The organism is Acidovorax sp. M2(2025), from assembly GCF_049330835.1.
GTDB lineage: Bacteria > Pseudomonadota > Gammaproteobacteria > Burkholderiales > Burkholderiaceae_C > Acidovorax.
Genome location: NZ_CP186262.1, coordinates 1,231,929 through 1,456,666, shown reverse-complemented (window position 1 = coordinate 1,456,666; position 224,738 = coordinate 1,231,929). Strand labels below are relative to the sequence as shown.

The 224,738-nt window shown below is 66.2% G+C and carries 215 protein-coding genes and 5 tRNA genes (2 of these 220 cut by a window edge); 87 read left to right on the top strand and 133 right to left on the bottom strand.

The window, feature by feature from the left end; genetic code table 11:
* Positions 1–263, bottom strand: the 5' portion of a protein-coding gene (locus ACOYR3_RS06750; RefSeq protein ID WP_422845696.1) for an isopenicillin N synthase family dioxygenase. The gene continues 739 nt to the left of window position 1, outside the view; only the first 263 of its 1,002 coding nucleotides appear in the window; its start codon is at positions 261–263; the stop codon falls past the left edge of the window.
* Positions 264–625: 362 nt separating this feature from the next.
* Here ACOYR3_RS06750 and ACOYR3_RS06745 point away from each other — a divergent pair, with 362 nt between their 5' ends.
* From ACOYR3_RS06745 to ACOYR3_RS06690, 12 genes are all read left to right on the top strand, one after another.
* Positions 626–1,165 carry a nucleoside deaminase gene (locus tag ACOYR3_RS06745; protein ID WP_422845695.1) on the top strand — a complete coding sequence of 180 codons (540 nt, stop codon included), beginning with the start codon at positions 626–628 and terminating at the stop codon, positions 1,163–1,165.
* Positions 1,166–1,220: 55 nt separating this feature from the next.
* Entirely contained in the window at positions 1,221–1,877 is a 657-nt protein-coding gene (locus ACOYR3_RS06740) for a TetR/AcrR family transcriptional regulator (RefSeq protein WP_422845694.1), read from the top strand.
* 202 nt (positions 1,878–2,079) lie between these two features.
* Entirely contained in the window at positions 2,080–2,382 is a 303-nt protein-coding gene (locus ACOYR3_RS06735; protein WP_422845693.1) for a 2Fe-2S iron-sulfur cluster-binding protein, read from the top strand.
* Between the two features lie 19 nt (positions 2,383–2,401).
* Positions 2,402–2,989: an NAD(P)H-dependent oxidoreductase gene (locus ACOYR3_RS06730; protein ID WP_422845692.1), complete on the top strand. Its 588-nt coding sequence runs from the start codon at positions 2,402–2,404 to the stop codon at positions 2,987–2,989.
* An 11-nt stretch (positions 2,990–3,000) separates the two neighbouring features.
* Positions 3,001–4,323 (top strand): amidohydrolase family protein, encoded by a 1,323-nt coding sequence (locus tag ACOYR3_RS06725; protein WP_422845691.1) that lies wholly within the window; start codon positions 3,001–3,003, stop codon positions 4,321–4,323.
* Complete coding sequence (locus ACOYR3_RS06720; RefSeq protein WP_422845690.1) at positions 4,320–4,784, top strand: RidA family protein; 465 nt, start codon at positions 4,320–4,322, stop codon at positions 4,782–4,784. Before ACOYR3_RS06725 ends, ACOYR3_RS06720 begins: the two co-directional genes overlap by 4 nt.
* A gap of 30 nt (positions 4,785–4,814) precedes the next feature.
* Positions 4,815–5,678, top strand: coding sequence for a creatininase family protein (locus ACOYR3_RS06715; RefSeq protein ID WP_422845689.1), 864 nt, complete (start codon positions 4,815–4,817; stop codon positions 5,676–5,678).
* A gap of 74 nt (positions 5,679–5,752) precedes the next feature.
* Positions 5,753–6,748 (top strand): ABC transporter substrate-binding protein, encoded by a 996-nt coding sequence (locus ACOYR3_RS06710; RefSeq protein ID WP_422845688.1) that lies wholly within the window; start codon positions 5,753–5,755, stop codon positions 6,746–6,748.
* 188 nt (positions 6,749–6,936) lie between these two features.
* Entirely contained in the window at positions 6,937–7,776 is an 840-nt protein-coding gene (locus ACOYR3_RS06705) for an ABC transporter ATP-binding protein (RefSeq protein ID WP_422845687.1), read from the top strand.
* Positions 7,777–7,892: 116 nt separating this feature from the next.
* Positions 7,893–8,678, top strand: a complete 786-nt coding sequence (locus ACOYR3_RS06700) for an ABC transporter permease (protein ID WP_422846535.1) — start codon at positions 7,893–7,895, stop codon at positions 8,676–8,678.
* Positions 8,679–8,779: 101 nt separating this feature from the next.
* Positions 8,780–10,171, top strand: coding sequence for an FAD-binding oxidoreductase (locus tag ACOYR3_RS06695; protein ID WP_422845686.1), 1,392 nt, complete (start codon positions 8,780–8,782; stop codon positions 10,169–10,171).
* 195 nt (positions 10,172–10,366) lie between these two features.
* The gene (locus tag ACOYR3_RS06690; RefSeq protein WP_422845685.1) at positions 10,367–11,206 is read left to right on the top strand and encodes an urease accessory protein UreD; all 840 of its coding nucleotides are present in this window, start codon (positions 10,367–10,369) and stop codon (positions 11,204–11,206) included.
* A gap of 404 nt (positions 11,207–11,610) precedes the next feature.
* Here ACOYR3_RS06690 and ACOYR3_RS06685 read toward each other — a convergent pair whose 3' ends face one another.
* On the bottom strand, positions 11,611–13,437 hold the full coding sequence (locus tag ACOYR3_RS06685; protein ID WP_422845684.1) for an ATP-binding protein: 1,827 nt from the start codon (positions 13,435–13,437) through the stop codon (positions 11,611–11,613).
* A gap of 202 nt (positions 13,438–13,639) precedes the next feature.
* Between ACOYR3_RS06685 and ACOYR3_RS06680 the strand changes: the two genes are divergently transcribed.
* On the top strand, positions 13,640–14,767 hold the full coding sequence (locus tag ACOYR3_RS06680; RefSeq protein WP_422845683.1) for an SH3 domain-containing protein: 1,128 nt from the start codon (positions 13,640–13,642) through the stop codon (positions 14,765–14,767).
* Between the two features lie 237 nt (positions 14,768–15,004).
* Here the strand turns inward: ACOYR3_RS06680 and alaC are convergent, their stop codons facing one another.
* Positions 15,005–16,228, bottom strand: coding sequence for an alanine transaminase (gene alaC, locus ACOYR3_RS06675; protein ID WP_422845682.1), 1,224 nt, complete (start codon positions 16,226–16,228; stop codon positions 15,005–15,007).
* A gap of 159 nt (positions 16,229–16,387) precedes the next feature.
* Positions 16,388–17,611 (bottom strand): MFS transporter, encoded by a 1,224-nt coding sequence (locus ACOYR3_RS06670; protein ID WP_422845681.1) that lies wholly within the window; start codon positions 17,609–17,611, stop codon positions 16,388–16,390.
* A 243-nt stretch (positions 17,612–17,854) separates the two neighbouring features.
* On the opposite strand from ACOYR3_RS06670, the gene ACOYR3_RS06665 reads away from it, so the two are divergent.
* Positions 17,855–18,583: a haloacid dehalogenase type II gene (locus ACOYR3_RS06665; protein ID WP_422845680.1), complete on the top strand. Its 729-nt coding sequence runs from the start codon at positions 17,855–17,857 to the stop codon at positions 18,581–18,583.
* A 289-nt stretch (positions 18,584–18,872) separates the two neighbouring features.
* Here the strand turns inward: ACOYR3_RS06665 and ACOYR3_RS06660 are convergent, their stop codons facing one another.
* Both ACOYR3_RS06660 and ACOYR3_RS06655 read right to left on the bottom strand, forming a co-directional pair.
* On the bottom strand, positions 18,873–19,667 hold the full coding sequence (locus ACOYR3_RS06660; RefSeq protein WP_422845679.1) for a metallophosphoesterase family protein: 795 nt from the start codon (positions 19,665–19,667) through the stop codon (positions 18,873–18,875).
* A gap of 21 nt (positions 19,668–19,688) precedes the next feature.
* A complete protein-coding gene (locus ACOYR3_RS06655; protein ID WP_422845678.1) occupies positions 19,689–20,783 on the bottom strand; it encodes a diacylglycerol/lipid kinase family protein in 1,095 nt (364 codons plus the stop codon).
* 316 nt (positions 20,784–21,099) lie between these two features.
* On the opposite strand from ACOYR3_RS06655, the gene ACOYR3_RS06650 reads away from it, so the two are divergent.
* Positions 21,100–21,936 (top strand): phosphatase PAP2 family protein, encoded by an 837-nt coding sequence (locus tag ACOYR3_RS06650; protein WP_422845677.1) that lies wholly within the window; start codon positions 21,100–21,102, stop codon positions 21,934–21,936.
* Positions 21,937–21,964: 28 nt separating this feature from the next.
* Here ACOYR3_RS06650 and urtE read toward each other — a convergent pair whose 3' ends face one another.
* From urtE to ACOYR3_RS06620, 6 genes are all read right to left on the bottom strand, one after another.
* Positions 21,965–22,669: an urea ABC transporter ATP-binding subunit UrtE gene (urtE, locus tag ACOYR3_RS06645; protein ID WP_422845676.1), complete on the bottom strand. Its 705-nt coding sequence runs from the start codon at positions 22,667–22,669 to the stop codon at positions 21,965–21,967.
* Positions 22,670–22,759: 90 nt separating this feature from the next.
* Positions 22,760–23,635: an urea ABC transporter ATP-binding protein UrtD gene (urtD, locus tag ACOYR3_RS06640; RefSeq protein WP_422845675.1), complete on the bottom strand. Its 876-nt coding sequence runs from the start codon at positions 23,633–23,635 to the stop codon at positions 22,760–22,762.
* Positions 23,632–24,771 (bottom strand): urea ABC transporter permease subunit UrtC, encoded by a 1,140-nt coding sequence (gene urtC, locus ACOYR3_RS06635; protein WP_422845674.1) that lies wholly within the window; start codon positions 24,769–24,771, stop codon positions 23,632–23,634. The genes urtD and urtC overlap by 4 nt, the downstream gene beginning before the upstream one ends.
* A gap of 20 nt (positions 24,772–24,791) precedes the next feature.
* A complete protein-coding gene (gene urtB / locus ACOYR3_RS06630) occupies positions 24,792–26,372 on the bottom strand; it encodes an urea ABC transporter permease subunit UrtB (RefSeq protein ID WP_422845673.1) in 1,581 nt (526 codons plus the stop codon).
* Positions 26,373–26,536: 164 nt separating this feature from the next.
* Positions 26,537–27,808, bottom strand: a complete 1,272-nt coding sequence (gene urtA / locus ACOYR3_RS06625) for an urea ABC transporter substrate-binding protein (RefSeq protein WP_422845672.1) — start codon at positions 27,806–27,808, stop codon at positions 26,537–26,539.
* Positions 27,809–27,955: 147 nt separating this feature from the next.
* On the bottom strand, positions 27,956–28,396 hold the full coding sequence (locus tag ACOYR3_RS06620) for an Lrp/AsnC family transcriptional regulator (RefSeq protein WP_422845671.1): 441 nt from the start codon (positions 28,394–28,396) through the stop codon (positions 27,956–27,958).
* A 158-nt stretch (positions 28,397–28,554) separates the two neighbouring features.
* On the opposite strand from ACOYR3_RS06620, the gene ACOYR3_RS06615 reads away from it, so the two are divergent.
* A complete protein-coding gene (locus tag ACOYR3_RS06615) occupies positions 28,555–29,166 on the top strand; it encodes a glutathione S-transferase (protein ID WP_422845670.1) in 612 nt (203 codons plus the stop codon).
* 158 nt (positions 29,167–29,324) lie between these two features.
* Complete coding sequence (locus ACOYR3_RS06610) at positions 29,325–30,629, top strand: UDP-N-acetylglucosamine 1-carboxyvinyltransferase (protein ID WP_422845669.1); 1,305 nt, start codon at positions 29,325–29,327, stop codon at positions 30,627–30,629.
* A 48-nt stretch (positions 30,630–30,677) separates the two neighbouring features.
* On the opposite strand, the gene ACOYR3_RS06605 is transcribed toward ACOYR3_RS06610, so the two are convergent.
* The gene (locus ACOYR3_RS06605; protein ID WP_422845668.1) at positions 30,678–31,721 is read right to left on the bottom strand and encodes a sensor domain-containing diguanylate cyclase; all 1,044 of its coding nucleotides are present in this window, start codon (positions 31,719–31,721) and stop codon (positions 30,678–30,680) included.
* Between the two features lie 36 nt (positions 31,722–31,757).
* Positions 31,758–32,945 carry a DUF917 family protein gene (locus tag ACOYR3_RS06600; protein ID WP_422845667.1) on the bottom strand — a complete coding sequence of 396 codons (1,188 nt, stop codon included), beginning with the start codon at positions 32,943–32,945 and terminating at the stop codon, positions 31,758–31,760.
* Between the two features lie 246 nt (positions 32,946–33,191).
* On the opposite strand from ACOYR3_RS06600, the gene ACOYR3_RS06595 reads away from it, so the two are divergent.
* Together ACOYR3_RS06595 and ACOYR3_RS06590 are read left to right on the top strand one after the other, a co-directional pair.
* Positions 33,192–33,884 (top strand): DUF3334 family protein, encoded by a 693-nt coding sequence (locus tag ACOYR3_RS06595; protein ID WP_422845666.1) that lies wholly within the window; start codon positions 33,192–33,194, stop codon positions 33,882–33,884.
* Positions 33,885–34,050: 166 nt separating this feature from the next.
* On the top strand, positions 34,051–34,377 hold the full coding sequence (locus ACOYR3_RS06590) for a plasmid stabilization protein (RefSeq protein WP_422845665.1): 327 nt from the start codon (positions 34,051–34,053) through the stop codon (positions 34,375–34,377).
* Between the two features lie 221 nt (positions 34,378–34,598).
* Here ACOYR3_RS06590 and ACOYR3_RS06585 read toward each other — a convergent pair whose 3' ends face one another.
* Positions 34,599–35,666 carry a response regulator gene (locus ACOYR3_RS06585; protein WP_422845664.1) on the bottom strand — a complete coding sequence of 356 codons (1,068 nt, stop codon included), beginning with the start codon at positions 35,664–35,666 and terminating at the stop codon, positions 34,599–34,601.
* A complete protein-coding gene (locus ACOYR3_RS06580; protein WP_422845663.1) occupies positions 35,663–39,325 on the bottom strand; it encodes an ATP-binding protein in 3,663 nt (1,220 codons plus the stop codon). The genes ACOYR3_RS06585 and ACOYR3_RS06580 overlap by 4 nt, the downstream gene beginning before the upstream one ends.
* A gap of 160 nt (positions 39,326–39,485) precedes the next feature.
* On the opposite strand from ACOYR3_RS06580, the gene ACOYR3_RS06575 reads away from it, so the two are divergent.
* The 10 genes from ACOYR3_RS06575 to ACOYR3_RS06530 all read left to right on the top strand — a co-directional run bounded on the left by ACOYR3_RS06575 (position 39,486) and on the right by ACOYR3_RS06530 (position 46,397).
* Positions 39,486–39,788, top strand: coding sequence for an urease subunit gamma (locus ACOYR3_RS06575; protein WP_291487966.1), 303 nt, complete (start codon positions 39,486–39,488; stop codon positions 39,786–39,788).
* A gap of 43 nt (positions 39,789–39,831) precedes the next feature.
* Positions 39,832–40,446: a HupE/UreJ family protein gene (locus ACOYR3_RS06570; protein ID WP_422845662.1), complete on the top strand. Its 615-nt coding sequence runs from the start codon at positions 39,832–39,834 to the stop codon at positions 40,444–40,446.
* Positions 40,447–40,622: 176 nt separating this feature from the next.
* Complete coding sequence (locus ACOYR3_RS06565; RefSeq protein ID WP_422845661.1) at positions 40,623–40,928, top strand: urease subunit beta; 306 nt, start codon at positions 40,623–40,625, stop codon at positions 40,926–40,928.
* A gap of 95 nt (positions 40,929–41,023) precedes the next feature.
* The gene (ureC, locus tag ACOYR3_RS06560; protein ID WP_422845660.1) at positions 41,024–42,742 is read left to right on the top strand and encodes an urease subunit alpha; all 1,719 of its coding nucleotides are present in this window, start codon (positions 41,024–41,026) and stop codon (positions 42,740–42,742) included.
* A gap of 10 nt (positions 42,743–42,752) precedes the next feature.
* A complete protein-coding gene (locus tag ACOYR3_RS06555) occupies positions 42,753–43,250 on the top strand; it encodes a GNAT family N-acetyltransferase (protein ID WP_422845659.1) in 498 nt (165 codons plus the stop codon).
* 80 nt (positions 43,251–43,330) lie between these two features.
* Complete coding sequence (gene ureE, locus ACOYR3_RS06550) at positions 43,331–44,011, top strand: urease accessory protein UreE (RefSeq protein ID WP_422845658.1); 681 nt, start codon at positions 43,331–43,333, stop codon at positions 44,009–44,011.
* 175 nt (positions 44,012–44,186) lie between these two features.
* Positions 44,187–44,846 carry an urease accessory protein UreF gene (locus ACOYR3_RS06545; protein ID WP_422846534.1) on the top strand — a complete coding sequence of 220 codons (660 nt, stop codon included), beginning with the start codon at positions 44,187–44,189 and terminating at the stop codon, positions 44,844–44,846.
* Positions 44,847–44,896: 50 nt separating this feature from the next.
* On the top strand, positions 44,897–45,580 hold the full coding sequence (ureG, locus tag ACOYR3_RS06540) for an urease accessory protein UreG (protein WP_422845657.1): 684 nt from the start codon (positions 44,897–44,899) through the stop codon (positions 45,578–45,580).
* Positions 45,581–45,600: 20 nt separating this feature from the next.
* Positions 45,601–45,688, top strand: a tRNA-Ser gene (locus ACOYR3_RS06535).
* Between the two features lie 376 nt (positions 45,689–46,064).
* Positions 46,065–46,397, top strand: a complete 333-nt coding sequence (locus ACOYR3_RS06530; protein ID WP_422845656.1) for an I78 family peptidase inhibitor — start codon at positions 46,065–46,067, stop codon at positions 46,395–46,397.
* A 36-nt stretch (positions 46,398–46,433) separates the two neighbouring features.
* Here ACOYR3_RS06530 and hemW read toward each other — a convergent pair whose 3' ends face one another.
* From hemW to ACOYR3_RS06505, 5 genes are all read right to left on the bottom strand, one after another.
* Positions 46,434–47,702: a radical SAM family heme chaperone HemW gene (gene hemW, locus ACOYR3_RS06525; RefSeq protein WP_422845655.1), complete on the bottom strand. Its 1,269-nt coding sequence runs from the start codon at positions 47,700–47,702 to the stop codon at positions 46,434–46,436.
* A 115-nt stretch (positions 47,703–47,817) separates the two neighbouring features.
* Positions 47,818–48,417 carry an RdgB/HAM1 family non-canonical purine NTP pyrophosphatase gene (gene rdgB, locus ACOYR3_RS06520; protein WP_422845654.1) on the bottom strand — a complete coding sequence of 200 codons (600 nt, stop codon included), beginning with the start codon at positions 48,415–48,417 and terminating at the stop codon, positions 47,818–47,820.
* 70 nt (positions 48,418–48,487) lie between these two features.
* Positions 48,488–49,216 (bottom strand): ribonuclease PH, encoded by a 729-nt coding sequence (gene rph / locus ACOYR3_RS06515; RefSeq protein WP_422845653.1) that lies wholly within the window; start codon positions 49,214–49,216, stop codon positions 48,488–48,490.
* A 179-nt stretch (positions 49,217–49,395) separates the two neighbouring features.
* Entirely contained in the window at positions 49,396–50,298 is a 903-nt protein-coding gene (locus tag ACOYR3_RS06510) for a PP2C family protein-serine/threonine phosphatase (protein ID WP_422845652.1), read from the bottom strand.
* 28 nt (positions 50,299–50,326) lie between these two features.
* Entirely contained in the window at positions 50,327–51,343 is a 1,017-nt protein-coding gene (locus tag ACOYR3_RS06505; RefSeq protein WP_291488056.1) for a serine/threonine protein kinase, read from the bottom strand.
* Between the two features lie 75 nt (positions 51,344–51,418).
* Between ACOYR3_RS06505 and ACOYR3_RS06500 the strand changes: the two genes are divergently transcribed.
* The 4 genes from ACOYR3_RS06500 (at position 51,419) to ACOYR3_RS06485 (ending at position 55,596) form a co-directional block, all read left to right on the top strand.
* Positions 51,419–52,339, top strand: coding sequence for a YicC/YloC family endoribonuclease (locus ACOYR3_RS06500; protein WP_422845651.1), 921 nt, complete (start codon positions 51,419–51,421; stop codon positions 52,337–52,339).
* A gap of 36 nt (positions 52,340–52,375) precedes the next feature.
* Positions 52,376–52,996, top strand: coding sequence for a guanylate kinase (gmk, locus tag ACOYR3_RS06495; protein ID WP_291488060.1), 621 nt, complete (start codon positions 52,376–52,378; stop codon positions 52,994–52,996).
* Positions 52,997–53,017: 21 nt separating this feature from the next.
* Positions 53,018–53,221 carry a DNA-directed RNA polymerase subunit omega gene (gene rpoZ, locus ACOYR3_RS06490; protein WP_005794722.1) on the top strand — a complete coding sequence of 68 codons (204 nt, stop codon included), beginning with the start codon at positions 53,018–53,020 and terminating at the stop codon, positions 53,219–53,221.
* A gap of 95 nt (positions 53,222–53,316) precedes the next feature.
* The gene (locus ACOYR3_RS06485; RefSeq protein WP_422845650.1) at positions 53,317–55,596 is read left to right on the top strand and encodes a RelA/SpoT family protein; all 2,280 of its coding nucleotides are present in this window, start codon (positions 53,317–53,319) and stop codon (positions 55,594–55,596) included.
* A gap of 53 nt (positions 55,597–55,649) precedes the next feature.
* On the opposite strand, the gene greB is transcribed toward ACOYR3_RS06485, so the two are convergent.
* Both greB and ACOYR3_RS06475 read right to left on the bottom strand, forming a co-directional pair.
* Positions 55,650–56,210, bottom strand: coding sequence for a transcription elongation factor GreB (greB, locus tag ACOYR3_RS06480; protein ID WP_422845649.1), 561 nt, complete (start codon positions 56,208–56,210; stop codon positions 55,650–55,652).
* Between the two features lie 80 nt (positions 56,211–56,290).
* Positions 56,291–56,367: transfer RNA gene (locus ACOYR3_RS06475), tRNA-Arg, on the bottom strand.
* A 438-nt stretch (positions 56,368–56,805) separates the two neighbouring features.
* On the opposite strand from ACOYR3_RS06475, the gene ACOYR3_RS06470 reads away from it, so the two are divergent.
* The 3 genes from ACOYR3_RS06470 (at position 56,806) to ACOYR3_RS06460 (ending at position 59,726) form a co-directional block, all read left to right on the top strand.
* A complete protein-coding gene (locus ACOYR3_RS06470) occupies positions 56,806–58,155 on the top strand; it encodes a tyrosine-type recombinase/integrase (RefSeq protein WP_422845648.1) in 1,350 nt (449 codons plus the stop codon).
* Between the two features lie 72 nt (positions 58,156–58,227).
* The gene (locus ACOYR3_RS06465; RefSeq protein WP_422845647.1) at positions 58,228–58,827 is read left to right on the top strand and encodes a type IV toxin-antitoxin system AbiEi family antitoxin domain-containing protein; all 600 of its coding nucleotides are present in this window, start codon (positions 58,228–58,230) and stop codon (positions 58,825–58,827) included.
* Positions 58,824–59,726, top strand: coding sequence for a nucleotidyl transferase AbiEii/AbiGii toxin family protein (locus tag ACOYR3_RS06460; RefSeq protein WP_422845646.1), 903 nt, complete (start codon positions 58,824–58,826; stop codon positions 59,724–59,726). Before ACOYR3_RS06465 ends, ACOYR3_RS06460 begins: the two co-directional genes overlap by 4 nt.
* A 28-nt stretch (positions 59,727–59,754) precedes the next feature.
* Here ACOYR3_RS06460 and ACOYR3_RS06455 read toward each other — a convergent pair whose 3' ends face one another.
* From ACOYR3_RS06455 to ACOYR3_RS06440, 4 genes are all read right to left on the bottom strand, one after another.
* Positions 59,755–61,026 carry a hypothetical protein gene (locus ACOYR3_RS06455; RefSeq protein WP_422845645.1) on the bottom strand — a complete coding sequence of 424 codons (1,272 nt, stop codon included), beginning with the start codon at positions 61,024–61,026 and terminating at the stop codon, positions 59,755–59,757.
* 42 nt (positions 61,027–61,068) lie between these two features.
* Complete coding sequence (locus tag ACOYR3_RS06450; protein ID WP_422845644.1) at positions 61,069–62,061, bottom strand: site-specific integrase; 993 nt, start codon at positions 62,059–62,061, stop codon at positions 61,069–61,071.
* A gap of 127 nt (positions 62,062–62,188) precedes the next feature.
* Positions 62,189–62,551, bottom strand: coding sequence for a hypothetical protein (locus ACOYR3_RS06445; protein WP_422845643.1), 363 nt, complete (start codon positions 62,549–62,551; stop codon positions 62,189–62,191).
* Positions 62,552–62,771: 220 nt separating this feature from the next.
* Positions 62,772–63,011 (bottom strand): AbrB/MazE/SpoVT family DNA-binding domain-containing protein, encoded by a 240-nt coding sequence (locus tag ACOYR3_RS06440; protein WP_422845642.1) that lies wholly within the window; start codon positions 63,009–63,011, stop codon positions 62,772–62,774.
* Positions 63,012–63,153: 142 nt separating this feature from the next.
* Here ACOYR3_RS06440 and ACOYR3_RS06435 point away from each other — a divergent pair, with 142 nt between their 5' ends.
* Positions 63,154–63,399, top strand: coding sequence for a hypothetical protein (locus ACOYR3_RS06435; RefSeq protein ID WP_422845641.1), 246 nt, complete (start codon positions 63,154–63,156; stop codon positions 63,397–63,399).
* Positions 63,400–63,520: 121 nt separating this feature from the next.
* On the opposite strand, the gene ACOYR3_RS06430 is transcribed toward ACOYR3_RS06435, so the two are convergent.
* From ACOYR3_RS06430 to ACOYR3_RS06400, 7 genes are all read right to left on the bottom strand, one after another.
* Positions 63,521–64,771 (bottom strand): hypothetical protein, encoded by a 1,251-nt coding sequence (locus ACOYR3_RS06430; RefSeq protein ID WP_422845640.1) that lies wholly within the window; start codon positions 64,769–64,771, stop codon positions 63,521–63,523.
* Between the two features lie 126 nt (positions 64,772–64,897).
* A complete protein-coding gene (locus tag ACOYR3_RS06425) occupies positions 64,898–66,463 on the bottom strand; it encodes a type I restriction enzyme subunit R domain-containing protein (protein WP_422845639.1) in 1,566 nt (521 codons plus the stop codon).
* The gene (locus tag ACOYR3_RS06420) at positions 66,403–68,745 is read right to left on the bottom strand and encodes a type I restriction-modification system subunit M (protein ID WP_422845638.1); all 2,343 of its coding nucleotides are present in this window, start codon (positions 68,743–68,745) and stop codon (positions 66,403–66,405) included. The genes ACOYR3_RS06425 and ACOYR3_RS06420 overlap by 61 nt, the downstream gene beginning before the upstream one ends.
* 11 nt (positions 68,746–68,756) lie before the next feature.
* The gene (locus tag ACOYR3_RS06415) at positions 68,757–70,487 is read right to left on the bottom strand and encodes a DUF262 domain-containing protein (RefSeq protein ID WP_422845637.1); all 1,731 of its coding nucleotides are present in this window, start codon (positions 70,485–70,487) and stop codon (positions 68,757–68,759) included.
* 15 nt (positions 70,488–70,502) lie between these two features.
* A complete protein-coding gene (locus tag ACOYR3_RS06410; RefSeq protein ID WP_422845636.1) occupies positions 70,503–71,420 on the bottom strand; it encodes a helix-turn-helix transcriptional regulator in 918 nt (305 codons plus the stop codon).
* Between the two features lie 144 nt (positions 71,421–71,564).
* Positions 71,565–72,368: a hypothetical protein gene (locus tag ACOYR3_RS06405; protein WP_422845635.1), complete on the bottom strand. Its 804-nt coding sequence runs from the start codon at positions 72,366–72,368 to the stop codon at positions 71,565–71,567.
* A 4-nt stretch (positions 72,369–72,372) separates the two neighbouring features.
* Positions 72,373–73,080 (bottom strand): hypothetical protein, encoded by a 708-nt coding sequence (locus tag ACOYR3_RS06400; protein ID WP_422845634.1) that lies wholly within the window; start codon positions 73,078–73,080, stop codon positions 72,373–72,375.
* 379 nt (positions 73,081–73,459) lie between these two features.
* Here ACOYR3_RS06400 and ACOYR3_RS06395 point away from each other — a divergent pair, with 379 nt between their 5' ends.
* Together ACOYR3_RS06395 and ACOYR3_RS06390 are read left to right on the top strand one after the other, a co-directional pair.
* The gene (locus ACOYR3_RS06395; RefSeq protein ID WP_422845633.1) at positions 73,460–73,681 is read left to right on the top strand and encodes a helix-turn-helix domain-containing protein; all 222 of its coding nucleotides are present in this window, start codon (positions 73,460–73,462) and stop codon (positions 73,679–73,681) included.
* A gap of 175 nt (positions 73,682–73,856) precedes the next feature.
* Positions 73,857–74,888 (top strand): phage/plasmid replication protein, II/X family, encoded by a 1,032-nt coding sequence (locus ACOYR3_RS06390; RefSeq protein WP_422845632.1) that lies wholly within the window; start codon positions 73,857–73,859, stop codon positions 74,886–74,888.
* Positions 74,889–74,939: 51 nt separating this feature from the next.
* Here the strand turns inward: ACOYR3_RS06390 and ACOYR3_RS06385 are convergent, their stop codons facing one another.
* Entirely contained in the window at positions 74,940–76,115 is a 1,176-nt protein-coding gene (locus ACOYR3_RS06385) for a hypothetical protein (RefSeq protein ID WP_422845631.1), read from the bottom strand.
* A gap of 674 nt (positions 76,116–76,789) precedes the next feature.
* Positions 76,790–77,794 (bottom strand): heat-inducible transcriptional repressor HrcA, encoded by a 1,005-nt coding sequence (gene hrcA / locus ACOYR3_RS06380; RefSeq protein WP_422845630.1) that lies wholly within the window; start codon positions 77,792–77,794, stop codon positions 76,790–76,792.
* Between the two features lie 28 nt (positions 77,795–77,822).
* On the opposite strand from hrcA, the gene ACOYR3_RS06375 reads away from it, so the two are divergent.
* Genes ACOYR3_RS06375 through rapZ form a run of 3 tightly spaced genes read left to right on the top strand, consistent with a single transcriptional unit; the run spans position 77,823 to position 81,255 of the window.
* Positions 77,823–78,719, top strand: a complete 897-nt coding sequence (locus ACOYR3_RS06375) for an NAD kinase (RefSeq protein WP_422845629.1) — start codon at positions 77,823–77,825, stop codon at positions 78,717–78,719.
* Positions 78,720–78,721: 2 nt separating this feature from the next.
* On the top strand, positions 78,722–80,392 hold the full coding sequence (recN, locus tag ACOYR3_RS06370) for a DNA repair protein RecN (protein WP_422845628.1): 1,671 nt from the start codon (positions 78,722–78,724) through the stop codon (positions 80,390–80,392).
* Entirely contained in the window at positions 80,392–81,255 is an 864-nt protein-coding gene (gene rapZ, locus ACOYR3_RS06365) for an RNase adapter RapZ (RefSeq protein WP_422845627.1), read from the top strand. Before recN ends, rapZ begins: the two co-directional genes overlap by 1 nt.
* 37 nt (positions 81,256–81,292) lie before the next feature.
* Here rapZ and mutY read toward each other — a convergent pair whose 3' ends face one another.
* From mutY to mutM, 3 genes are all read right to left on the bottom strand, one after another.
* Positions 81,293–82,366 (bottom strand): A/G-specific adenine glycosylase, encoded by a 1,074-nt coding sequence (gene mutY, locus ACOYR3_RS06360; protein ID WP_422845626.1) that lies wholly within the window; start codon positions 82,364–82,366, stop codon positions 81,293–81,295.
* Positions 82,363–84,327, bottom strand: coding sequence for a dynamin family protein (locus tag ACOYR3_RS06355; protein WP_422845625.1), 1,965 nt, complete (start codon positions 84,325–84,327; stop codon positions 82,363–82,365). Before ACOYR3_RS06355 ends, mutY begins: the two co-directional genes overlap by 4 nt.
* A 116-nt stretch (positions 84,328–84,443) precedes the next feature.
* On the bottom strand, positions 84,444–85,259 hold the full coding sequence (mutM, locus tag ACOYR3_RS06350; protein ID WP_422845624.1) for a bifunctional DNA-formamidopyrimidine glycosylase/DNA-(apurinic or apyrimidinic site) lyase: 816 nt from the start codon (positions 85,257–85,259) through the stop codon (positions 84,444–84,446).
* Between the two features lie 29 nt (positions 85,260–85,288).
* Between mutM and ACOYR3_RS06345 the strand changes: the two genes are divergently transcribed.
* The 7 genes from ACOYR3_RS06345 to pth all read left to right on the top strand — a co-directional run bounded on the left by ACOYR3_RS06345 (position 85,289) and on the right by pth (position 91,300).
* Complete coding sequence (locus ACOYR3_RS06345; RefSeq protein ID WP_422845623.1) at positions 85,289–87,064, top strand: tetratricopeptide repeat protein; 1,776 nt, start codon at positions 85,289–85,291, stop codon at positions 87,062–87,064.
* Positions 87,065–87,105: 41 nt separating this feature from the next.
* Complete coding sequence (locus ACOYR3_RS06340; RefSeq protein WP_422845622.1) at positions 87,106–87,609, top strand: lipoprotein insertase outer membrane protein LolB; 504 nt, start codon at positions 87,106–87,108, stop codon at positions 87,607–87,609.
* Positions 87,610–87,662: 53 nt separating this feature from the next.
* Positions 87,663–88,520: a 4-(cytidine 5'-diphospho)-2-C-methyl-D-erythritol kinase gene (gene ispE, locus ACOYR3_RS06335; protein WP_422845621.1), complete on the top strand. Its 858-nt coding sequence runs from the start codon at positions 87,663–87,665 to the stop codon at positions 88,518–88,520.
* Positions 88,521–88,550: 30 nt separating this feature from the next.
* Positions 88,551–88,627, top strand: a tRNA-Gln gene (locus ACOYR3_RS06330).
* Between the two features lie 46 nt (positions 88,628–88,673).
* Positions 88,674–89,648, top strand: coding sequence for a ribose-phosphate pyrophosphokinase (locus tag ACOYR3_RS06325; RefSeq protein WP_422845620.1), 975 nt, complete (start codon positions 88,674–88,676; stop codon positions 89,646–89,648).
* Between the two features lie 162 nt (positions 89,649–89,810).
* Positions 89,811–90,449, top strand: coding sequence for a 50S ribosomal protein L25/general stress protein Ctc (locus tag ACOYR3_RS06320; RefSeq protein ID WP_422845619.1), 639 nt, complete (start codon positions 89,811–89,813; stop codon positions 90,447–90,449).
* A 242-nt stretch (positions 90,450–90,691) separates the two neighbouring features.
* The gene (gene pth, locus ACOYR3_RS06315) at positions 90,692–91,300 is read left to right on the top strand and encodes an aminoacyl-tRNA hydrolase (protein ID WP_422845618.1); all 609 of its coding nucleotides are present in this window, start codon (positions 90,692–90,694) and stop codon (positions 91,298–91,300) included.
* A gap of 83 nt (positions 91,301–91,383) precedes the next feature.
* On the opposite strand, the gene ACOYR3_RS06310 is transcribed toward pth, so the two are convergent.
* Entirely contained in the window at positions 91,384–91,641 is a 258-nt protein-coding gene (locus ACOYR3_RS06310) for a YfhL family 4Fe-4S dicluster ferredoxin (RefSeq protein WP_291489190.1), read from the bottom strand.
* Positions 91,642–91,852: 211 nt separating this feature from the next.
* Here ACOYR3_RS06310 and ACOYR3_RS06305 point away from each other — a divergent pair, with 211 nt between their 5' ends.
* The 8 genes from ACOYR3_RS06305 to ACOYR3_RS06270 all read left to right on the top strand — a co-directional run bounded on the left by ACOYR3_RS06305 (position 91,853) and on the right by ACOYR3_RS06270 (position 101,074).
* Entirely contained in the window at positions 91,853–92,815 is a 963-nt protein-coding gene (locus ACOYR3_RS06305) for an ABC transporter permease (RefSeq protein ID WP_422845617.1), read from the top strand.
* 8 nt (positions 92,816–92,823) lie between these two features.
* Positions 92,824–93,696, top strand: a complete 873-nt coding sequence (locus ACOYR3_RS06300; RefSeq protein ID WP_422845616.1) for an ABC transporter permease — start codon at positions 92,824–92,826, stop codon at positions 93,694–93,696.
* A 30-nt stretch (positions 93,697–93,726) separates the two neighbouring features.
* On the top strand, positions 93,727–94,767 hold the full coding sequence (locus ACOYR3_RS06295; protein WP_422845615.1) for an ABC transporter ATP-binding protein: 1,041 nt from the start codon (positions 93,727–93,729) through the stop codon (positions 94,765–94,767).
* Positions 94,764–95,639, top strand: coding sequence for an ATP-binding cassette domain-containing protein (locus tag ACOYR3_RS06290; protein ID WP_422845614.1), 876 nt, complete (start codon positions 94,764–94,766; stop codon positions 95,637–95,639). Before ACOYR3_RS06295 ends, ACOYR3_RS06290 begins: the two co-directional genes overlap by 4 nt.
* A gap of 106 nt (positions 95,640–95,745) precedes the next feature.
* On the top strand, positions 95,746–97,236 hold the full coding sequence (locus tag ACOYR3_RS06285; RefSeq protein WP_422845613.1) for an ABC transporter substrate-binding protein: 1,491 nt from the start codon (positions 95,746–95,748) through the stop codon (positions 97,234–97,236).
* Between the two features lie 258 nt (positions 97,237–97,494).
* Positions 97,495–98,898, top strand: a complete 1,404-nt coding sequence (locus ACOYR3_RS06280) for an amidase (protein ID WP_422845612.1) — start codon at positions 97,495–97,497, stop codon at positions 98,896–98,898.
* Positions 98,899–98,991: 93 nt separating this feature from the next.
* A complete protein-coding gene (locus ACOYR3_RS06275; RefSeq protein WP_422845611.1) occupies positions 98,992–99,600 on the top strand; it encodes a hypothetical protein in 609 nt (202 codons plus the stop codon).
* 136 nt (positions 99,601–99,736) lie between these two features.
* Positions 99,737–101,074: a tetratricopeptide repeat protein gene (locus ACOYR3_RS06270; RefSeq protein WP_422845610.1), complete on the top strand. Its 1,338-nt coding sequence runs from the start codon at positions 99,737–99,739 to the stop codon at positions 101,072–101,074.
* A gap of 179 nt (positions 101,075–101,253) precedes the next feature.
* Here ACOYR3_RS06270 and ACOYR3_RS06265 read toward each other — a convergent pair whose 3' ends face one another.
* From ACOYR3_RS06265 to ACOYR3_RS06220, 10 genes are all read right to left on the bottom strand, one after another.
* Positions 101,254–102,651 (bottom strand): nitrate/sulfonate/bicarbonate ABC transporter ATP-binding protein, encoded by a 1,398-nt coding sequence (locus ACOYR3_RS06265; protein ID WP_422845609.1) that lies wholly within the window; start codon positions 102,649–102,651, stop codon positions 101,254–101,256.
* Positions 102,652–102,667: 16 nt separating this feature from the next.
* Positions 102,668–104,416, bottom strand: a complete 1,749-nt coding sequence (locus ACOYR3_RS06260; RefSeq protein ID WP_422846533.1) for an ABC transporter permease — start codon at positions 104,414–104,416, stop codon at positions 102,668–102,670.
* Positions 104,417–104,768: 352 nt separating this feature from the next.
* Positions 104,769–105,440, bottom strand: coding sequence for a histidine phosphatase family protein (locus ACOYR3_RS06255; RefSeq protein ID WP_422845608.1), 672 nt, complete (start codon positions 105,438–105,440; stop codon positions 104,769–104,771).
* A 168-nt stretch (positions 105,441–105,608) separates the two neighbouring features.
* Entirely contained in the window at positions 105,609–105,836 is a 228-nt protein-coding gene (locus ACOYR3_RS06250; RefSeq protein ID WP_422845607.1) for a hypothetical protein, read from the bottom strand.
* Positions 105,837–105,846: 10 nt separating this feature from the next.
* Positions 105,847–106,731, bottom strand: a complete 885-nt coding sequence (locus ACOYR3_RS06245; RefSeq protein WP_422845606.1) for a DUF429 domain-containing protein — start codon at positions 106,729–106,731, stop codon at positions 105,847–105,849.
* Positions 106,728–107,609, bottom strand: a complete 882-nt coding sequence (locus tag ACOYR3_RS06240; RefSeq protein ID WP_422845605.1) for an EamA family transporter — start codon at positions 107,607–107,609, stop codon at positions 106,728–106,730. The genes ACOYR3_RS06245 and ACOYR3_RS06240 overlap by 4 nt, the downstream gene beginning before the upstream one ends.
* 208 nt (positions 107,610–107,817) lie before the next feature.
* Positions 107,818–108,240: a BLUF domain-containing protein gene (locus ACOYR3_RS06235; RefSeq protein ID WP_422845604.1), complete on the bottom strand. Its 423-nt coding sequence runs from the start codon at positions 108,238–108,240 to the stop codon at positions 107,818–107,820.
* Between the two features lie 3 nt (positions 108,241–108,243).
* Positions 108,244–108,972, bottom strand: a complete 729-nt coding sequence (folE, locus tag ACOYR3_RS06230; RefSeq protein ID WP_422845603.1) for a GTP cyclohydrolase I — start codon at positions 108,970–108,972, stop codon at positions 108,244–108,246.
* Between the two features lie 256 nt (positions 108,973–109,228).
* A complete protein-coding gene (gene clsB, locus ACOYR3_RS06225; RefSeq protein ID WP_422845602.1) occupies positions 109,229–110,473 on the bottom strand; it encodes a cardiolipin synthase ClsB in 1,245 nt (414 codons plus the stop codon).
* A 217-nt stretch (positions 110,474–110,690) separates the two neighbouring features.
* A complete protein-coding gene (locus ACOYR3_RS06220; protein WP_422845601.1) occupies positions 110,691–111,428 on the bottom strand; it encodes an endonuclease/exonuclease/phosphatase family protein in 738 nt (245 codons plus the stop codon).
* 330 nt (positions 111,429–111,758) lie between these two features.
* Between ACOYR3_RS06220 and ACOYR3_RS06215 the strand changes: the two genes are divergently transcribed.
* Positions 111,759–113,507, top strand: a complete 1,749-nt coding sequence (locus tag ACOYR3_RS06215; protein ID WP_422845600.1) for a response regulator — start codon at positions 111,759–111,761, stop codon at positions 113,505–113,507.
* A 21-nt stretch (positions 113,508–113,528) separates the two neighbouring features.
* Here ACOYR3_RS06215 and nudB read toward each other — a convergent pair whose 3' ends face one another.
* From nudB to serA, 14 genes are all read right to left on the bottom strand, one after another.
* Positions 113,529–114,008: a dihydroneopterin triphosphate diphosphatase gene (gene nudB / locus ACOYR3_RS06210; RefSeq protein ID WP_422845599.1), complete on the bottom strand. Its 480-nt coding sequence runs from the start codon at positions 114,006–114,008 to the stop codon at positions 113,529–113,531.
* Positions 114,009–114,024: 16 nt separating this feature from the next.
* Entirely contained in the window at positions 114,025–114,882 is an 858-nt protein-coding gene (locus tag ACOYR3_RS06205; protein WP_422845598.1) for a CsgG/HfaB family protein, read from the bottom strand.
* 133 nt (positions 114,883–115,015) lie between these two features.
* Complete coding sequence (gene aspS, locus ACOYR3_RS06200) at positions 115,016–116,830, bottom strand: aspartate--tRNA ligase (RefSeq protein WP_422845597.1); 1,815 nt, start codon at positions 116,828–116,830, stop codon at positions 115,016–115,018.
* A gap of 49 nt (positions 116,831–116,879) precedes the next feature.
* Entirely contained in the window at positions 116,880–117,515 is a 636-nt protein-coding gene (locus ACOYR3_RS06195; RefSeq protein WP_422845596.1) for a DUF502 domain-containing protein, read from the bottom strand.
* Between the two features lie 10 nt (positions 117,516–117,525).
* Complete coding sequence (locus ACOYR3_RS06190; protein WP_422845595.1) at positions 117,526–117,852, bottom strand: FmdB family zinc ribbon protein; 327 nt, start codon at positions 117,850–117,852, stop codon at positions 117,526–117,528.
* A gap of 79 nt (positions 117,853–117,931) precedes the next feature.
* Positions 117,932–119,383 (bottom strand): sodium:solute symporter family protein, encoded by a 1,452-nt coding sequence (locus ACOYR3_RS06185; RefSeq protein ID WP_422845594.1) that lies wholly within the window; start codon positions 119,381–119,383, stop codon positions 117,932–117,934.
* Positions 119,384–119,570: 187 nt separating this feature from the next.
* Entirely contained in the window at positions 119,571–121,139 is a 1,569-nt protein-coding gene (ubiB, locus tag ACOYR3_RS06180) for a ubiquinone biosynthesis regulatory protein kinase UbiB (RefSeq protein WP_422845593.1), read from the bottom strand.
* Entirely contained in the window at positions 121,136–121,744 is a 609-nt protein-coding gene (locus ACOYR3_RS06175; protein WP_422845592.1) for a hypothetical protein, read from the bottom strand. Before ACOYR3_RS06175 ends, ubiB begins: the two co-directional genes overlap by 4 nt.
* Positions 121,745–121,831: 87 nt before the next feature.
* Positions 121,832–122,851 carry a Tim44 domain-containing protein gene (locus ACOYR3_RS06170; protein WP_422845591.1) on the bottom strand — a complete coding sequence of 340 codons (1,020 nt, stop codon included), beginning with the start codon at positions 122,849–122,851 and terminating at the stop codon, positions 121,832–121,834.
* Positions 122,852–122,887: 36 nt separating this feature from the next.
* The gene (gene ubiE, locus ACOYR3_RS06165) at positions 122,888–123,619 is read right to left on the bottom strand and encodes a bifunctional demethylmenaquinone methyltransferase/2-methoxy-6-polyprenyl-1,4-benzoquinol methylase UbiE (protein WP_422845590.1); all 732 of its coding nucleotides are present in this window, start codon (positions 123,617–123,619) and stop codon (positions 122,888–122,890) included.
* A 171-nt stretch (positions 123,620–123,790) separates the two neighbouring features.
* Entirely contained in the window at positions 123,791–124,210 is a 420-nt protein-coding gene (locus tag ACOYR3_RS06160; RefSeq protein WP_422845589.1) for a gamma-butyrobetaine hydroxylase-like domain-containing protein, read from the bottom strand.
* A gap of 72 nt (positions 124,211–124,282) precedes the next feature.
* Entirely contained in the window at positions 124,283–124,726 is a 444-nt protein-coding gene (locus tag ACOYR3_RS06155) for an HIT family protein (protein WP_422845588.1), read from the bottom strand.
* Positions 124,727–128,644 (bottom strand): DUF3683 domain-containing protein, encoded by a 3,918-nt coding sequence (locus ACOYR3_RS06150; RefSeq protein ID WP_422845587.1) that lies wholly within the window; start codon positions 128,642–128,644, stop codon positions 124,727–124,729.
* Between the two features lie 172 nt (positions 128,645–128,816).
* Positions 128,817–130,046, bottom strand: coding sequence for a phosphoglycerate dehydrogenase (gene serA, locus ACOYR3_RS06145; RefSeq protein ID WP_422845586.1), 1,230 nt, complete (start codon positions 130,044–130,046; stop codon positions 128,817–128,819).
* Between the two features lie 287 nt (positions 130,047–130,333).
* On the opposite strand from serA, the gene ugpB reads away from it, so the two are divergent.
* The 7 genes from ugpB to ACOYR3_RS06110 all read left to right on the top strand — a co-directional run bounded on the left by ugpB (position 130,334) and on the right by ACOYR3_RS06110 (position 138,539).
* Positions 130,334–131,644 carry a sn-glycerol-3-phosphate ABC transporter substrate-binding protein UgpB gene (gene ugpB, locus ACOYR3_RS06140; protein ID WP_422845585.1) on the top strand — a complete coding sequence of 437 codons (1,311 nt, stop codon included), beginning with the start codon at positions 130,334–130,336 and terminating at the stop codon, positions 131,642–131,644.
* A gap of 126 nt (positions 131,645–131,770) precedes the next feature.
* Positions 131,771–132,652 carry a sn-glycerol-3-phosphate ABC transporter permease UgpA gene (ugpA, locus tag ACOYR3_RS06135; RefSeq protein WP_422845584.1) on the top strand — a complete coding sequence of 294 codons (882 nt, stop codon included), beginning with the start codon at positions 131,771–131,773 and terminating at the stop codon, positions 132,650–132,652.
* Position 132,653: 1 nt separating this feature from the next.
* Complete coding sequence (gene ugpE, locus ACOYR3_RS06130; protein ID WP_422845583.1) at positions 132,654–133,505, top strand: sn-glycerol-3-phosphate ABC transporter permease UgpE; 852 nt, start codon at positions 132,654–132,656, stop codon at positions 133,503–133,505.
* Between the two features lie 70 nt (positions 133,506–133,575).
* Positions 133,576–134,589 (top strand): sn-glycerol-3-phosphate ABC transporter ATP-binding protein UgpC, encoded by a 1,014-nt coding sequence (ugpC, locus tag ACOYR3_RS06125; RefSeq protein ID WP_422845582.1) that lies wholly within the window; start codon positions 133,576–133,578, stop codon positions 134,587–134,589.
* Between the two features lie 4 nt (positions 134,590–134,593).
* Complete coding sequence (locus tag ACOYR3_RS06120) at positions 134,594–134,962, top strand: bleomycin resistance protein (protein ID WP_422845581.1); 369 nt, start codon at positions 134,594–134,596, stop codon at positions 134,960–134,962.
* A complete protein-coding gene (gene ugpQ, locus ACOYR3_RS06115; protein WP_422845580.1) occupies positions 134,959–135,723 on the top strand; it encodes a glycerophosphodiester phosphodiesterase in 765 nt (254 codons plus the stop codon). The genes ACOYR3_RS06120 and ugpQ overlap by 4 nt, the downstream gene beginning before the upstream one ends.
* Before the next feature lie 233 nt (positions 135,724–135,956).
* A complete protein-coding gene (locus ACOYR3_RS06110) occupies positions 135,957–138,539 on the top strand; it encodes a DUF3772 domain-containing protein (RefSeq protein WP_422845579.1) in 2,583 nt (860 codons plus the stop codon).
* 180 nt (positions 138,540–138,719) lie between these two features.
* On the opposite strand, the gene ACOYR3_RS06105 is transcribed toward ACOYR3_RS06110, so the two are convergent.
* Together ACOYR3_RS06105 and ACOYR3_RS06100 are read right to left on the bottom strand one after the other, a co-directional pair.
* Entirely contained in the window at positions 138,720–139,709 is a 990-nt protein-coding gene (locus tag ACOYR3_RS06105; RefSeq protein ID WP_422845578.1) for a Bug family tripartite tricarboxylate transporter substrate binding protein, read from the bottom strand.
* Positions 139,710–139,875: 166 nt separating this feature from the next.
* The gene (locus ACOYR3_RS06100) at positions 139,876–140,151 is read right to left on the bottom strand and encodes a hypothetical protein (protein WP_422845577.1); all 276 of its coding nucleotides are present in this window, start codon (positions 140,149–140,151) and stop codon (positions 139,876–139,878) included.
* Between the two features lie 72 nt (positions 140,152–140,223).
* Here ACOYR3_RS06100 and hemA point away from each other — a divergent pair, with 72 nt between their 5' ends.
* The 6 genes from hemA (at position 140,224) to ACOYR3_RS06070 (ending at position 146,824) form a co-directional block, all read left to right on the top strand.
* Positions 140,224–141,543, top strand: a complete 1,320-nt coding sequence (gene hemA / locus ACOYR3_RS06095; protein ID WP_422845576.1) for a glutamyl-tRNA reductase — start codon at positions 140,224–140,226, stop codon at positions 141,541–141,543.
* Positions 141,544–141,659: 116 nt separating this feature from the next.
* Positions 141,660–142,745 carry a peptide chain release factor 1 gene (gene prfA, locus ACOYR3_RS06090; RefSeq protein ID WP_422845575.1) on the top strand — a complete coding sequence of 362 codons (1,086 nt, stop codon included), beginning with the start codon at positions 141,660–141,662 and terminating at the stop codon, positions 142,743–142,745.
* 63 nt (positions 142,746–142,808) lie between these two features.
* A complete protein-coding gene (prmC, locus tag ACOYR3_RS06085) occupies positions 142,809–143,681 on the top strand; it encodes a peptide chain release factor N(5)-glutamine methyltransferase (RefSeq protein WP_422846532.1) in 873 nt (290 codons plus the stop codon).
* Positions 143,682–143,739: 58 nt separating this feature from the next.
* The gene (gene grxD / locus ACOYR3_RS06080; protein ID WP_422845574.1) at positions 143,740–144,063 is read left to right on the top strand and encodes a Grx4 family monothiol glutaredoxin; all 324 of its coding nucleotides are present in this window, start codon (positions 143,740–143,742) and stop codon (positions 144,061–144,063) included.
* A gap of 206 nt (positions 144,064–144,269) precedes the next feature.
* Positions 144,270–145,277, top strand: a complete 1,008-nt coding sequence (locus tag ACOYR3_RS06075) for an AAA family ATPase (protein ID WP_422845573.1) — start codon at positions 144,270–144,272, stop codon at positions 145,275–145,277.
* Between the two features lie 185 nt (positions 145,278–145,462).
* Positions 145,463–146,824, top strand: a complete 1,362-nt coding sequence (locus tag ACOYR3_RS06070) for a hemolysin family protein (RefSeq protein ID WP_422845572.1) — start codon at positions 145,463–145,465, stop codon at positions 146,822–146,824.
* Positions 146,825–146,877: 53 nt separating this feature from the next.
* Here ACOYR3_RS06070 and ACOYR3_RS06065 read toward each other — a convergent pair whose 3' ends face one another.
* Entirely contained in the window at positions 146,878–147,564 is a 687-nt protein-coding gene (locus tag ACOYR3_RS06065) for a lytic transglycosylase domain-containing protein (protein WP_422845571.1), read from the bottom strand.
* On the bottom strand, positions 147,561–149,306 hold the full coding sequence (locus ACOYR3_RS06060) for a proline--tRNA ligase (RefSeq protein ID WP_422845570.1): 1,746 nt from the start codon (positions 149,304–149,306) through the stop codon (positions 147,561–147,563). The genes ACOYR3_RS06065 and ACOYR3_RS06060 overlap by 4 nt, the downstream gene beginning before the upstream one ends.
* A 91-nt stretch (positions 149,307–149,397) precedes the next feature.
* Between ACOYR3_RS06060 and ACOYR3_RS06055 the strand changes: the two genes are divergently transcribed.
* The gene (locus tag ACOYR3_RS06055) at positions 149,398–150,066 is read left to right on the top strand and encodes an RNA pyrophosphohydrolase (RefSeq protein ID WP_422845569.1); all 669 of its coding nucleotides are present in this window, start codon (positions 149,398–149,400) and stop codon (positions 150,064–150,066) included.
* A gap of 110 nt (positions 150,067–150,176) precedes the next feature.
* On the opposite strand, the gene proB is transcribed toward ACOYR3_RS06055, so the two are convergent.
* From proB to rplU, 4 genes are all read right to left on the bottom strand, one after another.
* Positions 150,177–151,316 (bottom strand): glutamate 5-kinase, encoded by a 1,140-nt coding sequence (gene proB, locus ACOYR3_RS06050; protein ID WP_422845568.1) that lies wholly within the window; start codon positions 151,314–151,316, stop codon positions 150,177–150,179.
* Positions 151,317–151,404: 88 nt separating this feature from the next.
* Positions 151,405–152,475 (bottom strand): Obg family GTPase CgtA, encoded by a 1,071-nt coding sequence (gene cgtA / locus ACOYR3_RS06045; protein WP_422845567.1) that lies wholly within the window; start codon positions 152,473–152,475, stop codon positions 151,405–151,407.
* Between the two features lie 159 nt (positions 152,476–152,634).
* Positions 152,635–152,892 (bottom strand): 50S ribosomal protein L27, encoded by a 258-nt coding sequence (gene rpmA, locus ACOYR3_RS06040; protein ID WP_422845566.1) that lies wholly within the window; start codon positions 152,890–152,892, stop codon positions 152,635–152,637.
* Between the two features lie 15 nt (positions 152,893–152,907).
* Entirely contained in the window at positions 152,908–153,219 is a 312-nt protein-coding gene (gene rplU / locus ACOYR3_RS06035) for a 50S ribosomal protein L21 (RefSeq protein ID WP_005794184.1), read from the bottom strand.
* 225 nt (positions 153,220–153,444) lie between these two features.
* Between rplU and ACOYR3_RS06030 the strand changes: the two genes are divergently transcribed.
* The 8 genes from ACOYR3_RS06030 to ACOYR3_RS05995 all read left to right on the top strand — a co-directional run bounded on the left by ACOYR3_RS06030 (position 153,445) and on the right by ACOYR3_RS05995 (position 160,266).
* Positions 153,445–154,374: a polyprenyl synthetase family protein gene (locus ACOYR3_RS06030; protein ID WP_422846531.1), complete on the top strand. Its 930-nt coding sequence runs from the start codon at positions 153,445–153,447 to the stop codon at positions 154,372–154,374.
* 42 nt (positions 154,375–154,416) lie between these two features.
* Positions 154,417–154,493: transfer RNA gene (locus ACOYR3_RS06025), tRNA-Pro, on the top strand.
* A gap of 160 nt (positions 154,494–154,653) precedes the next feature.
* Positions 154,654–156,393: a type IV-A pilus assembly ATPase PilB gene (gene pilB / locus ACOYR3_RS06020; RefSeq protein WP_422845565.1), complete on the top strand. Its 1,740-nt coding sequence runs from the start codon at positions 154,654–154,656 to the stop codon at positions 156,391–156,393.
* A gap of 26 nt (positions 156,394–156,419) precedes the next feature.
* Positions 156,420–157,637, top strand: a complete 1,218-nt coding sequence (locus ACOYR3_RS06015) for a type II secretion system F family protein (RefSeq protein WP_422845564.1) — start codon at positions 156,420–156,422, stop codon at positions 157,635–157,637.
* A complete protein-coding gene (locus ACOYR3_RS06010; RefSeq protein WP_422845563.1) occupies positions 157,637–158,518 on the top strand; it encodes a prepilin peptidase in 882 nt (293 codons plus the stop codon). Before ACOYR3_RS06015 ends, ACOYR3_RS06010 begins: the two co-directional genes overlap by 1 nt.
* A gap of 3 nt (positions 158,519–158,521) precedes the next feature.
* Positions 158,522–159,145 carry a dephospho-CoA kinase gene (gene coaE, locus ACOYR3_RS06005; RefSeq protein ID WP_422845562.1) on the top strand — a complete coding sequence of 208 codons (624 nt, stop codon included), beginning with the start codon at positions 158,522–158,524 and terminating at the stop codon, positions 159,143–159,145.
* A gap of 88 nt (positions 159,146–159,233) precedes the next feature.
* On the top strand, positions 159,234–159,989 hold the full coding sequence (gene zapD, locus ACOYR3_RS06000) for a cell division protein ZapD (protein WP_422845561.1): 756 nt from the start codon (positions 159,234–159,236) through the stop codon (positions 159,987–159,989).
* A gap of 55 nt (positions 159,990–160,044) precedes the next feature.
* Positions 160,045–160,266 (top strand): DNA gyrase inhibitor YacG, encoded by a 222-nt coding sequence (locus ACOYR3_RS05995; protein WP_422845560.1) that lies wholly within the window; start codon positions 160,045–160,047, stop codon positions 160,264–160,266.
* A 55-nt stretch (positions 160,267–160,321) separates the two neighbouring features.
* Here the strand turns inward: ACOYR3_RS05995 and ACOYR3_RS05990 are convergent, their stop codons facing one another.
* From ACOYR3_RS05990 to ACOYR3_RS05970, 5 genes are all read right to left on the bottom strand, one after another.
* On the bottom strand, positions 160,322–160,759 hold the full coding sequence (locus ACOYR3_RS05990) for an NUDIX domain-containing protein (protein WP_422845559.1): 438 nt from the start codon (positions 160,757–160,759) through the stop codon (positions 160,322–160,324).
* Complete coding sequence (locus tag ACOYR3_RS05985; protein ID WP_422845558.1) at positions 160,756–161,622, bottom strand: ATP-binding protein; 867 nt, start codon at positions 161,620–161,622, stop codon at positions 160,756–160,758. The genes ACOYR3_RS05990 and ACOYR3_RS05985 overlap by 4 nt, the downstream gene beginning before the upstream one ends.
* Before the next feature lie 55 nt (positions 161,623–161,677).
* Entirely contained in the window at positions 161,678–162,907 is a 1,230-nt protein-coding gene (gene argJ, locus ACOYR3_RS05980; protein ID WP_422845557.1) for a bifunctional glutamate N-acetyltransferase/amino-acid acetyltransferase ArgJ, read from the bottom strand.
* A 175-nt stretch (positions 162,908–163,082) separates the two neighbouring features.
* On the bottom strand, positions 163,083–165,848 hold the full coding sequence (gene secA / locus ACOYR3_RS05975) for a preprotein translocase subunit SecA (RefSeq protein WP_422845556.1): 2,766 nt from the start codon (positions 165,846–165,848) through the stop codon (positions 163,083–163,085).
* A 134-nt stretch (positions 165,849–165,982) separates the two neighbouring features.
* Positions 165,983–166,978, bottom strand: a complete 996-nt coding sequence (locus ACOYR3_RS05970) for a M23 family metallopeptidase (RefSeq protein ID WP_422845555.1) — start codon at positions 166,976–166,978, stop codon at positions 165,983–165,985.
* A 32-nt stretch (positions 166,979–167,010) separates the two neighbouring features.
* Here ACOYR3_RS05970 and ACOYR3_RS05965 point away from each other — a divergent pair, with 32 nt between their 5' ends.
* Positions 167,011–167,310, top strand: a complete 300-nt coding sequence (locus ACOYR3_RS05965; RefSeq protein ID WP_422845554.1) for a hypothetical protein — start codon at positions 167,011–167,013, stop codon at positions 167,308–167,310.
* 56 nt (positions 167,311–167,366) lie between these two features.
* Here the strand turns inward: ACOYR3_RS05965 and ACOYR3_RS05960 are convergent.
* The 6 genes from ACOYR3_RS05960 to petA all read right to left on the bottom strand — a co-directional run bounded on the left by ACOYR3_RS05960 (position 167,367) and on the right by petA (position 171,637).
* Positions 167,367–167,442, bottom strand: a tRNA-Thr gene (locus tag ACOYR3_RS05960).
* A gap of 49 nt (positions 167,443–167,491) precedes the next feature.
* The gene (locus ACOYR3_RS05955; RefSeq protein WP_422845553.1) at positions 167,492–168,058 is read right to left on the bottom strand and encodes a ClpXP protease specificity-enhancing factor; all 567 of its coding nucleotides are present in this window, start codon (positions 168,056–168,058) and stop codon (positions 167,492–167,494) included.
* Positions 168,059–168,106: 48 nt separating this feature from the next.
* The gene (locus ACOYR3_RS05950; protein ID WP_005794209.1) at positions 168,107–168,718 is read right to left on the bottom strand and encodes a glutathione S-transferase N-terminal domain-containing protein; all 612 of its coding nucleotides are present in this window, start codon (positions 168,716–168,718) and stop codon (positions 168,107–168,109) included.
* 121 nt (positions 168,719–168,839) lie between these two features.
* A complete protein-coding gene (locus ACOYR3_RS05945) occupies positions 168,840–169,598 on the bottom strand; it encodes a cytochrome c1 (RefSeq protein WP_422845552.1) in 759 nt (252 codons plus the stop codon).
* An 18-nt stretch (positions 169,599–169,616) separates the two neighbouring features.
* Positions 169,617–171,035, bottom strand: coding sequence for a cytochrome b (locus ACOYR3_RS05940; protein WP_422845551.1), 1,419 nt, complete (start codon positions 171,033–171,035; stop codon positions 169,617–169,619).
* 5 nt (positions 171,036–171,040) lie between these two features.
* Complete coding sequence (gene petA / locus ACOYR3_RS05935) at positions 171,041–171,637, bottom strand: ubiquinol-cytochrome c reductase iron-sulfur subunit (protein WP_291489117.1); 597 nt, start codon at positions 171,635–171,637, stop codon at positions 171,041–171,043.
* 145 nt (positions 171,638–171,782) lie between these two features.
* Here petA and mscL point away from each other — a divergent pair, with 145 nt between their 5' ends.
* Complete coding sequence (gene mscL, locus ACOYR3_RS05930) at positions 171,783–172,214, top strand: large conductance mechanosensitive channel protein MscL (protein WP_422845550.1); 432 nt, start codon at positions 171,783–171,785, stop codon at positions 172,212–172,214.
* 52 nt (positions 172,215–172,266) lie between these two features.
* Here mscL and pdxA read toward each other — a convergent pair whose 3' ends face one another.
* Entirely contained in the window at positions 172,267–173,301 is a 1,035-nt protein-coding gene (gene pdxA, locus ACOYR3_RS05925) for a 4-hydroxythreonine-4-phosphate dehydrogenase PdxA (RefSeq protein WP_422845549.1), read from the bottom strand.
* Between the two features lie 85 nt (positions 173,302–173,386).
* Complete coding sequence (locus tag ACOYR3_RS05920) at positions 173,387–174,145, bottom strand: Nif3-like dinuclear metal center hexameric protein (RefSeq protein WP_422845548.1); 759 nt, start codon at positions 174,143–174,145, stop codon at positions 173,387–173,389.
* Positions 174,146–174,262: 117 nt separating this feature from the next.
* Between ACOYR3_RS05920 and ACOYR3_RS05915 the strand changes: the two genes are divergently transcribed.
* Complete coding sequence (locus ACOYR3_RS05915) at positions 174,263–175,414, top strand: trypsin-like peptidase domain-containing protein (RefSeq protein WP_422845547.1); 1,152 nt, start codon at positions 174,263–174,265, stop codon at positions 175,412–175,414.
* Between the two features lie 233 nt (positions 175,415–175,647).
* Here ACOYR3_RS05915 and tatC read toward each other — a convergent pair whose 3' ends face one another.
* From tatC to ACOYR3_RS05825, 18 genes are all read right to left on the bottom strand, one after another.
* Positions 175,648–176,442: a twin-arginine translocase subunit TatC gene (tatC, locus tag ACOYR3_RS05910; RefSeq protein WP_422845546.1), complete on the bottom strand. Its 795-nt coding sequence runs from the start codon at positions 176,440–176,442 to the stop codon at positions 175,648–175,650.
* A gap of 71 nt (positions 176,443–176,513) precedes the next feature.
* Positions 176,514–176,975 (bottom strand): Sec-independent protein translocase protein TatB, encoded by a 462-nt coding sequence (gene tatB / locus ACOYR3_RS05905; RefSeq protein WP_422845545.1) that lies wholly within the window; start codon positions 176,973–176,975, stop codon positions 176,514–176,516.
* A 25-nt stretch (positions 176,976–177,000) separates the two neighbouring features.
* A complete protein-coding gene (tatA, locus tag ACOYR3_RS05900; RefSeq protein WP_291489110.1) occupies positions 177,001–177,252 on the bottom strand; it encodes a Sec-independent protein translocase subunit TatA in 252 nt (83 codons plus the stop codon).
* Between the two features lie 91 nt (positions 177,253–177,343).
* Positions 177,344–177,700 (bottom strand): histidine triad nucleotide-binding protein, encoded by a 357-nt coding sequence (locus ACOYR3_RS05895; RefSeq protein WP_422845544.1) that lies wholly within the window; start codon positions 177,698–177,700, stop codon positions 177,344–177,346.
* A gap of 79 nt (positions 177,701–177,779) precedes the next feature.
* On the bottom strand, positions 177,780–178,832 hold the full coding sequence (locus tag ACOYR3_RS05890; protein ID WP_422845543.1) for a patatin-like phospholipase family protein: 1,053 nt from the start codon (positions 178,830–178,832) through the stop codon (positions 177,780–177,782).
* Entirely contained in the window at positions 178,825–179,211 is a 387-nt protein-coding gene (locus ACOYR3_RS05885) for a DUF4870 family protein (protein ID WP_422845542.1), read from the bottom strand. Before ACOYR3_RS05885 ends, ACOYR3_RS05890 begins: the two co-directional genes overlap by 8 nt.
* Complete coding sequence (locus tag ACOYR3_RS05880; protein WP_422845541.1) at positions 179,208–179,582, bottom strand: phosphoribosyl-ATP diphosphatase; 375 nt, start codon at positions 179,580–179,582, stop codon at positions 179,208–179,210. The genes ACOYR3_RS05885 and ACOYR3_RS05880 overlap by 4 nt, the downstream gene beginning before the upstream one ends.
* A gap of 4 nt (positions 179,583–179,586) precedes the next feature.
* Positions 179,587–179,985, bottom strand: coding sequence for a phosphoribosyl-AMP cyclohydrolase (hisI, locus tag ACOYR3_RS05875; RefSeq protein ID WP_422846530.1), 399 nt, complete (start codon positions 179,983–179,985; stop codon positions 179,587–179,589).
* 134 nt (positions 179,986–180,119) lie between these two features.
* Positions 180,120–180,695, bottom strand: coding sequence for a hypothetical protein (locus tag ACOYR3_RS05870; RefSeq protein WP_422845540.1), 576 nt, complete (start codon positions 180,693–180,695; stop codon positions 180,120–180,122).
* A complete protein-coding gene (gene hisF, locus ACOYR3_RS05865) occupies positions 180,695–181,474 on the bottom strand; it encodes an imidazole glycerol phosphate synthase subunit HisF (RefSeq protein ID WP_422845539.1) in 780 nt (259 codons plus the stop codon). The genes ACOYR3_RS05870 and hisF overlap by 1 nt, the downstream gene beginning before the upstream one ends.
* Positions 181,475–181,520: 46 nt before the next feature.
* Positions 181,521–182,414 (bottom strand): D-hexose-6-phosphate mutarotase, encoded by an 894-nt coding sequence (locus ACOYR3_RS05860; RefSeq protein WP_422845538.1) that lies wholly within the window; start codon positions 182,412–182,414, stop codon positions 181,521–181,523.
* Positions 182,404–183,150 (bottom strand): 1-(5-phosphoribosyl)-5-[(5-phosphoribosylamino)methylideneamino]imidazole-4-carboxamide isomerase, encoded by a 747-nt coding sequence (gene hisA / locus ACOYR3_RS05855; protein WP_422845537.1) that lies wholly within the window; start codon positions 183,148–183,150, stop codon positions 182,404–182,406. Before hisA ends, ACOYR3_RS05860 begins: the two co-directional genes overlap by 11 nt.
* Before the next feature lie 64 nt (positions 183,151–183,214).
* Positions 183,215–183,883 carry an imidazole glycerol phosphate synthase subunit HisH gene (hisH, locus tag ACOYR3_RS05850; RefSeq protein ID WP_422845536.1) on the bottom strand — a complete coding sequence of 223 codons (669 nt, stop codon included), beginning with the start codon at positions 183,881–183,883 and terminating at the stop codon, positions 183,215–183,217.
* A 61-nt stretch (positions 183,884–183,944) separates the two neighbouring features.
* A complete protein-coding gene (hisB, locus tag ACOYR3_RS05845) occupies positions 183,945–184,583 on the bottom strand; it encodes an imidazoleglycerol-phosphate dehydratase HisB (RefSeq protein WP_422845535.1) in 639 nt (212 codons plus the stop codon).
* The gene (gene hisC, locus ACOYR3_RS05840; protein WP_422845534.1) at positions 184,580–185,701 is read right to left on the bottom strand and encodes a histidinol-phosphate transaminase; all 1,122 of its coding nucleotides are present in this window, start codon (positions 185,699–185,701) and stop codon (positions 184,580–184,582) included. Before hisC ends, hisB begins: the two co-directional genes overlap by 4 nt.
* Complete coding sequence (locus tag ACOYR3_RS05835; RefSeq protein WP_422845533.1) at positions 185,698–186,150, bottom strand: PIN domain-containing protein; 453 nt, start codon at positions 186,148–186,150, stop codon at positions 185,698–185,700. Before ACOYR3_RS05835 ends, hisC begins: the two co-directional genes overlap by 4 nt.
* 7 nt (positions 186,151–186,157) lie before the next feature.
* Positions 186,158–186,382, bottom strand: coding sequence for a CopG family transcriptional regulator (locus ACOYR3_RS05830; protein WP_422845532.1), 225 nt, complete (start codon positions 186,380–186,382; stop codon positions 186,158–186,160).
* A gap of 80 nt (positions 186,383–186,462) precedes the next feature.
* Positions 186,463–187,920 (bottom strand): PLP-dependent aminotransferase family protein, encoded by a 1,458-nt coding sequence (locus tag ACOYR3_RS05825; RefSeq protein ID WP_422845531.1) that lies wholly within the window; start codon positions 187,918–187,920, stop codon positions 186,463–186,465.
* Between the two features lie 152 nt (positions 187,921–188,072).
* Here ACOYR3_RS05825 and ACOYR3_RS05820 point away from each other — a divergent pair, with 152 nt between their 5' ends.
* Positions 188,073–188,522, top strand: a complete 450-nt coding sequence (locus ACOYR3_RS05820) for a DUF2917 domain-containing protein (RefSeq protein ID WP_422845530.1) — start codon at positions 188,073–188,075, stop codon at positions 188,520–188,522.
* Here ACOYR3_RS05820 and hisD read toward each other — a convergent pair.
* From hisD to ACOYR3_RS05675, 29 genes are all read right to left on the bottom strand, one after another.
* Positions 188,509–189,843: a histidinol dehydrogenase gene (hisD, locus tag ACOYR3_RS05815; protein ID WP_422845529.1), complete on the bottom strand. Its 1,335-nt coding sequence runs from the start codon at positions 189,841–189,843 to the stop codon at positions 188,509–188,511. The two genes, ACOYR3_RS05820 and hisD, sit on opposite strands and share 14 nt — an antisense overlap.
* 24 nt (positions 189,844–189,867) lie before the next feature.
* Positions 189,868–190,527: an ATP phosphoribosyltransferase gene (gene hisG / locus ACOYR3_RS05810; protein ID WP_422845528.1), complete on the bottom strand. Its 660-nt coding sequence runs from the start codon at positions 190,525–190,527 to the stop codon at positions 189,868–189,870.
* Positions 190,524–191,804, bottom strand: coding sequence for a UDP-N-acetylglucosamine 1-carboxyvinyltransferase (gene murA, locus ACOYR3_RS05805; protein ID WP_422845527.1), 1,281 nt, complete (start codon positions 191,802–191,804; stop codon positions 190,524–190,526). Before murA ends, hisG begins: the two co-directional genes overlap by 4 nt.
* Positions 191,805–191,888: 84 nt before the next feature.
* Positions 191,889–192,131 (bottom strand): BolA family protein, encoded by a 243-nt coding sequence (locus ACOYR3_RS05800; protein ID WP_422845526.1) that lies wholly within the window; start codon positions 192,129–192,131, stop codon positions 191,889–191,891.
* An 87-nt stretch (positions 192,132–192,218) separates the two neighbouring features.
* Positions 192,219–192,974, bottom strand: a complete 756-nt coding sequence (locus ACOYR3_RS05795) for an ABC transporter permease (RefSeq protein WP_422845525.1) — start codon at positions 192,972–192,974, stop codon at positions 192,219–192,221.
* Positions 192,971–193,966, bottom strand: a complete 996-nt coding sequence (locus ACOYR3_RS05790) for an ABC transporter ATP-binding protein (protein WP_422845524.1) — start codon at positions 193,964–193,966, stop codon at positions 192,971–192,973. Before ACOYR3_RS05790 ends, ACOYR3_RS05795 begins: the two co-directional genes overlap by 4 nt.
* Positions 193,967–194,028: 62 nt before the next feature.
* On the bottom strand, positions 194,029–194,301 hold the full coding sequence (locus ACOYR3_RS05785; protein WP_422845523.1) for an STAS domain-containing protein: 273 nt from the start codon (positions 194,299–194,301) through the stop codon (positions 194,029–194,031).
* Positions 194,302–194,381: 80 nt separating this feature from the next.
* A complete protein-coding gene (locus ACOYR3_RS05780; RefSeq protein WP_422845522.1) occupies positions 194,382–195,026 on the bottom strand; it encodes an MlaC/ttg2D family ABC transporter substrate-binding protein in 645 nt (214 codons plus the stop codon).
* 184 nt (positions 195,027–195,210) lie between these two features.
* Entirely contained in the window at positions 195,211–196,017 is an 807-nt protein-coding gene (locus ACOYR3_RS05775) for an MlaA family lipoprotein (protein ID WP_422845521.1), read from the bottom strand.
* Positions 196,014–196,502 carry an outer membrane lipid asymmetry maintenance protein MlaD gene (gene mlaD / locus ACOYR3_RS05770; RefSeq protein ID WP_422845520.1) on the bottom strand — a complete coding sequence of 163 codons (489 nt, stop codon included), beginning with the start codon at positions 196,500–196,502 and terminating at the stop codon, positions 196,014–196,016. The genes ACOYR3_RS05775 and mlaD overlap by 4 nt, the downstream gene beginning before the upstream one ends.
* Positions 196,503–196,538: 36 nt before the next feature.
* A complete protein-coding gene (gene mlaE, locus ACOYR3_RS05765) occupies positions 196,539–197,321 on the bottom strand; it encodes a lipid asymmetry maintenance ABC transporter permease subunit MlaE (RefSeq protein WP_422845519.1) in 783 nt (260 codons plus the stop codon).
* Positions 197,318–198,133, bottom strand: a complete 816-nt coding sequence (locus ACOYR3_RS05760; RefSeq protein WP_291488167.1) for an ABC transporter ATP-binding protein — start codon at positions 198,131–198,133, stop codon at positions 197,318–197,320. The genes mlaE and ACOYR3_RS05760 overlap by 4 nt, the downstream gene beginning before the upstream one ends.
* A 439-nt stretch (positions 198,134–198,572) precedes the next feature.
* On the bottom strand, positions 198,573–199,355 hold the full coding sequence (locus ACOYR3_RS05755; protein ID WP_422845518.1) for an amino acid ABC transporter ATP-binding protein: 783 nt from the start codon (positions 199,353–199,355) through the stop codon (positions 198,573–198,575).
* A complete protein-coding gene (locus ACOYR3_RS05750; RefSeq protein WP_422845517.1) occupies positions 199,336–199,989 on the bottom strand; it encodes an amino acid ABC transporter permease in 654 nt (217 codons plus the stop codon). Before ACOYR3_RS05750 ends, ACOYR3_RS05755 begins: the two co-directional genes overlap by 20 nt.
* Positions 199,990–200,168: 179 nt before the next feature.
* Positions 200,169–200,966 (bottom strand): amino acid ABC transporter substrate-binding protein, encoded by a 798-nt coding sequence (locus tag ACOYR3_RS05745; RefSeq protein ID WP_422845516.1) that lies wholly within the window; start codon positions 200,964–200,966, stop codon positions 200,169–200,171.
* A 197-nt stretch (positions 200,967–201,163) separates the two neighbouring features.
* Positions 201,164–202,486: an IPTL-CTERM sorting domain-containing protein gene (locus ACOYR3_RS05740; RefSeq protein ID WP_422846529.1), complete on the bottom strand. Its 1,323-nt coding sequence runs from the start codon at positions 202,484–202,486 to the stop codon at positions 201,164–201,166.
* Between the two features lie 403 nt (positions 202,487–202,889).
* The gene (locus tag ACOYR3_RS05735) at positions 202,890–204,368 is read right to left on the bottom strand and encodes a glutamate synthase subunit beta (RefSeq protein ID WP_422845515.1); all 1,479 of its coding nucleotides are present in this window, start codon (positions 204,366–204,368) and stop codon (positions 202,890–202,892) included.
* Positions 204,369–204,416: 48 nt separating this feature from the next.
* Positions 204,417–209,150, bottom strand: coding sequence for a glutamate synthase-related protein (locus ACOYR3_RS05730; RefSeq protein ID WP_422845514.1), 4,734 nt, complete (start codon positions 209,148–209,150; stop codon positions 204,417–204,419).
* A 177-nt stretch (positions 209,151–209,327) separates the two neighbouring features.
* The gene (locus tag ACOYR3_RS05725) at positions 209,328–210,026 is read right to left on the bottom strand and encodes a transposase (RefSeq protein ID WP_422845513.1); all 699 of its coding nucleotides are present in this window, start codon (positions 210,024–210,026) and stop codon (positions 209,328–209,330) included.
* 3 nt (positions 210,027–210,029) lie between these two features.
* Positions 210,030–210,968 (bottom strand): class I SAM-dependent methyltransferase, encoded by a 939-nt coding sequence (locus ACOYR3_RS05720; RefSeq protein ID WP_422845512.1) that lies wholly within the window; start codon positions 210,966–210,968, stop codon positions 210,030–210,032.
* Positions 210,968–211,594 (bottom strand): DUF1415 domain-containing protein, encoded by a 627-nt coding sequence (locus tag ACOYR3_RS05715; protein WP_422845511.1) that lies wholly within the window; start codon positions 211,592–211,594, stop codon positions 210,968–210,970. The genes ACOYR3_RS05720 and ACOYR3_RS05715 overlap by 1 nt, the downstream gene beginning before the upstream one ends.
* Before the next feature lie 64 nt (positions 211,595–211,658).
* A complete protein-coding gene (locus ACOYR3_RS05710) occupies positions 211,659–212,831 on the bottom strand; it encodes a deoxyguanosinetriphosphate triphosphohydrolase (RefSeq protein ID WP_422845510.1) in 1,173 nt (390 codons plus the stop codon).
* A 65-nt stretch (positions 212,832–212,896) separates the two neighbouring features.
* Positions 212,897–214,033, bottom strand: coding sequence for a 3-dehydroquinate synthase (gene aroB, locus ACOYR3_RS05705; protein WP_422845509.1), 1,137 nt, complete (start codon positions 214,031–214,033; stop codon positions 212,897–212,899).
* Positions 214,034–214,368: 335 nt separating this feature from the next.
* A complete protein-coding gene (locus tag ACOYR3_RS05700; RefSeq protein ID WP_422845508.1) occupies positions 214,369–215,880 on the bottom strand; it encodes an Ig domain-containing protein in 1,512 nt (503 codons plus the stop codon).
* A 23-nt stretch (positions 215,881–215,903) separates the two neighbouring features.
* Entirely contained in the window at positions 215,904–218,045 is a 2,142-nt protein-coding gene (gene pilQ, locus ACOYR3_RS05695; RefSeq protein ID WP_422845507.1) for a type IV pilus secretin PilQ, read from the bottom strand.
* Entirely contained in the window at positions 218,042–218,584 is a 543-nt protein-coding gene (locus ACOYR3_RS05690; protein ID WP_422845506.1) for a pilus assembly protein PilP, read from the bottom strand. Before ACOYR3_RS05690 ends, pilQ begins: the two co-directional genes overlap by 4 nt.
* Positions 218,581–219,261, bottom strand: coding sequence for a type 4a pilus biogenesis protein PilO (locus tag ACOYR3_RS05685; RefSeq protein ID WP_422845505.1), 681 nt, complete (start codon positions 219,259–219,261; stop codon positions 218,581–218,583). Before ACOYR3_RS05685 ends, ACOYR3_RS05690 begins: the two co-directional genes overlap by 4 nt.
* Before the next feature lies 1 nt (position 219,262).
* Complete coding sequence (locus ACOYR3_RS05680; RefSeq protein ID WP_422845504.1) at positions 219,263–219,871, bottom strand: PilN domain-containing protein; 609 nt, start codon at positions 219,869–219,871, stop codon at positions 219,263–219,265.
* Complete coding sequence (locus ACOYR3_RS05675) at positions 219,868–220,947, bottom strand: pilus assembly protein PilM (RefSeq protein WP_291484573.1); 1,080 nt, start codon at positions 220,945–220,947, stop codon at positions 219,868–219,870. The genes ACOYR3_RS05680 and ACOYR3_RS05675 overlap by 4 nt, the downstream gene beginning before the upstream one ends.
* A 270-nt stretch (positions 220,948–221,217) precedes the next feature.
* On the opposite strand from ACOYR3_RS05675, the gene ACOYR3_RS05670 reads away from it, so the two are divergent.
* Positions 221,218–223,623, top strand: a complete 2,406-nt coding sequence (locus ACOYR3_RS05670) for a penicillin-binding protein 1A (protein WP_422845503.1) — start codon at positions 221,218–221,220, stop codon at positions 223,621–223,623.
* 69 nt (positions 223,624–223,692) lie between these two features.
* On the opposite strand, the gene cyaY is transcribed toward ACOYR3_RS05670, so the two are convergent.
* Positions 223,693–224,022, bottom strand: a complete 330-nt coding sequence (gene cyaY / locus ACOYR3_RS05665) for an iron donor protein CyaY (RefSeq protein WP_422845502.1) — start codon at positions 224,020–224,022, stop codon at positions 223,693–223,695.
* 12 nt (positions 224,023–224,034) lie between these two features.
* Between cyaY and lptM the strand changes: the two genes are divergently transcribed.
* The gene (lptM, locus tag ACOYR3_RS05660) at positions 224,035–224,247 is read left to right on the top strand and encodes an LPS translocon maturation chaperone LptM (protein ID WP_422845501.1); all 213 of its coding nucleotides are present in this window, start codon (positions 224,035–224,037) and stop codon (positions 224,245–224,247) included.
* A gap of 105 nt (positions 224,248–224,352) precedes the next feature.
* Positions 224,353–224,738 carry the beginning of an MBL fold metallo-hydrolase gene (locus ACOYR3_RS05655; protein ID WP_422845500.1) on the top strand. 433 nt of this gene lie beyond the right edge of the window, so only the first 386 of its 819 coding nucleotides appear in the window; it begins with the start codon at positions 224,353–224,355; its stop codon lies beyond the right edge, outside the window.

Here is a 224,738-nt window from a genome sequence, read left to right as displayed (position 1 = left end):
TCCGGCAGCGCAAAGAAGCGCTCGGTCATGGCAAAGGCCTGGCGCACCTCCACCAGGTCAATACCGTGGTTCACCAGCTGGAAGAATCCCACGTCCACGGCCGCATCCCACAGCTGCTGGGCAATCTCGGGCTTGCGCTGGTCGAAGCGGGAAAGGTCGATACGGCGGATCTCGCGGGTGCCGGTCTCTGAGCCCAGGGCGCCCATGCGGGCTTCCTTTCGCAGTTCGGCAAGGTCGTAGTGGGGGGCGGTGGCAGCGGTCATGGTGGTGCTCCGGAACAAAGGACAACAAGGAACAGAGGAACAACCTCTTCGTCCCACACCAGGAGCTTGCGGCGCGCCGGCCCACAGAGCAGCGCGGTCCTGAAGCCCGCGCAGGCCCTTGGGTGGCAGGCGCGTGGGGAGAAGAGGGCTTCAAGAGCAATTTCCGGCCGGTGCCTTGGGTGGGGCACCGCTGGCGGTGGCCGCTCCGAGGCAGCGCAGTGAACGCTTCTACTCTTGCCTGCACCTTTGCAAGAACGGTGCCCGCCACAGCCCAACGGGGCCGCGGGGATGTCACCGATTGTTCTTGGCATGCCAAATGCAATACGCGCCACAACGCACTCGCACAACCCTTGGAGACACCCATGCATGCCCTGTTGCCCACGCGCACCTCCCACGGTCCAGTCCTGCTGGACGAGCCCACGCCCCTGAACGAAACCGACGGCCTGTACCTGCGCCAGGCGATCGCCTGGTCCTGCACGGCACGGGCGCGAGGCAACCGGCCCTTCGGCGCCGTGGTCATCAGTGCTGACGGCCAGTTGCTGGCCGAGGCCTATTGCAATACGACCGAGACCGGCGACTGCACCGGCCATGCGGAAACCAACGCCGTGCGCCAGCTGAGCCCGCGCGTGGGCCGCGACGCCCTGGCCAAGGCCACGCTGTACTCCTCGGCCGAGCCGTGCGTGATGTGTGCGGGCGCCATCTTCTGGTCCGGCATCGGCCGCGTGGTGTTCGGCATCGATGCGGTGCGGCTGCGCGAGTTTCGCGGGGGCCGCGCGGAGCAGCGCGACGCCGAGCTGTCGTGCCGCGACGTGTTCGATGCCTCCCCCCACGCCATTGAGTGCATCGGCCCCGCACTGATCGACGAAGCCAGCGAGCCGCATGTCGGCTTCTGGCGGTCGTGAAGCGCAGGCACAATCAGGCAGCCCGTCCAGGGCCGCTTCTCCCGCACCATTTGCCATGACTGAACTTGATGCCGAGGCCGCCTCCGGCGCCCTGCTGAACCGTACCAAGCAAGGGCGCGAGCGCATCCTTTGCGCCATCCGCGAGGCCGCCATTGCGGAGTTCAGCCGCCATGGGTTCAAGGGCGCATCCACCAAGGCCATAGCCGAGCGCGCGGGGCTGACCAAGCCCCAGCTGCACTACTACATCAGCAGCAAGGAAGAGCTGTACGAAGAGCTGCTCTACTCGGTCCTCAACGGGTGGTCGGACGCCTTCACCTTCGATGCCGACAGCGACGACCCGAAAACCGTGCTGTCCAACTACGTGCGCAAGAAGCTCGACTACGCGCTGGACAACCCCGGCCTGTCGCGCATCTTCACCACCGAGGTGCTCGGCGGCGGCCGCAGCCTGGGCAAGTACTGGCCCGTGGCGGTCAAGTCCACGCAGCAGAAGGTGGACCTGATCAACCGGTGGATCGCCGAAGGGCGCATGCGCCAGGTCGACGCCAAGCTGCTGCTCATGCAGATCTGGGGCATGACGCAGCACTACGCAGACTACGGCGTGCAGGTGCACATCATGCTCGGCCTGGCGCCCGACGAACCCATCGACCGCGCGCCCATCGTGCGCGAGCTCACCAGCTTTGTGCTGCTGGGCTGCGGCCTCGCACCAGATTAGGGCCGGGCCTCCGCGGCCCAGCACCCAGCGCCGGTCCCGGCGCGCAGACAACCCAGCGGCACCGCCACGCGGCCGCCCCCCCCGGCACGTGCCAGTCGGGCTTGTCGCCCTGTTGATCCACCACAAAGACAACCAACAGGACTTGTGGCTGGCACAGCCTTTGCAAGAGTTTGACCAATCGATCAAATCACCTGGTCAAACGATGCAAACCCTCCCCACGACAGCGCAGGCCGCCCCGGCAGAGCACGGGTTCGATCTGGTCCTGGAGCGCAGCCAGATGCGCCTGCCGGTGGCACCCGGCGAGAGCATCGCCGACGTGCTGCTGCTGGCCGGCGTACCCGTGCAGACGCTGTGCGAACAAGGCGTGTGCGGCACCTGCGTGACGCGGTGGACCGCTGGCGAGCCCGACCACCGCGACAGCTGCCTGAGCGCCGAAGAACAGCGCACCCACGTCGCCGTGTGCTGCGCCCGCTGCCACAGCCCCACGCTCACGCTGGATCTCTGACACCCCCGAAGGACACCCCATGCGCATCCTCGTCATCTATTGCCATCCCGTGGAAACCAGCTACAACGCGGCCCTGCATGCGGAGGTCGTGCAGCAGCTGCGCGGCGCCGGCCATGAAGTCGACGACTGCGACCTGTACGCCGAAGGCTTCAACCCCGTGATGACCCGCGAGGAGCGGCTGGGCTACCACGAGGTGCCCAGCAACCGGCTGCCCGTGCAGGGCTATGTGGACCGGCTGCTCTGGGCCGAAGCGGTGGTGTTCTGCTTTCCCACCTGGTGCTTCGGCATGCCGGCCATGCTCAAGGGATTTTTCGACCGCGTGCTCATGCCCGGCGTGGCGTTCGACATCAGCGATCCGCACAACGTCAAGCCCTCGCTCACGCACATCAAGCGCATTGCCGCCGTAGTGACCTACGGCCGCCCGCGCTGGACGGCCCTGTTCATGGGCGACCCGCCGCGCAAGTCCATCACGCGCTACATGCGCCTGCTCACGGGCGGCAAGGCGCGCGTGGACTACCACGCCTACTACCACATGAACGTGGCCACGCCGCCGCGCCTGGCGGCCTTCAAGGCCCGCGTGGGGCAGGCCATGGCGCGCTTTGCGTAACGGAGCGCGACATGCACGCATCCAACACGCCCGACCACCTCCTGCGCGCCCGCCTGCCGCGCTGGCTGCTGCCCGCACAGTGGCCGCAGCAGGGCCACCAGCCTGCGCTGGCCGACCTGCACCTGGCCCAGGGCCGCGTGGTGCAGGTGCAGCCCCACGGCACCCAGCCCCACCCGCAAGGCGCGGTGTGGGACCTGGCCGGCGCCCTGGTGCTGCCCGGCCTGGTCGATGCGCACACCCACCTGGACAAGGCCTTCACCCTGCCGCGCATGGGCGTGGTCCAACCCGGCCTGCTGGGGGCCATCGACGCCATGATGGCGGACCGCCAGGGCTGGACCGAGGCCGACATCCACGCCCGCGCCAGCCGTGCCCTGCAATGGGCCTGCGATGCGGGCACCGTGCACCTGCGCACCCACTGCGACTGGTGGGAGCCCGACGCCCAGCCGCTGGCCTGGAACGTACTGCGCGACCTGGCGCACGACTGGGCCGACCGCGTCACGCTGGAACGCGTGAGCCTGATTCCCCTGCACCTGTACGCCGACCGCAACACGGCCCTGCGGCTGGCCGCCACGGTGGCCGCCAGCGGCCCCGGCGCGCTGCTGGGTGGCTTCGTGCACTCCACCAACTGGGATCCGCAGGCCCTGCGCCACCTGCTCGAAGCGGCGCAGCACCACGGACTGGACGTGGACCTGCATGTGGACGAAGAGCTGCACCCCGGTGCGCAGGGCCTGGCCACCACGGCCGCGCTGCTGCGCGAACTGCGGTTTGAAGGCCACGTGGTCTGCGGCCACACCTGCGCCCTGGCGGCCCAGGACGAGGCCACCGCCCTCGCCACGCTGGATGCCGTGGCGCAAAGCCCCATCACCCTGGTGACGCTGCCCATCACCAACCTTCTGCTGCAGGATGCCACCACCGGCCGCACGCCGCGCCAGCGGGGCCTCACGCTGGTGAAGGAAGCCCGCGCGCGCGACATTCCGGTGCTGGTGGCCAGCGACAACCTGCAAGACCCGTTCTGCCCCGTGGGCAGCCTGGACCCGCTGGAAGCCCTGGCCGCCGGCGTGCTGGCCGGGCAGCTCGATGCGCCCTTCGACCGCTGGAGCGAATCGCTGTGCCGCGCCGACTGGCTGCGCACCGGCCCCGCCGCCCTGCCCCTGCAGCCCGGCAGCGCTGCCGACCTGCTGGTCTTCACCCAGGCCGACCACTGGGGCTTTCCGTCCCGCACACAAGGCGCGCAAGGCCGCGTGGTGCTGCGCCAGGGCCGCGTGGCCAGCGGCCATGCGCCCGCAGCCTGGCACGTGCCGGCAGCAACCCAACCCGCAAGGAGCCTCGCATGAGCCCGACCTCTGCGCCCGGGATCGCCCAGCCCCTGGCCCGCTACGCCGCCTGGCGCCGCGCCGGCGACTTCATCTTCCTGAGCGGCATCATCGCCGTGGACCCTGCGGCCAGCCGCATCGTGCGCGGCTATGCCGACATCCCGGAGGAAGCCGCCACGCTGATCGGCCGCACCGGCGAGTTCAGCAGCGACATCAAGGAAGGCCCCATCCTCGCGCAGAGCTGGTACGTGCTCGACCGAATCCGCCAGACCGTCGAGGCCGCGGGCGGGCAGATGTCCGACGTGTTCAAGCTGGTGCAGTACTTCAAGCACCTGGACCACTTTCCGCAGTACAGCCGCGTGCGCCGGCTGTTCTTTCCGGGCGAACCACCGGCATCCACCGTGGTGGAAGTGAGCGGCATGCTGCCCACGCCGGACATCCTCATCGAGGTGGAGGCCACGGCCTACCTGCCCCTGCGCTAACACCGCCTTCCTTCACGAAAGAACCCGCCCATGCTGCACGGCTACAACCCGCCCCACCGCTACCTGCCCTACCTGAGCTGGACCGAGATCGCCAGCCTGCCGGACAAGGAGAACACCGTCATCGTGCTGCCCACCGGCGCCACCGAGCAGCACGGCCCGCACCTGCCCTGCGCGGTGGACACCGTGATCAGCGCCGGGGTGGTGGGCCACGCGCTGGCCCGCCTGCCGGCCGACGTGCCCGCGTTTGCCATGGCGCCCATCACCTACGGCAAGTCCGAGGAGCACCTGCACTTCCCGGGCACCGTCACGCTGAGTGGCGAGACCCTGCTGGCCACCATGAACGAGGTGGGCGAGTCGGTCTACCGCGCGGGTTTTCGCAAGCTCTTGTTCGTCAACGGCCACGGCGGCCAGCCGCAGGTGATGGAGATGTGCGCCCGTGAACTGCGCCTGCGCCATGGCGACTTCATCGTGGTGCCCAGCTTCACCTGGCGCGTACCGCACGTGGCGGGCAAATACCTGTCCGACACCGAGAAGAAGCTGGCCATGCACGCAGGCCATGCCGAGACCGCGCTCATGCTGGCCCTGGCGCCCGACACCGTGCACATGGAGCGCGCGGTCGTGAACTACCCGCCCGTGTTCGATTCGCCCCTGCTGTCGCCCGACGGCCGCCCGGCCTGCGCCTGGAGCGCCCGCGACTTCGGCCCCAGCGGAATCATTGGCGACCCCCTGCCCGCCACTGCCGAGCAGGGCCACGCCATCCTGGCGTCGCTGGCCGTGAGCTGGGCCGCCGCCATCACCGAGCTGCACCGCCTTCAGTGGGCCCCGCGCGCCGAGCCCACCTGGGGCCGCGCCCAGCACACCGGGCATGTGGAGCGCTCCGGCGCACTGGCCTGAAACCTGCGAAGGCGCAGCCGCACACCCCATCCCCGTCCCGTCGTTTCCTTCCACACACCCCACGGAGCCCTGCCATGATCCAGAAGACCGCCTCTCGCCTTTTCAAAATTGGTGCAGCTGCACTGCTCGCCGCTGGTGCTGCCGGCACCACGCAGGCGCAGGAAAAGTTCACCTACATGACCAACTGGTATGCGCAGGCCGAGCACGGCGGCTTCTACCAGGCGCTGGCCACCGGGCTGTACAAGAAGCACGGGCTGGACGTGACCATCAAGATGGGCGGCCCCCAGGTCAACATCGTGCAGATGATGGCGGCAGGCCAGGCCGAATGCGTGATGGGCTCCAGCGACCTGCAGATGATCCAGATGCGTGAAGGCGGCGTGCCCGTGGTCAACGTGGCCGCCGTGTTCCAGAAAGACCCGCAGGTGCTGATTGCCCACGAGGACGTGAAGAAGTTCGAAGACCTCAAGGGCAAGACCATCCTGATCGCCTCGTCCGCGCAGCGCGGCTACTGGCCGTGGCTGAAGGCCAAGTACGGCTTCACCGATGCGCAGACGCGCCCCTACACCTTCAACATCCAGCCCTTCGTGGCGGACAAGAATTCCGCCCAGCAGGGCTACCTGACCTCCGAGCCGTTTGCGATTGCCAAGGCCGGGGTGAAGGCCAACACCCTCATGTTCAGCGACCACGGCTACCCGGCCTACGCCACCACCATTTCCTGCATGGACAAGACGGTGAAGGAGCGCAGCGCCGCCGTGGCCGCGTTCGTGAAAGCCTCCATGGAAGGCTGGAAGAGCTACCTGGCCGACCCCGCCCCCGCCAACGCCCTCATCAAGAAGGACAACCCCAACATGACCGACGAGCAGCTCGCCTACAGCGTGGCCAAGCTCAAGGAGATGGGCATGGCAACGGGTGGCGATGCAGCCACCCTGGGCATCGGCATCATCACCGACGCACGCGCCAAGGCCAGCTACGACTTCCTGGCCAGCGCCAAGCTGATCGACCCGGCCAAGGTGAAGCTGGCAGAGACCTACACCACCGCGTTCGTGAAGGACCTCAAGGTCCTTCCCTGATGCGATTCACGGGCTTCCCTCCACCTTTAACCGTTCACGCTGAGCCGTTCAAAGCGCCGCGCAATGCGCAGGCAGGCTCAGCCCGAACGGTGGATGGGGTGAATCCCGGCGGATCACCCGCGCCCCCGCGGCCACACCTGCCCTGACACAGCCGCCGTCCCTGCGGCCGCATCCATCGAAAGGCGACCATGACATCCTCTCCTGATTCCCCGCCGCTGCCGCACGCCACCGCAAAGGCCTTTACTACGCCCGCCGTGGAAGTGCTGTCGGCTGAAAAGACCTATCCCAATGGCACCCAGGCCCTGCTGCCGGTGGACCTGACCATCGAGGAAGGCGAGTTCGTCACGCTGCTGGGCCCCTCGGGCTGCGGCAAGAGCACGCTGCTGAAGATGGTGGCCGGGCTGCTGGAACCCTCCGACGGCCGCCTGCACCTGTGGCGCAAACCCGTGGCGCAGCTGGAGGACAGCGGCAAGAAGATGGCGTTTGTCTTCCAGTCGCCCACGCTCATGCCCTGGGCCAGCGTGCAGACCAATGTGCGCCTGCCGCTGGACCTGGCGGGTGTGCCCCGCGCCGACGCCGATGCCCGCGTGGCCGAGGCCCTGGCGCTGGTAGGGCTGGCGAAATTTGCCAACGCCCTGCCCCGCGCCCTGTCGGGCGGCATGCAGATGCGCGTGTCGATTGCGCGCGGCCTGGTCACCCAGCCCGACCTGCTGCTCATGGACGAGCCCTTCGGCGCGCTCGACGAGATCACGCGCCACAAGCTTGACGCCGACCTGCTCCATCTATGGCGCAAGAAGAAGCTCACCGTGATCTTCGTGACCCATTCGATCCATGAGGCGGTGTTCCTCTCCAGCCGCGTGGTCATGATGGCGGCGCGGCCCGGCCGCGTGGTCGAGGAGTTCCGCATCGACGCCCCCTACCCCCGCACGGCCGACTTCATGGTGTCGGCCGAATTCAGCCGCTACGCCAAGCTGCTGCAGGACAGCCTGCTGCGCGCCAGCGTGGACACCGAGGAGGCCATGGCATGAGCACCCCCTTTCCCTCCGCGCCCATGGCGCCGCCCGCAGCCCCGGCCCGCGCGGTGCCCGTGCCGTCCGCCACGGCCCGGCCCGCCGCCAAGGCCCCGCCAAAGCGTCCGCCCCTGATGGCCCGGCCCCGCGTGCAGCGCGTGGTGTACCCCGTGCTCGTGGGCCTGGTGCTGGTGGCGCTGTGGCAGGGCCTGGTCACGGCGATGGAGCTGCCGCCCTATCTGGTGCCCTCGCCCCTGCTGATGGTGAAGACGCTGTTCACCGACTGGGCCGCCTTGGGCGGGTCGCTGTGGGTCACCGTCAAGATCACGGTGCTGGCTTTTGCGGCGGCCACCGTGGCGGGGGTGCTGATCTCGTTCCTGTTCGTGCAGAGCCAACGCATCGAGACCGCGCTGTTCCCCTACGCGGTGCTGCTGCAGGTGACCCCCATCGTGGCCGTGGCACCGCTCATCATCATCTGGGTGAAGGACCCGACAGCCTCCATGGTGATCTGCGCCGCGCTGGTGGCGCTGTTCCCCATCATCAGCAACACCACGCTGGGCCTGCGCAGCGTGGAGCCTGATCTGCAAAACTACTTCCGCCTCAACCGCGCCACGCGGCTGCAGACCCTGGTGCGCCTGCGCATCCCCAGCGCGCTGCCCTACTTCTTTGGCGGGCTGCGCATCTCCAGCGGCCTCGCGCTCATCGGCGCCGTGGTGGCGGAGTTCGTGGCCGGCACGGGCGGCCAGGGCGCCGGGCTGGCGTACCAGATCCTGCAGGCGGGCTTTCAGCTCAACATCCCGCGCATGTTTGCGGCGCTGCTGCTGATCTCGCTCACGGGCGTCGCGCTCTTCGTGCTGATGGCGTGGCTCACGCGCCTGGCGCTGGGCGGCTGGCACGCCTCCGAGAACTCGCAGGACTGAACCCCACACCTCCGTCACCCCACCGCGCGCGCCCCGGATGGCGCGGTGCAGGCCCCCTTTTGCCCCCAAACGCCCTTCACCGGCCCCCAGGAGATACCCCCATGACGACCGCCACCACCGCCCACCAACTGCCCGACCTGCTGCCCGCACTGGACTGGATCGCCGACCCGCTGCGCGTGGGCCGTCTCTCGCAAGACTTTGCCTGGTTCAGCCCCGTGCTCAAGCGCGAGCTGGCGGGCAAGCGCGGCGACATCGCCGTGCGCCCGCGGACCGAAGAGGAAATCCGCCAGGTGGTGGCCGCATGCGCCACGGCGGGCATCCCCCTCACCGTGCGCGGCAGCGGCACCGGCAACTACGGCCAGAGTACACCGCTGCAAGGCGGCGTGATCCTGGACCTGTCGGGCTACAACGCGTTCGGCGGGGTGCGTGGGGGTGTGGGCCGTGCGCAGGCAGGCATCCGCCTGGCCGACTTTGATGCGCAGGCCCGCGCCCACGGCCAGGAATTGCGCTGGCTGCCCAGCACCTACCGCAGCGCCACGCTGGGCGGGCTGTTTGGCGGCGGCTTTGGCGGGGCAGGTTCCATCAACCACGGCCCGCTGGCCGCGCCCGGCAACGTGCTGGCCGTGCGCGCAATGACCGTGGAGCCCGAGCCGCAAATCATCGAACTGCGCGGCCCCGAGGCCATGCAGCTGCACCACACCTACGGCACCAACGGCATCGTGCTGGAGCTGGAAGTGGCGCTGACCCCCGCGGTGGCCTGGACCGAGTGCATCGCCACTTTCGCGCAGTTCGACGCTGCGCTGGAATTTGCCGACCGCTTTGGCAGCGCCCCCGGGCTGGAGAAGAAGGAGGTGTGCTTCCTGGCAGCGCCCATTCCGCAGTACTTCACCAGCCTGGCCGAGCACCTGCCCACCGGCCACCACGCGGTGCTGATGCTGGTGGCCCCGCACTCCGAGGCCGGCCTGTGCGACATGGTGGCGCAGCACGGCGGCCAGGTCACCTACCGCAAGACCGCCGACGAGGTGGCCAGCAGCCACAAGACGCTGCTGGAGTACACCTGGAACCACACCACCCTGCACGCGCTGAAGGTGGACAAGAACCTCACCTACATCCAGAGCGGCTTCACCCCCCAGCACCGCCTGAAGCAGGTGCGCGCACTGGAAGCCGCCCTCAAGGGCGAAGTGATGATGCACCTGGAATTCCTGCGCACCAAGGAGGGCGCGTTCAACTGCAGCGGGCTGCAGATCATCCGCTACACCACCGAAGAGCGCCTGAACCAGATCATGCAGATCTACCGCGACCACGGTGTGCAGATCAACAACCCGCACGTGTACATCGTGGAAGATGGCAAGCAGAACCACTTGGACCCGGCCGTGGTGGGCATGAAGCGCCGGTTCGACCCGCAGGGCCTGCTCAACCCTGGCAAGCTGCGCAGCTGGTATGCGGCCGAGCCCAAGGCTCCCACACCCACGCCAGTTCTCCGGACTGCCTGACTCGTCGCAGCCACACACCACGCCCCGGTTGTTCCTCCCTCTCCCCTCGCGGGAGAGGGCCGGGGAGAGGGGGCAGCCTCAGCAAGCAGCACCCCAGCCCTTCTCCGGCCCGGCGAAGCGTCCAGCCCAAAAGCCCCCTTGCGCCCATCCACAGGGCATAATCAGCTACTCATTTAATAGCAAACCGCCCACCCCATGCCCTGGCACGCCCGCCTGCAGCTCGACTACACCACCGACAGCCGCAATGCCCGCACGGTGGCCCGCCACGAGCACCACGGCCCGCTGCGCATCCTGCAAAGCCTGTACCCCGAGGGCGACGCGATCTGCCACAACGTGCTGGTGCACCCGCCCGGCGGCCTCGTGGGCGGCGACACGCTGGACATCACCACCACCGTGGGCCCCGGCGCGCACGGCCTGGTCACCACGCCCGGGGCTACGCGTTTCTACCGCTCCACCGGCCCGCTGGCGCTGCAGCGCAGCCACCTCACCCTGGCCGAAGGCGCGCGCCTGGAATGGCTGCCGCTGGAAGCCCTGTGCTACAGCGCCTGCCACGCCGAAAACCACCTCACGCTGAACCTGGCGCCCGGCGCGGAGTGCATCGCCTGGGACGTAACCGCGCTGGGCCTGCCCCACGCGGGCCAGCCGTTTGAACAAGGCCGCTTCACCCAACACCTGGAAGTGCCCGGCCTGTGGCTGGAGCGCGGCGTGATCGACGCCGCCGACGACCGGCTGCTGAGCAGTCCCTTGGGTTTAGCGGGCCACCGTTGCATGGCCAGCATGTTCTTTGCCGCGGGCACGCCACTCGACCGCACACGCCGCGATGCGGCGCTGGACGCCGCCCGCGCAGTGATGGACCAGCACCCTCAAGTGAATGCCACCGCAGGCGTCACCAGCCCCAACGACCGCATGGTGGTGGTGCGCGTGCTGGCACCGCAGGTGGAGCCCGCGATGAAACTGCTCAAGGCGGTGCGGGTGGCGTGGCGGGAGGTGTTGTGGGGGTTGAAGGGGGAAGCGCCGAGGATTTGGGCGATGTAAGGAAGCGGAGGCACGGGAGCGCCAGACCGTAAGCGTGGGAATGGGGCGGCTGCTTCAGGCTGGTTGCGGTCGCATGAGATTCGACACCGAACGTCGGCGCCCACCTAAAGCTGACATTGATGGTTTCCACTGGCAAAAGCCAGGTCCAATCTGAAACATGACATTGACTGATGGTGATCAAATCCCTATGCGTTGCGGTTCTCAATGTCCGCATCTGAAAATCGCGAACTGGAACTGCCGACCCGCCTCGGGCAATGCCAGCGTCGAATCCAGCACTGGCACGCAGTAGTTCAATGCTTGAGTTCAACCGGTTGCAGAGGCCAATCCTCTACGAGTTAGGCCAGCACTAAAGACAACCGACTGCCCCCTGGTAGCAGTCGCGAGGGCGCGCGTCAGCAACGAGGCTAGAGCATGGCCAACAGGCGTACCATCCAGTCTCTGACCTCGCCATTCGGATCTCGCTCGGCGAGTCTGTCGGCGGTCATGCAAGGAAATGCCTTGCTCGCCAATAGCTTTTTGACGGTGCTGTCCTTCATTGGGGCGCCAACCGGGTTCGCTGCGTGCAGTCCCAAAGCGACAGCCTTCGGCACAGCATGCCCGTCGGCATTCAGGTGATCGGCTACGTCAATGACAACCCCGAGCGCGTCTTTGATGGCGTCAGGGTGGAGGTAGCTTTCGATTTCGTGCTTCAACGTTTGGGTAGCCCACGAACCATCTTGGCGGGCGTTAACAGCAGCAACCGCGGCGCCATAGTCTGGAACGTCGCTATCGTAGATGTGCATCTCCTTGCGGCCGAGATCTGCCAGGTAACGCCCGGCAACCCAATGCTGCAGAGTTGACCCGCCGGAGGGTACGAATGCAAAACGACGATCACTCGAAAGATCGGGCAGTTTTGGATCCGCGATATGCAGCGCGCGGCTCAGGCATTTCAGCGCATCGATGTCCGTCGGACCTTCAACGCATATGAGGACTTTCACTCGGCTGTCCGCCACAATGCCGAGTGCGGCAGCAACGTTCTCGAAAACATCGACGCCTGACTCAACGCAAGGCTTCTTCGCCAAGTCACGCGTGACGTAACGAATACTTTCTGTAGGCAGTTCGGCCGCGAAGCCTGGGCTGTGCGTGGTCAGGATGACTTGGCAACCATCATCCCCGGCCAGCGCCTTGAAGGATTCGATCAGAATCTTTTGGTTGTTGGGGTGCTGGGCGGTCTCGGGTTCTTCGATTGCGTAGATGATGCTGCGTGCTTTATCGCCGCTGGCGAGGCGCCGTTCGGCCGCAGCTTTGAAGAAGCTGACGAGGATCAGCCGGCGGATGCCGCTGCCGCGTTTGTTCAGCGGAATGCCGTCGTCGGTTTCCATGTTGACCGAGAAGAGGCCCTTCCACTTTGCCTGCGTGGGCGGGGTGAACTGAGGAGTCAGTTCCTTGGCCAAGTTCGGATCGATGGTCTTCAATGCGTCGTGCGTCAGGCTGGCGATCTCCTCGGTCTTTTGCCGAACCTTGGCCTGGATCGCGTTTATCTCCGCTTGTAGTTCAGCCAGCGCTTGGGTCACGGCGGCCATCATTGGAGCCTGAACTTCGCCGTCAGAGTCCTTGCTGTTGCGGTCGCTCTGAAACAGCGCAAACAACGGCAGGTGCGCTTGCAACTGATCCCAGATCTTCTTGCCGTCCTCCTTACCCTTGCTCAGAGGTACTGCTACCTCAGCAAGCTGCAGGTCGGGTTCGCTGAGCCAAAGAGCCTGCCGCATGCCGGGATTACCCTTCAATGGAACGTCTAGCCCCTTCTTTTTGACGAGGACCTGCAGTTCCCTCTCTTTGAGGTCGAGTAAGTTTTCAACACTAGGCGCCGTGGGATGGTGAGCCAACAGGCTGATCTCCTCTGTCGGCTTTGCGGTCTTGCAGTCGAATACCTTGCGGATCTTGAGGGTGCCAGCGGCCGTCAACAGGTACTCGGCAGCGAGCGTGGTTGCTGCGCCCGAGTCGAGTGTCAAGCTGGGCGGCAATTCGGAAAACTCGCAGGTGATGGACACCTTCGTGTCACCGCTGTAAACGTTTGCGTCGCCCGACTCGATCTTGACGGTCTCGTTGTTGAAGAATATCTCCAGCGCTTCAAGGACAGACGACTTGCCAATGTCGTTCTTGCCGATGAAGGTTGTCAGGTCATTGAACCAGACGGTGACTTCCTGTTGGTAGCACCTAAAGTTCGCAATCGAAACGCTTTCTAGTCGCACGCACAACCTCCCTGAAGCGGCGGTGAGTCCGCCATTTTTTGTAGGTCGCCGGATGATAGGACAGCCAACTACACGAATGGAAGAGGTCGCTGTCTTGTGGGGCCCCGTGCATGAGAAAAACGTTGTCAATGTTTGCGCCCGGGCCAGGCCTTCGCCTCGGCACCTTGGATTTCACGAGCCGAATCGCGGTCAAAATGCTTGGATGAACATCACGCATGACGAACCGCCAGGCAGGCCCAAGAAGACCGCGCTCCAGCAGATTCAGGAGCAGTTCGAGCGTCAGATGCGCCCCCTGCGCCAAATCCAAGAGATGCCGGACCTCGTGAAGCGTTACCAGCTGGAGGGGTTGACGCGACAGTTCGAGCCGCACCGCCAGATTCAGGAAATGCTGGAGCGCTCGGTGGTCCCCAAGCATGTCCAAGAAATCATCGATGGGTCGTCCATCGCTGCGCAGGCGAAGCGCATGATGGAACAGTACTTCCCAAAAGACACGTTCGCCAGCCTCGGTATGTACAACGACACCATTCGGCGAGCGGCTGGCCTGACTATCAAGAACGAGGCAATGCGCAGGGCGGCAGGCCTCGACTCAATCAACGATATCGCCAAGCACTATGCGCGGAACCTGAAGCCGATATCTGAGCATCAAGAGATGCTGGAGAAGCTTCGGCGCCAAGCCTTTGGCGGACTCTCGGCTGTCGACTTTGCGCGCCAACTGGAGGAGGCAAACCCCGCGATACGGGCATTGGAGGAGGCCAAGAAGTCGTTGGACCACTTTTGGCCGACGTTCCGCGAGATCGACTTCAGCCAGTTCGAGGCTAGTGAGATAGACGAGCAGGAGACCAAGCAGGCCGCGGAGTCCATAACTCAGGTGGCCGCTGAGCAGGAGTCGTTCCAGGAGGCGGTCGCGAGCATCGTCCTCGCCATCCAGGCGCAGCAGAAGCCCACAGTGCAGCTTATGCTATGGCTGTTTTTCCGCAAGGTAATGGACTGGTTGATTGCCGGTGCCATAGGGGCGGCCATGGGGCACTACGCGCCGGTGGTGCTGGGCGAGAGCCCGCAGGCAGCCAAGAAGGCGGTGCAGGAGAACGCACGCACCGTAGTGGGGTCACCGCAACTGCTGGTGGAGTACCGCTACGTCTCGGCCAAGGTGCTCATTGTTCGGCAGAACCCTAGAGCCCGCTCGCCGGAGGTCGGCCGCCTGTCTTTCGGCAAGGCGGTGAAACTGCTGAAGAAGGAGAAAGACTTCGCCTTGGTCCTATGGACCGACAAGGAGAGCGGTGCCGAGATTCAAGGCTGGGTGTTCTCCCGCCATCTTTGCAAGTTCAACTGAAACGTCCTGAGCGAGGGGCGTGCGCGTACAGGGTTAGCCCGTCTGTCTGAGGTGAGCAAGACTTGGGCGAGCTGTGCAGCTGTACGTCGAACAGCTGACACCTGAGGCGCTGCCGGCCTCCTGGGCGAGCGTCGGCTTGATGGCGCTTACCGGAAGTTCGTGTGCTGCCGACGACAGACGGCACCCGCTGCTAAGCAGCCCTCACTTCTCCGCCATGGTCGATCCCCCAATCCGGACTCACACCGCAGGCGGCACCTTCAACAGCCCATCCGCCTTAAACATGGCACGGATGCCCCGCACCGCCTGCCGAATCCGCGCCTCGTTCTCGATCAGCGCAAAGCGCACGTACTCGTCCCCCTGGTCGCCAAAGCCGATGCCCGGCGACACGCACACCTTGGCCTTGTCCAGCAGCTGCCGCGCGAACTCCAGCGAGCCCAGGGCGCGATACGGTTCGGGGATGCGGGCCCAGATGTACATGCTGGCCTTGGGGCAGTCCACGGCCCAGCCGGCTTCGGTGAGGCCCTTGTAGAGCACGTCGCGGCGGCGCTGGTACTGGGCGGCGATGTCTTTCACGCACTGCTGGTCGCCCTCCAGCGCGGCAATGGCGGCCACTTGCAGGGGCGTGAAGGTGCCGTAGTCGTGGTAGCTCTTGATGCGCGCCAGGGCCGCCACCAGGTCGGGGTTGCCCACCATGAAGCCGATGCGCCAGCCGGCCATGTTGTAGCTCTTGGAGAGGGTGAAGAACTCCACCGCCACGTCCTTGGCGCCGGGCACTTCCATGATGCTGGGGGCGCGGTAGCCGTCGTACACGATGTCAGCGTAGGCCAGGTCGTGCACCACCAGGATGTCGTGCTTCTTGGCCAGCGCGATCACGCGTTCAAAGAAGCCCAGGTCCACGCACTGCGCCGTGGGGTTGCTGGGGAAGCCGAAGATCATCATCTTGGGCTTGGGGTAGCTGCCGCGGATGGCCTTTTCCAGCTCGGCAAAGAAGTCCACGTCGGGCGCCACGGGCACGCTGCGGATGTCGGCCCCCGCAATCACCGCGCCGTAGATGTGGATGGGGTAGCTCGGGTCGGGCACCAGCACGGTGTCGCCCCGGTCCAGCGTGGCCAGCATCAGGTGGGCCAGGCCTTCCTTGGAGCCGATGGTGACGATGGCCTCGGTGTCGGGGTTGATGTCCACCGCGTAGCGGTTCTTGTACCAGTGGCTGATGGCGCGGCGCAGGCGCGGAATGCCCTTGCTGGCGCTGTAGCCGTGGGTGTCGGGCCGCTGGGCCACTTCGGTGAGCTTGGCGACGATGTGCGGCGGCGTGGCCCCGTCGGGGTTGCCCATGCTCATGTCGATGATGTCTTCGCCGCGGCGGCGGGCGGCGAGCTTGAGCTCGGCCGTGATGTTGAAGACGTAGGGGGGAAGGCGGTCAATGCGCGCAAAACGGCGCTTGCCCTGCGATGCAGCAGACATGCGGTGTGACTTTCACGTAAGCGCCCGGAACCGTCCGAGCGACGTGGCCGGCAGAAAGGCCGGCCCGCAGGCAATGTAACGCACAACGCAGCGCGCATGCCACCCGCGATGAATGCGGGTGTCGCGAAGCTGCGACGTTGCAGCTACGCGGGGCGGCTGCTACGCCGTGGCCGCCGCGCGGGCGGCCGTCGCCCTTTCGCTGCCCAGCGACCACGCAAAGATCGCCACGCCGCCCAGGCCCAGGACCACGCCCACCCAGCCGGTGGAGGTCCAGCCCAACCCTGCCGCGACGCCCACACCGCCCAGCCAAGCGCCCAGCGCGTTGGCGGCATTGAAAGCCGAGTGGTTGAGCGCGGCGGCCAGCGTTTGCGCGTCGCCCGCCACGTCCATCAGGCGGATCTGCAGTGCGGGGCCGATGGCCACCAAGGTGCCCAGGAAGAACGTGGCCAACGCCGCGCTGGCAGGGTGGTGCGCGGCGGGCACAAACAGCGCCAGCACCAGAATGGACCACACCAGCACCTTGCCCACCGCGGGCATGAGCGCCTTGTCGGCCATGCGCGAGCCCACCAGGTTGCCCGCCACCATGCCCAGGCCGAACAGCGACAGCACGAACGGCATGAGCGCGGGCGGCATGCCGGCCACCTCCAGCAACGTCGGCTTGATGTAGCTGAACACGGCAAACATGCCGCCAAAGCCGATGGCGCCAATGCCCAGGGTGAACCACACCTGCTTGCGCGCCAGCGCGCCCAGTTCGCGCAACGGACTGGCGCCGTGCGGCGCGGGCATGTCGGGCACCCACAGCCGCACCATGGCGACCGCGGCCACCGCGATCAAGCCCACGAACACAAAGGCCGCACGCCAGCCAAAAGCCTCGCCCAGCGCGGCGGCGATGGGCACGCCCACCAGCGTGGCGCTGGTCAGCCCCAGCATGACCCACCCCACCGCCCGGGCACGCCGCCCCGGCGGCGCCAGGGCCGCCGCCACCAGCGCGGCCACGCCGAAGTAGGTGCCGTGCGGCAGGCCCGTGAACAAGCGCAGCGCGCTGAGCGATGCGTACCCGGGCGCCAGCGCCGAGGCAAAGTTGCCCAGCGCATACACCGCCATCAGCGCCATCAGCAGCGCGCGCCGCCCCCAGTGCGCGCACAGCACGGCCAGCACGGGCGCGCCGACCACCACGCCCAGGGCATAGGCGCTGATGACGTGGCCGGCCTGCGGAATGCTCACCCCGATATCGCGCGCCACCTCGGGCAGCAGGCCCATGATGACGAACTCCCCCGTGCCGATGGAAAACCCGCCCACGCCCAGGGCCAGGACCGCGCGCACCAGGGTGCGGTCGTCGGCGGGCAGGGTTGCGGTGGGTTGGGACGGGACAGGCGCGGTCATGGCAGCAATGGAATTCGGCAACCCCGCCGCCTGGCGAATGCCCTCCGGCAAGCCGGCAGGGTGGGAGGCGGCGAGGAAAGGAAAAGACGGGGAAGGCGAAGCGGAAAGAAACGCAGTTACAGGGGTAAACCCTGCTTTTGTAACCATACCACGCACCCCGGCGCCTTGCTGGCGCGGGGGTATCGCCGGCCCTGCCGCGCTGCTAAGCTGCCCGGTCTCCCAACAACCCCTCCGCAGGATCCCATGCACCCCACACCACGCACCGACGACACCCTGGCCCCCGCCGTGCAGGTGCTGGCCTTTGACATCTTCGGCACCGTGGTGGACTGGCACGGCAGCATCGTGCGCGAAATGCGGGCGCTGTACCCCGCGGTGGACGGCGACGCGTTCGCCCTGGCCTGGCGCGCGGGCTACCAGCCGGCCATGGCGCGGGTGATGCAGGGCGGCCAGCCCTGGACGCTGATCGACGACCTGCACCGCGCCATCCTGGACGAGATCCTGCCGCGCTTCGGGCTGGCGCACCTCGGCGCAGCCGAGCGCGCGCACCTCAACCGCGTGTGGCACCGCCTGGATGCCTGGCCCGACAGCGTGCAAGGGCTGACGCGCCTGAAAAAGCGCTACACGATCACGAGCCTGTCGAACGGCAACATCGGCCTGCTCACCCACATGGCCAAGCGCGCCGGCCTGCCCTGGGATTGCGTGCTGAGCGCCGAGGTGTTCAAGGCCTACAAGCCCAGTGCGGAGGTGTACCTGGGCGCGGCGCGCATCTTCGACCTGGCGCCGGCCCAGGTGATGCTGGTGGCCGCCCACCACGACGACCTGGCCGGCGCCCGCACCTGCGGCCTGCGCACGGCCTATATCGAGCGGCCGCACGAGTTTGGCGCCGCCCGGCCCAAGGACGTTTCCCCGCAGCCCGGCAACGACCTGCACGCGCGGGACCTGAACCACTTGGCCGACCTGCTGGGCTGTTGAGGTCAATGGGGCGGTGAGACCTGCCCCGCGGGGGAACGGCACCGGGGCTGGAACCACAAATTTTTGGTGTTTTCGCCTGATTAGCGACCTACCTCCAGACGCTTTCTCTCCCCCACCCGTTCGGGCTGAGCCTGTCGAAGCCTTGCACGCGCTGCAAGCCCTGGCTTCGACAGGCTCAGCCCGAACGGATGGAGCGGTATCTGAGACAAGTAACTAATCAGGTGTTTTCGACCTCTTGGGCTCTTGAATAAAGCGCAAGCAGCTATCAATTAGATAGCAATCCGCGCCATCAACCCGTCCCCACAGGCTGCCGCAGCACGCACGTGAATTCGCCGATGGCTGCGTCGTAGTCCCAGCGCGCCGCGGTGCGCGCCTGCCCGCCGGGTGCGGCACCCGTGGTCTCCACGCTCAGCACCACCAGGCTGTTCGGTGCCCCGTGCCGCAGCCGGTGCGAGACCGCCGTGCCCGCGCTGCTGACCCACAGGCCGCCGCCCGCCGACAGCAGCGCCGGGTGGTGGGCATGGCCCGACAGCAGCATCTGCGCGCCCGCCGTGCGCCAGCGTTGCACGGCCTCGTCAGCGCGCTGGGGGCGGTGCGCGCGGTCGAGGGCGTCGCGGGCGACCAGCGGGTGGTGGCTGGCGACGATGCGCCACGCGTCCGGCGGCGCACGCGCCAGCAGCCGGGCCACATGCTCGATCTGGGCGGACGACAGGCTGCCCCGCTCGTGCCGCCACGCGCGGGTGGTGTTGACGCCGACCACGTAGAACGCCCCCATGTGGCGCACGGGCTCCTGGTCCATGCCGAACTGCTCGGCGAAGCGCTCGTACGCGCGGCCCCACCGCATCCACCAGGCAAACAGCGGCAGATCATGGTTGCCCGCCAGCACCAGCGTGGAGCGCGCGTGCAGCCCCTGCACAAAGCGTGCGGCCTGCTCGAACTGCGGCGCCGTGGCGCGCTGCGTGAGATCGCCCGACACCACCGCCATCGCCACCCCCAGGCGCTGGGCCAGCCGCTGGGCCGCAGCGCAGACCGCAGGGTCATGGGCGCCAAAGTGCAGGTCCGACAAATGCATCAGGACGGTCATGGTGGTGCCAGGGTCTGCCGCTCAGGCCGGCAGCAATCCGCCGCCGCCCGCTGGCGAAGGATCCACCGGGACCGGCGCCGGCGGCGCGGTGGCCGTCTCGGCCGCGGCGGGATCCGTGCGGGGCGGCCCGTCGCGCAGCGGCGCGCCCGGCGCGACCAGCCACAAGGGGCGCTCGGCCAGGCGGAAATGCAGGGGCGGCGCCATCCATTCGCGCTCCCCGTCAAACGCCACCTTCACGCGCGGGGGGCGCCAGCTGGCAGGCTCCACGGAGAGCTCCGAACATGCCATGCTGATCACCGCGCTGTCCTTATCCAGCTGGCCCGTGGCCGCGTTCCACACGGTGCGCGCCACGGCCCAGCGGCCCTGGGGCTGCAGCATCACCACTGCGAGCCGGCTCCCGTGGGCCACCAGGTCCGCCTGCGGCAGGCCGATGCGGTCCAGCTGCAAGGGGTTGTTGCCCACGAACAGGGTGGTGACGCGGTGCTCCTCCTGCCGCACCTGGGCGTTCTCGTGCATCTTCATGACCACGCGCCAGCGGCGCCCCCAGGCGGGGCGAAACATGCTCCACACCGCCGCGGCCACTGCCACCAGGCGGGACCGGCCGAAGCGCCGGGACGCCCGCTCGCGCTCGGCCAGCAGCTTGGGGTACAGGCCCACGCTGGCGTTGACGATGAAGAGGCGGCGGTTCACGTACCCGACCTGCACGGGATGCATGTCGCCCGCCTCCAGCGCGCGCATCAGGTCCTGCACGGCGGCCTCGGCGTCCAGCGCCAGGCCCTGCTCGCGGGCGAAGTAGTTGAAGGTGCCCATGGGCACCACGCCCATGGGCAGGCCGGCGGCCAGCACGGCCGCGGCCACGGCGTTGATGGTGCCGTCGCCGCCCGCGGCCACCACCAGCCCGCCGTCCCGGCGGGCAGCAGCCGCGGCATCGTGCGCCAGCTGCACGATGCCGGAGCGCTCGCGCGGCACGTGCCAGACGACATCGCGCGGGTGCAGCGCCAGCACGCCCTCCAGCTTGGCACGCAGCAGGTCCAGGTCCGCGCCGGGCCGCAGCGGTATCACCAGGTGGAGGGGCCCGCGGGGAAACGCGGGGGCTGCGGTCTCGGAAACAGTCATTGCAGGAAGGAGGGGGCAGAAGGCAAACGGGCGCCGCGGGGGCACGGAACAGGGCGAATGGGTTGAGGAACAAGCCGCGGCAGCGCCACCCGCCCATGGTGCGGGCAGCGGCGGCCGGGCGCAGCCGGTGCCCATGCCTTGGCGCTGTCAGCGGGCACCGACAGCGGCACGGCCGCGCCGCCCGCCGGCAGCTTTGGCCCCAGAAGGCCCACGCCCTTGGCGCGCGGGGGCGCCGAACTCCGGTACAAACGAAGGCTCGCCGGCTGCGGCCCCGCCGCCGGCCCCCCTGAGAACCCGCAAGAAAGCACGGAAGAGAATGACCGAGATCGATGCACACGCCCTGGGCACCCTGCTGGCCAGCCACCCGCTGGGATGGTGGCTGGCGGGCGTGGCAGCCGGCGCGCTGGCGGGCGGCGCCTGCCTGGCTGCCCTGCGCGCGCTGCGGCGGGCCAGCCCACCCCTGCGCCGCTTTGTGCCCGCACAGGCGCGCTGGACCATGCTGGCCGCCATGGGCACCGCGGCTTTTGTGCTGGTGCTGGCCGGCGCCACGATGGCGGAGCTGGCCGAAAGCGGGCGCGACGGCGGGGCCTGGGGCGTGCTGGACGATGCCCTGGCCGGCGGGCTGCGGAGCCAGGCGGACACGGCCGTGCTGCGCTGGTTCGCCATGCTCACCCACCTGGGGGATTCCTGGGCGCTGACGGGGCTGACCCTGGTGGTGGCGGTGGCGCTGTGGTCAGCCCGCCACCGGCTGCTGGCAACCACCTGGCTGGTTGCCATGGCCGGCAACGGGGCACTGACCAAGGTGCTCAAGGACGTGTTCGAGCGCGTGCGGCCCGACCACGACCACGGCATTGCGCAGGCCAGCGGCTACAGCTTTCCCAGCGGCCACAGCAGCGCCTCGCTGGTGGCCTACGTGCTGCTGGCCTACCTGGCCACGCGCCTGCTGCCCCGCGCCTGGCACCTGCCGGCAGCCCTGGCAGCGGGCGCCCTGGTCTTCACCACCGGCTGGAGCCGCGTGGTGCTGCATGTGCACTACGCCAGCGACGTGCTGGCCGGCTGGCTGCTGGGCGGCAGCTGGCTGCTGTGCACCGTGCTGATCCTGGAGAGCGTCTCGCACGGGCAGCGCCACCGGCCGGCGACGGAGCCTGTTTGAACCGGCCGCGTGCGGGGTGGCAGGAATCTCAGATCGCCACCAGCTGCCGAATGCCCTTGGCCTCCATCTCGCTGCCCGGCCCGCGGGCGATGACCTCGCCGCGCTCCATCACCAGGTACTCGTCGGCCAGCTCCTGCGCAAAGTCGTAGTACTGCTCGCACAGCAGGATGGCCACCTTCTCCCCGTTCAGGCCCTGGTCGGCCAGCATGCGGATGACGCGGCCAATGTCCTTGATGATGCTGGGCTGGATGCCTTCGGTGGGCTCGTCCAGGATCAGCAGGCGCGGCCCGGGCGCCAGGGCCCGCGCAATCGCCAGCTGCTGCTGCTGCCCGCCCGACAGGTCCCCGCCCCGGCGCTTGAGCATTTGCTTGAGCACGGGGAACAGCTCGTACAGGTGCGCCGGCACGGGCGTGGAGGCACTGCGGTAGGCCAGGCCCATGCGCAGGTTTTCCTCCACCGTGAGGCGGCCGAAGATCTCTCGGCCCTGCGGCACGAAGCCCATGCCCGCGCGGGCGCGGTCGTAGGGCGCGGCCTTGTCGATGGGCTGGCCGTCGAAGGTGATGGACCCGCTCTTGATGGGCACCAGGCCCATCAGGCTCTTGAGCAGCGTGGTCTTTCCCACGCCGTTGCGGCCCAGCAGCACGGTGACCTTGCCGGGTTCGGCGCTAAGGCTCACGTCGCGCAGGATGTGGGAGCCGCCGTAGTACTGGTTGATGTTTTGGACGGTGAGCATAATTTTTGAAGCTTTTTGGCTGCTAGCGCTTTACTGGCAAGCGCCAGCAGCTATCGATTTGATAGTTCTTTGCACGGACTCTCGCCACCCTCACCGCCCCAGATACACCTCGATCACCCGCTCGTCCGCCTGCACCTGGTCCAGCGTGCCCTGGGCCAGCACAGACCCATCGCAGAGCACCGTCACGATGTCCGAAATGGTGCGGATGAACGACATGTCGTGCTCCACCACCATCAGCGAATGCTTGCCCTTGAGCGTCAAAAACAGCTCCGCCGTGCGCGCCGTCTCCTCGTCCGTCATGCCCGCCACCGGCTCGTCCAGCAGCAGCAGCTTGGGGTCCTGCATCAGCAGCATGCCGATCTCCAGCCACTGCTTCTGGCCGTGGCTCAAGTTGCCGGCGCTGCGTGTCACGCTGCCCGCCAGGTGGATGGTGTGCAGCACCTCGGCCAGGCGGTCCGACTGCGCGGAGTCGAGCCGGAAGAACATGCTCGACCGGACGCCCTTGTGCGTCTTGAGCGCCAGCTCCAGGTTTTCGAATACCGTGAGCTGCTCGAACACCGTGGGCTTCTGGAACTTGCGGCCTATCCCCAAGCTCGCGATCTCGGGCTCGTTGTGGCGCAGCAGGTCGATGGTGGAGCCGAAGAACACCGTGCCGCTGTCGGGCCGGGTCTTGCCGGTGATGATGTCCATCATCGTGGTCTTGCCCGCGCCGTTGGGGCCGATGATGCAGCGCAGCTCGCCGGGCGCTATGTCCAGGCTCAGGTGGTTGATGGCCTTGAAGCCATCGAAGCTCACGTTCACGTCTTCCAGGTACAGGATGCGGCCGTGGGTGACGTCCACCTCGCCCGGCACGGCAATGCGCGAGAAGCCCGCGGCGCGCCCGCCCGACTCGGTCTGCCCCGCCGGTGCGGGCGCCTGCGTTTTCGCCAGGCGCCGTGCGCCCTCTTCCATCAGGTCGGGCGTCATTGCGCGGCCCCCTTCTCGTTCTCTTTTTTCGCCATCCACTTCTTCGCCAGCCCCACCACACCGTCGGGCAGGAACAGCGTGACGGCAATGAACAGCGCGCCCAGGAAGTACAGCCAGAACTCCGGCGCCGTCACCGTGAGCCAGCTCTTGGCGCCGTTGACGATGAACGCGCCCGCGATGGGGCCGATCAGCGTGGCGCGCCCGCCCACGGCCGCCCACACCGCGATCTCGATGGAGTTGGCGGCGCTCATCTCGCCCGGGTTGATGATGCCGACCTGCGGCACATACAGCGCGCCCGCCACGCCGCACATCATGGCGCTGATGGTCCAGATGGTGAGCTTGTAGGGCAGCGGTGCATAGCCCGAGAACATGACGCGGCTCTCGGCATCGCGCACGGCCTGGAGCACGCGGCCAAACTTGCTGCGCACCAGCCAGCGCGCCAGCAAAAAGAAGCCCAGCAACGTGACGCCGGTCATCACGAAGAGCAGCATCCGCATGTTCTGCGTGGCGATGGGGGTGCCCAAAATGCGCTTGAAGTCGGTGAACCCGTTGTTGCCGCCAAAGCCCGTCTCATTGCGGAAGAACAGCAGCATGGCCGCATACGTCATGGCCTGGGTGATGATGGAAAAGTACACGCCCTTGATGCGCGAGCGGAAGGCAAAGTAGCCAAACACGAAGGCGATGAGCCCCGGCACCGCCACGACGAGGACCAGCGTGGCGATGAAGCTGTCGGACAGCGCCCAGTGCCAGGGCAGCTCCTTCCAGTCCAGGAACACCATGAAGTCGGGCAGGTCGCTGTGGTAGTTGCCGTCGCGGCCGATCTGGCGCATGAGGTACATGCCCATCACGTAGCCGCCCAGCGCAAAGAACAGGCCATGGCCCAGGCTCAGGATGCCGGTGTAGCCCCAGATCAGGTCCATGGCCAGCGCGCAGATGGCGTAGCACATGATCTTGCCCAGCAGCGCCACGGCGTAGTCGGACAGGTGCAGCGCACTGCCGGCCGGCACCCACAGGTTGAGCACCGGCGCCACGGCGCACACCACGATGAGCGCCACGATGAAGGCCGACCAGCCGCTGCGGGTGAGCAGCGGTGCGGGCGCGGGCAGTTGGATAGGGGTAGGAGATGGAGTCGTCATGATGGTTGTCGCGTGGCCACTCAATCTGCCGTGCGGCCCTTGACCGCGAAGATGCCCTGCGGCCGCTTCTGGATGAAGACGATGATGAACACCAGCACGGTGATCTTGGCCAGCACGGCCCCCGTCCAGCCTTCGAGGAACTTGTTGAGGATCCCCAGGCCCAGCGCGGCATACACGGTGCCTGCCAGCTGGCCCACGCCGCCCAGCACCACCACCATGAACGAGTCCACGATGTAGCCCTGGCCCAGGTCGGGCCCCACGTTGCCCACCTGGCTGAGCGCGCAGCCGGCCAACCCGGCGATGCCCGAGCCCAGCGCAAAGGCATACGTGTCCACCCGGGCCGTGTTCACGCCCATGCACGACGCAATGGGGCGGTTTTGCGTGACGCCGCGCACGAACAAGCCCAGGCGCGTCTTGCCGATGAGGAAGGCCACGCCGCCCAGCACCGCCAGCGCGAAGGCCACGATGACGAGCCGGTTCCAGGGCAGCTGCAGGTTGTCCATCAGCTGCACGCCGCCGCTCATCCACGCGGGGTTTTCCACGCCCACGTTCTGCGCGCCGAACAGGCTGCGCACCAGCTGCTGCAGCACCAGGCTGATGCCCCAGGTGGCCAGCAGGGTCTCCAGCGGCCGGCCGTAGAGGAAGCGGATCACGCCGCGCTCCAGCACCGCGCCCATCAGCGCCGAGGCGAGGAACGCAGCGGGCACGGCGGCCACCAGGTACCAGTCGAACGCGCCTGGAAAGTACTTCTGGAAGACGCCCTGCATGACATAGGTGGCGTAGGCGCCGATCATCATCAGCTCGCCATGCGCCATGTTGATCACGCCCATCAGGCCGTAGGTGATGGCCAGGCCCAGCGCCACCAGCAGCAGGATGGAGCCCAGGCTGATGCCCGAGAAGATGGCGGCCAGGCGCTCGCCCCACCGCAGGCGCTCTTCCACGGTCTTGAGCGCGGCCTGCAAGGCGGCCTTGACCTTGGGGTCTTCTTCATTGCGCAGCTGCTCGAGCAGCACGGTGCGCGTGGCGGGGTTGCCGCTGGCAGCCAGGTGCTGCGCGGCGGAAAGGCGCTTGGCCGCATCGCTGCTGCCGATGAGGATGCGCGCACGGATGCTTTCCAGGCGCGCCTGGAGCGTGGCGTCCTGCTCGGCGGCCAGGGCCTTCTCGATCAGCGGCAGGCGGGCCTCGTCGGTTTCTTCGCGCAGCGCGTCGACGGCCTTGCGGCGCTCTGCGACATCGGCGGCCATGAGCTGCAGCGAGGCCAGCGCGGTGTCGAACTCGCCACGCATGCGGTTGTTGTTGACGATGTCTTCGGCGTCGTCGGGCACGGGCACCTCGGCACCCGTCACGGGGTCCAGGCCCTTGCCGTCCTGGATGACGATGGCCTTGCCGCCCGCGATCTTCACGGCATCGTCGCCCATGGCGCGGATGAAGGCCACGGTGGCAGCGTCGGGCGTGGCGATGGCGGCCTGCAGCGCGGCGATCCGGTCATCGGTATCGCCCGCCGCCATGGCCCGCGCCGCCTCGGCCGTGAGCGCGTGCGCCTGCACGGCCGCGCACAGCAGCAGGCAGGCGATCAGGCGTTGAAAAAGTGTGGCAAACATGAGGGGGAGCCGGTAGGTCAAATGAAAACAGGCCTGTGCAGCGCGCGGGGCCCAGACCAGGGCCCCCGCGCAAGGGCCGCCCCGCCGCGCCGGGGGCGTCCCCCTGCCCGCATCGCTCAGCGATGCGAGAGCGGGGGGAAGGCGCGAAGCGCCTCAGGGGGGTGTCACAGCTTCGACTTACCGTCCGGCTCGTCCTTCTTCTTGTCGTTGCCTTCGATGTACGGGCTCCAGGGCTTGGCCTTGACCGGACCCGGCGTCTTCCACACCACGTTGAACTGGCCATCGGCCTTGATCTCGCCGATGAACACGCTCTTGTGCAGGTGGTGGTTCTTCTCGTCCATCTTGCTGACGATGCCGCTGGGCGCCTTGAAGGTCTGGCCGGCCATGGCGGCGATCACCTTGTCCACGTCGGTGCTCTTGGCCTTCTCCACGGCCTGCTTCCACATGTTGATGCCGATGTAGGTGGCTTCCATCGGGTCGTTGGTGAGCGGCTTGTCCTTGTGGCCCGCGATGTTCTTGGCCTTGGCGTAGTCGCTCCACTTCTTAATGAAGGCGGTGTTTTCGGGGTTCTTGATGGACTGGAAGTAGTTCCAGGCGGCCAGGTGGCCCACCAGCGGCTTGGTGTCCACGCCGCGCAGCTCTTCCTCACCCACCGAGAAGGCCACCACCGGCACGTCCTTGGCCTTCAGGCCCGCATTGCCCAGTTCCTTGTAGAAGGGCACGTTGGAGTCGCCGTTGATGGTCGAGACCACGGCCGTCTTGCCGCCCTGGCTGAACTTCTTGATGTCGGCCACGATGGTCTGGTAGTCGCTGTGGCCAAACGGCGTGTACTTCTCGTCGATGTCCGACTCCTTCACGCCCTTGCTCTTGAGGTAGGCGCGCAGGATCTTGTTGGTGGTGCGGGGGTACACATAGTCGGTGCCCAGCAGCACCCAGCGCTTGGCGCTGCCGCCGTCCTTGCTCATCAGGTAGTCCACCGCGGGGATGGCCTGCTGGTTGGGCGCGGCGCCGGTGTAGAACACGTTCTTGGACAGCTCTTCGCCCTCGTACTGCACGGGGTAGAACAGCAGGCCGTTCATTTCCTCGACGACGGGCAGCACCGACTTGCGGCTCACGCTGGTCCAGCAGCCGAAGATCACCGCGACCTTGTCCTGGCCCAGCAGCTGCTTGGTCTTCTCGGCGAACAGAGGCCAGTTGGAGGCGGGGTCCACCACCACGGGCTCCAGCTTCTTGCCCAGCACGCCACCCTTGGCGTTGATCTCGTCGATGGCCATGAGCACGGTGTCCTTGAGCACCGTTTCCGAGATGGCCATGGTGCCCGACAGGCTGTGCAGGACGCCGACCTTGATGGTGTCCTGCGCATGGGCTGGCAGGGCGGACAGGCCGGCGAGCGTGGCGACGGCCGCAAGGGCCTTGAGGGAATAACGACGTTGCATGAGGTGCTTCTCCAGTGGGGTACAGGTTCCAACCGCTTTGCCCCTGCCGCCCGCTCGGTGCGGGAAAGGCGGGGCATGGGTTGGATTCTGGAGAGCACGGCGCTTGCCGGAAATACGCCGGGTGGCGTACATGTGCCTTCGCCAGGGTTACAGCGGCACCGTCACGGCCTTGCGCACCGGGCTGGAGAGCACCAGCGAGGTGGTCACGGCGCCGTGCACGGCCAGCGCGTCCACCACCCGCTCCAGGTCGGACGGCTGGGCGATGGCGCAGCGCACGATGAAGCAGTCCTCGCCGGTCACGCGGTCGGCCTCCAGCACCTCCGGCATCTGCTGGAACAGCTGCACATACGGCGCGATGCCTGCGTGCGTGGTCTGGATGCGGATGATGGCCTGCAGGCCCACGCCGATGGCGCGCAGGTTGACCCGCGCTCCGTACCCCTCGATCACGCCGGCCGCCTCCAGCTTGCGCACCCGTTCGCTCATGGCCGGCTGGGACAGCCCGATGCGCTTGCCCAGCGCCGCCAGGCTCTGGCGCGCGTCGGCCTGCAGCGCCTGCAGGATCTGCCGGTCCTTCTTGTCCAGTTCCATGCGCCCTCTTCCTTCCTTTCGTGGGTCGTGCAGCACTTCCGCCGGCCGGCAGGCCGATGAACCATCGGCCGGCGGGCCCGATTTCCGATGATTGCCCCTGGCCGCCGCCGTGGCTGCAGGGCTATCGTAGGGCCCTTTCAACACCTGATCTCCTCGCCATGCAACTCATTGGAATGCTCGACTCCCCGTATGTTCGCCGCGTCGCGGTCTCGCTGCACGTGCTGGGGCAGCCCTTTGCGCACCAGCCGCTGTCGGTCTTCAGCACCTTCGGGCAGTTCCAGCAGATCAACCCGGTGGTGAAGGCGCCCACGCTGATCGCGGACGACGGCACGGTGCTGATGGATTCGACGCTGATCCTGCAGTGGATCGAGGCGCAGGCGCCCGGGTCGCGGCTGACCCCTGCCGATGCGGCACAGCACCTGCACGACCTGCGGCTCACCGGCCTGGCGCTGGCGGCCTGCGAGAAGGCCGTGCAGACGGTCTACGAACACCGGCTGCGGCCCGCGGAGAAGCAGCACGCGCCCTGGCTGGACCGCGTGGGCGGCCAGCTGGACGCGGCGTTCGCCGCGCTGGAGGCCGAGCTGGCGCGCGTGCCCCTGGCCGCCGTGCAGGAGGCGCTGACGCACGGCGGCATTGCGACCGCCGTGGCCTGGAGCTTCACGCACCTGCTACTGCCGGGCCGTGTGGATGCGGCCGCCCACCCGTGCCTGGAGGCCTTCACGAAAGCGGCCGAGCAATTGCCCGCCTTTCGGGCCTGCCCCCAGACCTGAGCAGGTGTTCACGATGAGGGGACGGCAGCGCCGCAGCGGCTGCGCGCTGGCAAGGGGGTAGAGTAGCGCCCTGTGCGGCCCGGCCGGTGCGAACAGCCGGATGGGCCTGCCACTTCACCCGACCACGCTCCGCGCCTCTCCCTCCGCTGTTCCCTGTCATGTCCAATCTCATCGTTCACGGCGGCACGCCGCTGCGCGGCCGCATCACGCCGTCTGCCAACAAGAACGCCGTGCTCCCGGTGCTGTGCGCCACGCTGCTCACCCACGAACCGCTGCGCCTGCTGGGCGTGCCCGACATCACCGACGTGCGCAAGATCCTGGAGATCTTCCGCACCCTGGGCAGCGAGGTGCGCATGGACCACGCCAGCGGCACGCTGGAGCTGCACCACCACGCCACCGTCTTCGACGCGGCGCGGCACCGGCTGCCGGAGGAGATGCGCTCCTCCATCATGCTGGTGCCGCCGCTGCTGGCGCGCTTTGGCGTGGCGCGGCTGGAGGACAACGTCAAGGGCTGCACGCTGGGCGTGCGCGAGATCGACCCGCATGTGGAGGTGTTCCGCCGCTTCGGCGCCACGGTGGAGCGCGCCGAGGGCTCGCTGCTGGTACGCCGCGGCGCCGCGGCGCTGCAGGCCAACCAGCACTGGCTGGACTATGCCTCTGTCACCACCACCGAGAACTTCGTGCTCTGCGCCGCCGCGGCCCAGGGCACGTCGGTGCTGACCAATGCGGCCTCGGAGCCGCACGTGCAGGAGTTCTGCCGCTTCATGGGCATGATCGGCGTGGACATCGAAGGCATCGGCACCTCGCGGCTCACGGTGCGCGGCGGTGCGGCGCTCAAGGGCGGCGAGTTCCGCTTTGACGAGGACTTCCACGAGATCACGACCTTCCTCGCGCTGGGCGCGATCACCGGGGGCGACGTGGTGGTGCGCAACAGCGCGCCCGAGAACTTTCCGCTCATCGACCGCACGTTCGCCAAGTTCGGCGTGGCCATCACCCACGAGGACGGCTGGTCGCGCGCACGCTGCGACGGCCCGCTGAAGGTGCAGACGCCCTTCACCAGCAACGTGCTGACCAAGGTGGAGGCCGCGCCCTGGCCGTACTTCCCGGTGGACCTGCTGCCCATCTTCATCGCGCTGGGGGTGCGGGCGCAGGGCAACGCGCTGTTCTGGAACAAGGTGTACGACGGCGCCCTGGGCTGGGCGGGCGAGCTGTCCAAGTTCGGCGCGCACGTGTTCCAGTCCGACCCGCACCGGCTCGTGACCTTTGGCGGCAACCCGCTCACCCCGGCGGTGGTGGAAAGCCCTTACATCATCCGCGTGGCCATTGCGCTGCTGATGGTGGCGGCCAGCACGCCCGGCCGCTCGGAGATCCGCAACGCCACGCCCATCCGGCGCGCGCACCCGCGCTTTGCCGAAAACCTGCGCAGCCTGGGCGTGCAGGTGGAGTGGACCAGCGAGGAGTGAGCCCGGCAGGTGGCGCCGAAGGCTGCGACCGGGCCGGGCGGCGGTGGCTCAGCCTCCGGCCCCGTCCTCTTCCGGGGCGGGCAGCACGTACATGGGCGCGCTCGCAGGCACGGCCTCGGCACAGCACACCACGTTGCGCCCGGCGCCCTTGGCGCGGTACAGCGCCTTGTCCGCCCGGTTGACCAGGGCCTCGAAATCCGGGTCCAGCCCCTGCTGCAGCGTCGCCGCGCCCACGCTCACGGTGACGGAGAGAAACGTGCTGTCCCCGTCAATGACCACCTGCATGGACTGCACTTCGCGGCGCAGCGAATCGGCCATGTGCAGGGCGCTCGGGCTGTCCGTCTCGGGCAGCACCAGGACGAACTCCTCCCCGCCAAAGCGGGCAACGATGTCCACCCCGCTGCGCTTGCGCGCCGCGCACGCCTGCGCCACGGCGCAGATCACCCGGTCGCCTGCCAGGTGGCCCCACACATCGTTGACGTCCTTGAACCGGTCGATGTCCACCACCAGCACCGACAGCGGGTGGCCGAACCGCTGGGTGCGCTTGTACTCGTTGGCCCCCATGGCCATCAGGGTGCGCCGGTTGGCCAGGCCGGTGAGGGAGTCGTTGGCCGCCAGCAGCTCCAGCGTGGCGTTGAACTGCTGCAGCAGGCGGTTTTGCTCCACAAGCTGGCGGTTGATCTGCGCGATCTCGTCCTCGCGCCGCTTGCGGTCGTCGATGTTGAACGTCACGCCGATCAGGCGCTTGCCCGGCGTGTCGCTGCGGCCGTCCATGATGCGGCCGTAGTTGGCGTACCAGACCCATTCGCCGGTCTTGGCGCGCAGGCGGAACTCGCAGCGGTACTGGGGCGTGGCGCCCGACAGGTGGTCCGCCACCGCCTTGCGCACCATGTCCACGTCGTCGGGGTGGAACAGCCCGTAGATGTCCTGCACGCCCGAGACGATCTCCTCCTCGGTGAAGCCCAGCTCCAGGAAGGTCTTGGTGGCCTTGCGGGTGACATTGCCCGTTGCCAGGTCGTTCTCCCACAGGTCCAGCCCCGCGGCTTCCAGGGCCAGCTCCAGCCGCTCCTTGTTCAGATCTGCTTCACCCATGGCGGCGCACCGTCTTGCGGATCGGTTCGGAACACCTCAGCCCGGCGGCATGCCGCCGGCATAGCCCATGTTGCGCAGCAGGCCCGCAAAGGAGGCCACCACGCCCGGGGTGTTGTACAGCTGGGGCGCCGTCTGCACCGAAATCACGCTCACCTGCCGGCCCGTGCTGCGGCCTGCGGCCGCGTCGAAATACACCGCCAGATCGTCGGTGGCGTTGGAGAATCCCCGCCCCGTGCTCTCGGAGTAATAGCAGATCGAGTCCGGCGCGACGATGTCGGGGGAGGTGCTCGACGCCGAATACATGATCAGGTTCTCGTTGAGGTTGTAGAGGTAGTGCGTCTCGGTGCTCTGGCCGGGGTCCTGCGCATTGTCCAGGCGGATGATTCCCGAGTCCAGCGACGAAGCGCTGGAGGTGGACTGGCTGACCGCCGTGATGAAGAAGTTGGTGACCACTGCGCGGGCCGCGCGGCCCGTGAGGGCCTGGATGCTCCCGGCCACCGCCGCGGTGGACAGCGGCGTGACCGCCTGCAGCAGCTGCAAGCCCAGCAGGCGGGCCTGCTCCAGCGTGCCGGGAAGGTAGCCGCCGGACAGGGCGAACTGGTTGCCGGCGTTGGACGGCCACATGGCGATGCCCGAATACCCGCCAAACTCGCCCAGCACCCCGCCCGCCAGGGTCTCGATACCCGCGGCGGTGGCCGCGCCCAGCACGGCATACTGGGCCGCTGCCGGGTTCGCAGCGTCGCTGGCCAGCACCGCCGGGCTGGGGGCGAGCGCCGCCGTGCCGGCAAAGGTGGTCTGCGGCAGCTCGGGCACCGCCCGCCCCGCGCCATCGCCATTCACCACCCAGACCGACCCACCCGACATGGCCGCGCCGATGAGCGGCACCAGCGAGTTGATGGGACCGATCTCCACCGGGATCAGCGCCCCCACCTGCAGGCCGGTATAGGCCTGCTGCACCGCCAAGGTGTTGCTGATGGCGTTCTGAACGGCCGCGAGATCCAGGCTGGAGGCCGCGTCGGGCGACCCCATGATGGCCAGCACGCAGGCGGGCGTGGCGCCGTCGTAGTCCTGCACGGTGACCTGGCCGCTGAAGCCCTGGCCCGCCAACTCCTGCACAAGGGCGCAGGCGTCGGAGTAGCTGCCCCCGCCGCCGCTGGCCAGCACCGCAGCGCCGGTGGCGATGGCCTGGAAGTCGCTCAGTCCGTAGGAATAGACATTGCCCATCTGTGCACCCCTCTCGCCCGTGTTTTTTCCCCCCAGAGCCCCTGGCGGCTCCAAGAATGTGTTCCCAGCCCCGCTGCAGGGCACGATACGCGAGCCGGGTGGGTTGTCAATCAGCGCCTTCCCCCGAGACGCTGGTGCCCCTGTCCTGCAGCCCAGGCGCCAGGGGTCCTCTGGCCTCCTGCCCCGCCATCGCCTATGCTCTGCCCTGCATTCTCCGTATTTGCGGCCGCCGCCTCCTTCACCACCATGAGCCTTCCTGAAAATTCCACCACCTACGGCACCGAAGACCTGCTGATCAGCCTGTGCAACTCCGTCACCCGCGTGCTGGGCGTGGCCACGCACAGCCAGATCCACTACTCCGGCATGGTGCAGCGCATCAGCAAGACCTGCCTCAAGCCCGACATCGGCTGCTTCGTGCTGTTCGACGGGGGCTTCTCGGGGCTGGTGATCATCAACTTCACGGCCCCGGCGGCCATGGAGCTGTATGCCAACTACCTGCTGAACATGGGCATGTCCAAGGACGACCTGGTCAGCTCCTACACCTCGGACGAGGTCAGCAACGTGATGGGCGAGCTGATGAACCAGGTGGTGGGTGACTTCACCGGCAAGGTGCGGCGCGAGCTGCAGACCCACATCACGCAGAATCAGCCCAAGATGCTGGTGCTGAACAAGCAGGTGCAGCTGTCGGTGGACGCCAACCTGGACAAGCCCGAGGCGCGGCGCGTGACCTTCTACACCAGCGCCAACCACATCTTCTACCTGGAGCTGGCCATCGACCGCACCGAGTTCATCAAGCTCTACGACTTCGAGGCCCAGGAAGCCCCCGATCCCGACGCGCTGATGGCCCAGTCGCAGGAAGCCCCCGTGGTGTCCGAAAGCCCGGCGGCAGCGGCAGGCCAGGACGATACGGACGCACTGCTGAAGTCGCTGGGCATGTAATACTTCAAAAATGATAGCTGTTGGCGCTTACTGGGCGGGCGCCAGGCTGGTTTTTGCATCCAGACGCAGCCGCGCTTGTCCTACGTGGGCTGGCGCGCTGCGCCGACCCGCCGGGCGCTGCGGGCGCCTAACCTGACGGCTTGTGATTCCCCTTGAAGGAGCCCCCATGCCCCAGGCCCAATGGAGCGCCAAGCGCGAGCGCCAGTACGAGCACATCAAGTCCAGCCTGAAGCAGCGCGGCAAGAGCACCGGCACGGCCGAGGAGATTGCCGCGCGCACCGTGAACAAGGAACGCGCCCAGCACGGCGAGAGCAAGACCGCCAACCCCAAGACCGTGCGCGACACGCCCGCCCCCGTGCGCGGCGGCCAGCGCTCCCACACGGGCGCCCAGGGGCGCACGCGCGAGCAGCTGTACGAGGAAGCGCGGCGCAAGGGCATTGCCGGACGCTCGAAGATGAACAAGGCGCAGCTGGAGCGGGCGGTGGGGCGCTGAGCAACGGCGCCCCTTTGCTCTCAAAAAAATAGCTGCCCGCGCTTGCTGTGAAAGCGCTACAGGCCGGCTGCGCCAAAACTTCACGTCACGGATCGCCCCACCCCTACCCGCTCACGCTGAGCCTGTCGAAGCGCCGCGCAGGGCTTCGACAGGCTCAGCCTGAACGGGCGGGTGGCATGCACAGACGGCGACTTGCCACGTTGGCGATAGCAGCCATGGCCTTACCCCTCGAACTGCGGGTGCAGCTGCCGGATGCGGTTCATCGCCATGGCCGCGGCGGCGGTGCGCGTCTCCACCCCCAGCTTGGCAAACACCCGCTCCAGGTGCTTCTTCACCGTGGCCGGGCTGGCGCCCAGGATGTCGCCGATGTCGCGGTTGATCTTGCCCTTGACCACCCAGTACAGCACCTCGGCCTCGCGCGCGGTGAGCTTGAACGCCAGGCTCATGGTCTCGATGATCTTGGCGTCGGACACCTCGCGCATCACCACCAGCCAGTCGCCGCCGCCCTCGCTGTCGCCCACCTGCTGGTGCAGGCGGAAGGTGAGGCGCCGAGCGCCCTGCTCCACCGCCAGGCGCGGCGGCTCGGCGCCGCTCTGGGCCAGCGTTTCGGCCGCGTTGTCGGCCAGCACATGGCGGCGCAGCCAGGCCTGCACCGCCGCGGGCGCCCACGGGCCGAAGGCGGCCGGGGTGCCGTCCGGCCCGGCCTCGCCAAAGTAGGCTTGCAGCAGTTCGCGCGCCAGGGGCGTCTGCCACACGATGCGCCCGTCGGACGCGCGCACGGTGATGCTGGCGTAGCCGAACGCATCCAGCGCATTGCGCGCCTCGCGGGCCTGCAGCGCATCCTGCCGGGCCTTGCGGGCCGCACCCAGGTGCACCTGCATGCGCGCCATCACCTCGCGCGGCTTGATGGGCTTGGTCACGTAGTCGATGCCCCCGGCTTCCAGCGCGGCCACCAGGTGCTCGGTCTCCGTCAGGCCCGTCATGAAAATGATGGGGATGTGCGCCGTGGCCGGCGTGGCCTTCAGGCGCCGCGCCACCTCGAAACCGTCCATGCCCGGCATCATGGCGTCGAGCAGCACGATGTCGGGCAGGGCCTGCGCGGCGCGCTGCAGGGCGGCCTCGCCGTGGGTGGCCACCAGCACGGTGTAGCCGGATTCGTCCAGCGCGTCGTGCAGCACGGCCAGGTTGTCGGGCACGTCGTCCACGACCAGCACCACGTCGGTGCTGCCGCGGTCCAGCAGGGCGGCCGCGGGGGGGGCGAAGGGGGCGGCGGGCGGCACAACCGTCATGGCGTGGCTTGCTCCAGGATCTCGCCCATGGCGTCGAAGGCGAACTGCTGCGCCAGCGGCCGCAGGCGCGCCACGAAGGCGGCGTGCTCGGGGTGCTGGCGTTCGATGTCTGCCAGGCTGTTGAGGACGCCGCGGTAGTAGCCCAGCGCCACGGACTGCGCAAGGTCCGCGACGACGGCGGCAGGCGGGCAGCCCCCGGCAGGTGCGGCCGACCCCGTGGCTGCGGTCCGCTGCGGCGCGGTGGAAGGCGGCGGCGCCGCCGCGCCTGCGGCGGCGGGTGCATCGACCCACACCAGCTCCAGCCGCCGCTCCAGCCAGTCCAGCAGCTCGCTGTGGCGCACGGGCTTGACGATGAAGTCCTCGGGGCGGATGCCCGCGTCGTTCTCCAGGGTCTTGTCAAACGCGTTGGCCGACACCACGGCGATGCAGGCGCCGGGCGTGCTGGGTGCCCCTGCCGCACCGCCGCCAGCGTCCTCGCGTGCCGCCCAGCCCTGCGCGCGGATACGGCGGATGGTTTCCCACCCGTCGATGCCGGGCATGGCCAGGTCCATGAAGATGGCGTGGGGGCGGTAGCCGGCGGCCAGCAGGTCCAGCGCATCGTGGCCGCTGGCGGCCTGGCGCAGCTCGAAGCCCAGCGGCTCCAGCAGCTGGCGCAGCAGCTCCCGGTCGGGTTCTTCGTTGTCCACCACGAGGATGCGGCGGCGCTCGCCCGCGTAGCCGGACCGCGCCCGGGCGGGGCGCACGGCGGGCGCGGCGGCGGTCTTGCCCAGCGCCTCGGCGTGCACCTCGGGCAGGAAGAGCTTGACGTGGAACACCGCGCCCGCGCCGGGCGTGCTGGTCACCGTGAGCTCGCCGCCCATCAGCGCCGTGAGCATCTTGGCAATGGTGAGCCCCAGGCCCGCGCCCGGCGCAGCGCTGCCGCCCGTCGCGCTGTGGGCACCCCCGCGGGCAAAGGGCTCGAAGATGCGTTCGATCTCGTCCTGCCGGAGGCCCGGGCCCGTGTCCTGCACGTCGATGCGCGCCATCTCGCGCGCATAGCGCACGCGCAGCGTGACGGTGCCCTGCGCGGTGAACTTGATGGCGTTGCCCAGCAGGTTGATGAGAATCTGCCGCAGCCGCTGCTCGTCGGCGCGCACCACCTCGGGGATCACGCCCTGCACGTCGAACTGGAAGGCCAGGCCCTTGGCGGCGGCCTGCAGCTCGAACAGGCCTGCGATCTCGTGCAGGCCGTCGGCAAAGCGCATGGGCGCCACGTCGAGCGTGAGCTTGCCGGATTCGATGCGGGCGATGTCCAGCGTGCCCTCGATGAGCGAGAGCAGGTGCTCGCCGCCACGGCGGATCACGTGCACGGCCTGCTTGCGGTGGGCGGGGACCTGGGGGTCCTCGCCCATGAGCTGCGCGTAGCCCAGGATGGAGTTCAGCGGCGTGCGGATCTCATGGCTGATGGCGCTGATGTAGCGGCTTTTGGCCTGGTTGGCCTGCTCGGCCGCCTGCTGGGCCTGCTCGGCCACGCGGCGCGCGGTCTGCAGGGCCTCGTCGGTCTGGCGGTGCAGCTCGATCTCGCGCATGAGCAGGCCCGTCTGGCGGTTGGACTCCTCCTGCGCCACCTGGCGGCTCTTGTGCGCCAGCACCAGCCACCAGGCCACGATGCCCGAGATGACCAGAAGCGCCAGGTAGGCCTTGAGCAGGCCCGAGCGCAGCGCCACCTCGGGCGCGGCCAGCACGTCGGTGTCCGTCATCGCCTGGGCGATGGTGTTCAGCTCCTGGTGGTACAGCAGGCCCATCACGGCGGCCAGCAGTGGGGCGATCACCAGCATCAGCAGCAGGAAGTGGCCCAGCCCCGTGTCCAGGTAGCGCCACACCGCCCGCGGCAGCACCCAGCGCAGCGCGGCGGACCACTGCACCGCCATGCTCGCGTGCGGCTTGCACAGGTCGCCGCAGCGGGCGTCCAGCGTGCAGCACAGCGAGCAGATGGCGCCGCGGTAGGCGGGGCACTGGGCCATGTCGGGCGCCTCGTACTCGCGCTCGCAGATCACGCAACGCTGCACGGCCAGGCGCTGGGTGCTGCCCAGGTCGGCCGCGCGCGCGCCGGGCACCGGGCCGTGCATGGGCACCGCCACGGGATCGCTGTGCCGGGCGATGTAGTACTTGCCGCCGGTGGCCCACGCAATCAGCGGCGCGGCCACAAAGGCCACGGCCATCGCAATCACCGCAGAGAACGCCTGCGGCAGCGGCCCGAACAGGCCCAGGTGTGCGCTGATGGAGACGACGGAGGCCAGCGCCATGGCGCCCACGCCCACGGGGTTGATGTCGTACAGGTGCGCGCGCTTGAACTCGATGCCTTTGGGCGACAGGCCCAGCGGCTTGTTGACCACCAGGTCGGCCACCACGGCCATGATCCAGGCGATGGCGATGTTGGAGTACAGCCCCAGAACCTCGCCCATGGCGCGAAAGACGTTCATCTCCATCAGCATGAAGGCGATGAGCGTGTTGAACACCACCCACACCACCCGCCCCGGGTGGCTGTGCGTGAGGCGCGAGAAGAAGTTGGACCACGCCAGCGACCCGGCGTAGGCATTGGTCACGTTGATCTTGAGCTGCGACACCACCACGAACAGCGCCGTGGCCGCCACCGCCCAGCCTACGTTCCGGAAGACGTATTCATACGCCGCCAGGTACATCTGGTTCGGGTCCACCGCCCGCTCCACCGGCACCATGTGGGTGAGCGCCAGCCAGGCCAGCAGCGCCCCGCCCAGCATCTTGAGCACGCCCAGCACCACCCAGCCCGGCCCGCCCGCCAGCACCCCCAGCCACCACCGCGCGGCGTGCCCCGGCGCGGGGGCGGGCATGAAGCGCAGGTAGTCGGCCTGCTCCCCCATTTGGGTGATGAGCGCAATGCCGACGGTGAGCGCCGCACCAAACAAGGGCAATTGAAAGCCCGCCCCGCGCATCGATTCACCGCCGTAGTGCAGCACCCCCGCAAACGCACCAGGATCGTGCGCCAGCACCGTGGCAAACGGCACCAGCAGCATCACCAGCCACAGCGGCTGCGTCCACACCTGCAGCCGGCTGATGGCCGACACCCCGTGCGTGACCAGCGGAATCACCACGAGCGCGCAGACCAGGTAGCCCCAGCGGGGCGGAATGTCCAGCGCCAGCTCCAGCGCATAGGCCATCACGGCGGCTTCGAGCGCGAAGAAGATGAAGGTGAAGCTGGCGTAGATCAGCGAGGTGAGCGTGGAGCCGATGTAGCCAAAGCCCGCCCCGCGCGTGAGCAGGTCCATGTCCACCCCGTAGCGCGCCGCGTACACGCTGATGGGCAGTCCCGCCAGGAAGATGATGAGCCCCGTGGCCACGATGGCCCAGAAGGCGTTGATGAAGCCGTACTGCACCAGCAGCGTGGCGCCCACGGCTTCGAGGATCAGGAAGGATGCGGCGCCGAACGCGGTGTTGGCCACGCGCCATTCAGACCACTTGCGAAAGCGCTGGGGCGTGTAGCGCAGCGCGTAGTCCTCCATGGTCTCGGTGGCCACCCAGCTGTTGTAGTCGCGCCGCACCTTGACGACCTGCTGCGGCGGCTGGGGGTCGCCCGGCGCCGCAGCCGGCAGCGCCGCGGCGTCGGGCAGGACAGGGGCAGCAGCGGCGGTGGGGACGGACATGGGCGGGCGGGTCGGCGGCAAGCCTGTTCAGTGCAGTTTCCATGCCACGGCCCGGCCGGCTGCGCCGTCCGGCGTATGGCGGGCACGGGGCTTGCTGCCTATGATGAATCCGCGTTCACACAGATTTTCCCGACACACCCCGCACATCAAGTGAAACGACATGGAACTGACCCCGCGTGAGAAAGACAAGCTCCTGATCTTCACCGCCGCCCTGCTGGCCGAGCGCCGCAAGGCCCGGGGGCTGAAGCTCAACTACCCCGAGGCCGTGGCCCTGATCAGCGCGGCCGTGATGGAGGGCGCGCGCGACGGCAAGACCGTGGCCCAGCTCATGAGCGAAGGCCGCACGGTGCTCACGCGCGACGACGTGATGGAGGGCATCCCCGAGATGATTCCGGACATCCAGGTCGAAGCGACCTTCCCCGATGGGACCAAGCTCGTCACCGTGCACCAGCCGATCGTCTGACCCCCGTTCTCCCCCCCCCCCCTCTTCTCTTCGTGGAGCCCCCATGCGCATCGCCCTCTCGCACCGCCACACAGCCGCTCTTCTTTTCATAGCTGCCAGCGCAATCAGCACGAGCGCCAGCGCTCACACAGGCGCTGAATCCCACATCCACAACAGCTTTCTGAGCGGCTTGGCCCACCCCTTCTTCGGGCTGGACCACCTGGCCGCCATGGTGGCCGTGGGGCTGTGGAGCGCGTTGGCCGCCCGCAGCGCCGGGCGGGATCTGCTGTGGGGCCCCGTGGGCTTTGCGGCGATGCTGCTGGTGGGCGCGGTGCTGGGCTTGCAGGGCGTGGCGCTGCCGGCGGTGGAGCCGATGATTGCCGCATCGCTGCTCGTCACCGGGCTGCTGGTGGTGTCGCGCCTGCGCGTGCCCGGGCTGCTGGCGGCGCTGGGCGTGGGCGTGTTTGCCGTCTTCCACGGCGTGGCCCATGGCTACGAACTGGCCGGCAGCGCCAGCGCCTGGCAGACCCTGGCAGGCATGCTGGCGGCCACCGTGTTGCTGCACACCGCAGGCCTGGCAACGGGCTGGGCGCTGCGCCACCGCCATGTGTGGCTGGCGCGCGCTGCAGGTGCTGGCGTGGCTGCGTTCGGCGGCGCTCTGCTGGCGCAGATGGCGTGATGGCTACCGCCCGCACCCTGTTTGACACGCACGCAAGCCCCTCTCCCCTCGCGGGAGAGGGGTTGGGGAGAGGGGGCGGCGCAGGCGCAGTGCCCATCCCGATCACCCCTCTCCCCGGCCCTCTCCCGCGAGGGGAGAGGGAGTCCCCCCAACCTGCCAACCGTGGATGACCAACCATGATCCCAGGTGAACTCTTTACCGACCCCGGCGACCACCCGCTCAACACCGGCCGCCGCACCCTCACGCTGGTGGTGCGCAACACGGGCGACCGGCCCATCCAGGTCGGCTCGCACTACCACTTTGCCGAGACCAACAATGCCCTGGGCTTTGACCGCGCCGCCGCGCGCGGCATGCGGCTGAACATCGCCTCGGGCACCGCCGTGCGCTTCGAGCCGGGCCAGGAGCGCACCGTGGAGCTGGTGGACTACGCGGGCGAGCGCCGGGTGTACGGCTTCCAGGGCCTCACCCAGGGCGCGCTGTAGATCGGTTTCTAGATCAAATCGGCTTCTAGCGCTTACTGGGAAGGCGCTAGAAGCTATCAAAACAATAGTACTCAGTTCTTGCGGAGCACCCCACCATGGCAACGATTGGACGACGCGCCTATGCCGAGATGTTCGGCCCCACCGTGGGCGACCGGCTGCGCCTGGCCGACACCGAACTGATCCTTGAAGTCGAGGCCGACCACACGCTGCGCGCAGGCAGCTACGGCGAAGAGGTGAAGTTTGGCGGCGGCAAGACCATCCGCGACGGCATGGCGCAAAGCCAGCGCAGCAATGCGCAAGGGGCCGTGGACACGGTGCTGACCAATGCGCTCGTCGTCGACCACACCGGCATCTTCAAGGCCGACATCGGCCTGCGCGCGGGCCGCATCGCCGCCATCGGCAAAGCAGGCAACCCCGACACGCAGCCGGGCGTGGACATCATCATCGGCCCGGGCACCGAGGTCATCAGCTGCGAAGGCAACATCGTCACCGCGGGCGGCATCGACAGCCACATCCACTTCATCTGCCCCCAGCAAGTGGAAGAGGCCCTGGCCAGCGGCGTGACGACCATGCTGGGCGGCGGCACCGGCCCCGCCACCGGCACGCTGGCCACCACCTGCACTTCGGGCCCCTTCAACCTAGAGCGCATGCTGCAGGCGGCCGATGCCTTCCCCATGAACCTGGGCTTCCTCGGCAAGGGCAACGCCAGCCTGCCCGACGCGCTGCACGAGCAGATCAACGCCGGGGCCATCGGCCTCAAGCTGCACGAAGACTGGGGCACCACGCCTTCGGCCATCAGCAACTGCCTGGACGTGGCGGAAGAGACGGACACGCAGGTCGCCATCCACAGCGACACGCTCAACGAATCGGGCTTTGTGGAGAACACCATCGCCGCCGTGGGCGGGCGCGGCATCTGCGCCTTCCACACCGAAGGCGCGGGCGGCGGGCACGCCCCCGACATCCTGCGCGTGGTGGGCGAGGCCAACTTCCTGCCGTCGTCCACCAACCCTACCATGCCCTACACCCAGAACACGCTGGACGAGCACGTGGACATGCTCATGGTGTGCCACCACCTGGACGCGAGCATTGCCGAAGACCTGGCCTTTGCCGAAAGCCGCATCCGCAAGGAGACCATCGCGGCCGAGGACATCCTGCACGACCTGGGCGCCATCAGCATGATGAGCAGCGACAGCCAGGCCATGGGCCGCGTGGGCGAGGTCATCCTGCGCACCTGGCAGACGGCGCACAAGATGAAGGTGCAGCGCGGCAGCCTGCAAGGTGACAGCGCCCGCAACGACAACACGCGCATCAAGCGCTATGTGGCCAAATACACCATCAACCCCGCCATTGCCCACGGCATCAGCCACGAGGTGGGCTCGCTCGAAGTGGGCAAGTGGGCCGACATCGTGATCTGGAAGCCCGCCTTCTTCGGCGTGAAGCCCGCGCTCATCCTGAAGGGCGGCCTGATCGCCATGGCCGCCATGGGCGACCCCAATGCCTCCATCCCCACGCCCCAGCCCGTGCACTACCGCCCCATGTTCGGCGCGTTCGGCGGGGCCATTGCCAAGACCTCGCTCACCTTTGTGTCGCAAGCGGGCCTGAACGCGGGCATCGGCGAGCGCTTCGGCCTCGCCAAGCAGCTCAGCGCCGTGCGCAACATCCGCGGCGTGCGCAAGCAGCACATGGTGCACAACAGCTACACCCCCAAGATGGAGGTGGACGCGCAGACCTACACCGTGCGCGCCGACGGCCAGCTGCTCACCTGCGAGCCCGCCACCGTGCTGCCGATGGCGCAGCGGTACTTTCTGTTCTGAGCCGCCGCCGATGAGCCCCCTGCTGGACCGCCTGACGATCCGCCTGGACGACCTGAGCGACCCGCGCATTGCCGCTTTCATGGAAGAGCACCTGCAGGACATGCGCGCCACCTCGCCCCCCGAGAGCGTGCACGCGCTGGACATGAGCCAGCTGCGCCGCCCCGAGATCCGCTTCTGGACGGCCTGGCTGCCGGACGAGAAAGAGCCCGCGCCCGGCCGGCTGGTGGGCACGGGCGCCCTCAAGCACCTGAGCGCCGAGCATGCCGAACTGAAATCCATGCGCTCGGCCGAGGCGCTGCGCGGCCTGGGCGTGGGCCGCGCCGTGCTGGAACACATTCTGGGCCAGGCCGTGGACCTGGGCTACCAGCGCGTGAGCCTGGAGACGGGCAGCCAGCCGTTTTTTGAGCCGGCCTACCAGTTGTACCGCCGCTATGGCTTTACCGACTGCGACCCCTTCGGCAGCTATGGGCCCGACCCGAACAGCCGCTTCATGACGCGGGAGCTTTGATCGCTGCGCGAGCCGCTTCGCACCACGGGCGGACAATGCCGCTTTCGCGCCCCGCGGCGCTTCGTCCAAACGCCATTTCCATGATCCAAGTCTCCAAACTCCTCCCCCAAGGCCAGGGCCTGGCCCCCGTGCTGCTCAAGCGCGCCCACACGGTCGAACTCGACTGGGACGTGCGCCAGAAAAGCCGCTTCGCCGCCATCGACTCGGCCGGGCGCGAACTGGGCATCTTTCTGCCGCGCGGCACCCTGGTGCGCGGCGGCGACGTGCTGGTGGCCGAAGACGGCTCGCTGGTGCGCGTGCAGGCCGCCCCGCAGCCCGTGCTGGTCATCACCCCCTGCGCCACGCATGGCAACGCGTTCGACCTGACCCGCGCCGCCTACCACCTGGGCAACCGCCATGTGCCCATCGAGCTGCAGCCCGACCACCTCAAGATCGAGCCCGACCACGTGCTGGCCGACATGCTGCGCGCCATGCACCTCACCGTGACGGAGCAGAACCTACCGTTCGAGCCCGAAGGCGGGGCCTATGCGGCCGGGCATGGCGGCGGGCACCACCACCATGGCGGGCAGGGGCACAGCCACGGCCATGGCCATGACCACGCGCACAATCACGGCCACGATCACAACCACGAACACGGCCACGCGCATGCGCATGCGCCAGCGGCGTCCGCTGCGGCAGCGCCCGCGCGCGGCCGCACCGTCGCCATCCCCGTGGTCGCACAGGGCCACGTGCACGGCCCGCACTGCAACCACGACCACTGAGGCCCCATGTCCACGCCGCAGCGCCCTCCCCATCCGTTCGGGCTGAGCCTGTCGAAGCCAGGGCGCGCAGCATGAACAGCCCATTCCTCTGCCCGGCCCCTACCGCCTGACAACACCCCCCACCGTGCGCAACTCCCACCCCACGCCCCTGCCCGCCGCCAGCTTCTTGCAGCTGATGTGGCTGGCCTCCCCCGCGCTGCCCGTGGGGGGGTTCTCCTATTCCGAGGGGTTGGAAAGCGCCATCGAGAACGCCGGCCTCGCCACCGAGACTGCCGTGGGCGACTGGCTGCTGGACCAGCTGCACATCACCCAGGCCCGCGGCGACATGGCCCTCATCGCCAAGGCCGTGGGCGCCTGGCGCCGTGCCGACTGGGCGCATGTGCGCGAGCTCAACGACTGGGTGCTGCACACCCGCGAGACCAGCGAACTGCGCCTGCAGGCCGAGCAGATGGGCCGCTCGATGGCCGAGTGGCTGCGCAACCAGTACCAGAGCGACGAGGCGCTGCTGCCCGCCGTGCGCCACCTGGCCGCACTGCCGCCCACCTACCCGGTGGCGTTTGCCCTGGCCGCATCCACCACCCAGGCCCCCGTGCGCGACGTGCTGCTGGCCTATGCCTTCGGCTGGGCCGAGAACATGGTGCAGGCCGCGCTCAAGTCCATGCAGCTCGGCCAGAGCGCGGGCCAGCGCATCCTGGCGCGGCTGGCCGACGCCATCCCGGCCGCCGCCGACCATGCCGCCGGCTTGAGGGACAGCGAGCGCCAGGCCTTCTCGCCCATGCTCGCCATCCTGAGCGCCCGGCACGAAGTGCAATATTCAAGACTTTTCCGCTCCTAGCGCCCGCCCCACTTGCGCAAGCAGCTATTAATTTGATAGTAAACAACGCCATGACCAACGCACTGCACCATATCCCCCACCGCACCAAGCCCCTGCCCCCGCTGCGCGTGGGCATCGGCGGCCCCGTCGGCTCCGGCAAGACCACGCTGCTGGAAATGCTGTGCAAGGCCATGCGCGAGGACTACGACCTCGTCGCCATCACCAACGACATCTACACCAAGGAAGACCAGCGCCTGCTGACGGTGAGCGGCGCCCTGCCGCCCGAGCGCATCCTGGGCGTGGAAACCGGCGGCTGCCCCCACACCGCCATCCGCGAGGACTGCTCCATCAACCTCGAAGCCATCGACCGCATGCTGTGCGAGTTCCCCAACGCCGACATCGTCTTCGTGGAAAGCGGCGGCGACAACCTGGCCGCCACCTTCAGCCCCGAACTCAGCGACCTCACCCTCTACGTCATCGACGTGGCCGCGGGCGAGAAGATCCCCCGCAAGGGCGGCCCCGGCATCACCAAGAGCGACCTGTTCGTCATCAACAAGACCGACCTCGCCCCCCACGTGGGCGCCAACCTGGAGGTGATGCACGCCGACACTACCCGCATGCGCACCAACGCCCAGGGCCAGCTCAAGCCGTTCGTGATGACCAACCTGAAGACCCAGAGCGGCCTGGCAGAGGTGATCCGCTTCATCGAGACCCGCGGCATGCTGCAAAAAAAGAGCGCCCCTGCCCTGGGCTAGAATCCGCAGCTTCCGTACCCGGAGACGTGGGTGAGCGGTTTAAACCAGCAGTCTTGAAAACTGCCGACGGGCAACCGTCCGTGAGTTCGAATCTCACCGTCTCCGCCACCTCGGAACTGACGACAGCGCCCTTCAGGGCGCTTTTTTTTGCGCTGCGCGGAGCCTGCGCGAGAGGCAAAAAAAAAAGCCCGCAAGTTGCGGGCTTGAACACTTGCTTGCTGCAAGCGGGAGGGATGTCGATGGGGGGATCGACGGAAGCGATGGTAGGCCCCAGGCGGCCGGGCGGCGTGTAGGACAGCGCCGCATGATCCATAAAAATTACCGGCGGATGGCCGCAGCCCGCGCTGCATCCGGGCCTTCGTGCGCGTCGCGTTCCGGCCCTTGTTACGCACCGACACCCGCCCCCGGCCGGCCTTCCGCTATGGTGCGGGGAGCGTTCGAAAAAGATCCTTCCACACCGCACCACCTTTTTGCAGAGTTGCCCATGAAGACCTCTCCCTTGCTTGTCAGCCTTCCCCTCCTGGCCTCGGCGTTGATGTCGGGCTGCGCCAACCAGGCCACGCCGTCGGCCGGCGCCGCGTCCGCACCGGCCGCGCCCCCGGCGCCGCCCGCCGCCCTGTGCGACGCGGCCCCCGCGCAGTCGGCCGTGGGCCAGATGGCGACGGCTTCGGTCATGGAATCGGCCCGGGTGCGTTCGGGCGCGCAGATGGCGCGGGTGCTGCGGCCGGGGCAGATCATCACCAAGGAGTTCAACGCGCAGCGCCTGAACCTGGAGGTGGACGCGAACGGCCGCATCTTGGCCGTGCGCTGCGGCTGACGGGCGTCGGCCAGGCCGGGCCGCCCCACGCCCCGGTCAGTCGGCCAGGAACAGTTCCTGCAGGTCGCTCAGGAAGTCGAAGCCCCGCTCGGTGGGCCGCACGCGGCCCAGGTCGCGCTCGATCAGGCCTTTGCGCTCGGCCTCTTGCAGGCCGGGCTCGATGGTGGTGAGCGGCAGGCCGGTGCGCACCAGGAAGTCCTGCAGCGCGAAGCCTTCGCGCAGGCGCAGGGCGTTCAGCATGAATTCGAACGGCAAATCGGCGCGGCGCACGTCCGCGTCCTGCGCTACGGCACGCCCGGCCAGGGCCTGGTCCATGTACCGGCCCGGCTCCCGAAAGCGCACCTGCCGCACCACGCGGTGGGCAAAGCTGAGCTTGCTGTGCGCGCCCGCGCCAATGCCGAGGTAGTCGCCAAACTGCCAGTAGTTGGTGTTGTGCACGCACGCGTGGCCCGGCCGCGCGTAGGCCGAGATTTCATAGCGCTGCATGCCGGCCTGCCCGGTGAGCTCGGTGATGCGGTCGAGCATGGCCCAGGCCTGGTCTTCCTCGGGCAGCGCGGGGGGGTACTTGGCGAAGTAGGTGTTCGGCTCGATGGTGAGGTGGTAGATGGAGATGTGCGGCGGCGCAAAGGCCAGCGCGGTCTGCAGGTCCTGCTCGAGCTGCGCCAGGTTCTGGCCGGGCAGCGCGTACATGATGTCCAGGTTGAAGGTGTCGAACGCCTGCGCGGCCTCTTGCACCGCGGCCAGGGCCTGGGCGCGGTCGTGCACGCGGCCCAGGGCCTTCAGGTGCGCGTCGTTGAAGCTCTGCACACCCACCGACAGGCGCGTGACGCCCGCCGCGCGGTACGCCCGGAAGCGGTCTTTTTCAAAGGTGCCGGGGTTGGCTTCGAGCGTGATCTCGCAGTCGGCCTCCAGGCGCAGGCGGGCGCGCAGGTCGCCCAGCAGCCGGTCGATGGCGGCGGGCGAGAACAGGCTGGGCGTGCCGCCGCCGATGAAGATGCTGTGCACGGTGCGCCCCCAGATGAGGGGGAGCGCTGCTTCCAGGTCGGCCATCAGCGCGTCGATGTAGCGCTGCTCGGGAACGCCGCCTCCGCCCGCCCCTTCTCCTGCCCCTGCGCCCGGACGGCTTTCATGCGAATTGAAGTCGCAGTAAGGGCACTTCTTCAGGCACCACGGCAGGTGCACGTACAGCGACAGCGGCGGCAGTGCGCTGAGCTGCAGCGTGCCGGGCCGCATGTAGTGCTGCACGTCGCGCACCGGGGCGGCCGTGCCGTCGGGGGCCGGCGTGGGGTGGATGGGAATGGTCATGCGGGGTGGCGCGGTGCGCTCTCAAAATCCATAGCTGCTGGCGCTTGCTGCGCAAGGATTGCAGTAATAAAACGATCTGGAATCCGCTGGCAGCAAGCGCAAGGCGCTCCTATTTTCATAGCCACCGGCTGCGGATCAGCTCCAGCATCTGCTGGGCGGCACGGCCGCGGTGGCTGTGTGCGTTCTTCACGTCCACGGGCAGCTCGGCAAAGGTCTTTCCGAATTCGGGGATGTACATCACGGGGTCGAAGCCGAAGCCGTTGGTGCCACGGGGTTCGCGCGTGATCTCGCCCACCACCCGGCCCACGGCGATCAGCGGCTCGGGGTCTTGCGGGCTGCGCACGGCCACCAGGGTGCTGACCATGGCGGCGCGGCGCTGGTCCTGGCCCTGCAGCTGTTCCAGCACGGCGCGCACGTTGTTGGCATCGCTTTTTTCGTAGCCGAACTGGGTGCAGTAGTACGCGGTGTCCACGCCCGGCAGGCCGCCAAAGGCGTCCACGCACAGGCCGGCGTCGTCGGCCAGCGCGGGCAGGCCGGTGTGCGCGGCGGCAAAGCGCGCCTTGGCCAGCGCGTTCTCGACAAAGGTGCGGAAGGGCTCTTCCGCCTCGCCCACACCCAGGTCGGCCTGGCGCACCAGCTCGACGCCCAGGGGCGCGAACATGGCTTGCAGCTCGGCCAGCTTGCCGCGGTTGTTGGAAGCCAGAACAATTTTCATGGTCAAAATGGCCTGGAGCGCTTTTCCAGCAAGCGCTGACAGCTATCGATTAGTGAGTGAGTGAGTGAATTCAGCCCGCCGCCAGTGCCTGCTGCTGCAGCGCCACCAGTTCGGCAATGCCTTTTTCGGCCAGGGCGAGCAGTGCGTCCATTTCGGCCCGGGTAAAGGCCACGCCTTCGGCGGTGCCCTGCACTTCCACGTAGTGTCCGGCACCGGTCATCACCACGTTCATGTCGGTGTCGCAATCCACGTCCTCGACATATTCCAGGTCCAGCAGCGGCGTGCCCTGCACGATGCCCACGGAGATGGCGGCCACGGGCTGCAGCAGGGGCGACTGGGTGATCTTTCCGCTGGCCAGCAGCTGGTTCACCGCGTCCTGCGCGGCTACCCAGGCGCCGGTGATGGCGGCGGTGCGGGTGCCGCCGTCGGCCTGGATCACGTCGCAGTCGAGCTGGATGGTGCGCTCGCCCAGCCGCTTCAGGTCGAACACCGCCCGCAGGCTGCGGCCGATGAGGCGCTGGATCTCCTGCGTGCGGCCGCTTTGCTTGCCGCGCGCGGCCTCGCGGTCGCTGCGGGTGTGGGTGGCGCGAGGCAGCATGCCGTATTCGGCCGTCACCCAGCCTTCGCCGCTGCCGCGCTTGTGGGGCGGCACGCGCTCTTCCACGGACGCGGTGCACAGCACCTTGGTGTTGCCAAACTCGATGAGCACCGAGCCTTCGGCGTGCATGGTGTAGTGGCGGGTGATGCGCACGGGGCGCAATTGGTTGGCGGCGCGGTGGCCGGTGCGTTCAAAGGTCATGGTTTCATTTTCCACAGGGGTGGGCGCAGGGCTTGCAACGCACGCGCTCCCGGCCCGGGCCACCGTGCAAGGGCCGTCCCGGCGACATCGCTGTGCGCCTGCTTGCCTGCGCCGCTTGCTGCGCCCGCCCCGGCAAAGCCGAAGAAAGCGGGGAACGCGCGCAGCGGCTCAGGGGGTTGTCACGCCTTCCGCGCGGCGGACCGGCGAATGGCTTCGTTGATCTCGGCAATGGAGCGTTCGATGGCCGCGTCGTCCAGGTCGTCCACCAGCCCGTCGAGCGGCCCGGCCTGGATGGTGGAGGCGAACACGTCGTCGCTGATGCTGTCGGTGGAGACGCCCTGGGTGGATTCGAACGCATCGGGCGTTTCCCACTCCAGCGCCAGCACGGTCACGTTGTCGCTGCCGCTGCCCGCCTGGCGCAGGGCCTCTTCCACCAGCTCGGGCACCGCGTGCGACACGGTGTTGCGGGCCAGCTGCCGGGCAATGTCGTCATCGCCAAGCGTGCCCCACAGGCCGTCCGAGCACAGGAGGATGCGGTCGCCCTGCTCCAGGTACACCGGGCCGGTGATGTCATAGATGGGCTTGGTGGGCGAGCCCAGGCAGGTGAACAGCACGTTGCGGTTGATGCGCTCCAGCCCCGGGGGCGGCGCGTTGCGCAGCTCCATGTACGAATGGTCGCGCGTGCGGGTCAGCAGGCCGCCATCGCGCACCATGTACAGGCGTGAATCGCCGCAGTGGATCCAGGTGGCCGTGCCCGCCTGCAGCACCGCAGCCACCAGCGTGGTGCGCGGCGTGTCCAGCATGCCCTTGTCGGTGGCGTAGCGCAGGATCTGGTGGTGGGCCGCCAGCAGGGCGCCGGAGAGAAACTCCTGAACATCCTTGAGCTGCGGCTTGGCCTGGCGCTGGAACAGCGCCGAGATGGTCTGCAGCGCAATTTGCGCAGCCACCTCGCCCTCGGGGTGGCCGCCCATGCCATCGGCCAGCACGAACAGCCCCGACTCGCGCGTGTAGCAATAGCCCATGCGGTCTTCGTTCTTCTCGCGGCCGCCGCGGCGGCTGATCTGGAATACGGAGAACTTCATGGCAACTCACGCAAAAAGGGCGATGCGTTCATTTGGGCTTGACTCCGATCCCGGTGGCTTCGCCCACCTTCTGCACATTCTTCTTGGTGTCCGACACCAGGGTGTCGAGCTGCAGGCGCATCTTCTCGGCCACCGTGAGCTTGGTGTAGCGGCGCTCGCCTTCTCGGCTGAGCTCCTTTTGCAGCGCAAACACGGACTGCGGGCGCGACAGCGGGTCCAGCGCCATGCACCACTCGACCACCTCGATCAGGTTGTCGGAGTACACGCCGCGCAGCTTGGTCAGCGCCAGCGACAGGCGGTCTTTCTCGATGCGCTGCGGCGCCTCGTTGGGCGGAAAGCCCTGCATGCACGCGTAGATGCAGGCGCCGATGGCGTAAATGTCCGTCCACGGGCCCATCTGCGAATCGCGCCGGTACATCTCGGGCGCGGCAAAGCCGGGCGTGTACATGGGGCGGATGAAGTTGCCCTCCTTGGACAGCACTTCGCGTGCCGCGCCAAAGTCGATCATCACGGCCTTGTTGTCGTCGGTGATGAAAATGTTGGCGGGCTTGATGTCCAGGTGCAGCATCTTGTGCTGGTGCACGATGCGCAGGCCCCGCAGGACCTCGTCGAACAGCGAGCGGATGGTGGACTCGCGGAACACCTTCTGCGTCTTCAGGTCGCGGGCGGTGATGATGAAGTCCTGCAGGGTCGCGCCCTCCAGGTAGTTCATCACCATGTAGACGGTTTCGTTCTCGCGGAAGAAGTTGAGCACGCTCACCACCGACGCGTGCGAGATCTGCGCCAGCGCGCGCCCTTCCTCAAAGAAACTCTTGAGCCCCAGCCGGTACAGCGAGAGCTTCTCGGGCGGCACCTTTGGCAGCAACTCGCCCGGCGCACGGGTGGCCAGCGAGGACGGCAGGTATTCCTTGATGGCGACCTGCTGGCCCTCGGCGTCCAGCGCCAGATAGACCACGCCAAAGCCGCCTGAAGACAACCGGCGCACCACGCGGTAGCCGCCAATCGCGGTATCGGGCGGCAAAGGAGCCGGCTTGATTTTTGACATATTTTGCGAAGATGACTCGGGGGTGGAGCGGAACCCGGATAATCGCCGGATCGCAAGCAACCATCAAAAAGTCCAATGCCAGTTTACAGCATGACCGGATACGCCAGCGTACAGCACGGCGCGTCCGCCACTGGCGCTGAAACCGATGCCCGCGCGCCCCAGACACGCCGGCTGGGGCTGGAAATCCGCTCCGTCAACAGCCGTTTTCTGGACCTTTCCTTTCGCCTGCCCGACGAGCTGCGCGCCACCGAACCGGCCCTGCGCGCCCTGCTCACCGCCCGCCTGAAGCGCGGCAAGGTGGAATTGCGCGCCGCGCTGGACAACGAGGACAGCAGCGCCCTGCAAGACCCGCCCGCGCGGCTCCTGCAGCGGCTGAACTCCCTGCAGGATTCCGTGCGCGCCTGGCTGCCCCAGGCCGCCCCGCTCACCGTGGCCGACGCGCTGCGGCTGTGCGCCAACGCGCCTTCGGGTTCCGAGGACTGGGGCGACGTCCTGCCTGCCCTGGCCGAAGAGGCTCTCACTGCCCTCATGGGCGCCCGCGAACGCGAAGGCAAGCGCCTGGCCGCCATGCTGCTGGACCGTGTGAAGCAACTGCGCGCACTGGCGCAGCAGGCCGGTCCCCTGGTGCCGGCGCTGGTCGAACAGCAGCGCCAGCGGTTCATGGAGCGGTGGAAGGAAGCCATGGCGCTGACGGACGGGAACGCCGCCCTGCCCGAGGCAGCCCGCGACCGCGCCCTGACCGAGGCCACGGCTTTCGCCATCCGCATCGACGTGGCGGAAGAGATCACGCGGCTGGACTCGCACCTGGACGAGATCGAACGCCTGCTCAAGAAGGGGGGCGAAGTCGGCAAGCGGCTGGACTTTCTCATCCAGGAGCTGCACCGCGAAGCCAACACGATGGGCTCCAAATCGGCGGCGCTCGAGCTGACGCGCATCAGCGTGGACATGAAGGTGCTGATCGAACAGATGCGCGAGCAGGTGCAAAATCTCGAATGACACTCATTTTTTGATAGCGCCAGGCGCACATCAACTATGGATTACCCCGGAAATCTCTTCGTAGTGGCGGCGCCCAGCGGCGCCGGCAAGTCCAGCCTGGTCAAGGCCCTGCTGGAACTCGACTCCCACGTTCACCTCTCCATCTCCCACACCACCCGCCCCCCGCGGGGCCAGGAAAAGCACGGCCGCGACTACTATTTCGCCTCGCAGTCCGAGTTCGACGCCATGGTGGAGGCCAACGCCTTCGTGGAATGGGCCCACGTGCACGGCAACCGCTACGGCACCTCCAAGAAGGCCATCGAGGAACGCATCGCCCAGGGCACGGACGTCATCCTGGAAATCGACTTCCAGGGCGCCTTGCAGATCCGGCAGGCGTTTGCCAACGCCATCCTGGTGTTCATCCTGCCCCCCAGTTGGGAAGAACTGCGCTCGCGCCTGGAACGGCGGGGCGAAGACTCGCCGGAAGTCATCGAGGTCCGCCTCAAGAACGCCGCCACGGAGATGGCCCAGGTCAGCAAATTCGACTTCGTTATAATTAACGAATTGTTTGAACGCGCGCTATTCGACCTGAAAGCCGTGGTTCATGCCCAGCGACTGAAGTACGCCGCACAACGACGTGCCCGCGCCGACACGTTCCAGTCGCTCAACATCACCTGAAGAATCCCGGAGTACACCACGATGGCCCGCATCACTGTAGAAGACTGCCTGGAAAAGATCCCCAACCGCTTCCAGCTCGTGCTGGCCGCCACCTACCGCGCCCGCATGCTGAGCCAGGGCCATGCCCCTCGCATCGAAAGCCGCAACAAGCCTGCGGTCACCGCCCTGCGCGAAATCGCCGAAGGCAAGGTCGGCCTGGAGATGCTGAAGAAGGTTCCAGGTTGATATTTCCAAGGGCCCAGGCCCGCAAGAGCACCGCGCCAGCGGTGCTTTTTTTTGCCCTGCCGCTCCCTGGCGCGCTCCCGCGCTACATTTAAGGCATGAACGCGGTGCTTAAATCACCTTCTGCAACGCAACCCACCGGGGGCGACCCGGCCTCGGCAGGCGGCCTCTCGGCCGCTGCGGCGGCGGCCAATGCGGCCGCGGCCAGCTTTGCAGCCCTCACCGACAGTCTCGACTACCTGGACGCCGCAAGCATCGAGCAGGTGCGCCAGGCCTACCGCTTCGCCGATGAGGCCCACCTGGGCCAATTGCGCAACAGCGGCGAGCCTTACATCACCCACCCCATCGCCGTGGCCGCCCAGTGCGCCATGTGGAAGCTGGACGCCCAGGCGCTGATGGCGGCCCTGCTGCACGACGCCATGGAAGACTGCGGCGTGACCAAGGCCGACCTGATCGACCGGTTTGGCGCGCCCGTGGCCGAACTGGTCGACGGGCTGACCAAGCTGGACAAGCTGCAGTTCAACACCCGCGAAGAGAACCAGGCGGAGTCCTTCCGCAAGATGCTGCTGGCCATGGCCCGCGATGTGCGCGTGATCCTGATCAAGCTGGCAGACCGCACGCACAACATGCGCACGCTGTCGGACATGCCGCGCAGCAAGTGGGGGCGCATTGCCTCGGAAACGCTGGACATCTACGCTCCCATCGCGCACCGGCTGGGCCTGAACCAGACATACCGCGAACTGCAGGACCTCGCATTCAGGCATCTGCACCCCTGGCGCTACGCCACGCTGTCCAAAGCGGTCAACAAATCGCGCAACCGCCGGCGCGACCTGGTGCAGAAGGTGCAGAACGAAGTCGACGCGGCGTTCGCCAAGATCGGCATGAAGGTGCGGCTGGCAGGCCGCGAAAAGACGCTGTACGCCATTTACCAGAAGATGCACCTCAAGCACCTGAGCTTTGCCCAGGTGACCGACATCTACGGATTCCGGGTGATTGTCCCCACCGTCACGGACTGCTACACGGCGCTGGGTGTGCTGCACCAGATGTACAAGCCCGTGCCCGGCAAGTTCAAGGACCATATCGCCATCGCCAAGCTCAACGGCTACCAGTCACTGCACACGACGCTGGTGGGCCCCTCGGGCGTGAACATCGAGTTCCAGATGCGCACGGACGAGATGCACGTGATCGCCGAGGCCGGTGTGGCCGCGCACTGGCTCTACAAGGCCCAGGATGGCGAAGGCACCGCCGCTGAACGGCTGGGCACCAAGTGGCTGCAGTCGCTGCTGGACATCCAGAACGAAACCCGCGATGCAGCCGAGTTCTGGGACCACGTCAAGGTCGACCTGTTCCCGGACGCCGTCTATGTGTTCACCCCCAAGAGCCAGATCATGGCACTGCCCCGCGGCGCGACGGTGGTGGACTTTGCGTACGCCATCCACAGCAACGTGGGCGATCGCACGACCGCGGGCAAGATCAACAACGAGCAGGTTCCCCTGCGGACCGAACTCAAGAACGGCGACGTGGTGGAGATCATCACGGAAGCCGCCTCCACGCCCAACCCGGCGTGGCTGGGCTTTGTGCGCACGGGCCGCGCACGCTCCAAGATCCGGCACTACCTGAAAACACTGGCCCAGACGGAATCGGAAGGACTGGGAGAAAAGCTGCTCACCCAGGCCCTGCGTGCCGAAGGCCTGGAGCAGCTGCCGCCCCTGAATGCAGAAACCCAGGCCCTGTGGGACAAGCTGCTGCGCTTTACCGGCAACCGCTCTCGCAGCGAACTGATGACGGACCTGGGCCTGGGCAAGCGTATCGCCAGCATTGTGGCCAAGCGCCTCATGGTGCTGATGTCCGAGCACGGCCACCGGCCGGATGCGCTGCTGATGTCCCGCGAGCGCTACACCTCCCACGAAACCCTGTCCCAGGGCGCCGTGACGCTGGACGGCAGCGAGAACGCCTCGGTGCAGTACGCGCACTGCTGCCGCCCCGTTCCGGGCGACAGCATCGTGGGCTACCTGGGGCGCGGCGAAGGTCTGGTCGTGCACAACGCGCACTGCACCGTGGCCAAGCGGCTGCAGCACAAGGACAGCGAGCGCTTCATCGCCGTGGACTGGGCCGACGAGCCCACGCGCCTGTTTGAAACCGGCGTGGTGGTCACGGTGAACAACGGCAAAGGCGTGCTCGCCCGGGTGGCGGCGGAACTGGCCAATTCCGAGGCGGACATCACGCACGTCGACATGGACGACGACGCCGCACTGGACACCGTCGACCTGAGGTTCGTCGTCGCAGTGCGCGACCAGGCCCACCTGGAATCCGCGCTGCGCAACCTGCGCCGCACCCAGGCCGTCATCCGCGCGGTGCGGATCACCCCGCAAGCCTGAGCCTCCAACGGCCAAGGGCCGGCGCTGCGACAGAAGGCTGGCCGCAGCGCCGCTCAGCCGGCGCTGCGCTGGGGGTATTGCACCTCGACGACTTCCAGGCTTCGCGTTCCGCCCGGTGTGGGCAACTGCACCTCGTCGCCCACGCGCGCCTTGAGCAAGGCGCGGGCCACCGGGGAAACCCAGCTCACCTGCGACTCACGGCTGTCGGCCTCGTCAATGCCCAGGATGGTGATGGTGCGCTCCACATCCTCGTCGTCCACATAGGTCACCGTCGCGCCGAAGAAGACCTGGTCGCTGCCCGCATGCAGGCTGGGATCCACCACTTCGGCAATCTCCAGGCGCTTGGTCAGGAAGCGGATGCGCCGGTCAATTTCACGCAACCGCTTTTTGCCGTACAGGTAGTCGCCGTTTTCCGAACGGTCGCCATTGCTGGCCGCCCAGTGCACCGCATCCACCACCTTGGGGCGCTCGTTGTCCATGAGGTCCAGCAGCTCATCCCGCAAACGGGCATAGCCCGCAGGCGTGATGTAGTTCTTGCCGCCGGCAGGAATGGGCGGCAGCGCCAGTTCCTCGTCGTCCGCCCCGTCGGTTTCCTTGGTAAAAGCCTTGCTCATCGCCAATCTCCCGATCGATAAGCGCAAAGCGCTGAACAAATGAAAAAGCCTGCAATCTTTCGATTGCAGGCTTTCAACATTGGTGCGGCTGGCAGGAATCGAACCCACGACCCCTTGGTTCGTAGCCAAGTACTCTATCCAGCTGAGCTACAGCCGCTAAGCCTTGAATTATAGCATGATTTTTCAGCTGCCTGCAAAATCTTTGTTTTTACTGCTGCGAAGCGGTATCAACAACTGCTCAACTCAACGCAAGCCAGGATTGTAATGCACTTCAGGGCCCTCAAAGGAGAAAAGAGGCCTTAATGCAAAAAAACCTTCCGACGTGCGGCGCCTGAACGGAACCGGTGGTGGTAGGGCGTGGCGGACTTGAACCGACGACCAAAGGATTATGAGCATGGTTACGGCTAATGTTGTTTTTCGCCACTCGTCGCCATCTGCAGACAACGGACGTTAACAACATCAACAGCCCTGCGGGTCGAACGGCAAGTCTCGGTAAACCGTGACCGGCCTCGATCAACGCTCGGCGTAGCAAGCGTGCGATCTATCTCTGCAAAAGGCACGGGGCTCGTAGCCACCGCGTAGCAAGATTTCCCGCATGCACAAAGACCAACCAACCCCCAGCAACCGCCTTAATTTCACCAAGCGAGTCCTCGACAGGCTGACGCTGCCGCGCGAAGGCGTGGCCTACTTCTACGACACGGACACCAAAGGACTCGCGATCAGCGTCGGCAAGACCGGCCGAAAGAGTTTCTTGCTCTACCGACGCATCCAAGGCCGGCCGGAGCGTATCAAGATCGGGCGCTACCCGGATGTGAGCATTGAGCAAGCTCGCAAGACGGTCGCGGCGCTGAATGCAGACATCGCGCAGGACCTCAACCCTGCCGAGTCGATGCGCGAACGACGCAGCGAGATAACGCTGGCCGACTTCTTCAAGGTCTACTACGAGCGGCACTCGTCCGTCCGCAAGGTGTCCCACAAGGAAGACATCGAGAAATTCGACCGCCACATCGACACGAACAGGTACGGCGTCAACCTTGCAAAGCTGCGGCTGTCGGACATAACGCGCGCTCAGCTGATCTCCCATCACGCAAAGATGGGCCACATCCCGACGACGGCCAACCGCGTGATCGCTCTCATCAGCTCGATGTACAGCCGTGCCATCCAGTGGGGCTACTTCGACGGCAATCATCCCTGCCGGGGAATGGACAAGTACAGGGAGAAGTCCCGCTCAAGATTCGTACTCCCCGATGAGATGCCCCGCCTCATGCTGGCCATGGAGCATGAAACGAACGAGCTGGTGCGTGACTTCGTGAAACTCGCTCTGTACACGGGTGCACGCCGCAGCAACGTCATGTCGATGCAATGGCCGGATGTTCACCTTGAACGAAAGGAATGGACCATCGAGAGAACCAAAAATGGCGAGCCACAGACCGTGCTGCTGACTCCCGAGGCCATCGAGGTTCTGGAACGAAGAAAGAAGGCCGCGGAAGGCAGCAAGTCACTTTTCGTGTTCCCTGGTTCCGGCGAATGCGGTCATTTGGTGGAGCCACGAGGGGCTTGGGAGCGCATGCTGGCGCGCGGCACGGCGTTGGGTTTGGTTGAGGCGTTGGCGGAGAAGGCAACGGCCAAGACCTTCGACTACCAACTGGCCTTGGAAGAGGCCATCGACTTCCCGGTCCAGACCATCGAACGCTACACGCCATTGGCGGAGAAGCACGGGCTGCACTTACAGCACTACGAGATGCGTGACCTGCACATTCATGACCTGCGCCGTACGCTGGGCTCTTGGCTTGCCAGCAGCGGCACCAGCCTGCCCATCATCGGCAGGGTTCTGAACCACAAGACCCCGGAAGCCACCAAGGTCTACGCTCGATTGATCGTCGCCCCGGTTCGCAACGCCATGGAAGAAGCCACGGCGGCCATGCGCAAGATCGGCGAGCAGTAGAACCACGGCGCGGGGCTGATTGAATTTCGCATCACTTGAACAAAAGTAGTGCGGATATTAAACTCACTCCTCATGAACCAGTCTGACCACATCCTCGAACTGGCCCGGCACCGACGCGTGCTGCGGGCGGCGGATGTGCGCGAGCACGGCTGGTCACCGCAGATGCTGATCCGGCTGCACCAGGCCGGCAAGCTGCAACGGCTGGGCCGAGGTCTGTATGGACTACCCAATGCTGAAGTCACCGAGCACCAGACGCTGATCGAGGTCTGCCAACGCGTGCCCAAGGCCGTGCTGTGCCTGCTGAGCGCGCTGCAATTCCATGAGATCGGCACGCAGCTGCCACACGAAGTGTGGATCGCGCTGCCGGAAGGCAGTCAGACCCCGGCGCTGAGCTACCCCACGCTGCGCATCACACGCCTACGCGGCACCGCCTACAGCGATGGCATTCAGACCGTGACCGATCACGGCGCACCCATCCGCGTGTACAGCGCCGCCAAGACGGTGACCGACTGCTTCAAATTCCGCAACAAGATTGGCCTGGACGTGGCGCTGGAGGCGCTGAAAGATGCCTGGCGCAGCCGCAAGGTCACCATGGCCGAGCTGAGCCACTTCGCCAAGATCAACCGGGTCGAACATGTCATGCAGCCCTACCTGGAGGCGGTGACGCAATGACCGGCAACCTCTCCGCGTCGATCCTGGCCCGACTGCTGACCCTCGCCAAGCAACGCGGCGACGACTACAACCTGCTGCTCAACCGCTTCGGCATGGAGCGCCTGTTGGCCCGCGTCAGCGCCTCACCGCACTCCGACCGGTTTTTGCTGAAAGGCGCACTGCTCTTTGCACTCTGGTACGACACGCCACACCGACCAACCAAGGACGCCGACTTGCTAGGCTTCGGCCCCGACGATGAGGCGAACCTGATCGCAACCTTCCGCGAAATCGCCGCCATGAACCTGGGCGACGGCATCGTGTTCGACCCCGACTCCGTGCAGGCCGACGCCATTCGCGAGGACAACACCTACGGCGGCACCCGCATCACGCTGGTGGCACGCATCGGCTCCGCACGCTGCGCCCTGCAGATCGACGTGGGCTTCGGTGATGCCGTCACGCCAGGACCACAGACGGTGGCCTACCCCACCTTGCTGGGCGACTTCCCAGCCCCTACGCTGCGGGTCTATCCGGTCTACACCGTGATCGCCGAGAAATACCAGGCCATGGTCATGCTGGGGCAGGCGAACAGCCGCATGAAGGATTTCTTCGACCTGGCGGTGATCGCACGGCGCACGGAACTGGACGGCGCCACGCTGGCCGCAGCCATCGCCGCCACCTTTGCCCGGCGTCAGACCGCCCTGCCCACCGACCGGCCCTTGGCACTGACCACGCAGTTCAGCGAAGACGCCGCAAAGCTACGCCAGTGGCAAGCCTTCCTGAACAAGAACCGCATCGAAGCCGCGAGCCTGGGTGACACCGTGGCGTTGCTGGATGACCTGCTATGGCCACCAACCCAGGTCGCAGCAGCCGGCAGTCAGGCAACGGCCACTTGGCGCCCTGAAGCCCTGCGCTGGGTCTAAGCGCCAAATGGCGGACGCGCCAAGCCGCTCATGACCTCTCGGCGAACAGCCCAGAGAAATCGTCATGCCACAAGCGACTTTCGCGCTTCGGGAAAACGTACGCGGACCCCCCACTGTCAGTCACGCCGCCAGCAGCAGGCCGTAGTCCTCCTTTGCTGATAAACCCAACCCCAACGACATGGTCCCGGCCTTGGCTTGCCAGGAACTCACTCACTCGGACACGAAGGGCCGTGGGTTGCTGATCGCCCGCTCCATCCTGCTGAGCCAGATCCATCAACGATTCCGCTTCCAGCCCGTCGAGCCCCACCAGGAACATCCCGGCTCGTTGTCCAGACAGCTGCCTGTTGGCCGACCTGGACAGGGTGTCAAACGTGTAGGTGAGCAGCGAGTCGTCTTGCGCGCTCTGAAGCACTAGGACGATAGCTCCTCCGCTCTTTCGACCAACGATCAGAGCCTGCCTGTTTGTCGTCCCGGTAATCGCATCCACTCGGTCTCTTGAGATCACGGGCCGCCCGTCGTCTCCGACATCTCCAAGCAGATGGGGATCGAATTCGTGAATTCGCAGATTCGCTCCATCCAACTGGCAGTTGCTAGCACCAGACAGCACATGACGAACCAATGATTCCGCCAACTTCCGGCGTTCCAAGAATCTCCCTGGCATGCGCCCATCAAGGGTCAGCACTGCCGCGACACCAACCCTCAGCCCCTTCCCAAGAGCATCCAGCTTGGGCGCCACAAGTGCGCAGAAATCCAACGCGTCACGCTTTGGGATTTTGCGCCCTTTGTCATCGGAGATAGATTTGCACTCGATTTCAAGCCCTTGTGGTCCGAGAGCCGGGATCAAGAGATCCATCGTGCCTCCCCCGGTCACTTCGGGCCATTGAACTTCGAGACCGCGCCGAAGGAAGTGAGTCGCGGCCGTCAACTCCAGGCGCATCCCGCGCAAGTCATCCGGGTTCTTCAGCGCACCGTGAACACGGCGCACGAGCTGGGCTCGCTGAGGCCCGGCGGAGGATTCAGCAATCGACAGTATCTGAGCGGCAAAGGCCATGCACGGATACAGCGGGCTGATATCCATCTGGTGCACGGGCAACCGGCCATACTTCTTGGTGAGTTCGGTCGCCGCCTGCAGGCCGAAAGCAAACTCATTCTCTTGGAGCAGGTGCTCCCTCAGCAGCTTGTTGCCTTTAATATCGATCTTGAGAAGGTCAACCCGCTTCTTCCAGTGCTGCGCACCGATCAAGTCACTGAACCGCTCGAAAACTGACGGGATATCCCCGGTATATAGCTCGATCTGCAAATTCCCCTCCCTTGTTCGCAGGCTTACATTCTGCGGGCACCTTCAAAGCAGCGACGGAATCTTTCGCTTCTCGACCGGCCGGATGTAGCGGGCCAGCACGGCATCGCTGCGGTGACCGGTCTGTTCCCGGATGAGCCAGGTGGGCAGCGATGCCATCGCCGCTGTGGTCACGTAGCCTGCGCGAAGGCTGTGGCCCGAGAACTCCTCCGGCTCACGCCCCATGGCCTTGGCCGCGCGCTTCACGATCAAGGCCACCGACTGCGCCGTCAGCGGGTCATCTGACACCACACCACCCTTGGTTACCGAGCGGAACAGCCAACCGGTTTCGATGCCTGCCACCGCCAGCCACGCCTTGAGGCTCTGGATGGGGCACCGCTCGCCGCTGGCCTGCGGCAGGAACACAGAACGCCCTTTGCCGAACTGATCGGTCTTGGAAAACCGAAGCAACACCTCGGCATGCGTCTCATGGAAAGTCACGTCTTCCACCCGCAAGGCCACCAGCTCAGCGCGACGAAACGCACCGGCGAAGCCGACCAGCAGCAAGGCCCTGTCACGGGCTGCCTTGGTGGGGTGTGACTTCTGCTGGTCGAGCACGGCCAGCATCTCCAGCAGCACATCGCGGGTGATCGGCTTCACCGCTCGCTGGCGGGTGCCATGCTGGCGGCGGATGCCTTTCATGGTCGCCACAACCACATCGGCCCGCGTCGGTGACTTCAGCCCTTGGTCACGGTGGGCCTGAGCGATGGACACGCAGCGCCGCTCCAGCGTCGCCACTTTCATGATCGGGGCCAACTTCGCCAAGTACTCCGCCACCATGGCCGGAGTTGCCGGTATGGCCCCGCCGTGCTGGATGAAATGGCGCACGTCGCTAGCATAGGCCTGCTTGGTGGCTTTCGAGCTGGCGGAGGCGACATAGGCAGCCACGGAGCCGGTCGGCGGCTTCTCTGCCGTTTTGGCGGCGGTACTGGCGGTGGATTCTTCGCTCGACGCTGGCGATTTGGCGCCAGCCGATGCGTGCGGCTTTTTGGTGGTCATTTTGGTAGTGATAAGTGCGTGCTATCGCTACGAACGCAGCGACAAAAAAGCCGTGCGGCGCGAACGCGGCACGGCGGAATGAAGCGGCCGCAACTTTGCGCTGCGGCCTATGGACGGCGATTTGGGGCTAGTAGCAGCTGGGCAGCAGCACCGTGGTGACCGACCGGTCCCACTCCGTGATGACCCACACGACCGCCGGTGTACCCTCCTTGCCGATGTCAAACGACGAGAAGATGCGTGACTCGCCGGACAAAACGGCCTGCCAGTTGGCATTGCGATCCTCGGCACACATGGCATCCCACTCGCACCGCTGGTGACGGCGCAGCAGGTCGAGTACGTTTGCGCCGCGCTTTTCGATCAACCGCAGCGCGGGCGGCGTGGCGACGACATCGCCCAACTCGAAGAGCACGGGCGGGTGAATGGCGATGGGCAACGGATCGTTGGGCGATGCTGGTCCTGCCTTGGGCGGCATAGTGGGTTCTTGAGACATGGGGGTTTCCTTCGTAAGAGGTCGCGCCAACTTGCCCGCCAGAAACGACAAAGGGCTGAGACAAAACGTCTCAGCCCTTGGTGTTGACCGGCAGCGGTCGGCAGATTTGCTTGTGCGGTGTGGTCAGCCAGTTGATGCCAGCCGCCACCGCCCCATCACAGTAACTCGGGGCAAAACCGGCCGCAATCTCGGTGTGACTTCGCTTCAGACGAACCAGAAATCACCACACATCCCAGCTGCCATCATCGGACGATTTGGCAACAGGGGTCGGCGCGCTGCCATTCGGGACGGCATAGCCCGGGGGACTCGCCCCCGGACGAACCGCCCTCACCAGAATGTCGCCCGAATCGAGCAAACGGATGTAGAGCTCGTCGCCGCATTGCAGACCGGCCCGCTCGGCAATATGGCTCGGTACTCGAACACCGAGCGAATTACCCCATTTCGATAGCTTGCTTGGCATGGTGTTGCACTCACTTCATTGATACACATTGGCTATCGCAAATTGGCAGCAGGTGCCCTTGCCAACCAAGCCTCTGTCTATGTAGTGCCGCGCTGTAAAGGCTCCGGGCGGAATTCACCGCATCAACCAGGAGCAATCCACCATGCAAGCTCAGACCATCGAACGCCGCTTCAAGGCAAACCGGGTCTTCATCAACGGCAAAGTGCGGATGGGCCACTACACCCGCTTTGACCTCTGGTGCGGCCTCATCGTCAACGTCTACGACACCGGAAGCGTGGTCGTTCAAGGCCGCATTCGCGCGTTCCCTAACTCCTACGACCCCCTGCCGGGGATTCGCAAGAGCCTGCCCTTCGACACCGCTTGGCAGTTCTCGCGCGCCAAGAAGTAATGCAGAGGAACCGTGGCGTCCAAAAAGTCGCCACGGTTCTGGCTCCGCCCAATGCAGGGTTTCACGTTAAGGATGGCCGAATTCCTACTAAGCGAAGTACTTTCGCTTCAGCAATCTATCCCTATGACACGAAGAAATGGTATTTCAAACCGACGGAGCTCTTGTAATCGGCGGTGAAGACCGTGTAGCCGTCCAGATCGATGACGACATTCGCGTGAGGATGAGCCCCTTTGCCAGGCGCACAGTGAACAAAGGCAGACGGCGCGAGGCTCTTTGCATTACCGGATACCCACGAATGTTCGGAGCCGTGGTGGGGGACCTGCGTGATACCAATTCGATTCCACCTGATCCCATTGAAGTGAGATTGCATGGTGGAGATAACGTTGGCATCAATTCGCAAATCACCTGTGCAGAGCACAGCTGGACGATCCGAACGGAAAGAGTATCCGGCATCCACGTCAGGCGGGGTGTCGTGCTCCTGAAACAACCCGCACAAGTCGATTTCCTGCGCATCCAATCGAGGTGCCGCATACATGCAAAGCGAAATATTGTTCTTCGCGGCACTGCTGGAGCCGAAATGGCTCTCGTAGCACTTCTTCAAGGCAGCCCTCCACCCCGATGGCCATGACGAAAAAGGCTTATCGAGCCCAAGATTAGATATCTCCGCTTCAATCTTGTCCCGAACCTGCTGCAAAGGCAATCCAGACTTCTTCGAGACTAGGTCACCTGATTCAGTTATATTGATGATGCCCAAATCCTTGCCGCTAACCTCAGCGTTGTAGAACATGAACTCCATCGGAAATCCATCAGGATGAACCGGGGTTCCATGTTGCATGACTTGAACGCCAGGACCACCAGCGAGAGTCGACGCGGCTATGCTTAATTCGCGTTTATCAAGGCTGTCTTCGCGCTGCCTGTCGATGTCCAACTCATCGGGATTGAGGCCAGTAGGTAAGCGCAAAGGATCCCGACCGTCCTGCGGTCCGGAAGATCCGCCACGAACAAGCAGCAGCGTTCCAACTTTTGCCGAAAGATTTTTTGATTGCAACCACATCGCAGGCGAAAGCTGCAACTGCGCAGTCGAGGCGCTGATACCTTTGAGTCCCCCAACGGCGACATCCCGGACACGCTGCTGCCATTCCGAATATGGCAAAACCAAAAAATCAACTTCGCGCTGCTTAAGAAGATCCTCTAGACCATTTACATGGTCGTCGTCAAAGTGTGACAAGACCAGCATATTGATGCGATCTGGCCACACAGACCAAGAAGCGGTACGTGCCAACGCACTACCCATAGCATTCGAGCTTTTAGAGCCGCAGTCGTATACCCAGCTGAATGCATTCTCTTCTTTTCCAATGACTACGCCAGTCATGAACGTACCATGACCGACGGCATGGAAGCACTGGTGAACGTGATAAGGCCTCAAACTAAGATCCTCCGTAGTGGTTAGGCGCAGCAATTCTGCAAGCTCCTTAGGACGACCAACCTAAAGGTCCGATCAAACCGACAGCCCGGTCTGCGGCGGCATCGCGCCACGGTGATAGGTCGCGTCGAACACCGTGTCCGTCAGCCAACGTTTGAAGTTGGGGTTGTCGCTGAACTGTTTGAACAACTCAGTGTGGTCGGACAGCAGTTCCAGCACCACGCGATTCAGCGCCTTGTCATGCTCCATCTTCGCGTTCTGCTTGTCGGAGTTCGCCTGCGCGTTCTGGTAAGCCTTGTCCTGGGCCACCCGTGCCGGGATTTCCTCGGCAATGACCTTGCGAATCTTGTCCTCGTCCTTCCACTCGATGTTGCCGAACAGGTCATTGAAGGTCTTGATGATCGCGGAGAGCTTGTCGATGTCAGCCTCGCCTTTGCCACCACCGCCGCCCGGAGGCACCGGCTCGACCGTGGCATCCGCATCGTCCATCGCCATCTTTAGCGCCGCGTTGGCCTCCACGCGGTAGCTGTCCATGTCAATGGTTTCCAGCACCCCTTTGGACAAATCCTCTTCCTTCGGCGCGGGCAGCTTGGGGATGAGGAAGTTCAGAAAGATCGACAGCTTCTCCCACGTCGGGTGGCCGTAGCTCAGGATCGCAGCAAGGAAGCCGTAGCTGCGCACGAAGGCCTTCGCCGTCCCCTTGAACTTGACCTGATCGTCCTCGCCGAGCTTGTCGGTGTATTCGGCTACGCAAGCATCGAGGATCGGATCAAGTTTGTCCCGATCAGCGCCGCTCAAATACAGCGCCACCAAGTCTTCCACCTGCTGCCAGCTGTACACCTGCTGCCCATCAAGTTCGGCCTTGATGTCGTGCAGCTTGTTGGCGTCGGTTTCGCCGGTCTGGATGGTGGCGCGGTAGTAGTCCTGGAAGGCAGCCTTCACCGCCTCGGCGTTGTCCGCGAAGTCGAGCACGAAGGTGTCGTGCTTTTGCGGATGCGCCCGATTCAGACGCGACAAGGTCTGCACCGCCAGCACACCCGCCAGTTGCTTGTCCACATACATCGTGTGCAGCAAGGGCTCGTCGAAGCCGGTGACGAACTTGTTCGCGACGATCAGGAAACGATATGGGTCTTGCTTGAGATTGGCAGGAATGTCCTTGCTCGGAAAGCCGTTGAGATCGGACTCGGTCTTCTTCTGGCCGCCAATCTCGAAGTCACCCGAGTACGCGACGATGGCCTTGTAGGGGCTCTTAATCTGTGTGAGGTAGTCCGACACCTCACGGTAGTAGTCAATGGCCCGCGCAATGCCGCTACACACGATCATCGCCCGTGCCTTGCCGCCAATCTTCTGCTTGCCCGCCACCTGCGCGGTGAAGTGATCCACCATGATCTCGGCCTTGCGGCGGATGGCCTTGTCGTGTGATTCGACGTAGTGGCGGATTTTCTTCAGCGCCTTCACCTTGTCGAATTCTGGATCGTCCGCCACGGTCTTGGCGACTTGGTAGAAGCTGTCGTAAGGGGTGTAGTTCTCCACCACGTCGAGGATGAACTTCTCTTGGATCGCCTGCTTCGTGGTGTAGGTCAGTTCCTCGGGCGAACGGAACTGCACCTTGTCACCAACCAGCGTCTTCTCGCCGAACAACTCCAGCGTCTTGTTCTTGGGTGTCGCGGTGAACGCAAAGTAGCTGGCGTTGACCAGCAGCTTGCGGGAGCGTGTGGCAGCACCTCACGGGCAAAGAAAGCGTCGATACCGCCTGGCTCCTTCAATGGCACCTGTTCGGTGTCGCGCAACTCGCTGTCGGGTTCGTACTCGACCATGAAGCGATCCTTGCCTACGGTCTCCAGGTACGCGCCATCTAAGCCGGGCTCGAAGTGCTCGCCCGCCTTGACCTTGCTGCGCTTGGCGATGACCGGCGGCGCGGTTTCGTCGCGCCAGCTCACCGCTTTGTAGATGGCCTTCTTCTCGGGTGCGCCGAGCTTGTCACCCTGCGTCTTCAGGGACGCTTCAAAGCGGGCGCGGAACTCATTGTGGTCATCGAACACGACACTGCCGAGCGCCTTTTGCGCCCGCTGTGCCACTTCGATCAGCGCCTTGTCGCGCTGCCAGGTCGATGCGTCGAGCAACTTTTTTCGGCGCTTGGCGGGCACAGCCTTGCGCGCGGCCGGGGCCTCACTGTCATCGCCGCCGTCGCCATCCTCACCGTCGTCATCTTCGTTCTCGTCCTCGCCTTTCAGCCACGCCTCGATAGCGGGCTTTCGCTTGGCGAACTCTGTGTAGATCGCCTCGCCGTGGGCCGCGTAGATTTCGGCGCGAAGCGCCTCGTCGCCTGTGGCAAAGCGCAAGGCCTCGATGCGGTCGTCCGAGAGCTGGCTTTTCAGGCGCAATGGGCGCTCAATGGTGATCTTCCAATAGCCGAAGTCCTGGGTATCGAACCACTTGGATTGGGCCGTTTCCTTTGCATCGCCAAGGTAGAGGTCGACGATTTGCTGGATGTCTCCGTCCGAGAGTTCACAATTCTTTTTGCCAAGGTTGCGGCGCATCGGTTGGGACCAGCCGCTGGCGTCGATCAACTGCACCTTGCCACGGCGTGCTTCGGCCTTCTTGTTGGCCAGCACCCAGATGTAAGTGGCGATGCCGGTGTTATAGAAGATGTTGAGCGGCAGGGCGATGATGGCTTCGAGCCAGTCGTTCTCCAGCACCCAGCGGCGGATGTTGCTCTCGCCCTGGCCCGCGTCGCCGGTGAACAGCGCCGAGCCGTTGTGCACCAGCGCAATGCGACTGCCCAACGACGTGTTGTGTTTCATCTTCTGCAGCTTGTTCACCTGGAACATGAGCTGCCCATCGCTGGAGCGGGTCAGAAGCTTGAACTCAGCGTTACCCCCGTGGCTGACGATGAAGCGCGGGTCGTTGAATTCCTTCTTGCCGCCCATGCGCTCCAAATCGGTCTTCCAACTCTTGCCGTAGGGCGGGTTGGAGATCATGAAGTCGAACTCACGGCTGCGGAACTGGTCGGCAGACAAGGTGGATTTGTCCGCGCCGCCCACAATGTTCTCGGCCTCTTCGCCTTCACCTTTCAGAAGCAGGTCGGCCTTGCAGATGGCGTAGGTTTCGTCACTGATTTCCTGCCCGAACAGGTGGATGGAGACTTCTTTGCCGTGCTGCTCGGCCAGCTCGTGTAGGGCTTCCTCGGCCACGGTGAGCATGCCGCCGGTGCCGCAGGAGCCGTCGTAGAGCGAATAGGTGCTGGACTCGATGCGATCTGCAACCGGCAGGAACAGCAGCTTTGCCATCAGCTGCACTACGTCGCGCGGGGTGAAGTGCTCGCCGGCCTCTTCGTTGTTGTCTTCGTTGAAGCGGCGGATCAGTTCCTCGAACACCGTACCCATGCCGTGGTTGTCCAGTGCGGGCAGCTTGATGCGGCCGTCAGCATCCTTGACGGGCAGCGGCGCGAGGTTGACCTCTGGGTCGAGGAAGTCTTCGATCAGATAACCGAGGACGTGTGAGTCCACCAGCTTCTGAATCTGGTTGCGGAAGTTGAACTTGGTCAGGATTTCCTGCACGTTGGGCGAGAAACCATCGAGGTAGGCGATAAAGTCATCGCGCAGGCGCTGACCTGCCGCACTGGCCTTCAGCTTGGCCAGTGTGAACTCAGAGACGTTGTAGAAGGCCTGCCCCGCTGCCATGCGTAGCGCGCCGTCCTGCTCGGCTACCTTGTGGGTGTCGAGAAACTTCTTGCGCTCCAGCACCGCGTCCTTCGTGGCTTCGAGTACGGCGTCGAGCCGCCGCAGCACGGTGAAGGGCAGGATCACATCGCGGTACTTGCCGCGCACATAGACATCGCGCAGGCGGTCGTCGGCAATGTTCCAGATGAAGTCGGAGATCCACTTGATCTGGCTTTGGTCTTGTTGTTGCTTCTTCTGCATGAATTCGTTCCTCAGCTCGCTGCCGCGCCAGGGGCCATACCCTCGGTGACTGCGAGATTCCAATGACTCTTGAGGACACCCATCAGACGTTGCTGGCGCTCGGCCAGAAGCGCGGGCGTCCATTCGTTTTCTGATCTGACCTCTTGAGTCAGCACAAACGGCGAGGCGGTGCCTTTGCCCTTGAAATACACGTTCTTCTTCTTGGCAAAGTCGTAATTGCTGGCGGAGGAGTTTTTGTTCCGGTCGAGCGGAACCAGGTTGGCCAGCCGGTGCGTCCAGGCTTCACGCTCGCCCTTGTTGGGGAACCACGTCACCCAATCCGAGCCCTCGGGCGGCGTTTGCGGTAAAACGTGTTCCAGCGACACGGCGTTCTGCAATTGCACTCCTGGGGCGCGCACCAACGATTCGAGGCGTAAGACCAACGCCATTCGTGCCTTGGGGAGATCGTCGTAAACGTCTCCATTAAGTGCCGCGACGAACTTGTGCTTTTGCGCGTCCGTCAAAGCCAGCGTGGCAAGCGTAGCCAGCTCCCCTTTGTAGCTCTCGGGTTCGATTTCCTTGGTGAGCGCGGCATAGGTTTCAATGCGCTCGTTGATGCCCACCTTGGTGACCAGCAGGAAATAGGTCAGGCGCTCCAGCGACTGGAAGAACTCGGCCAGCCGCTTAGGCTGCTGCCTGAATCGCTTGAAATAGACCAGCGCAGGAGGCACCCAGTCTTTGAAATCCACGCGGTTCAGCCATGACAGATGCTCGTTGATCGTTTCAGCGTGCTCGGTGGCCTCAAAGTCGGCGTCGCGCACAAAGTCCCACACTTCAGCGTAGGGCTTGATGACCTTATCAACAAGGTCTATGGGAGCCTTGTACTCGGTGACGTATTCCTGAAACTCTTTGACCAACGTGGATCGCTGTTTCTGCTTTGCGTAGATGGTGCGGATGTGCCCGAACAGATCGCCAAAGGCGTCGCGGCCCAATGCACTCTCGACGCGGCTCCACTCCTTGGCGTAGGCCTGGCTCTTGGTTTCGCCAGCTGTGGTTCGGATCAAGCCAAGCACCTGCGCCTTGATGATGTCGATGGGGGCGAGGTCGAGCCCCCGGTTGTTGAGCACGGAGAAGATACGGTACGCGGCTTCGAGGTCGGGCGTGGAAATGACGACCAGCGAGCAGTCGTTGGCAAGGAACTGCCACAAAGCGATCAGGTCCGCAGGCGGCAGCGCCTTGGCTTTGCCCAGCAGCAGTGTGGCGTTTTCGCGGTAGCGCAGGCGGCTATCTTCCAGCTTGTCGGTGCTGGTGACCAACTGCGCAATCCCGCCCGGCTCTTGGATGTTGGTGCGGAAGAAGTCGGCATCTTCCTCGCGAGCGGTCAGGCGGTACTCGTTCTTCTCGCCGAGGCTGACCTTGCCCTTCTTGTAGAGAAAGTCGGTAATGTCGTCTGCCGCGTGGGGCATGGCTTCGCGCAGAACGGCGAAGAGCATCGTCAACGTGGACAGGCGCTGTTGCCCATCGACCACGGACGACTTCGGCTCCCGGTCGTTCTTAATCAGAACGATGCTACCGAGGAAGTATTGGCTGGTGGCGCCGGAGACGCGCGCATCCTGCATGGCGGACATCAAGTCGTCGAACAGCTCGCCCGCCTGTTCGGTTGTCCAGGCGTATGGACGCTGGTAGTCCGGAATCTCGAACTGGTAGCTGCCCTCGAAAATCTCGCGGATCAGTTTGTCGTGGGCTTCAAGTGTCTTGGCCATTGGTTCTGTTCCTCCCTATCGTTTCTTGAAACTGCTCGGAGCCTGATAGCCCGGGGCCAGATGGGCGTTCTCAACGCCGTACAGAGCCAGCGGATCGCTGAGCCATAAGCGGTACTGCTCTTCCTTGAGTCGGTGGTCTGGCGAACAGTCCACACTCCAGCGCAGCAACATGTAGCCCGCGACGGCGGCGCGAACGCGCATCCGGATCGAGCCGTCGCTCATCCCGTAGTCCATCTTGATGATCTCGGGGCGCTCTAGTCGCGGGTGCGGCACGAAGTCCAGCTCCACGATGCGTGTCCACTGGATGTCGCTGTCAGGCCGCTCGTTGACAGGCGGCTCCTCATCAAGCAAGGCGGGGGTTTCGATGCGTGTAAGAACGAAATCGCGGAACTCGCCGCTCTTGCGATCAAACGCCCGGACATGCCAACGTAGACCTGTATCAACAAGCGCAAACGGAACGATGACCCGTTCGGATTCGCCGCTGCTCATCGAGTGGTAGCGGATGGAAACCGGCTGCCTGGCATGGATCGCCCGGCAAATCGGAGCCAGCACGTCCATGCGCGGATTGCACAAGGCGGTGGGTGATTCGCAGGGCAAGAGTGACTGCTTCGCGCCGTCTACCCCGTCACCGAAGCCCAAAGCGAGCGCCGACAGTACGCGCGGGGATGCGTGGTCAAACAGTGGGGAGAAGGCCTGCCCGATGCGGTAGACCTTGTTGCTGCCGTCAAAAGTGATGTTCTGCGGTGCGACCTCACGGTACAGAGCCAAGTCGCGGGTCGCACCGGCAGGAGCTACGCCGAAGCGTTCAATGAGGTCAGGACGGCCAAGCTCGCCGAAGAAGTAGAGCCGGAAGTCGATGTAAGCCAGCCGCTCGCGTTGCCCGTGGCTCAAGCTCTCGACGCGCTGGCCCATGCCGCGGATGACATCAGTCATGAGCAAGACTCTCTATTTGACGGACTATTGATGGGCACATATCGGTCTCAATATATCATCATTTTGATGACATAGACCGACTCATCTCATTCCAGAGCGAGACCAGTGCCGGCTCGTCCGTTCGTTGGAGCTGCCAATGCCCCCCTACATCAACGCCACGACCTCTTCGACCAAGCCTTCCGGCAGGTCAGCAACGGTGACAGGCCAACGCAGGGCCTTGAGACGCTTGCGCAGAGTGTCGTGTTGCGCAAACCGGGCAAGCAAGGCCGCTTTCACGATCCGCCGGTACTCGCTGCCAGTTGGCTGACTTCGCCACGCCCGCGCCAAAGGCCACGGCCAATCTCGCGGATGCGCCGTCCGCCAGTACTGCCCATCCAGAACAAACGGGTATGCACTGGCCGGGTGTAGCCAGCCGAACTCGTCGTCGGGGGACTGCACCACGATGCTGGGCACCTTCACGCGCTGGTTCTCCGGTGAGAACTCAATAGCGCCGTCCAGGTCTGGCCGGTAGCTGACGCTGCACCAGCCCCGATCCAGCAACCGAAGGCGCAAGAAGTAGTCTCTGCCGAGGCAACTCAGGTCAGCCAGCAAGAACACCGATTGCGCCCTTCCGACACGACTGAGGCCTGACCACTGGTCGGGAGTGAGCGACCGCCGGGGTTCGCATGCAGCAAAGAGCCCATCAACATCGTCAGACGGCACAACGTCGAATCGGTAGCCCAACGTTAATGGCGCACCGCTGGACCGAATCCCAACGACTGTGCCGGTTTGGCAGCAGGCAAACCGCAACGGTGACCGGAACACCAGCGCCGAGTCGGCGAAGTGGATGGCCATGGCGCCTGCCAGCAAGCTGTCGGCCACCATGCCGACGTTTTGCCCGGCCACGCGCCACGGCTGGATCAGGTCGATTCGCGTGATCGGCTGAATCAGCAACTGTTCCAGCAGCACGATGTCACTCCGATGCGGCGTTGCCTGTATCACTCTCAGCGGTAGGCACTTCGGCACCGGCCGCGCCTGCAACATCGGAATGCGCTGACACCATCGCTGGCGGCACATCGCCGCTGTCGTCTGGTTCAGCGTGATGCGTCGTTGCCTTCTTCTTTGCCGCTGCCTTAGGCTGCTGCGGCGCCTTTTTCGCCGCCGCCGATTTGGCAGGTTTTGCCTTCGCCTCGTCGTTGGCCTCTTCGGCAGTGCTTGCCAGATCAGCCACGGTCTTCTTCGCTGCCTTCTTGGGCGAGGGCGTCTGCTCACCGAGCAACACCGGCACGAAGGTATCGAGCTTGATGCGGTTCCAGTCTCGCCGCTCCTGCTGCTTCAGCCAAAAGCCGGGGTCGAGCACGCGCTCATCACCATCCGGCAGCCGCTCGAAAACGACAAGGTGCGAATTGCCCGTGCTGGGCATCTTGCGCGTCTCCATGATCGCCAGCGACGGCATGGCAGCCTGGCTCTTGAACGGTGCCTTCTTGCCGTGGCCGATCCCGAAATGGGCCAGCAACTTGAAGAGGTTTTCGTGGGTGGTCGTGTACGGGCCGTCCTTCGGATAGCCCAACTCCTTGATGGCGACCTTGCGCACCGTTGCCAAGGACTGACCACTGACCATGGCGACGCATGCCAGACCGCAGTCCGTCAGCGTCTCTTGGGTAACCAGCTTCACAGCCATTTCATCTCTCCTTTTCCGTTTCGGTTCATCTCTCGTTCCTTTCGAGGTCGTGCACGGCCATGCAGCGGCGTGCCAGTGCAGCCAAGGGCACGGGCTGTCATGTGTGCGGTGGGGGATTTGCAGCGATGCCGCAGTGAGACGCGAGCGCGGCGGCCAGCCTGATCGGTAGCCGTTTCGGCTCGCGCTTTACCGTTTTAGCCGCCTGCGATCAGGTCTGGCAAGCGGTGTGTGACTTCGCCAGACGCAAGTTCTGGAGGCCGGTCACCACAAGACCTAGCACAGTCGGCCGGATCAGAACGTGCGATTTGCAGACTCACAAAAAATACGTTCTGGATTAATCGAAATCTACAGTCATTCCATCGAAACAACGGAGCGATGAATGAAGCAGATTGAGATCAACAACGAGTTGCTGACTGAGGCCCAGGCCGCAGCCTATTTGGGGCTGAAGAACCCCAAAACGCTGGCGGTCTGGCGCTGTACCAAGCGATACCCGCTGACCTACGTGAAGTACGGGCGCACGGTGCGCTATCGCCGCAAGGACCTGGACGTTTTCATCGAGTCGGGCGTGACGCGCATCCAAGCGCCGGAGGTCAGCAAATGATGCCGTAGACCTTGACCATTTTGCGCCGGGTTTCGGCGCGACCACACCGTGTAATACATGAATAGCTGTTCATATTGGTTATGCAGATATGCCATGTATGACTTGACTAGATACACAAGCTTATAGACCCACCACTACCAATATGGGTCTATGACATGAAGAAAGTGAGATTGAGATGTTGACCCCCAAGAAAGTATTTGTAGACACCATCGTGACTCAGCTCTCGCTGCTGAGTTCAGGCGTTCTGACCGAGGCTGAGGAATCCCAAGATGGCCCGCCCCGAGCCAAGCGCATCGTGGTACCTGGCACGTACCAGGATAAAAACTTGCATACCCTGCACTTTCCCGGCAAAGGTATCCTGATGCTCGAAGGTAGCGTGATTGGCTACTGCCAAGGCCATAACGTATTTGGATCTTGTGACGTGCCGAGCCTGGTTCTGGATGCACACAAGGCTATGCATACTAGTGGCGCCTTCACCCTGTCCAAGCAGGACCGACTGCGAGTTCAAGGTGGCGACATTGTGGAATTGAAGCGCCTCGACGTCGGCGTGAATTTCGCTCTGCCGGACGGCGTTTCGGCCACCCGCGCGCTGGTCGAATTGGCGCACGAGATGGTCGACAAAGGCATGAACACCTCGACCTACGGATACGGCGAAACGGTGTACCGCAACCAACACTCGCAAAGCTCCGCCCTGAAGTTCTACGACAAGGCCAAGGAACTTACCGACAACAAGGGGCTGCCTGCGAATCTGCCGAATCGCGAGGTCATCATGGACTTCGCCAAGTCAGTCATCCGGTGCGAGGTCGTGCTGCGTCACCCCAAGCTGAAGGCGATGGAAATGACGAAGCCGAAAGACTGCACGTTCACCTTGCTGAAATCTGAATTGGAGAACGCCATCGGGCGCATGAGTCTCAAGCGTAGTGTGCGAGTGGGGCTGACGGCGCTCGATCTCCGCGACGTGAAGCCGATGTACCACACGACCTATCGCTGCTGGGAGCACGGCGACGATTTGCAGGCTCTGCTGGAGCCCAAGGCCTACAAGCGCCAAGTGGACTACTTCAAGTCCATCGGCTTCGACATCACAACGCAACCGTCCGTAAGCAGCGAGGAGGTACCGTTGGGCGACATCTTCACGCTGTCCAACGCGGTGGAGCCGCCGCCCGAACTGTGGGGCGACGATGACGATGCGGAAGCCGTCGAATGCTGACCAGGTTGGTGATGCGTTTGTCGCGTGGCGCATCACCGCCCTGAAGCCAGGTCAATCTGCCTTCATCGTGAAGGCCATGGCGACGATCTGCCGAAAGGCGTCGTCGCTTTCTTCGATGTACTTCTCGCTGCGCGCCCGCCAATTCGGGACCATGGACGCATTCACGGCATTGCCGATCAAGTGCTTCAGGTACTCGCCATTTCTGTTGGTCTTCGACGTAGTCTGCGCCGAACCGGTAGCCGCCTTTCGGCCATCGTCGTTGAGAAATCGTGCAGCAATGGCCTCTCGATTAAGACGCGGGGTCAACGTGCCTTGCTCCAATCGGGCCTCAGCTTGGGCGTCCCACACGCGCAACCAAAACGGGTGCATCTCTACATGCTTGATGCGTACCCGGCCCGCCTTGCCGGCTGATCTGGCGAAGTCGGATTGGAACGGATCATCTCTCAACGCAGTTTTCCCCGTTTTCCGCCGTGCAGTCATCGGCAAGGGGTCACGCTCCGCTTGTCGTCGCTGCGACGCAAGGTCCCGGGCGGCATCGAATGCGTTTTGAATGGACTCCATCTGAAGCTCCAAGGACGCATCCAGCCGAAGCCGAACCAGGATTTCGTTGGCTCGCACGTAGGTGTTGACGAGCTGTGGCCTATCAGCAGGGGCCGCGTTGGAGATGACGGACACCAAGTGCGACGGCGGGCTGAACAACTCAAGGAGCCGCCGATTCTTCGCCTCACCGAAGGTTGCGCCCGGGCTGGGCAAGAACGCAAGACCCCAAAAATCCATCACCCAGCGGTAGCGATTCATCACAAACCAAGGCTGCCCCGCAGACTCTTGCGCTTCGATGTATGCACCGAGCGTACCGCAGTCCTTTGCAGCGGCTGGCTCACACTTGTGCCCAATCAGTGGGAAATCTCGCCAACCTGGAAACGTGGGATGAGGACGGTCACTAGCGTAGAAGCTGGTGGGACTCTTCTTGTAGAACGATGGGGATTTGATTCCAAATACGTCGAGCTTGTGCATCTGCCAGCGATAACGCGGCGACCGGCGCAAAAGCTCCCATGCAAGCCTCAGGTAGTCTTCGCGTGTGTACTCGTCCAGCGGCTTGACCACTGGATACTGGCTGCTCTTGCGCCAGTCAGCAGCGGGGCCGAATAGGATTTCTGACTCTTCTTCGCCAGCTTCAAAGCGCAGCCACCTGGGGCGATCTGTGGGGCTTGAGGGCGTGCGCGACATCGGTCAATTGTCTTATGAATGGTAGGCCGTGTTGGACTTGAACCAACGACCAAAGGATTCAGGTTGGCGTGAGTTTCCCCACTCCCTGGACTATCTCATCACCCTCGCCGCAGATTGCTCCGCGCGTTAGGGTGCCGGGCGCTCGCGGGGTGCTTATCGGATTGGCTCCTCACACCCTAGTCTCTGCACCTTCTCGCCTACCGGTCCTTCGACCTGCCTTCGGCGAGCTTGGCTCAGGATTGCCGGGCCATTGACTGGCTGACGGTTTCCCTGAGTTCACCCGGTTTTTCCATTGCCGCTTTCACGGCAAGGTCACCATTTCGATGAGTCCTCTGCTCTAACCAACTGAGCTAACGGCCCATTCATAAAACAACTTCAACTCTCTGCGCAGTCAGCGCCCCCGAGGGCCGCCGAAAAACGCCATTTCTCCTTCAGTAGCAAGAACGTAGCAAGCGCCTTCCCGCCAACTTCCTCGGTAGCAATCCGGCGAATTCGCCAGAATGCTGTAAGTGCTTGATTTCAAAGCGTTGGAATCAAGCAACCGGTCCGAAAGAAATCGTCGGTTAATCGCATTGGCCTCTTGATTATGAGTCCTCTGCTCTAACCAACTGAGCTAACGCCCCGGACCATGCTCCAGCGCCATGCAGCGGGGCAAGCGCCGTATTGTAGGGTCTTTACTTGCGGTGGCTGAGGGCGTTGGACACCAGCTTGGAGGTGATGTCGACGATCTGGATCATCCGGTCATAGGGCATGCGCGTCGGACCGATGACCCCCAGCGTACCGACCACCCTCCCGTCAACCTCATACGGTGCGCTGACGACGGACAGCTCTTCAAACGGCACCACTTGGCTCTCGCCGCCGATATAAATGCGCACTCCTTCGGCCTGGCTGGAAATGTCCAGCAGCCGGAGGATCTGGGTCTTTTGTTCAAACAACTCGAAAGCCCGCCGCAGATTGCCCATGTCGCTGGAGAAATCGCTCACGGCCAGCAGATTGCGCTCGCCGGAGATGACGACCTCCTCCTGCGCCGCAGACAGCGCCTCGGAGCCGGCGTTCACTGCGGCGTGCATCAGCGACGCAATCTCGCCCCGCAGCACATCGACTTCGGACCGCAGGCGCTCACGGACCTGTTCCATGGCAAGCCCCGCGTAGTGCGCATTCAGGAAATTGGAGGCCTCGACGAGCTGGGAGGACGAATAGTCCGCGTCCGTAAAGATCACACGGTTCTGGACGTCGCCTTCAGGCGACACGATGATGACCAGAAAGCGCCGCTCGGATAGGCGCAAGAATTCGATGTGGCGGAACACCGAAGTCCGCCGGGGAGCCATCACCACCCCCACAAACTGCGAGAGATTGGACAGCAGTTGCGCGGCGTTGGCGATCACCTTCTGCGGCTGCTCGGGCGCCAGTTGCGGGGCGGTGAGGGGGTCGCGCTGCACGGTCAACATGGTGTCCACGAACAGGCGGTAACCCCTCGCGGTCGGGACCCGCCCGGCCGATGTGTGCGGGCTGGCAATCAGCCCCAGTTCCTCCAGGTCTGCCATCACGTTGCGGATGGTGGCGGGGGAAAGATCCAGCCCCGAAGCACGGGACAACGTGCGCGACCCAACCGGCTGCCCGTCAGCGATGTAGCGCTCGACCAGGGCTTTGAGCAACAACTTGGCACGGTCATCGAGCATGGGATCATTTTAATGATGTAATTTCACGATGACGTCCAAATTCCGCCATGTGGCGCTCATCGGCAAGTACCACGCTTCATCGGCAGGTCCCACAGGAGACAGCTTGCGCCAGGCCCTGGAGGACATTGCGCACCTGCTGGAGCGCCAGGGCTGCGAAGTCGTGCTGGAGGCGGAGACCGCGAGCAACACCGGCATCGCGCACTACCCCGTCCTGACGGCGGATGAGATCGGGTCGCGGTGCGATCTGGGCCTGGTCGTGGGCGGGGACGGCACGATGCTGGGCATCGGCCGGCGGCTCGCGCGCTTCGGCACTCCGCTGATTGGCATCAACCAGGGCCGCCTGGGTTTCATCACAGACATTCCCTTCGATGCCTACCGGACCACCCTGCCGGCCATGCTGCAAGGAGAATACGAGGAAGATCTGCGCCCCCTCATGCACGCCAGGGTTGTGCGGGACGAACGGACCGTGTACGAGGCCCTGGCCATGAACGACGTGGTGGTCAACCGCGGCGCCACCTCTGGCATGGTCGAACTGCGGGTGGAAGTGGGTGGACGCTTTGTGGCCAACCAGCGCGCCGACGGGTTGATCATTTCATCTCCTACGGGCTCGACGGCGTATTCCCTGTCGGCAGGCGGCCCCATGCTCCACCCCTCCATTCCGGGCTGGGTACTGGTGCCCATCGCGCCCCACACCCTGTCCAACCGGCCCATCGTGCTTTCCGATGCCACCGAGGTGGCGGTCGAGGTGGTGAGCGGCCGCGATGTCAGTGCCAATTTCGACATGCAGTCGCTGGCATCCTTGCTGCACGGGGACCGGATCCTGGTCAAGCGCTCCGAGCACTGCGCACGCTTTCTGCACCCTGAAGGCTGGAATTACTTTGCAACACTGCGCAAGAAGCTGCGCTGGAATGAAGGAGGCTCCTGACCATGGCGCTCAGGCGGATCACGCTGCGGGATTTTGTGATCGTCCAGGCCCTGGAACTCGACCTGGCGGCGGGTTTCACGGTGCTGACCGGGGAAACCGGTGCGGGCAAGTCCATTCTGATCGACGCACTGCAGCTCATCCTGGGTTCGCGCGCCGACGCGGGCGTGGTTCGGGACGGTGCCGACAAGGCCGATCTGAGTGCCGAGTTCGACTGCCCGCCCCATGTCCAGCCCTGGCTGGAAGAGGCAGGTTTCGCGCTGGAGGAGGTGCTGCTGTTGCGCCGCACCGTCGACGCCCAGGGGAAAAGCCGCGCATGGATCAACGGCACGCCGGCCACGGCAGGCCAGTTGCGGGCGCTGGGCGACAGCCTGCTGGATATCCACGGCCAGCACGCCTGGCAAAGCCTCACGCGGCCGGAATCGGTGCGCGGACTGCTGGACGCCTTTGCGGGGTTGCAAACGGCCGAAACGACGGCGCGGTGGGCGCAATGGCGTGCAGATCAACAGGCACTGGAACGGGCGCGCATGGCGCAATCCACGCTGCAACAGGAGCGTGAACGTTTGCAGTGGCAGGTCGGCGAAGTGGGCAAGCTTGCGCCCGCAGACGGCGAATGGGACGAACTGGAGGCCCAGCACAAGCGGCTTTCGCACGCACAGGCGCTGCTGGACAGTGCGGAGGGCGCGCTCCAGGTCTTGCAGGACGAGGAGTCGGGTGCGTTAACCGGCCTCACGCGTGCGCATGCGCTGCTGCAAGACCAGGAGCATATCGAGCCGGAGTTCGCCAATCTGGCGGGTATCCTTTCCTCCAGCCTGGCCCAGGCGAACGATGTGGTGCATTCGCTGCAGATGTACCTTCGGCATGCAGAGATCGATCCGCAGCGTATGGCCGAACTCGACAGCCGGATCTCGCTGTGGATGGCCTTGGCACGCCGCTACAAGCGGCCGCCTGCAGAGTTGCCCGCCCTGCTATCCAATTGGAAAAACGAGCTGCTGGCCCTGGATGCCGCCACCGACCTCGAGCAGTTGGAGAGCGCCGAGGCCGCCAGCGCCAAAGCCTACCAGGCTGCCGCGCGCGCACTGTCCCTGGGCCGTGCCAAGGCCGCCCCCAAGCTGTCGGCTGCCATTACAAAGGCGATGCAGGGCTTGGGCATGGAAGGCGGCAAGTTCGAGGTTGCGGTGTCCAAGGCGCCCGAACCAGCCTCTCACGGAATCGACGATGTTGCGTTTCTGGTGGCCGGCCATCCCGGCACGACACCCAAGCCGGTCGGCAAGGTGGCCTCGGGGGGCGAGCTCTCGCGCATTTCACTCGCCATTTCCGTGACGACCAGTGAATTGGGGGTCGCCCCCACCCTCATTTTTGATGAAGTTGATTCCGGCGTGGGCGGCGCGGTGGCGGAAACCGTGGGCCAGCTGATGCAGCGCCTGGGCGTGGACCGGCAGGTGCTCGCTGTCACGCATTTGCCCCAGGTGGCGGCCTGCGCGCACCATCACCTCAAGGTCTCCAAGCAAAAGAGCGACAAAGGCACTACCAGCACGGTGGCGTTGGTGGAAGGCGATGCGCGGGTTGCGGAAGTCGCGCGCATGCTGGGCGGAGGGAAGTCCACCAGCACCACGCTGGCCCACGCACGCGAAATGCTCGATCTGGCGGCAGTGGCGCCTCAAGGGATCCACTGATGGCACTCGAAATCGTGTTGATTACCGGCATGTCCGGTTCCGGAAAATCCGTCGCGCTGCACGCGCTGGAAGATGCCGGCTACTACTGCGTGGACAACCTGCCGCCGGAGCTGCTTCCCGCCTTTGTTGCACTGGAGCACCGCCACCATGGCAACCGCGTGGCCATTGCGATGGACGTGCGCAGCGCAACCTCCTTGCACCAAGTGCCCCAGGAACTGCGGCGCCTGCGCAGCCAGGGGGTTTCGGTGCAATCCATCTTCCTGGATGCCACCATCGACACGCTGGTGCGGCGTTTTTCGGAAACACGGCGGCGCCACCCTCTTTCGAACGATGAGCTCCAGGAGGGACGGCGGGCACTGGTGCAGATCATCGAGCTGGAGCGGGAACTGCTGGCCGAACTGCGGGAACAGGCGCACGTGATCGACACAAGCACGATACGGGCTTCCCAGCTGCAGAGCTACGTCAAGAGCCTGCTGGCCACCACCCACGGGCAGATGACACTGGTGTTCCAGTCTTTTGCGTTCAAGCGGGGCATTCCCATGGACGCTGACTATGTGTTTGACGTGCGCATGCTCCCCAATCCGCACTACGAGCCTTCGCTGCGCGACCTGACCGGGCTGGACGCACCGGTGGCGGAATTCCTGCGCCAGCAGCCCGATGTGTCCTTGATGCAGGCGCACATTGAGCAGTTCCTGACCCATTGGCTGGAGATGCTGGACCGGAATCACCGCAGCTACGTCACGGTCGCCGTGGGCTGCACCGGCGGACAGCACCGCTCGGTCTACCTGGTGGAGCGCCTTTCCGAAGCCATGGGCCACCGCTGGAGCACGCTCAAGAGGCACCGGGAACTGGACGGCAGATAGACGGCGCGATCAGCGCCCGGCTCCCCTCACAGGGGTCTCACCAGAGTGCGGAGCGGGTCGACTCCAGCAGCTTGCGTATCGGCGCCGGCAATCCCATGCCCTGCCATGCCTCGGGGCCAAACCACTCCCCAGGCTCCAGCACAGGCTGTGGCGACGCCCCCGCAGTAACCAGCACGGGGTGCAGGTGCAAATCCCGGTGCGTCAGGGCATGGACGAATGACGGGAGCTCTTCCATTGCCCAGTCGTTGGCTTCGGCCAGGGAGGCCACGCAGTCCTGCAACGCGGCCCTGTCGGCAAACACGGGCACGCAGTGCATACCCGCCCAGATGCCCTCGGAAGGCCTGCGTTGCAACCATACGGCCCCGGCGGCATTGCGAAGGACCAGCAAATACCATGACTCCGCACGGCGGAGCAGCTTGCGCGTCTTGACGGGATAGCGTTCAGGATCGCCCGCGGCAAATGCTGCGCAGCAAGTGACCAGGGGGCAGGCCTGGCAGTTCGGTGAGCGAGGCGTGCACACCGATGCGCCCAGGTCCATGAGCCCTTGGGTATACCGGGGCATGGCGTCCACGAGATCGGTGGTGGGGAGCAGGGACTGGGCAGCCCCCCACAGCGCACGCTCGTTTTTGGCCTGCGCCAGATCCTCTTCAAATCCCAGCACGCGGGTCAGTACCCGCCGGACATTGGCGTCCAGGATGGGGACCCGCTCCGAGAAACAGAATGCGGCAATGGCACCGGCGGTCGAGCGGCCGATCCCCGGCAGTGTCGCCAGTTCCTGTGCCGAGCGAGGAAACTCGCCCCCGTAAGCGTCGACCACGCGCTGCGCGCAACGGTGCAAATTGCGGGCGCGGGTGTAATAGCCCAGGCCGCTCCACAGCCCCATCACCTCGTCCTGGTCAGCCCGCGCCAGGGCAGCGACGTCGGGGAAGCGGGCAAGAAAGCGCGCGTAGTACCCCAGGACCGTGGCCACCTGGGTTTGCTGGAGCATGATTTCCGAGAGCCAGACCCGGTAGGGGTCCCGCGTTTTCTGCCACGGCAGGTGGTTGCGGCCGTGGGAGGCTTGCCATGCAACCACCCGTTCAGCCACGTTCTCCGGTAGCGAGTCCCTCATGCGGGCTGCGCGAGGCCATCCGCTGCGGCCGCGCCTGCAGCGCCAGGCAGCGCCACCAGCCGGCCCGTCAATTCCTGCAGCCGCCGTTCCAGCTGGGCCAGCTCTTCCTCGCTCACCTCAATTTCGGCAATGCGCTCCACGAGGCCGCTGGCCGCTTGCTGAATCCGGTCCACGGCCTCGATGCGGCGCGCAAAACTACGGCGGCGCTCGCGCAGTTGCGCATCCAGCTGGGCTGTCGCCGACTTGCTCCACAACTCCAGGTCGTTGGCCGCAGATTCGTAGACGGTCCGCAGCCGCATCGCCAGTGCGCGCACCAACCGTTCGGCAAACTCTGGCTGCGCAAGCTTCAGCGCATTGCCCACGCCGAGGTACTGCAGGTGGCTCTGCTCAATCTGGTTCAGATCGCCGATGAAATGCTCCAGCTGCGGTGGCGATGGCACCTGCAGGGAAAAGCCGAACTCTGCGTTGAGCTGCCGGAACGTCCCGCCCAGCATGGCCTGGATTTCGGTGCCTGAGGCTTGCGCCTTGTCCAGCGTACCCCGTAGCTTGTCGAACGTCTGGACGTAGATCTTTTTCACCCCCAGCTTCAACCCCTTGTGCTGAAGTGTCTGGGCCAGCTCCGACAGCTCCGCCTTCAGCGATTTCGCACCCAACTGCTGGAATACGTCGCGAAGCAGCTTGAGATGCACCGCCCGCACGGCCTGGATCTTGGCGGTGCTCAGGTCGAACTCGCGCTGCTCCTGTTCGATGCGGTGGCGCATGGACTCGATCACGGAGGCGTTCTTGCCCCGCAGGCTGCGCAACTCGGCCATCTGGTCGTCGAGATCCCGGCGCCGGATATTGATGACACGGGAGGTTTCCGCCCGCAGGCTGGACACCCCGTTGGCCACGGCCGCCCGCAGAATGGACTGGCGCCGACCCATGATGCCCCGCGCCAAAGCGTCCTCCAGGACGGGCAGCCCGCTGCTTTCCAGCAGCAGGTCATCGGCCGAGATCTTGGCGACCAGGCCTTTTTGCGCCGAGACGGGGACCACCCGGTCCAGCGGCACGCCCAGCATCTCCGCCGAAGTGCGGCATTGGCGCTCGATCTGCGCCTGCACCTGCTCTGCGGAGTTGAGGGTGTCCCACAGCGTGTCGATCTTGTTCAGCACCACCAGGCGGGCGTCGATGCTCTCTTCCGACGTGACCAGGTGCTCCCGCCAGATCGAGAGATCGGAGCGGGTCACCCCGGTGTCCGCACCCAGGATGAAAACCACCGCATGGGCCTGCGGAATCAGGTTCACTGTCAGCTCGGGCTCCGCGCCCACGGCGTTCAGTCCGGGAGTGTCCAGAATCACCAGGCCCTGCTTGAGCAAGGGATGCGGGATGTTGATGACCGCGTGGCGCCACATGGGCACCTCGACCAGCCCGTCCGCATCCGGGACCGGGTTTTCCTCGACCAGGTCGTCATGCCAGAAACCCAGGGCGCGCGCGTCGTCCAGGCTGACCTTGCGCACTTCGGACACCTTTTCGAGCGCTGCAGCGATCTGGTCCGCGTTCCCTATTTCCAGAGGGATTTCCTGCCAGCGGTCGGTTTTCATCCGCCACTCCGCCAGGCTCTGCACCTGCAGCCGGGTTTCGATGGGAAGCAGGCGCAGGCACGGAGCCACGCTGGCGTCGTACCCCAGCTCGGTGGGGCACATCGTGGTGCGCCCGGCACTCGCCGGCATGATGCGGCGCCCGTAGTCCGCAAAGAAGATCGCGTTGATCAGCTCCGATTTGCCACGGGAGAACTCTGCAACGAAAGCCACCATGACTTTGTCGCTGCGCACCTGCTCCTCCAAGCGGGCAAGCCGTTCCTGGACTGCTGCGTCCATGAGTTCGTGGGAGGACATCCACTCCGCCAGCCGCTTGAGCTGTAGGGCGAACTCACGCCGCCAGACGCCATGCTGGTCGAACTGCTCGTTAAAGGAAGGGCCCACTTTGCTCCCGGAGGTCTATGAAAACAATGTCCCCGCCAACCCGGCAGGCAGACACAAAATATAGCATCGACCGGCAGGCAGCCACCCCGGCCCCGGGGACCGCACCGAACCACAGATCAGGGACGCTGGCACCCGGGACAGAAGTAACTGGTTCGCTGCCCCTGCCGAATCAGCTGGATGGAGGCACCGCAACGATAGCAGGGCGCGCCGCCGCGTCCATACACGTTTGCCTGGGCCTGGAAGTGACCGGCCGATCCGTCCGCGCTGGAGAAATCCCTCAACGTGCTCCCACCCATCTCCACCGCCCTGGCCAGCACGGAGCGAATCGCAGCGTGCAGCTTTTCAACACGCGCCGGCCCGATGCGGGAAGCCGCCGTGGTGGGACGGACGCCGGCGAGGTACAGCACTTCGGACGCATAGATGTTGCCCACCCCGACCACCAGGCGGCCCGCCAGCAGCAGCTGTTTGATGGGCAGGCGGCTCTTTTTCAGGCCCAGCCGAAACGCGTCCAGCGAAAACCCTTCTGACAGGGGTTCCATCCCCAGCCCGCCCAGCAGCTTGGCGGCCACAGGGTCCTGCTCGTCGGCCGCGTACACCACGGCGCCGAACCGCCGCGGGTCGTGCAGCCGCAAGGTGCCCGAGGTGGTCCCCATGGTGAAGTGGTCGTGGGGTCCGGCCGGCGGCAGACTCTCGGCAAAGCGCAGGCTGCCCGACATGCCCAAATGCACCAGCAGCAACCCTTGGCTCAGATCGAACAACAGGTATTTGCCTCTGCGGCGCACGCCCAGCACCTCCTGCCCAAGCAGGAGCTGCGGCGCACAGCCCAACGGCCAACGCAAGGGCTTGCCCATCTCCACCGTTCGGATGCGAGTGCCTTTGACGGCTTGCGCCACGCTGCGGCGCGTCACTTCCACTTCGGGCAACTCAGGCATAGAAAGACCAGGGCGGCAGGACAGCAGGCATGGATTATTATGGCCCGATGGTGCTATTTCAGAGCTTTCGGACCGCATTGTTGACCGCCGTGGCGGCCGTCGTCGCCCACGGCGCTTGGGCCCAGCCGGCGGACACGCCGAGCCGCCCGGCGGACGAACCGGCCGTGGTTTCCAATCCCGCGCTGGACGCAGAGCTGTTCTACGAGATCTTCCTCGGAGAACTCAGCGCCCGCACCGGCGATCCCGGAGCGGGGTATGCCTTCATGCTGGAGGCGGCGCGGCGCAGCGCCGACGGCCAGCTCTACCAGCGGGCAGCAGACATCGCATTGCAATCCCGTTCGGGCGAATACGCCCTGGCGGCCGCCAAGGCCTGGAAGGAAGCACTGCCGGACTCGCGCGAGGCCAACCGCTACGTGCTGCAGATTCTTGTGGCACTGAACCGCATCGCCGAAACACCGGACTTGCTTCGCCAGGAGCTTGCCCAGTCCTCCCCGCGCGCCAAGGCATCGACCTTGGCCGCGCTGCCCCAGATGTACGGTCGTGCCAGCGACAAGGTGCTGGCGGTAAAAGTCGTGGAGTCCGCGCTGGTGGACGAACTCTCCCACCCGGCGACCGGTCCGGTCGCCTGGGTCTCCCTGGGCCGCCTGCGCCTGGCTGCGGGGGACAAGCCTGGCGCGCTGGAGGCCGCGCGCAAAGCCCAGGCCCTGGACAACGCCAATGAAGGCGCGGCCAGGCTGGCGCTGGAGCTGATGGAAGAGAACGTGCTGGATGCCGAACCCGTGGTGGCCCAGGCGCTTGCGCACCAGCCCGTGCCGGAACTCCGCATGGCCTACGCGAGGGTGCTGCTCGGCTTGCAGCGCTACCCCGATGCAGCCCACCAGCTCGAATCTGCGGCCAAGGAGAAGCCGGACTTGGCCGAGGCGTGGCTGGTGCTTGCCAATCTGCACCTGCAGGACAACCGTTTGCCGGCGGCGGAAGCCGCGCTGCAGCGCTACATGGAGCTGGCCAGCGCCGCGACAGACCCCGAGTTGCGCCAGCGGGGCCTGACCCAGGCATACCTGCTGCATGCGCAGATCGCGGAGAAGAAGAAAGACTATGCGGCGGCCGAGGCCTGGCTGGCCCGCATCGACAACGCAGAAGACCTCTTCAGCGCCCAAAGCCGCCGCGCCTCCCTGCTGGCACGGCAAGGAAAAGTCGCCGAGGCGCGCGCCCTGCTGCGCAATCTGCCTGGCACGTCGCCCGAGCAGCAACGCATGAAGCTGCTGGCGGAAGTGCAGCTGCTGCGCGAACTGCATCTCTACCAGGACGCCTACAAGGTCCAGAGCGAACTCGTGGCGCTGGAACCCGACGACCCCGAACTGGTGTACGACCAGGCGATGCTGGCCGACAAGGCGGGCCGTCCCGAGCTGATGGAGCAACTCCTGCGGCAGGTCATCGCACAAAAGCCGGACTACCACCACGCCTACAACGCGTTGGGCTACTCGCTGGCGGATCGCGGCCAGCGGCTGGAAGAGGCCAAGCAGCTCATCCTCAAGGCCCTGGAATTCGCGCCGTCGGACCCGTTCATCAACGACAGCCTGGGGTGGGTGGAATTCCGCATGGGCAACAAGGCGGAGGCCCGCCGGCTTCTGGAAGCCGCCTACAAGGCACGGGCCGATGTGGAAATCGCCGCCCATCTGGGGGAAGTTCTCTGGAGCCAGGGCGACCGGGATGCCGCCCTGGCCGTCTGGAGAGAGGGCTTTCGCACCAGCCCTGACAACGACACGCTCAAGGAAACCCTCAAGCGCCTGGGGGCGCAGCCTTGATCCACGCCGCCACAGCTGGCAAGGCGGCGCAGCCCGGCGCGATGCCTTGGCCCGCCCCCCTCTGGCGGCGCGCCCGATGGCTCTTCTGGGCCATCTGCGCCTTGGGGCTGCTGGGCTGCGCGCAGCCACCGCTCAAGCCCGCCGGGGAGGAAAACACGTGGTCCGGCCGCCTTGCACTGCAAGTCGAGGGGCAGAGCGCGCAGTCGTTCGCAGCCCTGTTTGAACTGTGGGGCAGCGAGCGCCAGGGCGGCCTGGCACTGACCAGCCCCCTCGGCACCCGGATCGCCCAGGTGGAATGGAACGAAGGCTACGCCCAGTTGACCACGGCCCAGGAAACCCGCCGCTCCGACTCGCTCGACGCACTATTGCAGGAGGTCGCCGGGGCGCCCATCCCCGTGGCCGCGCTGTTCCGCTGGCTCCAGGGCCAGCCGGCGAGCGCACCCGGCTGGAGGGCGGATCTTTCCGCGCTGGAACAAGGCCGGCTGGTGGCCCAGCGCGACGAGCCTGCCCCACAAGCCACCTTGCGCATTGCGCTGACGCGCTAGCCAGACCGAATAGAAATCCAGACGCCACTTCGCTGCTGGCGCCACCCCGCCCCATGCATTCCCTGTACGACGTGCCGGCACCGGCCAAGCTCAACCTGTTCCTTCACATCACGGGCCGCCGGGCCGATGGATACCACTTGCTGCAATCGGTATTCATGCTCATCGACTGGTGCGATACGCTGCATTTCACCCGGCGCACGGATGGCCGGATCACCCGCGAAGACCTCGGCGCGCCCCTGCCCGAAACCGACCTCACCGTGCGAGCCGCCCGGGCGCTGCAGCAGGCCACCGGGTGTACCGATGGTGCGCACATCGGAGTCTTGAAGAGCGTTCCTTCGCAGGCGGGCATGGGCGGCGGTTCTTCCGACGCAGCCTCCACCCTGCTGGCACTCAATCGGCTCTGGGGCCTGGGCCTGTCGCGCGGCGCGCTGCAGAAGATCGGGTTGGCACTGGGCGCAGACATTCCGTTTTTTTTGTGCGGAGGCAACGCTTGGGTGGAGGGAATTGGTGAGACAATAGCGCCGCTTGAGAAAGCGCACCAGTTGCCACAAGCGCGCTTCGCGGTAGTGAAGCCCGCAGCAGGCTTGGAGACAAAAACAATTTTTTCGTCGCCGAGTTTGAAACGTGATTCAGATAGTGCTACAATCTTAGGCTTTGCTGCAGCACACTTTGATTTCGGTCGAAATGACTTGCAGCCAGTTGCCGAAGCCTTGTGCCCGGATGTGACCCAAGCCATCGAATGGCTGGGAAAGCGCGGATTGCAAGGCCGGATGACAGGCTCAGGAAGTGCGGTGTTTGCGCAAATGTCACATGCGGTGGATTTGTCCGGAGCCCCGAAGGGCTGGCAAGTCAAGCCATGTGAAAATCTGATGGTTCATCCTCTGGCAGGGTGGGCATCAGACGAAGATTAGGGTGGGCTGCCTTCGGCAGTCAACCTGTGTAGGGGAGTCGCCAAGCTGGTTAAGGCACCGGATTTTGATTCCGGCATGCGAAGGTTCGAATCCTTCTTCCCCTGCCAAATATCTTCTCGCGTACGGGCCTTTTTTCAGATTGCTGGGACTCTCATGCAAGCCAATCAACCCGACTTCATGGTTTTCACCGGCAATGCCAACCCTGGCATGGCAGCTGAAATTGCCCAACACCTCGGCACCCCTCTGGGCGCAGCCGACGTGGGTCGCTTTTCCGACGGCGAAGTCACCGTCGAAATCAAGCAGAACGTGCGTGCGCGTGATGTGTTCGTGGTGCAGTCCACCTGCGCGCCCACCAACGAAAACCTGATGGAACTGCTGATCATGGTGGATGCGCTCAAGCGCGCATCGGCCGAACGCATCAGCGCCGTGATCCCCTACTTCGGCTACGCCCGCCAGGACCGTCGTCCCCGTTCGACGCGCGTGCCGATCACCGCCAAGGTGGTGGCCAACATGCTGCAAGCCGTGGGTGTGGCCCGCGTGCTGACCATGGACCTGCATGCCGACCAGATCCAGGGGTTCTTCGACATTCCGGTGGACAACATCTATGCATCCCCCGTTCTGCTGGGGGATCTGCGCCAGAAGAATTACGACGACCTGATCGTGGTGTCCCCCGACGTGGGCGGCGTGGTGCGCGCCCGTGCGCTGGCCAAGCAGCTGGGCTGCGATCTGGCCATCATCGACAAGCGCCGCCCCAAGGCCAATGTTTCCGAAGTCATGCACGTAATCGGTGAAATCGAAGGCCGCAACTGCGTGATCATGGACGACATGATCGACACCGCCGGCACGCTGGTGAAGGCTGCCGAGGTGCTCAAGGAGCGCGGCGCCAAGAGCGTGTACGCCTATTGCACCCACCCCATTTTCTCGGGGCCCGCCATTGAACGCATCTCCAAGGGCACGGCCCTGGACGAAGTGGTGGTGACCAACACCATTCCCCTGAGCGACAACGCCAAGGGATGTTCCAAGATTCGCCAGCTTTCCGTGGCCCCGCTGTTCGCCGAGACGATCCAGCGCATTGCCAAGGGGGAGTCGGTGATGAGCCTGTTCTCGGACCAGGAAAACCTGTTCTGATCCTTGCGGCGAAGGCCGCCGGCGGATACGCGCACAAGCCTCCCCTGCGGAGGCTTGTTTCCTGTGCGAGGACAACCAGCAGACCTGAGGCCCACCGGGGTTTCGGGTCTTTTTCAAAACGGAGGACGACTGGTCGCGGTCGCCTCTTTTCAGGAGCTAACTATGAACTTCGTCGCTTTTGAGCGCGCCAAGCAGGGTACGGGTGCGAGCCGCCGTCTGCGCAATTCGGGCAAGACGCCTGGCATCGTGTACGGTGGTGCTGCCGAGCCCCAACTGATCGAGGTGGACCACAACGCCCTGTGGCACGCCCTCAAGAAGGAAGCCTTCCACTCCAGCGTGCTGGACATGGAAGTGGCCGGCAAGACCAGCAAGGTCCTGCTGCGCGACGTGCAATACCACCCCTACAAGCAACTCGTGCTGCACATCGATTTCCAGCGCGTGGACGACAAGACCAAGCTGCACATGAAGGTGCCACTGCACTACAGCGGTGCTGAAGAATCGCCCGCCGTCAAGGTCGACAAGTGCATGGTCAACCCCGTGGTGAACGAACTGGACGTGACCTGCATGCCGTCCGACCTCCCCGAATTCATCGCTGTGGACCTGTCCAAGCTGGAAAAGGGCGCTTCGCTGCACCTGAAGGACATCAAGCTGCCCAAGGGCGTGGCGCCCAAGGTGCGCGGCGGCCAAAGCAACAACCCCGTGCTGGTGTCCGTGGTGCCTCCGGTCGAAGTGGTGGAAGCCCCTGCCGCCGAAGCAGCCCCCGCAGCAGACGCCAAGGGCAAGGGCAAGGGCAAGAAGTAATCCCTCCGCTGCGGTTGCATTGCGGGGCCCCTGCCCCGCAACCTCCTTGGCCAGCCCATCCGGCTGTCCTCCCAAAAAGGTCCACCCAGGTGGGCCTTTTTTTTGGCTCGCAAAGAGGCCCGTTGGCAGTGCGGTGGCGCCGAGAAGAATCCGCACCGTGGGCACGCAGCCGCCGCTCCCGTCTCGGCCGATGGCCGCCCGGGCTGGCCAAAAACGGCACCCGTCCCCGCGATAATTCGCAGATGATCAAGCTGTTTGTGGGCCTGGGCAATCCAGGGCCGGACTACGAAGCCACGCGGCACAACGCGGGTTTTTGGTGGATTGATGCGCTGGCGCGCGAACTCAAGGCCACGCTGGTGCCCGAGCGGGGCTACCACGGCCTGGTGGCCCGTACTTCGGTCCATGGGCACAGCGTGTGGCTGCTGCAGCCGCAGACGTTCATGAACCTTTCGGGCAAGTCCGTCGCGGCGCTGGCGCGCTTCTTCAAGATCCAGCCGGACGAGATCCTGGTGGTGCACGACGAGCTGGACATTCCTCCGGGCCAGGCCAAGCTCAAGCGCGGAGGCAGCCACGCCGGGCACAACGGCCTGCGCGATATCCATGGCCAGCTGGGTTCGCCCGACTACTGGCGCCTGCGCATCGGCATCGGCCACCCCGGCGTCAAGAGCGAAGTCGCCAACTGGGTGCTCAAGAAGCCGTCGCCCGACCAGCGCACGCTGATCGAAGACAGCATCGCGCATTCGCTCAAGGCCTACCCAGCGCTGCTGGCTGGCGAGATGGACAAGGCCACGCTGCTGATCCACACCACCAAGCCGCCCCGCCCCAAGCCGCCCAAGCCCATGGAAGACTGAACCGCGGGCAGGGGCAGAATGCTGTAATTTTTATAGCATCTAGCGCTTGTCGGGCGGTCGCTAGAGCCAAAAATCACTAAAACTCAGCCAGCGGCCGCCGCCTGCAGCCGCTGGTACTTCTGCCACAGGGTTTCGCGGCTTTCCACGTGCTGCGGGTTGACGGGGATGCACGCCACGGGGCACACCTGCACGCACTGCGGCTCGTCAAAGTGGCCCACGCACTCGGTGCATTTGCCGGGGTCGATCTCGTAGATTTCCTGCCCCAGAAAGATGGCCTGGTTGGGGCACTCGGGCTCGCAGACGTCGCAGTTGATGCATTCGTCCGTGATCATCAGCGCCATAGGGCCTCCTCGGGCGGCGGGCCGGCGGCGGCAGCAAGCGGGTGCAGAGCGCAATTCATGCTCCGTATTATCCCGCGGCACTGGCATGTGCTTTGCATGCCACACTGCAACCCACCACGGCTGACAGGGACACATTTACCGTTATGCTGTGTATACACATTAATTTGCAGTCCTCGCTCCCCGCACCCCTTCCTCTTCTGCCGCGTACTCCATGGGTCTGTTTTTTCTCAAACGGTTTGCCACCCTTGCGGCGACACTGATCGGCGCATCCATTGTTGTATTCCTGGTGCTGGAGATCCTGCCCGGCAATGCCGCCCAGATCCTGATGGGTCCGGACGCAGCGCCCGAGGCCGTGGCCGCCCTGGCCACCAAGCTGGGGCTGGACCAGCCCGCCAGTGTGCGCTACTGGCAATGGATCAGCGGCCTGCTGGTGGGGGACATGGGGGACAGCTATGCCTACAGCACCCCGGTGGTGGATCTCGTGCTGGAGCGCCTGGCGCTCACCATCCCGCTGGCGCTCATGGCCATGGTCATCACGACGGTGCTGGCGCTCGCTGCGGGCGTCTATGCCGCGGCGCGGCACAACAAACTCGGTGACGTGGGCGTGATGGCCCTGGCGCAAATCGGCATCGCCATTCCCAATTTCTGGTTCGCCATCCTGCTGATCCTGCTGTTCTCGGTGAAGCTGCAGTGGTTCTCGGCAGGCGGTTTCCCGGGCTGGACGGAAGACGCAGGCGGCAGCCCGCTGGAGGCATTGAAGGCCCTGCTGCTGCCGGCCATCGCGCTGGCCGTGGTGCAGGCGGCCATCCTGGCGCGCATCACCCGCTCGGCCGTGCTGGAGGTGCTGCGCGAAGACTTCGTGCGCACCGCCCGCGCCAAGGGCCTGTCGCAGCGCGCTGCGCTCTGGGGCCACGTGCTGCGCAACGCCCTGATCCCCGTGGTCACCGTGATGGGGCTGCAGTTTGCCAACCTGCTGGCCGGCACCATCGTGGTGGAGAACGTGTTCTACCTGCCAGGGCTCGGACGCCTGATCTTCCAGTCCATCTCCAACCGCGACCTGATCGTGGTGCGCAACTGCGTCATGCTGCTGGCCGCCATGGTGGTGATCGTGAATTTCGTGGTGGACATTCTCTACGCCGTGATCGACCCCCGCGTGAAAGCCTCCGACATCTGAACCCTTCCATGAGCGCCGCCCTTTCCCCCGCTTCCGCAGCTGCCGCCCCCGGCTGGCTGCACCGCGCTGTGCGCCACCGCAGCTTTGCCATTGGCGCCGTGCTGTCGCTGCTGCTGCTGGTGGCCGCGGCCCTCTCGTTCGTGTGGACGCCCTGGTCGCCCTACGAGATGGACCTGGCCAACAAGCTGGCCGAGCCCTCCTTCGCGCACTGGCTGGGCACCGACGCGTTCGGCCGCGACGTGGCTTCGCTGCTGCTGGTGGGGGCACGCAACTCCATCCTGGTCGGCGTGATCGCGGTGGGCATCGGGCTGACCATCGGCACGGCCCTGGGCCTGCTGGCCGCGGCCCGGCGCGGCTGGGTGGAAGAGCTCATCATGCGGCTGGCGGACTTCACCTTTGCCTTCCCGGCCATCCTCTCGGCCATCATGATGACGGCGGTGTTCGGCGCGGGCATCGTCAATTCCATCATCGCCATCGGCATCTTCAACATCCCGACCTTTGCCCGCGTGACCCGTGCCTCGGCCAACGCCGTCTGGTCGCGCGAATACATCATGGCGGCGCGCGCCTGCGGCAAGGGCGGCTGGCGCATCACCCTGGAGCACGTGCTGCCCAACATCCTGTCCGTGCTCATCGTGCAGGCAACCATCCAGTTCGCCATTGCCATCCTGGCCGAAGCCGCCCTGTCCTACCTGGGCCTGGGCACCCAGCCGCCCCAGCCCTCGTGGGGCCGCATGCTCAGCGAGGCGCAGACCCTCATGTTCCAGGCGCCGCTGCTGGCTGTCTGGCCCGGCGTGGCGATTGCGCTGGCCGTGCTGGGGCTGAACCTGCTGGGCGACGGGCTGCGCGACCTGCTGGACCCCCGCCTTGCACGCAAGCGCTGAAGCTGCAACGACCCACGAAGCCCCCTGACAATGCCTCTGCTAGAAGTCTCCAATTTGCGCGTGCGCCTGCAGACCCACCGCGGCCCGGCCGATGCCGTGCGCGGCGTGAGCTTTTCGCTGGAACGCGGCGAGACGCTGGGCCTGATCGGCGAATCGGGCTGCGGCAAGTCCATCACCGCCATGTCGCTCATGGGCCTGCTGCCCGAGAGCGCGCATGTGTCCGGCAGCATCCGCTTTGACGGGCAGGAGCTGGTGGGCCGCACCGACGCGCAGATGTGCAAGATGCGCGGCAACCGCATCGGCATGGTGTTCCAGGAGCCCATGACGGCGCTGAACCCCGTGCACACCATCGGCCGCCAGGTGGCGGAGCCCCTGCGCCTGCACCGCGGCATGGACGCCGCCAGCGCCCGCAAGGAGGCCATCGCGCTGCTGGACCGCGTGGGCATCCCCAACGCCGCGCAGCGCTTTGATGCCTACCCCCACCAGTTTTCCGGCGGACAGCGCCAGCGCATCACCATCGCCATGGCGCTGGCCTGCAGCCCCGACCTGCTGATTGCCGACGAGCCCACCACGGCGCTCGATGTGACGATCCAGCAGCAGATCCTGGACCTGATCAGCGACCTGGTGGCCGAGCGGCACATGGCCATGATCCTCATCTCGCACGACCTGGGCGTCATCTCGCAGAACGTGGACCGCATGATGGTGATGTACGGCGGCACCGTGGTCGAAAGCGGCTCCACGGCGTCGGTGTTCTCCGCCATGGCCCACCCCTACACCCGCGGCCTGTTTGCGGCGCGGCCCCACCTGGGCGCCAGCCATGCCGCGGGCCAGCGCCCGCGCCTGTCCACCATTGCCGGCACGGTGCCCGAGCTGGTGGACCTGCCCGCCGGCTGCCCTTTTGCGGGACGCTGCAGCTACACGGTGCCGGCCTGCCACCAGGAGTCTCCGGCCCCCACGCTGGTCGCCACCGATGCCGACGGTGACCACACCGTGCGCTGCATCCGCCACGAAGCCATCGCCGCGGCGCGCAGCGCCCAGGATGACTTTTCCACCACCGAGGCCGCCACATGAGCACGCCCCCGCCCATTCCCTCTGGCCTGCTGCAGGTGCACGAGCTGGTGCGCGACTACACCTTGCCGCGCGAGAACCTGTTCACGCCCCCCGCCACCGTCCATGCCCTCAAGGGCGTGAGCTTTTCCGTTGCCGCAGGGCGCAGCCTGGGGGTGGTGGGCGAATCCGGTTCGGGCAAGTCCACCCTGGCCCGCCTGGTCATGGCGCTGGACACGCCCACCGCCGGCACCGTGCACCTGCTGGGCCGCAACCTGCACGCCCTGCCCCCGGCCGAGCTGCGCCAGGCACGCCGCGACTTCCAGATGGTGTTCCAGGATCCCTACGGCTCGCTGGACCCGCGCCAGACGGTGGAACGCATCGTCACCGAGCCGCTGCAGGCCCAGGGCCAGACCACGCGCGCCGAGCAGCACGAGCAGGCGGCCCAGGTGCTGGCCCAGGTGGGGCTGCGCACCAACGACCTGGGCAAGTACCCGCACGAGTTCTCGGGCGGCCAGCGCCAGCGCATTGCCATCGCGCGCGCGCTCATCACGCGGCCGCGCCTGATCGTGGCGGACGAGCCCGTGAGCGCGCTCGACGTGTCGGTGCAGGCCCAGGTGCTCAACCTGATGCAGGACCTGCAGCAGCAGTTCGGCATCACCTACATGCTGATCAGCCACGACCTGGCCGTGGTCAACCACCTGTGCGACGAGGTGGTGGTGCTGTACCAGGGCCGCATCGTGGAGCGCGGCTCGCCGGGCGAGCTGTTCCGCAACGCCCAGCACCCCTACACCCAGTCGCTGGTGGGTGCCGTGCCGCAGGTGCAGCCCGGCCGCGCGCGGGCACGCCGCGCAGCGGCAGCAGCGGCCGCCGCTGCGGCTGCAAAAGTCGCATAGCGACATACAGGTTCGATGGTGTAAAAAGCGCTTGTGCGCCCCGGTAACAAATTGCGCCGGGGGTTTTTATGGTTGTTGTCTGGTTTTTTGTCTGGAGAGTCCGAACATGCTGAACCGCCGTACCGTCCTCGCCACTGGCGCCCTGGCCGCCGTGCCCCTGACCACCCCGCTCGGCGCCCTGGCGCAAGGCCGCAAGGACGCGGTGACGCTGGCCATGACGCTGGAGCCCCCGGGCCTGGACCCGACGGCGGGCGCGGCCTCGGCCATTGCCGAGATCGTGCAGTACAACATCTTCGAGACGCTCACCAAGATCAACGCCGACGGCAGCGTCTCGCCCCTGCTGGCCGAGAGCTGGGAAGTCTCGCCCGACCTCAAGACCTACACCTTCAAGCTGCGCCGCGGCGTGAAGTTCAGCAACGGCGAGCCCTTCACCGCCGCGGCCGTGAAATTCTCGTTCGACCGCGCCGGCGCAGAAAAAAGCACCAACAAGGACAAGCGCACCTTCGCCGGGCTGAGCACCCAGGTGGTGGACGACTACACCGTAGTGCTGCTGAACAAGGAGATCGACCCGGACCTGCTGTTCGTGCTGGGCCAGGCCACCTCCATCATCGTGGAGCCCAAGAGCGCCGACACCAACGCCACCAAGCCCGTGGGCACCGGCCCCTACCAGCTGCAGGCCTGGAACAAGGGCTCGTCCGTGGTGCTCACGGCCTGGGACGGCTACCGCGACGCCAAGGCGCTCAAGATCAAGCGCGCCACCTTCCGCTTCATCTCTGACCCCGCCGCCCAGGTCGCCGCCCTGCTGGCCGGCGACGTGGACGCCTTCCCCCGCGTCACGCCGCGCAGCGTGGCGCAGTTCAAGACGAACCCGCGCTTCCAGGTGATCGTGGCGGGCTCGCGCGCCAAGACCATCCTGGCCATCAACAACGGCAAGAAGCCGCTGGACGACGTGCGCGTGCGCCGCGCCATTGCCGCCGCCATTGACCGCAAGGCCGTCATCGAAGGCGCGGGCGACGGCTACGGCGCGCCCATCGGCAGCCACTACGTGCCCGGCGCGTTCGGCTATGTGGACACCACGGGCGTGAACCCCTACGACCCCGAAAAGGCCAAGAAGCTGCTGGCCGAGGCCGGCATCAAGACGCCGCTGGAGCTGACCATGACGCTGCCGCCCACCCCCTACGCCCGCCAGGGCGGCGAGGTGGTCGCAGCCCAGTTGGCCAAGGTCGGCATCATCGCCAAGATCCAGAACGTGGAATGGGCGCAGTGGCTGTCGGGCACCTACGGCAGCAAGAACTACGACCTGACCATCATCAGCCACGTGGAGCCGTTCGACCTGGGCAACTTCGCCAAGCCCGACTACTACTGGGCCTACAACTCGCCCAAGTTCAACGACCTGTTCAACCAGATCAAGAACGCCGCCCGCCCCGCCGACCGCGCCAAGCTGCTGGGCGATGCGCAGCGCCTGCTGGCCGAAGATTCGGTGCACGCCTTCCTGTACTCCAACCAGTGGATCACAGTGGCGAACAAGAACCTCAAGGGGCTGTGGAAAGACATGCCCGTGTTCGTGAACGACCTCTCGGCGCTGTCCTGGAGTTGACGCCACGACAGCAGCAACGGGCGCCATCCTCCGGCGCCAGATTGCTTCCAATTTGATAGCTGCTAGCGCTTGGTAGACAAGCGCCAGCGGCCTTTTTTGCTTGAATTCAATCGGCATCGCCCTATAAAAACCCGTTCCCACTGAGCTTGTCGAAGCGCCGCGCAAGGCGCAGGCAAGCTCAGCCCGAACGGACATGGGGCAGATCAACGCCACCCCGATCCTGACCCCTACCCCAACTCCGCTATCTCCCACCCCGCCATGACCGCCCTGCACGACCTCCCCGCCCACGAATTGCTGGCCGCTTACCGCCAGCGCACGCTCTCGCCCGTGGAGGTCACGCAGGCCGTGCTGGCGCACATCGAGCGGTGGGAGCCGCACATCCACGCCACCTACCTGCTGCGCCCCGAGGCCGCGCTGGCGCAGGCCCGCGCGTCCGAAGCGCGCTGGCTGCGCGGTGCGCCGCTGGGGCTGCTGGACGGCGTGCCCGGCACCATCAAGGAGAACATCGCCACCGAGGGCGACCCGACCCCGCTGGGCACCGCCGCCGTCGAGTTGGCACCTGCCGCGGCCGACGCGCCGCCGGCCGCCCGCATGCGCGCGGCCGGGGCGATCATGGTGTCCAAGACCACCATGCCCGACTACGGCATGCTGTCCTCGGGCCTGTCGTCCTTCCACCCGCTGTCGCGCAACCCGTGGGACGTGAGCAAGGGCCCGGGCGGCTCCAGCGCCGGCGGGGGCGCCGCCGCGGCCGCGGGCTACGGCCCGCTGCACATCGGCACGGACATCGGCGGCTCGCTGCGCCTGCCCGCCAGCTGGTGCGGCATCTTCAGCCTCAAGCCCAGCCTGGGCCGCATCCCCATCGACCCGCCCTACACCGGCCGCGCCGCCGGCCCCATGACGCGCAGCGTGCAGGACGCCGCGCTGATGATGCAGGTGCTGAGCCAGCCCGACGCGCGCGACAGCATGAGCCTGCCCGCACAGGACATCGCCTGGAGCCAGTTCAACCAGGGCGCCGAGCGCCTGCGCGGGCTGCGCATCGGCCTGCTGCTGGATGCCGGCTGCGGCCTGCCGGTGGACCCCGAGGTGACAGCCGCCGTCGAGCAGGCGGCGCGCCTGATGGAAGGCGCGGGCGCCACCATCGTGCCCATGCAGCCCTTCATGACCCAGGCCATGCTCGACGGCATGGACCACTTCTGGCGCATGCGGTCGTACATCGACCTGCAGGCCCTGCCCGCCGACCGGCGCGCCAAGGTGCTGCCCTACATCCGCGCCTGGGCCGACAGCGCCGCCGGCATGAGCGGTACCGAGGTCTTCAACGCCAGCCACCAGTTCCACCTGACGCGGGTAAACACCGTCAAAGCCTGCAGCGCGTTCGACTACGTGATCTCGCCCGTGGCCCCCAACGTCGCCTTCCAGGCCGAGCTGCCCTCGCCCACCGACGACCCGCTGCGGCCGCTGGAGCACATCGGCTTCACCGTGCCGTACAACATGTCCGAGCAGCCGGCCGCATCGGTCAACTGCGGCTACACCGCCGCGGGCCTGCCCATCGGCCTGCAGATTGCGGGGCCGCGCTTTGACGACCTGGGCGTGCTGCAGGTGGCGCATGCGTTCGAGCTGATCCGCGCGCCGCAGCGCCCCTGGCCCCAGCCGCCCGGCGCCTGACCTCGCGGGCCCTGCGGGCCGTTGTTGGTAATCTACGCAGCCACGGCCCGCCCTCCCCCGGCCCCCGGGGCCCCCTTTCCCGCAAAGCACCGCATGGACCTCTTCGTTCTGGCGATCTTCATCGCCACCGGCACCTACCTGCTCAACGCCAAGGAGCAGCGCAAGCGCATCGTGCTGCTCGGCAGCCACCTGGCCCACTACCAGATCGAGAAGCTCATGGAGGCACTCACCGACGGCTACCTGCGGGCCCTGGGCGAAAGCACCGACGAGCGGCGCGACCAGATCTGGCGGCTGCTGGGCACCACCGAGCTGCAGTTGGCCGAGCAGTTCAACCGCTTCGCCGCGGACTTTGCGCGGGTGAGCGAGGCGGACGCGCGCGTCAGCCGCCTGCCCGTGGCATTTCCGTTTGCGGACAAGCTGCTGCCCGCGCTGACCTTCGACATGCGCCAGGCCCTGGCCATCCACGCGCGCGGCATCGCCCACGTGGTGCAGAACACCGGCCACCTCAGCGCCAAGGACCGCGCCTACATGATGACGGCCGAGCTGTTCCTGATGCAGCACACCTGCCACTGGTTCTGCAAGTCCAAGGCCATCGCCACGGCGCGCATGCTCGCGCGGCACCAGACGCCGCACGAGCAGCTGGTCGCGTCCGTGTCGCCGGAGACCCGCAAGGCCTATCTCGCACTCATCCAGGGCGGCTAATGCCTGCTCGCCTTTCCCCCTACCAACCGTTCGCGCTGAGCTTGTCGAAGCGCGGCGCGGGGCTTCGACAAGCTCAGCCCGAACGGTAGGGGGTGATATCAAGCCGATCCACGCCAACCAACTCCACGGCGCCGTCATGCAGCACACACCACTGACCGACAGCCTCGGCAACCCCGTCACCCTGCAGGACCCTGCCAGCCTGCGCGCGCTGAACGACTTCATCGAAGGCTTCATCGCCTGCGAGGCCCGTGCGGTGAACGTGCTGGACGCCGCCGCGGACGAAAGCCCCATCGTGCAGGCCAGCTGCGCGGCGCTGCACCTGTTTGCCGAATCGGCGGACGGCCCGCGCAATGCCCGCCCCTTCATCGACAGGGCCCTGGCCCGCTCCAGCCAGGCCACCGAGCGCGAACAACGCTTCGTGGCCGCCGTCGCCGCCTGGGTTCATGGTGACCTGCCGCGCGCCATTGCGCTGCACGAAGAGCAGGCGCGCCTGCACCCGCGCGACCTGGCGTCGCTCAAGCTCGGCCAGTACCACCTGTTCAACCGCGGCAACTCGCCCGGCATGCTGCGCATCGCCCTGCAGGCCGTGCCCGCCGCGGCCGACGTGCCCTACCTGCACGGCATGCTCGCCTTTGGCTGGGAGCAATGCCACCGCCTGCAAGAGGCCGAAGCCGCCGCCCGCCACGCCATCGCCCTGTGCCGCAAGGAACCCTGGGCCCACCACGCCCTGGCCCATGTGATGCTGACGCAAGGGCGCATCCTGGAAGGCACGGACTTCATGGCCAGCGTGAGCGACACCTGGACTGGCCTGAACTCCTTCATGGTCACGCACAACTGGTGGCACCAGGCGCTGTTCCTGCTCGAACGCGACCGCCACCAGGATGCGCTGGCCCTGTACGACCAGCAGGTCTGGGGCGTTGTCAAGGAGTACACGCAGGACCAGATCAGCGCCGTCTCGCTGCTCGCACGGCTGGAGCTGGCGGGCGTGGATGTGGGCCACCGCTGGGCCGACGTGGCCGGCTACCTGGAACGCCAGCGCCTGGCCGACCAGGTGCTGCCCTTCCTGGACCTGCAATACCTCTACGGCCTGGCCCGCGCCGGCCGCGCGGCGGCGGCCCGCACCCTGCTGCAAAACCTTTGCGAGCACGCCGCCACCCGCACCGAGGCCCACGAGCGCACGGTGTGGCAGCAGGTCTGCGTGCCCGCCGCGCACGGGCTGCTGGCGCACGCCGAAGGCGACTGGGCCGCTGCGGCGGCGCAGCTGGGCACGGCCCTGCCCCGGCTGGTGGAGATTGGCGGCAGCCACGCGCAGCGCGACCTGTTCCACCAGATCTGGCTGGATGCGCTGCAACACCATGGGCAGTGGGCCGCCGTGCAGAACCTGCTGCAGCCGCAGGCCAACGCGCAGCCGCAGTCGCTGCGGCTGGCGCGGCAGGCCGGCGCGGTCAACGCAGCCCTGGGCTTGCCCCACTGAGCGCCGCTGGCGCGGTGCGCCAGCGGGCACGCCGGGAAACCGTGCGGCCTTTCCAATTTTTGGCGTTCTTGGCCTCCAAGGCTTTCCGGGAAAGCGCTGGAAGCTATATTTTTGATAGCGCCATGCACCCCGCTGCGGCACGCCGGGCAAGGTGCCCACGGGCGGCCTGAAGCGCCCCCCTATCGCTCGCCTTCCAGCGGGCCTTCGTCGCCGCGCTCGTCGTCCTGGGGCACAAACACCTTCTGGGTGTGGGGGTTGCAGTCCATCAGCCCCGCGTAGCGGCCCCAGGCGATCATGGTCTGGAAGGTCTTCTCCGGGTTCTCGTACGGTAGCGCGCTGCCGATGTCCTTGATGACCCGGGCGGCATCCACCTCTTCGTATTCCTTGAGCAGCGCGATGATGATGTGGAAGATGCGCAGCTTGAACACCTGCTCGGCAAAGATCGCGCGGCGGCCCTGCCGGTCGGCGGCCACGAAGCGGCGGCCCAGCTCGGTGAAGCGCACCTCGTCCTTCGGGGTCTCGATCAGCTCCAGGATTTCCGCGGCCTTGACCAGGGCGATGGTCTCGCCGAACTCTTTGCCGATCTCGTCCGAGATGTCGTAGATGTTCGACAGTTCCGGCGTGTCGTGCAGGATGCTCAGCAGGCCCAGGATCTGCGCCACCGACACCAGCGGAATCGATTCCATGCGCCCGCGCGCCCGCGAGATGGGGTGGCCCGCCACCGGCACCTCGGCCGGCAGGTCGGGCAGCGTCATGGTGGTGATGGTTTCGTGGATCACCTTCACCAGACGCTGGAACTCCGGGTCGCGGCTGTCGCGCGGGTAGGGCAGCGGGTTGTCCAGCACCAGGCCCAGGCGGCCCGGGTGCGGAAACAGCACCACGATGCGCGTGGCCATCTCCACCGCCTCCTCGATGTTGTGGGTGACCATGAACACCGACTTCGGCCCCGTGCCGTGGCCGCGCCACAGGCTGATCAGCTCCTGGCGCAGGTTCTCGGCCGTCAGAACGTCCAGCGCGCTGAAGGCCTCGTCCAGGCACAAGAGCCGCGGCTGCGACACCAGCGCCCGCGCAATGCCCACGCGCTGGCGCATGCCGCCCGAAAGCTCGCGCGGGTAGGCCGCGTGGTAGTTGCCCAGGCCGATCAGCTCGATGGCGCGCTGCACGGCCGCGTCGCGCTCGGCCCGGCTCACCCGGTGCGCCATCAGCCCCACGGCCACGTTCTGCGCCACCGTGAGCCAGGGGTAGAGCGCAAAGGTCTGGAACACGACCGAGGCATCGGGGTTGACGCCGTGCAGCGGCTGCCCATCGGCCAGCACCCGCCCGGACGTGGGCTCGATCAGCCCGGTCAGGCAGCGCAGGATGGTGGACTTGCCCGAGCCCGACTGCCCCAGCAGCGCCAGCAGCTCGCCCTCGCGGATGTCCAGGTCGATGTTGTCCAGCACCTTCAGCTCGTGCCCGCCCGCCGTGGTGAAGGACTTGGTCACGGCGCACAGCTGCGCGATGGGCGCTGCCGCCGCGGCATCGCTGGCAGGAGCGGTGCCGGAAACAGCGGTGCCGGGAGTCGTCGTTGTCGTCATCGTCATGGCCTTCTTGTCAGTCCAGGCGGAAGCGGCGTTCCGCAAACCCGTACAGGCGCCGCCAGACCAGCTTGTTCATCACCAGCACGAACACCGACATCACCGCGATGCTGGTGATGATGAGCGGCGTGTTGCCCGACTGGGTGGCCTGCGCAATGAAGGCCCCCAGGCCGTCGGCCTGCAGGGTGGCGGTGCCCCAGGTGGCCAGCTCGGCCACGATGCTCGCGTTCCAGGCGCCGCCCGCGGCCGTGCAGGCCCCGGTCACCCAGAAGGGAAAGATGGCCGGCAGGATCAGCGTGCGCCACAGCGCCCAGCGGCGCAGGCCGTAGATGCGCGCGGCCTCCTTCAGGTCGTTGGGGATCGCCATGGCCCCCGCAATGACGTTGAACAGGATGTACCACTGCGTGCCCATGGCGATCAGCAGGATGCTGCCCCAGTTCATCGGGGTGTGCGTGGCCACGAAGAAGCCGACCACCACCGGGAACGTCATGTTCACCGGGAACGACGCACCGATCTGCGCCAGTGGCTGGGCCAGCCGCGCCACGCGCGGCTGCAGCCCGATCCAGACCCCGACGGGCGTCCACACCAGCGTGGCCAGCACCGTCATGGCCAGCACGCGCAGCAGCGTGAGCCCCCCCAGCCCCACGATGTGGGCCACCATGGCGGGCGTGACCGCCCCGTGCACCGCCGCGATGGCGGCGACCAGGCCGCGCAGCACCTCCAGCCCCAGCCACGCCGCGGCGGCCAGGCCCAGGATGCGCAGCGGCCAGCGGCTGGCCGGCCGTGCGGCCGCCCGCGTGGCGGGGCCCTGCGGGCGGCTGGGCCGCAGCGCCTGCAAGGCATCCGCCAGGGGCTGGCCCACGGCGCGGCCGAGCCACTGGAAGACATAGGCGCGGCGCAGCAGGTCGTACACCCACGAGGTCGCGGGCGCGGCGGATTCGGTCAGCTCGATCTTGAACTTGTCGGCCCAGGCCAGTAGCGGGCGCCACACCAGCTGGTCGCTGGCCAGGATGAGCGCCAGCATCGCCAGCACGGCCCACAGCGCGGCCGGCCGGTCGCCCAGCGCGATGGCCTGCGCCATGTACGAGCCCAGGCCGGGCAGCTGGATGTCGCGGTTCATCACGCTGATGGCCTCGCTCTGCGCCACGAAGAACCAGCCGCCGCCAAACGACATCATCGAGTTCCAGATCAGGCTGTGGGCCGACGCGGGCAGCTCCAGCGTGCGAAAGCGCTGCCACGGGCCGAGCCCGTAGGTGGACGCGGCCTCCTGCATGTCCGTCGGGATGGTGACCATGGAGTGGTAGAAGCCGAACGCCATGTTCCACACCTGCCCGGTGAAGATGGCGAAGATGGCCGCGCACTCCACGCCCAGCAGGCTGCCCGGGAACAGCGCCATGAAGCCCGCCACCGTGGCCGACAGGAAGCCCAGCACCGGCACGGACTGCAGCACGTCCAGCGCGGGCAGGATGACGGCCCGGGCCGCGCGGCTCTTGGCCGCCACGTAGCCCACGCCGATGGCAAAGCACAGCGAGAAGGCGAACGCGATCCACATGCGCAGCAGCGTGCGGCCTGCGTAGTAGGGAATCTGGCGGGGCGACACGTCCACCGCCGGTGCGCGGGCCGCGTCGAAATGCACGAGCATGCCCTTGCCAAAGTGCAAGGCGCTCCACAGAAGGCCCAGCAGCGCCAGCAGGACGAGCGCGTCCACCCAGCCGAAGCCGCGGGGCGCCTCGCTGGCGCCCAGCTGGGGCGCGGTGTGTTTCAGTGCGGGGGGCATGGCGGGCTCTTTGCGGCTTGCAGCATTGCGGCCGTGGGGCCCCGCACGAGGCGGCGCGCCCGGCACGGCGATGGGCCAGGAAGTAGGGATCGTGCGTGCGTGGCGCAGCCGGAGGTGTCCGGGCGCCTGGACAGCGCGTGCACCGCACGGGCGTCCTTCACACGGATGGACAACTGGGGCGTACCCCGTGCGGCTCCGAAGTGGTGACGGGGCGGATGGTGCACCGCACCATAACCGGCGTCAAGGCGGCGGCGCCAGTCTTGATGAAATCTTGACACGGCCGGGTGGAGTGGCAGCGGCTTTGGTTGCCACAGCAGGGGCCACCGGCCAAAACCTGCGCTCAGCGCACCAGCAGCTTGCTCTGGTTGTAGACGGGCTGCTCCGGCATGTCGGCCAGGTGGCGGGTGTCGGCCCATTGCAGAATCTCCACCGCGTCGCCGTCCAGGCGCACGCGGTTCAGGCCGGCGTTGGGGATGTCGCTCTGGCGGGGCCCGTCAAGGCCCGTTCCGCGCGCCGTGCGCCACACCATGTCGAGCACGCCGCCGTGGGTGACCACCATCACCGTGCGGCCGGCGTGCTGCTGGGCGATGCGGCGCAGGGCGTCCATCACGCGGGCGTGGAACTGGCGCGTGGTCTCGCCACCGGGCATGCCGTAGTCGGCCTCGAAGCGCAGCCAGCGCTCCCACGCATCGGCGTGGTCGGCCTTGATGTCGTCCACGCGCAGGCCGTCCACGATGCCAAAGCTTTGCTCGCGCAGCGCCGGGTCGGTGAGGGTGTCGATGGCCTGCTCTGGAAAGTACACCTGCAGGCTGGGCGTGGCGGTCTCGCGCGTGCGAATCAGGTCGCTGCAGACCAGGTGGTCCACCGCCAGCCGCTCGGCGGCCAGGCGTTCGGCCAGGCGGCGGGCCTGCTCGTGGCCGGTGGCGTTCAGGGGCACGTCCACGTGGCCCTGGAAGCGCAGTTCGCGGTTCCAGTCGGTCTCGCCGTGGCGGATCAGGATGAGTTCGGTCATGCGCGGGCGGGTCGGTGCGGTCGGTGCGGGTAAAAGGGGCTGGCCTGCATTATCGAATGCATGCACATTATTGCAAGCAAAACATGCCTCCAGCGCTTATGCAACAAGCGCTGTCAGCTACTATTTTTATAGCATCCAAGGCGCCAGCGGGGCTGTCTGCGCCCCACCCTACCGCAGGGGAATGACGAGCACCTTGCGGCGCGGCTGGCAGCCCGGGCCGTCGTAGGCGGCGCTGTCGCGCTCCCAGGCGGGGCCGGGCGAGGTCTGGGCGCACACGCGGGCACCGTCCAGCGTGCTGCGCCAGTAGTACCACGGCGCGGGGCCGGCCTGCGCGGCGGCCGCCACCAGGCACAGGGCGCCCGCGGCGGGCCAAAGGGAGCAGGAAGCGCTGCGCATTCCCTGCATGCTACGCAGCCGGTGGCGGCGCGATCCCCGGAAAAGCCGGGGCATCGGCCCCCACGATCCAGCCCTCCAGCGGGTCCATGGCGGCCGGCAGGCCGTACAGCGCATCGCCCTGGTCGCTGTGCCGCTGCTCGGCCCAGGCGGCCTGCAGCAGGCACAGCACGGCGTCCAGGCGGTCGCCGCTGGCGTCGTCCACCAGCGCGTCGCGCTGCGCGTGGCTGAGCTTCAGGCGCAGGGCCAGCCGCGTCTGGCCGGCCTCCAGCGCGGTGAGCAGGTCCTTGCGGGCGATGAGGCGGTCGGGCGTCTGCTTGGTGCGGTCGTCGCTCTTGTAGCTGCGCCGGCCCAGGATCTCCCGCGCGAGCAGGCCGGGGTAGGCCTCCAGCGCCACGCGGCCCAGGTCGCCGGTGTGCAGGCCGGGCAGGTGCACGCCCGCGTCCAGCAGCAGCGGCACGCCCGCGTGCAGCATGTAGGCCACGGGCGGGTTCACCCATTTCATCGAAGGGCTGGAGCCTGCGGGGCCGTCCGTGGCACGGTGCGCAAACTTGCCGCCCACGGGGCGCGCCGCGCAGAAGGCGGCAAAGGCTTCGCGGATCTGCGCGCGGGTGCGCTGGCGGTAGTGCTGCATGCAGCCCCGCCAGTCGGTGGGCCAGCCCAGGGCCTGCACCAGCTCGCGCGGCAGGCCAAAGGGCAGGTCGAACCCGCCCACCCAATCGCCCGGCTGGCCCAGCCACTGGCCGAAGGCGGCCAGTGAGTCAAAGGTCTGCAGCGCCGCGAGCTGCACGCGCGCGCCCTGGCGCTGGCCCAGCGCCAGCACGATGGGCTTGCGCCGCGTGGGGCTGCTGGAGAAGTCGCAGCCCAGCAGCATCCGGGGCGGGGCAGCGGCGGTCATCCGAGGGCCAGGGCCGTGACGCCCGCCGCAATGCACACCGCGCCCAAGATGCGCGCCGCCCGGTCGCCCTCGCCCAGCAGGTGCCCGCCAATGAGCGCTGCGAACAGCATGGACACCTCGCGCGCCGGGGCCACGTGCGACATGGGCGCCTGCTGCATGGCATAGAGCACCAGCACATAGGCCACGGGGCTGACCACCGCCACCAGCAGCGCAAAGCGCCACTGCGCCCGCCACAGCGTGCGGGCGGTGGGCAGGTCGCGCAGCACCACGGGCGCCAACAAGCCCACGCGCACGAAGTTGCCCATGTAGTCGATGAGGATGGGCGACATCAGCAGCACCTTGACCGCATAGCCGTCCACCACCGTGTAGCTGGCGATGAAGGCGCCGGTGAGCAGGCCGTACAGCAGCCCCGTGTGCACCCGGTCGCGCGCAGCCGGGTCGTGCGCCGCACGCAGCAGGCCCGGCCCGCCCGCGATGAGAAAGACGCCGCCCACCACGCCCGCAATGCCCAGCGCCCCCAGGGCCGAGATGCGCTCGCCCAGCAGCGTGACGGCCACCAGCGACGACAACAGCGGCCCCGAGCCCCGCGCCAGCGGATACACCACCGTGAGGTCCGCCACGCGGTAGCCGCGCAGCAGGATCACGTAGTACGCCACATGCAGCAGCCCGCTGGCCACCACAAAGCCCCACTCCACGGCGCCCCACAGCGGCACCGCATCCCGCCCCAGCCACCAGCCCAGCGGCGCCCAGAACAGCATCATGAGAAACGAGGTGAAGAACGCAAACCGCGCGTCGCCCCCGGCCTTCTTGGCCGCGATGTTCCAGCCCGCGTGGATGAGGCCGGCAAGGATGATGAGGGCGAAGGCGGTGAGGGTCACGGGCGGGAAAAAGAACGGCCTGAACAGAAAAGCCGCAGCGCCTTCTGGGCGGCTGCGGCTGCGATACGTGATTGCTGGCTACGAAGAAAAGTGGGGCGATTTGCGTAGCGAGCCAGCCTAGTCTGGGTCGATGCGCGCAGCCGTACTCTCGTACGGCGAGCACAGCAGGCCCGGAATCGGCTGGCGCAGTAGCAAAGCGCCCCGCTTTTCAGGCCCGGCCAATGATGGAGGCGGTCGCCATCAACTCTTCCAGCAGCGCAAACGACACCTTGCCCGACACCGTGTACGGGTCCAGCTCCGGCCGCTCGGAGTACTTGAGCACGATGGAATGGTTGAGCTTGCTGAGGTTGACCTGCCCCATGGACCAGCCGCCGAAGCGGCGCTCTTCGATCTCTTCGTAGTGCAGCAGCTCCACGTCCTTGTGGCGCTTGTCGCGCTGGATGGCGTTGTACAGCTGGCTGACGGCGGTGCGCCCGCCCTCGATGGCTTGCAAGAAGATGCCGCCGCCGTAGCACAGCACCCCGGTGATGCCGCAGGCCGGGTTGTGCTCGCGCCCTTCGGCGAGGATGGCTTCGATGGCCGACGGCGTGGTGTCCACGGCGCGGCTGACGTAGAGCAGGCGAACGAGCATGGGTCAGGCCTTTCGGGGAATGAGGGAGAGAAATTCGCGGCGCAGAGCCGAATCCTTGAGGAACACGCCGCGCATGACCGAGTTGATCATCTTGCTGTCCATCTCGCGCACGCCGCGCCACGACATGCAGAAGTGGCTGGCTTCCATCACCACCGCCAGGCCGTCGGGCTGGGTCTTTTCCATGATGAGGTCGGCCAGCTGCACCACGGCCTCTTCCTGGATCTGCGGGCGGCCCATCACCCAGTCCACCAGCCGCGCGTACTTGCTCAGGCCGATCACGTTGGTGTGCTCGTTGGGCATCACGCCGATCCAGATCTTGCCGATGACGGGGCAGAAGTGGTGGCTGCACGCGCTGCGCACGGTGATGGGGCCCACGATCATGAGCTCGTTGAGGTGCTCGGCGTTGGGAAACTCGGTGATGGCCGGCGGCGTCACGTAGCGGCCCTTGAACACCTCGTTCAGGTACATCTTGGCCACGCGGCGCGCGGTGTTGTGGGTGTTGTGGTCGCCCGCGGTGTCGATCACCAGGCTGTCGAGCACGCCCTGCATCTTGGTCTCGACCTCGTCCAGCAGCTTTTCCAGCTCGCCGGGCTCGATGAACTCGGCAATGTTGTCGTTGGCATGGAAGCGCTTGCGTGCGGCGGCAAGGCGCTCGCGGATCTTCACGGAGACGGGCGTGCCTTCATCTTCCGGCTGGGTACTGGTCATAGCGGCGGCTTTGGGGCTGGACATGGCAGGAATCGTAACAGCGAATGGCCCGCGGCCGGTTTCAAGGGTTTTTGGCCTGTGGCGCTTGCTGGACAAGCGCAGACAGCTACGATATTCATAGCAATACCCACCGAATGCACGAACCCGGCACTGCGCCCGCTACGCCCGCTGCCTCCACGACCGCGCGGCGCCAACGCCAGTGCCACCGTGGAACCGGCTTCGCCGGGCCACCGGTGGCGTCCCCCCTGAGGGGGGAAGCGGCGCAGCCGCTCAGGGGGGCTCAATAAGTCTTCCCGGTCACCCACAGCGCCAGCCGCATCAGGCCGTAGGCCACGCGGTCCAGCACGCGCTGGCGCAGCGGGCGGCCGGCGTAGCGGGCGGGGTCCATGCGGCGGCCGGCGTGCTGCATGGCGTGCACCAGGCGCTGGCGCAGGTCGGCGGCAAAGGCGGCGTCCTCCACCACCACGTTGGCCTCGCGCGCCAGCAGCAGGCTCAGCGGGTCCAGGTTGGACGAGCCCACGGTGGCCCAGGGGTGGTCGCCCCGCGCGTCGATCACCGCCACCTTGGCGTGCAGGAAGCTGGGCGCGTACTCGTAGATCTCCACGCCGGCCGCCAGCAGCGCGCCGTACACCGGGCGCGCCGCGTGGTACTGCATGAAGTACTCGTAGCGCCCCTGCAGCAGCAGCCGCACGCGCACGCCGCGGCGCGCGGCCATGACCAGCGCGCGGCGCAGCTTGCCGCCGGGCATGAAGTAGGCGTTGGCGATGATGACCTCGTGCCGCGCGGCGCCGATGGCACGGCGGTAGGCCTTTTCGATGCGGCTGCGGTGGCGCACGTTGTCGCGCAGCACCAGGGCGGCGCGCATGGAGGGCGGCGCGGCGTCTTCCGCCGCCCGGGCCGCGTGCTGGGCGGCACTGGCCGCCCGCAGCGCCTGCAGGGCCTCGGGCAGGCGGCGCTCGCGCACGCCCTGCACGGCCTGCATGCGCCACCACAGCTGGTCCATGGTCTCGCTGGCCATCGCCACCAGGCTGCCCGTGGCGCGCACGGCAAAGTCAAAGCGCGGTGCATCGAGCGTGCCACGGTTGGGGTCGTGGAAATCGTCCAGCACGTTGATGCCGCCGCAGAACAGCACGCACCCGTCCACCACGCACAGCTTGCGGTGCAGGCGGCGCCAGCGGTGCGGCAACAGCAGGCCCAGCGTGCCCAGCGGGGAATACACGCGGTACTGCACGCCCGCCGCGCGCAGCCGCTCGGCCCAGGCAGCCGGCAGCGCGCCCGTGCCCACGCCGTCCACCACCAGCTGCGTGCGCACCCCCCGCTGCGCCGCGCGCATCAACGCCACGGCCACGTCGGCGCCAGCGCCGGTGAAGTCAAAGATATAGGTCTCGAACTGGATGTCCGACAGCGCCGCGTCCATGGCCTCGATCAGGGCGGGAAACAGCTCCTGCGCGCCCTGCAGCAGGCGCACCTGGTGGTCGTCCGAAAACTCAGCCCCGTAGGCCCGGAGCAGCGACTTCTTGCTCATCCCGCCCGTCCACAGCGCAGCACATCGCCAGCGACTTTGGAGCCGGGCGCTCCCCACGCCACTGCCACCGTGGAACTGGCTTTGCCAGGCCACAGGTGGCGTCCCCCTGCGGGGCTGAGTGGCCGCGGCTCCAAGCCTGCCAATGCAGGCTTGGACGGCCTCGAAGAGTTGCCGACTCTGGCGGCAACACGGGGCGCGAAGCGACTCAGGGGGGCTTTCACAACCGAAACTCGGCAATCAGCGGCAGATGGTCCGACATGCGCCACCAGATGCGCCCACGCGGCACGTGCAGCGACATCGGCGTGAGGCCGCGCGCATACACGTGGTCCAGCTGCGCCAGCGGCAGCCGCGCGGGGTAGGTGAAGGCGCGCGGCGCATCGAACTCATGCATGCCGAAGCACGCCAGCATGCGCTTGACCTGCAGCCCCCAGTCGTTGAAGTCGCCCGCCACCACCACCGGGGCGCCGCCCGGCACCTCGCGCTCGATAAAGCGCTGCAGCCGCTCGATCTGGCGGATGCGGCTGCCGGGGATGAGCCCCAGGTGCACCACGATCACATGCACCCGGCGCCCCTGGATGTCCACCTCCACATGCAGCAGCCCGCGCTGCTCGAAGCGGTGGTCCGAGATGTCTTCGTGCTGGTGGCCCAGCACCGGCCAGCGCGACAGCAGCGCATTGCCGTGCTCGCCGTGCTTGGTGATGGCATTGGTGCGGTAGACCGCCTCGTAGCCCTCGGGCGCCAGAAAGTCGGCCTGCGGCAGCTCGGGCCAGCGCTGGAAGTACGCCTGCTCGCGCCGGTGCAGCTTGCGCACCTCCTGCAGGCACACCAGATCAGCGTCCAGCTGCTCCACGGCCAGCCCCAGGTTGTGGATCTCCAGCCGCCTCGCGGGGCCGATGCCCTGCACGCCCTTGTGGATGTTGTAGGTGGCCACCCGCAGTATGTCGTCGTGTTCCATGGTCCTAGAAACGGTAGTGGCGGCAAGGGATTCTCTGCACGAATCGTCGCGCCGCGTGCATCTGCGGCCTCGGGGGGTCTGCTGCGTTGCAACGCCTCGCAATAGCACCTGCTATTGCTACGTTTTGCGCCTTGCAGCCCCTCCCGATCCGCAGCGCACACTGTCCGCTCGATTCGTGCAGAGCATCCCAAGCGGCCGAATGCCGCATTCCGCAGCGGCCATTGTCTCGCATGCCGCGCCGGCCCAGGGTTTGCCCGGCCGCGGGGCGCGCGGCCCGGGTTTACACTCTGTTGCACCCACTTCCCGGCCGCCAGGCCGGCAGATCCTTGCATGGCTACCGAGAACGGTTCGTCCGCAGTTCCCGCGGTGCTGGCGCTGGTCGTTGACAGCAACGCCACTTCGCGCAGCATTCTCGTGGCCCAGTTGCGCGAATACGGCGTGACGCGCATCGTGCAGTGCAGCCGCGTGCAGGACGCGCGCAGCCGGCTGGAACACACCGTGTTCGACTACGTGCTGTGCGAGCAGTATTTCGGCGAAGGCGGCTATTCCGGCCAGACGCTGCTGGACGACTTGCGGCGCGCGCAGCTGCTGCCCTTCTCCACCGTGTTCTTCATGGTCACCGCCGAGGCCTCGTACGCCGCCGTGGCGGAAGCCGCGGAGTCGGCCCTGGACGGCTACCTGCTCAAGCCCTTCACCCCCAGTGCGCTGTTCGAACGGCTGAGCCTGGCGCGCCTGCGCAAGGTGCACCTGAAGCCCATCTTCGACGCCATCGAGGCCGAAGACTTCGAGAGCGCCGCCCGGCTGTGCGTGGAGCGCTTCGAGGCGCGCAAGCCCTACTGGCTGTACGCCGCGCGCATCGGCTCGGAGCTGCTGCTGCGCCTGGGCCGGCACGACGAGGCGCGCACCCTGTTCGAGGCCGTGATCGCCGCCCGCGCCCTGCCCTGGGCCAAGCTGGGCGTGGCGCGCGCGCAGATCGAGTCCGGCCAGGCGGCCCGCGCCATCACCACGCTGCAGGAGCTGATCGGCGAGGATGCTTCGTTCGCCGACGCCTACGACGTGCTGGGCCGCGCCCAGGTGGAGCTGGGCAATTTCTCGCAGGCCATCGAGACCTACCGCACCGCAAGCGGCCTCACGCCCGACTCGGTGGTGCGGCTGCAGAAGCTGGGAATGATGTCCTACTACATGGGCGACCGCGAGACCGCCACCAAGGTGCTGGCGCGCGCCGCCATCCTGGGCATCGACTCCAAGCTGTTCGACTTCCAGTCCCTGGTACTGCTCACGTTCTCGTACTTCGCGGACAACGACCGCAAGGGCATCGAACGCTGCATTGCCGATTTCGCGCGCATTCTGGAGCGCCACCACGGCAGCGAGCGCATCCTGCGCTTTGCCGAAGTGGCGCGGGCGCTGCAGCTGATCCAGCAGCGCCAGTTCTCGCAGGCGGTGGAGTCGGTGCGCCAGATGGCGCGCGAGATCAGTTCCGGGGGCTTTGACTTCGAGGCGGCGTGCAACCTGGGCAGCCTGCTGGCGGTGCTGGCGGTCACCTCCATCGACCTGCCCGAAAGCGAAGGCTGGGTGCGCATGCTGGGCCTGCGCTACGCAAACACCCGCGGCCTGACGGAGCTGCTGGCCAACGCCTGCAGCCTGCACCCGCCCTACGGCGACCTGGTGCGGGACTGCCTGCAGCAGATCAACAAGACCGCCGAGATCGCCATGGCCCGCAGCCTGGCCGGCGACCCGGCGGGCGCCGTGCAAAGCCTGCTGCAGCAGTCCGAGCAGACGCTCAACTCCAAGCTGCTCGACCTGTCCCAGCAGATCCTGCTGCGGCACGGCGCGCGCGTCGCCACGGCCGAGCCCTTGCAGCAAGCCGTGGACACGCTGCGCCACCGCGTCGGCAGCGCCCCCGCACGGGCCATCCTGGGGCAGGAGAGCGAACGCCGGCCCGGTGGCGTGGTGCTGCGGGTGCGCAAGGCCGCCGACGAGCCGCGGCGCCTGGACGAGGTTCCGCCGCCCGAAGCCCTGGAACCCGACCTGGCAGAGCCCCCCGACCCGGCCGCCGCCCTGCGCCTGCGGCCCGTGTGAACGCGGCCGCGGCCCGGCGGATCACGCCGGGGGCGCGGTAAAGCGGGGCAGCAGCAGGCAGGCCTCGGCGTTCGATGCAGAAAAGCAGGCATCCGCCGCGGCCCGCCACGGCAGCCACCGGAACGCATCGTGCTCCCGCGCGTGCAGCACCACGGGCGTGCCGGCCGGAACGCACAGCCCGAACACGCGCTCCCGGTTGCGCACGACGCCCGGCGCATAGCGGTGCAGCCACTGGGGCCAGATGTCGTACACGTTCTCCAGCGCCCAGTCGGTCAGCACGCACCCCGGGGCGCCGGTGTCGATGCCCGTTTCCTCGGCCACTTCACGGCGCGCCGTGGCCTCGAAGGATTCGTCCGGCGTGTCCTTGCTGCCGGTGACCGACTGCCAGTGCTCGCCGCCGCCCGTGCGGCGGATCAGCAGCACCTCCAGCGCCGGGGTGTGGATGACCACCAGCACCGACTCCGGCAGCTTGTAGCGCGGCTCCTGCGGCATGCCCGCCATGGCGTGGCCGCCCCGGTCAGCCCCCGCGCGCGCCGGGCGCACCCGGCGCGGTAGCGCCGGTGGAGCGGGAACCGCCGGCCGTGGGCACGGGGGGCGGCAGCTCCTTGGCCTGCAGGGCCCGCACCTGCACCACCAGCTGGTTGTGCGCGTCCAGGAAGGCGGCGGCGATCACCTTGCCTTCGTTGGTGTTGCTCCACCCGGCCCCTGCGCCTCCGCCCAGCTTGCCAAAGACCAGGCCGCCCACACCCAGGTCGGTGCTGCGGGCGGCGCCGGTGGCCGCGGCCACCTGCTCGGTGGTTTCGTTGTCGGACAACAGCAGCGCCGTTTGCGCCTCCTTGAACTTGACCTGCTCCACCAGCCCGGCCAGGCCGGCAATGTCGCGCAGCACCGGGATCATGGCGATCAGCCCCGCCAGGTTCCGCCCCGCGTCCTGCTCGCTGAACGTGAGGCTGGGCGTGAGGGTGTACTGCGCCTCGTAGCCCTTGCCCTTGGCCACGGTGGAGTTGTTCTTGCGCAGAACGCCCGCCTCCTTCAGCTCCTGCTCCTGCACCGTGCCCCGCAGCCCGGCCGCGCGGTCCACCACGCGAAAGCACCCGCTTTGCTGGGCCAGCAGCTTGACCAGCGGCACGGGTGACGAGGGCAGCTGGTAGGCCGAGCCCATCGTGTAGCCGTTCGGGTTCTCGGCCAGCGCGAGCGTGGCCACGGGCGCATCGCAGCGCACCAGTTCCTTGGCCGCGTTCTGCGCCCCTTGCGGGCCGGCGGAGCCGGTGACCACAGAGCCGCCCTGCCCCAGTTCGGTCTTCTTTTCGCCGCAGCCCGCCAGGGCCAGCAGCGCCACCGCGCCCACCAGGGCGTGCTTCGTCAAGGAGCGCATCGGGAGCATCCTTTCAACGCCGGCACCGGCCGGCCACCAAAAGAAAAAGCGGCGCGGGCCTGGGGCCCGTGCCGCTGGTCGTGCGATGCCGCGAAAGCGCAACGCATCTGCCATGGTCGAGAGAAAACCGGGATCAGGCCGTCTTCACGGCGTCCGGGTTGCGCAGGCGGATGTGCAGCTCGCGCAGCTGCTTTTCATCCACGGGGGACGGCGCTTGCGTCAGCAGGTCCTGCGCGCGCTGGGTCTTGGGGAAGGCGATCACGTCGCGGATCGACTCGGCGCCCGTCATCAGCGTGATGAGGCGGTCCAGGCCGAAGGCCAGGCCGCCGTGCGGGGGCGCGCCGTATTGCAGCGCATCCAGCAGGTAGCCGAACTTGGCCTGCGCATCCTCGGGCGTGATCTTGAGCGCGCTGAACACCTTGCTCTGCACGTCGGCGCGGTGGATACGCACCGAGCCACCGCCCAGCTCCCAGCCGTTGAGCACCATGTCGTAGGCCTTGGCCAGGCACTTGCCCGGGTCGGTGTCCATGAGGTCCTCGTGGCCGTCCTTGGGGCTGGTGAAGGGGTGGTGCACGGCCGTCCAGCGGTCTTCTTCCTCGTCGTGCTCGAACATCGGGAAGTCCACCACCCACAGGGGCGCCCAGCGGTTCTCGAACAGGCCGTTCTTCTTGCCGAATTCGCTGTGGCCGATCTTCAGGCGCAGCGCGCCGATGGCGTCGTTGACGATCTTTTCCTTGTCGGCGCCGAAGAAGATCAGGTCGCCGTTCTGCGCACCGGAGCGCTTGAGGACCTCGGCCAGCGCTGCGTCGTGGATGTTCTTGACAATGGGCGACTGCAGACCGTCACGGCCCTTGGACAGGTCGTTGACGCGGATGTACGCCAGGCCCTTGGCGCCGTAGATCTTCACGAACTCGGTGTAGGCGTCGATCTCGCCACGGCTGATGCCGCCGTTCTCGGCCGAGCCGCCGGGCACGCGCAGGGCCACCACGCGGCCGCCCTTCATGTTGGCAGCGCCGGAGAAGACCTTGAACTCGACATCCTTCATCACCTCGGTCAGCTCGGTGAATTCAAGCTTCACGCGCAGGTCGGGCTTGTCGGAGCCGAAGCGGTGGGCCGCTTCCTGGTAGGTCATGATGGGGAATTCGCCGAGCTCAACGCCCAGCTGCTGCTGGAACACCTCGGTGATCATGCGCTGGAAGATGGCGCGGATCTCTTCCTCGTTCAGGAACGAGGTTTCGCAGTCGATCTGCGTGAACTCGGGCTGGCGGTCGGCGCGCAGGTCTTCGTCGCGGAAGCACTTGGTGATCTGGTAGTACCGGTCGTAGCCGGCCACCATCAGCATCTGCTTGTACAGCTGGGGCGATTGCGGCAGCGCGAAGAACTGGCCGTCGTGCACGCGGCTCGGGACCAGGTAGTCGCGCGCGCCTTCGGGCGTGCTCTTGCCCAGCATGGGGGTCTCGATGTCGATGAAGCCTTCCTTGTCCAGGAAGTTGCGCACCTGGATGGCCGTCTTGTAGCGCAGCATCATGTTGCGCTGCATGTAAGGGCGGCGCAGGTCCATCACGCGGTGCGTGAGGCGGGTGGTTTCCGACAGGTTCTCGTCGTCCATCTGGAAGGGCGGCGTGACCGACGGGTTGAGCACGGTCAGCTCATGGCACAGCACCTCGATCTGGCCGCTCTTGAGCTTGTCGTTGGTGGTGCCGGCGGGGCGGGCGCGCACCACCCCCTTGACCTGCACACAGAACTCGTTGCGCACGTCTTCAGCGGTCTTGAACATCTCGGCGCGGTCGGGGTCGCACACCACCTGCACATAGCCTTCGCGGTCGCGCAGGTCGATGAAGATCACGCCGCCATGGTCGCGGCGGCGGTTCACCCAGCCGCACAGGGTAACGGTTTGGCCCATCAGGGCTTCGGTCACGAGACCGCAATAGTGGGAGCGCATGGCCATGGCAGAACTTTCACGCCGCGTGGGCGCATCGATAAAAGACAAACAACGGTTACTGGACGGTGGAGGAAGGCGCGCCGACGGCGGTCAGGTCCGGTGGAGCCACCACCCCCATCGACACGATGTACTTGAGGGCCGCGTCGACGCTCATGTCGAGTTCGACACAGTCGCTCTTGCGCACCATGACGAAATAGCCGCCCGTCGGGTTGGGCGTGGTGGGCACATACACGCTCACGAACTCGTCGCGCAGGTAGGCCGCCACCTCGCCACTGGGCGCGCCCGTCACAAAGGCCACGGTCCAGACGCCCTCGCGGGGCCACTGCACCAGCACCGCCGTGCGGAACGCGTTGCCACTTTCTGAAAACAGCGTGTCCGACACCTGCTTGACGCTGGAATAGATGGAGCGGACCACCGGAATCCGGTGCACCAGCGCGTCACCCCACTGCACCAGCTTGCGCCCGGCGAAATTGCTGGCAATCGCGCCAACGCACAACAGGATCAGCAGCGTGAGCACCACCCCGAAGCCCGGCACGTGAAAACCCAGCAGCTTGTCCGGGTGCCACGCGCCCGGCAGGATCTGCAGGGTCTGGTCGAGGGTGCTCACGATCCAGTGGAGCACCCACGCCGTAATGACCCCCGGCACGATCACCAGGAGGCCCGTCAGCAGCCACTTGCGCAACGCAACCATGAAATACGGCTCAGCTCGCAGACGGGGTTGATGCCGGGGCGGCTGCCGCCCCCGCGCTGCCGGAAGCTTCCTTCTTGGGCGCGTCGCCAGAGCTAGCCGCCTCGGGCTGCGAACCGGTCTTGGCTTCGGTGGCGGGAGCGGAACTGCCGCCGCTGCCGCCCCGGAAGTCGGTCACGTACCAGCCGGAACCCTTGAGCTGGAATCCCGCAGCAGTCACCTGCTTGGAGAAGGCTTCGGCGCCGCAGGCGGGGCAGACGGTCAGGGGTGCGTCGGAGATTTTTTGCAGCACATCCTTGGCATGGCCGCAGGAGCCGCATTTGTAGGCGTAAATAGGCATGTCAGCGTGGGAAGGGAAAGTGCAAAACCCTCAATTATAGGCGGCGCACCCTCCCACCAGCCTCCCACGCCGGCCAAGGTCACCCCGCGCTGCCTTCGTAGTGCGTGACATGGCCCTTGTGGTCCGGCACCCATTGCGGGGCCAGCGAGCCGCCGAGCATGCCCAGCAACGCGGCCAGCACGCCCGCCAGCTGCTGCGGGAACGCTTCCGACAGCATCGGGCTGGCAACAAACAGCAGCCACACGCCCAGGCCCATGGCCACCGAAAGGAGCGCCCCCTGGGTGGTGGCGCGCTTCCAGTACAGGCCGAACACCAGGGGCACGAAAGCGCCCACCAGGGGCACCTGGTAGGCGCCGGAGACCAGTTCATAGATGGAGGTGCCCTGCATGGTGATCGCGTAGGTCAGCACGCAGCCCGTGAATACCAGCACCGAGATGCGCATGGCCTTGAGGGTCTGCTGGTCGGTCATGCCCGGGCGCAGGTTGTGCAGGATGTTCTCCACAAAGGTCGTGGACGGCGCCAGGAGCGTGGCGGATGCGGTGGACATGATGGCCGACAGCAGCGCGCCAAAGAACGCCACCTGCAGGATCAGCGGCATGCGCTCCATGACCAGGGTGGGCAGCACTTTCTGCGGGTCGTCCTTGAGCAGCGCCTGTGCCGTTTCCGGCATGACGAGCACCGCGGCCGTCACGACAAACATGGGGATGAAGGCGAACAGCAGGTACAGCGTGCCGCCGATGACCGGCCCCGTCCGGGCGGTCTCGGGACTGTTGGACGACATGACGCGCTGGAACACGTCCTGCTGCGGGATGGAGCCCAGCATCATGGTGATGGCGGAAGCGGCAAAGAAGGTCCACTCCTTGGCGCCGCCCGTGGGGAAGAACTGGAACTTGCCTTCGCGGGCGGCAAACGCGATCACCTTGTCGGCCCCGCCAGCCAGGCCGGCCGCGAACCAGGCAATGGCCACCAGCCCCACGGCGATGACGATCATCTGCACGAAATCCGTCATCGCCACGGACCACATCCCGCCGTACAGGGTATAGATCAGCACCACGGCCGTGCCGATGACCATGCCCAGCGTGAGCGGCACGGCCCCCTGCGTGAGCAGATTGAACACCAGGCCCAGCGCCGTGATCTGCGCGGCCACCCAGCCCAGGTAGCTGAAGATGATGATCCCGGAGCAGACCACTTCGATGACCCGGCCGTAACGCTGGCGGTAGTAGTCACCCAGGGTGATCAGGTTCTTCTGGTACAGCTTGTAGGCGAAGAACAGCCCCACCAGCACCAGGCACATCGAAGCGCCAAAGGGGTCCTCCACCACGGAGCCCAGGCCGCCGTCGACGAAGCGCGCGGACACGCCCAGCACGGTTTCGGACCCGAACCAGGTGGCAAACGTGGTGGCAATCACCACGGCCAGCGGCAGGCTGCGCCCTGCCACCGCATAGTCGGCCGTGTTGTGCACGCGCTTCGCGGCGTACAGGCCCACCCCAATGGAAACCAGCAGGTACAGAACAATGAATGACAACAGCATGGCGCCGCTCCGAAGCTCCGAGGATGGTTGCGGAAATACACCGCGCAAGCCCCGGTCATGCCGGGCCTGCGCGGTCCCTGGGGCAGTAAACCCCGCGTTTCAGAAAACTCGTAACAAAATTCGCAGCGGATTATGAAGGCAACTTCCATGCCTTCCACACCGGGCAGGCGCCCGGGAGGGCCAAGCGCTAGAAAACCCTGATGCGCAGGAACAACTGCATGGCCAGCAGGCCGAGCACGAAACCCGCGCCGCCGTAGATCAGCGACTGCAGCAGCCGGTTGGTGCGCTTCTGGGCCTCCAGCAGTTCGCGCAGCGCGGCCTGCGACTCGGTGTTGGGCCGCTGCTGCAGGTACCCGTACAGCAGCCGTGGCAGCTCCGGCACCAGCTTGGCGTAGTGCGGCGCCTCGGCCCGCAGTTCGCGCCACAGGCGCTGCGGCCCCATCTGCTCGAGCATCCACTTCTCAAGGAACGGCTTGGCGGTGCTCCACAGGTCCAGCTCCGGGTCCAGTTCGCGGCCGAGGCCTTCGATGTTGAGCAGGGTCTTTTGCAGCAGCACCAGCTGGGGCTGGATCTCCACATGGAAGCGCCGCGAGGTCTGGAACAGGCGCATGAGCACCATGCCCAGCGAGATCTCCTTGAGCGGGCGGTCGAAATACGGCTCGCACACCGCGCGGATGGCCGACTCCAGGTCGTTCACGCGCGTGCCGGGCGGCACCCAGCCGCTTTCGATGTGCAACTCGGCCACGCGCTTGTAGTCGCGCCGGAAGAAGGCCACGAAGTTCTGCGCCAGGTATTCCTTGTCGACCTCCGTGAGCGTGCCCACGATGCCGAAGTCCAGCGAGATATAGCGGCCGAACGTCGCGGGGTCCAGGCTCACCTGGATGTTGCCCGGGTGCATGTCGGCATGGAAGAAACCGTCGCGGAACACCTGGGTGAAGAAGATCGTCACGCCATCGCGGGCAAGCTGAGGGATGTCCACCCCCGCCTCGCGCAGGCGCTCGACCTGGCTGATGGGCACGCCGGTCATGCGCTGCATCACCATGACTTCGGGGTGGCAGAAGTCCCAGAAGATCTCGGGGATCAGCACCAGGTCCAGCCCCTGCATGTTGCGGCGCAGCTGCGCGGCGTTGGCGGCCTCGCGCACCAGGTCCAGCTCGTCGTGCAGGTAGTTGTCGAACTCGGCCACCACCTCGCGCGGCTTGAGGCGCTTGCCGTCGGCCGACAGGCTTTCCACCCAGCCAGCCATCATGCGCATGAGGCTCAGGTCCTTCTCGATCACCGGCAGCATGCCGGGCCGCAGGACCTTGACGGCGACTTCGCGCTCCTGCCCGTTGCGGTCGCGCAGCGTGGCGAAGTGCACCTGCGCAATCGATGCGCTGGCCACGGGCACGCGGTCAAAGGATGTGAAGACTTCCTCCACCGGCCTGCGGAACGCCCGCTCGATGGTGGCTATGGCGACGTCGGGATCGAAGGGAGGCACGCGGTCTTGCAGCCGGGCCAGCTCGTCGGCCATGTCGGGCGGCAGCAGGTCGCGCCGGGTGGACAGCACCTGGCCGAACTTCACGAAGATGGGGCCCAGCTGCTCCAGGGCCTCGCGCAGGCGCTGGCCGCGCGGCGCGTCGAGCTTGCGCCCCACCGACAGCACGCGGGACAGGGCCCGCAGCCAGGGCTTCTGGAAGCTGTCGAGCAGCAGGCTGTCGAGCCCGTACCGGAACACCACCCACAAGATGGTGCCGCCCCGCAGGAACTGCTTCATGCGCCGGGCCGGTCAGCAGGATTCGGGGGGGCGCCTGCAGCAGCGGGCGCGGGAACGACGGCCGCTGCGGGCTGCGCCGCCGGGGCGCGGGAGCCGACGAACTGGCGCAACGCCTGGGCCGCGCGGCGCGCCACCTGCGCCACGGTGTGGGCGGCAGCGTCGCCGATGAGGCGCGCCAGGTCCTCCTCCACATCCCAGCGCACATGGTCGACCAGCCAGTTGATCTCGGCCGCCAGCTGCACATCGCCCTCGATGCGGATGGCCGGCTTGTCGCCGCGTAGGGCGGTCTGCGCCAGCGCGACGGGCGACGCCTCGGTCACTTCCAGCCGCAGGTCGGGCACGGCGGATTCCGGGGCCAGGTTGAACAGCCCTGCGGGCGTGACCACCAGCGCCATCGAATAGGCCCGCCACTGCACGCGGGCCACGCGGCCCTTCTGGCGCACCAGGCGGTCCATGGCTTCGCGCTCCTGCATCAGCACGTGGTTCAGGAACAGCACGGTGCGCTGCTGAACCTCGTGCACCAGCCATTGCGGGGGTTGCGGGCCAGCGGCGACCCGCTCGAAAAGGCCGTCCAGAAACGAAAAAGGGGACTGTGGTGTTGCCATAGTCCCCGATTATCGGGCATCCCCTCGTGGGGAGAGCCTTGTCCCTTCGGCCCCGTGGCACATGCCCGGGGCGCTAGCAGGCCCAGGTCATTGCAGCGCCTGGACCCCCGCGACCAGCCATCCGCTGCCGCCGTCCTTGGGCTTGGTCATGTTCCAGACCTCGCGGAAGGGGCTGGGGCCCGCCGAGGGTTCCTCGCGAATCATGCCGGAGAACTCGACGCTGGCCATGTAGCCGTCGCCCAGGTCCTCGATACCCAGCAGCTGGGCCTCGATCATGACCACGTCCGTGAGGTTGGGCTGCGCGCCGCGGTGCGCCTCGCGCTCAGCCAGCTGGGCGCGGATTTCATCGAGCATGCCGTCCGTCATCATCGAACGCAGCGTGGCCATGTCGGAGCGGTCCCAGGCCGCCTGCAGGGTGACGAAATTCCGCTTGGCGGCTGCCAGGAAGCCTTCCGTGTCGAAGCCTGCGGGAATGCCCCAGTTCTGCGAACCGGAAAGGGCCGAGCCGATCACGACACCGCTGCCGCCGGGCGCAGGGCGCGGCGCTTCAAACGCCATGCTGCTGCGCTCCCACGGGCGGGCAGACGCGTCGTTGCCCACATTGTTGGGGCTGTACTGGGGCGGCACCTGCGCCGCGGCGGGCGACGAGGCACCCGCGCCCTGCAGTGCGAAGGGCGCACCGCCGGCCACCGGATTGCCGCCACCGCTGCGCGAGCGCATCACCATACGGATGATGACGACGGCCGCCAGGGCCAGCAGCGCCACCATGAGGAAGTTGGCAAAGCCCGCGCCCAGGCCCAGCGAATGCGCAAGCCACGCCAGGCCCAGGCCGGCGGCCAGGCCGCCGAGCATGGCGCCCCAGGGCTTCTTGGCAGGCGCAGCGGCAGCGGGGGCCGCTGCCGGTGCGGCCGGCTTGGCCGCCGACGTGGCCGCGGCGTTCTGCGCGGGCGCGCCCGGCGTTGCGGGGGGCGGCGTGGCCGACTCCCGCTGCGTCACATTGCTCGACTGCTTGCCCAGGGATTTGCCGCCGCCCAGTCGCCGGGCGTCGGCATCCGCGTGGGCGAACGCCAGCATCGCCACCAACACCACAGACCATAGTTTCATCATGAATTCTCCGTCTCCGTCATCGTCCGAGCTCGCTGCTCAGCACTTGATTCCAACATGCAAGGCCACGATTCCGCCAGTCATGTTGTGATAGTCCACATGCCCAAAGCCACTTTGCTGCATGAGGCCTTTGAGCTCTTCCTGCCCCGGATGCATGCGGATGGACTCGGCCAAATAGCGGTAGCTGGCGTCGTCGCCCGCCACCAGCCTGCCCAGGCGCGGGAGCACCTTGAACGAATACCAGTCGTAGGCTTTTTCCAGCGGCTTGGCCACCTTGGAAAACTCCAGCACCAGCAGCCGGCCGCCGGGCTTGAGCACACGGCACATCTCGGCGAGCGCGCGGTCCTTGTGCGTCATGTTGCGCAGGCCGAAGGCCACGCTCACCACGTCGAAATGCGCGTCCGGAAACGGCAGCTTCTCGGCATCGCAGACCAGGGTGGGCAGCACCACGCCGGCGTTGATGAGCCGGTCGCGGCCCACGCGCAGCATGGCCTCGTTGATGTCGGTGTGGACCACGCGGCCGGAGGTGCCCACCTTCTTGGCAAAGGCCAGCGCCAGGTCGCCCGTGCCGCCGGCGATGTCCAGCACCTGGCTGCCTTCGCGCAGGTTGGCCACCATCACGGTGTAGGCCTTCCACGCGCGGTGCAGGCCGCCGGACATGAGGTCGTTCATCACGTCGTACTTGTTGGCGACCGAGTCGAAGACGCCGCGCACCTTCTGCGCTTTTTCCTGCTCATCGACCGACTGGAATCCGAAATGGGTGGTGCTCATACAAATCATGCTAGGCGCGCAAGCGCCCAAGGTACAGCGACAACCCCGCACGGGCCTGGGGCATGCATCGCCAGTGGAACAAGGAATATCCGTGAAAAGTGGCTCTTGCGCCCTGCAGTATTGCGCAATCAGCTATTATTTTTATAGCAATCCAGTGCCATGGGAGCCGCTTCAGCCGCAGCCGCCGTGCCCGCCCGAGCGCGCCGGGGGCGGCATGGGGGCATCGCGGTCGGCGCCGGCGGCGGCCAAGCGCTCGGCATACCGGGCCCACAGCGCCTCCTGCTGCTGGCCCAGTTCGTACAGGTAGTCCCAGCTGAAAATGCCGCTGTCGTGCCCGTCCGAGAAGGTGGGCTGGACCGCGTAGTTGCCCACCGGCTCCAGGTGGACCAGCGTCACGTCGCGCTTGCCGGTCTGCAGCACCTCCTGCCCGGGGCCGTGGCCCTGCACCTCGGCCGAAGGGGAGTACACGCGCATCAGCTCGAACGGAATGCGAAAGCGCGCGCCGTCCGAGAACGCAACCTCCAGCACGCGCGAGGTCTCGTGCACCGTGAGCGCCTCGGGGGTGGGGGCGCCTGATTTCAAGCCTGCCATGGCAAAGGTTCCTTGGATCGGGTTGACGAAGAAAAATCGGACAAGTCAAAGGGCCGCACGCCACCGCCCGGGTCAGGGCGAGAGCGCCGCCAGCCGCTGGCGCAGCGCCTCTTCCAGCGCGGGCAGGCGCGCGCGCACGGCGTCTTCCTGCGCCTGCGGGCCGGGCCGCTGGGCGCTGGCCCACACGGGCGACGGAAAGTGGCTGTCCCAGCCAAACCGCGCAATCACATGCCAGTGCAGATGGGGCACCATGTTGCCCAGCGCGGCAATGTTGACCTTGGTGGGCGACAGGTGCTCGCGCAGGGCCTGCTCCACCGCCACGACTGCGTCCATGCAATGGGCACGGTCGGACGCGGGCAGATCCGAGAACTCTGCCACGTGCGCGTTCCACACCACGCGGTAGAACGCCGGAAAGCCGGCCTCGTTCGCGCGGATGACCCGCAGGCGCTCGCCGCGCCAGACCAGTTCGCCGCCGTCTTCAGCGCACAGGGGGCAGGCGGTGCTCACAGCAACCATCTAGACCAACACCCGCTCGATGCCACCGCCGTTGGCGCGCTGCACGTACTCGGGCATCCAGTTCTCGCCCAGGATCTCGCGGGCCATCTCGATGACGATGTAGTCGGCTTCGAGCAGGCCGTTTTGCAAGTCGTCCTGGTAGCGGTTCAGGCCCTGCAGGCAGCTGGGGCAGCTGGTGAGGATCTTCACGTTGTCTTTCTCGCCCACGGCGCCGCTGGCGCGCAGCGTGGCCTCGCCCTTGCGGATCTCTTCTTCCTTGCGGAAGCGCACCTGCGTGGACACGTCCGGCCGCGTCACGCCCAGCGTTCCGGATTCGCCGCAGCAGCGGTCGCTCTTCAAGACCTGCTCGCCCACCAGCGCCTTCACGGTCTTCAGCGAATCCTGCTGCTTCATGGGGTTGTGGCAGGGCTCGTGGTACAGGTAGGCGCCCTTGCCCTGCAGGGTGATGCCCTTCTCCAGCAGGTATTCGTGGATGTCGATGATGCGGCAGCCGGGGAAGATCTTGTCGAACTGGTAGCCCTGCAGCTGGTCGTAGCAGGTGCCGCAGCTCACCACCACGGTCTTGATGTCCAGGTAGTTGAGCGTGTTGGCCACGCGGTGGAAGAGCACGCGGTTGTCCGTGATCATCTTCTCGGCCTTGTCGAACTGGCCGCTGCCGCGCTGCGGGTAGCCGCAGCACAGGTAGCCCGGCGGCAGCACCGTCTGCACGCCCGCGTGCCAGAGCATGGCCTGGGTGGCCAGGCCGACTTGCGAGAACAGGCGCTCGGACCCGCAGCCGGGGAAGTAAAACACCGCCTCCGTCTCGGCCGTGGTGGTGGCCGGGTTGCGGATGATCGGGACGTAGTCCTTGTTTTCGATGTCCAGCAGCGCGCGCGCGGTCTTCTTGGGCAGGCCGCCGGGCAGCTTCTTGTTCACGAAGTGGATCACCTGCTCCTTGATCGGCGCGGTGCCCACCGTGGCCGGCGGCTTGGCCGTCTGCCTGCGGCCCACCGTGCGCAGCAGGTCCACGGCCATGCGCTGGGCCTTGAAGCCCACGTCCACCATGGCGGTGCGCAGCAGCTTGATGGTGTCGGGGCTGGTGGCGTTGAGCATGGTCATGGCCAGCGCGTTGCCGGGCCTGAAGCTCTTCTTGCCCATCTTGCGCAGCAGGTTGCGCATGTTCATGGTCACGTCGCCAAAGTCGATCTTGACCGGGCACGGCGTGTAGCACTTGTGGCAGACGGTGCAGTGGTCGGCCACGTCTTCAAACTCCTGCCAGTGCTTGATGGACACGCCGCGGCGCGTCTGCTCCTCGTACAGGAAGGCCTCGACCAGCAGCGAGGTGGCCAGGATCTTGTTGCGCGGGCTGTACAGCAGGCTGGCGCGCGGCACGTGCGTGGAGCACACGGGCTTGCACTTGCCGCAGCGCAGGCAGTCCTTCACGCTGTCGGCAATCGCGCCGATGTCGCTTTGCTGCATGATCAGCGACTCGTGCCCCATCAGCCCGAAGCTGGGGGTGTAGGCATTTGTCAGGTCGGCATGCAGGACGGCCGCATTCGAGGCATTTTTGGCCTCCAGCGCTTGTCCAGCAAGCGCTGGCAGCTCCTGATTTCGTAGCAACTTACCCTTGTTGAACCGGCCTTCCGGGTCCACCTTGCGCTTGTATTCGGCAAAGGGCCGCAGCTCGTCGTCGGTCAGGAACTCCAGCTTGGTGATGCCGATGCCGTGCTCGCCCGAGATCACGCCGTCCAGGCCGCGCGCCAGCACCATGATGCGGCCCACCGCTTCGTGCGCGGTCTGCAGCATCTCGTAGTCGTCGCTGTTGACGGGGATGTTGGTGTGCACGTTGCCGTCGCCCGCGTGCATGTGCAGGGCCACCCACACGCGGCCCTTGAGCACGCGCTGGTGGATGGCCACGGCCTCGTCCAGGATGGGCTGGAACGCCGCGCCGGTGAAGATGCCTTGCAGCGGCGCCCGCAGCTGCGTCTTCCAGCTGGCGCGCAGGCTGTGGTCCTGCAGCTGCGGGAACAGCGCTTCCACGTTGTCCAGCCAGCCTTGCCACAGCGCGCGCACCTCGGCCAACAGGGCAATGGCCTGCGCCACGCGGTCTTCCAGCAGCTCGGCGGCGGGCACGTCGTCGGCCGCGTCCTGCTTGCCCAGCGGCAGGTTGCCGCGCGCAAAGAAATCGGTGAGCGCGTCGCACAGCTTGAGCTTGTTGCGCAGGGAGAGTTCGATGTTGATGCGCTCGATGCCGTCGGTGTACTCGGCCATGCGCGGCAGCGGGATCACCACGTCTTCGTTGATCTTGAAGGCGTTGGTGTGGCGGCTGATGGCGGCCGTCTTCTTGCGGTCGGCCCAGAACTTCTTGCGGGCGTCGGCGCTGATGGCGATGAAGCCTTCGCCGCTGCGGGTGTTGGCCAGGCGCACGACCTCGCTGGTCACGCGGGCCACCTCGTCGGCGTTGTCGCCGGCAATGTCGCCGATCAGCACCATCTTGGGCAGGCCGCCATTGCCCTTCTTGCTCTTGGTGGCGTAGCCCACGGCCTTGAGGTAGCGGTCGTCCAGGTGTTCCAGCCCGGCCAGCACCACGCCGCTGCGCTTTTGCTCGGCGAACATGTGGTCCTTGATGTCCACGATGCTGGGCACGGCGTCCTTGGCATTGCCGAAGAACTCCAGGCACACGGTGCGCGTGTGCTCGGGCATGCGGTGCACCACCCAGCGGGCGCTGGTGATGAGGCCGTCGCAGCCCTCCTTCTGGATGCCGGGCAGGCCGGCGAGGAACTTGTCCGTCACGTCCTTGCCCAGGCCTTCCTTTCGGAAGGTGCAGCCCGGGATCTGCAGGCGCTCGGTGCGCACAGGCGTCTTGCCGTCGGCCTCGAAGTACTGCAGCTCGAAGGTGGCCACGTCCACGTCATGGATCTTGCCCATGTTGTGGTCCAGGCGCGTCACCTCCAGCCATTGGGCCTCGGGCGTCACCATGCGCCAGCTGGCCAGGTTGTCCAGCGCCGTGCCCCACAGCACGGCCTTCTTGCCGCCCGCGTTCATGGCGATGTTGCCGCCGATGCACGATGCCTCGGCGCTGGTCGGGTCCACGGCAAAGACGAAGCCCGCGCGCTCGGCCGCATCGGCCACGCGCTGCGTGACCACGCCGGCCTCGGTCCAGATGGTGCCCACGTCACGGTCCAGGCCCGGCAGGCGGCGCAGCTCCACCTCCGTCATGGCCTCGAGCTTTTCGGTGTTGATGACCACGCTCTTCCACGTGAGCGGGATCGCGCCGCCGGTGTAGCCGGTGCCGCCCCCGCGCGGGATGATGGTCAGGCCGAGCTCGATGCATCCCTTGACCAGGCCGGCCATCTCGGCCTCGGTGTCGGGCGTGAGCACGACGAACGGGTACTCCACGCGCCAGTCGGTGGCGTCCGTCACGTGGCTGACGCGCGAGAGACCGTCGAACTTGATGTTGTCCTTGGCCGTGAGGCGGCCCAGGGTTTTCTGAATCTGGCGGCGCAGCTGTGCGGCCTGCTCGAACGTGGCGTTGAACTCGGCCACCGCGCGGCGCGCGGCGACGACCAGCTCGCCCACCAGGCGGTCACGCTCAGCGTCATCGGCCGGCGTGCGGCGTTTTTCGATCTCGCTCAGGCGGTGGTTCAGGGCGTCGACCAGCAGCTTGCGGCGGTCGGGGTTGTCCAGCAGGTCGTCCTGCAGGTAGGGGTTGCGCTGCACCACCCAGATGTCGCCCAGCACTTCGTACAGCATGCGGGCGGAGCGGCCCGTGCGGCGTTCCTTGCGCAGCTGGTCCAGCACGTCCCAGGAGGCGGAGCCCAGCAGGCGGATCACGATCTCGCGGTCGGAGAACGAGGTGTAGTTGTACGGAATCTCGCGCAGACGCACAGGCTCGGCAGCCTGCGCCTGCAGGGCAGCCAACGCTATCGGAACATTCATGGGGGATCTACCTGGGGTGGGGGCGTGATTTTATGTCAGGCCCTCCGGACGCGCCGGGCGGAGCCCCGCGCCAGGAGGCCCTGCAAAGCGCCGGCCCCGGAGTTTCCAGCCAAATCGGCCTGCAGCGCTTGTCCAGCAAGCGCAAACAGCTATTATTTTAGGAGCAACAATCTCAGAAGAGCACCCGGCTGCGCAGCGTGCCCGGCACCTGGGCCAGCCGGTCCAGCGCCAGATGGGACGAGGCCGCGTCGGTGTCGATCACCACGTAGCCGATGGCCTCGTTGGTCTGCAGGTACTGCGCTGCGATGTTGATCTGCAGGTCCGAAAAGACGCGGTTGATCTCGGACAGCACGCCCGGCACGTTGCGGTGGATGTGCAGGATGCGGTGCTTGCCCGGGTGGGCCGGCAGCGCCACTTCGGGGAAGTTGACCGACGAGGTGCTGGTGCCGTTGTCGCTGTACTTGACCAGCTTCTCGGCCACTTCCAGGCCGATGTTGGCCTGCGCCTCCATGGTGGAGCCGCCGATGTGGGGCGTGAGGATCACGTTGTCCAGCCCGCGCAGGGGCGAGAGGAACTCGTCCTTGTTGGTGCGCGGCTCCACCGGGAACACGTCCACGGCCGCGCCCAGCAGCTTGCCGGCCTTGATCGCTTCGGCCAGCGGCTCGATCTCCACCACCGTGCCGCGCGACGCATTGATGAGGATGCCGCCCGGCTTCATGGCGGCGATCTCGGCCGCGCCAATCATCCACTGCGTGGAGGGCAGCTCGGGCACGTGCAGGCTCACGATGTCGCTTTGCGCCAGCAGCTCGTGCAGGTTGTGCACCTGGCGGGCGTTGCCCAGGGGCAGCTTGCTGACCACGTCGTAGAACGCCACGTGCATGCCCAGGGCCTCGGCCAGCACCGACAGCTGCGTGCCGATGGAGCCGTAGCCCACGATGCCCAGCGTCTTGCCGCGGATCTCGTAGGCGTTTTCGGCGCTCTTGAGCCAGCCGCCGCGGTGCGCCACGGCATTCTTTTCCGGCACGCCGCGCAGCAGCAGGATGGCCTCGGCCAGCACCAGCTCGGCCACGGAGCGGGTGTTGGAATACGGCGCATTGAACACCGCGATGCCGCGTTCGCGCGCGGCGTTCAGGTCCACCTGGTTGGTGCCGATGCAAAAGCAGCCCACGGCCACGAGCTTGTGCGCCTGGGCGAACACCGCCTCGGTGAGCTGCGTGCGCGAGCGGATGCCCAGGAAGTGCACGTCCGCGATCTTGCGCTGGAGTTCATCGTCCGGGAGCGCGCCGGAAACGGTCTCGACCTGCGTGTAGCCCGCGGACCGGATCACGTCCACGGCAGAAGCGTGGATGCCCTCGAGCAGGAGGAATTTGATCTTGTTCTTGTCCAGCGAATTGGTGGCCATGGCAAATGAGGTCCGTAGAAAGAAGACAGCGCGCGGCGGCGCGAACGAACCGGCGCGGCAGCCACCGCCCCGGGCCCGCCAGCATGGTGCATTGCACAAAACCTTGCAAGCCGGGGCAAATCAACAACTGCCTGTCACAAAAGAGTCAAAATCTGTCCCCCACAGGGCAGCCCAAGGGGTTTCCCGGTTGTTGGTGGCCGCCGGGCCATGCGACAACGACATATCCTTGTCACATCGGCTGCATACCCTGCGGCCTTTGTGCTTTTGTCATTCCTGGAGGAAGATTCATGCAATTCAAGCATCTGGCGCTCTCTGCCGCCATCGCGCTGTCCGTCGCCGCACCCGTGCACGCGCAGCCGGTGGAAATTCAATGGTGGCATTCGATGAGCGCGGCACTGGGCGACTGGGTCAACGACCTGGCCAAGCAGTACAACGCCAGCCAGACCCAGTACAAAGTCGTGCCCACCTACAAGGGCACGTATGACGAATCCATGACAGGCGCCATCGCCGCCTTCCGCGCCGGCAACGCGCCGCACATCCTGCAGGTGTTTGAAGTGGGCACCGCTACCATGATGGCCAGCAAGGGCGCCATCGTGCCGGCCGGCAAGGTGCTGACCGACGCAGGCTTCAAGTTCGAGCCCACCGACTACGTGTCCGCCGTGGCCGGCTACTACACGGCCCCCAACGGCCAGATGCTGAGCTACCCGCTCAACAGCTCCACCACCGTGTTCTACTACAACAAGGACGCCTTCAAGAAGGCGGGCCTGGACCCGAACAAGGCCCCCAAGACCTGGCCCGAGGTCTTTGAAGCCGCCTCCAAGCTCAAGGCCAGCGGCCACAGCTGCCCGTTCACCACCAGCTGGATCAGCTGGACGCAGCTGGAGAGCTTCTCGCTGTGGCACAACACGCTGTTCGCCTCCAAGAACAACGGCTTTGACGGCAACGACGCCCAGCTGCAGATCAACACCCCGCTGCATGTGCGCCACTTCGAGAACCTGGCCAAGGCCTCCAAGGACGGCAGCTTTGTCTACAAGGGCCGCGGCAACGTGCCCGACGCCTCCTTCCCCTCTGGCGAGTGCGCCATGATGACGGGCTCCTCCGGCCTGTACGCCCGCGTGGCCAAGGAAGCCAAGTTTGCCTACGGCATCTCCGCCCTGCCCTACTACCCCGACGTGAAGGGTGCCCCGCAGAACACCGCCATCGGCGGCGCCAGCCTGTGGGTGATGTCCGGCAAGAAGGCCGAGGAATACAAGGGCGTGGCCAGCTTCCTGAACTTCCTGAACGACACCAAGGTGCAGGCCGCCAGCCACCAGCGCACGGGCTACCTGCCCGTGACCATGGGCGCCTACAAGCTGACCGAGGCTTCGGGCTTCTATGACAAGAACCCTGGCACCGACGTGGCCGTGACGCAGATGATCCGCAAGGCCACCGACAAGTCGCGCGGCATCCGCCTGGGCAACTTCGTGCAGATCCGCACCATCATCGACGAGGAAACCGAACAGATCTGGTCGGGCAAGAAGTCGCCCAAGGAGGCGCTGGACGCCGCCGTGGCCCGCGGCAACGAACAGCTGGTGCGCTTCGCACGCGCCAACAAGTAAGCACGCCGCGCCTGCCGGTCACCTGTCGATGCCGGCCGGCCCTGCGCCGGCCGCATCGAGAGCCCGCCGCCCCGTCAACCATGGAGGTTCACGGGGCGGCGGGGTTTTGTTTTTGAGAGTTCCGACATGGAAAAACGCGTTCTTTTCCGCTCTGCATGGCTGCCCTGGGTGCTGCTCGCACCCCAGCTGGTCATCATCAGCGTGTTCTTTTTCTGGCCTGCGGGCCAGGCCCTGGTGCAGTCGTTCCAGATGCAGGACTCCTTCGGCTTTTCGAAGGAATGGGTGGGGTTCGACAACTTCCGGGACCTGTTCCAGGACCCCGGCTACCTGGCCTCGTTCAAGACCACGGCCTTCTTCTCGATCCTGGTGGCGGTCAGCGGCATCACGCTGTCGCTCGTCCTGGCGATCTTTGCCGACCGCATCGTCCGGGGCGCCATGGTGTACAAGACCGCCCTGCTGCTGCCCTACGCCGTCGCCCCTGCCGTGGCCGGCGTGCTGTGGATGTTCATGTTCTCGCCCTCGCTGGGCGTAGTGGCGTACCTGCTGCGCCAAAGCGGGTTCGACTGGAACCACATGCTCAACTCCGACCACGCCATGGCGCTGATCGTGATTGCCGCGGTGTGGAAGCAGATCTCCTACAACTTCCTATTCTTCCTGGCCGGGCTGCAGTCCATTCCCAAGTCGCTGATCGAGGCGGCCGCCATCGACGGCGCCGGCCCGTGGCGCCGGTTCTGGAGCATCCAGTTCCCGCTGCTGTCGCCCACCACGTTCTTCCTGCTGGTCATCAACGTGGTGTATGCCTTCTTCGACACCTTCGCCATCGTGGACGCCACCACCCAGGGCGGCCCGGGCCGCGACACCGCCATCCTGGTCTACAAGGTGTACCACGACGGCTTCAAGGCCATGGACATGGGCGGCTCGGCCGCGCAGTCGGTGGTGCTGATGGCGATCGTCGTCGTGCTGACGGTGATCCAGTTCCGCTACGTCGAAAAGAAAGTCCAATACTGATATGGTTGAACGTAGCCCTTATCTCACCGCGTTCTCGCACCTCGTCATGGTGCTGGGCGTGATCATCGTCGGCTTTCCGCTGTACCTGGCGTTCGTCGCCTCCACCCACACGGCCCAGGAGATCGTGCAGGTGCCCATGCCCATGGTGCCCGGCAGCAATTTCTGGAACACCTACCACGACGCACTGTTTGGCGGCGGCACGGGCGCGGGCTCGACCGCGCCGGTGGCCCGCATGATGTGGGTGAGCTTCGTCACCGCCATGGTCATCACCGTGGGCAAGATCGCGATCTCGCTGCTGTCGGCGTTCGCCATCGTGTACTTCCGCTTCCCGTTCAAGGGCATCTGCTTCTGGCTGATCTTCATCACGCTGATGCTGCCGGTGGAAGTGCGCATCGGCCCCACGTACCAGGTGGTGTCGGACCTCGGCATGCTCAACAGCTATGCGGGCCTCACGGTGCCGCTGATCGCGTCGGCCACGGCCACCTTCCTGTTCCGGCAGTTCTTCCTCACGGTGCCCGACGAACTGGTGGAAGCCGCGCGCGTGGACGGCGCCGGCCCCATGCGCTTCTTCAAGGACATCCTGGTGCCGCTGTCGCGCACTTCGATTGCCGCGCTGTTCGTGATCCAGTTCATCTATGGCTGGAACCAGTACCTGTGGCCGCTGCTCGTGACCACCTCGGAAGACATGTACCCGGTGGTCATCGGCATCAAGCGCATGCTGGCCGGCGGCGATGCCGGCAACGAGTGGAACATCGTGATGGCCACCGCCCTCCTGGCCATGCTGCCGCCCGCCGTGGTGGTGGTGCTGATGCAGCGCTGGTTCGTCAAGGGGCTGGTGGACACCGAGAAATAAGCGCATTCGAATAAAAACCTGCCCCAGCGCCCTACCCACAAGCGCGAGCAGCTACCAAATCAATAGCAAAATGGCATCCCTTTCCTTTCGCAACATCATCAAGCGCTACGGCCACGGGCCCAAGGCCAACCAGGTCATCCATGGCGTGAACGCCGAGGTGAAGGATGGCGAATTCATCGTCATCGTCGGCCCGTCGGGCTGCGGCAAATCCACGCTGCTGCGCATGGTCGCGGGCCTGGAGGAAATCTCCGGCGGCGAGCTGCGCATCGGCGACCGCGTGGTGAACGACCTGGAGCCCGCGCGCCGCGACATCGCCATGGTGTTCCAGAACTACGCGCTCTACCCGCACATGACGAACTTCGAGAACATGGCCTACGGCCTGAAGATCGCCAAGGTGCCCAAGGACGAGATCAAGGCGCGCGTGGACAAGGCCGCCAAGATCCTGGAGCTCGGCCACCTGCTGGAGCGCAAGCCGCGCGAACTGTCGGGCGGCCAGCGCCAGCGCGTGGCCATGGGCCGCGCCATCGTGCGCCAGCCCCAGGTCTTCCTGTTCGACGAGCCGCTGTCCAACCTGGACGCCAAGCTGCGCGCGCAGACGCGCCTGGAGATCCAGAAGCTGCACCGCGAGCTGGGCATCACCAGCCTGTTCGTCACGCACGACCAGGTGGAGGCCATGACGCTGGCGCAGCGCATGATCGTGATGAACGCCGGCAACATGGAGCAGTTCGGCACGCCCGAGGAGGTCTACCACACGCCCGCCTCCACGTTTGTGGCCAGCTTCATCGGATCGCCGCCCATGAACCTGCTCAAGAACGCGCCCGGCGTGCAGCCCGGCACCATCCTGGGCATCCGCCCCGAGCACCTGGACGTGACCACCGGCGACGGCTGGGCCGTGACGGTGGAGACCGTGGAGCTGCTGGGCGCCGAACGCCTGATCTACGGCCGCCTGAACGGCGAGTCCATCATCGTGCGCGTCGAGGAAGGGGCCTACGCCCCCGCCCCGGACACCGTCATCCACGTGCAGCCCCGCGCCGACCGCCTGCACGCGTTCGACGCGTCCAACGGCAAGCGGATCGCCGCCTGAGGCCATGCCCGCCGCGGCTGCCGCCACCACCCCGCAGCGCATCCACGCCACGGTGCCGGTGCTGGCGTCGCTGGATCTGGCCGAGACGCTGCTGTTCTACCGTGACCGGATGGGCTTTGCGCCCGTGCTGGAGATGGACAACTACCTCATCGTGGCACGCGACGGCTGCGAGCTGCACTTCTGGGCCTGCGCCGAACGCCACATCGCCGAGAACACCTCGTGCTATGTGCGTGCAGATACCGAAGCGCTGCATGCCGACTTCGCGGCGCGCGGCCTGCCGCTGGCGCCCCCGGCCGTCCAGCCCTGGGGCATGAAAGAGATGGCGGTCATCGACCCCCATGGCAACCTGCTGAAATTTGGTGAACCCGCATGAGCACACCCGCATCGCCCCTGCCCCACTGGCCCTACCCGCGCTGGATTGCCCACCGGGGCGCCGGCAAGCTGGCGCCTGAAAACACCCTGGCCGCGTTCCGCCTGGGCGCGCAACACGGCTACCGCATGTTCGAGTGCGACGCCAAGCTCAGCAGCGACGGCGTGCCCTTTTTGATGCACGACGCCACGCTGGAGCGCACCACGAACGGCCGCGGCACCGGCGGCGACCAGCCGTGGAGCGCACTGGCCCAGCTCGACGCCGGCGGCTGGCACTCGCGCCAGCATGCGGGCGAGCCGCTGCCCACGCTGGAGAACCTGGCGCGCTTTTGCATCGCCAACGGCTACTTCCTCAACATCGAGATCAAGCCCACGCCAGGACTCGAAGAAACCACCGGGCAGGTGGTGGGCGAACTGTGCGCCCGCCTGTGGAAGAACGAGACCGTGCCGCCGCTGTTCTCGTCCTTCCGGCCCGAGGCGCTGGCCGGCGCCCGCGCCACCGCGCCCCACCTGCCCCGCGCGCTGCTGCTGGACACGCTGTGGGACGGCTGCCTTGATGTGGCCCGCGAACTCGGCTGCGTGGCCATCGTCTGCAACCACGCGCTGTGGGACCGCGCGCTGGTGGCGCAGGTGCAGGGCTGGGGCCTGCGCGCGCTCAGCTACACGGTGAACGACGAGTGGGCCGCGCAGCGCCTCATCGACCTGGGCACCGACGGCATCATCACCGACCGCGTGGACCTGTTCAGCCCGGCCCTGCGGCCGTAAGGTTGGCGTCGGGTCGGGCGCCGTTGCGCACCTGCCCGACGCAACGGCAAGGCGTTGGCCTACAGCGCGTCCGGCCCATCCGGCGCTGGGCGCCCGACAATGGGCGGATGCGACTGCCTTGCCTGTGCCGCGCGTGGCCCTCTTCACACGCGCTGTTTTCCTTCTTCTCGTTGCGCTCCCCTGGCACCCATTCCCTTCCGCTCCCGGCGTGCGCCGTGCGGCCTGCGCCTGCCGTGGCGCCGCGTCGCGGGATTCCGCCGTGGGCGGCGGCCTGCCTGGTCGTCACGCTGCTGTGCCTGCTGCTGGGCGCACCCGCGCAGGCCCAGGGCCCGCAGCAGCCGGCCAAGGGAGCTTCTGCGCCCAGCGCGGCCTCCAGCGGCGCTTCCGCATCGACGGCGGCAGGGGCTGCCACCGCGCCCGGCAGCAAGCCGGCGGCCCCGGACCCCGAGTTGCCGGGCGTGGACGTGCTGCGCCAGCAGCTGGACGCCATCCCGCTCAAGCTCAGTGAGGCCGACGACGGGCGCAAGCTGCTGGCCGACGTCAACGCCATCGGCAAGGCGGCCGAACAGCTGGCGGCGCGCCGCACGGAGGCGCTGGCCGACATCGACTCGCGCCTGGCGGGCCTGGGCCCGGCCCCCGCCAAGGGCGCCCCGCCCGACACGCGCGACGTGGCCGAGCAGCGCGCCGGCCTGGCCAAGCAGCGTGCGGCCATCGACGCAGAACTCAAGCTCGCCCGCCTGATCAGTGTGGACGCCGAGCAGCGCGGCACCGAGCTCATCCGCCAACGGCGTGAACAGTTCCAGGCCGCCCTGACCACGCGCACCGACTCGCCCCTGGGTGCCACCTTCTGGCGCGCCCTGCGCAACGCCGCGCCCGGCGACCTGGAACGGCTGGGCGCGCTGGGCCAGGAACTGCGCCAGGCGGCGCGGGCCGCCCTGGCCTCCGGCCACCGCACCGCCTTCCTGTCCAGCCTGGTGGGCGCGCTGCTGCTGGCCGTGGCCGGCACCTGGCTGGCGGAGCGGCTGCTGGTGCGCCTGGCGCCAGCACGCCTGCCGGCCGGGCGGCTGCGGCGGTCGCTGCTGGCGTCGGTGTCGGTGCTGGCCTATGTGCTGCTGATCGGCATGGCCGTGCAGCTGGCCTGGACCGGCCTGGCCGCGGAGGAGGGCCTGAGCGAGCGCCTGCAGGCGCTGTCCCGGGCCACCCTGCGGCTGGCCGTGTTTGCCGCGTTCATCGTCGGCCTGGGCCATGCCCTGCTGTCACGCAAGCGCAGCTCCTGGCGCCTGCCGGGTATTTCGGACACGCTGGCCCAGCGCCTGAGCCCCTACCCCTGGTGGGTGGCCCTGCTGGCCGCGTTCAGCGGGCTGGCGACCGAGGTGAACAGCCTGGTGGACGCCAGCCTGGCGGCCGAGGTGAGCGTCCACGCGGCCACGGCGCTGCTGCTGGCCGCCACGGTCGCACTGGCGCTGCGGCACCTGCGCGCGCCGGCCTCGGGCGACGCCGGTGCGCCTGCGCAAGCGCCTGCGCCCGGGCCGGGGACGGACCCCGCCGCGGACGGCAGCGCAGCGCCAAGGCCGCTGTGGGTCGGCCTGCTGGTGGCCGCAGCGGGCGCGGCCGTGGTCGCCACGGTGCTGATGGTCGCGCTGGGGTACATCGCCCTGGCGGGCACGCTCACCCGCCAGATGCTCTGGACCGGCGTGGTGTTCGCCACCACCTACCTGCTGTTCGAGCTGGTGGACGACCTGTGCGAGGCCCTGCTCTCGTCCAAGGGCGGATTCGGCCAGCGGCTGCACACCGGCCTGGGGCTGGACGCGAAGCTGCTGGACCAGGCCGCCGTGCTGGCCTCGGGGGTGCTGCGCATCGTGCTGCTGTTCTACATGGCGGTGGCACTCATGGCGCCTTTTGGCACGGGGCCGGACGAGGTCTTCCGCCGGGGCACCACGGTGGACCACCGCCTGAAGGTGGGCGACATCACGCTGGCCCCCCAGGCGCTGCTGACGGCGCTGGCGGTGGTGGTGGCGGGCCTCTTGATGATCCGCATGCTCAAGCGCTGGCTGAGCGAGCGCTACTTCCCCAACACGTCGCTCGAGCCCGGCATGCGCAGCTCCATCGTCACGCTGCTGGGCTATGTGGGCGGCGTGCTGGTGGTGGCCGTGGCGCTGGCGGGCCTGGGCATCAGCGTCGAGCGCATCGCCTGGGTGGCGAGCGCGCTGTCGGTGGGCATCGGCTTTGGCCTGCAGGCCATCGTGCAGAACTTCATCTCGGGCCTGATCCTGCTGGCCGAGCGGCCCGTGAAGGTGGGCGACTGGGTGGTGCTGGGCGACACCGAGGGCGACGTGCGCCGCGTGAACGTGCGCGCCACCGAGATCCAGCTGGGCGACCGCTCCACCGTGATCGTGCCCAACTCGGAATTCATCACCAAGACCGTGCGCAACATGACGCTCACCGGCGCCCCGGGCCGCGTGCTGCTGCGCCTGCCCGCGCCCCTGGACACAGACGCCCAGCGCATGCGGGACCTGATCCTGCAGGCGTTCCAGGACCACGAGGGCGTGCTGGAGACCCCTGAACCCATCGTGCAGCTGGAAGGCATCGTGAGCGGCACGCTCACCTTCCTGGCCATTGGCTACGTGAGCAATCCGCGCAATGCGGGCAGCGTGCGCAGCGACCTGCTGTTCAGCATCCTCGGCGCGCTGCGCGAAGCGGGCCTGGCGCTCTCGCCACCGGCCACCACGGCCGTGGCGCCCTATGTACCTTCGGCGGCGCAGGCACCGTTGACAACCGTCAGCGTGCCGCAGCCACAGCAGGGTGCGACCGGTTGAAAGCTACAAAAATCATAGCTTTCGGCGCTTGATAGACGGGCAGTGGCGCATTTTTTTGCTCCGTTTTCACACACCCGTTCGGGCTGAGCCTGTCGAAGCCTCGCGCGGCGCTTCGACAGGCTCAGCGTGAACGGGTGGAGGATGGGTACGGATCGACAGGAACGAGCCGGCGGCCTCTCTCTAATCCAGCTTCGCTCCCGACTTCTTCACCGCATCCGCCCAGCGTGGCATCTCCGACGCCAGGAACTTGGCAAAGTCGTCGGCGCCCAGGAAGGCCGGGTCGGCGCCCTGGCTCACCATGCGGTTCTTCACCTCGGGCGACTGCATCACCTGGCCGAACGCATCGCTGAGCTTGGCCACCACGTCCTTGGGCGTTCCGGCGGGCGCGAGGAAGCCATAGAAGCCCACCACCTCAAAGCCCTTGATGCCGCTTTCGATGACGGTGGGCACGTCCGGCAGCGCGGGGTTGCGCTCGCGGCTGGTCACGGCCAGCGCGCGGACCTTGCCCTGCTTGTGGTACGAGGCGGCCTGCGGAATGCTCTCGGCCATGAACTGCACCTGCCCGCCCATCAGGTCGGTAAAGGCCGGCGCGCTGCCCCGGTAGGGAATGTGCACCATGTACAGCCCCGTGGCCGTCTTGAACATCTCGGGGACCAGGTGGCTGATGCCGCCGTTGCCCGCCGAGCCAAAGTTGACCTGGCCCGGCCGCGCCTTGGCATAGGCCATGAACTCCTGCAGGTTCTTGGCCGGCACGCCCGTGTTCACCAGCAGCGCCAGGGGCTGCATGGCGGTGCGCGCCACCGGGGTGAAGTCCTTGAGGGTGGCGTACGGCAGGCGGCTGTAAAGCGCCGGGTTGATCACCATCACGCCCGTGTTGGCCAGCATCAGCGTGTGGCCGTCGGCGGGCGCCTTCATCACCTCCTGCGCCCCCACGGTGCCGCCAGCGCCAGCCTTGTAGTCCACCACCACCGGCTGGCCCAGCACGGCCTGCAGCTTGTCGGAAAGCAGGCGGGCATGCTGGTCCAGCGGGCCACCGGCCGGAAAGCCGACCACGATGCGGATGGGCTTGGTGGGGAAACTGGCAGCGCCTTGTGCGTGAACCGCCGCGCACAGCAGCAGCCCGCCAGCCAGGGCGGCGCAGGCGTGCAACAGGCGTTTGGTTGTTTTCATGGATGCGTCTCCAATGCGTTGTGGAAAAAGGGGCGTGAAAAAGCTCCGGACCGGGCCCACCGGGCAGGCCGCCGAAACGCTTTGATTCTCACCGGCCTGGGGCGTCGACCAGCGAGCGGCCAGCGAGCGGCCCACGAGAGGCCGCCGGGTGGCCGGCGGGCGCCGCTCAGCCCTTCCACCCGCGCGACAGACTCCACTGGCAGGTCGCGGCAGCCACCACCAGGGCGGCGTAGGTCAGCATCTTGCCGTCGCGCCCCCACAGTACGAGCCCCCCTGCCAGCACCACCAGTCCCACCACAAAAACCACGGCGAACTGGCGCCATGCGCCCAGCGAGCCTGACTTGGCGCCCCCCAGGCGCGCGCAAACCACCAGCACGGCGGCCACGGCAGCGGCCGGGGCCATGAAGTTCAGTGCGTGGTTGAGAAGGGCGAGCGGACCCATGCGATTGACCCAAATCAAGTGTTGGGCAAGCAGGAATGCTCGCCAGAGCCAACAATTTTATAATCCGGGACCATGGCAGTCTGGGCCCTCGGCATCAACCACACGACCGCGCCGCTCGACCTGCGCGGCCGCTTTGCGTTTGCGCTCGACCAGATTGCGCCCACCCTCCAGGGCCTGCGCCAGTCGCTGGCGGGCAGCGCCGCCCGCCACCCCGGCGTCGAGACCGCCATCATCTCCACCTGCAACCGCACCGAAATCTATTGCGCCGGCGACCAGCCCGCGCTGGACCACACGCTGGGCTGGCTGGCGCAAAGCGGCGGCGTGAGCCCCGCGCTGCTGCGCTCGCACTCCTACACGCTGGAAGACAGCCTGGTCGCGCGCCACGCCTTCCGCGTGGCCAGCGGGCTGGATTCCATGGTGCTGGGCGAGGCCCAGATCCTGGGCCAGATGAAGGACGCCGTGCGCGCCGCCGAAACCGCCGGCGCCCTGGGCACCACGCTCAACCAGCTCTTCCAGCGCAGCTTTGCCGTGGCCAAGGAGGTGCGCACCAGCACCGACATCGGCGCCCACAGCATCAGCATGGCAGCGGCCGCCGTGCGCCTGGCGGGCCAGCTGTTTGAAGACCTCTCGCAGATCAAGGTGCTGTTTGTCGGCGCGGGCGAGATGATCGAGCTGTGCACCACGCACTTCGCCGCCAAGAACCCCAAGCAGATTGCCATTGCCAACCGCACGCTGGAGCGCGGCGAAAAGCTCGCCACCCGCTTTGGCGGCGAGGTGATGCGCCTGGCCGACCTGCCCGAGCGCCTGCACGAATTTGACGCCGTCATCAGCTGCACCGCCAGCAGCCTGCCCATCATCGGCCTGGGTGCCGTGGAGCGCGCGCTCAAGAAGCGCCGCCACCGCCCCATGTTCATGGTCGATCTGGCCGTGCCGCGCGACATCGAGCCCGAGGTCAAGGCCCTGGGCGACGTGTACCTGTACACCGTGGACGACCTGGCCACCGTGGTGCAGACGGCCCAGGCCAACCGCCAGGCCGCCGTGGCCCAGGCCGAGGCCATCATCGACGCGGGCGTGCAGAGCTTCATGCACTGGATGGAGCTGCGCAGCCCCACCGCCGCCGAAGGCGGCGTGGTGCCGCTGATCCAGCAGCTCAACGCCCAGACCGACGCCTGGCGCGCCGCCGAGATCGCCCGCGCCAAGAAACTGCTGGCCAAGGGCGAGGACATGGACGCCGTGCTCGAAGCCCTCTCGCGCGGCCTCACGCAGAAGATGCTGCACGGCACCCTGGCCGAGCTGCGCGCGGGCGATGCCGAGACGCGCGCCCAGACGGCGCAGACCGTCTCGCGCCTGTTCCTGCGCTCGCAAAGCAAGACTGCCGGCAACGGGCTGTAGCGGCGCTCGCCCGCTCCGCAGTCCGCCCCGATTTCAAGCCAAATCGGCCTCTAGCGCTTGATGGACAAGCGCAAGCAGCTACAAATATCGTAGCAAACCTTTTTTCTCCCGACCCCATGAAACCCTTTCTCCGCAGCCAGCTGGAGCGCTACGCACAGCGCCTGGGCGAACTCGACTTCCTGCTCTCGCGCGAAGACATCATGAGCGACATGGCGCAGTACCGGCGCATCTCCGTCGAGCATGCCGAGGTCACGCAGATCGCCGGCCGCTACGCGCGCTACCAGCAGCGCGAGGCCGACCTGGCCGGCGCGCGCGAGATGCTGGCCGACCCCGACATGGCCGAAATGGCGCAGGAGGAAATCACCGCTGCCTCCGCCGAGCTGCTGCAGCTGGAGGACGAGCTGCAGCGCCTGCTGCTGCCCAAGGACCCCGACGACGCCCGCAACGCCTTCGTGGAAATCCGCGCCGGCACGGGCGGCGATGAATCCGCCCTGTTCGCCGCCGACCTGACCCGCATGTACACCCGCTACGCCGCCACCCAGGGCTGGAAGGTGGAGATCATGAGCGCCAACGAAAGCGAGCTGGGCGGCTACAAGGAAATCGTGCTGCGCGTGGAAGGCGACCATGTGTACGGCGCGCTCAAGTTCGAATCCGGCGGCCACCGCGTGCAGCGCGTGCCCGCCACCGAAACGCAGGGCCGCATCCACACCAGCGCCTGCACCGTGGCCGTGATGCCCGAGCCCGACGAGCACCAGGCCATCACGCTGAACCCGGCGGACTTGCGCATCGACACCTTCCGCGCCAGCGGCGCAGGCGGCCAACACATCAACAAGACCGACTCCGCCGTGCGCGTGGTGCACTTGCCCACCGGCATCGTCGCCGAGTGCCAGGACGGCCGCAGCCAGCACAGCAACAAGGCCAAAGCGCTGCAGGTGCTGCAGGCGCGCATCCAGGAGAAGGAACGCAGCGAACGTGCCGCCAAGGAAGCCGCGCTGCGCAAGGGCCTGATCGGCAGCGGCGACCGCAGCGACCGCATCCGCACCTACAACTTCCCGCAGGGGCGCCTCACGGACCACCGCATCAACCTCACGCTGTACAAGCTGCTGCAGGTGATGGAAGGCGACTTGGGCGACGTGCTGCAGGCGCTGCAGCATGCCCGCGAGGCCGAGCAGCTGGAAGAGCTGGAACTGAGCGCCGCCTGACAGAAATTTAGATCAAATCAGCCTCCAGCGCTTATCCAATAAGCGCGAGCAGCTATTAAAAACATAGTGAACACCCCCACCCTGGCCCAAGCCCTGGCGCAGGCCCACACCCTGGGCCTGGCGCGCATCGACGCCCAGCTGCTGCTGCTGCACACCGTGGGCCGCACGGGCAGCGACCGCGCCTGGCTGCTGGCGCACGACACCGACGTGCTGGCACCCGCGCCGCACGCGCAGTTCCTGGCCCTGTGCCAGCGCCGCGCGGCCGGCGAGCCGGTGGCCTACCTGACGGGGCACAAGGAGTTCTACGGCCTGCCGCTGCAGGTGGACGCCCGCGTGCTGGACCCGCGCCCCGACACCGAAACCCTGGTGGACTGGGCGCTGGAAGTGATGGCCCCCCTGCCCGCCCCGCGCGTGGCCGACCTGGGCACCGGCAGCGGCGCCATCGCCCTGGCCCTGCAAAGCCAGCGCCCCACGGCCCAGGTGCTGGCCGTGGACGCCAGCAGCGACGCCCTGGCCGTGGCCCGGGCGAACGGAGAGCGGCTGGGCCTGCCCGTGCAGTGCGTGCAGTCGGACTGGCTGGCGGGCGTGGACGGCGTGTTCGACGCCATCGTCTCCAACCCGCCCTACATCCCCAGCGGCGACCCGCACCTGGCCGCCCTCACCCACGAACCCCTGCAGGCCCTGGCCAGCGGCGCCGACGGGCTGGCGGACCTGCGCACCATCGTGGCGCAGGCGCCTGCCCACCTGGCGCCCGGCGGCTGGCTGCTGCTGGAGCACGGCTACGACCAGGCCGAAGCGGTGCGCGCACTGCTCACGCAGCGGGGTTTCGTGCAGGTACAAAGCCACAACGACCTTGCGGGTATTGCGCGCTGCACCGGGGGCCAGTGGGCCGCGGGTGCCCCCGCAGGCCACAGCCCGGGGCAGACAGTGAAATAATCCCGGCCAGCGCATCTTTTCCGGGCCACCGCGCCCCACCTTTTTGAGGAGCCTTCCCATGAGCGACACCCAGCAACGCATCGACGCCCTCGTCAAATCCAGCGACATCCTGCTGTTCATGAAGGGCAGCGCCAGCTTCCCCATGTGCGGCTTCTCGGGCCGCGCCATCCAGATCCTGAAAGCCTGCGGCGTGGACCCCAAGAGCGTGGTGACCGTGAACGTGCTGGAAGACGACGCCATCCGCCAGGGAATCAAGGAATACAGCAACTGGCCCACCATCCCGCAGCTGTACATCAAGGGCGAATTCATCGGCGGCTCCGACATCATGATGGAGATGTACGAGTCCGGCGAGCTCAAGCAGGCGCTGGGCACCGAGGGCTGAGCCCCCTTCTCGCCACTTCTCGGCCCATTTCCGCCCCGCCAGCACAGGCCGCCCTTCGAGGCGGCCTTTTCTTCGGGATGGCGCGCGGCGGACCTTTTGCATTGCTGCAACAGACGCCCCGGAACGCGGATTTTTCCGATATTGCAGCCGGCACGTTGTGTGCTTGAATGGTTGCGTGACGACCTCACGCGAAAGGAGAGCATGCAATGACCCGCCATAGCCTTGTTCCCCAACCTGGCGCCCTGCGCCTGCCCGTGGCCCAGATGCGCAGCGTGTTCCACCCCGGTGATGTGGAACGCAAGCTGGCCCGCCTGCAGGAGGCCGGCAGCCAGCGCGAATACGAGAACCTGCGCGCGGTCTACGAACGCATGCTGGAGCGCGGCCCCGAGCGCTTCCAGGTCAAGCCCTCGGGCGTGCCGGACATGGCCAGCCTGTACGAGCAGTTGCCCAACTTCACCGAAGTGCTGGACGACGTGAAGCGCCATGTGGCCCTGGCCCAGGACAGCAGCGACGGGCTGGAGGTCACGCCCATGCTGCTGCTGGGCCCGCCCGGCATCGGCAAGACGCACTTTGCGCGCCACCTGGCCGAACTGCTGGGCACGGGCATGAACCTGCTGCCCATGAGCTCCATGACCGCCGGCTGGCTGCTGTCGGGCTCGTCCGCGCAGTGGAAGGGCGCGCGCCCGGGCAAGGTGTTCGAGGCGCTGGTCGACGGCGAATACGCCAACCCCGTCATCGTGGTGGACGAGATCGACAAGGCCAGCTCCGACGCGCAGTACGACCCGCTGGGCGCGCTGTACAGCTTGCTGGAGCACGACACGGCGCAAAGCTTTACCGACGAGTTCGCCGAGGTGGCCATCGACGCCAGCCAGGTGATCTGGATCACCACGGCCAACGACAGCCGCGGCATTCCCGACCCCATCCTGAACCGCATGAACGTGTTCGAGGTGGAGGCCCCCACGCTGGACCAGGCCCGCGCCATCGCGCGCAACCTGTACCAGGGCATCCGCGCCGGGCACGACTGGGGCCGGCTGCTGGACCCCGAGCCGCTTTCCGACGTGCTGGACCACCTGGCGCAGATGCCGCCGCGCGAAATGCGGCGTGCGCTGATGACCGGCTTTGGCAATGCGCGGCTGGACCGCCGCTCCACGGTGGAGGTGGCCGACCTGCCCAAGGCAGCCTCGGGACGCAGCCGCATCGGCTTCGTGCAGTAGAAGCCGCCGCTCCGGGGCGGCTCGGCGGACGCCGGCCCTGCCACGGCGGGGCCGGCCGCCCGGGGCCGCCCACCTGCCGGACGCCGCTGCGCCCGGCCCCCGGGCACCACCCGGGGCTCGCGACGCAGGGGCACAGATACACTTGCCAACACTGTGTGCCATGGCGCCACGCTCTGACACCCTCCATGACCCTTTCGCAAAGCCTCTTCGTCATCGGGCTGCTGATTGCAGCCAGCGCCGTTTTTTCCATGGCCGAGATTTCGCTGGCTGCCGCGCGCCGCCTGCGCCTGCGCCAGATGGCGGACGAAGGGGACGCCCGGGCCGACCGGGTGATGCGCGTGCAGGAGCAGCCGGGCGACTATTTCACGGTGGTGCAGGTCGGCCAGAACGCGGTGGCCATCCTGGGAGGTATCGTGGGCGAAGGGGCGCTCAGCCCGCACTTCACCGCCTTGCTGGAGCTGTGGCTGGCCGAGGCCACTGCCCAGACGGTGGGTTTTCTCGCGTCGTTCACCATCGTCACGTCGCTGTTCATCCTGTTTGCCGACCTGTTCCCCAAGCGCCTGGGCATGGCCGAGCCGGAACGCATCGCGGTGGGCCTGGTACGGCCCATGGCCTTTCTCATGGCGCTGCTGCGGCCGGTGGTGTGGTTCTACAGCCGGGGGGCCGATGCGCTGTTCCGCGTGCTGGGCCTGTCGTCCCTGCGCGACGACCGCATCACCTCCGACGACATCCTGGCCATGATGGAAGCCGGTGCCCGCGCCGGCGTGCTGGCCGCGCGCGAGCAGCAGGTGATCACCAACGTGTTCGAGCTGGACACGCGCACCGTCTCCAGCGCCATGTCGCCGCGCGACCGGGTGGCCTTCTTCCTGCGCGACGAGCCCGACGAGGTGATCCGCCTGCGCATTGCCGCCGAGCCGTTTTCCACCTACCCGGTGTGCGAGGGCGACATCGACCACGTGGTGGGCTATGTGGACGCCAAGGACCTGTTCCAGCGCGTGCTGAACAACCAGCCCATTTCACTGGCGGACGACAGCCTGGTGCGCAAGGTGCTCATCGTGCCCGACCGGCTGACCTTGTCCGAGGTGCTGGAGCAGTTCCGCCAGGTACACGAGGATTTCGCCGTCATCGTCAACGAGTACAGCCTGGTGGTCGGCGTGGTCACCCTCAACGACGTGATGAGCACGGTGATGGGCGACCTGGTGGGGCCCGCGGACGAGGAGCAGATCGTGCGCCGGGACGAGAACTCCTGGCTCATCGACGGCGTGACGCCCATTGCCGACGTGCTGCACGCCCTGTCGCTGGACGAGCTGCCCCACGCCGAGGAGTACGAGACCCTGGCCGGCTTCCTGATGGTGATGCTGCGCCGCGTGCCGCGCCGCACCGACAGCGTGACCTGGGGCGGCTACAAGTTCGAGGTGCTGGACGTGGACAGCTACCGCATCGACCAGGTGATGGTGTCGCGGGCAGGCACGGAAGCCGGCGAGACCGATCCCCCGGCCCGCACCCAGCCCGAAGAAAAGGCGGCAAACCCGCTGGCGGCGCGGTAGCCAGAAAACACAGAGCCCCGCGGCGCCCTGCTGCGCGCCGCCGGCGCCGGGCTCTATGCCGCCGGCACAGGCGGCTTCTCGCCGAACAGCCAGTTGCGCTGCGCGCCAAACACGGCGTCCGGGTAGGGGGAGCGCCCGCGGCTACCGTTGTAGCGCCCCAGGGCCATGAACAGGTCACCGCGCTCGCGGTCGACATAGTGGCGCAGGATCACGCAGCCGAAGCGCAGGTTGGTCTGCATGTGGAACAGCTTGCCGGCATCGCCATCGCCGATGACGCGGGTCCAGAACGGCATCACCTGCATGTAGCCGCGCGCCCCAACACTGGAGACGGCGAACTTGCGGAATGCGCTCTCGACCTGGATGAGCCCCAGCACCAGCGACACGTCCAGGCCCGCCCGCTTGGCCTCGTACCACACGGTCTGCAGGAACTCCCGGCGCACGTCCAGGTCGGGCTTGCGCCGGCGCAGCCGGTCGCTCATGGCGCTGAGCCAGCGCAGGTAGTGGATGCGCGCTTCGGTGGAGCGGAACTCCGGCTCCGGCGGCGCGCTGAAGGCGACGGCAGATGCCAGGGCGGTGCGCACGGAGTCCGCCAGGGGCTCTTCCAGCTGGCCTCCGGCGTGTGCTGCCTGGGGCGCCAGGGCCAGCCACGCGGCGGGGCCTGCGGCCCCGGCAGCACCCAGCAAGGCCCGCCGGCTCAGCCCGGCTCCGCCCGGCTGAGAGGCGCCGCCGCGGCCGGTCATGCCGCCAGCCGGCCCTTCACGTGGGCCAGGATGTCGGCCACGGCCACCTTGGTGGCGGCCGCGTCGCGGCGGTGCTGGTACTCGACCACGCCGTCCTTGAGGCTCTTGTCGCCAATCGTCACGCGGTGCGGCACGCCGATCAGCTCCCAGTCGGCAAACATGGCGCCCGGGCGCTCGCCGCGGTCGTCCAGGATCACGTCCACGCCGGCCGCCAGCAGGTCGGCATACAGCTGCTCGGCCGTGGCCTTGACGGCGTCGCTGCGGTCCATGCCCACGGGGCACACCACCACGGTAAAGGGTGCAATGGCGTCGGGCCAGATGATGCCGCGCTCGTCATGGTTCTGCTCGATGGCGGCGGCCGGCAGGCGCGTGACGCCAATGCCGTAGCAGCCCATCTCGAAAGGCTGGGGCTTGCCGTTCTCGTCCAGGAACGTGGCGTTCATGGCCTTGGAATACTTGGTGCCCAGGTAGAACACGTGGCCCACTTCAATGCCGCGCTCGATGGCCAGCTCGCCCTTGCCGTCCGGCGAGCGGTCGCCCGCCACCACGTTGCGCAGGTCGGCCACGGCGTCGGGCTCGGGCAGGTCGCGGCCCCAGTTCACACCGGTGACGTGGAAGTCGGGTTCGTTGGCCCCGCAGATCCAGTCGGCCATCACCGCCACCTCGCGGTCCACCACCAGCTTCACCGGCTGCTTCAGGCCGATGGGGCCCAGGTAGCCGGGCTTGCAGCCGAAGTGGTCTTCGATCTCGGCCAGCGTGGCAAAGCGGAAGCCCGCGTCGAGCCCGGGCACCTTGGAGACCTTGATCTCGTTCATGTCATGGTCGCCGCGCAGGAGCAGCAGCCAGACTTGACTCTTGACGATATCGCCCGCCTCGTTGACTTGGTCCGTGGCCAGCACCAGCGACTTGACCGTGCTGGCCAGGGGCACGCCCAGCAGCTCGGCCACGTCGGCGCAGGTGCTCTTGCCCGGCGTGGCGGTCTTGGCCAGGGCCTGGGTGGCCGCGCCGCGCGGGCCGGCGGGCGCCAGGGCCTCGGCCTTTTCCATGTTGGCGGCGTAGTCGCTCTGGGGGCAGTAGACGATGGCGTCCTCGCCCGTGGCGGCAATCACCTGGAACTCTTCAGAAAGGTCACCACCGATGGCGCCGCTATCAGCTGCGACGGCGCGGTAGGTAAGCCCGAAGCGGTCGAAGATGCGGCGGTAGGCCTGCGCCATGACTTGGTAGCTGGCCTTGGCGGCCGACTGGTCCTTGTCGAAGCTGTAGGCGTCCTTCATGACGAACTCACGCCCGCGCATCAGGCCGAAACGGGGGCGGCGCTCGTCGCGGAACTTGGTCTGGATCTGGTAGAAGTTCTTGGGCAGCTGCTTGTAGCTCTTGAGCTCCTGCCGGGCGATGTCCGTGACCACTTCCTCGCTGGTGGGCTGCACGACGAAATCGCGCCCGTGGCGGTCGTGGATGCGCAGCAGTTCGGGGCCCATCTTGTCGAAACGGCCGGTCTCCTGCCAGAGTTCGGCCGGCTGCACCACGGGCATGGTCAGCTCCACGGCGCCCGCGCGGTTCATTTCCTCGCGCACGATGGCCTCCACCTTGCGGATGACGCGCAGCCCCATGGGCATGTAGTTGTAGATGCCGGCGCCCAGCTTCTTGATCAGCCCTGCCCGCGTCATGAGTTTGTGGCTGACGACTTCAGCGTCTGCCGGGGCTTCCTTGAGGGTGGAAATGAAGAATTGGGAGGCTTTCATCGGATCGGTTTCGCGCAGAAAAAACCGGTCCACTTGCCGCCCACGGGGGGCCGTGCATAATGGACACAGTTTACAAATTTGGGGTTTGATTATGCTTGACCGGGACGGCTTTCGGCCGAACGTCGGCATCATCCTGCTCAACCAGAGAAACCAGGTGTTCTGGGGCAAGCGCATCCGCACCCACAGCTGGCAGTTTCCGCAAGGTGGCATTGACCGGGGCGAAACCCCCGAACAGGCCATGTTCCGCGAGCTGCACGAGGAGGTGGGGCTCTTGCCCAGCCACGTGCGCGTGGTCGCCCGCACCCGGGACTGGTTGCGCTATGAGGTGCCTGACCGGTACATCCGCCGCGACGCCCGCGGCCATTACAAGGGCCAGAAACAGATCTGGTATCTGCTCCAACTGCTGGGCCACGACTGGGACCTGAACCTTCGCGCGACCAACCATCCGGAGTTTGATGCCTGGCGCTGGAATGACTACTGGGTTCCGCTGGACGTGGTCGTGGAGTTCAAGCGCGGCGTCTATGAAATGGCGTTGACGGAACTGGCGCGCTACCTGCCGCGGCACGAACAACGCAACCGCTATCTGCGCAGCGGCATGCGCACGCGCGAAGGCGAGCACCCGGGAGCCATGTTCCGCACCGGCTCGATGCTGCTCAACCCCGGCATGGAACTGCCGCCCGGCGCCAGCTTCGACCCGGACCCGCAAAACAGCGTACCGGGTGAGCTCGACGGGTTGCCCGCGAGCCCACCGGCACCGTAAGCCGGGGGCAAAAAAAAGCCTGCGTCCCGCGCAGGCTTTTTTCTGGGTGCCGGTTTTTGGCGGCAGCGCCGGTCCGGCGTCCGGTACCGCCCCCAGGGCCGGCGGCCGGGTCAGTTCGCGGCCAGGATCAGGTTGTCGCGGTGCACCATTTCAGGCTCCGCCATGTAGCCGAGCAGCTTTTCAAACTCGGCAGAGGGCTTGCGGCACAACAAGCGCGCCTCGGCCGCGGCGTAGTTGGCCAGGCCCCGCGCGATTTCCAGACCCGAGGCGTCGCGCACGGCAATCACGTCGCCGCGCGAGAAATCGCCCTCCACGGCCGTCATGCCGATGGGCAACAGGCTCTTGCCCTCGTCCCGCACCTTGGCCGCCGCGCCGGCGTCCACCACCACGGCGCCGCGCAGCTGCAGATGGTCGGCCATCCACTGCTTGCGGGCCTGCTTCTTCTGCGTCTGGGCGACCAGCAGCGTGCCCAGCGCTTCGCCGCGCGCCAGCCGCATCAGCACGTCCGGCTCACGGCCCCAGGCAATCACGGTGGACGCACCCGAGCCGGCAGCCCGCTTGGCCGCCAGGATCTTGGTGATCATGCCGCCCTTGCCGACGCTGGAGCCCGCGCCACCGGCCATCGCCTCCAGGGCCGGGTCGCCCGCATGGGCTTCGTGCACGAACTGCGCGGACGGGTCGCGGCGGGGGTCTGCGGTGTAGAGCCCTTTTTGGTCCGTGAGGATCACCAGCGCGTCGGCCTCGACCAGGTTGGCGACCAGTGCGCCCAGCGTGTCGTTGTCGCCAAACTTGATTTCGTCGTTGACAACCGTGTCGTTCTCATTGATGACCGGCACCACGCCCAGGCGCAGCAGGGTCAGCAGCGTCGAGCGCGCATTCAGATAGCGCTCGCGGTCGGCCAGGTCGGCGTGGGTGAGCAGCACCTGCGCACTGCCCATGCCCTGCTCGCGCAACTTGGTCTCGTACATTTGCGCCAGCCCCATCTGGCCGACGGCGGCAGCGGCCTGGAGTTCGTGCACCTCCTTGGGCCGGGCGCTCCAGCCCAGGCGCTTCATTCCCTCGGCGATGGCGCCGCTGGAGACCATCACCACCTCGCGCCGCTCCCCGCCGTCTCCGCGCACCAGGGCCGCCAGCTGGCGGCTCCATTCGCCAATGGCGGTCTCGTCCAGGCCGCGGCCTTCGTTGGTCACAAGACTGGAGCCCACCTTGACCACAATGCGGCGGGCATCTCGCAATACGCTGGAAACCATTTTTGTATGTTTTATGCCGCTAGCGCTTATCTAGCAAGCGCATGCAGCTATCAATAATATTGCAATCTATGCGCACATCGCCCGGGCGTCAGGCAGGTGCGTCGCCGGCAAAGCGGGGGTCCACCTCCACCGGCTCGTTCTCGGCGCGCCGCTCGGACTGGATATGCCGGAAGACGGCATGGATCAACGGCTCACACCCCTCGCGCGTAAGGGCAGAGATCTCGAACACCGGCCCTTTCCACTTGAAACGCTTGACGAAATCCTTCACGCGCTCGGCGCGCTCCTCGGCCGGCACCATGTCCAGCTTGTTGAGCACCAGCCAGCGCGGCTTGTCGTACAGCTGCTGGTCGTACTTCTTCAGCTCATTCACGATCGCCTTGGCCTGGGCCACGGGGTCCACCGCCTCGTCGAACGGCGCCAGATCCACGATATGCAGCAGCAGACGGGTGCGCTGCAGGTGCCGCAGGAATTGGTGCCCCAGGCCCGCGCCCTCCGACGCGCCCTCGATCAGCCCGGGAATATCGGCCACCACAAAGCTCTGCTCCGGTCCCACCCGCACCACGCCAAGGTTGGGATGCAGCGTGGTGAAGGGATAGTCGGCAATCTTGGGGCGGGCGTTGGACACCGCGGCAATGAAGGTGGACTTGCCCGCGTTGGGCATGCCCAGCAGACCCACATCCGCCAGCACCTTCAGCTCCAGCTTCAGATTTTTCCGCTCCCCGGGCCAGCCCGGCGTCTTCTGGCGCGGCGCCCGGTTGATGGCACTCTTGAACCGCAGGTTGCCGAAGCCGCCGTCCCCGCCCTTGGCGATGGTGATCACCTCGCCCGGATTGAGCAGTTCGTACAGAACTTCGCCCGTTTCCGCATCGGTGATGATGGTGCCCACCGGCATCTTCAAGGTGATGTCGGCCCCGGCCGCGCCGAACATGTCCGAGCCCATGCCGTGTTCGCCCCGCTTGGCCTCGTAGCGGCGGGAGTAGCGGTAATCCACCAGGGTGTTCAGGTTGGGGTCCGCCACAGCGAACACATGCCCGCCGCGCCCGCCATCGCCCCCGTTGGGCCCGCCGAATTCCTTGTATTTTTCGTGCCGGAACGACACGCAGCCATTGCCCCCATCACCAGCGGCAATGTCAATAAAGGCTTCGTCGACGAACTTCATGGGATATCCAGTTTACAAAAGAGCGGCCTTGGCGCACACCGGGGGCCGCGCCCCACGGCGGCGGCGCGGCGCTGCCAGCGGAAGCCGGGGCGCCATCGTACCGCCCAAACAACAAAGCCCCGGCATAGCGGGGCTTCGTGGGTACCGGAGGTTGGAGCCTCAGGCGGGAGTCACATTGACCGTCTGTTTGGACAATGCGCCCTTGGAACCGAACGACACGTGGCCGTCCACCAGGGCAAACAAGGTGTGGTCCTTGCCCACGCCGACATTGGTGCCGGGGTGGAAACGCGTGCCGCGCTGGCGCACGATGATCGAGCCAGCACTGATCAGTTCACCACCGAACGCCTTGACACCCAGCATCTTTGGCTTGGAGTCGCGCCCGTTTCGCGTAGAGCCGCCGCCTTTTTTCTGTGCCATGACTAGCTCCTTCGATTAAGCAGCAATCGCACCGATTTGCAGCTCGGTGAACTGCTGGCGATGGCCTTGGCGTTTTTGATAGTGCTTGCGACGGCGCATCTTGAAGATGTGCACTTTGTCGTGCTTGCCGTGGGCCACGACAGTGGCTTTCACGGTTGCGCCGGACACCAGGGGCGTACCCACCTTCAGTTCAGCGCCGTTGCCGACAGCCAGAACCTGGTCGATCACAATTTCCTGGCCTACGTCCGCAGCAATCTGTTCTACTTTGATTTTTTCGCCGGAAGCAACGCGATACTGCTTGCCGCCGGTTTTTATGACCGCGTACATGTTGACCTCTTGATTTGAGTTCTGCAGACGGATTTCCGCAGAGCCCGCGAGTATAGCGCATGGCAGCGCCCGGCGCCAGCCCTCCCCAGCCCCATGCCACACTGCCCCCGCGAAAGGCCCGGGGCGCCCCGCAGGATTCCTATAATCCGGGCTCTTTCTACGCCCACCATCTTGACCGACCACACCGCTTCCGCTGCCTCGCCACTGCTGCTCGTTGCACAAGACATGCACGAGGTCGACAAGGTCATTGGTCAGCGCCTGACTTCCAGCGTCCCTCTGGTAGCCCAGATATCGCAATACATCATCGCAGCGGGCGGCAAGCGCCTGCGGCCCGCCCTCCTGCTCATGGTCTGCGGAGCGTTGGGGTACCGCGGCGCACACCGCCACAGCCTGGCAGCCGTTGTGGAGCTGATCCACACCGCCACGCTGCTGCACGATGATGTGGTCGACGCCTCCACCTTGCGCCGCGGGCGGCCCACCGCCAACGAAACCTTCGGCAATCCCGCCAGCGTGCTGGTGGGGGACTTTCTGCACACCCGCTCCTTCCAGATGATGGTGGAAACCGGCAGCATGCGCGTGATGGAGATCCTCTCCGAAGCCACGAACGTGATTGCCGAGGGCGAAGTGTTGCAGTTGATGAACATGCACGATGCCTCGCTCGACGAGGCGGGCTACCTTCGCGTGATCCGCTCCAAGACCGCCAAGCTGTTCGAAGCCAGCGCGCGCCTGGGTGCAGTCCTGGCCGAAAGCCCGGCTGAGGTGGAAGAAGCCTGCGCCACCTACGGCCAGGCCCTGGGCACGGCATTCCAGATCATTGACGACGTGCTCGACTACGACGGCAACGCCGCCGAAATGGGCAAGAACCTGGGCGACGACCTGCGGGAAGGCAAATCCACGCTGCCGCTGATCGCAGCCATGCAGCGCGGCACCGCCAGCCAGGCCCAGACCGTGCGCCAAGCCATCGAGCAAGGCTCCACCGACCAATTGACGGAGATCGTGCAAATCGTCCGCGAAACCGGTGCCCTTGAGGTCACGCGCGCCGCAGCCATCGAAGAGGCCCGCCGGGCGATGGCGGCCGCAGAATGCCTGCCAGCAAATCCGCACTCCGCAGGTTTGCTAGAATTAGCAGCTCAATTGCTTTCACGACGCAATTGAGCCAATCGTTGCAGGCACCACACAGGTGCCAATCGCGACACTCGGGGTGTAGCTTAGCCTGGTAGAGCGCTACGTTCGGGACGTAGAGGCCGGAGGTTCGAATCCTCTCACCCCGACCACCATCACAGCGCAGTGAATGGTTGGTTTTTTTGTCATAGGCGCCAACGCACGGCAACGGGTACTGTGGTACGGCTGCCGACAGCAGTGCCTGTACAGTCCAATGGCGATCGGTGATGATAGGATGGTTTCTTTTCCACACCTAACAACATTACCGGTTACATGGCCGCTGTCGATACCGCCCCCAAAGAAGCCTCTGCCGTTGCCCTCCCAGGGCTCGGGCGGGCTTTGATGTCCGCCGGGAAGCTGACCCAAAAGGCCGCAGAAGACATTTACAAGAAATCGCAGGTCGGCCGCACCAGTTTTATTGCGGAGCTCACCGGCTCTGGCGCAGTGTCCGCCGCCGACCTGGCCCACACCGTATCCGCAGTGTTTGGCGCCCCCTTGCTCGACCTGGACGCCATTGACCCCCTGCGGCTGCCCAAAGACCTGCTGGACGGCAAGATCTGCCAAGCCTACCGGGTTGTCGTCCTGAGCAAGCGCAACAACCGCCTGATTGTTGCCACGGCCGACCCGACCGACCAGGAAGCGGCGGAGAAGATCAAGTTCACCACCCAGATGGGGGTGGACTGGATCATTGCGGAATACGACAAGCTGAGCCGTCTGGTCGAGGCCACGACAAAGTCCGCCGGCGAAACCATGGACACCCTGGTGAGCGGTGGTGGCGACTTCGATTTCGACGATGTTGCGGTCGAAGAAGCGCCCGAGACCAACGACACCGGAGCGGGGGACGTAGAAGACGCCCCTATCGTCAAATTCCTGCACAAGATGCTGCTGGACGCCTTCAACATGCGAGCCTCCGACCTGCATTTTGAGCCCTACGAGCACCAGTACCGCGTCCGGTTCCGCATTGACGGCGAACTGCGCGAAATCGCCTCGCCGCCCATCGCCATCAAGGACAAGCTGGCCTCGCGCATCAAGGTCATTTCCCGGCTGGACATTTCCGAAAAGCGGGTGCCCCAGGACGGCCGGATGAAGCTGAAGGTGGGGCCGGACCGCGTGATCGACTTCCGGGTCAGCACCTTGCCAACGCTGTTTGGCGAGAAGATCGTGATCCGTATTCTGGACCCCAGCAGCGCCAAGCTCGGCATTGACGCGCTGGGCTACGAGCCCGAGGAAAAGGAACGCCTGCTGGCGGCCATCGGGCGGCCCTATGGAATGATTCTGGTCACCGGGCCCACGGGCTCCGGCAAGACCGTGTCCTTGTACACCTGCCTGAACCTGCTGAACAAGCCCGGGGTCAACATCGCCACGGCCGAAGACCCGTCAGAAATCAACCTCCCTGGCGTCAACCAGGTGAACGTGAACGAAAAAGCGGGGCTGACATTCGCGGTCGCCCTGAAGTCGTTTCTGCGCCAGGATCCGGACATCATCATGGTGGGTGAAATCCGCGACCTGGAAACGGCCGACATTTCGATCAAGGCAGCGCAAACGGGGCACTTGGTCCTGTCCACGCTCCACACCAATGACGCGCCGACCACACTGACCCGGATGCGCAACATGGGCATTGCGCCCTTCAACATCGCCTCCAGCGTCATTCTGATCACGGCCCAGCGCCTGGCCCGGCGGCTTTGCCCTGTCTGCAAGGCGCCTGCAGACATTCCACTGGAGGCGCTCATCGATGCCGGCTACAAGGAAGAGGAGATTGACGGCAGCTGGGTCACCTACCGCCCGGTCGGCTGCTCGGCCTGCAACAACGGCTACAAGGGCCGGGTGGGAATCTACCAAGTGATGCCGATCTCCGAAGAGATCCAGCGCATCATCCTGCGGGACGGCAGCGCCCTGGAAATTGCAGAACAGGCGCGCGCCGAAGGCGTTCGTTCGCTGCGCGAATCGGGCCTCTACAAAGCCAAGCTGGGTTTGACTTCGCTGGAAGAAGTTCTTGCCGTCACCAACGAATAACGGAATTACGCGCTAGAGGGACCAACATGGCAACCGCAGCATCCAGGGACATCAAGGATTTTGTTTTTGAATGGGAAGGCAAGGACCGCAACGGCAAGATTGTGCGCGGCGAGGTCCGCGCCGTGGGCGAGAACCAGGTGCAGGCCACGCTCCGCCGCCAGGGAGTGTTTCCCACCAAGATCAAGAAGCGCCGGATGCGTTCCGGCAAGAAGATCAAGCCCAAGGACATTGCCCTGTTCACCCGGCAGCTGGCCACGATGATGAAGGCCGGCGTGCCCCTGCTGCAGTCCTTCGACATCGTCGGCCGCGGCAACACCAATGCCAGCGTGACCAAGCTTCTCAACGACATTCGCTCGGATGTGGAAACCGGGACATCGCTCAATGCGGCGTTCCGCAAGCACCCCATGTATTTCGACAGCCTCTACTGCAACCTGGTCGAGGCGGGCGAAGCGGCGGGTATTCTGGAAGCGCTGCTCGACCGACTGGCCACCTACATGGAAAAAACGGAGGCCATCAAGTCCAAGATCAGATCTGCCTTGATGTACCCGATTTCTGTGATCATCGTGGCGTTCGTAGTCGTCGCAGTGATCATGATTTTCGTGATTCCGGCCTTCAAGCAGGTTTTTTCTTCGTTCGGAGCCGACCTTCCCGCGCCCACCCTGTTCGTCATGGCCATTAGCGAAGTCTTTGTGAAATGGTGGTGGCTGATTTTCGGCCTGATCGGCGGCGGCGTCTTTTTCTTCATGCAGGCCTGGAAGCGCAACGAGAAGATGCAGATGTTCATGGACCGGGTGCTGCTGCGTGTCCCGATTTTTGGCGTGCTGGTGGAAAAGTCCTGTGTCGCCCGATGGACGCGCACGCTGTCGACCATGTTCGCCGCGGGTGTGCCATTGGTGGAGGCCCTGGACTCGGTTGGCGGCGCGTCCGGAAATTCCGTGTACTCGATGGCGACGGAGAAGATCCAGCAGGAGGTTTCGACTGGCACGAGCCTGACCGCCGCCATGGGCAACGCCAACGTCTTTCCCTCCATGGTGCTGCAGATGTGCGCGATTGGCGAGGAATCCGGCTCCATTGACCACATGCTGGGCAAAGCCGCCGACTTCTACGAGGCCGAAGTGGACGAAATGGTGGCTGGTTTGTCGAGCCTGATGGAGCCCATCATCATTGTGTTCCTGGGAACCCTGATCGGCGGCATCGTCGTGTCCATGTACCTGCCCATCTTCAAGCTGGGCCAGGTCGTCTGATGGAGATGGCAGCGTGGGGCAACGCGGGGCTGGGCGGCGTTCTGGGGCTTCTGATCGGCAGTTTCCTGAATGTCGTCATCTACCGGCTGCCAAAAATGCTGGAGCGGCAGTGGGCGCAAGAACTCCAGGCCGCCCAGGCGTCTTCCAACGACGGTAGCGGGGCGCCAGCCGACGCCGTAGCGCAAGAGCCCTTCAACCTCATGGTGCCCCGCTCCCGGTGTCCGTCCTGCGGCCACCAGGTGCAGTGGTACGAGAACATCCCCGTCCTCAGCTACCTCTTCCTGCGGGGGCGCTGCTCGGCCTGCAAGGCCCCGATCGGAATCCGCTATCCGCTGGTTGAGCTGGCGACAGGCGCGCTGTTTTTCTTCTGTGTCCAGCGCTGGGGGCTGACACCTACCGCCGCGGCTTGGTGCGGCTTTTCGGCAGCCCTGGTGGCGTTGGCGTTGATCGATTGGGATACCACGCTGCTGCCGGACGATATCACCCTGCCCCTGCTGTGGGCCGGCCTGCTGGCGTCTGCCCTGCAATGGACGCACGTGCCGCTGCAGGACTCGGTGCTCGGCGCCGCCGCCGGGTACCTGTCGCTCTGGCTGGTCTACTGGGGATTCAAGCTGGCCACCGGCAAGGAAGGCATGGGCTATGGAGACTTCAAGCTCTTTGCCGCGCTGGGGGCGTGGTTTGGCTGGCCGGCGCTGGTGCCGATCATCCTCATGTCGTCGGTCATCGGCGCGGTCATCGGGATCGCCATGAAGCTCCGCAGCAGCTTGCGCGAAGGCGGCTACGTCCCGTTCGGGCCTTTCCTGGTGGGCGCGGGGTTCACGGCCATGGTCTTCGGGCCCAACGCGATCCTGGGCACCGTGCTGGGCCTGCTGGGGCTTTGAGCCATGGACGGTGTGCGCAAGCGGCCCGTGCTGCTGGGCCTCACCGGAGGCATCGGCAGCGGCAAGAGCACCGTGGGCAGCCAGTTGGCGGGTCTGGGAGCGGCCCTGATCGACGCAGACCAGATCGCCCGCGACGCGACCGGCCCCGGCGGTAGCGCCATGGAAGCCATCCGCGCCAGCTTCGGGCCGGACTTCGTGGACGCACGGGGTGCCCTGGACCGCGCCCGCATGCGCGACTGGGTCTTCAGCCGCCCTGAGGCCCGGGCACAGCTGGAAGCCATCGTGCATCCGCTGGTGACGCTGCAGTCCGATCTTCTGGCCCGGCGGGCTGCCGAGGAAGGCCGGGCCGTGGTGGTGTTCGACATCCCCCTGCTGGCCGAGTCGGGCCGGTGGGCCCGCCGGCTCGATGCCGTGCTGGTGGTGGACTGCCCCGAGGAAACGCAGGTCGAGCGTGTCATACGGCGCAGCGGGCTTGCGCGCGAGGCGGTGCTGGGAATCATCGCGTCACAAGCCAGCCGCCCGGCGCGCCGGGCCATCGCGGACGCCATCATTGCCAACGGCGGGAACTGCACCCTGGCAGCACTGCACGCACAGACCCGGCAGGTGGCCGCGCTGTTCGGGCTATGATGGGCGGCACGAAACTGTTTGTGCTTTTCCGCCTTGCCGCGCGCCAGCGGCGCCAGAATGCCCCCTGAGCCCCCAGGAACCCGCCAGCGTGATCCTTTACGAATATCCCTTTAACGAACGCCTGAGAACCTACCTGCGGCTGGAGCAGTTGTTCCGCAGGCTGGGGGAATTGGTCCCTCGCTCACATGCGCTGGACCACCACTTCGCGCTCGTTACGATTTTCGAAATCATGGACGTGGCCGCGCGGGCGGACCTGAAGGCCGATGTGCTCAAGGATATCGAAAAGCACAAGCACCAGCTCGACAGCTACCGCGGCAACCCCTCCATCTCGGAGGCCGCACTGGACGCCGTCATTGCGCAGCTGGACCGCTGCTTTACGGCGCTGAACACCCAGGCCGGAAAGGCAGGCCACGCGCTGACCGAAAACGACTGGCTGATGAGCATTCGCAGCCGCGTGGGCATTCCGGGCGGCACCTGCGGGTTTGACCTCCCGGCCTACTACGCCTGGCAGCACGATGCGCCCGCGGTTCGCCAGCAGGCGCTGGAGGGGTGGGCGTCCACGCTCGCACCGCTGGCCGAGGCCATCTATGTGCTGCTCAAGCTACTGCGGGATTCGGGCGTGCCGCAAAAGGTGGCGGCAGAACGCGGCCAGTTCCAGCAAAATTTGCCGCAGGGCCGCACCTTCCAGCTGCTGCGCCTGCGCATTGATCCCGGCCTGAACCTCGTGCCCGAAATCAGCGGCAACCGGCTGATTGTCTCCGTGCGCCTCATGCGCCGCGAGGACGACGGCCGCCTGCAGCCGTGCACCGAGGACACGGCCTTTGAATTGACCCTGTGCGCCTGATCCGCACGCGTGCCCACACTGCCTGCGGCGGTTTTCCTTTTTCTTGCACGAAGCCATGGCCCATCCGGTGCAATCCCCCTCGCAACCGCCCCGCACGGTGATTTGCCCGTGCTGCGGCGGCAACAGCCTCTACAGCCCCGCCAACGCCTACCGGCCGTTCTGCAGCGAACGCTGCAAGCAGATCGACCTGGGCGCCTGGGCCAACGAGGATTTCCGCATGCCGGCGGGGTCGCCCCCCGCCGATGCCCAGTACGGAGATCCGCGCACGGAACACTGAGACATCCCCGCCGCGGGCGCGCCGCCCCGGGCGAGGTGCTACCAAATAAATAGCACTATTCTGCAGCGCCCGGGCTGAACTGCAGTCCCCGCTCTGCCGCCAGCCATTCCAGCACCGGGTACGCCCCCGGCAGGACGGGCGCCACCGTGAGTGGCATTTGCTGCCAGGCCATGGACTGGCCTTCGCGCATTTCAAAGTCCCCCGTCCATTCGCGGACCTTGCACCAGTGCAGGCGCACCAGGGCATGGGGATAGTCGTGCTCGGTGACCTTCCACACGGCGGCCGGGCCGATGGTCACGCCCAGCTCTTCGATGAGTTCGCGGCGCAGCGCCTGCTCCACCGTTTCGCCGGCTTCGAGCTTCCCCCCCGGAAACTCCCAGTAGCCGGCGTAGGGCTTGCCCGGCGGGCGGGTGGACAGCAGCATGGCGCCGTCGTCCCGCAGCAGGATGCCCACCGCCACCTCGGTGTGCTTGCGCGGCGCTTCCGGCGTCATATCCGCCCCGCGTAGTCGCGCGCAAACTGGTAGGCCACCCGGCCGCTGCGCGAGCCGCGTTCCAGGGCCCAGACCAGGGCCTCGGGGCGGGCCGCCGCGATGGCCGCAGCGGGCACACCCAGGGAGCCCAGCCACTGCGCCACAATGGTGAGGTATTCCTCCTGGCTGAAGGGGTAGAAGCTCACCCAGAGCCCGAAGCGCTCCGACAGGGAGATCTTCTCCTCCACCACCTCGCCGGGATGGACTTCGCCATCCTCCGTGTGCGTGTAGGAAAGGTTTTCCTTCATGTACTCGGGCAGCAGGTGGCGCCGGTTGCTCGTGGCATAGACCAGCACATTGGGGGTGGCTGCGGCCACCGATCCGTCCAGGATGGATTTGAGCGCCTTGTAGCCCGCCTCGCCCTCTTCAAAGCTCAGGTCGTCGCAGAAGACGATGAATTTCTCCGGCCGCCCGGACACCACTTCCACGATGTCGGGCAAATCGGTCAGGTCGGCCTTGTCCACCTCGATCAGGCGCAGTCCCTGCGGCGCGTAGGCATTCAGGCAGGCCTTGATGAGCGACGATTTGCCCGTGCCGCGCGCGCCCGTCAGCAGCACGTTGTTGGCGGGCTTGCCTTGCACGAACTGCTGCGTGTTGCGCTCGATCTTTTCCTTCTGGCCGTCGATCTCCTTGAGCTCCGACAGCTGCAGGGCCGCCACATGGCGCACCGGCTCCAGGGTGCCATGCCCGCTGCTGCGCTTGCGGTAGCGCCACGCAATGGCCGCAGACCAATCGGGGGCGCCCAGCGGCTGCGGCAGCACGGACTCGATGCGCGCCATGAGCTGCTCGGCGCGCGCGATCAAACGTTCAAAATTCTGATTCATTTTGGCCTGTAGCGCCCATCCAGCAAGCGCAAGCAGCTACAAAAAAGTGAGTATTTCAGGACCGGTAGTCCGCGTTGATCGTGACGTAGTCGTGGCTGAAGTCGCAGGTCCACACCGTATCCGCGGCAGCGCCGCGGCCCAGTACCACGCGCACCGTGATCTCGCTTTGCTTCATCACGCGCTGGCCATCCTCCTCGCGGTAGGCCGGGTTGCGGCCGCCCTGCAGGGCCACATGCACATCGTCCAGGTACAGGTCGATGCCCGTCTGGTCCAGGTCTTCGATGCCGGCATACCCCACGGCGGCCAGGATCCGCCCCAGGTTGGGGTCGCTGGCGTAGAACGCCGTCTTGACCAGGGGCGAGTGGGCAATGGCGTAGGCCACCTTGCGGCATTCTTCCGCCGTCTTGCCGCCTTCCACCTGCACGGTGATGAACTTGGTGGCGCCTTCGCCGTCGCGCACGATGGCCTGGGCCAGCTTTTGCGACACCGCCAGCAGGGCTGCCTTGAGCGCCTGGCCGTCGGCACTGTCCAGGGCCGTGATGGGCGCATGCGCAGCCTTGTGGGTGGCCACGAGCACGAACGAGTCATTGGTCGAGGTATCGCCGTCGATGGTGACCCGGTTGAAAGACCCCTCGGCCAGTTCGCGCACCAGCTGCTGCAGCACGGCGGGCGCCACGCACGCGTCCGTGGCCAGGAAGCCGAGCATGGTCGCCATGTTGGGACGGATCATGCCGGCCCCCTTGCTGATGCCGGTGATGGACACCGTCGCGCCACCAATCTGGACCTGCGCGGAAAACGCCTTGGGCAAGGTGTCCGTGGTCATGATGCCTTCGGCCGCGCGCGCCCAATGGCCGGGTTGCGCATCGGCGATGGCGGCCGGCAGGCCTGCCTCGATGCGGTCGTTGGGCAGGGGCTCCATGATCACGCCGGTCGAGAACGGCAACACCTGCTGCGGCGCCACGCCCAGGTGGCGCGCAAGCGCGGCACAGGTGGAGCGTGCGCGCGCCAGGCCGTCAGCGCCGGTGCCGGCATTGGCGTTGCCGGTGTTGATCACCATGGCGCGGATGGGCTGGCCGCTGGCCAGGTGTTCGCGGCCGATCTGCACGGGGGCGGCGCAAAAGCGGTTCTGCGTGAAGACGCCGGCCACGCAGGCCCCTTCGTCCAGCAGGAACACCGTGAGGTCCTTGCGGTGGGCCTTGCGGACACCGGCTTCGGCAACGCCAATGCGGACGCCGGCGATGGGACGCAGGTCGGCGGCGACGGGGGCCAGGAGATTCACAGGCATGGGAATGGGCCTTTCTCTTTCTCTTTGCTATCCGGGGGAAGACAACGGACGGGCGGTCGGCCAGGCAGGCACACACCCGTTCCATGAAGACTGCGCGATTATCCGGAAAACCGTGCCGCGCCAATGAAAACACGGGCCGAAGCCCGTGTGATTAGGACCATCCGTCAGTCCTTCGTCATGCCAGTTTGCCGTGGCATTGCTTGTACTTCTTGCCGCTGCCACAGGGGCAAGGGTCGTTGCGCCCGATGCGCATGCCCTGGAACTCCTGGGGCAAGGCCGAAGCAGCCTCTGCCGGGCCACCGGCCAGGGTCTCCACCTCGCCGGTTTCCGTCGGCGCCGTGTACGTCACGTTGGCAATGGCTTCGCCACGGCTTTCCATGGCCTGCGCGGCCTGGTCGAGCTGCTCTTGCGACTGCACCTGGACCGTCATCAGGATCTTGGTGACCTCGTTCTTCACCTGGTCGATCAGCTGGCGGAACAGCTCGAAGGCTTCGCGCTTGTACTCCTGCTTGGGCTGCTTTTGCGCATAGCCGCGCAGGTGGATGCCCTGGCGCAGGTAGTCCAGCGCGGAAAGGTGATCGCGCCAGTTCGAGTCAAAGCTCTGCAGCAGCACCATGCGCTCGAACTGCGTGAAGTTCTCACGGCCGACCTGCTCCACCTTGGCGCCAAACGCGGCATGAGCGGCCGCCACTACCTTCTCCAGGATCTCGTCGTCGGTGATGGCGCTGGAGCCCTGCACGAGCTGCTGCAGGTCGATGGCCACCTGCCATTCCTCGGCCAGGGCCTTCTCCAGGCCCGGCAGGTCCCACTGCTCTTCCACCGATTCAGCCGGCACGTACTGGCGCACCAGATCGGTCGCGCAATCCTCGCGCATGGCCGCGATCACGTCGGACAGGTCGGCCGCGTCCAGGATGTCGTTGCGCTGCTGGTAGATCACCTTGCGCTGGTCGTTGGCCACATCGTCGTATTCCAGCAGCTGCTTGCGGATGTCGAAGTTGCGGGCCTCCACCTTGCGCTGGGCCGACTCGATGCTGCGGGTCACAATGCCCGCCTCGATGGCCTCGCCGTCGGGCATCTTCAGGCGGTCCATGATCGCCTTGACGCGGTCGCCCGCGAAGATGCGCATCAGCGAATCGTCCAGGCTCAGGTAGAAGCGCGAAGAGCCGGGGTCGCCCTGGCGGCCCGAACGCCCGCGCAGCTGGTTGTCGATGCGGCGCGACTCGTGGCGCTCGGTGGCAATGATGCGCAGGCCGCCCAGGGCCTTGACCTTCTCGTGGTCGGCCTTCCACTGCTCGCGCAGCGCCGCCACCTTGGCAGCGCGCTCGGATTCGGAGAGGGATTCGTCGGCCTCGATGGCCACCACATCCTTCTCGATGTTGCCGCCCAGCACGATGTCGGTGCCGCGGCCAGCCATATTGGTGGCGATGGTGATCATGCCTTCGCGGCCGGCCTGGGCCACGATGTCGGCTTCACGCGCATGCTGCTTGGCGTTGAGGACCTGGTGCGGCAGGCCTTCCTTGTTCAGCAGCTGGTCGATGATCTCGGAGTTCTCGATCGACGTGGTACCCACCAGCACGGGCTGACCGCGTTCATGGCATTCGCGGATGTCCTTGATCGCCGCCTCGTACTTCTCGCGCGTTGTCTTGTAGACGCGGTCGAGCTGGTCGTCGCGCTTGCTCGGGCGGTTGGGCGGGATGACCACGGTTTCCAGGCCGTAGATTTCCTGGAACTCATAGGCCTCGGTATCGGCCGTGCCGGTCATGCCAGCCAGCTTGTTGTACAGGCGGAAATAGTTCTGGAAGGTGATCGAGGCCAGGGTCTGGTTTTCGGCCTGGATGTTCACGCCTTCCTTGGCCTCGACGGCCTGGTGCAGGCCCTCGCTCCAGCGGCGGCCCGACATCAGGCGGCCGGTGAACTCGTCCACGATCACGATCTCGCCGTTCTGCACCACGTAATGCTGGTCGCGGTGGTACAGGTGGTTGGCCCGGAGCGCCGCATACAGGTGGTGCATCAGCGTGATGTTGGCCGGGTCGTACACCGACGCGCCTTCGGCGATCAGACCGTGGGCCGCCAGGATGCGCTCGGCGTTCTCGTGGCCCTGCTCGGTCAGGAAGACCTGGTGCGTCTTCTCGTCCACCGTGAAGTCGCCCGGCTTGGTCACACCCTCGCCGGTGCGCGGGTCGGCCTCGCCTTCCTGGCGAACGAGCAGCGGCACCACCTTGTTCATCGCGATGTACATCGCGGTGTGGTCCTCGGCCTGGCCGCTGATGATCAGCGGGGTGCGGGCCTCGTCGATGAGGATGGAGTCCACCTCGTCCACGATCGCGAAGTTCAGGCCGCGCTGCACGCGGTCCTGCGACTCGTACACCATGTTGTCGCGCAGGTAGTCGAAGCCGTACTCGTTGTTCGTGCCGTAGGTGATGTCGGCGCGGTAGGCCTCCTGCTTCTGCTCGCGCGGCATCTGCGGCAGGTTGACCCCGACGGTGAGCCCCAGAAAGTTGTACAGGCGGCCCATCCATTGGGCGTCGCGGTTGGCCAGGTAATCGTTGACCGTCACCACGTGCACGCCCTTGTCCGACAGGGCGTTGAGGTACACCGGGAGCGTCGCGGTCAGGGTCTTGCCCTCCCCCGTGCGCATTTCGGAGATCTTGCCGAAGTGCAGGGCCATGCCGCCCAGCAGCTGCACATCGAAGTGCCGCATCTTCATGATGCGCTTGGAGCCTTCGCGCACCACCGCGAACGCCTCGGGCAGGATGTCGTCCAGCGACTCGCCCTTGGCCACGCGCTCCTTGAACTCCTGCGTCTTGGCGCGCAGCTGTTCATCGGACAGTTTCTCGTAGTCGGGCTCCATCGCATTGATGCGGGACACCGTCTTGCGGTACTGCTTGAGCAACCGGTCATTGCGGCTGCCGAATAGTTTGGTGAGGAAGTTGGTGGCCATGCGAACAGGACCGCCCGGCCGCTGCAATCAGCGCGCCAGGCGACCGAAATCCCTAAGATGAATTGAGTTCAGGTGGGTTCACCACCCGGGAATGCAAGCCTGCAAACCCGGCCGCGAACGCCGGACCCGCGATTTTACCTGCGCACCGTAGGCGCTGCGGAAGCGTCCGGCGAGGCCCGTGGCTGGATGGATGCCACCTGCGGGCCCGGGGCATTGGAGCGTGCGGAGGCTCCTGCGCTCAGGAACTTCTGCGGGTCCTGGAATACGCCCTGCACCAGCACCTCGAAGTGCAGATGCGGACCGGTGGAACGCCCGGTGTTGCCGACCTCGGCAATCTTCTGCCCGCGCTTGACGATGTCGCCCTGCTTCACCAGCGTACGCGACGCATGGGCGTAGCGCGTCACGAGCTGGTTGCCGTGGTCCACCTCGATCATGTTGCCGTAGGCGGGGTGGTATTCCTGCGTCACGACCACGCCGCCGGCGGCTGCCAGGATGGGCGTGCCCGGGTCCGCCTGGAAGTCCAGCCCCGTGTGCAGCGCGGACTGCCCCGTGATCGGGTCCACGCGCCAGCCAAAGGCCGAGCCAGGGGCCCGCCCCGTCACGGGCGCGTGCGTGGGCACCATCTTCTTGCGGATGTGCTGGTCGAACAGGCGGGACTCCAGCACCGTCATCAGGTCCACCCGCTGGTTGGTCAGCCGCTCCAGCTCATCCAGCGTGGATTGCAGTTCCTCCATCGACAGGTTGCGCGCACTGACCAGCACGCCGCCACGGCCGTCGGCCTTGGGCAGATCCGCTGGCGCCACGCCCGCCAGGCCCATGACCCGCTCTCCCAGCGACTCCAGCTGCACCATGCGGGCCTGCATCTCGCCCACGCGGCGCGCCATGGCATCCAGGTTGGCACGCATGAAGCGGTCACGTTCGGCAAACTCGTCCTTGACCACGAGGCGCACCAGCGAGCCGACAATGGGCCACCCCTCGCGTGCGCCCTTGAGGAACACCCAGTGATACAGCGCCGCGGCAATCAGCATCAGGCACAGCGACACCGCAAACCCTGCCAGCAGCAAGCGGGTGCCTGACAAGTGAATGGCCCGGCTGCGTGCCAACCGGGCGTCCGTGATAATCAGATGCACTGCAAACTCTCCACGCCGCGAAGACGCACACCATGACCCGCCGCCACTACGCCGTCTCCCTGCAGCAGGCCAGCGAAGAATCTCCCACGCTGGCACGGCTCACAGCGCTGACGCGCGATTCGAGCGATCGGCTCAAGGCCATTGAAAAGCTGATTCCCGTCGGACTGCGCCCCGCGATTCAGGCAGGCCCGATTGACGGGGATTCCTGGTGCCTGCTGGTCAAGAGCAATGCCGCCGCGGCCAAGGTACGCCAGTTGGTACCTGCGTTGCAGGCCCACTTGCGCAGCCGGGGGTGGGAGGTTAACGCGATTCGCCTGAAAGTTCAAACCTGAAGCTCAACGCCAGGTCGAGGCAATGCAGGCAAGCAAGGCAGAAACGCAAAGAGGTGTGGTGCCGGTTGTCGGAATCGAACTGACGACCTACCGCTTACAAGGCGGGTGCTCTACCAACTGAGCTAAACCGGCGAAGCGCGCATTCTATCGCGTAAAAACGGCGCCCATCGGCCGCTGGCCGCTATTTGACCCGCTTGAGAGACGGCCGTGCGCCGCCTGCGGAGGGTGGCGGCCGGGGGGCATCGCCGCCGCCGTCCGGATCCTTGGCGTTTTCCTCGGTGGACACCAGTTGCACCACGCGGTCCTCGGGTGCCGCCGCAGCGCCGCTGGCGGCTGCACCGGAAGGCGTCGCGGCCAGATCCGCCACGCCAGGCGCGGCACTGACGGCATCTCCGCCGCCGCTGCTGCCGGTTCCCGCCAGCACATCCACCGGCGGGGGGAACGCCATGCCCAGCCCGTTTTCGCGGGCATAGATGGCAATCACCCGCCCCACCGGCACAAGGATCTCCCGGGGCTTGCCGCCGAAGCGCGCTTTGAACTCGATGAAGTCGTTGCCCAGTTGCAGGGCGCTGGTCGCATCGAAGCTGATGTTCAGCACGATCTCGCCGTCCTTCACGTACTCCCGAGGCACCTGCACGGAATCGTCCACGCGCACGGCGACATAGGGTGTCAGGCCATTGTCCGTGCACCATTCATACAGGGCACGGATGAGGTACGGGCGCGTGGAGGTGGATTCCTGTGCGGTCATGGGCAGTGCGGGGCAACGACGGAGAGGGCGATTGGAGCACGCCGCAAGTTACTTGCGCATGACCTTTTCGGACGGCGTCAGCGCTTCGATGTAGGCCGGGCGCGAGAAGATGCGCTCGGCGTACTTCAGCAGAGGCGCCGCGTTCTTGCTCAGGTCGATGCCGTAGTAGTCCAAGCGCCACAGCAGCGGAGCAATGGCCACGTCAAGCATCGAGAAGTTGTCGCCCAGCATGTACTTGTTCTTGAGGAACACGGGGGCCAGCTGCGTGAGACGGTCGCGGATGTGGGCGCGAGCTTTCTCCAACGCCTTCTCGTTGCCCTTGGTCGCACGCGACTCCAGCGTGTTCACGTGCACGAACAGTTCCTTTTCGAAGTTCAGCAGGAACAGGCGCACGCGGGCGCGGTCCACCGGGTCGCCGGGCATCAGCTGGGGATGCGGGAAGCGCTCGTCGATGTACTCGTTGATGATGTTCGACTCGTACAGGATGAGGTCGCGCTCTACCAGGATGGGCACCTGGCCGTACGGGTTCATCACGCTGATGTCTTCGGGCTTGTTGTACAGGTCCACATCGCGGATTTCAAAGTCCATGCCCTTTTCGAACAGCACGAAACGGCAGCGGTGGGAGAAGGGACAGGTCGTACCCGAATAAAGCACCATCATGGCGGGAGGCTCCTAAAAATCAAAAGAGTGGGACGCTGAAAAGCGCCCACTCTGCAAAAAACCACAAGCACCCCGAAGGGTGCTTTTACGACGGAGACAGATCGCGTCGCCGTGCGGCGGATTACTTCACGTCCTTCCAGAAGGCCGCGTTGAGCCTCCAGGCGATCACGGTGAACAGGCCCAGGAAAATCAGGACCCAGACGCCCACGCGGCGGCGGGTGTTCTGCGCGGGTTCTGCCATCCACTGCATGTAGTTCACCAGATCTCCGACGGTCTCGTCAAACTGCAGCGGTGTCATCGTGCCCGGCTTGACTTGCTCCCAGCCCTTGAGGACATGGGTCGTCTGGCCGTGGCTCACCTGCTCATCGAACACGGGGCGGCGCTCGCCCTGCAGTTCCCACAGCACGTGGGGCATGCCCACGTTGGGGAACACGAGGTTGTTCCAGCCCGTGGGCTTGGTTTCGTCGCGGTAGTACGTGCGCAGGTAGGTGTACAGATAGTCCGCACCCGAACCCGCCGCACTGGCCCGCGACCGGGCGATCACCGTCAGGTCCGGCGGATTGGCGCCGAACCAGGCCTTGGCCTGCTTGGGGTCGATGGCCGACTTCATCGTCTCGCCCACCTTTTCTGTGGTGAACAGCAGGTTGTCCTTGATCTGCTGGTCGGTCAGGCCGATGTCCTTCAGGCGGTTGAAGCGCATGAACGCGGCCGAGTGGCAGTTCAGGCAGTAGTTGACGAAGATCTTGGCGCCGTTTTGCAGCGAAGCCAGATCGTTGGTCTTGACCGGCGCCTTGTCCAGGGGAATGCCGCCGCCGGCGGCAAATGCGGACCCCGCGGCCATCCCGAGGGCGGCCACCAGCGTGAGGATGATTTTCTTCATTGTTGTTCTCTCCTGGACTCAGTGCGCCACGAAGGTCACGCGGTCGGGCACGGGCTTGGGTTCGCCAATGCGGCTCCACCACGGCATCAACAGGAAGAAGCCGAAATAGAACAGCGTGCCCACCTGGGAAACACGTTCGCCCACCGGCGACGGCGGCTGCACGCCCAGGTAGCCCAGGATCAGGAAGATGACCACGAACACGCCGTACAGGTACTTGTGCCAGCTCGGGCGGTACCGGATCGACTTGACCGGGCTCTGGTCCAGCCAGGGCAGGAAGAACAGGATGATCACGGCGCCGCCCATGGCGACCACGCCCCAGAACTTGGCATCGATGGCCAGCAGCAGGGCCACCGCCACCAGTGCGGCCACGCCGACGCCCGCCTTCGCGAAGCTGGGCAGCTTGGCCTTGAACACGCCAAACGCAGCGGCCGCCAGCACGCACAGCACCAGCACGTACACCATCTCGGTCGTAATGGCGCGCAGCATGGAATAGAACGGCGTGAAGTACCAGACCGGCGCGATGTGCAGCGGCGTCACCAGCGGGTCGGCCGGGATGAAGTTGTTGTACTCCAGGAAGTAGCCGCCGAACTCGGGCGCAAAGAACACCACGGCCGAGAACGCTACCAGGAACATGCTCAGCGCGAAGATGTCATGCACCGTGTAGTAGGGGTGGAAAGGAACGCCGTCCAGCGGCTTGCCGTTGGCATCCTTGGGGGCCTTGGGACCCTTGATTTCCACGCCGTCGGGGTTGTTGGAGCCGACATCGTGCAGGGCCAGCAAGTGGGCCACGACCAGACCCAGCAGCACCAGGGGCACGGCGATCACGTGGAAGCTGAAGAAGCGGTTGAGCGTGGCGTCGCCCACCACGAAGTCGCCGCGGATCAGCAGGGCCAGATCGGGGCCGATGAACGGAATGGCTGCGAACAGGTTCACGATCACCTGGGCGCCCCAGTACGACATCTGGCCCCAGGGCAGCAGGTAGCCCATGAAGGCTTCGGCCATCAGGCACAGGAAGATGGCGCAGCCGAAGATCCACACCAGCTCACGCGGCTTGCGGTAGCTGCCGTACAGGAGGCCGCGGAACATGTGCAGGTACACCACCACGAAGAACGCCGAGGCACCGGTGGAGTGCATGTAGCGGATCAGCCATCCCCAGGGCACGTCGCGCATGATGTACTCGACCGACGCGAACGCGAGGTTGGCGTCGGGCTTGTAGTGCATGACCAGGAAGATGCCGGTCACGATCTGGATCACCAGCACCACCAGGGCCAGCGAGCCGAAGATGTACCAGAAGTTGAAGTTCTTCGGAGCGTAGTACTCCGACATGTGCACCTTGTAGGCGTCGAACGCGGTCGGGAACCGGTTTTCAAACCAGTTGGTGACCTTGGCGCCCATCGGGGCGTTGGGGGAAATTTCCTTGAATTCAGCCATGTCCATTCACCTCAGGCCTTCTTGTCTTCACCGATCAGCAGCACGGTGTCGGACAGGTACATGTGGGGCGGCACTTCCAGGTTGTCCGGCGCGGGCTTGTTCTTGAAGACGCGACCCGCCAGGTCGAACGTGGAGCCATGGCAGGCGCACAGGAAGCCGCCGTGCCAGTCGTCGGGCAGGGACGGCTGCGGGCCGGTCTGGAACTTGTCGCCGGGCGAGCAACCCAGATGGGTGCAGATGCCCACGCCCACGAAGACCTCGGGCTTGATGGAGCGGTGGCGGTTCTTGGCGTACTCGGGCGTGGGGTACGTCTTGCGGTCCGAATTGGGGTCGACCAACTGGGGCTCTGTCTCTTCGAGGGACTTGAGCTGCTCGGGCGTGCGCTTGAGGATCCACACGGGTTTGCCGCGCCACTCGACGGTCCGCTTCTCGCCGGGCTGCAGGGTGGAGATATCCACCTCCACAGCGGCACCAGCTGCTCTGGCTCTTTCCGAAGGCTGAAAGCTGCTGACGAAGGGCACGGCTACGGCCACTCCGCCTGCGGCACCGGCACATCCGGACGCAATCAGCCACGTCCTTTTACTGGTGTCGACTGGTGTGTCACTCATGGGGATCCTCGGTAAACATCGCTGTTGTTGGGTCAACCGCGAATTGTAGCGGAGTGAAAATGGGTATTTCAAAGCCAGGGACAGCCTTGACAGCCCCCTCGGCCGGGCAATACTCGGCCCTCAACGTTTCGCACAGGAGTACTACATGGGAATGATGCAGGAGTTCAGGGAGTTCGCCGTCAAGGGTAACGTCATCGACCTTGCGGTGGGCGTGATCATCGGCGGGGCGTTCGGAAAGATCGTGGATTCGGTGGTGGCCGACCTGATCATGCCGGTGGTGGCGCTGGTGTTCGGAAAGCTGGATTTCTCCAGCCTTTTCGTGGTGTTGGGCACGGTTCCGCCCGGCACGGCGATGACGCTGGACGCCCTCAAGAAGGCCGGCGTTCCCGTGTTTGCCTACGGCAACTTTCTTACCGTGGCCGTCAACTTTCTGATCTTGGCCTTCATCATTTTCATGATGGTCAAGCAGATCAACCGCCTCAAGCGCGAGGCCCCCGCGGCAGAACCTGCCGCCCCGGCCGCCCCGCCCGAAGACATCGTTTTGTTGCGCGAGATCAGGGATAGCTTGAAAAAATAGCCGCGGCAGGCGCACGACTCGCCACGGCCAGGCACCGGCCGCGGTCCGCCGGTCAGGCCGCCAGGGCGCGGGCCATGCGCACGGCCTCGACCAGGCTGGCGGCGTCGGCCACCCCTTGGCCCGCAATGTCAAAGGCGGTCCCGTGGTCGGGGCTGGTGCGCACCAGGGGCAGGCCCAGCGTCACGTTCACGCCTTTGTCCACGCCCAGGTACTTCACGGGGATCAACCCCTGGTCGTGGTACATGGCCACCACCACATCGAACTCCCCCGGGTGCCCGGGCGCATGCCGGGCGCGCATGAACACCGTGTCGGGCGCGAATGGCCCCTGGGCGTCCATCCCCTCGGCGCGCGCTGCCGCGATGGCCGGCGCAATGGCGCCGATCTCCTCGCGCCCGAACAAGCCGCCCTCCCCTGCGTGGGGGTTGAGGCCGGCCACGGCCATGCGGGGCGCGCGACCCAGGCTGCGGGACAGGGCCGCATGCGTGATGCGCAGCGTCTGCAAGACGTTCTCCGTGGTGACGGCGGCAATGGCGTCGCGCAGCGCCACGTGGATGCTCACCAGCACGGTGCGCAGCTCGTCGCTGGCCAGCATCATGCGCACCGGCATGGCGGCCAGGGGCACGCCCTGGTGGGCGGCGGCCTCGGCCTGCAGCAGCTCGGTGTGGCCGGGGAATGCGACGCCGGCCGCCGACAGCGCTTCCTTGTGCAGCGGCGCGGTGACCAGCCCGGCCACCTCGCCCCGCAGCGCCGCGCGGGCTGCCCAGACGACGCTGTCCGCCGCCGCACGGCCCGCCTCGGCGCTGATCCGGCCCCAGGGCTGCGGGCCCGGAATGCCCGGAAGCTGGAGCACGGGAATGCAGCGCGGGGGCGCCTGCAGCGCCTCGGCAGGCGCCGCCAGCTGGGCCACCGGCACCTGCGGCTGGCCGGGCCGGGCAATGGCCTGGGCTGCGCGCCGCAGGGTGGCGACATCGCCCACCACAAAGCATCCCTTCAGCTGCGCCGGGGCATCGCGGAACGCCTTGGCAACGATTTCGGGGCCGATGCCGGCGGGATCGCCCTGGGTGATGGCCAGCGCCTGGGTGTACATGGTGTGCCGCTTTCAGAAAGAAAATGGCCTCCAGCGCTCGTGCATAAAGCGCAAGAAGCTATAAAATTAATAGCAAAATCCCAGCTCAGGCGGGATTGGGGATCTCGATGAACTGGTGCTCCAGCCCGAACTGCGCCGCCACCTGCGCGGCCACGGCGGGGGCACCGTAGCGTTCCGTGGCGTGGTGGCCGGCGGCGATGAAGCCCACTCCGGTCTCGCGGGCCAGGTGCGCCTGCGGCTCGGAGATCTCGCCGGTGATGAACGCATCCGCCCCCGCCGCGATGGCCGATTCAAAGTACCCCTGCGCGCCGCCGGTGCACCAGGCCACGCGGCGCACGGGGCGCAGGTCCGGCCCCTCGGGTGCCACCCAGGTGGCCGGCCGCCCCAGCCGCTGCGACACGTGCTCGGCCAGCGCCGGCACCCCGGAAAACGCCGCAGCCCCGATGCAGCCCAGCGCCTGCTCGCCAAACTGCGCGTCTGCCGAGAAGCCCAGCACCCGGCCCAGCTGGGCGTTGTTGCCCCACTGCGGGTGTGCGTCCAGCGGCAGGTGGTAGGCAAACAGGTTGATGTCGTGCGCCAGCAGCCGCTGCAGCCGCTGCTTCATCCACCCCGTCACGCGGCCGTCCTGCCCGCGCCAGAACAGCCCGTGGTGCACGAAGACGGCGTCGGCGCCCACGGCGATGGCGGCGTCGATCAGCGCAAGGCTGGCCGTCACCCCGCTGACGATGCGGGTGACCTCTGCCTTGCCTTCCACCTGCAGGCCGTTGGGGCCGTAATCCTTGAAGCGCTCAGGTTGCAGCAGGCCGTCGAATGCCTGCAGGAGTTCGGTGCGTGAAATGCTCATGCAGGTATTGTCGCGCGCCCCGCCGCCCGCACATTCGGGGACAATGGCCTCATCCAGCGGGCGCCGCGGCCCGGCCGCAGCCCGCCCACCCCCACTTCGGTACGCGCAGAACCTTCCATGAAACGCATCTGGCTGTTGTTTTCGCAGGCCGTGACGGTATTCGTCGCCGCCTATTTTGTTGTTGCCACCCTGCAGCCCGACTGGCTGGGCCGCGGGTCCGCCACGCGCTCCAGCGCGGGCATTTCCCTGCTGGAAGCGCCGGCCTCCACCAGCAGCGCGCAGCCGGCGGCGGGCAGCTTCAGCGCGGCCGCGCGCACGGCCTCGCCCGCCGTGGTCAGCATCAACACCAGCAAGGCCGTCCGGCACCCGCGCAGCAACGACCCGTGGTTCCAGTTTTTCTTCGGCGACCAGAGCAGCCAGACCCAGGCCGGTCTGGGCAGCGGCGTGATCGTGAGCCCCGACGGCTACATCCTCACGAACAACCACGTGGTGGAAGGCGCCGACGAGATCGAGGTCACGCTCACCGACAGCCGGCGCGCGCGCGCCCGGGTGATCGGCACCGACCCGGACACCGACCTGGCCATCCTCAAGATCGAACTCGACAAGCTGCCCGTCATCGTGCTGGGCAACTCCGACACGCTGGCCGTGGGCGACCAGGTGCTGGCCATCGGCAACCCCTTCGGCGTGGGCCAGACGGTCACCAGCGGCATCGTGAGCGCGCTGGGCCGCACGCAGCTGGGCATCAACACCTTTGAGAACTTCATCCAGACGGACGCGGCCATCAACCCCGGCAACTCGGGCGGCGCGCTGGTGGACGTGAACGGCAACCTCATGGGCATCAACACCGCGATCTACTCGCGCTCGGGCGGCAGCATGGGCATCGGCTTTGCCATCCCCGTCTCCACGGCCCGGCAGGTGCTGGACGGCATCGTGAAGGACGGGCAGGTCACCCGCGGCTGGATCGGCGTGGAGCCCAACGAACTGTCCCCGGAGCTGGCCGAGACCTTTGGCGTGAAGGCCACCGAGGGCGTCATCATCACGGGCGTGCTGCAGGACGGCCCGGCCGCCCAGGCCGGCATGCGCCCCGGCGACGTGATCGTGCGCGTGGACGGCAAGAACGTGGGCCATGTGTCGGAGCTGCTGACCGCCGTGGCCGGCCTCAAGCCCGGGACGCCAGCACCCTTCAACGTGCAGCGCGGCGACAAGATGGTGGAGCTGAGCATCAACCCCGGCCTGCGCCCCCGCCCGCAGCGCAATGTGAGGCAATAGGAGGCATTAGGAGCCTGCCCGCAACGGGGCGGCCCCCAGAAGCCAGCGCCGCACCGCCTCCCGTCTAGCCGCTCAGGCTGGGCAAGCAACGACGGCGTGGCCGGTGGCGCATTCAGCGGGAGCGGTGCACCCGCGTGGGCGGTGAATGGCTGCGGGACGGCCGGCGCCGACCGCCGGCGAAGGTGCGGCCAGCGCAGGCATGCTTGACGGACCTGACGGACCTGGCTGGCGGGTCAGGACGCCGAAGCGGATTCCTCGGAGTCTTCCGGCGCCTTGGTGTGCTTGATGAACAGCTGGGCGGCCCAGATGCCCACCTCGTACAGCAGGCACATGGGTACGGCCAGGGACAGCTGCGAGACCACGTCCGGCGGCGTGACGATGGCCGACACAACGAAGGCCAGCACGATGAAGTAGCCACGGAATTCCCGCAGCTTCTCGACACTGACCACCCCCATGCGGGCCAGCACCACCACGGCAATGGGCACCTCGAAGGCCAGGCCGAACGCCAGGAACATGGACAGCACGAAGCTCAGGTACGCCTCGATGTCCGGCGCGGCCGTGATGCTCTTGGGGGCAAAGCTCTGGATGAACGAAAACACCTGGCCGAACACCAGGAAGTAGCAAAACGCCACGCCGATGAAGAACAGGACGGTGCTGGAGACCACCAGCGGCAGCACCAGCTTCTTCTCGTGCGAATACAGCCCGGGCGCGACAAAGGCCCACACCTGCCACAGCACGAACGGCAGCGCCAGCAGGAACGCCGACATCAGCAGGATCTTGAGCGGCACCATGAAGGGCGAGATCACCGACGTGGCGATCAGCGTCGCCCCCTTGGGCAGGTGGGCCACCAGGGGCGCCGCCAGAAAGTCGTACAGCGCGCCAGGGCCAGGGAAGAAGAACAGGAGGGCCGCGGCGATGCCAATGGCAATCAGCGCCTTGACCAGACGGTCGCGCAGCTCCATCAGGTGCTGCACGAACGGCTGCTCGGTACCTGCGAGCTCGTCTTCGGGGGAGGGGGTTTCGGACATGTTGGGTTATCGCGTGCGCCTCGGCCGCCCCTGCCGTGCGCGAGGGAGCGTCCCAGACGGCTGCTGGCGCATCAATGGAACTTACGGGGGCGGAAACGCGCCACGCGGGCTGCGCCGGACTGGGCCTTGGTGCGCACGCCGGTGCGGGCCTTGTACCACTGGGGGACGGCTCCGCGCTTGAGGCGCCAGTTCTTGCCGGGGTGCTTGTACGCCGGCACGACGGCCGACTGCTCCTGCAACGCCGCGCTGGCGGTGCCGGTGGCTTCGGCCCAGTCCTTCTCGAACTCGTTGGCGCTGGTCTGGATGGTGTTGTGCACGTCGCGGGCGGCACTCTCCACCGAGTCCTTCATCTTCTTGAGCTCATCGAGCTCCATCGATCGGTTGACCTCCGCCTTCACGTCGGCCACATAGCGCTGGGCCTTGCCCAGCAGCGTTCCCACCGTGCGGGCAACGCGGGGCAGCTTCTCCGGCCCGATGACCACCAGGGCCACCGCGCCGATCAGCGCCATCTTGGACAGGCCGATATCAATCATGCTTCACACAGGGGCGATGCAAGCGTCAGCTTTTCTGCTTGGCTTCGACGTCGATCGTCGTCTTGTCGCTGGCCGGGTTGTTGGCAACTTGGCCTGGGGGCGGCGTCACCGTGCCGCCGGCCGCTGGCGTGTCCGACGAACCGTCGCGCATGCCATCCTTGAAGCCCTTGACGGCGCTTCCCAGGTCGGAGCCCATGTTCTTGAGCTTCTTGGTGCCGAACACCATGACGACGATCAGCAGCACGATCAGCCAGTGCCAGATGGAAAAAGAGCCCATGGAATATCTCCTAACGAATTGCAATCATTTTAGACGGCAGGGATGGCCGGCGTGCACACCGGCCCGCCGCCCGCCCGGTCGTCAGCTTGGGTCAGCCTTTGAGCCAGGGACGCGGGCCGCCCATCACGTGGATGTGCAGGTGGTGGATTTCCTGGCCGCCTTCGGCCCCCGTATTTACCACGACGCGAAAGCCACCCTGGGGATACGGGTTGCACCCCTGCTCCAGCGCCAGGCGCGGCGCCAGCGCCATCATGCGCCCCAGCACGCCGGCATGTTCCGCAGTGACCTGGGCCATCGAAGGGATATGCAACTTGGGCACCATCAGGAAATGCACGGGGGCCCAGGGGTGGATGTCGTGGAAGGCGAAGATTTCCTCGTCCTCGTACACCTTCTTCGAAGGAATCTGGCCCGCGATGATCTTGCAGAAAAGGCAGTTCGGATCGTGCATGGGAAAAATATCGAAACGGGTTGGCGGTTAGCGAGGCCCCGGATGGCGCCCCCGGGTGGGGAAGGCGGCACGGGGGCCGTCACGCATTGTCCGCGATCTTGATCGTCGGACGCACCCCGACGTCCTTGCGGTGGGCCTGCAGCCAGGCCTGCCCGGCCGAGCGGCCCAGCGCAAACAGCTTGCGCACGAAGGCCAGGTCCGCGCGCATCTTGCTGTCCGCGCCGAAGGGGGCCAGCACGGAGCCGCCGTCGATGCGGTGCATGCGCACGCTCTTGTAGCGGCGCGGGTCCAGCTTGCCCTCGGCCAGCAGCCGGCGCACGAATTCGATGGCGCGCAGCTCGGCCAGCAGGCTCGCGTTGAAGGTCACCTCGTTCATGCGCTCCATGATCTCGGGGCCGGAGTTGGGCAGGTCCAGGTGCTCGATGGGATTGATCTGCACCAGCAGGATGTCCGACGTCTCGGTCTGGTAGATCAGCGGATGCAGGGCCGGGTTGCCGGAGTAGCCACCGTCCCAGTAGTACTCGCCGTCGATCTCCACGGCCTTGAACAGGAGCGGCAGGCAGGCGGAGGCCATCACGGCGTCAGCGCTGAGCTTGGGGCCGGAGAAGATCTCCCCACGCCCCGTACGCACGTTGGTGGCGCACACAAACACTTGGGGCCCGCCCGCCGCGCTGATGGCGCGCCGCTCGGTGCACAGCAGGTCGAAGTCCACCACGCGCTCGAGCAGGCGGCGCAGCGGGTTGATGTCCAGCGGGTTGGTCTGGTAGGGCGACAGCCACTGCCGCACCAGGCCCAGCATGGGGTTGGCGGCCGAGAGCGGCGAGCCCCCCACCAGGCTGCCCAGCGTGCCCACGCCCTCCCACAGCCGCGTCAGCGTCTCGCGCGCCAGCTGGCAGCCGGCCGCATGGGCTTCGTGGGGGTCCTTGTGCGCGTGGGCGGCCTGCGCAAAGCCGTGGGCCAGCGCCACGGCATTCATGGCGCCGGCGCTGGTGCCGCTCACGCCGTCAAAGTGCCATTGCCCGTCTTCGAGCAGGGCGTCCAGCACGCCCCAGGTCAGCGCCCCGTGCGATCCCCCGCCCTGCAGGGCCAGGTTCAGGCGCGGCAGGGGCGCTGCGGCGGCGGCTTCAGGCATCCACCGCCTGGCTCTTGTTCATGGCCACCATGCCGCGCACGATGCGGTACAGGAACCACAGGGAGATCAGGCCCCACGCGATCCAGCCCGGCAGCAGGAACAGCAGCCACAAGGGCGCCGTGATGATGTACAGCACGCCGGCCCAGAGCACGGTGCGAATGCGCCACGAGAAGTGGCTGGCCTGCCAGGTCCCTTCGGCATCGCCCTTCTTCACGAGGTCGATGACCAGCGCGATGAGGAGCAGCGCCGCCCCCGGCTGCGCGCCCGGGATGACGGCCCCCACCGCCACGATCAGGTGCAGGATGTAGCTGACCCAGCCGACGGCCTTGAGGTCCTCGGCCTTCTGGTCGTTGGTCTGCACGTCGACGATATCGCTCATGAACCGCCCTCCTCCGTGGCACGCGCAGCCGCCTTGCGCAAGGCTTTTTCCTCGATGCCGCTGGTGCCCTCGCGGCGCTCCAGCTCGGCCAGCACATCGGCGGGGGTGAGGCCGTAGTGGGCCAGCGCCACCATCGAGTGGAACCACAGGTCGGCCACTTCGTAGACCAGCTTGGACTTGTCCGCGCCGTGGTCCACATCCTTGGCCGCCATGACGACTTCGGTGGCCTCTTCTCCGATCTTTTTCAGGAACGCATCCGGCCCCTTGTGCAGCAGGCGCGAGACATAGCTCTTTTCGGGATCGCCGCCGCGGGCCGGCTTGCGGCTTTCAATCACGTCGGCAAGGCGGGCCAGGGAATCGTTGGAGCGCATGGTCTTATTTGTAGATGGATTCGGGGTCTTTCAAGACCGGATCAACGGGCTGCCACGCGCCGTCCCGCAGGACGCTGAAGAAGCAGCTGTGGCGGCCGGTGTGGCAGGCAATGCCGGGCTCGTGGCCCAGCTGGGTGACCTTGAGCAGCACGACATCGTTGTCGCAGTCCAGGCGGATCTCGTGCACGGTCTGCACGTGGCCCGATTCCTCGCCCTTGAACCACAGCTTGTTGCGCGAGCGGCTGAAATACACCGCGCGGCCCAGCTCGGCCGTCTTGGCCAGGGCCTCGCGGTTCATCCAGGCAAACATCAGCACGTCGCCCGTGCCCTGCTCCTGCGCAATCACGGGCACCAGGCCCTGCGCATCCCACTTCACTTCGTTGAGCCAGTTCATGGGCGGAATTGTCGGCGATTTGCGCGGCCGGACGCCGCAACGGGCCGGCAACTTGAAGTCTTTTTGGCCTCCAGCGCCCGTCCATCAAGCGCAAGAAGCTATCAAAAAAGGAGCAATTTGTGCAGTTTCCGTGCGGCCAGCGGCTACTTAGCGACGGTCAGCAGCACCCACTTGCGATCCCAGTTCTTGCGGCCCAGGTACTTGATGGCAAAGGCATAGCGCCCCGGGGGCAGGAAATCCTGCGTGAGGGTTTCCTGCCGCGTCACCACGGGCTGGCCGTTGATGCGCACGCTGGGGTTGTCCACCAGCTCGGGTTCGCTGTCCAGATCCTGCCCGTCCAGGGCGTAGACGGTCACGTCGGGCTCTTCCTTCTCATCGCCGACGTGGGGCAGGCCCTGCGCGTTGGCACGGGTTACCACGTCCAGCGCCTGCGTGCCCGCCACGGGTTGCCTCACGATCCAGTGCACGTCGCGCACGTTGGGGTTCAGCGTCCGCAGCTGCGCCTTGAGCTGCTCGAATTCGGCCTGCTCGGCAATCACCTCCACCGGCATGCCGCCGATGGTGGCGTCAAAACACCGGCCTATGCGGTGCACGCACGGCAGGCGGTCCGAGAAGCTGGCATAGGACGGCGGCGGCACCTGGGCCGCAGCCGGCAGCACGCCAGCGGCACAGGCGAAGGCCCAGGCCAGGGCCCAGCGCGCGCCGGCTCTTCGCGCCATCACAGCCGCACCGGAATGCCGCGCTCGGCCATGCGCTGCTTGGCCTGGGCGACGGTGTATTCGCCGTAGTGGAAGATGCTGGCGGCCAGCACCGCGTCGGCGCCGCCCTGCTGGATGCCGTCGGCCAGGTGGTCGAGGTTGCCCACGCCGCCCGAGGCGATCACCGGCACGCTCACGGCATCGCTCACGGCGCGCGTCAGCGCGAGGTCGAACCCGGCCTTGGTGCCGTCGCGGTCCATGCTGGTCAGCAGGATCTCGCCCGCGCCGCGGCGCGCCATCTCGGTGGCCCACTGCACGGCGTCCAGGCCGGTGTTCTTGCGTCCGCCGTGGCTGTACACGTCCCAGCCTTCGCCGCGCGCGGCCACCTCGTCGCCGTGGCGCCGCTTGGCGTCGATGGCCACCACGATGCACTGCGCACCGTAGCGGGCCGATGCAGCGCTGATCACGTCGGGGTTGGCGATGGCGGCCGAGTTGAAGCTGGTCTTGTCAGCGCCGGCGTTGAGCAGGCGGCGCACGTCTTCCACGGTGCGCACGCCCCCGCCCACCGTCAGCGGAATGAACACCTGGCTGGCCACGGCCTCGATGATGTGCAGGATCAGGTCGCGCCCGTCGCTGGTGGCCGTGATGTCCAGGAAGGTCAGCTCGTCGGCGCCCTGGGCGTTGTAGCGCGCGGCGATCTCGACCGGGTCGCCCGCGTCGCGCAGCTCCACGAAGTTGACGCCCTTGACCACGCGGCCGCCGGTCACGTCGAGGCAGGGGATGATGCGTTTGGCCAGCATGGGATGCTCCAGAAAATACGGGAAATGCGAAAAGGGCCGGGCGGGCCTAGGACAGCACGCGCAGCGCTTGCCAGCCCTGCCACTGGGTCTGCGGCGCCAGGGTGACGGGCTGGTCGATCTGGGCCGCCTCCACGCAGAGCATGGCGCGGTAGCCATCCGCCGGCATGTCGGGCAGGCGCGCGCACAGGGCAGCGCCCGGGTTCCAGACCACGGTGTTGGCGAGGCTGGCGCTCTGGGTGATCTCCAGGGCGTGGGCGCCATCGCGCAGGTGCAGCGGCCCGGCCGGCGCGCCGAAGACGCGGTCGTACTCGCCGGCGAACGCCACGGGGCCCTGTTGCCGGGCGCGGGCGTCGGTGAGGGCGTCCCAGCGGTCACAGCCGTCCAGGCCCTCCAGCCGCACCTGCTCGACATCGTCCACGCGCAGGTAGGTGTGCAGCGCGCCGGTGAAATCCCAGGCGTCCGCCGCTGCCGCGCCGGTATTGCGCACCTGCAGCGCCACGCGCAGGCTGCCAGGGCCCAGGGTCACCGTGAGCTGCGCGGCAAAGCCCGCCGGCCACTGGGCCCGGGTGCCGGCGTCGTCGGCCAGCTGCAGGCGCACCATGGCGGGCAGCGCGGCGCCCTCCGGGCGGTCGCCCGGCTGCTCCGGCAGGGGTTGCCAGGGAAGGTTGCGCGCAAAGCCATGCTTGGGCAGCGGGCCGCGCTGGTTGAACTGGGGCCAGCACACGGGAATGCCGCCGCGGATGGCCGTGTGGCCGTCCAGCGCGGCGCGGGGGCTGAGGTACAGGCGCTCGCGCCCGCCGGCCACCCAGGACAGCACCTGAGCGCCCTGCAGCGCCACCAGGGCGCTGTCGCCCTGCGCGTTGGCGAGCCGCAGGCCGGGCGTGCCTTGCAGGGCCGGCTGCGGCAGCCCGGCGGCGGCCGCCGCGGTGTCAGGCTGCATTGCCCAGCGCGTCGGCGCGGGCCTGGGCCGCGGCAAAGTCCAGGTCGCCGCTGTAGATGGCGCGGCCGCAGATCACGCCTTCGACGCCCTCGTCCTCCACCGCGCACAGGTTCTCGATGTCGGCCATGTTGGACAGGCCGCCGGAGGCGATCACGGGGATGCTGAGCGCCTGCGCGAGTTTGACGGTGGCCTCGATGTTGATGCCCGAGAGCATGCCGTCGCGGCCGATGTCGGTGTAGATGATGGATTCGACGCCCCAGTCCTCGAACTTCTTGGCCAAGTCCACCACCTCGTGGCCGGTGAGCTTGCTCCAGCCGTCCGTGGCCACCTTGCCGTCCTTGGCGTCCAGGCCCACGATGATGTGGCCGCCGAAGGCGCTGCACGCGTCCTTCAGGAAGCCGGGGTTCTTGACGGCCGCCGTGCCGATGATGACGTAGCGCAGGCCGCCGTCGATGTACTTCTCGATGGTGTCCAGGTCGCGGATGCCGCCGCCCAGCTGCACGGGAATGTCGTCGCCCACTTCTTTCAGGATGGACTTGATGGCGCTGTAGTTCTTGGGCACGCCCGCAAACGCACCATTCAGGTCCACCAGGTGCAGGCGCCGCGCGCCGGCGTCCACCCACTTGCGCGCCATGGCCGCCGGGTCTTCGCCGAAGGTGGTGGATTGGTCCATATCGCCTTGCTTGAGGCGAACGCAGTGGCCGTCTTTGAGGTCAATGGCGGGGATGAGCAGCATGGTGATGGAAGTTCGGGGAAAAAGGGCGAGTCAGGGCTCGGCCCGAACAGGTTGACGGGGGGTCTCAGGGATTCCAGTGCAGAAAATTGCGGTACAGGGCCAGGCCGTGCTCCGCACTCTTTTCGGGGTGGAACTGGGTCGCAAAAATATTATCGCGTGCAACGGCGGCTGCGAACAAACCGCCGTAGTCCGTCTGGCCCGCGCAATGGGCGGGGTCTTGCGGCACGGCATAAAAGCTGTGCACGAAGTAGAAGTAGCTCTGGTCGGGCACGCCCGCCCACACCGGGTGGACCTGTCCGCCGTGGGGCACCTGGTGCACGCGGTTCCAGCCCATCTGCGGCACCTTGTAGCGGCTGCCGTCGGGCTGGGTCTTGCCGGCCAAGTCGAACTTGCGCACGTCGCCGGGGATCAGGCCCAGGCCCGGGGTGTCGCCCTCGGCGCTGTGGTCCAGCAGCATCTGCATGCCCACGCACACGCCGAACAGCGGCTTGCTGGCGGCGGCCTCCAGCACCGATTCCTGCAGGCCCGACTCGCGCAGCTCGCGCATGCAGTCGGGCATGGCCCCCTGGCCGGGCAGCACGATGCGTGCGGCGGCGCGCACGTCTTCGGGCCGCTGGGTGACCACCACGGTCCAGCCGCTGCCGGCCGCGGCGGCCTGCACGGCCTGCGAGACCGAGCGCAGGTTTCCCATGCCGTAGTCGACGACGGCGACGGTTTTTGCTTGCATATTCATAGCTGCTAGCGCTTGCCAGATAAGCGTTGGAGGCCGATTTGGCTTGAAATTCGGACGAAAACTACAGGGAGCCCTTGGTGGACGGGATGACGCCGGCCGAGCGCGGGTCGCGTTCCAGGGCGGCGCGCAGCGTGCGGCCGAACGCCTTGAAGATGGTCTCGCACTGGTGATGGGCGTTGAAGCCCTTGAGGTTGTCGATGTGCAACGTCACGCCCGCGTGGTTCACGAAGCCCTGGAAGAACTCGTAGACCAGTTGCGTGTCCAGCTGGCCGATGCTGCCGGCGGTGAACTTCACGTCCATGTGCAGGCCGGGACGGCCCGAGAAGTCGACCACCACGCGCGATAGGGCTTCGTCAAGGGGCACGTAGGCGTGCCCGTAGCGGCGGATGCCCTTCTTGTCGCCCACGGCGCGCGCGAACGCCTGGCCCAGGGTGATGCCCACGTCTTCCACCGTGTGGTGGCCGTCGATGTGCAGGTCGCCTTCGCAGTCGATGTCGAGGTCGATCATCCCGTGGCGGGCGATCTGGTCCAGCATGTGGTCGAAGAAGCCGATGCCGGTGTGCAGCTTGGCCTGGCCGGTGCCGTCGAGGTTGATGCGCACGGCAATGCGCGTCTCGGCGGTGTTGCGGCTGACCTCGGCGGTGCGGTCGGCCAGAGGGTCCGGCGCTGCCGAGGAGGGAACGAGTGCGGAGGAGGTCATAGGGAGGCTTGGAGTGCGGCCAGCATCTGCGCGTTGTCTTCGGCGGCGCCCACCGTGAGGCGCAGGCAGTTGGCCAGCAATGGGTGCATTGTAGAAACGTTCTTGATGAGCACCTTGCGGTTTTTCATGCCGTCATACACCTTGGCGGCGTCCGCCACACGGATCAGCACCATGTTGGCCTCGCTGTCCCAGCATTTTTCAATGCCGGGCATCTGCCGCAGCGCCGCGATCACGGTGCTGCGTTCGGCACGGATCTCGGCGGCCTGGGCGGCAAACACGTCGGCGTGCTCCAGCGCGAACAGCGCGGCTTCGCAGTTGAGCACGCTCACGTTGTAGGGCGGGCGCACCTTGTCGATCTCGCCCGCCAGCGCCGCGGGGCCGATGAGGTAGCCCAGGCGCACGCCCGCCAGACCGAACTTGCTGAGGGTGCGCATGAGCAGCACGTGCGCGTTGCGCGCGGGCTCGGCCCGCATGCGGTCGATCCAGGTGCGGCTGGCAAAGGGCTGGTAGGCCTCGTCCATCACCACCAGCCCGCCCTGGGCGCCCGCGGCGTCGATGATGCGCTGCACGGCGCCTTCGTCCCACAGCGTGGCGGTGGGGTTGTTGGGGTAGGCGATGTAGGTGATGGCGGGCCGGTGCTGGGCGATGGCGGCCAGCATGGCGGGTTCATCCAGCTCGAAGTCGGGCGTGAGCGGCACGCCCACGAAATCCAGGCCCTGCAGCTGCGCGGACAGCGGGTACATCACAAAGCCCGGCATGGGCGCGAGCATGGTGGCGCGCTCGCCCGTGCCGGGGCGCGCGCAGGCCAGGGCCAGCAGGGTGATGAGCTCGTCCGACCCGTTGCCCAGCACGACGCCGTAGCCTTCGGGCATGCCGGCGTACCGGGCCAGCGCCGCCTTGAGGTCCTGCACCCGGTCGCCGGGGTAGCGGTTGAGCGCCACGCCGCCCAGGCGCTGGCCCAGCGCGGCCTGCAGGTGCGCGGGCAGGCGGAAGGGGTTCTCCATGGCGTCCATCTTGAGCATGCCGACGGAAGGCTGCACGGCATAGGCGTGCATGGCGCGCACGTCGGGACGGATGCGGTCCAGGGCTTGGAGGGGAGAGGACGCAGGAGTGGTCATTCGGTCGTGTCCAGTTCGTTGGGGGAGGTGAGAAACGGGTTGATGGGCATCACGGCATCCATCGATTCGCCGTGCGGCAGCGCCTCGGTGAGCAGGTAGCGGCAGCCCTGCTGGTGGGCCGACGAGAGGATGAGCGCGTCCCAGTAGCCCAGGCGGTAGCGGTCCTGCAGGTCCCAGGCGCCGTCCACGGTGTAGGAATCCAGGTGCGGCGGCAGCCACACGCGCAGGCGGCGCACCTGGGCGCGCACCTGCTGCACCACGCGCGGGCCGTCAAAGCGCTGGATGGCCTGGTTGTACAGCTCGTTGAGGACCTGCGAGCTGATGCGGCCGCTGCGCGTCTGCCAGCAAAAGCTGATCCATTCGCGGGCGCGCGCCTGGCGGGCGGGGTCGCGGTCGTCCACGCTGGCGAGCAGGACCTCGGTGTCGACAAAGATGGGGGCGGTGCTCATCGGGGCATCAGCGCAGGAACAGGGTGTCGCGCGGAACATACGGGCCGCTGGAGGCGCCCCAGCTCTCAAAGCTCAGCGCCTCGCGCATGGCCTGGGCGTAGGCGTCTTCCTGGCGCATCTTTTCGGCCAGCCATTCGCCCAGCAGCCGCGACACGCTGCTGCCGCGCCTGGCGGCTTCCACGCGCACCCATTCGGCAACGGCGTCGTCCATGGTGACCGTGATGTTTTTCATGGCGCTCATGGTACACGAACCACACGAACTTCGTGCTCCACGAACTTCGTGTACACATAACGTTCTCTGTTGCCGGGACGCTACGCCGCCTTCGCCTGCGGGGGCTGCTGCAGCATGTGCGTGGCCATCTCTCCCACGGTGCGCAGGGCCTGCAGGTGGGCGGGGGACCAATCGCCCCCCACGCCCATGCGCAGGCAGTTGCGGAACCGCCCGCTGGTGCTGAACACCGTGCCGGGCGCGATGAGGATCTTCTGCTCCAGGCAGGCCTGGTGCAGCTGCACGGCGTCCAGCGGGCGGGGCAGCTCCAGCCACATCAGCAGGCCGCCGGGCGGGTCGCTGACCCGCGTGCCCGGCGGGAAGTGCGCTGCAATCACGCGCCGCGCCTCGTCCACGCGCGCCGCCACGGCGGCCCGCAGCTGGCGCATGGCGGCGGCATGGCCGGCCTGGGTGATGAGGTCGGCCAGCGCCAGCTCCAGCACCGCCGACTGCCCGCCCTCCTGCAGCTCCTTGATGCCGCGCAGCGCCTCGGTCCAGCGCCCGGCCTCCAGCCAGCCCAGGCGCAGGCCGGGCGCCAGCGTCTTGGAAAACGAGTCGCACAGCATGACGTGCCCCGTGGTGTCGTACGACTTCACGGTGCGGCGCATGTCGTCGCCCTCGGCCAGGTCGTTGTAGATGGCGTCTTCGATCACCGCCAGCCCATGGCGCGACGCCATCTGCGCCAGGCGCTTGCGCTCGGCCTGCGGCATGCAGCTGCCCAGCGGGTTGCTCAGCGTGGGCACCACCATCACCGCCTTGACGGGCTGGGTGTCCAGCGCGAGTTGCAGCGCGTCGAGCGACAGCCCGTTGCGCGGATGGGTGGGAATCTCCAGCGCCTTCAGGTGCAGGCCCTGCAGCACCTCCAGAAACGAGAAGTGCGTGGGCGACTCCAGCGCCACCACGTCGCCCGGCTGCGTGGCGGCGCGCAGGCACAGCGCAACGCTGTCCATGCAGCCGCCGGTGATCACGATGTTCTCGGGGTTCAGGCTGCAGCCCAGGCCGACCGCGTAGCGGGCGAGCGCGCGGCGCGCATCCTCGTGCCCCGTCGTGGTGGGATAGGTGCACAGCAGGTGCCGGTGCCGCTGGGCGGCGCGCACCACGGCGCGGCGCACCCGGTCGGGGTTGAACAGCTCGGGGCCCGGCGTGCCGCTGCTGAAGGAAACCATGTCCTGCGGCTGCGCGCGCCCCAGGACGCGCTGGCCCAGCCAGTCCACCGACACCTCGCGCGGGCGCCGCAGCGGGCGCGGCGTGCTGGGTTCGGGCAGGCTGACCGGCCGCGCGGCCACAAAGAAACCGGAGCGCGGGCGCGGCGTGATCAGCCGCGCATCCTCCAGCCAGTGGTAGGCCTGCACCACGGTGGTCTGCGCGACGCCGTGCTGGCGCGCCATCTCGCGCACGGAGGGCAGCTTTTCGCCACGGGCCAGGGTGCCGTTGCGGATCAGTTGCGCCAGCTGCTCGGCAATCTGCAGGTACAGCGGCGGCGCATCGTCAAGGGAGTTCATGGCGGCATTCTGTACTGGCCGAGCGGGCGGCAACCAGTACAGAGCAGGTGCGGCCCGTACAGTACAGAGCGCTGGTACAGAGGCTCTGTACTGGCCCAGTTCCTGCGCGCCTGTCCGTGGCGCTTCGCGCGCCTGCGCCGCACAGTGGGGGCATGAACTCGCTGCACGCCACCACCACTCCGCCCTCGCCCACCCTGCCCTGCCAGACGGCCGAGCCCCTGAGCCTGCAATGGAACCGCCAGCCGCTGCCGCCGCTGCAGGCCGTCCAGGTGCTGGATTTCCGCGCGGGCGACATCGCCCTGCTGGAGGTCGAGCACGGCCGCGTCTGGGTGACCTGCGACGGTCTGCTGGAAGACTATTTCCTGGACGCCGGCCAGCGCCTGTCGTTCACCGGGCCCGTGCGGCTGCGCGTGAGCGCCGAAGGCCGCCGCCCCGCGCGGCTGAGCTGGGCCCGGCACCCGGCTGTGCCCGGCGCGGCCTACCCACCAGCGCCCGCGGCGGCCCCCCAGGTCTTGGCGGGCCTCCCGAACGCCAGCAGCTCGGCGGGCGGCACCCTGCCCCGGGGCGCTGCCAGCCCAGCCTGCGCCGTCAGCGCGGCGTGATGCCGGACTTGAGCCGCATCTCGGCCGCCTGCGCGTGGGCCTGCAGGCCCTCGCCGTAGGCCAGCTCGGCGGCGATGGCGCCCAGCACCTGGGCACCGGCCTCGCTCACCTCGATGAGGCTGCTGCGCTTCTGGAAGTCGTACACCCCCAGCGGGGAGGAGAAACGCGCCGTGCCGCTGGTGGGCAGCACGTGGTTGGGCCCGGCGCAGTAGTCGCCCAGGGACTCGCTGGTGTAGGCCCCCAGGAAGATCGCCCCGGCGTGGCGCAGCAGCGGCTCCCAGCGGTGCGGGTCGGTACTGCTCACCTCCAGGTGTTCGGGGGCAATGCGGTTGCTGATGGCGCAGGCCTCCTCCATGTCCCGGGTCAGGATCAACGCACCACGGCCCGTGAGGCTCTTGGCGATGATCTCGGCGCGCGGCATGGTGGGCAGCAGGCGGTCGATGGCGGCCTGCACGGCGTCGAGGTAGGCGGCGTCCGGGCACAGCAAAATGGACTGCGCCAGCTCGTCGTGCTCGGCCTGGCTGAACAGGTCCATGGCCACCCAGTCGGGCGGCGTGGTGCCGTCGGCCAGCACCAGGATCTCGCTCGGGCCCGCGATCATGTCGATGCCCACCGTGCCGAACACGCGCTTCTTGGCGCTGGCCACGTAGGCGTTGCCGGGGCCGGTGATCTTGTCCACCTTGGGCACGGTGGCCGTGCCGTAGGCCAGCGCGGCCACGGCCTGTGCGCCGCCGATGGTGAAGGCCCGCGTCACGCCGGCCACATAGGCGGCGGCCAGCACCAGCGCGTTCTTTTCGCCCTTGGGCGTCGGCACCACCATGATGATCTCGCCCACGCCCGCCACATGGGCCGGGATGGCGTTCATCAACACGCTGGAGGGGTACGCCGCCTTGCCGCCGGGCACGTAGATGCCCACGCGGTCCAGGGGCGTCACCTTCTGCCCCAGCAGCGTGCCGTCTTCGTCGCGGTAGCTCCAGCTTTCGCCGCTGGCCTTCTTCTGCGCCTGGTGGTAGCTGCGCACGCGGGCAGCGGCGGCCTGCAGGGCCTTGCGCTGCGCGGCCGGCAGGGCATCGAACGCCGCCTGCAGTTCCGCCTGGGTCAGCTCCAGCGCGGACAACCCCGGTGCGCTCAGGCCGTCAAACCGCGCTGTGTACTCCAGCACCGCCGCGTCACCCCGCTGCTGCACATCCGCCAGGATGTCGGCCACGCGCTGCTCGATGGCCGCGTCGGTGTCGGCCGACCAGTGCAGGCGGGCTGCAAAATCAGCCTCAAAAGTGGCCGCAGCGGTGGCCAGGCGGGCGGGAGCAGCTACCAAAGTCATAGTGTCACTCGGTGGAGAAGAGGATCAGTTTTTCGCGGCCGGAATGGCCGACGCAAACGCATCGATGATGCGCCGCAGCGGCGCCTGCTTGAGCTTGAGTGCGGCCTGGTTCACGACCAGGTAGGAGCTGATGTCCATGATGCGCTCGACCTCAACGAGGTTGTTGGCCTTGAGGGTGTTGCCCGTGGAAACCAGGTCCACGATGGCGTCGGCCAGGCCCGTGAGCGGCGCCAGCTCCATGCTGCCATACAGCTTGATCATGTCCACGTGCACGCCCTTGGCCGCAAAGAAATCGCGGGCAATGCTGGTGTACTTGGTGGCCACTTTCAGGCGCGAGCCCTGGCGCACGGCCTGGGCGTAGTCGAAATCGCTGCGCACGGCCACGCTCACGCGGCACTTGGCGATGCGCAGGTCCAGCGGCTGGTACAGGCCCTGCCCGCCGTGCTCGATCAGGGTGTCCTTGCCCGTCACGCCGATGTCTGCGCCGCCGTACTCCACGTAGGTGGGCACGTCGGTGGCGCGCACCAGCACCACGCGCACATCGGGGCGGTTGGTGGGCAGGATGAGCTTGCGGGACTTTTCGGGGTCTTCCAGCACCTCGATGCCGGCAGCGGCCAGCAGCGGCAGGGTTTCATCAAAGATGCGGCCTTTGGAAAGCGCCAGGGTGATCATGTTGGTGCTCATGCTTTTACTCGCTCGATGTCGGCACCGATGCCGCGCAGTTTGGCTTCCATGCAGTCGTAGCCACGGTCCAGGTGGTAGATGCGGTCCACCACGGTTTCGCCGTCGGCCACCAGGCCGGCAATGACCAGGCTGGCCGAGGCGCGCAGGTCGGTGGCCATCACGGTGGCGCCGGACAGGCGCGGCACGCCTTCCAGCACTGCGACCTTGCCGTCGACCTGGATCTTCGCGCCCAGGCGAAGCAGCTCGTTGACGTGCATGAAGCGGTTTTCAAAGATCGTCTCGGTCACGGTGGCCGTGCCCTGGGCGATGCAGTTGAGCGCCATGAACTGGGCCTGCATGTCGGTCGGAAAGCCCGGGTACTCCGTGGTGCGGAAGCCCTGGGCCTTGAGTGCACCGCCGCCGGGGCTTTGCACGCGGATGCCGCCGTCCACGGCCTGCACGGTGGCACCGGCCTCGCGCAGCTTTTCAATCACGGCGTCCAGGTGGTCGGCCCGGCCGTGGCGCAGCAGGACGTCGCCGCCCGTGGCCGCCACGGCGCACAGGAAGGTGCCGGCCTCGATGCGGTCGGCCACCACGCGGTGGGTGCAGCCGTGCAGCCGGTCCACCCCCTGGATGCGGATGCGGCTGGTGCCGTGGCCTTCGATCTGCGCGCCCATGGCGATCAGCATCTCGGCCAGGTCGACGATCTCGGGCTCCTGCGCGGCGTTCTCCAGCACGGTCTCGCCCTCGGCCAGCGCGGCGGCCATGAGGAAGTTCTCGGTGCCCGTCACGGTGACCATGTCGGTGGTGATGCGCGCGCCCTTCAGGCGCTTTTGGCCCGCGGGCAGCTTGGCGATCATGTAGCCGTGCTCGACCACGATGTCGGCGCCCATGGCGGCCAGGCCCTTGATGTGCTGGTCCACCGGCCGCGAGCCGATGGCGCAGCCGCCCGGCAGCGACACCGTGGCTTCGCCAAAACGCGCCAGCAGCGGCCCCAGGGCCAGCACGGAGGCGCGCATGGTCTTCACCAGCTCGTACGGTGCCTCGGGCGTGCTGAGCGCGCTCGCGTCGATGCGCACCGTGCCGCTGTCGCCCTCGGCGCGCTCGGCCGTCACGCCCATGTTGCGGATCAGCTTGAGCATGGTGCTCACGTCCTGCAAGCGGGGCACGTTGAGCAGCGTCACCGGCTCGGCCGTGAGCAGCGCGGCGCACAACTCCGGCAGGGCGGCGTTCTTGGCGCCAGACACCGGCACCTCGCCCTGCAAGGTGCGGCCGCCGCGGATCAGGAGTTTGTCCATGTCAACCCAAAAATATGAATAAAAACAGGCTCCAGCGCTTATGCATCAAGCGCCGAAAGCTATCAATAAATGAGCAAGCCCCGCTTACCGGGCCTGCGCCGCCCATTCGGCGGGGGTGAAGGTCTTCATCGACAGCGCATGCACCTCGTCGGTGTGCATCTTGGCGCCCAGCGTGGCGTACACCCGCTGGTGCCGCTGGATGGGGCGCTTGCCTTCGAACTCGGCCGAGACGATGGTGGCGTACCAGTGGCGCCCGTCACCTTCCAGCGTGATGTGCTCGCAGGCCAAGCCGGCGGCGATGAGGTTCTGGAGTTCTTCTGCAGTCATGTCAATGGTCCATTGCTGAGGGGCGCCCCCGCGCCGCGACAAGAAAAACGCACGGGGAAGGCGCGAAACGGCTCAGGGGGATGCACGCTAGTTCCGAATTTTGTAGCCCGTGCGCAGCAGGTTCACCGCCAGCGCGCTCACGGCCAGCCAGGCGGTGCCCACGATGGCCAGGCTGAGCCAGGGCGAGGTGTCGCTCTGGCCGAAGAAGCCGTAGCGGAAGCCGTCGATCATGTAGAAAAACGGGTTGAGGTGGCTCACCGTCTGCCAGAAAGGCGGCAGCGACTGGATGGAATAGAACACGCCCGAGAGGAACGTCATGGGCACGACCACGAAGTTCTGGAAGGCGGCAAGCTGGTCGAACTTGTCGGCCCAGAGCCCGGCAATCACCCCCAGGGTGGCCAGCAGCGCCGCGCCCAGCAGGGCAAACGCCAGCACCCACGCGGGTGCGGCGAACTCCGGGCGCGCGAAGGCCAGCGTGACCACGAACACGCCCAGGCCCACCACCAGCCCCCGCACGATGGACGAGCCCACATACGCCACGAACCAGGCCCAGTGCGACAGCGGCGTGAGCAGCACGAACACGAGGCTGCCCATGATCTTGCTCTGGATCAGGCTGGAGGAGCTGTTGGCAAAGGCGTTCTGCAGCACGCTCATCATCACCAGCCCCGGCACCAGGAAGGCCGTGTAGCTGATGCGGTCGTACACCTTCACATGGTCTTCCAGCACATGGCCGAAGATCAGCAGGTACAGCACGGCCGTGAGCACCGGCGCCGCCACGGTCTGGAAGCTCACCTTCCAAAAGCGCAGCACCTCCTTGTAGAACAGCGTCTGCCAGCCCGTCATGCCTCGGCCTCCACGCGCGGCGCCACCGCGTCCGCACGCTCGCCCGCGAGGGCCGGGCCCGGCCGGGGCGAAGCCGTTGCAGCGGTGGCCGGCGCGCCCGACATCACCTGCAGGAACACGTCTTCCAGGTCCGGCCGGCGGATCTCCATGTCGTGCACGTCCACGCCCGCCAGGCGCAGCGCGGCCAGGTGGCTTTCGATCTCGGCCGCGTCCCGCGCGGGCAGCTGCACGACGCGGCCGGTCACGCGCGCCGCGGCGGCCAGGCCCTGCGGAAGCACGGCATCGGTCTTGAACTGCAGCACGCTGCCCGACGCGGACTGCAGCAGCTCGGAGGTCGCATTCAGCGCCACAATCTGGCCGGACTTGAGCATGGCGATGCGGCCGCACAGCGCCTCGGCCTCTTCAAGGTAGTGGGTGGTGAGCAGCACCGTATGGCCTTGCTTGTTCAGGCGGGCCACGAAGTGCCACAAGGTCTGGCGCAGCTCCACGTCCACGCCGGCGGTGGGCTCGTCCAGCACGATGATGGGCGGCTTGTGCACCAGCGCCTGGGCCACGAGCACGCGGCGCTTCATGCCCCCCGAGAGCTGGCGCATGTTGGCGTTCGCCTTGTCGGCCAGGCCCAGGTTTTCCAGCAGCTCGTCGATCCAGGCATCGTTGTTCTTCACGCCAAAGTAGCCCGACTGGATGCGCAGCGATTCGCGCACGTTGAAGAACGGGTCGAACACCAGCTCCTGCGGCACCACGCCCAGCTTGCGGCGCGCCGCGGCGAAGTCGGCCTGCACGTCGCTGCCCTGCACGAGCACGCGGCCGCTGGTGGCGCGCGCCAGCCCGGCCAGGATGCTGATGAGGGTGGTCTTGCCCGCGCCATTGGGGCCCAGCAGGCCAAAGAACTCGCCCTCCTCAATGTCCAGGCTGACGTTGTTCAGCGCCTGGAAAGGGCCCTTGGGCGTGGCGAAGGTCTTGGAAACGGCTTGGAAGGAGACTGCGGGCATGAAGCCCCCGATTTTACGGCCTGGGCGCGGAACGCGCCGCAAGGCTCCGGAGGACGCAGGGCTCAGGACGCAGGCGCCAGCAGCGTCCCCACCCCATACAGCCCCGCCATGCCCCGCAGGGCCGTGGGCAGGCCCTGCACGGCAAAGGTCCTGCCGGCCGCCAGGGCCTCGCGCCGGCACTCCAGCAGCACGGCCAGGGCCGCAGTGTCGAACACGGCCAGCGCGCTCGCGTCCACCACCACCCCGGGCTCGCGCTGCATGCGCAGGCCCTGCAGCAGCATGCGCAGGCACGCCGTGGCCTGGCGGTGGGTCAGTTCAGCGGGAAGGACCAGCATGGTCATCAAGGCGGCACTCAGGGGAAAAGCTCAGGGGAACGGCCAACAGAAGGTGCGCGGGCAGCGGGCGGGGGGCGCACTCAACCCTTGGCGCCGGCGTTGGCCTTGTTGCGGGCCACCAGGGTGTCGATCAGGCCGTCGATGCCCTTGGCGTTGATCTCCTGGGCAAACTGGCCCCGGTAGGTTTCCACCAGCCACACGCCCAGCACGTTCAGGTTGTAGATCTTCCAGCCCGCGCCATCGCCAGGGGTCTTCTCCAGCCGGTAGTCGAGCTGGATGGGGTCGCCCCGCCCCACGATCTCGGTGCGCACCAGCACGTCCTTGTCCTCGGGCGCCGCACGCAGCGGCTTGACCTGGATGGTCTGGTCGTTGACCTGGGCCAGCGCCCCGGCATAGGTGCGCACGAGCAGCACCTTGAATTCATCCTGCAGACGCTTTTGCTGCTCGGGCGTGGCCTGGCGCCAGCCCGGCCCCACGGCCGCCGCCGTCATGCGGCGGAAGTTCACGTTGGGCATCACCGTCTTGTCGACCAGCGCAATGATCTTGCCCAGGTCGCCGCCCTGGATGGCCTTGTCGCCCTTCACGGCATTGAGCACTTCGGTAGACAGGCGCCTGATCAGCGCGTCCGGGGCTTCGTCCGCCGCCAGCGCGTGCAGCGGCAGGCCCAGGGATGCCACGGCGGCCGCGCACAGGGCCGCACGGCCCAGGGTACGTCGATTCATCATGTTGTCTTCTCTGCTTTCTCTTTCATGCCGGCGCGGATGCGGCGCCAGTGCCCGGCCGGTCCGGCGTTGCGGCAGGGGTTCGTTCATTCTGCGGCCCTGCGGGGCGGGCCATGCGTCGCGCGGGTTGCGGGTTGCAAGCAAGTGCAACCACCTCGCGCCACCGAAGACGCACCATGCCGATGGCTCAGCGGGGGGGCTCTTCGGGCAGCACGCCATCGTTGCCGCTGGCGCCATCCGCCGCGCCGTTGCCGTTCTGCGCCTCGCCGGCCTGGCTGCGCACCTGCAGGTACACGTCGCGCGTGAAGCTGTACTTGTCCAGCGCCGCGCTGTCCAGCACGGAGCCTGCCCGCAGCAGGTTGGCGCGGGTGTCCACCACCCGCAGCGCGTACAGCGAATTGCGGCTCGACACCGGGTCTACGTAGCTCACCACGTTGCCCTTCATGTCGACCGGCAGCGCAAAGGTGTCGCGCACCGTGGAAGGCCCCAGGATGGGCAGCACCAGGTACGGCCCCGTGCCCACGCCCCAGCGGCCCAGGGTCAGGCCGAAATCCTGTTTGTACCGGTCGATGCCCAGTTCGCTGGCGATGTCCAGCACCCCGCCCAGCCCCATGAAGGTGTTGACATTGACCCGCATGAACGACGAAGCCGCGGCCTCCATGCGCAGCTGCAGCACATTGTTCACGAAGGACCAGACGTCGCCGATGTTGGCGAAGAAGTTGCTCACGCCGGTGCGCACGGGCGCGGGCGTGATGTCCCGGTAGGCCACGGCCACGGGCCGGAGCACCATGGCGTCCACCTCGTCGTTGAAGCGGGTCATGCTCCGGTTGTACGACTCCAGCGGGTCCCGCGGGTCGGGGTTGGCCACGGTGGCGCAGCCCGAGAGCCACGCCGCGCCGGCCAGCGCCAGAACGCCCAGGCGCCGCGCGCCGGGCCGTCCCGGCGCCCGTGCCGTGCGCCCTGCCGCCAAGGGGGTGTTGTGCGTGTTGTTCATTTCTTGTCACCTGCCCCTGCGGGCTTGCCGCCGTCTTCGGCCTTGCTGTAGAGGAATTGTCCGATCAGGTTTTCCAGCACCACGGCCGACTGGGTCGCCGTGACCGTGTCGCCCGCCGCGAGGTTCTTCTCGTCGGCGCCGGCCTCGATCCCGATGTACTGCTCGCCCAGCAGGCCGCTGGTGAGGATCTTGAGCGAGCTGTCCTTGGGGAAGGCGTAGCGGCTTTCCATGGCCAGCGTCACGCGGGCCTGGAAGGTCTTGTCGTCGAACGCAATGGATTCCACCCGCCCCACCACCACGCCGGCACTGCGCACGGCGGCCTGGCGCTTGAGCCCTCCAATGTTGTCGAAGCGTGCCGTGATGCGGTAGCCGGACTGGAAGTTCAGGCTCAGCAGGTTGGCCGACTGCAGCGCCAGGAACACCAGTGCCGCCGCTCCGAGCATCACGAACAGCCCGACCCACACATCATTTTTGGAGCGTTGCATTGCTTGTTATTCCTCGTCACGCCGGCTGTGCCGGCCTCAGATACTGAACATCATGGCCGTGAGGACGAAGTCCAGCCCCAGCACGGCCAGGCAGGCCATCACCACCGTGCGGGTGGTGGCCAGCGACACGCCTTCGGGCGTGGGCTTGGCGGTGTAGCCTTGCAGCAGGGCCACGAAGGTCACGGCAAAGCCGAACACCACGCTCTTGAGCACGCCGTTGCCCAGATCCTTCCACACGTCCACGCCGCCTTGCGTCTGGCTCCAGAAAGCCCCTGGATCAATGCCGATCATGAGCACGCCCACGCCCCAGCCGCCAATCACGCCCACCGCGCTGAACACGGCCGCCAGCAGGGGCATGGCGATCACGCCACCCCAGAAACGCGGCGCCAGGATGCGCTGAACCGGGTCCACCGCCATCATTTCCATCGCACTGAGCTGCTCGCCCGCACGCATCAGGCCGATCTCGGCCGTGAGCGACGTGCCCGCCCGCCCGGCAAACAGCAAGGCGGTGACCACCGGGCCCAGCTCGCGCACCAGGGACAGCGTCACCAGCAGGCCCAGCGCTTCCGACGAGCCGTACCGCTGCAGCGTGTAGTACCCCTGCAGCCCCAGCACCAGGCCCACGAACAGGCCCGACACCGCAATGATGGCCAGCGAGTAGTTGCCCAGGAAATGCACCTGGTCGCGCACCAGCGCGGGCCGCAGGAAGGCCGGCCCGAACAGCCGCACCAGCCGCACGAACAGGCGCGCGCCCATGCCGATATCGGCCAGCTTCTGGCGCACGGCATAGCCCACATCGGCGGGTTTGTACCAGCTCATGGCCGTCCTCCCAGAGGTCCGAAATCCTCCGCCGCGTCCGGGCCGGGGTGGTGAAACGGCACCGGCCCCGTGGGCAAGGCGTTGACGAACTGGTGCACCAGCGGGTCGGTGCTGGCGCGGACTTCGTCGGGCGTGCCCTGCGCCGCCACCACGCCCGCGCCCAGGATGACCACATGGTCCGCCAGCCGGAAGGTCTCTTCCAGGTCGTGCGACACGATGATGCTGGTCAGCCCCATGGCATCGTTGAGCTGGCGGATCAGCTGCGCCGCCGTGCCCAGGGAAATCGGGTCCAGCCCCGCAAACGGCTCGTCGTACATGACGAGTTCGGGGTCCAGCGCGATGGCTCGCGCCAGCGCCACGCGGCGCGCCATGCCGCCCGACACCTCGCTGGGCATCAGGTCGCGCGCCCCGCGCAGGCCGACGGCGTGCAGCTTCATGAGGACCACATCCCGGACCAGGGCCTCGGACAGATCCGTGTGTTCGCGCAGCGGAAAGGCCACGTTGTCGAACACGCTCAGGTCCGTGAACAAAGCGCCGAACTGGAACAGCATGCCCATGCGCCGCCGCGCGGCATACAGGCCGGCGGTGTCCAGCTGCCCGACGTCCTGGCCGTCAAACAGCACCTGCCCGCCGTCCGCGCGCTGCTGGCCGCCAATGAGGCGCAGCACGGTGGTCTTGCCGCCGCCGGAGGCGCCCATCAGCGCGGTGACCTTGCCCCGCGGCACCTTCAGCGACACGTCGCGCAGGATGCTGCGCTCTCCATAGGAGAACGTGACATTGCGCAGCTCGACGAGGCAGGAGGTCTCAGGCATTCAAAAGGACAGGCATTGCGGGTGCGAAGACCCACGGCGTTCGGGCAAAGCCGGGCGCGCGCAGGGAGCAGCGATGGTAGCCGAAGAAGTAAACATACATACATGTATGTTTGCAAACAATAACATCCGGACCGCAGGGCTTCGAGGCCACCGAGGCCTTCAAGGAAATTCCCAGGCAATTCCCGGCTTGACCAAAACCTTCGATTGTGCCAACAAACCGCGAGGGGTGCGAAACCACCGCCACCGCCACCGCCGCACGGCTGCCCCGCTCCGCCAAGGCCGGGCCCATGAACAAAACGGCGCCGGGCGCTGCGCAAACGCAAGGCGAGGCAGCCCGCAATCAGCGGGGCAGGCCCTCTTCTGCCAGCGCAACCCTGCGATTCAAAAACAATAGCACCTTGCGCCTGCTGGACAAGCGCTACAGCCCATTTTGTTCCATCTAGAGCATATGCTGCAGAAACGCCCGCGCCCGCTCGTGGCCCGGGTCGGCAAAGAACTCCGCGGCGGGCCGGGCAGCCACCAGCTCGCCCTGGTCCATGAAGGCCACCGTGTTCGCCACCTCGCGTGCAAAGCCCATTTCGTGGGTGACGACCAGCATGGTCATGTGCTCCTCGGCCAGTTCGCGCATCGTGCGGAGCACCTCGCCCGTGAGCTCGGGGTCCAGCGCCGAGGTGGGCTCGTCGAACAGCATGATGTCAGGCTCCATGCACAGCGCACGCGCAATCGCCACCCGCTGCTTTTGGCCGCCGGACAGGCGCGACGGATAGTTGTCGCGCTTGGCCGACAGGCCCACCTTGGCCAGCAGGACCTCGGCCCGGGCCACCGCCGCGTCGCGCGCGAGGCCTCGCACCACCATGGGCGCCTCGATCAGGTTTTCCAGCACCGTGAGGTGGGGAAACAGGTTGAAGTGCTGGAACACCATGCCGGTCTTGGCGCAGATGCGGCGCACCTCGGCATCGGTGACATAAGTGCAACGGCCCTGCGCGTCGGTGGCGGCCAGCGCCTCGCCCTCGATGGCGACGTGGCCGCTGTCGATGGTCTCCAGGTGGTTCAGGCAGCGCAGGAAGGTGCTCTTGCCCGAGCCCGAGGGGCCGATGATGGCCACCACCTCGCCGCGCGCGACCTGCAGCGACACGCCCCGCAACACCTGCGTCGGGCCGAAGGCCTTGTGCACATCGCGCGCCACCATCATCGGCGTGGCATCACTGGTCCAACTTGGCATAGCGTTTCTCCAGGCGCTGGAAGCCCCAGGTGAGCACCAGGGTCATGACGAGATAGAAGGCCGCGGCAACGATGAAGGGCGTGGTGGTGAAGTCGCGCTGCACGATGCCGCGCGCGGCGCGCAGCAGATCGTTCAGGGCCAGCACGTAGATCAGGGACGTGTCCTTGACCAGGGTGATGGTCTCGTTGCTCATGGGCGGCAGGATGCTGCGCACCATCTGCGGCAGCACGATGCGGCGCATGGTCTGGCCGTAGCCCATGCCCAGCACCTTGGCGGCCTCATACTGGCCGCGGTCCACCGACTGGATGCCGGCGCGAAAGATTTCGGCGAAGTACGCCGCGTAGTTCAGCGCGAACGCCACCACAGCGGCCGGAAAGTCGGGCAGGCGCACACCGATCACGGGAACGAAGGGCAGCGCGAAATAGATGAACAGCATCTGCAGCATGAGCGGCGTGCCCCGCATGAGCCAGATGTAGCCATTGACCGCCCCCGACAGCGGCTTGAAACGCGACAGCCGGGCCAGCGCCAGCGTCAGGCCCAGCGGCACGGCGAGCACGAGCGTGATCGCGAAGAGCTTCAGCGTGACCGTCGCGCCCTGCGCCAGCGGCCCCAGAAGTGAAAGAACGTAATCCATGCAGTCAGAACAGTTCGGCAATTGCACGACGCGCGGCGTGTGCAACTGGCGCGGCCCAGATCAGCGGACGCCGCGCAAGGGCCGCCCCGCCGCGCTGGCGTTGCCCCCCTTCTGTCGCATCGCGCAGCGATGCGACAGAAGGGGGAAGCGGCAAGGCCGCTCAGGGGGTTGTACCTTTATTACTTGATGATGTTCTTGCCGAACCACTGCTCGGCAATCTTGGCGGCGGCGCCGTCGGCCTTCATGTCCGCCAGGGCCTTTTCAAGCTTGCCGTGCAGTTCAGTGTCGTCCTTGCGCAGGCCCACGCCATATTCCTCGGTACCGAAGTTGTCGCCCAGCACGGCATAGGCGTCAGGCTTCTTGGCCACGTAGTAGCGGCCCACCACCTCGTCTACCACCACCGCTTCGAGCCGACCGGTGGTCAGGTCCATCAGGGCGGTCACGTTGTCACCGAAGGTCTTGAATTCCTTGAACGACTTGAAGACGGCGTCTTCCTTCTTGATGGCGTCCACGGCGCTGGAGCCTTCCTGCGCGCCGACCACCTTGCCGGCCAGATCGGCCTTGGTCTTGATGGCCGAACCGGCGGGCACCACGATGATCTGGTGGTTTTCCATGTAGGGCGCGGTGAAGGCGATGTTCTGCTTGCGCTCTTCGGTGATGGTCAGGCCATTCCACAGCGCGTCCACGCGCTTGCCCGACAGTTCGGCTTCCTTGGCACTCCAGTCGATGGGCTTGAACTCCACTTCCAGGCCCAGGCGCTTGGCGGCTTCCTTGGCCATGTCGATGTCAAAGCCGACCAGCTGGTTCTTGTCGTCGCGGAAACCCATGGGCGGGAAGTTGTCGTCCAGGCCGACAACGATCTTCGTGGCGGCGGCAGGTGCTGGCGCGGGCGCAGCGGCGGGAGCGCTCTCCTGCTTGGAGCATGCGGCCAGCAGGACACCCAGCGACAGCAGGGCAACGGCGGCGATCTTCTTCATGGTGGCGGTTCTCGAAAGTTGAAAAGGCGGGGCGGGGCGCCCCAGGGAAAACCCTTGATTTTCCCACCGAAGCCCGTGCTTTCACCCCATTCGCACCGAACGGGCGTGCAAAGACAGGGCGGCCAGCGCAAAAAAAGAACTTTTCAATAGCAAAGAACGACCACCAAGCAAAGACGCAGGCAGCTTTTTAGGGACCCTCAACCTTTGCGTCGAAGCGCGCCAAGCCCCCACAGCCCCAGCAGGGAGGTGAGCCCCAGCAAGCCCCACGCCCCCAACGACGGAACGGCCGCAGGCGCCGCGACCACCCCAATGGAAAAATTGACGGCCGCAGACGCCGCCGAGGCGTTGCCTGCGGCATCCGTGGCGGTGGCATGCACGGTGTGGGAACCCGCCGCCAACGGTGCTGGCGGTGTCCACGACCATGCGCCCGCCCCGGAGGCGGTCACGGTTCCCACGGGCGCTCCGTCAATGAACACGGCGACCATGCTGCCCGCTTCTGCACTGCCCGAAACCGCCGCGAGGGCCGCCATCGAACTCCCCGCAGCAGGCGCGCTGATGACCGGTGGCGCCGGGGCCACCACATCCACCGTCCAGGCATGGGAGGCCGGGGTGGCATCGACATTGCCGGCACCATCCGTGGCACGCACGGCCAAAGTGTGCGCCCCGCTCGCAAGCCCCGCGAAGGTGGCAGGCGTGCTGCACGGCGCAAACGCCGCGCCGTCGAGGCTGCACGCGTAGCTCACGCCGCCCTCGTTGCTGCTGAACGTAAAAGTGGCACTGGAACTGTTCGCCAGCACGGGAGGCGCCGTGGCGATCGTGGTGTCCGGCGCAGTGGTGTCCACCGCCCAGGCGTAAGTGGCCGGGGTCGGGTCCGCATTGCCGGCGCCGTCCGTGGCACGCACCGCCAGCGTATGGGACCCATCCGAGAGCCCGGCGATGTTGCTTGGCGTGCTGCAGGGCAGGAACGCCGAGCCGTCCAGGCTGCACGCGTAACTCACGCCCCCCTCATTGCTGCTGAACGAAAAACTGGCGCTGGAACTGTTCGCCAGCGCTGGAGGCGCTGTGACGATCGCTGTGTCCGGCGCAGCGGTGTCCACCGTCCAGGTGTAAGTGGCCGAGGTCGGGTCCAGATTGCCGGCACCGTCTATGGCGCGTACCGCCAGCGTATGGGTCCCATCCGAAAGCCCGGTGATGCTGGTCGGCGTGCCGCAGGCCAGGAACGCCGAGCCGTCCAGGCTGCACTCGTAGCTCACACCCCCCTCGTTGCTGCTGAACGCAAAAGTGGCGCTGGAACTGCTCGTCAAAGCGGGAGGAACAGAAGTGAGCGAAGTGTCCGGCGCCAGGGTGTCGACAATGAAGGTATTGATGCTGGAATTGGGAGATGTCTCACCACCAAGTTCCACGGTCGCAAACACCGTGTGGGACCCTTCCGCCAGAGGCACCACAGGTGTGAAGGACCAGTTACCGGCCGCGTCGACGGTCACCGCCCCCGTCGGCGCGCCGTCCAGGTACACCGTCACGGAACCAGAGGCCACGGCCGTGCCGGTGGCAGGGGGTTGAGGATTGGAAGTCCGGAGGCCATTCGCCGGTGTGAGGACCACCGGGGCGGGCGGAGGGGCCGCAAGCGCGGGCAAGGCGCCCAGCGCCAGCACCATCCCCAGCGTGGCAGCAAAAAAAGCCCTCGGCGGAGCCGGCAGGCGTGCCCACATCCACACACCCGGTTTCCCGGCGTTAATTCCAGTTCGCATCGGTTCCCTCTCTTGATGAATTCATTGGCCCGTGGCAACGGGGGCGACTCTGCCGTGGAAGGCGCCGAACATCAAGACTTATTTTGGGCACCCGGCGCGATTCAGCCCGCAAGCAGGAACGCACGGACAAAGCAAAACGGCGCCCCAGGGCGCCGTTTGCAGATGCCGACGTGGGTCAGCGGGGCAGGTCCGAATAGCCCATGAGGAACTCGTCCACGGCCCGCGCAGCCTGTCGGCCTTCGCGGATGGCCCAGACCACCAGGCTCTGGCCGCGCCGCATGTCGCCGGCGGCGAACACCTTGGGCACGTTGGTGGCGTAGCCGCCGTCAAAGTCGGTCGTTGCGCGGGCGTTGCCGCGGGCATCCTTGTCCACGCCAAAGGCCTCCAGCACGGCGGCCACCGGGCTCACGAAACCCATGGCCAGCAGCACCAGGTCAGCCTTGAGGACTTGCTCGCTGCCGGGCACTTCCACCATCTTGCCGTCCTTCCATTCGACGCGCACCGTCTTGAGCCCGGTGACCTTGCCCTTCTCGCCCAGGAATTCCTTGGTCGAGATGGCAAATTCGCGCTCGCAGCCTTCTTCGTGGCTGGAGCTGGTGCGCAGCTTGATGGGCCAGTAGGGCCAGGTCAGCGGGCGGTTTTCTTCGGCGGGCGGCTGGGGCATCAGTTCGAACTGCGTCACGCTGGCAGCGCCGTGGCGGTTGCTGGTACCCACGCAGTCGCTGCCGGTGTCGCCGCCGCCGATCACGATGACGTGCTTGCCATCGGCGCGCAGCTGGCCCTTGAGCTTGTCGCCGGCGTTGACCTTGTTCTGCTGCGGCAGGAACTCCATGGCGAAGTGGATGCCGTCCAGGTCGCGCCCAGGCACGGGCAGATCACGCGACTGCTCGGCGCCGCCGGTCAGCAGCACGGCGTCGAACTCCTTGTGCAGCTGCTCGGGCGTCACGGTTTCCTTGGCCCAGTTGGTCACCTTGGAGCCCTTGCCCAGGCCGTCCTTGGCCGCGCCCACGAACACGCCCGTGCGGAACACCACGCCTTCGGCCTCCATCTGATTCACGCGGCGGTCGATGTGCGACTTCTCCATCTTGAAGTCGGGAATGCCGTAGCGCAGCAGGCCGCCGACACGGTCGTTCTTCTCGAACAGGGTCACGCTGTGGCCGGCGCGCGCCAGCTGCTGGGCTGCGGCCAGGCCGGCCGGCCCGCCGCCCACCACCGCGACCTTCTTGCCGGTCTGGTGCTTGGCGGGACGCGGCTGCACCCAGCCGTGCTCCCAGGCGCGGTCGATGATGGCGTGCTCGATGGACTTGATGCCCACCGGGTCGTTGTTCACGTTGAGCACGCAAGCCGCCTCGCAGGGGGCGGGGCAGATGCGGCCGGTGAACTCGGGGAAGTTGTTGGTGGAGTCCAGCACGGCCCACGCACTCTTCCAGTCCTGGTGGTACACCAGGTCGTTGAAATCCGGAATGATGTTGTTGACCGGGCAGCCGTTGTTGCAGAACGGCGTGCCGCAGTCCATGCAGCGGGCGCCCTGCAGCTTGGCCTGCCCGTCATCGAGGCCGATGACGAATTCCTTGTAGTGCTTCAGGCGCTCCGCGACGGGCTTGTAGCCCTCTTCGATGCGCTCGTACTCCATGAAGCCCGTGGTTTTTCCCATGACGATGTCCTTGTCTATGAATGCTGTGCGAAGGGGAGCGGCGTGGCCTTACTTGGCAGGAACCGCTGCATTTTTGGTAGCAGCTACCGCTGGTGTAGCGGACTCCTCCAGCACTTTTCGTTCATAAATCTCGGCCAGCGCGCGCTTGTACTCGGTCGGGAAGACCTTGACGAACTTGCTGCGCGAGGCGGCCCAGTTGTCCAGCAGTTCGCGCGCGCGCTTGCTGCCGGTCCAGCGGTTGTGGTCTTCCAGCAGCTTCTTGAGCTGGGCCTCGTCGGTCTGGCCGTTGTGCCAGATGGAACGCGGTACCGTGGCCTCCTGTTCGGTGGCGGGCAGGATGCGCTCCAGCGTCACCATCGCCATGTTGCAACGGGTGTCGAACTGGCCGTCCTCGTCGTAGACGTAGGCCACGCCGCCGCTCATGCCGGCCGCGAAGTTGCGCCCGGTCTTGCCCAGCACCACCACGGTGCCGCCCGTCATGTATTCGCAGCCATGGTCGCCCGTGCCTTCCACCACCGCCGTGGCGCCCGACAGGCGCACTGCGAAGCGCTCGCCGGCCACGCCGCTGAAGAACGCCTCGCCCGTAGTGGCGCCGTACATCACCGTGTTGCCCACGATGGTGTTGCGCACCGCGTCACCGCGGAAGTCGATGCTGGGGCGCACGATCACGCGGCCGCCCGACAGGCCCTTGCCGGTGTAGTCGTTGGCGTCGCCGATCAGGTACAGCGTGATGCCGCGGGTGAGGAACGCGCCGAACGACTGGCCGCCCGTGCCTTCCAGCTGGATGCGGATGGTGTCGTCGGGCAGGCCTTCGGGGTGCACGCGGGTGACCGCGCCGGACAGCATCGCGCCGACCGAGCGGTTCACGTTGCGCGCCACTTCGATGAACTGCACGCGCTCGCCCTTTTCGATGGCGGGCTTGCTGCGCTCGATGAGCTTGCGGTCCAGCGTGTGGTCGATGTTGTGGTCCTGCTTTTCCACATGGAAGCGGGGCACGTCCGCAGGCACGGCGGGCTGGGCGAACAGGCGGCTGAAATCCAGGCCGCGGGCCTTCCAGTGCTCCACGCCGGCGCGCACGTCCAGCAGGTCGGTGCGGCCGATCAGGTCGTCGAACTTGCGGATGCCCAGCTGGGCCATGATCTGGCGCACTTCTTCGGCAATGAAGAAGAAGTAGTTCACCACGTGCTCGGGCTTGCCCGAGAACTTCTTGCGCAGCTCCGGGTCTTGCGTGGCCACGCCCACGGGGCAGGTGTTCAGGTGGCACTTGCGCATCATGATGCAGCCCTCGACCACCAGCGGGGCCGTGGCAAAGCCGAACTCGTCGGCGCCCAGCAGCGCGCCGATGGCGACGTCGCGGCCGGTCTTCATCTGCCCGTCGGCCTGCACGCGGATGCGGCCGCGCAGGCGGTTCAGCACCAGGGTCTGCTGGGTCTCGGCCAGGCCGATTTCCCAGGGGCCGCCCGCATGCTTGATGGACGACCAGGGAGAAGCGCCCGTGCCACCGTCATGGCCGGCGATCACGACGTGGTCGCTCTTGCACTTGGCCACGCCTGCGGCAATGGTGCCCACGCCCACTTCGGACACCAGCTTGACGCTGATATCGGCGTGTGGAGCCACATTCTTCAGGTCGTGGATCAGCTGCGCCAGGTCTTCGATGGAGTAGATATCGTGGTGCGGCGGGGGCGAGATCAGGCCCACGCCCGGCACGCTGTGGCGCAGCTTGCCGATGTAGTTGGAGACCTTGCCGCCAGGCAGCTGGCCGCCTTCGCCGGGCTTGGCGCCCTGGGCCATCTTGATCTGGATCTGGTCGGCCGACGACAGATATTCCGCCGTCACGCCAAAGCGGCCCGAGGCCACCTGCTTGATGCGGCTGCGCAGCGAGTCACCGTCCAGCAGGGGCAGGTCGACCTCGACGTTCTCGGCGCCGATCACGCTCTTCAAGGTGTCGCCCTTCTTGATCGGGATGCCCTTGAGTTCGTTGCGGTAGCGGCGCTGGTCTTCGCCGCCTTCGCCGGTGTTGCTCTTGCCGCCAATGCGGTTCATGGCCACGGCCAGGGTGGCATGGGCTTCGGTCGAGATGGAGCCCAGCGACATGGCGCCGGTGGCAAAGCGCTTGACGATCTCCTTGGCGGGCTCGACTTCGTCGATCGAGATCGCCTTGGACGGGTCGATCTTGAACTCGAACAGGCCGCGCAGCGTCATGTGCCGCTTGCTCTGGTCGTTGATGATCTGGGCGTATTCCTTGTACGTGTTCCAGTTGTTGGCGCGCGTGCTGTGCTGCAGCTTGGCGATCGCATCGGGCGTCCACATGTGGTCTTCACCACGGGCGCGCCAGGCGTATTCGCCACCGGCGTCCAGCATGGTTTCGAGCACGGGGTCGTCACCAAACGCAGCCTTGTGCATGCGGATGGCTTCTTCGGCGATCTCGAACACGCCGATGCCTTCCACGCGGCTGGCGGTGCCGGTGAAGTACTTGCCGACGGTCTCGGAGTTCAGGCCGATGGCCTCGAACAGCTGGGCGCCGCAGTAGCTCATGTACGTGCTCACGCCCATCTTGGACATGATCTTGGACAGGCCCTTGCCGATGGCCTTCACGTAGTTGTAGATGGCCTTTTCAGCCGACAGATCGCCGCCCAGCTCCTTGTGCATCTCGGCCAGGGTTTCCATGGCCAGGTAGGGGTGAACGGCCTCGGCGCCGTAGCCCGCCAGCACCGCAAAGTGGTGCACTTCGCGGGCCGTGCCGGTCTCGACCACCAGGCCGGCTGTGGTGCGCAGGCCTGCGCCCACCAGGTGCTGGTGGATGGCGGACAGCGCCAGCAGCGCGGGGATGGCCACCTGCGTGGCGCTCACGGCGCGGTCGCTGATGATCAGGATGTTGGCACCGCCCTTGATGGCATCCACGGCCTGCGCGCACAGCGACGCCAGCTTGGCTTCCACGCCCTCACGCCCCCAGCCCAGCGGGTAGGTGATGTCGATGGTCACGCTCTTGAACTTGCCTTGCGTGTGCTTCTCGATGTGGCGCAGCTTGGCCATGTCGGCGAAGTCGAGCACGGGCTGGCTCACTTCGAGCCGCATGGGCGGGTTGACCTGGTTGATGTCCAGCAGGTTGGGCTTGGGGCCGATGAAGCTGTTGAGCGACATCACGATGGCCTCGCGGATCGGGTCGATCGGCGGGTTCGTCACCTGGGCGAACAGCTGCTTGAAATAGTTGTACAGCGGCTTGTTCTTGCCCGAGAGCACGGCCAGCGGGCTGTCGTTGCCCATGGAGCCGATGCCTTCCTCGCCGTTCCTGGCCATGGGGGCCATCAGGAACTTGATGTCTTCCTGCGTGTAGCCAAAGGCCTGCTGGCGGTCCAGCAGGGGCAGCGCGGCGGCTTGAGGCGTGGACGCCTCGGCACCCGCCTTAATGCTGTCGAGCTTGATGCGCAGATTCTCGATCCACTGCTTGTAGGGCTTGGTGTTGACGATGTTGGCCTTGAGCTCGTCATCGTCGATCATGCGGCCCTGCTCCAGGTCGATCAGGAACATCTTGCCGGGCTGCAGGCGCCACTTGCGCACGATCTTGTTCTCGGGCACGGGCAGCACGCCCGATTCGGAACCCATGATGACCAGATCGTCGTCGGTGATGCAGTAGCGCGAGGGGCGCAGGCCGTTGCGGTCCAGCGTGGCGCCGATCTGGCGGCCGTCGGTGAACACGATGGAAGCCGGGCCGTCCCAGGGCTCCAGCATGGCGGCGTGGTATTCATAGAAGGCGCGGCGGCGCTCGTCCATGGTGGTGTGCTGCTCCCAGGGCTCGGGGATCATCATCATCACGGCCTGGCTGATGGGGTAGCCGGCCATGGTCAGCAGCTCCAGGCAGTTGTCGAACGTGGCCGTGTCGGACTGGTCGGCAAAGCTGATGGGGTAGAGCTTTTGCAGGTCGGACGCCAGCACGGGCGAGGCCATCACGCCTTCGCGCGCCTTCATCCAGTTGTAGTTGCCCTTGACGGTGTTGATCTCACCGTTGTGCGCCACATAGCGGTAGGGGTGGGCCAGCGGCCACTCGGGGAAGGTGTTGGTGGAGAAGCGCTGGTGCACCAGGCCGATGGCCGAGACGCAGCGCTCGTCCTGCAGGTCCAGGTAGTAGGTGCCCACTTGGTCCGCCAGCAGCAGGCCCTTGTAGACCACGGTGCGGCTGGACATGGAGGGAACGTAGTATTCCTTGCTGTGCTTGAGCTTGAGGGCCTGGATGTTGGCGCTGGCGGTCTTGCGGATGACGTACAGCTTGCGCTCCAGCGCGTCCTGCACGATCACGTCGTTGCCGCGGCCGATGAACACCTGGCGCAGGATGGGCTCCTTCTTGCGCACGGTGGGCGACATGGGCATGTCGCGGTTCACGGGCACATCGCGCCAGCCCAGCAGCACCTGACCTTCGGCCTTGATGGCGCGCTCCATCTCCTGCTCGCAGGCCAGGCGGGAGGCGTGCTCCTTGGGCAGGAAGATCATGCCCACGCCATATTCGCCGGCGGCGGGCAGGGTCACGCCCTGCTTGGCCATCTCTTCACGGTACAGGGCATCCGGAATCTGGATCAGGATGCCGGCGCCGTCGCCCATGAGCTTGTCGGCCCCCACGGCACCACGGTGATCGATGTTCTCCAGGATCTTGAGCGCCTGCGTCACGATGTCGTGGCGCTTGATGCCCTTGATGTGGGCCACGAAGCCCAGCCCGCAGGCGTCGTGCTCGTTGCCCGATGAATACAAACCGTGTTGTTGCAGATGCTGGATCTCGGCAGCCGTGGTCATGGCGCACTCCTCATATTTTTCGCAGGGAGTGGGAGATTAGTGCATTGCAACATGCTTTGGCAAGCGAATTAATTGGGGTCGGATCTCAATTAAGCCCAACAAGGATTGTCAGAAATATTTATTGGGGACACATTAAAAAGAGCCGCAGAGCGCCCCGAGACCGCGCGCGGCCCGGCCCTATTCCGATGGCCGGGCCGCCGGGGGACGCCCCGCCCGGCCGCGCGCCACCCGGCGGGGCGTGCGCTGCTGCAGGGCCTCCACAAATTCCGGCGTGCCCAGCGCCCAGCCACCGAGCGCTGAATCCGTGAGCGCCTGCTGCTCGGCCGTGCCGATGCCGGCCTGCACCCGCTGGGCGTAGGCGGCCTCGCGCGCAAAGGGGGTGTTGCCCAGGGCCCAGTACTGCGCATGGGGCGTCAGCAGCCGGTCGTTGCGCAGCCCCACCCAGTGGGCGTGGCTGGACCAGGGGTAGTCTGCAGGCTGGGCTACCAGAGCAGCCCGCACGGGGTTCCAGTCCAGGTACACCATGGCGGGCAGCAGGTAGCGCTCCGGCTCCAGGATGGCGCAGCGGTAGCGGCCTTCCCAGAGGGTGCCTGTACGGCCATGGCGGCGGTTGAAGTACTGCACGTAGCGCCGCCCCACGGCCTGCATCCATTGCGGCAACCCCTCGGCGGTGGACGGCGTGGCCAGCAAGTGGAAATGGTTGCCCATGAGCACATAGGCGTGAACGGCGATGCCATGCCGGGGCGCGTTGTCCGCCAGCAGGGCCAGCATGGTTTCATAGTCTTCGCGGTCCGCGAAGATGGGCTGCCGGTTGTTGCCCCGCTGGAGGATGTGGTGCAGATGGCCCGGCAGGGTCAGTCGGGGCAGTCGGGCCATGGATCAGCCCGCCGTGGCAACCCCGGCAGCAGCCGTCCCGTCCCCAAGGTGCAGGCCGAAACGCGCTGCCAGCGATGTCTCCAGGCCAAACTCTGCCAGGATGGCCCGCAGTCGCTCCGCGGCGCTGCGCTTCTTCTGCCCCGTGAACCGCGCGATGATGAGTTCGTTCTTGAGGCTGTGCTCCCAGCCCACGAGTTCAGTCACCGTCACCTGGTAGCCGCTGGCTTCCAGGTGCAGGCACCGCAGCACGTTGGTGATCTGGCTGCCCAGTTCGCGGGTGTGCAGCGGGTGGCGCCACAGCTCGGCCAGGGGCGTGCGGGCCAGTTGCAGCGCTTTGCCCTGGCGCAGGCACGCGGCGACTTCCGCCTGGCAGCATGGCACCAGCACCATGGCGCGGGCCTTCTTTTGCAGGCCGAACGCGATGGCGTCATCGGTGGCGGTGTCGCACGCGTGCAGCGCGGTGACCACGTCGATCTGGGCAGGCAGCTCGTTCATGTCCGCCGACTCGGCCACCGAGGCGGCCAGGAACGACATCCGGTCAAAGCCCAGGTGCCGCGCCAGCTGGCGCGACCGCTGCACCAGCTCAAGCCGGGTTTCCACCCCGTAGATGTGCCCCCGCCCGAGGGCCCGGAAGTACAGGTCGTACAAGATGAAGCCCAGGTAGGACTTGCCTGCGCCGTGGTCCGCCAGCGTTGGCGCATGGTCGTCCGAGGACAGCTCTGCCAGCAGGGGCTCGATGAAATTGAACAGGTGGTAGACCTGCTTGAGCTTGCGCCGGGAATCCTGGTTGAGGCGCCCCTCGCGCGTGAGGATGTGCAGCTCCTTGAGCAATTCCACCGACTGTCCGGGGCGCAGCTCCAAAAGCTGCGGCGCATCGGCCGGGGCGGGCTTGGCCTGCGGATTGCCACGGGCAGCCGTGTGGGGGGACTTGGTGCGGCTCATCAAACTTTCCCCTGGGACGGCCCGGACGCAGGAAGCTCCGGCGGGGTGGGCCCCACATCCAGGGCCGTCCACCCGGACATGCCCAAGGACTGCAGCACCTCGATGTTGCGCTCGTAAATCATCTCCGCGTCCGGAAAGACGGCCACCGCCCGGTCAATGCTGTCTTCGCGCAGCAGATGCAGCGTGGGGTACGGCGCGCGGTTGGTGCAGTTGGACACATCGTCCACCGCCGTGCCGGCAAATTGGAATTGCGGATGAAAGCTGGCAATCTGCAGGGTTCCATCGAGCTCCAGGTCGTCCAGCTGTGCCTCGGCCACCTCCAGAAAATCATTGAAGTCCAGAAAATCCTGCAGGCAGTTGGGCAGCACCAGCAAGGTGGTGTCCCGGACCTCCGCCGGTGCAGCCGCCAGTGCGCTCAGCTCGCTGCGCAGCAGCGCCAGGACTTCGGCCGGGTCGTCGCTCAGCGTCACGGCGTAGTGAACCTGCCCTTTGGTATGAACCCCCTTTGCGAAAGGACACAGGTTGAGCCCAATCACAGCGCGCTCCAGCCACCGAACGGTATCGCGGACAAACGGCGCAGCGGCTTCGCCCGGGGCGGCCTGCGCTGCAGGGAGAGTGGTGGTCATGAGGGGGAGTTGCAGAGGGGGAAGCGGCCGATTTTACGGCGCCCTCCCCCTCTGGGGTGGCGGCTCAGTCGAGAAGCCGGCGCCCTGTCAGCCGCTCGTGCTCGCGCGCGGCGAAGCGGTCCGTCATGCCCGCGATGAAATCCGCCACCGCCCGCGCCCTCAGGGGACCGTCGTCTGCGCACGCACGCTGCGCGAACGCGGGCTTCATTTCCTGCGGGGCCGCCGTGTAGGCCGCAAACAGGTCCCGCACCACCTCCCGCGCACGGGCCGTGGTTTCGGTAACCCGCGGGTGGCGGTACAGGTTCTTGAAGAGAAACCGCTTGAGCTCCAGCGACCGCGCGCGCATGGCGTCGCTGAACATCACCAGCGGCGGAGACTCGCGCACCGCCTGCACGCTGCGCGGACGGTGCGCTTCGAGCGCTGCCTGCGTGGCGCTGATCACGTCGTACACCTGCTCGCTGAGCATCCGCCGTATCGCTTCGTACAGCAGCCTGCGCTGGCGCGCCGGACTCGCCAGATCCGGGTGTTCGGCAAGCGCTGCGGCACGGTAGCGGTCGAACAGAGCCACCTCCTGCAATTGCCCCAGCGTGATCAGCCCGGACCGGACCCCGTCGTCGATATCGTGCGCGTTGTACGCAATCTCGTCGGCAAGATTGCACAGCTGCGCTTCCAGGCTCGGCTGTTCGCGGCGCAGAAAGCGCGCCCCGACGCCGCCGGGCTCCGCCTCTTCCAGTTGCTGGGCGTGCGCCCGCGAGCAGTGCTTGAGGATGCCTTCGCGCGTCTCGAACGTAAGGTTCAGGCCGTCATAGTGGGGGTAGCGCTCTTCCAGCGTGTCCACAACGCGCAGACTCTGCAGGTTGTGCTCGAAGCCGCCGTGGTCCGCCATGCAGGCATGCAGCGCATCCTGCCCCGCGTGCCCGAAAGGGGTGTGGCCCAGATCGTGCGCGAGCGAGACCGCTTCCACCAGATCCTCATTGATCTGCAGCGACCGTGCAATCGAACGCCCCAGCTGCGCGACCTCCAGCGAATGGGTCAGCCGCGTGCGGAACAGGTCTCCCTCATGGTTGAGAAAGACCTGCGTCTTGTAGACCAGGCGCCGGAACGCCGTGGAGTGCACGATCCGGTCCCGGTCCCGCTGGTACTCGGTGCGCGTGGGTGCGGGCACTTCGGCATACCGCCGGCCCCGCGAGGCCCCGGGGTGGCACGCACACGCCGCCAGATCGGAATCAATGCTCAAATTTGCCTCTAGCGCTTATGCACCAAGCGCAAACAGCTATTATTTTAATAGCATCCAATTGGAAATTAGTTGCCGCCGCAACAGGTGTCGATCACCGCCCGTACGTCAGCGTCGGGCGCGGACCGGACGACCGCCTGGCCCGGCCCGTCGATCAGCACAAAACGGATCTCCCCGGCCTCGGACTTCTTGTCCACGCGCATCAGTTGCAGGTAGCGACCTGCGTTGTCCGCGCCATCGAGCACCGGCGCCCGGGTGGGCAACCCCGCCCGGCGGATCAGTGCCGTGAGGCGGGCGACAAAGGCCGGGTCCACCAACTTGAGCCTGCACGACAGCTCCGCGGCCATCACCATCCCGGCCCCCACCCCTTCGCCATGCAGCCACGCGCCGTACCCCATGCCCGCTTCGATGGCATGGCCAAATGTGTGGCCAAAGTTCAGGATCGCGCGCAGGCCGGACTCCCGTTCATCCTGCCCGACCACTGCCGCCTTGATTTCGCAGCTGCGCCGCACGGCATGCGCCAGTGCACCGGACTGCTGGGCCATCAGCGCATCCATGTTCTGCTCCAGCCACTCGAAGAACTGCATGTCGGCAATCGGGCCGTACTTGATGACCTCGGCCAGCCCGGCACTGAACTCGCGCGCCGGCAACGTGCGCAGCACATCCAGATCACACACCACCCGCTGCGGTTGGTAAAACGCGCCGACCATGTTCTTGCCCAGCGGATGGTTGATACCGGTTTTCCCCCCCACCGATGAGTCCACCTGCGACAGCAGCGTGGTCGGCACCTGCACAAACGGCACGCCCCGCATGTAGCAGGCCGCGGCAAACCCCGTCATATCGCCCACCACCCCACCGCCCAGCGCAAACAGCACCGTCTTGCGATCGCATTCGCGTTCCAGCAGCGTGTCGAAGATCGCTTGCAGAGTCTGCCAGGTCTTGTGCTCTTCGCCATCGGGTAGCAGAACTTCATGCACCGCCGCGTAATGCGGAGCCAGCGCGTCCCGCAGTCCCTGCGCGTACAGCGGCGCCACCGTGGTGTTGCTCACGATGAGCGCAGCACTCGCCTTGGGCAGTCCGCCGTAAGAGGTCGGGTCGGCCAGCAAACCGCCGCCAATAGCAATGGTGTAACTGCGCTCGCCGAGGGAAATGGAAACTTCTTGGACTGCTGATGGCATGGTGCGTGGGAGATTTCTTTTGGGCATCGGGCGGGCTGCCCGCCGCGCTTGCTCATTGTGCCTGGAACCTGTGGTGTGGCCGCGGAGCAACCGTTCGGACACTGCAAACGCAGTGGGCCGCCCTGACCAGGAACCAGGCTCAAGGCGCGCACCGTTCACGTCAATGAACGCCGGCCCCTCGCTTGGCTGCGCTGCGGCCCAGCGCCAGGATTGGTCGTGGTATCGCTTCGCCCGGGTACGGAAAGCAATTTCACGCAGGCCTCAGCGGTGCGAATCCACAATAAAAAAAGTCCCTGGCACGCCAGGGACTTTTGGTGTGACGTGGTGGCCGCGCTTATCGGCAGCCACCGCGGCAGACCCCTTTACGGGCAGAGCAACTCTGGAGTGCTCCCGCTTACCACCGTGATGCTAAACCGGCGGGTCACGGTAGCGGCCCCCTTGGTTGCCGTAACAATGAACTGCTGCGGGCCGCAGTTCGCCACCTTGGGCACACCGTTGATAACCCCTGCTGAGCCCGTCGTACCACTCGTCAGCCAAGCCGGCAAGCTCGTAAATTTCCAAGTCACGTCACTGACAGAGGACACGAAGGAGTACGTGAAGTTCACGCCAACAGGCGCAGAACCCAGCGAGCACACCGTATTGGAGTTGCAATCGCCGATCGCAAAGTCTTCTGGAAGGCCGCCCACCAACTTCAACCGCACAGTCGCCGTTGCCGCCAATTTGTTCCGGTCGACGACTGTGACGGTTGCACGGTACTCTCGTTCCTGAGCATCCTTGCTGGCCTTGCCACTGATCATCCCAGAACTGGAGTCAATCGAAAGGCCGGCCGGCAGGCCAGTCACAGACCAGGAATACGGTGGCAACCCACCCGTAACAGTCAACAACGCGGTAAAGGGAACTTCCTTCGTTACGTCACCCAAGTCCACGTCCGCCAAAACCATCGGGCTGGTCAACGCTTCCAATACCGATACTGCCCGGATAGTAGTGATAGGGTCGGTAATGCCATTGCTCACGTTGTTGTCAAAACGATCCGAGGTCAGCTCCAAAAAGATCCGGCCCGTTTCAGTTCCGCTCAACAGCGTAAAAGTTGCAACGCCGCCAATAGAGGGCAACTGCAGCACGCTACCGCTTTGCGCACCAGCCACCAGGCGGGCGCTATCCCCGGCATCCGTTCCCGACAGAATACGGACCTGCACATTGGCGCCCGAAGAGCTCGCAGTGGGCTGGTTGGCGTCATCCATGACAAACGCCTGAATTCCCATCTGGTTGCGAAGGTCCGGGTCGGTACTGTTTTTCGTCCCGAGGTAACCCGGAGTTGCCGCCTCGATCACGACGCTCGCAGGTTTACCAGTCGTCCCCCCCACAGAAATCGTCACGCTAGCCGACTTTTGCTGGTTGTCGCGCGGATCGTTCACAGAGCAGGTAATACGCGCAGTTCCAGCCTGGTCGCCAGCGTGGAAGTGAAAGGAATTTCCGCCAGCGTTAGAGCCTAGCGTAATGTTCCGATATGCAGCGGGGACTTTAATCTTGGTGCCGTTCGGGCCATCTACTTCGACCTCATGCTCCGGCTTTCCATCCAAATAATAAAGCGCACCCGAATCCAAGCCACCCGCAAGATTGCAACCAAAAATATTCTCCCCCCCCGGTATCGGCAGGCTTCCTTTGCGGGCCTCAACATACAAGGTGGTGGTGTAAGGACGGTATGCCCCCATACCAGCCCCCACCATTGCTATATTCAGAGGAAGCTGGCTCTTCTCTGAACGGAGGGTAATAGTGTAGTTTTCCTGGGTATCACCCGCACTGCCACCACCACCGCCACAGGCAGACAAAACGCCCGCCAGCACGAAGGGTAAAAATTTAGCAATCTTCAGCATTTGTCATCCCAATCAAAAATTAACTATCGCGCCACCGTGCGATCGACGATTATTTTAGGCGTAATAAATATCAACATTTCTTGCTTATTTGCCTGCTTCGTTCTAGTTTTAAACAGATTTCCGACACCCGGAATATCCCCCAAAAAGGGCACCTTAGCTTCCGCATCGTCCTCGAAGAGCTCAAAAATTCCACCAATCACCACCGTACCACCATTTTCAACCAAAACCTGCGTCTTAACATGCTTCGTATTAATAGCGCGCACGTTCTGCAGAATCTCCCCCGGACTATCCTTATTGACATCCAAATCAAGAATAATATTGCCCTCTGGAGTAATCTGAGGCAAAACCTCGAGCCTTAAAACAGCCTTCTTGAAGGCTATCACGGTCCCCCCGTTCGGAGCTGTAACAGGATAAGGAAACTCCGTGCCTTGTTCAATGGAAGCTTTGGTCTGATCCGCTGTCACAACCCGAGGACTCGACACAATCTTACCCTTCCCATCAGCCTCCATTGCCGAAATCTCGAGGTTCAGAAATCTATTAGCGGCAGAATTAAAAATGGAGATCGCAAAACTCGCAGGATCAAAACCACCCTGTGCCTGAGCCGGCAAATTGACGAAGCTGCCAGTTGTATTGGTAGCTCCGCCAGCGCCCGAAGAGGCCACAGCGTTTCCATAACTTGTCCCAAAAACGACACTATTACTGCCTCCAAGGCTGTAACCACCCGTACCTCCGCGATTGGCGCGCAAATCCGTGCCCCCCAGCCTGACACCCAATGACCTGCCAAACGTATCGGAAGCTTCAACAATTCGGGCCTCAATCATGACCTGCCTGACCGCCACGTCTAATGTCGCGAGCAACTTGCGCACTTCTTCCAGCTTGCTCGGCGTATCGGTTACAAATAGTTGATTGGTCCGAGATTCTGCGATCGCGCTACCCCGTTCAGAAAGGAATTTGTTTCCTCCACCTCCACCACCACCTCCCCCGGAAGAGGTGAGCTGCGTTACCATATCCACAGCCTTGGCATAGTTCATCTGGAACGCTTGAGTCTTTAATGGCTCCAACTTTTGAATAGCAAGAGCAGCTTCATAGTCTTTCTTGGTACGATCGTCTATTTCGTCCTTAGGAGCGATCCACAAAACAGTACCGGTTTTTCTCATGCCCAAGCCCTTGGCCTCCATGATGATCTGGAGGGCTTGATCCCAAGGAACATCCTTGAGTCGCAAGGTCAGCGAACCTGTAACAGTATCAGACGTGACGATATTGAAATTCGTAAAATCTGCAATCACTTGCAGAAGTGAGCGAACTTCAATATTTTGAAAATTGAGAGAGAGCTTCTCCCCACTGTACCCGGGGCCTTGGGTAAGCTTGCTCAAATCGACTTTTTTCTGTCGAACTTCCACGACAAATTGGTTATCGCTCTGATAGGCGCTGTGCTCCCACTCTCCGATAGGATCAATGGTCATACGGACCCGATCACCTTGCTGGACCGTTGTGACGGCTTGAACCGGTGTTCCAAAATCACCCACGTCCAAGCGCCGACGAAGCCCCTCAGGCAATGCAGACTTCAAAAAGTCAACAACCAATCCCTTGCCTTGTTGGCGAATATCCACGCCCACCTGACTTGACGGCAGCATCACAACAACACGCCCGGACCCATCAGCCCCCCTGCGGAAATCCACGTCTTTCAACGTCTGAGTATCTGCACTGCCCGGATCCGCAAAAACCTGGGACTGTGCGGGGGCCGGCGCAGCCCCAGCCGTCGCCACGGTTCCCAGCGAGATCAACAAGGAATTTCCCTGAATGTCGGCCTGGTAAGAAGTGGATTGCTTGAGGTTGAGAACCACGCGAGACCGGTCACCGGCCTGAACCACGTTGACAGAACGAATATTTCCCTGGTTCATCTCGAAGCTGTTCCTGCCACTGCCATTGGTGGCATTTGGGAAGTCCAAGGCTATCCGGGGAGGAGATTGGATGGCAAAACCGGTCGGAATCCCTTGCAAAGGCTCCTTGAACTCAATGCGCAACACATCGACACCGTTTTGCGTGCTGCTAGAGACGGACTGAATCAGGGCCTCGGCCATCGCATGCAGCGGCGCAAGGACCGCGAGAGACATTCCCACTGCAATTCGACAAATTTTGGTCATATGCTTTTTTGAATATTTCATTTTTTGCCCTCTTGCAGATCTAGGGATGCAGTACGCTCAATCCAGTCGCCGGTCGCATCCTGCACAATCTCCCGCAATTGAATCGAGTTTTCGGTAATTTTTGTTATTTTCCCGTAGTTCTGACCGATATAGTTACCAACTCGAACTTGATAAAGCAGCTTATCAACCCGGAGAAGTGCAGTGGGAATACCTTTTTTATCCAAACTACCCACCATGGCCATGGTGTCAAGCGGGTATGCCTCCAGGGGCTCTTTGCGGCGAGCCATCTCGGGGGCTATCAGTGCAGCATTAGACGCAGATTGCGTGGACTCTCGACGCAATACCTGAGTCAACTTCAGTGGATTGAAAGGCTCTACTCCGCCCTCCATCTGGTAACTCTGAGGTTTGAACTGCTTAGGCTCTGTCAGTGGCGTGACGCGCGGCTTGGTTGTTTGCCGTAGATCCGCCATCCACTGTCGCAACTCCTCGTCACCTGAAGGGCTACAGCCCGCCAAAGCTGCGGAAATGAGCCCCCACGAAATCAATTTGTATGAAATCATTTTTTGGCGCCTTTCACCGCTTGCTTCTGCGCCTGGATCTCTTCAGGATCAAGGTATCGGAAAGTCCGCGCCGTGGCCTCCATCGTCAACGTGGCGCCATCCTTTTCCTTCCCTTGCGGGGCTATGGAGATATTATTCAGAGTCACAATACGAGAGAGATTAGCAACATCTGCCGCAAAATACCCCATATCGTGGTATTTGCCAGTCACCTTGATTTGGATCGGAAGCTCTGCGTAGTACTCTCGCACGACCACCTGCCCCGGACGGAACAGGTCAAATTGCAGGCTGCGCCCAAGACCAGCTTGGTTGATATCGGAAAGCAAGGCGGCCATCTCTGCCTTGCTGGGGAGTTGCTTTTCCAGCTGAATCACGTACTGCTGGACCTGCTCGCGCTGCCTTTTCAGCGCCTCCAAGCTGACGGCTTTGGTCAGCTTGGTTTGGTAGTCCTGGCGCAGCGTTTGCTCTTTAGCAACTTCCGCAGCAAGTTCATCCTCGTATTCACTGATCTTGGCAAACCAAGCCACGGCCGCTACTGCCACTGCGATAAAAACACACAGGAGCACCTTGGGAAGGACAGGCCACAGGGATGGGTCCTTGGGATCCAGATTTCGAAATTGCCTGGAAAGGTTGTCCTGCAAGGCAACGAAATCAATTTGCTTTGTTGATTTTTTTGCCATGTTATTTCCCGGTCGATGCGCTGGCCGCATCCTTGTTTTTCTGGGCTTCCCCGGTACGCATCAATCTGAATCGCAAATTGAAATTAAACACCCTGCGCTGGTCCTTGGCCGCCAAGGCGATATTGCCGGCAACGATTTCAACCAACTCGGGCTTTGAGAGCCATGGGGTGTTATCCGAAAGGTTGCGAAGCATTTCGGACACGCGCTCGTTGGATTGCGCCGAGCCTTGCATCGCAATCACCTGATCGGTCTGCTTGATGCTGGTCACGTAGACACCTTCAGGAATCTGCCGCACCAATTCGTTGAGCAGGTGAACTGGCAAGTTGCGATCCGCTTGCAGGTCTTCCACGGCTTTCTGGCGCGCCCGCAAAGCGGTGATCTCATCCTCAATGTTTGCAATTTCCTTGATCTGCTCTTCCAGGACCTTGATCTCGGACTGAAGGTACCGGTTGCGGTCTTGCTGGGCTGTGATCATCACCTGGAACCACCAGTAGATCAGGCCGGCAATGGCGAGGCCGACCAGGAACGAGGCAAACATGGTTGCCTGAAAAGCTTCCTTCCGGCGCTTGCGGGCAGCCTCCCGGTGGGGAAGTAAGTTAATCAGAATCACTGCAGGAACCTCCGCATGGCCAGACCGCATGAGGTGAGATAGGACGGCGCCTCACGCACCATTTTTTTCAGACGAACGGAACTTCCGATTTCCATGCCATCAAAAGGATTGACCGCACTGCAAGCGAAGCCGGTTTGCTGGGTGACTGCTTCCGTCAAGCCTGGAAGGGGCGCGGAGCCGCCGGCAAGCATGATGTGATCGACCCGGTTGTGCGGGGTGCTGGTAAAGAAGAACTGCAATGCTCTGCCGATTTCCTGCGCCATGCTGTCCACGAACGGACGGAGAACTGCCGATTGGTAGTCTTCCGGGAGGTCGCCGCTTCGCTTCTTGCTTTCGGCCTCTTCCACCGAAAACCCGTACTGCCGAACAATCAACTGGGTGAGTTGGGCGCCGCCAAACGCTTGGTCCCGGTCGTATAGCACCTCGTCATTTTTGATGACCTGCATGCTCGTCGTCAGGGCGCCCACCTCGAATAGCGCGACCATCGCATCGACGCCCTTTTTTGGCAACGCTTCGATAAGACGCCCTGCGGCCAGCCGGGAGGCGTGGGACTCGATGTCCACGATAACGGGCTTCAGCCCGGCGGCCTCTGCCAGCCCCTGGCGGTCTTGCACCTTTTCGCGGCGCGAGGCCGCAATGAGGACATCCACGTCGCCCGGCGAATTCTTGCTGGGGCCGATGACGCAGAAGTCCAGGCTCACCTCGTCGAGGGAGAACGGGATGTACTGGTTGGCCTCCGACTCGACTTGCACTTCAAGCTCTTGCTCGCTCATCCCTCCCGGAAGGGTGATCCGCTTGGTAATGACGGCCGAGGGCGGCAAGGCCAGCGCGACGTTCTTGGTCCGTGCGCCGGTCTTCTTGACGAGCCGGCGCAGGGCGTCAGCGACCTCGTCGAACTTTTCAATGTTGCCGTCCGTGATCCAACCCCGCTCCAGCGGCTCGATTCCGCAACGCTCCAGCACCAGCCCTCCCGCCTTGTCGCGGCCAAGCTCTACCAACTTGACGCTGGACGAGCTGATATCGATTCCGAGCAACGGCGGAGACTGCCGGCCGAACAATGACCCCATTGAGCTCAAGATTGGTCCCCTGTAACTTGCCAAAATGAGGCAACAAAACTTAACACTTCACATGAATGCTATCAGTAAGATAGTTCTCCAGCAAAGATTTTTCCCCAAGTAACAGGCGGGGAGCGTTGCCAAAAGCAGACGAAACTTGGCCCCTTTGCAACCCCGTTCAGTGGCAAGCCAAGGCCGCCGAGCGATGTATTCGGCTACCCAAAATGCTCCCCGAGCGGGAGGCGGTCCGCGCATTTTTATAATGAGGGTTCCTTGCCCTCCCGGAGCGCTATGCCGTCCTCTCCCTCGAAGTCCGCAGACAAGCCGGACGCGTCCACCGCTCCCTCTCCTCGCCGACGTTCCTGGCTCTACTGGGTCGGCCGCATCCTGCTCTGGATCACCGGGCTGGCCGTGGCGGGCGCGCTCGGGCTGGCGCTGTCCATCGCCCTCGCGCTTGCGGTGGCCTACCCCAATCTGCCTGACATCTCAGACCTTGCCGACTACCGCCCCAAGCTCCCGCTAAGGGTCTATTCCTCGGAAGGCGCCCTGCTGGGCGAGTTTGGTGAAGAGCGGCGCAACCTCACGCCGATCGACGAAATTCCCAAGGTGATGAAGGACGCCGTGCTGGCGATCGAGGACGCGCGCTTCTTCCAACACGGGGGGGTCGACTACAAAGGGGTGATCCGCGCCGGGCTGGCGAATCTGGGCCGGGTCAAAAGCCAGGGCGCATCCACCATCACGATGCAGGTTGCGCGAAATGTTTATCTGTCGTCCGAAAAAACATTTACTCGCAAAATTTACGAAATCTTACTTACATTCAAACTCGAGCATTTACTGACCAAGGACCAGATCCTCGAGATTTACATGAACCAGATTTATCTGGGAAACCGCGCCTACGGTTTTGCGGCCGCTTCGGAGGCGTATTTCGGCAAGCCGCTGAAATCAGTTTCGATTGCCGAGGCGGCCATGCTGGCCGGCCTGCCCAAGGCGCCCTCCGCCTACAACCCCATCAGCAACCCCAAGCGCGCACGCGTGCGGCAGTTGTACATCATTGACCGCATGGAAGAAAACGGCTTCATCACGCCGGACCAGGCGGCGCAAGCCAAGAAGGAAGACCTGAAGATCCGGTCCGGCCCGGACAGCACGCGTGTCCATGCCGAGTACGTGGCCGAAATGGTCCGCCAGCTGATCTTCACGCAGTATGGCAACGAGGCCTACACGCGGGGACTCAACGTCTACACGACCCTCAATGCGGCGGAGCAGGAAGCCGCCTATGGCGCCCTGCGCCGCGGCATCATGGACTACGAGCGCCGCCAGCAGTACCGCGGCCCCGAAAAGTTCGTGACCCTGCCCACGGCCCCGCAGGAGGTCGAAGACGCGATTGATGACGCGCTGGCCAACCATCCTGACAACGGCGATGTGCTGTCGGCCGTGGTGCTGGAGGCTTCTGCCCGCAAGATCACCGCCGCGCGTGCCAATGGCGACGCCGTGGAAATCACGGGCGATGGCCTGAAGCCTGCCCAGTCCGGCCTCAGCGACAAGGCGCCGCCCAACATCAAGATCCGCCGCGGCGCCGTGATCCGGGTGGTGAAGACCCCCAAGGGCACCTGGGAGATCACCCAGCTGCCCGAGGTGGAGGGTGCGTTCGTCGCGCTGGATCCGCGCAGCGGCGCCATCCGCGCGCTGGTGGGAGGCTTTGACTTTGACAAGAACAAGTTCAACCACGCAGCGCAGGCGTGGCGCCAGCCCGGCTCCAGCTTCAAGCCCTTCATCTATTCCGCCGCGCTGGAAAAAGGGTTCACCCCCGCCACCGTCATCAACGACGCGCCGCTGTTCTTTGATGCCGGCGTGACGGGCGGGCAGCCGTGGGAACCCAAGAACTACGACGGCAAATATGACGGGCCAATGAGCATGCGCACGGGCCTGGCCAAGTCAAAGAACATGATCTCCATCCGCATTCTGCAGGCCGTGGGCCCCAAGACCGCGCAGGAATGGGTGACACGCTTTGGCTTCGACGCGGAAAAGCACCCCGCCTACCTCACGATGGCGCTGGGCGCCGGATCGGTGACCCCGCTGCAGATGGCGACGGCGTACTCCGTGTTCGCCAATGGCGGCTACCGCGTCAATCCCTGGCTGATTGCCAAGGTGACGGACCACAAGGGCCGCGTGATCTCCGAGACTACGCCCCCCACCACCGCCACGCTGCCGCGGGCCATTGATGCACGCAACGCTTTCATCATGAACAGCCTGCTGCAGGAAGTGACGCGAACCGGCACCGCGGCACGGGCACAAGCCACGCTCAAGCGCCCCGATCTGTATGGGAAGACCGGCACCACCAATGACTCGGTGGACGCGTGGTTCGCCGGGTACCAGCCGACAATCGCCGCGGTCACGTGGATCGGCTACGACACACCGCGCAACCTGGGCAGCCGCGAGACCGGCGGCGGCCTCAGCCTGCCTGTGTGGATCAGCTTCATGGAGCGCGCGCTCAAAGGCGTCCCGGTCATGGAGCCGACCGTGCCGCCGGGCGTGGTGAATGTGGGGGGCGAGTGGTTCTACGAGGAATACGCCCGCAACAGCGGGGTGGGCAGCGTCGGCCTGGAGGCGGGCCGCTCTGCCGCGCCGGCAGCCGGGGCACCCCAGGCGCCCCCTGCGGCGGAAGAGCGCAACCGCATTCTCGACCTCTTCCGCAACTGATGCTCGCCAACGGGCGAGTTCATGGAATGGCGGGCGCGCGACACCCTGCGCGCGCCCTTCGCTGAGAGATCACTCGGAGAATTTCAGGGAGACGCCCGCTTGCTGGCTGGCGTCGCGGCTCAAGCACTCAAAGAACTCGCCCGCTCCCTTGGTGTCCTGCCAGCGCCCGTCCTGAAAGCGGTAGTGGTAGCCCCCCGAGCGGGCGGCCATCCAGACTTCCTGCAGCGGCTTTTGCAGATTGACCACGATCTGCGAGCGATTGGGAAAAGACAGCGTCACCATGCCCCCCGAGCGCTGGGCATCCACATCGGCGTCCGTGGTGTCGTTGATGCGGTCGCAACTGCGCTCAACCGCCAGTAGCAGCTTTTCGGCGCGGTCCATGAATTCAAGGTCGGTCATTACAATTTGCGCATGTTGATGAAGGCTTCTCAAATTCTAGTCAGGACTGTTGTCCTTGCAGCCTGTGCGGCGGCCTTCGCGGGTTGCGGGCAGCGCGGTCCCCTCTACTTGCCCAGCGCCCCCCAGGCGGCCCAGCGGGCGACCCTGCCCCAGACCCTGACACCGGGTTCCGGCGCCGCGCCCACCCCGCAGCCCCCGGCCAGCGCCGCTTCGGCCGCACCCTGAGGCATTGCGGGGCCTGCCGCCAACTCCGGCGACGCTTGATTTCTATCAAGGATCAATTGCAGGGGTAATCGTACAGTTCGGGCTTTATTGCACCGTAGGATGGCTATGGCCCTGGAACTCTACCGCGACAAGAACCATGCTTGTCTGATGTTCACCGATCTGATTGAGGAAGACGGTCAGGCCGTGCAGGCCAACCAGTTCCTGATCGTGGACGACGACACCGGCGCCATCATCGACCCGGGCGGCAACCTGGCCTTCAATGAGCTGTTCATGGGGATGACCAAACACTTCCCCCCGCACAAGCTGTCCTACCTGATCGCCTCGCATGCGGACCCGGACATCATTGCTTCGCTGGACCGCTGGATGACCAGCACCAAGGCCAACCTGGTGATCTCGCGCATCTGGGAGCGTTTTGCGCCCCACTTCACCAAGGTGGGCAAGACGGAGAACCGGGTGATCGGCGTGCCCGACAGCGGTGGACACCTGCCGCT

Coding starts and splice junctions, on each gene's coding strand:
- ACOYR3_RS06650 (WP_422845677.1), top strand. CDS start 21,100: ATGACCGAGATCGATGCACACGCCCTGGGCACCCTGCTGGCCAGCCAC.
- ACOYR3_RS06275 (WP_422845611.1), top strand. CDS start 98,992: ATGGACCTCTTCGTTCTGGCGATCTTCATCGCCACCGGCACCTACCTG.
- ACOYR3_RS05760 (WP_291488167.1), bottom strand. CDS start 198,133: ATGCCTGAGACCTCCTGCCTCGTCGAGCTGCGCAATGTCACGTTCTCC.
- ACOYR3_RS05745 (WP_422845516.1), bottom strand. CDS start 200,966: ATGAAGAAGATCGCCGCCGTTGCCCTGCTGTCGCTGGGTGTCCTGCTG.
- ACOYR3_RS05715 (WP_422845511.1), bottom strand. CDS start 211,594: ATGACCACCACTCTCCCTGCAGCGCAGGCCGCCCCGGGCGAAGCCGCT.
- hisA (WP_422845537.1), bottom strand. CDS start 183,150: ATGCTGCTCATCCCCGCCATTGACCTCAAAGACGGCCACTGCGTTCGC.
- ACOYR3_RS05720 (WP_422845512.1), bottom strand. CDS start 210,968: ATGAGCCGCACCAAGTCCCCCCACACGGCTGCCCGTGGCAATCCGCAG.
- ACOYR3_RS05800 (WP_422845526.1), bottom strand. CDS start 192,131: ATGACTGCAGAAGAACTCCAGAACCTCATCGCCGCCGGCTTGGCCTGC.
- ACOYR3_RS06280 (WP_422845612.1), top strand. CDS start 97,495: ATGACCGCCCTGCACGACCTCCCCGCCCACGAATTGCTGGCCGCTTAC.
- petA (WP_291489117.1), bottom strand. CDS start 171,637: ATGAGTGACACACCAGTCGACACCAGTAAAAGGACGTGGCTGATTGCG.
- ACOYR3_RS05870 (WP_422845540.1), bottom strand. CDS start 180,695: ATGGCGCGAAGAGCCGGCGCGCGCTGGGCCCTGGCCTGGGCCTTCGCC.
- ACOYR3_RS06565 (WP_422845661.1), top strand. CDS start 40,623: ATGATCCCAGGTGAACTCTTTACCGACCCCGGCGACCACCCGCTCAAC.
- ACOYR3_RS05955 (WP_422845553.1), bottom strand. CDS start 168,058: ATGACCGCACAGGAATCCACCTCCACGCGCCCGTACCTCATCCGTGCC.
- ACOYR3_RS06620 (WP_422845671.1), bottom strand. CDS start 28,396: ATGGAACTGGACAAGAAGGACCGGCAGATCCTGCAGGCGCTGCAGGCC.
- nudB (WP_422845599.1), bottom strand. CDS start 114,008: ATGGCGGGCATGCCGCAGGAGCCGCGCTACAAGCTGCCGGAGTCGGTG.
- hisD (WP_422845529.1), bottom strand. CDS start 189,843: ATGACTTTGGTAGCTGCTCCCGCCCGCCTGGCCACCGCTGCGGCCACT.
- rapZ (WP_422845627.1), top strand. CDS start 80,392: ATGGCACTCGAAATCGTGTTGATTACCGGCATGTCCGGTTCCGGAAAA.
- ACOYR3_RS06015 (WP_422845564.1), top strand. CDS start 156,420: ATGGCAACCGCAGCATCCAGGGACATCAAGGATTTTGTTTTTGAATGG.
- ACOYR3_RS06740 (WP_422845694.1), top strand. CDS start 1,221: ATGACTGAACTTGATGCCGAGGCCGCCTCCGGCGCCCTGCTGAACCGT.
- ACOYR3_RS06055 (WP_422845569.1), top strand. CDS start 149,398: ATGCTTGACCGGGACGGCTTTCGGCCGAACGTCGGCATCATCCTGCTC.
- ACOYR3_RS06585 (WP_422845664.1), bottom strand. CDS start 35,666: ATGACGGTTGTGCCGCCCGCCGCCCCCTTCGCCCCCCCCGCGGCCGCC.
- greB (WP_422845649.1), bottom strand. CDS start 56,210: ATGAGCAAGGCTTTTACCAAGGAAACCGACGGGGCGGACGACGAGGAA.
- ACOYR3_RS05795 (WP_422845525.1), bottom strand. CDS start 192,974: ATGACGGGCTGGCAGACGCTGTTCTACAAGGAGGTGCTGCGCTTTTGG.
- ACOYR3_RS06440 (WP_422845642.1), bottom strand. CDS start 63,011: ATGCCAAGCAAGCTATCGAAATGGGGTAATTCGCTCGGTGTTCGAGTA.
- hemA (WP_422845576.1), top strand. CDS start 140,224: ATGGCAGTCTGGGCCCTCGGCATCAACCACACGACCGCGCCGCTCGAC.
- ACOYR3_RS06605 (WP_422845668.1), bottom strand. CDS start 31,721: ATGGGTGAAGCAGATCTGAACAAGGAGCGGCTGGAGCTGGCCCTGGAA.
- ACOYR3_RS06175 (WP_422845592.1), bottom strand. CDS start 121,744: ATGGCAACACCACAGTCCCCTTTTTCGTTTCTGGACGGCCTTTTCGAG.
- ubiB (WP_422845593.1), bottom strand. CDS start 121,139: ATGAAGCAGTTCCTGCGGGGCGGCACCATCTTGTGGGTGGTGTTCCGG.
- pth (WP_422845618.1), top strand. CDS start 90,692: ATGATCAAGCTGTTTGTGGGCCTGGGCAATCCAGGGCCGGACTACGAA.
- tatC (WP_422845546.1), bottom strand. CDS start 176,442: ATGTCCGAAACCCCCTCCCCCGAAGACGAGCTCGCAGGTACCGAGCAG.
- ACOYR3_RS05670 (WP_422845503.1), top strand. CDS start 221,218: ATGCCGTCCTCTCCCTCGAAGTCCGCAGACAAGCCGGACGCGTCCACC.
- coaE (WP_422845562.1), top strand. CDS start 158,522: ATGGACGGTGTGCGCAAGCGGCCCGTGCTGCTGGGCCTCACCGGAGGC.
- ACOYR3_RS06340 (WP_422845622.1), top strand. CDS start 87,106: ATGCCTTGGCCCGCCCCCCTCTGGCGGCGCGCCCGATGGCTCTTCTGG.
- ACOYR3_RS06205 (WP_422845598.1), bottom strand. CDS start 114,882: ATGCGCTCCTTGACGAAGCACGCCCTGGTGGGCGCGGTGGCGCTGCTG.
- ACOYR3_RS06385 (WP_422845631.1), bottom strand. CDS start 76,115: ATGTCGCGCACGCCCTCAAGCCCCACAGATCGCCCCAGGTGGCTGCGC.
- ACOYR3_RS05755 (WP_422845518.1), bottom strand. CDS start 199,355: ATGCCAAGTTGGACCAGTGATGCCACGCCGATGATGGTGGCGCGCGAT.
- mscL (WP_422845550.1), top strand. CDS start 171,783: ATGGGAATGATGCAGGAGTTCAGGGAGTTCGCCGTCAAGGGTAACGTC.
- ACOYR3_RS06270 (WP_422845610.1), top strand. CDS start 99,737: ATGCAGCACACACCACTGACCGACAGCCTCGGCAACCCCGTCACCCTG.
- aroB (WP_422845509.1), bottom strand. CDS start 214,033: ATGCCCAAAAGAAATCTCCCACGCACCATGCCATCAGCAGTCCAAGAA.
- pilB (WP_422845565.1), top strand. CDS start 154,654: ATGGCCGCTGTCGATACCGCCCCCAAAGAAGCCTCTGCCGTTGCCCTC.
- ACOYR3_RS06580 (WP_422845663.1), bottom strand. CDS start 39,325: ATGTCCGTCCCCACCGCCGCTGCTGCCCCTGTCCTGCCCGACGCCGCG.
- ACOYR3_RS05690 (WP_422845506.1), bottom strand. CDS start 218,584: ATGATTTCATACAAATTGATTTCGTGGGGGCTCATTTCCGCAGCTTTG.
- tatB (WP_422845545.1), bottom strand. CDS start 176,975: ATGATTGATATCGGCCTGTCCAAGATGGCGCTGATCGGCGCGGTGGCC.
- ACOYR3_RS05885 (WP_422845542.1), bottom strand. CDS start 179,211: ATGAGCGATATCGTCGACGTGCAGACCAACGACCAGAAGGCCGAGGAC.
- ACOYR3_RS05950 (WP_005794209.1), bottom strand. CDS start 168,718: ATGATGGTGCTTTATTCGGGTACGACCTGTCCCTTCTCCCACCGCTGC.
- ACOYR3_RS05920 (WP_422845548.1), bottom strand. CDS start 174,145: ATGAGCATTTCACGCACCGAACTCCTGCAGGCATTCGACGGCCTGCTG.
- mlaD (WP_422845520.1), bottom strand. CDS start 196,502: ATGCAACGCTCCAAAAATGATGTGTGGGTCGGGCTGTTCGTGATGCTC.
- ACOYR3_RS05725 (WP_422845513.1), bottom strand. CDS start 210,026: ATGGCCCGACTGCCCCGACTGACCCTGCCGGGCCATCTGCACCACATC.
- ACOYR3_RS05985 (WP_422845558.1), bottom strand. CDS start 161,622: ATGAATCAGAATTTTGAACGTTTGATCGCGCGCGCCGAGCAGCTCATG.
- ACOYR3_RS06445 (WP_422845643.1), bottom strand. CDS start 62,551: ATGTCTCAAGAACCCACTATGCCGCCCAAGGCAGGACCAGCATCGCCC.
- ACOYR3_RS06485 (WP_422845650.1), top strand. CDS start 53,317: ATGAACGCGGTGCTTAAATCACCTTCTGCAACGCAACCCACCGGGGGC.
- ACOYR3_RS06595 (WP_422845666.1), top strand. CDS start 33,192: ATGAGCCTTCCTGAAAATTCCACCACCTACGGCACCGAAGACCTGCTG.
- ACOYR3_RS06510 (WP_422845652.1), bottom strand. CDS start 50,298: ATGAAGTTCTCCGTATTCCAGATCAGCCGCCGCGGCGGCCGCGAGAAG.
- ACOYR3_RS06320 (WP_422845619.1), top strand. CDS start 89,811: ATGAACTTCGTCGCTTTTGAGCGCGCCAAGCAGGGTACGGGTGCGAGC.
- ACOYR3_RS06290 (WP_422845614.1), top strand. CDS start 94,764: ATGAGCACGCCCCCGCCCATTCCCTCTGGCCTGCTGCAGGTGCACGAG.
- ACOYR3_RS05830 (WP_422845532.1), bottom strand. CDS start 186,382: ATGAAAAACATCACGGTCACCATGGACGACGCCGTTGCCGAATGGGTG.
- ACOYR3_RS06735 (WP_422845693.1), top strand. CDS start 2,080: ATGCAAACCCTCCCCACGACAGCGCAGGCCGCCCCGGCAGAGCACGGG.
- pdxA (WP_422845549.1), bottom strand. CDS start 173,301: ATGTACACCCAGGCGCTGGCCATCACCCAGGGCGATCCCGCCGGCATC.
- ACOYR3_RS06375 (WP_422845629.1), top strand. CDS start 77,823: ATGACGTCCAAATTCCGCCATGTGGCGCTCATCGGCAAGTACCACGCT.
- mlaE (WP_422845519.1), bottom strand. CDS start 197,321: ATGAGCTGGTACAAACCCGCCGATGTGGGCTATGCCGTGCGCCAGAAG.
- hisG (WP_422845528.1), bottom strand. CDS start 190,527: ATGAGCACCAACATGATCACCCTGGCGCTTTCCAAAGGCCGCATCTTT.
- ACOYR3_RS06705 (WP_422845687.1), top strand. CDS start 6,937: ATGACATCCTCTCCTGATTCCCCGCCGCTGCCGCACGCCACCGCAAAG.
- ACOYR3_RS06575 (WP_291487966.1), top strand. CDS start 39,486: ATGGAACTGACCCCGCGTGAGAAAGACAAGCTCCTGATCTTCACCGCC.
- ACOYR3_RS06695 (WP_422845686.1), top strand. CDS start 8,780: ATGACGACCGCCACCACCGCCCACCAACTGCCCGACCTGCTGCCCGCA.
- ACOYR3_RS06665 (WP_422845680.1), top strand. CDS start 17,855: ATGCACCCCACACCACGCACCGACGACACCCTGGCCCCCGCCGTGCAG.
- proB (WP_422845568.1), bottom strand. CDS start 151,316: ATGGTTTCCAGCGTATTGCGAGATGCCCGCCGCATTGTGGTCAAGGTG.
- ACOYR3_RS06305 (WP_422845617.1), top strand. CDS start 91,853: ATGGGTCTGTTTTTTCTCAAACGGTTTGCCACCCTTGCGGCGACACTG.
- ACOYR3_RS06400 (WP_422845634.1), bottom strand. CDS start 73,080: ATGGCTGTGAAGCTGGTTACCCAAGAGACGCTGACGGACTGCGGTCTG.
- ubiE (WP_422845590.1), bottom strand. CDS start 123,619: ATGAGCACCACCCATTTCGGATTCCAGTCGGTCGATGAGCAGGAAAAA.
- ACOYR3_RS06185 (WP_422845594.1), bottom strand. CDS start 119,383: ATGCTGTTGTCATTCATTGTTCTGTACCTGCTGGTTTCCATTGGGGTG.
- hisB (WP_422845535.1), bottom strand. CDS start 184,583: ATGACCTCCTCCGCACTCGTTCCCTCCTCGGCAGCGCCGGACCCTCTG.
- ACOYR3_RS06670 (WP_422845681.1), bottom strand. CDS start 17,611: ATGACCGCGCCTGTCCCGTCCCAACCCACCGCAACCCTGCCCGCCGAC.
- recN (WP_422845628.1), top strand. CDS start 78,722: ATGGCGCTCAGGCGGATCACGCTGCGGGATTTTGTGATCGTCCAGGCC.
- ACOYR3_RS06325 (WP_422845620.1), top strand. CDS start 88,674: ATGCAAGCCAATCAACCCGACTTCATGGTTTTCACCGGCAATGCCAAC.
- ACOYR3_RS06235 (WP_422845604.1), bottom strand. CDS start 108,240: ATGCTCGTTCGCCTGCTCTACGTCAGCCGCGCCGTGGACACCACGCCG.
- ispE (WP_422845621.1), top strand. CDS start 87,663: ATGCATTCCCTGTACGACGTGCCGGCACCGGCCAAGCTCAACCTGTTC.
- secA (WP_422845556.1), bottom strand. CDS start 165,848: ATGGCCACCAACTTCCTCACCAAACTATTCGGCAGCCGCAATGACCGG.
- ACOYR3_RS06245 (WP_422845606.1), bottom strand. CDS start 106,731: ATGACCGCCGCTGCCCCGCCCCGGATGCTGCTGGGCTGCGACTTCTCC.
- ACOYR3_RS06155 (WP_422845588.1), bottom strand. CDS start 124,726: ATGGTTGCTGTGAGCACCGCCTGCCCCCTGTGCGCTGAAGACGGCGGC.
- ACOYR3_RS05965 (WP_422845554.1), top strand. CDS start 167,011: ATGACCCGCCGCCACTACGCCGTCTCCCTGCAGCAGGCCAGCGAAGAA.
- ACOYR3_RS05730 (WP_422845514.1), bottom strand. CDS start 209,150: ATGACCACGGCTGCCGAGATCCAGCATCTGCAACAACACGGTTTGTAT.
- urtA (WP_422845672.1), bottom strand. CDS start 27,808: ATGCAACGTCGTTATTCCCTCAAGGCCCTTGCGGCCGTCGCCACGCTC.
- ACOYR3_RS06070 (WP_422845572.1), top strand. CDS start 145,463: ATGACCCTTTCGCAAAGCCTCTTCGTCATCGGGCTGCTGATTGCAGCC.
- ACOYR3_RS05790 (WP_422845524.1), bottom strand. CDS start 193,966: ATGCCCGCAGTCTCCTTCCAAGCCGTTTCCAAGACCTTCGCCACGCCC.
- cyaY (WP_422845502.1), bottom strand. CDS start 224,022: ATGACCGACCTTGAATTCATGGACCGCGCCGAAAAGCTGCTACTGGCG.
- clsB (WP_422845602.1), bottom strand. CDS start 110,473: ATGAGCAAGAAGTCGCTGCTCCGGGCCTACGGGGCTGAGTTTTCGGAC.
- mutM (WP_422845624.1), bottom strand. CDS start 85,259: ATGCCTGAGTTGCCCGAAGTGGAAGTGACGCGCCGCAGCGTGGCGCAA.
- ugpQ (WP_422845580.1), top strand. CDS start 134,959: ATGAGCACACCCGCATCGCCCCTGCCCCACTGGCCCTACCCGCGCTGG.
- ACOYR3_RS05995 (WP_422845560.1), top strand. CDS start 160,045: ATGGCCCATCCGGTGCAATCCCCCTCGCAACCGCCCCGCACGGTGATT.
- murA (WP_422845527.1), bottom strand. CDS start 191,804: ATGGACAAACTCCTGATCCGCGGCGGCCGCACCTTGCAGGGCGAGGTG.
- ACOYR3_RS05685 (WP_422845505.1), bottom strand. CDS start 219,261: ATGGCAAAAAAATCAACAAAGCAAATTGATTTCGTTGCCTTGCAGGAC.
- ACOYR3_RS05835 (WP_422845533.1), bottom strand. CDS start 186,150: ATGAGCACCGCCCCCATCTTTGTCGACACCGAGGTCCTGCTCGCCAGC.
- ACOYR3_RS05990 (WP_422845559.1), bottom strand. CDS start 160,759: ATGACGCCGGAAGCGCCGCGCAAGCACACCGAGGTGGCGGTGGGCATC.
- lptM (WP_422845501.1), top strand. CDS start 224,035: ATGTTGATGAAGGCTTCTCAAATTCTAGTCAGGACTGTTGTCCTTGCA.
- ACOYR3_RS06030 (WP_422846531.1), top strand. CDS start 153,445: ATGCACGAGGTCGACAAGGTCATTGGTCAGCGCCTGACTTCCAGCGTC.
- gmk (WP_291488060.1), top strand. CDS start 52,376: ATGGATTACCCCGGAAATCTCTTCGTAGTGGCGGCGCCCAGCGGCGCC.
- ACOYR3_RS06745 (WP_422845695.1), top strand. CDS start 626: ATGCATGCCCTGTTGCCCACGCGCACCTCCCACGGTCCAGTCCTGCTG.
- cgtA (WP_422845567.1), bottom strand. CDS start 152,475: ATGAAGTTCGTCGACGAAGCCTTTATTGACATTGCCGCTGGTGATGGG.
- ACOYR3_RS06195 (WP_422845596.1), bottom strand. CDS start 117,515: ATGGTTGCGTTGCGCAAGTGGCTGCTGACGGGCCTCCTGGTGATCGTG.
- ACOYR3_RS05890 (WP_422845543.1), bottom strand. CDS start 178,832: ATGCCTGAAGCCGCCGCCGCAGCGCCCCTGCCGCGCCTGAACCTGGCC.
- ACOYR3_RS06285 (WP_422845613.1), top strand. CDS start 95,746: ATGCTGAACCGCCGTACCGTCCTCGCCACTGGCGCCCTGGCCGCCGTG.
- ACOYR3_RS06720 (WP_422845690.1), top strand. CDS start 4,320: ATGAGCCCGACCTCTGCGCCCGGGATCGCCCAGCCCCTGGCCCGCTAC.
- ureC (WP_422845660.1), top strand. CDS start 41,024: ATGGCAACGATTGGACGACGCGCCTATGCCGAGATGTTCGGCCCCACC.
- rplU (WP_005794184.1), bottom strand. CDS start 153,219: ATGTACGCGGTCATAAAAACCGGCGGCAAGCAGTATCGCGTTGCTTCC.
- ACOYR3_RS06250 (WP_422845607.1), bottom strand. CDS start 105,836: ATGCGCAGCGCTTCCTGCTCCCTTTGGCCCGCCGCGGGCGCCCTGTGC.
- ACOYR3_RS06715 (WP_422845689.1), top strand. CDS start 4,815: ATGCTGCACGGCTACAACCCGCCCCACCGCTACCTGCCCTACCTGAGC.
- ACOYR3_RS06610 (WP_422845669.1), top strand. CDS start 29,325: ATGTCCAATCTCATCGTTCACGGCGGCACGCCGCTGCGCGGCCGCATC.
- ACOYR3_RS06100 (WP_422845577.1), bottom strand. CDS start 140,151: ATGGGTCCGCTCGCCCTTCTCAACCACGCACTGAACTTCATGGCCCCG.
- ACOYR3_RS06150 (WP_422845587.1), bottom strand. CDS start 128,644: ATGAATGTTCCGATAGCGTTGGCTGCCCTGCAGGCGCAGGCTGCCGAG.
- ACOYR3_RS06460 (WP_422845646.1), top strand. CDS start 58,824: ATGACCGGCAACCTCTCCGCGTCGATCCTGGCCCGACTGCTGACCCTC.
- ACOYR3_RS06390 (WP_422845632.1), top strand. CDS start 73,857: ATGTTGACCCCCAAGAAAGTATTTGTAGACACCATCGTGACTCAGCTC.
- ugpE (WP_422845583.1), top strand. CDS start 132,654: ATGGTTGAACGTAGCCCTTATCTCACCGCGTTCTCGCACCTCGTCATG.
- ACOYR3_RS05775 (WP_422845521.1), bottom strand. CDS start 196,017: ATGAACAACACGCACAACACCCCCTTGGCGGCAGGGCGCACGGCACGG.
- rpmA (WP_422845566.1), bottom strand. CDS start 152,892: ATGGCACAGAAAAAAGGCGGCGGCTCTACGCGAAACGGGCGCGACTCC.
- ACOYR3_RS05860 (WP_422845538.1), bottom strand. CDS start 182,414: ATGCAGCCTGACACCGCGGCGGCCGCCGCCGGGCTGCCGCAGCCGGCC.
- ACOYR3_RS05880 (WP_422845541.1), bottom strand. CDS start 179,582: ATGCGCTCCAACGATTCCCTGGCCCGCCTTGCCGACGTGATTGAAAGC.
- ACOYR3_RS06255 (WP_422845608.1), bottom strand. CDS start 105,440: ATGACCGAACTCATCCTGATCCGCCACGGCGAGACCGACTGGAACCGC.
- ACOYR3_RS05940 (WP_422845551.1), bottom strand. CDS start 171,035: ATGGACATGGCTGAATTCAAGGAAATTTCCCCCAACGCCCCGATGGGC.
- ACOYR3_RS06170 (WP_422845591.1), bottom strand. CDS start 122,851: ATGATGAAACTATGGTCTGTGGTGTTGGTGGCGATGCTGGCGTTCGCC.
- tatA (WP_291489110.1), bottom strand. CDS start 177,252: ATGGGCTCTTTTTCCATCTGGCACTGGCTGATCGTGCTGCTGATCGTC.
- ACOYR3_RS06555 (WP_422845659.1), top strand. CDS start 42,753: ATGAGCCCCCTGCTGGACCGCCTGACGATCCGCCTGGACGACCTGAGC.
- urtD (WP_422845675.1), bottom strand. CDS start 23,635: ATGACGCCCGACCTGATGGAAGAGGGCGCACGGCGCCTGGCGAAAACG.
- prfA (WP_422845575.1), top strand. CDS start 141,660: ATGAAACCCTTTCTCCGCAGCCAGCTGGAGCGCTACGCACAGCGCCTG.
- hisF (WP_422845539.1), bottom strand. CDS start 181,474: ATGCTGGCCAAACGCATCATCCCCTGCCTCGACGTGACCGGCGGCCGC.
- ureE (WP_422845658.1), top strand. CDS start 43,331: ATGATCCAAGTCTCCAAACTCCTCCCCCAAGGCCAGGGCCTGGCCCCC.
- ACOYR3_RS06590 (WP_422845665.1), top strand. CDS start 34,051: ATGCCCCAGGCCCAATGGAGCGCCAAGCGCGAGCGCCAGTACGAGCAC.
- ACOYR3_RS06660 (WP_422845679.1), bottom strand. CDS start 19,667: ATGACCGTCCTGATGCATTTGTCGGACCTGCACTTTGGCGCCCATGAC.
- ACOYR3_RS06190 (WP_422845595.1), bottom strand. CDS start 117,852: ATGCCTATTTACGCCTACAAATGCGGCTCCTGCGGCCATGCCAAGGAT.
- ACOYR3_RS06435 (WP_422845641.1), top strand. CDS start 63,154: ATGCAAGCTCAGACCATCGAACGCCGCTTCAAGGCAAACCGGGTCTTC.
- ACOYR3_RS06615 (WP_422845670.1), top strand. CDS start 28,555: ATGCAACTCATTGGAATGCTCGACTCCCCGTATGTTCGCCGCGTCGCG.
- ACOYR3_RS06570 (WP_422845662.1), top strand. CDS start 39,832: ATGCGCATCGCCCTCTCGCACCGCCACACAGCCGCTCTTCTTTTCATA.
- folE (WP_422845603.1), bottom strand. CDS start 108,972: ATGTCCAGCCCCAAAGCCGCCGCTATGACCAGTACCCAGCCGGAAGAT.
- ACOYR3_RS06465 (WP_422845647.1), top strand. CDS start 58,228: ATGAACCAGTCTGACCACATCCTCGAACTGGCCCGGCACCGACGCGTG.
- urtB (WP_422845673.1), bottom strand. CDS start 26,372: ATGTTTGCCACACTTTTTCAACGCCTGATCGCCTGCCTGCTGCTGTGC.
- ACOYR3_RS06710 (WP_422845688.1), top strand. CDS start 5,753: ATGATCCAGAAGACCGCCTCTCGCCTTTTCAAAATTGGTGCAGCTGCA.
- ACOYR3_RS06655 (WP_422845678.1), bottom strand. CDS start 20,783: ATGACTGTTTCCGAGACCGCAGCCCCCGCGTTTCCCCGCGGGCCCCTC.
- ACOYR3_RS06300 (WP_422845616.1), top strand. CDS start 92,824: ATGAGCGCCGCCCTTTCCCCCGCTTCCGCAGCTGCCGCCCCCGGCTGG.
- serA (WP_422845586.1), bottom strand. CDS start 130,046: ATGGCCACCAATTCGCTGGACAAGAACAAGATCAAATTCCTCCTGCTC.
- ACOYR3_RS06215 (WP_422845600.1), top strand. CDS start 111,759: ATGGCTACCGAGAACGGTTCGTCCGCAGTTCCCGCGGTGCTGGCGCTG.
- ACOYR3_RS06690 (WP_422845685.1), top strand. CDS start 10,367: ATGCCCTGGCACGCCCGCCTGCAGCTCGACTACACCACCGACAGCCGC.
- ACOYR3_RS06410 (WP_422845636.1), bottom strand. CDS start 71,420: ATGACTGATGTCATCCGCGGCATGGGCCAGCGCGTCGAGAGCTTGAGC.
- pilQ (WP_422845507.1), bottom strand. CDS start 218,045: ATGAAATATTCAAAAAAGCATATGACCAAAATTTGTCGAATTGCAGTG.
- alaC (WP_422845682.1), bottom strand. CDS start 16,228: ATGTCTGCTGCATCGCAGGGCAAGCGCCGTTTTGCGCGCATTGACCGC.
- hemW (WP_422845655.1), bottom strand. CDS start 47,702: ATGACCATTCCCATCCACCCCACGCCGGCCCCCGACGGCACGGCCGCC.
- ugpB (WP_422845585.1), top strand. CDS start 130,334: ATGCAATTCAAGCATCTGGCGCTCTCTGCCGCCATCGCGCTGTCCGTC.
- ACOYR3_RS06600 (WP_422845667.1), bottom strand. CDS start 32,945: ATGGGCAATGTCTATTCCTACGGACTGAGCGACTTCCAGGCCATCGCC.
- ACOYR3_RS06220 (WP_422845601.1), bottom strand. CDS start 111,428: ATGGAACACGACGACATACTGCGGGTGGCCACCTACAACATCCACAAG.
- ACOYR3_RS06295 (WP_422845615.1), top strand. CDS start 93,727: ATGCCTCTGCTAGAAGTCTCCAATTTGCGCGTGCGCCTGCAGACCCAC.
- ACOYR3_RS06415 (WP_422845637.1), bottom strand. CDS start 70,487: ATGGCCAAGACACTTGAAGCCCACGACAAACTGATCCGCGAGATTTTC.
- urtE (WP_422845676.1), bottom strand. CDS start 22,669: ATGCTCACCGTCCAAAACATCAACCAGTACTACGGCGGCTCCCACATC.
- rpoZ (WP_005794722.1), top strand. CDS start 53,018: ATGGCCCGCATCACTGTAGAAGACTGCCTGGAAAAGATCCCCAACCGC.
- ugpC (WP_422845582.1), top strand. CDS start 133,576: ATGGCATCCCTTTCCTTTCGCAACATCATCAAGCGCTACGGCCACGGG.
- ACOYR3_RS06505 (WP_291488056.1), bottom strand. CDS start 51,343: ATGTCAAAAATCAAGCCGGCTCCTTTGCCGCCCGATACCGCGATTGGC.
- ACOYR3_RS06120 (WP_422845581.1), top strand. CDS start 134,594: ATGCCCGCCGCGGCTGCCGCCACCACCCCGCAGCGCATCCACGCCACG.
- hisC (WP_422845534.1), bottom strand. CDS start 185,701: ATGACCACTCCTGCGTCCTCTCCCCTCCAAGCCCTGGACCGCATCCGT.
- ACOYR3_RS06345 (WP_422845623.1), top strand. CDS start 85,289: ATGGATTATTATGGCCCGATGGTGCTATTTCAGAGCTTTCGGACCGCA.
- ACOYR3_RS06500 (WP_422845651.1), top strand. CDS start 51,419: ATGCCAGTTTACAGCATGACCGGATACGCCAGCGTACAGCACGGCGCG.
- ACOYR3_RS05750 (WP_422845517.1), bottom strand. CDS start 199,989: ATGGATTACGTTCTTTCACTTCTGGGGCCGCTGGCGCAGGGCGCGACG.
- ureG (WP_422845657.1), top strand. CDS start 44,897: ATGACCAACGCACTGCACCATATCCCCCACCGCACCAAGCCCCTGCCC.
- ACOYR3_RS06680 (WP_422845683.1), top strand. CDS start 13,640: ATGAACATCACGCATGACGAACCGCCAGGCAGGCCCAAGAAGACCGCG.
- argJ (WP_422845557.1), bottom strand. CDS start 162,907: ATGCCTGTGAATCTCCTGGCCCCCGTCGCCGCCGACCTGCGTCCCATC.
- ACOYR3_RS05785 (WP_422845523.1), bottom strand. CDS start 194,301: ATGCTGGTCCTTCCCGCTGAACTGACCCACCGCCAGGCCACGGCGTGC.
- hisH (WP_422845536.1), bottom strand. CDS start 183,883: ATGAATATGCAAGCAAAAACCGTCGCCGTCGTCGACTACGGCATGGGA.
- aspS (WP_422845597.1), bottom strand. CDS start 116,830: ATGGCCATGCGCTCCCACTATTGCGGTCTCGTGACCGAAGCCCTGATG.
- ACOYR3_RS05915 (WP_422845547.1), top strand. CDS start 174,263: ATGAAACGCATCTGGCTGTTGTTTTCGCAGGCCGTGACGGTATTCGTC.
- ACOYR3_RS06010 (WP_422845563.1), top strand. CDS start 157,637: ATGGAGATGGCAGCGTGGGGCAACGCGGGGCTGGGCGGCGTTCTGGGG.
- mutY (WP_422845626.1), bottom strand. CDS start 82,366: ATGAGGGACTCGCTACCGGAGAACGTGGCTGAACGGGTGGTTGCATGG.
- rdgB (WP_422845654.1), bottom strand. CDS start 48,417: ATGAAAATTGTTCTGGCTTCCAACAACCGCGGCAAGCTGGCCGAGCTG.
- ACOYR3_RS06075 (WP_422845573.1), top strand. CDS start 144,270: ATGACCCGCCATAGCCTTGTTCCCCAACCTGGCGCCCTGCGCCTGCCC.
- ACOYR3_RS06530 (WP_422845656.1), top strand. CDS start 46,065: ATGAAGACCTCTCCCTTGCTTGTCAGCCTTCCCCTCCTGGCCTCGGCG.
- ACOYR3_RS06065 (WP_422845571.1), bottom strand. CDS start 147,564: ATGACCGGCCGCGGCGGCGCCTCTCAGCCGGGCGGAGCCGGGCTGAGC.
- ACOYR3_RS06470 (WP_422845648.1), top strand. CDS start 56,806: ATGCACAAAGACCAACCAACCCCCAGCAACCGCCTTAATTTCACCAAG.
- rph (WP_422845653.1), bottom strand. CDS start 49,216: ATGACCTTTGAACGCACCGGCCACCGCGCCGCCAACCAATTGCGCCCC.
- ACOYR3_RS05820 (WP_422845530.1), top strand. CDS start 188,073: ATGAACTCGCTGCACGCCACCACCACTCCGCCCTCGCCCACCCTGCCC.
- ACOYR3_RS06725 (WP_422845691.1), top strand. CDS start 3,001: ATGCACGCATCCAACACGCCCGACCACCTCCTGCGCGCCCGCCTGCCG.
- ACOYR3_RS05825 (WP_422845531.1), bottom strand. CDS start 187,920: ATGAACTCCCTTGACGATGCGCCGCCGCTGTACCTGCAGATTGCCGAG.
- ACOYR3_RS06395 (WP_422845633.1), top strand. CDS start 73,460: ATGAAGCAGATTGAGATCAACAACGAGTTGCTGACTGAGGCCCAGGCC.
- ACOYR3_RS06730 (WP_422845692.1), top strand. CDS start 2,402: ATGCGCATCCTCGTCATCTATTGCCATCCCGTGGAAACCAGCTACAAC.
- ACOYR3_RS05700 (WP_422845508.1), bottom strand. CDS start 215,880: ATGCTGAAGATTGCTAAATTTTTACCCTTCGTGCTGGCGGGCGTTTTG.
- ACOYR3_RS05945 (WP_422845552.1), bottom strand. CDS start 169,598: ATGAAGAAAATCATCCTCACGCTGGTGGCCGCCCTCGGGATGGCCGCG.
- ACOYR3_RS06545 (WP_422846534.1), top strand. CDS start 44,187: ATGTGGCTGGCCTCCCCCGCGCTGCCCGTGGGGGGGTTCTCCTATTCC.
- ACOYR3_RS06420 (WP_422845638.1), bottom strand. CDS start 68,745: ATGCAGAAGAAGCAACAACAAGACCAAAGCCAGATCAAGTGGATCTCC.
- hrcA (WP_422845630.1), bottom strand. CDS start 77,794: ATGCTCGATGACCGTGCCAAGTTGTTGCTCAAAGCCCTGGTCGAGCGC.
- grxD (WP_422845574.1), top strand. CDS start 143,740: ATGAGCGACACCCAGCAACGCATCGACGCCCTCGTCAAATCCAGCGAC.
- ACOYR3_RS06265 (WP_422845609.1), bottom strand. CDS start 102,651: ATGACGACAACGACGACTCCCGGCACCGCTGTTTCCGGCACCGCTCCT.
- ACOYR3_RS06430 (WP_422845640.1), bottom strand. CDS start 64,771: ATGACTGGCGTAGTCATTGGAAAAGAAGAGAATGCATTCAGCTGGGTA.
- ACOYR3_RS06700 (WP_422846535.1), top strand. CDS start 7,893: ATGGCCCGGCCCCGCGTGCAGCGCGTGGTGTACCCCGTGCTCGTGGGC.
- ACOYR3_RS06160 (WP_422845589.1), bottom strand. CDS start 124,210: ATGGCAGGCTTGAAATCAGGCGCCCCCACCCCCGAGGCGCTCACGGTG.
- ACOYR3_RS05780 (WP_422845522.1), bottom strand. CDS start 195,026: ATGATGAATCGACGTACCCTGGGCCGTGCGGCCCTGTGCGCGGCCGCC.
- ACOYR3_RS06450 (WP_422845644.1), bottom strand. CDS start 62,061: ATGACCACCAAAAAGCCGCACGCATCGGCTGGCGCCAAATCGCCAGCG.
- ACOYR3_RS06105 (WP_422845578.1), bottom strand. CDS start 139,709: ATGAAAACAACCAAACGCCTGTTGCACGCCTGCGCCGCCCTGGCTGGC.
- ACOYR3_RS05895 (WP_422845544.1), bottom strand. CDS start 177,700: ATGCACGATCCGAACTGCCTTTTCTGCAAGATCATCGCGGGCCAGATT.
- ACOYR3_RS05735 (WP_422845515.1), bottom strand. CDS start 204,368: ATGGGAAAAACCACGGGCTTCATGGAGTACGAGCGCATCGAAGAGGGC.
- ugpA (WP_422845584.1), top strand. CDS start 131,771: ATGGAAAAACGCGTTCTTTTCCGCTCTGCATGGCTGCCCTGGGTGCTG.
- ACOYR3_RS06060 (WP_422845570.1), bottom strand. CDS start 149,306: ATGAAAGCCTCCCAATTCTTCATTTCCACCCTCAAGGAAGCCCCGGCA.
- urtC (WP_422845674.1), bottom strand. CDS start 24,771: ATGACGACTCCATCTCCTACCCCTATCCAACTGCCCGCGCCCGCACCG.
- ACOYR3_RS06310 (WP_291489190.1), bottom strand. CDS start 91,641: ATGGCGCTGATGATCACGGACGAATGCATCAACTGCGACGTCTGCGAG.